The organism is Sphingobacterium sp. ML3W (assembly GCF_029542085.1).
Taxonomy (GTDB): Bacteria; Bacteroidota; Bacteroidia; order Sphingobacteriales; family Sphingobacteriaceae; genus Sphingobacterium.
Map to the genome: position 1 here is coordinate 56,939 of NZ_CP107036.1, position 230,686 is coordinate 287,624.

The 230,686-nt window shown below is 39.0% G+C and carries 176 protein-coding genes, 7 tRNA genes, 3 rRNA genes, 1 other RNA gene and 1 pseudogene (1 of these 188 only partly in view); 107 read left to right on the forward strand and 81 right to left on the reverse strand.

Features of this window, described 5'->3' with window-relative positions:
• Positions 1-4 precede the first annotated feature (4 nt).
• Positions 5-439, forward strand: a complete 435-nt coding sequence (locus tag OGI71_RS00325; protein ID WP_282253347.1) for a hypothetical protein — start codon at positions 5-7, stop codon at positions 437-439.
• 111 nt (positions 440-550) lie between these two features.
• Here OGI71_RS00325 and OGI71_RS00330 read toward each other — a convergent pair whose 3' ends face one another.
• Positions 551-1,750: a hypothetical protein gene (locus tag OGI71_RS00330; RefSeq protein WP_282253348.1), complete on the reverse strand. Its 1,200-nt coding sequence runs from the start codon at positions 1,748-1,750 to the stop codon at positions 551-553.
• Between the two features lie 1,461 nt (positions 1,751-3,211).
• Here OGI71_RS00330 and OGI71_RS00335 point away from each other — a divergent pair.
• Entirely contained in the window at positions 3,212-5,068 is a 1,857-nt protein-coding gene (locus OGI71_RS00335) for a DNA polymerase III subunit gamma/tau (RefSeq protein ID WP_282253349.1), read from the forward strand.
• A 76-nt stretch (positions 5,069-5,144) separates the two neighbouring features.
• Positions 5,145-5,936, forward strand: a complete 792-nt coding sequence (rlmB, locus tag OGI71_RS00340; protein ID WP_282256111.1) for a 23S rRNA (guanosine(2251)-2'-O)-methyltransferase RlmB — start codon at positions 5,145-5,147, stop codon at positions 5,934-5,936.
• A 222-nt stretch (positions 5,937-6,158) separates the two neighbouring features.
• Here the strand turns inward: rlmB and OGI71_RS00345 are convergent, their stop codons facing one another.
• The 6 genes from OGI71_RS00345 to OGI71_RS00370 form a co-directional block, all read right to left on the reverse strand.
• A complete protein-coding gene (locus OGI71_RS00345) occupies positions 6,159-7,922 on the reverse strand; it encodes a long-chain fatty acid--CoA ligase (protein ID WP_282253350.1) in 1,764 nt (587 codons plus the stop codon).
• Between the two features lie 209 nt (positions 7,923-8,131).
• Positions 8,132-10,000: a DEAD/DEAH box helicase gene (locus tag OGI71_RS00350; RefSeq protein ID WP_282253351.1), complete on the reverse strand. Its 1,869-nt coding sequence runs from the start codon at positions 9,998-10,000 to the stop codon at positions 8,132-8,134.
• A 686-nt stretch (positions 10,001-10,686) separates the two neighbouring features.
• Positions 10,687-12,018, reverse strand: a complete 1,332-nt coding sequence (locus OGI71_RS00355; protein WP_282253352.1) for an OmpA family protein — start codon at positions 12,016-12,018, stop codon at positions 10,687-10,689.
• 144 nt (positions 12,019-12,162) lie between these two features.
• Positions 12,163-13,500: an OmpA family protein gene (locus tag OGI71_RS00360; protein WP_282253353.1), complete on the reverse strand. Its 1,338-nt coding sequence runs from the start codon at positions 13,498-13,500 to the stop codon at positions 12,163-12,165.
• Positions 13,501-13,590: 90 nt separating this feature from the next.
• A complete protein-coding gene (locus OGI71_RS00365) occupies positions 13,591-14,433 on the reverse strand; it encodes a universal stress protein (RefSeq protein ID WP_282253354.1) in 843 nt (280 codons plus the stop codon).
• A 14-nt stretch (positions 14,434-14,447) separates the two neighbouring features.
• Positions 14,448-15,296 carry a universal stress protein gene (locus tag OGI71_RS00370; RefSeq protein ID WP_282253355.1) on the reverse strand — a complete coding sequence of 283 codons (849 nt, stop codon included), beginning with the start codon at positions 15,294-15,296 and terminating at the stop codon, positions 14,448-14,450.
• A gap of 463 nt (positions 15,297-15,759) precedes the next feature.
• Here OGI71_RS00370 and alaS point away from each other — a divergent pair, with 463 nt between their 5' ends.
• The 6 genes from alaS to OGI71_RS00400 all read left to right on the forward strand — a co-directional run bounded on the left by alaS (position 15,760) and on the right by OGI71_RS00400 (position 24,654).
• Positions 15,760-18,375 carry an alanine--tRNA ligase gene (gene alaS / locus OGI71_RS00375; protein WP_282253356.1) on the forward strand — a complete coding sequence of 872 codons (2,616 nt, stop codon included), beginning with the start codon at positions 15,760-15,762 and terminating at the stop codon, positions 18,373-18,375.
• A 188-nt stretch (positions 18,376-18,563) separates the two neighbouring features.
• Positions 18,564-19,661, forward strand: a complete 1,098-nt coding sequence (locus OGI71_RS00380) for a TlpA disulfide reductase family protein (RefSeq protein ID WP_282253357.1) — start codon at positions 18,564-18,566, stop codon at positions 19,659-19,661.
• A 102-nt stretch (positions 19,662-19,763) separates the two neighbouring features.
• Entirely contained in the window at positions 19,764-20,459 is a 696-nt protein-coding gene (locus tag OGI71_RS00385) for a response regulator transcription factor (RefSeq protein WP_120259941.1), read from the forward strand.
• Positions 20,460-20,829: 370 nt separating this feature from the next.
• Entirely contained in the window at positions 20,830-22,167 is a 1,338-nt protein-coding gene (locus OGI71_RS00390) for a dihydroorotase (protein WP_282253358.1), read from the forward strand.
• Positions 22,168-22,178: 11 nt separating this feature from the next.
• Positions 22,179-23,234: an LD-carboxypeptidase gene (locus OGI71_RS00395; protein ID WP_282253359.1), complete on the forward strand. Its 1,056-nt coding sequence runs from the start codon at positions 22,179-22,181 to the stop codon at positions 23,232-23,234.
• Position 23,235: 1 nt separating this feature from the next.
• Positions 23,236-24,654, forward strand: coding sequence for a M14 family zinc carboxypeptidase (locus OGI71_RS00400; RefSeq protein ID WP_282253360.1), 1,419 nt, complete (start codon positions 23,236-23,238; stop codon positions 24,652-24,654).
• Positions 24,655-24,821: 167 nt separating this feature from the next.
• Here OGI71_RS00400 and OGI71_RS00405 read toward each other — a convergent pair whose 3' ends face one another.
• The 4 genes from OGI71_RS00405 to OGI71_RS00420 all read right to left on the reverse strand — a co-directional run bounded on the left by OGI71_RS00405 (position 24,822) and on the right by OGI71_RS00420 (position 31,888).
• Positions 24,822-26,279, reverse strand: a complete 1,458-nt coding sequence (locus OGI71_RS00405) for a SusD/RagB family nutrient-binding outer membrane lipoprotein (RefSeq protein WP_282253361.1) — start codon at positions 26,277-26,279, stop codon at positions 24,822-24,824.
• Between the two features lie 4 nt (positions 26,280-26,283).
• Complete coding sequence (locus OGI71_RS00410; RefSeq protein WP_282253362.1) at positions 26,284-29,427, reverse strand: SusC/RagA family TonB-linked outer membrane protein; 3,144 nt, start codon at positions 29,425-29,427, stop codon at positions 26,284-26,286.
• 172 nt (positions 29,428-29,599) lie between these two features.
• Positions 29,600-30,655 (reverse strand): dipeptide epimerase, encoded by a 1,056-nt coding sequence (locus OGI71_RS00415; protein WP_282253363.1) that lies wholly within the window; start codon positions 30,653-30,655, stop codon positions 29,600-29,602.
• A gap of 6 nt (positions 30,656-30,661) precedes the next feature.
• Positions 30,662-31,888, reverse strand: coding sequence for an NlpC/P60 family protein (locus tag OGI71_RS00420; protein ID WP_282253364.1), 1,227 nt, complete (start codon positions 31,886-31,888; stop codon positions 30,662-30,664).
• A 535-nt stretch (positions 31,889-32,423) separates the two neighbouring features.
• On the opposite strand from OGI71_RS00420, the gene OGI71_RS00425 reads away from it, so the two are divergent.
• Together OGI71_RS00425 and msrA are read left to right on the forward strand one after the other, a co-directional pair.
• The gene (locus OGI71_RS00425; RefSeq protein ID WP_282253365.1) at positions 32,424-33,452 is read left to right on the forward strand and encodes a N(4)-(beta-N-acetylglucosaminyl)-L-asparaginase; all 1,029 of its coding nucleotides are present in this window, start codon (positions 32,424-32,426) and stop codon (positions 33,450-33,452) included.
• A gap of 270 nt (positions 33,453-33,722) precedes the next feature.
• Positions 33,723-34,238, forward strand: a complete 516-nt coding sequence (msrA, locus tag OGI71_RS00430; protein WP_282253366.1) for a peptide-methionine (S)-S-oxide reductase MsrA — start codon at positions 33,723-33,725, stop codon at positions 34,236-34,238.
• A gap of 192 nt (positions 34,239-34,430) precedes the next feature.
• On the opposite strand, the gene OGI71_RS00435 is transcribed toward msrA, so the two are convergent.
• From OGI71_RS00435 to OGI71_RS00455, 5 genes are all read right to left on the reverse strand, one after another.
• A complete protein-coding gene (locus tag OGI71_RS00435) occupies positions 34,431-37,163 on the reverse strand; it encodes a DNA gyrase/topoisomerase IV subunit A (RefSeq protein ID WP_282253367.1) in 2,733 nt (910 codons plus the stop codon).
• 143 nt (positions 37,164-37,306) lie between these two features.
• Complete coding sequence (locus OGI71_RS00440; protein ID WP_282253368.1) at positions 37,307-37,855, reverse strand: GNAT family N-acetyltransferase; 549 nt, start codon at positions 37,853-37,855, stop codon at positions 37,307-37,309.
• Positions 37,856-37,882: 27 nt separating this feature from the next.
• Positions 37,883-38,560 (reverse strand): ATP-binding cassette domain-containing protein, encoded by a 678-nt coding sequence (locus tag OGI71_RS00445; protein WP_282253369.1) that lies wholly within the window; start codon positions 38,558-38,560, stop codon positions 37,883-37,885.
• Positions 38,557-39,471 (reverse strand): hypothetical protein, encoded by a 915-nt coding sequence (locus tag OGI71_RS00450; RefSeq protein ID WP_282253370.1) that lies wholly within the window; start codon positions 39,469-39,471, stop codon positions 38,557-38,559. The genes OGI71_RS00445 and OGI71_RS00450 overlap by 4 nt, the downstream gene beginning before the upstream one ends.
• 39 nt (positions 39,472-39,510) lie before the next feature.
• On the reverse strand, positions 39,511-40,674 hold the full coding sequence (locus OGI71_RS00455; RefSeq protein ID WP_282253371.1) for an MFS transporter: 1,164 nt from the start codon (positions 40,672-40,674) through the stop codon (positions 39,511-39,513).
• 263 nt (positions 40,675-40,937) lie between these two features.
• Here OGI71_RS00455 and OGI71_RS00460 point away from each other — a divergent pair, with 263 nt between their 5' ends.
• Positions 40,938-41,321 carry a VOC family protein gene (locus OGI71_RS00460; RefSeq protein ID WP_282253372.1) on the forward strand — a complete coding sequence of 128 codons (384 nt, stop codon included), beginning with the start codon at positions 40,938-40,940 and terminating at the stop codon, positions 41,319-41,321.
• Between the two features lie 22 nt (positions 41,322-41,343).
• On the opposite strand, the gene OGI71_RS00465 is transcribed toward OGI71_RS00460, so the two are convergent.
• Positions 41,344-42,093, reverse strand: a complete 750-nt coding sequence (locus tag OGI71_RS00465; protein WP_282253373.1) for an RNA methyltransferase — start codon at positions 42,091-42,093, stop codon at positions 41,344-41,346.
• Positions 42,094-42,101: 8 nt separating this feature from the next.
• Between OGI71_RS00465 and OGI71_RS00470 the strand changes: the two genes are divergently transcribed.
• Entirely contained in the window at positions 42,102-44,453 is a 2,352-nt protein-coding gene (locus OGI71_RS00470) for a BamA/TamA family outer membrane protein (RefSeq protein WP_282253374.1), read from the forward strand.
• Between the two features lie 76 nt (positions 44,454-44,529).
• Here OGI71_RS00470 and OGI71_RS00475 read toward each other — a convergent pair whose 3' ends face one another.
• The 4 genes from OGI71_RS00475 to OGI71_RS00490 form a co-directional block, all read right to left on the reverse strand.
• Positions 44,530-45,057 carry a hypothetical protein gene (locus OGI71_RS00475; protein ID WP_282253375.1) on the reverse strand — a complete coding sequence of 176 codons (528 nt, stop codon included), beginning with the start codon at positions 45,055-45,057 and terminating at the stop codon, positions 44,530-44,532.
• A 184-nt stretch (positions 45,058-45,241) separates the two neighbouring features.
• Positions 45,242-45,454, reverse strand: coding sequence for a hypothetical protein (locus OGI71_RS00480; RefSeq protein WP_282253376.1), 213 nt, complete (start codon positions 45,452-45,454; stop codon positions 45,242-45,244).
• 154 nt (positions 45,455-45,608) lie between these two features.
• Positions 45,609-46,769 carry a PepSY-associated TM helix domain-containing protein gene (locus OGI71_RS00485; protein ID WP_282253377.1) on the reverse strand — a complete coding sequence of 387 codons (1,161 nt, stop codon included), beginning with the start codon at positions 46,767-46,769 and terminating at the stop codon, positions 45,609-45,611.
• 6 nt (positions 46,770-46,775) lie between these two features.
• A complete protein-coding gene (locus OGI71_RS00490; RefSeq protein WP_282253378.1) occupies positions 46,776-49,085 on the reverse strand; it encodes a TonB-dependent siderophore receptor in 2,310 nt (769 codons plus the stop codon).
• 112 nt (positions 49,086-49,197) lie between these two features.
• Between OGI71_RS00490 and OGI71_RS00495 the strand changes: the two genes are divergently transcribed.
• A complete protein-coding gene (locus OGI71_RS00495) occupies positions 49,198-50,163 on the forward strand; it encodes an AraC family transcriptional regulator (RefSeq protein ID WP_282253379.1) in 966 nt (321 codons plus the stop codon).
• Positions 50,164-50,563: 400 nt separating this feature from the next.
• Here OGI71_RS00495 and OGI71_RS00500 read toward each other — a convergent pair whose 3' ends face one another.
• Entirely contained in the window at positions 50,564-51,445 is an 882-nt protein-coding gene (locus tag OGI71_RS00500; protein WP_282253380.1) for a hypothetical protein, read from the reverse strand.
• A gap of 227 nt (positions 51,446-51,672) precedes the next feature.
• On the opposite strand from OGI71_RS00500, the gene OGI71_RS00505 reads away from it, so the two are divergent.
• Both OGI71_RS00505 and OGI71_RS00510 read left to right on the forward strand, forming a co-directional pair.
• Entirely contained in the window at positions 51,673-54,783 is a 3,111-nt protein-coding gene (locus OGI71_RS00505; protein ID WP_282253381.1) for a DUF6493 family protein, read from the forward strand.
• Between the two features lie 4 nt (positions 54,784-54,787).
• On the forward strand, positions 54,788-56,122 hold the full coding sequence (locus tag OGI71_RS00510; protein ID WP_282253382.1) for an SWIM zinc finger family protein: 1,335 nt from the start codon (positions 54,788-54,790) through the stop codon (positions 56,120-56,122).
• A gap of 200 nt (positions 56,123-56,322) precedes the next feature.
• Here OGI71_RS00510 and OGI71_RS00515 read toward each other — a convergent pair whose 3' ends face one another.
• Entirely contained in the window at positions 56,323-56,925 is a 603-nt protein-coding gene (locus OGI71_RS00515; RefSeq protein WP_282253383.1) for an SMI1/KNR4 family protein, read from the reverse strand.
• A 276-nt stretch (positions 56,926-57,201) separates the two neighbouring features.
• Here OGI71_RS00515 and OGI71_RS00520 point away from each other — a divergent pair.
• The 3 genes and pseudogenes from OGI71_RS00520 to OGI71_RS00530 form a co-directional block, all read left to right on the forward strand.
• Positions 57,202-57,621: pseudogene (locus OGI71_RS00520) on the forward strand (DUF1016 N-terminal domain-containing protein); the annotation flags it as partial.
• A gap of 66 nt (positions 57,622-57,687) precedes the next feature.
• Positions 57,688-58,215, forward strand: coding sequence for a PDDEXK nuclease domain-containing protein (locus OGI71_RS00525; RefSeq protein WP_282256113.1), 528 nt, complete (start codon positions 57,688-57,690; stop codon positions 58,213-58,215).
• Between the two features lie 421 nt (positions 58,216-58,636).
• The gene (locus OGI71_RS00530) at positions 58,637-58,897 is read left to right on the forward strand and encodes a hypothetical protein (protein WP_077438329.1); all 261 of its coding nucleotides are present in this window, start codon (positions 58,637-58,639) and stop codon (positions 58,895-58,897) included.
• Positions 58,898-59,166: 269 nt separating this feature from the next.
• On the opposite strand, the gene OGI71_RS00535 is transcribed toward OGI71_RS00530, so the two are convergent.
• Both OGI71_RS00535 and OGI71_RS00540 read right to left on the reverse strand, forming a co-directional pair.
• Entirely contained in the window at positions 59,167-59,580 is a 414-nt protein-coding gene (locus OGI71_RS00535; protein ID WP_104385601.1) for a hypothetical protein, read from the reverse strand.
• A 67-nt stretch (positions 59,581-59,647) separates the two neighbouring features.
• Complete coding sequence (locus OGI71_RS00540; RefSeq protein WP_282253384.1) at positions 59,648-60,262, reverse strand: SprT-like domain-containing protein; 615 nt, start codon at positions 60,260-60,262, stop codon at positions 59,648-59,650.
• 452 nt (positions 60,263-60,714) lie between these two features.
• On the opposite strand from OGI71_RS00540, the gene recN reads away from it, so the two are divergent.
• On the forward strand, positions 60,715-62,376 hold the full coding sequence (gene recN, locus OGI71_RS00545; protein ID WP_282253385.1) for a DNA repair protein RecN: 1,662 nt from the start codon (positions 60,715-60,717) through the stop codon (positions 62,374-62,376).
• Between the two features lie 257 nt (positions 62,377-62,633).
• On the opposite strand, the gene OGI71_RS00550 is transcribed toward recN, so the two are convergent.
• The 7 genes from OGI71_RS00550 to OGI71_RS00580 all read right to left on the reverse strand — a co-directional run bounded on the left by OGI71_RS00550 (position 62,634) and on the right by OGI71_RS00580 (position 70,233).
• Complete coding sequence (locus OGI71_RS00550) at positions 62,634-63,311, reverse strand: hypothetical protein (RefSeq protein ID WP_282253386.1); 678 nt, start codon at positions 63,309-63,311, stop codon at positions 62,634-62,636.
• 10 nt (positions 63,312-63,321) lie between these two features.
• Positions 63,322-64,029, reverse strand: a complete 708-nt coding sequence (locus OGI71_RS00555; protein ID WP_282253387.1) for a hypothetical protein — start codon at positions 64,027-64,029, stop codon at positions 63,322-63,324.
• A gap of 165 nt (positions 64,030-64,194) precedes the next feature.
• A protein-coding gene (locus OGI71_RS00560) for an IS3 family transposase (protein ID WP_282251020.1) occupies positions 64,195-65,372 on the reverse strand; the annotation gives its coding sequence in 2 pieces (ribosomal slippage) (positions 64,195-65,102 and positions 65,102-65,372; 1,179 coding nt in all).
• A 56-nt stretch (positions 65,373-65,428) separates the two neighbouring features.
• Positions 65,429-66,109: a hypothetical protein gene (locus OGI71_RS00565; RefSeq protein WP_282253388.1), complete on the reverse strand. Its 681-nt coding sequence runs from the start codon at positions 66,107-66,109 to the stop codon at positions 65,429-65,431.
• A gap of 299 nt (positions 66,110-66,408) precedes the next feature.
• A complete protein-coding gene (locus tag OGI71_RS00570) occupies positions 66,409-66,927 on the reverse strand; it encodes a transposase (RefSeq protein ID WP_336044292.1) in 519 nt (172 codons plus the stop codon).
• Between the two features lie 215 nt (positions 66,928-67,142).
• Positions 67,143-67,571 (reverse strand): hypothetical protein, encoded by a 429-nt coding sequence (locus tag OGI71_RS00575; protein WP_282253389.1) that lies wholly within the window; start codon positions 67,569-67,571, stop codon positions 67,143-67,145.
• A 136-nt stretch (positions 67,572-67,707) separates the two neighbouring features.
• Positions 67,708-70,233 carry an ATP-dependent Clp protease ATP-binding subunit gene (locus tag OGI71_RS00580; protein ID WP_282253390.1) on the reverse strand — a complete coding sequence of 842 codons (2,526 nt, stop codon included), beginning with the start codon at positions 70,231-70,233 and terminating at the stop codon, positions 67,708-67,710.
• A 185-nt stretch (positions 70,234-70,418) separates the two neighbouring features.
• Between OGI71_RS00580 and ettA the strand changes: the two genes are divergently transcribed.
• From ettA to uxuA, 9 genes are all read left to right on the forward strand, one after another.
• Entirely contained in the window at positions 70,419-72,101 is a 1,683-nt protein-coding gene (ettA, locus tag OGI71_RS00585; RefSeq protein WP_282253391.1) for an energy-dependent translational throttle protein EttA, read from the forward strand.
• A gap of 8 nt (positions 72,102-72,109) precedes the next feature.
• Positions 72,110-73,294: a PAS domain-containing sensor histidine kinase gene (locus OGI71_RS00590; RefSeq protein ID WP_282256115.1), complete on the forward strand. Its 1,185-nt coding sequence runs from the start codon at positions 72,110-72,112 to the stop codon at positions 73,292-73,294.
• A gap of 113 nt (positions 73,295-73,407) precedes the next feature.
• Positions 73,408-74,475: a response regulator gene (locus OGI71_RS00595; RefSeq protein WP_282253392.1), complete on the forward strand. Its 1,068-nt coding sequence runs from the start codon at positions 73,408-73,410 to the stop codon at positions 74,473-74,475.
• Between the two features lie 214 nt (positions 74,476-74,689).
• Positions 74,690-75,109 carry a lactate dehydrogenase gene (locus tag OGI71_RS00600; RefSeq protein ID WP_282253393.1) on the forward strand — a complete coding sequence of 140 codons (420 nt, stop codon included), beginning with the start codon at positions 74,690-74,692 and terminating at the stop codon, positions 75,107-75,109.
• The gene (gene hemN / locus OGI71_RS00605) at positions 75,106-76,476 is read left to right on the forward strand and encodes an oxygen-independent coproporphyrinogen III oxidase (protein WP_282253394.1); all 1,371 of its coding nucleotides are present in this window, start codon (positions 75,106-75,108) and stop codon (positions 76,474-76,476) included. Before OGI71_RS00600 ends, hemN begins: the two co-directional genes overlap by 4 nt.
• Positions 76,477-76,484: 8 nt before the next feature.
• Positions 76,485-78,878: a heavy metal translocating P-type ATPase metal-binding domain-containing protein gene (locus OGI71_RS00610; RefSeq protein ID WP_282253395.1), complete on the forward strand. Its 2,394-nt coding sequence runs from the start codon at positions 76,485-76,487 to the stop codon at positions 78,876-78,878.
• 5 nt (positions 78,879-78,883) lie between these two features.
• Positions 78,884-79,045, forward strand: a complete 162-nt coding sequence (gene ccoS / locus OGI71_RS00615) for a cbb3-type cytochrome oxidase assembly protein CcoS (RefSeq protein ID WP_282253396.1) — start codon at positions 78,884-78,886, stop codon at positions 79,043-79,045.
• A gap of 106 nt (positions 79,046-79,151) precedes the next feature.
• Positions 79,152-79,970 (forward strand): SDR family oxidoreductase, encoded by an 819-nt coding sequence (locus OGI71_RS00620; RefSeq protein ID WP_282253397.1) that lies wholly within the window; start codon positions 79,152-79,154, stop codon positions 79,968-79,970.
• 12 nt (positions 79,971-79,982) lie between these two features.
• Positions 79,983-81,143, forward strand: a complete 1,161-nt coding sequence (gene uxuA, locus OGI71_RS00625; RefSeq protein WP_282253398.1) for a mannonate dehydratase — start codon at positions 79,983-79,985, stop codon at positions 81,141-81,143.
• A gap of 135 nt (positions 81,144-81,278) precedes the next feature.
• Here uxuA and OGI71_RS00630 read toward each other — a convergent pair whose 3' ends face one another.
• Positions 81,279-82,301, reverse strand: a complete 1,023-nt coding sequence (locus tag OGI71_RS00630; RefSeq protein ID WP_282253399.1) for a LacI family DNA-binding transcriptional regulator — start codon at positions 82,299-82,301, stop codon at positions 81,279-81,281.
• Positions 82,302-83,326: 1,025 nt separating this feature from the next.
• Positions 83,327-83,611 (reverse strand): hypothetical protein, encoded by a 285-nt coding sequence (locus OGI71_RS00635; RefSeq protein WP_282253400.1) that lies wholly within the window; start codon positions 83,609-83,611, stop codon positions 83,327-83,329.
• Between the two features lie 554 nt (positions 83,612-84,165).
• Here OGI71_RS00635 and OGI71_RS00640 point away from each other — a divergent pair.
• From OGI71_RS00640 to OGI71_RS00700, 13 genes are all read left to right on the forward strand, one after another.
• Positions 84,166-85,693, forward strand: a 16S ribosomal RNA gene (locus tag OGI71_RS00640).
• Between the two features lie 123 nt (positions 85,694-85,816).
• A tRNA-Ile gene (locus OGI71_RS00645) sits at positions 85,817-85,893 on the forward strand.
• A 97-nt stretch (positions 85,894-85,990) separates the two neighbouring features.
• A tRNA-Ala gene (locus OGI71_RS00650) sits at positions 85,991-86,064 on the forward strand.
• 230 nt (positions 86,065-86,294) lie between these two features.
• Positions 86,295-89,176 (forward strand): 23S ribosomal RNA (locus OGI71_RS00655).
• A gap of 146 nt (positions 89,177-89,322) precedes the next feature.
• Positions 89,323-89,434: ribosomal RNA gene (rrf, locus tag OGI71_RS00660) — 5S ribosomal RNA — on the forward strand.
• Together the 16S, 23S and 5S rRNA genes with 2 tRNA genes alongside form the textbook arrangement of a ribosomal RNA operon.
• A 771-nt stretch (positions 89,435-90,205) precedes the next feature.
• On the forward strand, positions 90,206-92,344 hold the full coding sequence (gene ccoN, locus OGI71_RS00665) for a cytochrome-c oxidase, cbb3-type subunit I (RefSeq protein WP_282253401.1): 2,139 nt from the start codon (positions 90,206-90,208) through the stop codon (positions 92,342-92,344).
• A gap of 4 nt (positions 92,345-92,348) precedes the next feature.
• Entirely contained in the window at positions 92,349-92,543 is a 195-nt protein-coding gene (locus OGI71_RS00670) for a hypothetical protein (protein WP_282253402.1), read from the forward strand.
• Between the two features lie 3 nt (positions 92,544-92,546).
• Positions 92,547-93,440, forward strand: a complete 894-nt coding sequence (locus OGI71_RS00675) for a cbb3-type cytochrome c oxidase N-terminal domain-containing protein (protein ID WP_282253403.1) — start codon at positions 92,547-92,549, stop codon at positions 93,438-93,440.
• 15 nt (positions 93,441-93,455) lie between these two features.
• A complete protein-coding gene (gene ccoG, locus OGI71_RS00680; RefSeq protein ID WP_282253404.1) occupies positions 93,456-94,844 on the forward strand; it encodes a cytochrome c oxidase accessory protein CcoG in 1,389 nt (462 codons plus the stop codon).
• Between the two features lie 12 nt (positions 94,845-94,856).
• Positions 94,857-95,279 carry a FixH family protein gene (locus OGI71_RS00685; protein ID WP_282253405.1) on the forward strand — a complete coding sequence of 141 codons (423 nt, stop codon included), beginning with the start codon at positions 94,857-94,859 and terminating at the stop codon, positions 95,277-95,279.
• A gap of 9 nt (positions 95,280-95,288) precedes the next feature.
• Positions 95,289-95,978: a sulfite exporter TauE/SafE family protein gene (locus OGI71_RS00690; protein WP_282253406.1), complete on the forward strand. Its 690-nt coding sequence runs from the start codon at positions 95,289-95,291 to the stop codon at positions 95,976-95,978.
• 57 nt (positions 95,979-96,035) lie between these two features.
• On the forward strand, positions 96,036-97,499 hold the full coding sequence (gene cls, locus OGI71_RS00695) for a cardiolipin synthase (RefSeq protein ID WP_282253407.1): 1,464 nt from the start codon (positions 96,036-96,038) through the stop codon (positions 97,497-97,499).
• Positions 97,500-97,609: 110 nt separating this feature from the next.
• Entirely contained in the window at positions 97,610-100,333 is a 2,724-nt protein-coding gene (locus OGI71_RS00700) for a carboxypeptidase regulatory-like domain-containing protein (protein WP_282253408.1), read from the forward strand.
• Between the two features lie 360 nt (positions 100,334-100,693).
• Here the strand turns inward: OGI71_RS00700 and OGI71_RS00705 are convergent, their stop codons facing one another.
• Positions 100,694-101,284 carry a thymidine kinase gene (locus tag OGI71_RS00705; protein WP_282253409.1) on the reverse strand — a complete coding sequence of 197 codons (591 nt, stop codon included), beginning with the start codon at positions 101,282-101,284 and terminating at the stop codon, positions 100,694-100,696.
• A 233-nt stretch (positions 101,285-101,517) separates the two neighbouring features.
• Between OGI71_RS00705 and OGI71_RS00710 the strand changes: the two genes are divergently transcribed.
• Positions 101,518-102,489 carry a hypothetical protein gene (locus OGI71_RS00710; RefSeq protein ID WP_282253410.1) on the forward strand — a complete coding sequence of 324 codons (972 nt, stop codon included), beginning with the start codon at positions 101,518-101,520 and terminating at the stop codon, positions 102,487-102,489.
• An 89-nt stretch (positions 102,490-102,578) separates the two neighbouring features.
• Here OGI71_RS00710 and OGI71_RS00715 read toward each other — a convergent pair whose 3' ends face one another.
• Positions 102,579-103,286: a hypothetical protein gene (locus OGI71_RS00715; protein WP_282253411.1), complete on the reverse strand. Its 708-nt coding sequence runs from the start codon at positions 103,284-103,286 to the stop codon at positions 102,579-102,581.
• Positions 103,287-103,304: 18 nt separating this feature from the next.
• On the opposite strand from OGI71_RS00715, the gene OGI71_RS00720 reads away from it, so the two are divergent.
• A complete protein-coding gene (locus OGI71_RS00720) occupies positions 103,305-103,610 on the forward strand; it encodes a YbaB/EbfC family nucleoid-associated protein (protein ID WP_165308327.1) in 306 nt (101 codons plus the stop codon).
• A 10-nt stretch (positions 103,611-103,620) separates the two neighbouring features.
• The gene (locus OGI71_RS00725; RefSeq protein ID WP_282253412.1) at positions 103,621-104,304 is read left to right on the forward strand and encodes a metal-dependent hydrolase; all 684 of its coding nucleotides are present in this window, start codon (positions 103,621-103,623) and stop codon (positions 104,302-104,304) included.
• An 80-nt stretch (positions 104,305-104,384) separates the two neighbouring features.
• Here OGI71_RS00725 and OGI71_RS00730 read toward each other — a convergent pair whose 3' ends face one another.
• A complete protein-coding gene (locus OGI71_RS00730) occupies positions 104,385-105,206 on the reverse strand; it encodes a UDP-2,3-diacylglucosamine diphosphatase (RefSeq protein ID WP_120260579.1) in 822 nt (273 codons plus the stop codon).
• A gap of 455 nt (positions 105,207-105,661) precedes the next feature.
• On the opposite strand from OGI71_RS00730, the gene OGI71_RS00735 reads away from it, so the two are divergent.
• The 5 genes from OGI71_RS00735 to OGI71_RS00755 all read left to right on the forward strand — a co-directional run bounded on the left by OGI71_RS00735 (position 105,662) and on the right by OGI71_RS00755 (position 113,971).
• On the forward strand, positions 105,662-106,849 hold the full coding sequence (locus OGI71_RS00735; RefSeq protein WP_282253413.1) for a FecR family protein: 1,188 nt from the start codon (positions 105,662-105,664) through the stop codon (positions 106,847-106,849).
• 196 nt (positions 106,850-107,045) lie between these two features.
• Complete coding sequence (locus OGI71_RS00740) at positions 107,046-110,531, forward strand: TonB-dependent receptor (RefSeq protein WP_282253414.1); 3,486 nt, start codon at positions 107,046-107,048, stop codon at positions 110,529-110,531.
• 12 nt (positions 110,532-110,543) lie between these two features.
• Entirely contained in the window at positions 110,544-112,238 is a 1,695-nt protein-coding gene (locus tag OGI71_RS00745; RefSeq protein WP_282253415.1) for a RagB/SusD family nutrient uptake outer membrane protein, read from the forward strand.
• 18 nt (positions 112,239-112,256) lie between these two features.
• A complete protein-coding gene (locus OGI71_RS00750; protein WP_282253416.1) occupies positions 112,257-113,093 on the forward strand; it encodes a hypothetical protein in 837 nt (278 codons plus the stop codon).
• Positions 113,094-113,386: 293 nt separating this feature from the next.
• Positions 113,387-113,971 carry a sigma-70 family RNA polymerase sigma factor gene (locus OGI71_RS00755; RefSeq protein ID WP_282253417.1) on the forward strand — a complete coding sequence of 195 codons (585 nt, stop codon included), beginning with the start codon at positions 113,387-113,389 and terminating at the stop codon, positions 113,969-113,971.
• A 198-nt stretch (positions 113,972-114,169) separates the two neighbouring features.
• Here OGI71_RS00755 and OGI71_RS00760 read toward each other — a convergent pair whose 3' ends face one another.
• Positions 114,170-115,033: an N-acetylglucosamine kinase gene (locus OGI71_RS00760; RefSeq protein WP_077432461.1), complete on the reverse strand. Its 864-nt coding sequence runs from the start codon at positions 115,031-115,033 to the stop codon at positions 114,170-114,172.
• A 241-nt stretch (positions 115,034-115,274) separates the two neighbouring features.
• On the reverse strand, positions 115,275-117,002 hold the full coding sequence (locus tag OGI71_RS00765; protein WP_282253418.1) for an MFS transporter: 1,728 nt from the start codon (positions 117,000-117,002) through the stop codon (positions 115,275-115,277).
• A gap of 295 nt (positions 117,003-117,297) precedes the next feature.
• Here OGI71_RS00765 and rho point away from each other — a divergent pair, with 295 nt between their 5' ends.
• Positions 117,298-118,797, forward strand: coding sequence for a transcription termination factor Rho (gene rho / locus OGI71_RS00770; protein WP_282253419.1), 1,500 nt, complete (start codon positions 117,298-117,300; stop codon positions 118,795-118,797).
• 178 nt (positions 118,798-118,975) lie between these two features.
• Entirely contained in the window at positions 118,976-119,656 is a 681-nt protein-coding gene (gene pssA / locus OGI71_RS00775; RefSeq protein ID WP_282253420.1) for a CDP-diacylglycerol--serine O-phosphatidyltransferase, read from the forward strand.
• A 1-nt stretch (position 119,657) separates the two neighbouring features.
• On the opposite strand, the gene OGI71_RS00780 is transcribed toward pssA, so the two are convergent.
• Both OGI71_RS00780 and folK read right to left on the reverse strand, forming a co-directional pair.
• Positions 119,658-120,002 (reverse strand): Hpt domain-containing protein, encoded by a 345-nt coding sequence (locus tag OGI71_RS00780; RefSeq protein ID WP_120260587.1) that lies wholly within the window; start codon positions 120,000-120,002, stop codon positions 119,658-119,660.
• Positions 119,983-120,486, reverse strand: a complete 504-nt coding sequence (gene folK, locus OGI71_RS00785; RefSeq protein WP_282253421.1) for a 2-amino-4-hydroxy-6-hydroxymethyldihydropteridine diphosphokinase — start codon at positions 120,484-120,486, stop codon at positions 119,983-119,985. Before folK ends, OGI71_RS00780 begins: the two co-directional genes overlap by 20 nt.
• Before the next feature lie 122 nt (positions 120,487-120,608).
• On the opposite strand from folK, the gene sppA reads away from it, so the two are divergent.
• From sppA to OGI71_RS00800, 3 genes are all read left to right on the forward strand, one after another.
• Entirely contained in the window at positions 120,609-122,375 is a 1,767-nt protein-coding gene (gene sppA, locus OGI71_RS00790; RefSeq protein ID WP_282253422.1) for a signal peptide peptidase SppA, read from the forward strand.
• A gap of 111 nt (positions 122,376-122,486) precedes the next feature.
• On the forward strand, positions 122,487-123,677 hold the full coding sequence (locus tag OGI71_RS00795; protein ID WP_282253423.1) for a phosphoglycerate kinase: 1,191 nt from the start codon (positions 122,487-122,489) through the stop codon (positions 123,675-123,677).
• Between the two features lie 262 nt (positions 123,678-123,939).
• The gene (locus tag OGI71_RS00800; protein ID WP_282253424.1) at positions 123,940-124,782 is read left to right on the forward strand and encodes an endonuclease/exonuclease/phosphatase family protein; all 843 of its coding nucleotides are present in this window, start codon (positions 123,940-123,942) and stop codon (positions 124,780-124,782) included.
• Here the strand turns inward: OGI71_RS00800 and OGI71_RS00805 are convergent.
• Positions 124,779-127,466: a hypothetical protein gene (locus OGI71_RS00805; protein WP_282253425.1), complete on the reverse strand. Its 2,688-nt coding sequence runs from the start codon at positions 127,464-127,466 to the stop codon at positions 124,779-124,781. The two genes, OGI71_RS00800 and OGI71_RS00805, sit on opposite strands and share 4 nt — an antisense overlap.
• A gap of 807 nt (positions 127,467-128,273) precedes the next feature.
• Here OGI71_RS00805 and mgtE point away from each other — a divergent pair.
• From mgtE to OGI71_RS00830, 5 genes are all read left to right on the forward strand, one after another.
• A complete protein-coding gene (mgtE, locus tag OGI71_RS00810; protein WP_120260594.1) occupies positions 128,274-129,650 on the forward strand; it encodes a magnesium transporter in 1,377 nt (458 codons plus the stop codon).
• Positions 129,651-129,910: 260 nt separating this feature from the next.
• Positions 129,911-129,984, forward strand: a tRNA-Asn gene (locus tag OGI71_RS00815).
• A gap of 51 nt (positions 129,985-130,035) precedes the next feature.
• Positions 130,036-130,109: transfer RNA gene (locus OGI71_RS00820), tRNA-Asn, on the forward strand.
• A 94-nt stretch (positions 130,110-130,203) separates the two neighbouring features.
• Positions 130,204-130,277 (forward strand) — tRNA-Asn (locus tag OGI71_RS00825).
• Positions 130,278-130,334: 57 nt separating this feature from the next.
• Entirely contained in the window at positions 130,335-131,249 is a 915-nt protein-coding gene (locus OGI71_RS00830) for a PfkB family carbohydrate kinase (protein WP_282253426.1), read from the forward strand.
• Between the two features lie 7 nt (positions 131,250-131,256).
• Here OGI71_RS00830 and OGI71_RS00835 read toward each other — a convergent pair whose 3' ends face one another.
• From OGI71_RS00835 to murB, 3 genes are all read right to left on the reverse strand, one after another.
• Positions 131,257-131,502, reverse strand: coding sequence for a cytochrome b5 domain-containing protein (locus OGI71_RS00835; RefSeq protein WP_282256116.1), 246 nt, complete (start codon positions 131,500-131,502; stop codon positions 131,257-131,259).
• Between the two features lie 32 nt (positions 131,503-131,534).
• Positions 131,535-132,044: a sigma-70 family RNA polymerase sigma factor gene (locus OGI71_RS00840; RefSeq protein ID WP_282253427.1), complete on the reverse strand. Its 510-nt coding sequence runs from the start codon at positions 132,042-132,044 to the stop codon at positions 131,535-131,537.
• Positions 132,045-132,304: 260 nt separating this feature from the next.
• Positions 132,305-133,321: a UDP-N-acetylmuramate dehydrogenase gene (gene murB / locus OGI71_RS00845; protein ID WP_282253428.1), complete on the reverse strand. Its 1,017-nt coding sequence runs from the start codon at positions 133,319-133,321 to the stop codon at positions 132,305-132,307.
• Positions 133,322-133,425: 104 nt separating this feature from the next.
• Between murB and OGI71_RS00850 the strand changes: the two genes are divergently transcribed.
• On the forward strand, positions 133,426-134,040 hold the full coding sequence (locus tag OGI71_RS00850; RefSeq protein ID WP_223582212.1) for a TetR/AcrR family transcriptional regulator: 615 nt from the start codon (positions 133,426-133,428) through the stop codon (positions 134,038-134,040).
• Here OGI71_RS00850 and OGI71_RS00855 read toward each other — a convergent pair.
• Complete coding sequence (locus OGI71_RS00855) at positions 134,037-135,023, reverse strand: YpdA family putative bacillithiol disulfide reductase (protein WP_282253429.1); 987 nt, start codon at positions 135,021-135,023, stop codon at positions 134,037-134,039. The two genes, OGI71_RS00850 and OGI71_RS00855, sit on opposite strands and share 4 nt — an antisense overlap.
• 31 nt (positions 135,024-135,054) lie before the next feature.
• Positions 135,055-137,247, reverse strand: coding sequence for an FUSC family membrane protein (locus tag OGI71_RS00860; RefSeq protein WP_282253430.1), 2,193 nt, complete (start codon positions 137,245-137,247; stop codon positions 135,055-135,057).
• Positions 137,248-137,506: 259 nt separating this feature from the next.
• Here OGI71_RS00860 and OGI71_RS00865 point away from each other — a divergent pair, with 259 nt between their 5' ends.
• The 4 genes from OGI71_RS00865 to OGI71_RS00880 all read left to right on the forward strand — a co-directional run bounded on the left by OGI71_RS00865 (position 137,507) and on the right by OGI71_RS00880 (position 142,282).
• Positions 137,507-140,083 (forward strand): phosphoenolpyruvate carboxylase, encoded by a 2,577-nt coding sequence (locus OGI71_RS00865; protein WP_120260600.1) that lies wholly within the window; start codon positions 137,507-137,509, stop codon positions 140,081-140,083.
• A 75-nt stretch (positions 140,084-140,158) separates the two neighbouring features.
• Positions 140,159-140,704: a hypothetical protein gene (locus OGI71_RS00870; RefSeq protein WP_282253431.1), complete on the forward strand. Its 546-nt coding sequence runs from the start codon at positions 140,159-140,161 to the stop codon at positions 140,702-140,704.
• Between the two features lie 541 nt (positions 140,705-141,245).
• On the forward strand, positions 141,246-142,124 hold the full coding sequence (locus OGI71_RS00875; RefSeq protein WP_223582223.1) for an exopolyphosphatase: 879 nt from the start codon (positions 141,246-141,248) through the stop codon (positions 142,122-142,124).
• Positions 142,125-142,198: 74 nt separating this feature from the next.
• Positions 142,199-142,282, forward strand: a tRNA-Leu gene (locus OGI71_RS00880).
• 88 nt (positions 142,283-142,370) lie between these two features.
• Here the strand turns inward: OGI71_RS00880 and OGI71_RS00885 are convergent.
• Both OGI71_RS00885 and OGI71_RS00890 read right to left on the reverse strand, forming a co-directional pair.
• Positions 142,371-142,820: an SRPBCC domain-containing protein gene (locus OGI71_RS00885; protein ID WP_282253432.1), complete on the reverse strand. Its 450-nt coding sequence runs from the start codon at positions 142,818-142,820 to the stop codon at positions 142,371-142,373.
• 4 nt (positions 142,821-142,824) lie between these two features.
• The gene (locus OGI71_RS00890; RefSeq protein WP_282253433.1) at positions 142,825-143,496 is read right to left on the reverse strand and encodes a DinB family protein; all 672 of its coding nucleotides are present in this window, start codon (positions 143,494-143,496) and stop codon (positions 142,825-142,827) included.
• 324 nt (positions 143,497-143,820) lie between these two features.
• On the opposite strand from OGI71_RS00890, the gene OGI71_RS00895 reads away from it, so the two are divergent.
• From OGI71_RS00895 to OGI71_RS00935, 9 genes are all read left to right on the forward strand, one after another.
• Positions 143,821-144,429 (forward strand): TetR/AcrR family transcriptional regulator, encoded by a 609-nt coding sequence (locus OGI71_RS00895; RefSeq protein WP_282253434.1) that lies wholly within the window; start codon positions 143,821-143,823, stop codon positions 144,427-144,429.
• 75 nt (positions 144,430-144,504) lie between these two features.
• Positions 144,505-147,258, forward strand: coding sequence for a TonB-dependent receptor plug domain-containing protein (locus OGI71_RS00900; RefSeq protein ID WP_282253435.1), 2,754 nt, complete (start codon positions 144,505-144,507; stop codon positions 147,256-147,258).
• 27 nt (positions 147,259-147,285) lie between these two features.
• On the forward strand, positions 147,286-148,560 hold the full coding sequence (locus OGI71_RS00905) for a parallel beta-helix domain-containing protein (RefSeq protein ID WP_282253436.1): 1,275 nt from the start codon (positions 147,286-147,288) through the stop codon (positions 148,558-148,560).
• A gap of 2 nt (positions 148,561-148,562) precedes the next feature.
• Complete coding sequence (locus OGI71_RS00910; protein ID WP_282253437.1) at positions 148,563-149,639, forward strand: SO2930 family diheme c-type cytochrome; 1,077 nt, start codon at positions 148,563-148,565, stop codon at positions 149,637-149,639.
• Between the two features lie 39 nt (positions 149,640-149,678).
• Positions 149,679-151,076 carry an aldehyde dehydrogenase family protein gene (locus OGI71_RS00915; protein WP_282253438.1) on the forward strand — a complete coding sequence of 466 codons (1,398 nt, stop codon included), beginning with the start codon at positions 149,679-149,681 and terminating at the stop codon, positions 151,074-151,076.
• A 25-nt stretch (positions 151,077-151,101) separates the two neighbouring features.
• A complete protein-coding gene (locus OGI71_RS00920) occupies positions 151,102-151,692 on the forward strand; it encodes a TIGR00730 family Rossman fold protein (RefSeq protein WP_282253439.1) in 591 nt (196 codons plus the stop codon).
• Between the two features lie 134 nt (positions 151,693-151,826).
• The gene (locus OGI71_RS00925) at positions 151,827-153,986 is read left to right on the forward strand and encodes a TonB-dependent receptor (RefSeq protein WP_282253440.1); all 2,160 of its coding nucleotides are present in this window, start codon (positions 151,827-151,829) and stop codon (positions 153,984-153,986) included.
• Between the two features lie 7 nt (positions 153,987-153,993).
• The gene (locus OGI71_RS00930) at positions 153,994-155,013 is read left to right on the forward strand and encodes an ABC transporter substrate-binding protein (protein ID WP_282253441.1); all 1,020 of its coding nucleotides are present in this window, start codon (positions 153,994-153,996) and stop codon (positions 155,011-155,013) included.
• Positions 155,010-155,711, forward strand: coding sequence for a class I SAM-dependent methyltransferase (locus OGI71_RS00935; protein WP_282253442.1), 702 nt, complete (start codon positions 155,010-155,012; stop codon positions 155,709-155,711). Before OGI71_RS00930 ends, OGI71_RS00935 begins: the two co-directional genes overlap by 4 nt.
• A 388-nt stretch (positions 155,712-156,099) precedes the next feature.
• Here the strand turns inward: OGI71_RS00935 and OGI71_RS00940 are convergent, their stop codons facing one another.
• The 9 genes from OGI71_RS00940 to OGI71_RS00980 form a co-directional block, all read right to left on the reverse strand.
• Positions 156,100-156,894 carry a (Fe-S)-binding protein gene (locus OGI71_RS00940; protein ID WP_282253443.1) on the reverse strand — a complete coding sequence of 265 codons (795 nt, stop codon included), beginning with the start codon at positions 156,892-156,894 and terminating at the stop codon, positions 156,100-156,102.
• Positions 156,895-156,901: 7 nt separating this feature from the next.
• Positions 156,902-158,200: a (Fe-S)-binding protein gene (locus tag OGI71_RS00945; RefSeq protein ID WP_282253444.1), complete on the reverse strand. Its 1,299-nt coding sequence runs from the start codon at positions 158,198-158,200 to the stop codon at positions 156,902-156,904.
• A 179-nt stretch (positions 158,201-158,379) separates the two neighbouring features.
• Positions 158,380-159,060 carry a TetR/AcrR family transcriptional regulator gene (locus OGI71_RS00950; RefSeq protein WP_282253445.1) on the reverse strand — a complete coding sequence of 227 codons (681 nt, stop codon included), beginning with the start codon at positions 159,058-159,060 and terminating at the stop codon, positions 158,380-158,382.
• 453 nt (positions 159,061-159,513) lie between these two features.
• Complete coding sequence (locus tag OGI71_RS00955) at positions 159,514-160,080, reverse strand: OmpH family outer membrane protein (protein WP_223582251.1); 567 nt, start codon at positions 160,078-160,080, stop codon at positions 159,514-159,516.
• A gap of 104 nt (positions 160,081-160,184) precedes the next feature.
• Positions 160,185-160,718, reverse strand: coding sequence for an OmpH family outer membrane protein (locus OGI71_RS00960; RefSeq protein ID WP_282253446.1), 534 nt, complete (start codon positions 160,716-160,718; stop codon positions 160,185-160,187).
• Positions 160,719-161,109: 391 nt separating this feature from the next.
• Positions 161,110-163,674, reverse strand: coding sequence for an outer membrane protein assembly factor BamA (bamA, locus tag OGI71_RS00965; RefSeq protein ID WP_282253447.1), 2,565 nt, complete (start codon positions 163,672-163,674; stop codon positions 161,110-161,112).
• A 115-nt stretch (positions 163,675-163,789) separates the two neighbouring features.
• Positions 163,790-164,527 carry an isoprenyl transferase gene (locus tag OGI71_RS00970; protein ID WP_282253448.1) on the reverse strand — a complete coding sequence of 246 codons (738 nt, stop codon included), beginning with the start codon at positions 164,525-164,527 and terminating at the stop codon, positions 163,790-163,792.
• Positions 164,528-164,762: 235 nt separating this feature from the next.
• Positions 164,763-165,647, reverse strand: a complete 885-nt coding sequence (locus OGI71_RS00975) for an NAD kinase (RefSeq protein WP_282253449.1) — start codon at positions 165,645-165,647, stop codon at positions 164,763-164,765.
• A gap of 50 nt (positions 165,648-165,697) precedes the next feature.
• Entirely contained in the window at positions 165,698-166,360 is a 663-nt protein-coding gene (locus tag OGI71_RS00980; RefSeq protein ID WP_223582266.1) for a CBS domain-containing protein, read from the reverse strand.
• Between the two features lie 245 nt (positions 166,361-166,605).
• Here OGI71_RS00980 and OGI71_RS00985 point away from each other — a divergent pair, with 245 nt between their 5' ends.
• On the forward strand, positions 166,606-167,439 hold the full coding sequence (locus tag OGI71_RS00985; RefSeq protein ID WP_282253450.1) for a 1-acyl-sn-glycerol-3-phosphate acyltransferase: 834 nt from the start codon (positions 166,606-166,608) through the stop codon (positions 167,437-167,439).
• 5 nt (positions 167,440-167,444) lie between these two features.
• Positions 167,445-168,404, forward strand: a complete 960-nt coding sequence (locus OGI71_RS00990) for a GNAT family N-acetyltransferase (protein WP_223582271.1) — start codon at positions 167,445-167,447, stop codon at positions 168,402-168,404.
• A 33-nt stretch (positions 168,405-168,437) separates the two neighbouring features.
• Here OGI71_RS00990 and OGI71_RS00995 read toward each other — a convergent pair whose 3' ends face one another.
• The 3 genes from OGI71_RS00995 to OGI71_RS01005 are packed head-to-tail and all read right to left on the reverse strand — an operon-like array spanning position 168,438 to position 172,286.
• Positions 168,438-169,172 (reverse strand): MIP/aquaporin family protein, encoded by a 735-nt coding sequence (locus tag OGI71_RS00995; protein ID WP_282253451.1) that lies wholly within the window; start codon positions 169,170-169,172, stop codon positions 168,438-168,440.
• Positions 169,173-169,181: 9 nt separating this feature from the next.
• The gene (glpK, locus tag OGI71_RS01000; protein ID WP_282253452.1) at positions 169,182-170,681 is read right to left on the reverse strand and encodes a glycerol kinase GlpK; all 1,500 of its coding nucleotides are present in this window, start codon (positions 170,679-170,681) and stop codon (positions 169,182-169,184) included.
• A gap of 27 nt (positions 170,682-170,708) precedes the next feature.
• A complete protein-coding gene (locus OGI71_RS01005) occupies positions 170,709-172,286 on the reverse strand; it encodes a glycerol-3-phosphate dehydrogenase/oxidase (protein ID WP_282253453.1) in 1,578 nt (525 codons plus the stop codon).
• Positions 172,287-172,632: 346 nt separating this feature from the next.
• Between OGI71_RS01005 and OGI71_RS01010 the strand changes: the two genes are divergently transcribed.
• Complete coding sequence (locus OGI71_RS01010) at positions 172,633-173,139, forward strand: thioredoxin family protein (protein WP_282253454.1); 507 nt, start codon at positions 172,633-172,635, stop codon at positions 173,137-173,139.
• Positions 173,140-173,657: 518 nt separating this feature from the next.
• Here the strand turns inward: OGI71_RS01010 and OGI71_RS01015 are convergent.
• Positions 173,658-175,049 (reverse strand): arginine decarboxylase, encoded by a 1,392-nt coding sequence (locus OGI71_RS01015; RefSeq protein ID WP_120260639.1) that lies wholly within the window; start codon positions 175,047-175,049, stop codon positions 173,658-173,660.
• 108 nt (positions 175,050-175,157) lie between these two features.
• Between OGI71_RS01015 and argS the strand changes: the two genes are divergently transcribed.
• From argS to OGI71_RS01030, 3 genes are read left to right on the forward strand one after another with little or no spacing between them, the layout of a single operon-like run.
• The gene (gene argS, locus OGI71_RS01020; protein ID WP_282253455.1) at positions 175,158-176,942 is read left to right on the forward strand and encodes an arginine--tRNA ligase; all 1,785 of its coding nucleotides are present in this window, start codon (positions 175,158-175,160) and stop codon (positions 176,940-176,942) included.
• A gap of 4 nt (positions 176,943-176,946) precedes the next feature.
• Positions 176,947-178,023, forward strand: coding sequence for an oxidoreductase (locus tag OGI71_RS01025; RefSeq protein ID WP_282253456.1), 1,077 nt, complete (start codon positions 176,947-176,949; stop codon positions 178,021-178,023).
• Between the two features lie 15 nt (positions 178,024-178,038).
• Positions 178,039-179,226: an aminoacetone oxidase family FAD-binding enzyme gene (locus OGI71_RS01030; protein ID WP_282256117.1), complete on the forward strand. Its 1,188-nt coding sequence runs from the start codon at positions 178,039-178,041 to the stop codon at positions 179,224-179,226.
• 171 nt (positions 179,227-179,397) lie between these two features.
• Here OGI71_RS01030 and OGI71_RS01035 read toward each other — a convergent pair whose 3' ends face one another.
• Positions 179,398-180,441 (reverse strand): WYL domain-containing protein, encoded by a 1,044-nt coding sequence (locus OGI71_RS01035; RefSeq protein ID WP_282253457.1) that lies wholly within the window; start codon positions 180,439-180,441, stop codon positions 179,398-179,400.
• A gap of 159 nt (positions 180,442-180,600) precedes the next feature.
• Here OGI71_RS01035 and rnpB point away from each other — a divergent pair.
• Positions 180,601-180,980: RNase P RNA component class A (gene rnpB / locus OGI71_RS01040), an RNA gene on the forward strand.
• Positions 180,981-181,045: 65 nt separating this feature from the next.
• A complete protein-coding gene (locus OGI71_RS01045; RefSeq protein ID WP_120260643.1) occupies positions 181,046-182,437 on the forward strand; it encodes a sigma-54 dependent transcriptional regulator in 1,392 nt (463 codons plus the stop codon).
• 133 nt (positions 182,438-182,570) lie between these two features.
• Here the strand turns inward: OGI71_RS01045 and OGI71_RS01050 are convergent, their stop codons facing one another.
• The 4 genes from OGI71_RS01050 to OGI71_RS01065 all read right to left on the reverse strand — a co-directional run bounded on the left by OGI71_RS01050 (position 182,571) and on the right by OGI71_RS01065 (position 187,634).
• Positions 182,571-183,230, reverse strand: a complete 660-nt coding sequence (locus OGI71_RS01050; protein WP_282253458.1) for an HAD family phosphatase — start codon at positions 183,228-183,230, stop codon at positions 182,571-182,573.
• Between the two features lie 75 nt (positions 183,231-183,305).
• On the reverse strand, positions 183,306-185,207 hold the full coding sequence (locus OGI71_RS01055) for a DUF3857 domain-containing transglutaminase family protein (protein ID WP_282253459.1): 1,902 nt from the start codon (positions 185,205-185,207) through the stop codon (positions 183,306-183,308).
• Positions 185,204-187,129: a DUF3857 domain-containing protein gene (locus OGI71_RS01060; protein ID WP_282253460.1), complete on the reverse strand. Its 1,926-nt coding sequence runs from the start codon at positions 187,127-187,129 to the stop codon at positions 185,204-185,206. The genes OGI71_RS01055 and OGI71_RS01060 overlap by 4 nt, the downstream gene beginning before the upstream one ends.
• Before the next feature lie 130 nt (positions 187,130-187,259).
• Positions 187,260-187,634, reverse strand: a complete 375-nt coding sequence (locus OGI71_RS01065) for a hypothetical protein (protein WP_223582293.1) — start codon at positions 187,632-187,634, stop codon at positions 187,260-187,262.
• A gap of 437 nt (positions 187,635-188,071) precedes the next feature.
• On the opposite strand from OGI71_RS01065, the gene OGI71_RS01070 reads away from it, so the two are divergent.
• Positions 188,072-188,596 (forward strand): hypothetical protein, encoded by a 525-nt coding sequence (locus OGI71_RS01070; protein WP_282253461.1) that lies wholly within the window; start codon positions 188,072-188,074, stop codon positions 188,594-188,596.
• Between the two features lie 102 nt (positions 188,597-188,698).
• Positions 188,699-189,577, forward strand: a complete 879-nt coding sequence (locus tag OGI71_RS01075) for an OmpA family protein (protein WP_259180388.1) — start codon at positions 188,699-188,701, stop codon at positions 189,575-189,577.
• Between the two features lie 79 nt (positions 189,578-189,656).
• Here the strand turns inward: OGI71_RS01075 and OGI71_RS01080 are convergent, their stop codons facing one another.
• The 3 genes from OGI71_RS01080 to OGI71_RS01090 form a co-directional block, all read right to left on the reverse strand.
• On the reverse strand, positions 189,657-190,289 hold the full coding sequence (locus OGI71_RS01080) for a gluconate 2-dehydrogenase subunit 3 family protein (protein WP_282253462.1): 633 nt from the start codon (positions 190,287-190,289) through the stop codon (positions 189,657-189,659).
• Between the two features lie 3 nt (positions 190,290-190,292).
• On the reverse strand, positions 190,293-192,029 hold the full coding sequence (locus OGI71_RS01085; protein WP_282253463.1) for a GMC family oxidoreductase: 1,737 nt from the start codon (positions 192,027-192,029) through the stop codon (positions 190,293-190,295).
• Between the two features lie 305 nt (positions 192,030-192,334).
• On the reverse strand, positions 192,335-193,927 hold the full coding sequence (locus OGI71_RS01090; RefSeq protein ID WP_282253464.1) for an ABC-F family ATP-binding cassette domain-containing protein: 1,593 nt from the start codon (positions 193,925-193,927) through the stop codon (positions 192,335-192,337).
• 274 nt (positions 193,928-194,201) lie between these two features.
• On the opposite strand from OGI71_RS01090, the gene OGI71_RS01095 reads away from it, so the two are divergent.
• A complete protein-coding gene (locus tag OGI71_RS01095; RefSeq protein ID WP_282253465.1) occupies positions 194,202-195,542 on the forward strand; it encodes a sigma-54 dependent transcriptional regulator in 1,341 nt (446 codons plus the stop codon).
• Between the two features lie 53 nt (positions 195,543-195,595).
• Here OGI71_RS01095 and yiaA read toward each other — a convergent pair whose 3' ends face one another.
• Positions 195,596-196,063, reverse strand: a complete 468-nt coding sequence (yiaA, locus tag OGI71_RS01100; protein WP_120260653.1) for an inner membrane protein YiaA — start codon at positions 196,061-196,063, stop codon at positions 195,596-195,598.
• Between the two features lie 141 nt (positions 196,064-196,204).
• Here yiaA and OGI71_RS01105 point away from each other — a divergent pair, with 141 nt between their 5' ends.
• Positions 196,205-197,713 (forward strand): hypothetical protein, encoded by a 1,509-nt coding sequence (locus tag OGI71_RS01105; RefSeq protein ID WP_282253466.1) that lies wholly within the window; start codon positions 196,205-196,207, stop codon positions 197,711-197,713.
• On the opposite strand, the gene OGI71_RS01110 is transcribed toward OGI71_RS01105, so the two are convergent.
• Both OGI71_RS01110 and OGI71_RS01115 read right to left on the reverse strand, forming a co-directional pair.
• Positions 197,707-198,327, reverse strand: a complete 621-nt coding sequence (locus tag OGI71_RS01110) for a murein L,D-transpeptidase catalytic domain-containing protein (protein WP_282253467.1) — start codon at positions 198,325-198,327, stop codon at positions 197,707-197,709. The two genes, OGI71_RS01105 and OGI71_RS01110, sit on opposite strands and share 7 nt — an antisense overlap.
• A 63-nt stretch (positions 198,328-198,390) precedes the next feature.
• A complete protein-coding gene (locus tag OGI71_RS01115; RefSeq protein ID WP_282253468.1) occupies positions 198,391-199,494 on the reverse strand; it encodes a DUF695 domain-containing protein in 1,104 nt (367 codons plus the stop codon).
• 400 nt (positions 199,495-199,894) lie between these two features.
• Here OGI71_RS01115 and OGI71_RS01120 point away from each other — a divergent pair, with 400 nt between their 5' ends.
• From OGI71_RS01120 to OGI71_RS01165, 10 genes are all read left to right on the forward strand, one after another.
• Complete coding sequence (locus OGI71_RS01120; protein WP_282253469.1) at positions 199,895-200,371, forward strand: BON domain-containing protein; 477 nt, start codon at positions 199,895-199,897, stop codon at positions 200,369-200,371.
• 13 nt (positions 200,372-200,384) lie between these two features.
• Positions 200,385-200,804: an SH3 domain-containing protein gene (locus tag OGI71_RS01125; RefSeq protein WP_120260658.1), complete on the forward strand. Its 420-nt coding sequence runs from the start codon at positions 200,385-200,387 to the stop codon at positions 200,802-200,804.
• Positions 200,805-200,981: 177 nt separating this feature from the next.
• Positions 200,982-201,851, forward strand: a complete 870-nt coding sequence (locus tag OGI71_RS01130; RefSeq protein WP_282253470.1) for a hypothetical protein — start codon at positions 200,982-200,984, stop codon at positions 201,849-201,851.
• 317 nt (positions 201,852-202,168) lie between these two features.
• Positions 202,169-203,371 (forward strand): tyrosine--tRNA ligase, encoded by a 1,203-nt coding sequence (gene tyrS / locus OGI71_RS01135; RefSeq protein WP_282253471.1) that lies wholly within the window; start codon positions 202,169-202,171, stop codon positions 203,369-203,371.
• 132 nt (positions 203,372-203,503) lie between these two features.
• Positions 203,504-205,261 (forward strand): aromatic amino acid hydroxylase, encoded by a 1,758-nt coding sequence (locus OGI71_RS01140; protein ID WP_282253472.1) that lies wholly within the window; start codon positions 203,504-203,506, stop codon positions 205,259-205,261.
• Positions 205,262-205,342: 81 nt separating this feature from the next.
• On the forward strand, positions 205,343-205,702 hold the full coding sequence (locus tag OGI71_RS01145; RefSeq protein WP_108633046.1) for an S-adenosylmethionine decarboxylase: 360 nt from the start codon (positions 205,343-205,345) through the stop codon (positions 205,700-205,702).
• A gap of 3 nt (positions 205,703-205,705) precedes the next feature.
• Entirely contained in the window at positions 205,706-207,142 is a 1,437-nt protein-coding gene (locus OGI71_RS01150; RefSeq protein WP_282253473.1) for a hypothetical protein, read from the forward strand.
• Between the two features lie 14 nt (positions 207,143-207,156).
• Positions 207,157-207,375 (forward strand): DUF350 domain-containing protein, encoded by a 219-nt coding sequence (locus OGI71_RS01155; RefSeq protein WP_120260664.1) that lies wholly within the window; start codon positions 207,157-207,159, stop codon positions 207,373-207,375.
• Positions 207,368-208,882, forward strand: coding sequence for a polyamine aminopropyltransferase (locus tag OGI71_RS01160; protein WP_282253474.1), 1,515 nt, complete (start codon positions 207,368-207,370; stop codon positions 208,880-208,882). The genes OGI71_RS01155 and OGI71_RS01160 overlap by 8 nt, the downstream gene beginning before the upstream one ends.
• Positions 208,860-210,488: an NAD(P)/FAD-dependent oxidoreductase gene (locus tag OGI71_RS01165; RefSeq protein ID WP_282253475.1), complete on the forward strand. Its 1,629-nt coding sequence runs from the start codon at positions 208,860-208,862 to the stop codon at positions 210,486-210,488. The genes OGI71_RS01160 and OGI71_RS01165 overlap by 23 nt, the downstream gene beginning before the upstream one ends.
• Positions 210,489-210,589: 101 nt before the next feature.
• Here OGI71_RS01165 and OGI71_RS01170 read toward each other — a convergent pair whose 3' ends face one another.
• Entirely contained in the window at positions 210,590-211,492 is a 903-nt protein-coding gene (locus OGI71_RS01170; protein ID WP_282253476.1) for a flavin reductase family protein, read from the reverse strand.
• Positions 211,493-211,505: 13 nt separating this feature from the next.
• Positions 211,506-212,480, reverse strand: coding sequence for a fumarylacetoacetate hydrolase family protein (locus OGI71_RS01175; RefSeq protein ID WP_282253477.1), 975 nt, complete (start codon positions 212,478-212,480; stop codon positions 211,506-211,508).
• Positions 212,481-212,793: 313 nt separating this feature from the next.
• On the opposite strand from OGI71_RS01175, the gene OGI71_RS01180 reads away from it, so the two are divergent.
• The 8 genes from OGI71_RS01180 to OGI71_RS01215 all read left to right on the forward strand — a co-directional run bounded on the left by OGI71_RS01180 (position 212,794) and on the right by OGI71_RS01215 (position 222,803).
• Complete coding sequence (locus tag OGI71_RS01180) at positions 212,794-213,951, forward strand: homogentisate 1,2-dioxygenase (protein ID WP_282253478.1); 1,158 nt, start codon at positions 212,794-212,796, stop codon at positions 213,949-213,951.
• Between the two features lie 29 nt (positions 213,952-213,980).
• Positions 213,981-215,108: a 4-hydroxyphenylpyruvate dioxygenase gene (gene hppD / locus OGI71_RS01185; protein ID WP_282253479.1), complete on the forward strand. Its 1,128-nt coding sequence runs from the start codon at positions 213,981-213,983 to the stop codon at positions 215,106-215,108.
• Positions 215,080-216,348, forward strand: a complete 1,269-nt coding sequence (locus OGI71_RS01190; RefSeq protein WP_282253480.1) for a Glu/Leu/Phe/Val dehydrogenase dimerization domain-containing protein — start codon at positions 215,080-215,082, stop codon at positions 216,346-216,348. Before hppD ends, OGI71_RS01190 begins: the two co-directional genes overlap by 29 nt.
• 789 nt (positions 216,349-217,137) lie before the next feature.
• Positions 217,138-217,917 carry an N-formylglutamate amidohydrolase gene (locus tag OGI71_RS01195; protein WP_282253481.1) on the forward strand — a complete coding sequence of 260 codons (780 nt, stop codon included), beginning with the start codon at positions 217,138-217,140 and terminating at the stop codon, positions 217,915-217,917.
• Positions 217,907-219,739 carry a tyrosine/phenylalanine carboxypeptidase domain-containing protein gene (locus OGI71_RS01200; RefSeq protein WP_282253482.1) on the forward strand — a complete coding sequence of 611 codons (1,833 nt, stop codon included), beginning with the start codon at positions 217,907-217,909 and terminating at the stop codon, positions 219,737-219,739. Before OGI71_RS01195 ends, OGI71_RS01200 begins: the two co-directional genes overlap by 11 nt.
• Positions 219,740-219,752: 13 nt before the next feature.
• The gene (locus OGI71_RS01205) at positions 219,753-220,766 is read left to right on the forward strand and encodes a glutathione synthase (protein ID WP_282253483.1); all 1,014 of its coding nucleotides are present in this window, start codon (positions 219,753-219,755) and stop codon (positions 220,764-220,766) included.
• A gap of 243 nt (positions 220,767-221,009) precedes the next feature.
• Positions 221,010-221,993, forward strand: coding sequence for a lipoate--protein ligase (locus OGI71_RS01210; protein ID WP_282253484.1), 984 nt, complete (start codon positions 221,010-221,012; stop codon positions 221,991-221,993).
• Between the two features lie 42 nt (positions 221,994-222,035).
• A complete protein-coding gene (locus OGI71_RS01215; RefSeq protein ID WP_282253485.1) occupies positions 222,036-222,803 on the forward strand; it encodes a methyltransferase domain-containing protein in 768 nt (255 codons plus the stop codon).
• A gap of 21 nt (positions 222,804-222,824) precedes the next feature.
• On the opposite strand, the gene ybaK is transcribed toward OGI71_RS01215, so the two are convergent.
• Together ybaK and OGI71_RS01225 are read right to left on the reverse strand one after the other, a co-directional pair.
• Entirely contained in the window at positions 222,825-223,301 is a 477-nt protein-coding gene (gene ybaK, locus OGI71_RS01220) for a Cys-tRNA(Pro) deacylase (RefSeq protein WP_282253486.1), read from the reverse strand.
• 11 nt (positions 223,302-223,312) lie between these two features.
• Positions 223,313-224,971 (reverse strand): DNA polymerase/3'-5' exonuclease PolX, encoded by a 1,659-nt coding sequence (locus tag OGI71_RS01225; RefSeq protein WP_282256118.1) that lies wholly within the window; start codon positions 224,969-224,971, stop codon positions 223,313-223,315.
• Positions 224,972-225,230: 259 nt separating this feature from the next.
• On the opposite strand from OGI71_RS01225, the gene OGI71_RS01230 reads away from it, so the two are divergent.
• On the forward strand, positions 225,231-226,355 hold the full coding sequence (locus OGI71_RS01230; RefSeq protein WP_282253487.1) for a peptidoglycan bridge formation glycyltransferase FemA/FemB family protein: 1,125 nt from the start codon (positions 225,231-225,233) through the stop codon (positions 226,353-226,355).
• Positions 226,356-226,358: 3 nt separating this feature from the next.
• On the opposite strand, the gene OGI71_RS01235 is transcribed toward OGI71_RS01230, so the two are convergent.
• A complete protein-coding gene (locus OGI71_RS01235) occupies positions 226,359-227,615 on the reverse strand; it encodes a hypothetical protein (protein ID WP_282253488.1) in 1,257 nt (418 codons plus the stop codon).
• A 289-nt stretch (positions 227,616-227,904) separates the two neighbouring features.
• On the opposite strand from OGI71_RS01235, the gene OGI71_RS01240 reads away from it, so the two are divergent.
• On the forward strand, positions 227,905-228,333 hold the full coding sequence (locus OGI71_RS01240; RefSeq protein WP_120260678.1) for a nuclear transport factor 2 family protein: 429 nt from the start codon (positions 227,905-227,907) through the stop codon (positions 228,331-228,333).
• A 94-nt stretch (positions 228,334-228,427) separates the two neighbouring features.
• Here the strand turns inward: OGI71_RS01240 and OGI71_RS01245 are convergent.
• The 3 genes from OGI71_RS01245 to OGI71_RS01255 all read right to left on the reverse strand — a co-directional run bounded on the left by OGI71_RS01245 (position 228,428) and on the right by OGI71_RS01255 (position 229,734).
• A tRNA-Ala gene (locus tag OGI71_RS01245) sits at positions 228,428-228,501 on the reverse strand.
• A gap of 78 nt (positions 228,502-228,579) precedes the next feature.
• The gene (gene bla / locus OGI71_RS01250; RefSeq protein WP_282253489.1) at positions 228,580-229,329 is read right to left on the reverse strand and encodes a BlaB/IND/MUS family subclass B1 metallo-beta-lactamase; all 750 of its coding nucleotides are present in this window, start codon (positions 229,327-229,329) and stop codon (positions 228,580-228,582) included.
• Positions 229,330-229,395: 66 nt separating this feature from the next.
• Complete coding sequence (locus OGI71_RS01255) at positions 229,396-229,734, reverse strand: cupin domain-containing protein (RefSeq protein WP_282253490.1); 339 nt, start codon at positions 229,732-229,734, stop codon at positions 229,396-229,398.
• 199 nt (positions 229,735-229,933) lie between these two features.
• Between OGI71_RS01255 and OGI71_RS01260 the strand changes: the two genes are divergently transcribed.
• A protein-coding gene (locus OGI71_RS01260; protein WP_335996018.1) for an AAA domain-containing protein crosses the window boundary here: on the forward strand, positions 229,934-230,686 show its beginning. 1,188 nt of this gene lie beyond the right edge of the window; the window shows 753 of its 1,941 coding nt (coding positions 1-753); the start codon lies at positions 229,934-229,936; its stop codon lies off the right edge, out of view.

Below are 230,686 nucleotides of genomic sequence, written 5' to 3' on the forward strand. Positions count from 1 at the left end.
TTAAATGATGAAAAAAACAATCTATTTATTTGTGTTAAGTATTGTCCTGTTTGTTGGGTGCAAAAAGTCTGATGATAAATCTGATACTGAACCTGATGGACTTAAAATAGAAATAAAGGGAATTTCTGGATGGGGTGATGTTGTAAATGTCATCATAGATAAAAATAAGACTGAAATTAAGTATCCGAAAAGTCTTGTTCCGGAAGCTAAAAGAGATAAAGTTTATAAAACAAGTGAGGCCACATTAAAACAATTATCAACCTATATTGATACGTATAAGTTAATGGATGCCAAAATTAATGAATGCGCACGTTGCGCAGATGGGCTGGATTATATTATCACAATAAAATCCGAAGGTAGAGAGAATACGGTTACTATTGCAGCTAACCGTACAGATGGTAAATATGCCGATCTATTGGATTTTATTGATAAACTTTAATAATTGAGAACGCTTAGTAGTTTGTTTTACAAGCCTTAAATAACAATCGAAGAACTTACTATTATTGGTTTCTGCTACAATTAAATTGCCGGCAGCTTTCGGAACAGTATTTTACCTTGGTTCATAATGATACACAATCTGATAAGATTGTTTTTTAAGTTCATCAGATAATTGACCTATAGCCAAACTTTGCGCTTGGGGAGTAGGCTCACATACCGAATAGTATTTTCCGTTATATAGTATGGCATCACCAATAGGCTGTTCGAATTGAACGGCCATAGTGATATGTGTGGGGTATAAAAGCGTGATCATCGGGAGATTGTAAATCTCTTTAACTAGGTAGAAGAATAGTGCTACACGATCATCACAGTCGCTGTATTTATTTAATAATGTCTGTTCTGGGGATAGTCGTTTTTCTGTGCCAAAATTATCTTCATCATTCTCATACAAAAAGGCATAGCGGGTAAAACGCATTAAATAATCTACACCTTCTTTTTCGTTTTTCTCTTTTAAATTTTCTTTGAGGGCAGGAACCAATGATTGATATGTTTCCTTACTTAATGGAATATTGAAATAGGTCTCGAAATCTACTCCCGGATAATTTTTGAAAAGGTCGCTTATATCATTATTTAGCTTGACATTAAAATGATAAGCCTTATGACCATCATTGAATGCAATTTGTTTTTCAATGTAGTTTGCAGGTACGAAATCGGGTAGCTTTGTAATTTTATAGCTGAAATCGTTGGTTGCTTCCGGCACTTTAATCTTTACAGGGATATAGGTGTCTGCTCGTTGAAATAGTTTTCCATAATCATGGAAATTTAAGCAGGTATATTTCTTACCATCAATTTCAAAAAACGGAATATCAGAAATATCCTCATTGTTCTGAATAAAAAAGACAATCTGATTATTTCCTACTGCCAAACGTGCATCGTATCCGGATTTGCACATTAGAAACCATTTGTATAGCGTGTATCGTGCATAGTTGTCTGCTTTTGGCGCGATCTGTTGTGCTGTACGACGCACAAGCTGATAATATACCCAGTCGTTGAGGTGTTGTTTATCTTTGTATTCCAGTAAACTATTTACTAGATCATGGTATTCTGCCTGATCGGCAGTTTGGTAGAACTCCTGTACGTGAGCTCCTGTTAAACTATCATTGAATGGAATATTGAAAGATGAGGATACGTTAATTGAAACTTTTCCATCGTAAAAATCGAAATCATGATGCTGCGCCCTAGCAACTTGTAGACTGCAAGTAAACCAACATAAAATGGTCAAAAAAGCAATATGGCATCCTTTGATATTCAATTATTAACAATTTGATAACATCAATGTAATATAAATTTAACAATTATAGGGGCTTTTTCCAAGGATTTAGGAAAAATGTTTTTTGGATTACAATGGTTGGAGATTTTACAAAAAAGTGGTTCCAAAGGTAAAAACCAATGTAATTATCATTTTTTGACAATGTGTCCATTGAACAAATGGAAATTACTTTCTGCGTTCTTTTTAAAGAATATATTTTTTGTATTTGAATACAAATGATTGCATTTGTAATGTAACTAAGAATTGGTTGTATTTTATTAGAATATCCAAGTCACTTGGAAACAGCACTTGCGCTGAAAATCCTTACGATTCAGGCTGTTACCTGCTCAACGCCGCACCAACACCTGCTGTTCCGGTTAAAGAGCTTTGGTCTTACGGGGCCTACTTTTGGTAGTTTTCTTTTATTTTCTTCGTTTTTTATTCAGTATTTCTTCACCTCTCGTCCGTACCATCTTCGGAATGCCCATATAGATTCTCTACTCATTCTCCACTTATTGCTTACATAATCAGTAGGGAAAGAGTAGGGGATGAGTGGAGAAAAGTAAGGTGATCGGCGAATAAGAGGCGCGGCAGTTTCGAATGAGTTCCGAAAATAGAATGAACAATTTTAGATAACGCCAATCGCACTAACTTCCTATGTTCTTTGCTATTTTTCCTGATCTTATTCGAACGTTGTTGTATCGCCGACCTATTGTTTTCCTACTATTCTCCTACTCAAGTAGGCCAAATGTAGGCCAACAGTAGGAAAATAGTAGGTGAAACTTGGAATGAAGGCAGGCTATTGCTAAAAGATGATAGCTGGTTTATCATTTGTCGTATTGCAATTTAAGCTTTTGTCCAGTATTCTTTTGGCCTTGTCCAAATGATTATATTGTTCTACCAAATTTCCAAACTCAATAAAGTTTTCTTTGTCGGTAAACAATATGGAGATAAATGCACAGTCTTTACAAAAGGTAGCGATGTGCCATTTACTTGGATCTTTGCAGGAAACACCACCAAAAAAGGTCTGCAGTTTTGGGAGCAGGTTTTATCATCTGCTAGACGAGTAAGCTCCTCATAGTTGTCTTCTTTTTTACAGCCTACAAATAAAAATGTACTAAATAAAAAAGCGTAAAATAATGTTAAGTGCTTCATAAATTTGGCTTTAGTGATATAACGATTTATATTAAATATTTGTTAAAATAATTATTGGATAGCTGAGTTTATTTTGTCTCATTTCTTATGTTATAAGAAGTATGAGACTTTTGAAAGATTATGGATTAGCTGAGTTTAGAAAACATTACAAGCAAGATAACTTTGGGGTTCAAGACACTTCGATTAAAGATGTTCTACCTCAATTATATAATAATCCTCCAAGCTATTTGGCGGATTATTAATTACTGACTTTTGATTTTTAGGTTTTAGTTTCTCCATTTTCTTTTTTAAAATCCGTATCTTCGTGCAATGGATAATTTTATTGTTTCTGCACGTAAATACCGCCCGATTACCTTTGATTCGGTTGTAGGTCAGCAACACATTACAGGCACCTTAAAAAATGCAATTCACAACAATCAGTTGGCGCAGGCATTTTTATTCTGTGGGCCACGGGGTGTTGGTAAAACTACTTGCGCCCGTATTTTGGCCAAAACAATAAATTGCGAACAGATCTTACCCGGAACTGAGCCCTGTGGCGAATGTGACAGCTGTAAATCCTTTCAAAACGGTAATTCGTTCAGTATTCATGAACTCGATGCCGCATCTAATAACTCTGTAGATGATATCCGTAATCTCATTGATCAGGTCCGTATACCACCTCAGGCAGGAAAGTACAAGATCTATATCATCGATGAGGTGCACATGCTCTCACAGGCCGCTTTCAATGCATTCTTGAAGACTTTGGAAGAACCACCTTCTTATGCGATTTTTATCCTAGCAACAACGGAGAAACATAAGATTTTGCCGACAATCCTTTCACGTTGTCAGATCTTTGATTTCAACCGTATAAAGGTGGAGGACATGGCAGGTCATCTGGCGAGAATCGCTGATCGTGAAGCGATCGCTTATGACCAAGATGGTTTACATATCATTGCGCAAAAGGCAGATGGTGGTCTTCGGGATGCCTTGTCTATGTTTGATCAGATTGTCAGTTTCTCAAATAAAAATGTAACCTATCAGGCTGTTATTGACAACCTGAATATTCTGGATTATGATTATTATTTTAAGCTAACGGATTCGATCTTGGCTGAAGATGCTGCGCAAACGCTTTTGACATTTAATGAGATTTTGAATCATGGCTTCGATGGAAGTCATTTCATTGCTGGTTTGTCAGCTCATTTCCGTAACCTGCTGGTGGCCCGAGAGCCCGCGACGTTAAAACTATTGGAAGTTAGCGATAGCATACGACAAAAATATTTACAGCAAGCGCAAAAAGCTTCTTCGGGATTTTTATTGTCCGCATTGAATATCTCAAACCAGTGTGAAATAAACTACAAAACAAGTAAAAACCAACGTTTACAGGTAGAACTTGCTTTGTTGAAAATGTGTCACATCGCAAGTGCCATTAAGTTAAGCCAGCTCGGTTCTATACAGGTTCCTTCAGCTGCTGAAGGAGTAAAAAAAAAACTCCCTGAGTCTGTAGTTTCGCAGGTGAAGGAAAGTCCTTCTGCGGCAGCATCTTCTGGAAATACAGTGCAAAATGCGATACCCGCATCGACTGTATCGACACCAGCTCCTATACCCAATCCACAAACAACAGTTTCCAATCCCCAGGCTTCGGCTGCCAAACCTGAGGTGAAAAATGATGTCGTTTCAAACGTGCCGCCAAAAGTTAAAAAGGGGGGATGGGGATCCTCTGCTTCAGCGATTATTCCATCATTACCGGATTTGAACACCATTTATGACAACAACTCGGTTGCCAAAGAAGGTGATGAGCCTGAATTAATAAGAGGTACCGAACAGCGTGAGGTAAGCTTTAATCAATTTATAACCATCTGGAACGCTTATGCTGAGCGGTTGAAGACAGAAAATAAAATCAATCTCTATACGATGATGACGACGACGCAACCTCGCTTGAAGGGTACATTGATCGAGATTGATGTCGAGAATGGTGTGCAGATGGATGTATTGCAGAGTGCGAAAGTGGATGTGTTGAATTATCTTCGGGTAAAGCTGCAAAATTTTGCGCTTGATCTGCAAGGTGTTATGATGGAATTCACGGTTTCCCGCAAACCGTACACTTCGCAGGAAAAGTATCAGGCAATGGTAACCAAAAATCCGCTTTTAGATACTTTGCGTAAGGAGTTTAACTTAGGTTTAAGCTAAATCTCCATTCTAATTCCTATCAAATTTTTGTACCTTTGCAATCTCTTCTATTTGGAAGGTAATATTTAGTTTTATGATGCAAGGAAATTTTCAGAGACGTGATCGCGATCACGGCGAAAGACGTGAAGTAAATCAGATGGTATTCGGTATCCGTGCCGTCATCGAAGCGATCGATAGTGGTAAAGAAATTGAATCGTTATTTGTACAACGCGGATTAAACGGTAGTCTGATTCTGGAATTGAAATCCTTATTGAAAGAACATGATATTGCTTTTCAGCAGGTACCTATTGAGAAACTGAACCGTATTACACGGAAAAATCATCAGGGTGTTATCGCGGTTATATCACCAATTACTTATCAAAATATTGAAGATCTCTTACCTCAGATCTATGAGAAGGGTGAAACTCCTCTACTTTTGATGTTAGACGGGGTGACTGACGTCCGTAATATGGGGGCTATTGCACGTACCGCAGAATGTTCAGGTGTGCATGCGATCATCGTGCCTAAAAAAGGATCTGCTGAAATAAATCCGGATGCAATTAAGACATCAGCTGGAGCACTGTATAAAATTCCGGTCTGCCGTCATGACAGCCTATCAAAAGTGGGTAAATTTCTGATAGATTCAGGTGTGCAACTGGTTGTTAGTACGGAAAAAACAACATCAAGCATCTATGACGTGGATTATACTGTACCTACTTGTGTCATCATGGGTGCTGAAGATGTCGGCGTGTCAAATGATTTAATTCGTATTGCAGATAATCTTGCCAAGATACCAATGTATGGCGAAATAGGCTCCCTTAACGTGTCTGTATCGGCTGCGGTAGTGATCTATGAGGCAATTCGTCAACGTCTGCCGAAGAAGTCGTAAGCGTAAAAAAAATCTACGATATAACATAGCTTTTGTCTCTGACAAAGGCTATTTTTTTTTATCGGTCTTATTTGATTTTTACTTTAATATTTAAGTAGGAGGGCTTGGTTTAGTTTTATACCGATCTTTATTTAAACCTGCAGGCGAAAGCCTGATCCAGATCCCGACATCTTACATGCTTTATTGTTTGTCCCTGATAAATAGATTTGTCTATTTATTTAACTAAGTATTGTAAATCGCCTCAACCTCTTTTTCATACTTCTGAAGAATGATTTTCCGCTTCATCTTTAAGGTTGGGGTTAGCTCTCCCGTCTCTATTGTCATTTCGTTCGGAATAATCGCAAATTTCTTGATCTGTTCCCAGTTACCAAAATTTTGATTGATGCGATTGAGTTCGGATTCAATCTGTTGTTTGATTTCAGCACTGTTCAGGAATTCTATTTTCGGAAGATTTGCCAACGAAGGGAAGGAGTTCTTGCTCCATTCCAACAGATTGACATAGCTTGGAACAATAAGAGCCGCAGGGAATTTTTGCGACTCACCAATTACCATCACCTGCTCAATAAAAGAAGATTCTACGATCTTGGACTCAAGCTGTTGGGGGACAATATATTTCCCACCAGAAGTCTTGAACATCTCTTTCTTGCGGTCTATTATTTTAAGAAACTTGCCGTCAACCCATTGACCAATATCTCCAGTATATAACCAACCATCTTTGAGCACCTCCGCAGTGGCTTCGTCATTTTTATAATAACCAATCATATTGTTTTCACCTTTGGTGAGAATCTCTCCATCATCGGCAAGTTTGATTTCAATATTGATCAATGGTAGACCTACTGTACCGATTTTCATCCCTCTTTTAAAGCAGTTTACGGCAATACAAGGGCCTGCTTCGGTCAGACCGTAACCTTCATAAATAGGTATTCCGGCAGCCATATACAATCGGATTAATCTTTCTTGTAAAGCTGCACTGCCCGATGCAATCCCTTTGATGTCGCTACCCATGGCCTCCCGCCATTTAGAAAAGACGAGTTTTCGTGCGATACTTAATTTAACATCATACCACCAAGAGCGGTTTTCCAATGTGTATTGTTCACCAACACGAAGAGACCAAAAGAATATCTTGCGTTTGAATCCGGTCAGCTTTTCACCGGTTGCAATAATTTTTTCATATACTTTTTCAAGTACACGGGGCACGGCTGAAAAGATATGTGGTCGGACTGATTTGAAATCTTCTCCAATGGTATCCATCGACTGGGCAAAAAAGATTGTTAAGCCTTTATACATATAGACATATTGGAATACACGTTCGTAGGCATGGCAAACGGGTAGAAAGGAAAGTGCACGGTCTCCGCGTTCGACAGGGAAGGAGTATTCACTGCTCATGGTATCGGCCAATAGATTTCGGTGGGCTAGCATAACTCCCTTTGGATTTCCGGTTGTCCCCGATGTATAAATGATTGAAGCCAGGCTATCGGTATTGACGGCATTTCGAAGTCCCTGAACCTGCTCATCAGTGACAGAAGCACCAGCAGCTACGAAACGCTGCCAATGTGGTATATGCTCTTCTTTATCTAAGGTGAAAATATGCTCTAAGAGCGGACATGAGTCTTTGATCGAAGTGATCTTAGTGTATAATTTTATGGAACTTACGATACAATTTCTGATCTCAGCATGGTTGAATATATACCTGTAGTCTGATTCAGAAATATTCGGATAAATCGCGACAACAACAGCGCCGATCTGCTGGATTGCAAAATCAAGAATATTCCATTCGATACGGTTTTCACTGATTAAAGCAACTTTTTCTCCTGCTTGAACACCTAGTGTAATCAGACCTTTGGATACCTGATTGACTTGTTCGATAAATTCTGTATTACTTACCGCTACCCAATTTGTTCCGTTTTTGTAGGAAAACATAGGAAAGCCGGGCGCAGTTTCTTGTTGCAGGTAGGCTAAATCAAATAATCGTGTTGCTGTTAGCATGATGGAAATCCCGTTCGTATAATTGAGCTAATTTACGGATTTTTGAGGAGATTAAAGCAGATGGGAAATGGAATATCGCTTATTAAGCGGAAGAGGAGAGGGCTAACTGGTTGTGAATCCGTCGGGAAATTATAAATGAAAAAGACTCTGATCTGCAAAGCCGGGGCTTTCCAAATCAGAGTCTTTATACGCTTATCTAAATACTAAATCTAGTATTTGCTTTTAGATTCTTTACGTTTACCTGAGAAATCACGGAAACCTCCGCTATTGCTACCACGGTCGCGTTTTTCGCTGCTGAATCCGCCTTCACGTCTTCCGCCACGGTCACCGCCACCATATCCGCCTTCACGTCTTCCGCCGCGATCACCACCACGGTATCCGCCTTCGCGTCTTCCGCCACGGTCACCACCACGGCTTCTTCCACGATCACCACCACGGCCTTCGCTTTTTGCTTCTCCGGATACTTCGATACGTACTTGACGACCGTTGTAATCCACACCTTGGAAACCTTGGAATACTTTCTCTACTTCAGCATCTTGAACTTCAAAGAATGTAAAGACACCTTTTAAGTCAATTTTGCCGATAGATTTTCCTGAGATGTTTGCATTGTTACAGATAAAGCCTAACATGTCTCCACGAGAGAACTCATCTACTGAACCTAAGTTCATGAACAAACGCGTATAACCTTTTGAACCTTCGCGAGAACGACCATCACGTCTATCGCCACGATCTTCACGAGAACCTTCGCGGGCTTCGATATTTAAATCAGGAGCGTTTTTATAATAGTCCAAGAAACGGTTGAATTCAAGAGAAGCAAATCTTTTGATGATATCTTCTTTTGAAAGAGATTCCAAGTTTTCCATAATTGCAGGCAAGAATGGACTGATCTGCTCATCATTTACTTCTACGTTTTCAATCTTCTTAACGATAGAGAACAATTGTTTTTCGCAAACTTCAGCACCTTGAGGAACTTGTTTTTTCTCAAAAGCTTTACCGATGATCTTTTCAAGATGACGGATTTTGCTGAGCTCCTTTACATTTACCAAAGAAAGAGAGATACCAGTTTTACCTGCACGGGCTGTACGGCCAGAACGGTGTGTATAGTTTTCTGTTTCATCAGGTAAAGAGAAGTTGATCACGTGAGTTACATCACTTACATCAATACCACGAGCTGCTACGTCTGTTGCGATCAATAATTGTAAACTACGGTCACGGTAACGTTTCATTACTTTGTCGCGTTGTTGTTGGGACAAGTCACCGTGCAGCGAGTCTGCATTGTAACCATCTTTGATCAACGCTTCGGCGATATCCTGTGTTTCGATTTTTGTACGACAAAATACGATACCAAAGATATCAGGGTTTGAATCCACAATACGTTTGAACGCAGCATATTTATCTTTTGCTTTGATCAAATAATAATGGTGTTCAATGTTGGCGTTACCGGTATTTTTTGTACCTACAGTAAGCTCAACAGGATCGGTCATATAATTCTTTGCGATACGACGTACCTCGGAAGGCATTGTCGCCGAAAATAACCAAGTTTTTTTCTCGTCAGGAGTTTCTGACAAAATGTTGTTGATGTCTTCTTTGAAGCCCATATTGAGCATCTCATCTGCTTCATCTAATACAACATACTTAACATTTGAAAAATCAATTGCATTTCTGCCAATGATATCCAACATACGACCTGGGGTCGCTACTACAATTTGCACTCCACGTCTGATTTGACGTAGCTGGTCTGAGATATTTGCACCTCCATATACAGCAACAACATGTACGTTGTCAACGTATTTAGCAAATTTTTCTAAATCTTTTGAGATTTGTAAACATAATTCCCGGGTAGGGCAAAGGATTAATGCCTGTGGGTGTTTTTGAGAAAAGTCTAATTGCTCTAATAATGGAAGACCAAATGCCGCGGTCTTTCCTGTGCCAGTTTGGGCTAATCCGACAAAATCGTCGTTACCAGTCAATAAAACAGGAATGGCTTTTTCCTGAATTTCAGAAGGTTTTTCGAAACCTAATTCTGAGATGGCATTAACAACTTCCTCACGGATTCCCAGTTCTAAAAATGGGTTCATGAAATATTTTATACAATAGGCACTATTGCCTAAGGCGTTGCAAAGGTAAGGATAATATTTGAATAATCAAAGAATTTAAATAATTGATTTTTAGCCGAATCGGAATATGTGCCATTGATAGGGCTATAAATTTATTCGTATTATACTTCAAAGGGGGAACTATGCTTTCATCAAATGCGGGTGCCAAAAAGAAATTTTATGAAGTATACATCTATTCGTTGTTGAAATTTTAAAAATAAACTCGTTTTATTATTTTTTGATCATAGCAGAGCGCCTTCTTCTTGTCAAATTTGTAATATAGCGGATTTTTCTCGCATCAGTGGGGAGGGGTTGAGTTGTGTTAAGCGCCTTTTTGATACCTTTAGGGTACAAATAGACACTATTTTCCTGTTGTCAAGCGCTGTGTGGCTAGCTTGTTTTCAGGGTAATGTCGTATTAAAAGGTTGACTTGATATGTATTCAATATGCTCTCGCTATTGTCGGAATCCGAATATGGAACAACGTTGCTGCTACGTTTGTGTAAATCGTATAAAGGATAACTTTGACTCCCCTTCGCGGCAGCCGTGTTGAAGATTATTTTGGCTAAGCATCGGGCTGATGCGATTAAGTAAGCTTATGTAGTTCCACAAAAAAAGGCATCACTCTTAAGTAATGCCTTTTGGTTTGTATATATCGAATATTATCGATTAATAAAGTGTGAACTCTACACGACGGTTTTGTTGACGACCAGCAGCATTCTTATTGGATGCAATTGGTTGGTCAGGACCGTAACCTGTAGCTTCGATACGTGAAGCGTTAGCGCCTTGAGATACTAAATAAGCTTTCACTGACTCAGCACGTTCTTTTGATAAACGCATGTTCAATTCACGTGAACCTGTGTTATCTGTGTGACCAGCTAATTTCAAGCTAAAGTTCTTCTCGATCAACAATGCCGCAACTTTATTTAATGTTGCATATGAAGTAGGACGGATAGTTGCTTTGCTCAAATCGAATTCTAGGTTTTTGATCGCATCAGCAACAACTTTTTTGTCTGCTTCTGTAACAACAACTTTTTCTACGATTTTAGTTTCGTTTTTAACAAGAATAGGACAACCTGATCCATCTACCTGTACACCAGAAGGTGTGCCTGGACATTTGTCGTATTTGTTCGCTACACCATCACCATCATCATCTTTCAAATCACTGTTCAAACCATCCAATTGACTTTGTAAAGCTTGATTTTTTGCATTAAGAGCATCATTTTGAGCTTTTAAATCATCGTATTTTACAGTGTAGTCATTGACTAATGTCGCTACCGGATTTGAGTTGTTCAATGCTGGTTTGCTACCGCTTCCTAAAGCAAATTCTAGACCACCATGGATATAAGTGAATAGGTCATTCTTGTATTGGCCACCCTGAATACCGTCAAAGTTTTGGTTAACCCAGTTCAACTGATAGCCTAATTCGAAGTTGATACCCTTCGCTACGGCAAATTTGAGACCCATATCTAACGGTACATAGATTTTAGAGATACCATCCGCTTCTACTGATGTAGAGCCCGTAGTTAAGGTTGTTTTGCTGTTCATCACACCCACACCGATTGATGCATAAGGTTTGATAAAGCTATTGAAAAATCTCCAGTTGGTATTCGCTGCCTGGAATTCTCCAGATAAAGCCGCTGACCAAGGTGTTTTTGCTTCGAATGATTGATCTGCAGTTTTAGCTAAAAATGCACCACCAGTTTTACCACCGAAATAACTTGCTTTAATACCAAATGAAGGAGAGATTTGCTTTTTGATATAAGCACTGTAACCTAAGTTCCAAGCTAAATCTTCGTATCCTGCACGGTTGAAACCTGCGATGTTAGTTTGGTTTGTTACACCTGCACCGATACCGATAGACCAAGTTCTGTATTGCGTAGCAGAACCAAAAGGAGTAGTTCCTTCTATCGATGCTACCTTTGCAGTTTGAGCAAAAGCGGAATTGGCGAATAAGCCTGCAGTTGCGAAAGCAAATGCTAATTGTAAATTTAGTTTCATAGAATTTGTTTGTATAAACCGAGGCAAAAGTAATAGGTTAAAAATTAAATTCCTAATCGGTTTGTAGTTTAAATATGACAAAAGGGTAAATAAAATGGTATTTTACTGAAAAATACCATTTTATTATGTGTAATTTATTAGCTATTAATAAAGTGTAAACTCTACGCGACGGTTTTGTTGACGACCAGCAGCATTTTTATTGGATGCAATTGGTTGGTCAGGGCCATAGCCTGTCGCTTCGATACGGGATGCGTTAGCGCCTTGAGATACCAAGTAAGCTTTCACTGATTCAGCACGCTCTTTGGATAAACGCATGTTCAATTCGCGTGAACCTGTATTATCGGTGTGACCAGCTAATTTCAAGCTAAAGTTTTTCTCGATCAACAATGCTGCAACTTTGTTTAATGTTGCATATGAAGTAGGGCGGATGGTTGCTTTACCTAGATCGAATTCTAAGTTTTTAATCGCATCAGCAACAACTTTTCTGTCTGCTTCCGTAACAACAACTTTCTCTACAACTCTAGTTTCGTTTTTAACAACAATTGGACAACCTGATCCATCTACCTGTACACCGGAAGGTGTGCCTGGGCATTTGTCGTATTTGTTTGCAACACCGTCCCCGTCATCATCTTTCAGGTCATTGCTAATTCCATCCAATTGACCTTGTAAAGCTTGATTTTTTGCATTAAGAGCATCATTTTGAGCTTTTAAATCATCATATTTTACGGTGTAATCATTTACAAGCGTAGCTACCGGATTTGAATTGCTCAATGCAGGTTTGCTACCACTACCCAAAGCGAACTCTAGACCTGCGTGAGCATAGGTGAATAAGTCATTCTTATATTGTTGAGTTGGTCCAACTTTATTGTCAAATCGTTGATTTGCCCAGTTCAATTGGTAGCCCAATTCAAAGTTAATGCCTTTGGCAACTGCAAATTTCAAACCGAAGTCTGCCGGTACAAAGATCTTGGAATATGAATCGCCATATTCGCCTTTGTTTCCTCCAGCAATTGCTGCTGTCTCCGCATTCATTACACCCACACCAATTGAGGCGTAAGGTTTAATGAAACTATTGAAAAATCTCCAGTTTGTATTGGCTGCGATAAACTCTCCAGATAATGCAACTGACCATGGTGTTTTTGTTTCAAACCCTGTTTGTTTATCACTGGCTTCGTATCCTGAGGTCTTTCCACCAAAGTAAGTTGCCTTGATTCCGAACGAAGGTGAAATTTGTTTTTTGATATAGGCACTGTAACCTAAGTTCCAGTCCAATTTATCATAACCTCCATTATTGAATTTAGCAATGTTCTGCAAGCTTGTAACACCGGCGCCTACACCGATAGACCAAGTCCTATACTGTGTTGCCGGACCAAATGGGGTAGTGCCTTCAATTGATGACTGTTTTGCGCTTTGGGCAAAGGACGCGGTTGAGATGATACCTGCCGCTACTAGTAATCCTGATTTTTTAAGGCTAATTTTCATAATGTGTTTTTGTAAAATTTTCTACTATAAAATTCTTGTTAAATTAACTCATTGACTACTCTTACAATAAATTTGCCAAAAATTATTTGGTCAGCTTACTCGGCCGAAAAAATTTGGCACCTCAATTTCAAAAGCCATGTGCTTAACAATATTCTCAGTAAAAATGTTTTGAAAAAAAGTTTTCCTACTTTTTGTAATCAAAATCACATCAATATCTTCATCTCTAATAATCGTATGTATACCATTGGCAATGTTCTCCCGTGAGCCTGCAAAATAGCTCGGTGCTTTGACGATGTAGGAGATGTCTTCAATACCAGTCTCTGCTATAATCTGTTCAATCCATTTTTCAAGTTTTGATCCTAAGATATTGATTTCTAGTTCGTTTTTGTTGATATGGATAAGTTGTAAATGAAAATCCTTTCCATATAATGGGATCGCTTGTTTGAGGACTTCCAATTCACCTGGTTTAAAATTTGTCAGCAGCGCGATGTTGTCTTTTTTTAATTTTACGGCATTTTTTGGAATCGCTAATACAGGGATTTTTGACTCTTTAATGACGTCATAAGTATTGCTTCCGATCAGTACAGATTCAAGTCCTGTGACCCCCTTTGTACCCATAATCACTGTTTGGTAGTTCTCTTTTATCTCCTGTTTTTCCAATGATTCGGCTAAAATTCCATTCGAAAATAAGGTTGAAATTTTTAACGAAGGATATTTTTGTAGAAGTTCAGCGACAAGTTTCTCCATCTTACGACGAGTGTCCTCTTCGGTAGGGTCTACTAAATGCTTCGCATTTGCGAATTTGTTGATATGTGAAGTGAAGGAGTGGAAAAGTGTGATTTCATCATGTGTTTCCTGAGCAATCTGGGCTGCATAGTTTGCTGCGACTTCCGCATTTTCGGAAAAATCTACAGGTATTAATAATTTAGACATAGCGATATACTTAATTATGCTTTGGTAAAAAATATTGGAACTAAAGGGTGGCTAAATAATGCTTTTGCCACTGATCTGGTGAAAGTACGTTCAAAAAAGGATTTTCTTGAACGTGTTACGAGTAATATCTTGATTTTTTCAGTATGGATCATTTCATTGATAACTTCAGGGACAGTGTCTAGATCCTCAATGTCGCCTTGTATTGAGTCGACTTCAATGGCTATGTTGGTCACGCCAATATATTTTTTGATTTTATACTTCCATACTTCCAATTTATCTTCTATCCGGTTTTCCGAAGAATGATCATAATGAACATGCATCAACTTTAATTCAAAATCCTTACCCATTATATTGACGAAATCTTGGACCGTCTGTACTTCTTCTTCTTTGAAATTGGACAATAAACCAACCTTATCAACCTGTTCGAATGATGCTTCTGTCGGAATAGCCAGAACAGGTATTTTTGCTTTTTTGCTAATGACGTAAGTGGTGCTGCCAATAAGTTGGCTATCATCATTGGTAATACCTTTTGTGCCCATGATGACAAAGTCAAAACGATCAGGTGTGCCCATTTCAGGGAGAGTTTCCGTGATCATGCCACGTTCGCACTGGGTAGTCACTTCAAGGGTAGCATGTGTCGATTTTATCTGATCTGAAAGATTCTTAATAAGGATATCAGCTTTAAATATGGGGCTTCGCTTTCCAATGGAATCAGTTTCTTCCTCAAATACAGCAGAAGCAGAGGTATAATTGTGATAAAGGTGGATACTGTAGCCTTTTTGAATGGCTAGGTCCACAGCATAATTTACCGCATTGTTAGAATGAGCCGAAAAATCTACCGGTAGTAGAATGTTTTTTTTCATCTGTTTAAATTATTTATAAGTGTTGTTCTCATCGGTATAAATGAGCTCGTTTCACTCGGTTTGTTTGTTTAGTTGTGATGAAGCCATCAGATTTAATTTTTCTTAATTTTTTAGAGCCCTCTATCCCTATCAAATGTAATAAAACAAATGCAATTGTGAATGGCTATCAGTCAAAATGTTTTTATTGTTTAACGTATTAAATATGATCCTGATCGTACAAAGGTGGCTAACATTTAATGCTTTTAAAATGTTGCATTTAATGCATATTTGTGATTGCGGTCATCCTGAAAATAGGACAATCCTGTCTATCTGAATCTTATGTCCTGATTTTTTTGTTTGAAAAGTCAGTTGACTATGAAAACTGAGCGTTATTAAAATCATTGTGTCATGGTTATTATCTCGTATTCTACATTGCATAACAGACCAATTTTGAGTAAGTTTGCACATATTTTTAGATAATTAAATGACAAGTAGAGAAATTCGTCAAGCCTTTTTAGACTTTTTTAAAAGTAAGGGGCATCAGATAGTACCTTCAGCACCAGTAGTTGTAAAAAATGATCCTACATTGATGTTTACCAATGCAGGGATGAACCAGTTCAAGGATTTATTCTTGGGGGAAGCGTCGATTAAATTTCCACGTGTAGCTGATACGCAGCGGTGCCTGCGTGTTTCGGGTAAGCATAACGATTTAGAGGAAGTTGGTATTGATACTTACCACCACACCTTATTTGAAATGTTGGGAAACTGGAGCTTTGGGGATTACTTTAAAAAGGAAGCTATTGCTTGGGCTTGGGAACTATTGACCGAAGTTTATAAACTTGACAAAGATCGTTTATACGTAACTATTTTTGAGGGCGACGCGAGTGAAGGTTTGGACCGGGATATGGAAGCGTTTGATTTTTGGAAACAATGGATAGCTGAAGATCGTATCTTGCTTGGCAATAAAAAGGATAATTTCTGGGAAATGGGAGAGACTGGTCCTTGTGGACCTTGTTCTGAAATCCATTTTGATATGCGTAGTGCAGAAGAACGTGCGCAGGTAGCAGGACAAAGCTTAGTTAATGCTGATCATCCACAGGTGATTGAAATTTGGAACTTGGTCTTCATGCAATTCAATCGCTTGAAGGACGGATCTCTCCAATCTTTACCAGCTAAACATGTCGATACAGGTATGGGCTTTGAGCGTCTTGTCAGATGTATTCAGGGTAAAACCTCAAATTATGATACAGATGTCTTTACGCCAACTATTGATTTTATTGCAGAGAAATCGGGGATAAAATATGGTTTAGATGAGAAAACTGACATTGCGATGCGTGTAGTATCTGATCATATCCGTGCGGTAAGTTTTGCGATAGCAGATGGACAATTACCCTCTAATAATAAAGCTGGATACGTAATCCGCCGCATTTTACGTCGTGCGGTGCGTTATGCTTATACATTTTTAGGATTCAAAACACCATTTATTCATGAGCTTGTTCCAGTTTTGGCGGCACAATTCAGTGGCGTATTCGATGAATTGATCCAACAACAGGATTTTGTTCAGAAAGTAATCTTAGAGGAAGAAGTTTCGTTTTTAAGAACTTTGTCCACTGGGGTACAGCGTTTTGAAAATTACGTGGAAGATCATAGCGTTATTAATGGTGATTTTGCATTTGAACTATACGATACATACGGCTTTCCAATCGATTTAACAGAATTGTTAGCGCGAGAGAAAGGATTGTCTGTTGACATGGAGGGCTTCAAACAGGCGCTTCAGGTTCAAAAAGATCGCTCTCGTGCGGCAACAGCAATTGACACCGGAGACTGGATTCTTGTCAATGATGATGAGGGTTTTGAATTTGTTGGTTATGATACCTTGACCGCAAAAACAGAAATCGTAAAATACCGTAAAGTTGTTGCAAAAAATAAAGAGCAGTATCAATTGGTTCTTTCCGTCAGTCCGTTTTATGCCGAAGGGGGCGGGCAGGTTGGAGATTCTGGTGAACTTGTCTCAGAAGAAACAGGTGAAAAGATATACATTACGGATACGAAAAAGGAAAATGGAATTTTCGTTCATTTTACCAATAAATTGCCTTTGGATCTGAGCAGTACCTTTATTGCGCAGGTTGACGCTACCAAACGACTGGATACCGAAAACAATCACTCTGCAACTCACTTATTGCATGCTGCACTAAAACAGGTATTAGGTACGCACGTAAATCAAAAAGGTTCATTGGTCAATGCTGATATACTACGTTTTGATATTTCTCATTTTGCAAAGATGAGTGAGGATGAGATCAAACAGGTAGAGGATATCGTGAATGCCAAAATTCGTGAAAATATCCCGTTGAAAGAAGAACGGAATATACCTTATCAGCAGGCTTTGGATTCAGGTGTAACCGCCCTGTTTGGTGAGAAATATGGTGACTTTGTACGTGTGATTACTTTTGAAGATCAATTCTCCAAAGAGCTATGCGGTGGTACACATGTGAAAGCTACGGGCCAGATCGGATTCTTTAAGATTGTTTCTGAGTCAGCTGTTGCGGCAGGAGTGCGTCGTATTGAGGCGATTACAGGAACTCGCTCAGCGGCGGTAATTCGTGAGCATTTTGAATTGGTACAGCATCTAAAAGAACTGATGAATAGTCCAAAGGACTTTGTGTCTGCTTTGGGTAAGATCATTGACGAAAATGGAGCGCTGAAAAAAGAAATTGAAAAAAGCATTACTGAAAAATCTTTAGCATTGAAATCGGAGCTGGAAGCAAAGATCGAACAGGTCGGCGATATCAACTTCTTGTCGACGTTGGTGGATCTGCCGAATGCAGAAGCGGTTAAAACCTTAGCTTATGCAGTAAAGGGAGCTGTCAATAATTTATTTTTGGTTATTGGAGCGGAATTCGATGGAAAGCCAAGTTTGACAGTCGTAATTTCGGATGATTTAGCAAAAGAAAAAGGTTTAAATGCGAGTAACATTGTTCGTGATCTGGCAAAGGATATCCAAGGTGGTGGCGGGGGACAACCTTTCTTTGCGACAGCGGGAGGTAAAAATTCTGCAGGATTAAAAACAGCCATTGAACGGGCGAAGGAATTTTTGAGTTAAATTATATGAAACTTCCTATTTATTCAAACCGAGTGTAACGAGTTCACTAATTCTGCTGAAGAGCAAATTATGCCTGAATAATCACAGGGGGAGTAATAAATAGGATAGTTTCTTCAATTTAAAAGGAAACCGAGTGCAATGACATTTATTTACAGATGGACCTATGGCGCTCACAAAACAATATACGGATGAAAAAGGCAATTTTTTTAGTAGTTGGTGTGGTTGGATTGATGTTGGGTTGCCAGAATAAAGAGCAGTTTACCATCAAAGGAAATATAGAAAATCCTGGTAATATAAAAGTTGTCTCCTTGTATGAGGGTGATACCAAGCTAGATTCTATGTTTTTTGGTGACAATAACAAATTTCAGTTTGTGCGTCAGGCTAGTCAATCGAGATTGTTGTCGCTGCGTGTCGGTAAAAATCGCTATGACCTGATTGCTTCCCCAGGTGAGACAATTTCATTTAAAGCAGATTTGCATAAGGATGTTAATGATTATCTCGTTGAAGGGTCTGAATTGTCGAAAACGATCCAGCCGTTTGCTAAGGAACGGAACCATCGCGATTACATGCAAGATTCTCTACAGGGTGTCTTTTCCAAATTAACAGCAAATTCAACTGCTGACGAAATAGAAAAACTTCGTGCAGAATATAAAGCCAAATTTGCAAATGAACTTCGTGACTATACCAGCAAGGCTGTCGATTTTTCCACTAAGCATAATGATCTGGCTGGATTTTATGCCATCTCCACGTTGGATCCTGAGGTAGCGGAGGCAGAAATTATTGCTTATGCAGATAGAATTAAAAATGAATTTACGGAAAATAGATATGTGACTCAGTTTAAGGAGGAAACCCAAAAGCTGAAGAAAATGGCTATTGGTCAGCCTGCTCCGGAGTTGACGTCATTTACGCCTTCCAATAAAGAGGTGAAGTTGTCTAGTTTTAAAGGAAAATACACTTTGGTTGACTTTTGGGCTTCTTGGTGTATGCCATGTCGCCAGGAAAATCCAAATCTTGTCAAGTTATATAATGTTTATCACACCAAAGGTTTCGATATCCTGTCTGTTTCATTTGATGATAACCCTGGTTCATGGATGCGTGCTATTGCAGATGACAAACTGACTTGGACACATGTGTCTGATTTAAAGGCTTGGAGCTCACCGGTCGTAATAGATTACCGTGTCAAAGCATTGCCTACCTCTTATATCCTCGATCCAAATGGTATTATCATAGCAAAGAATCTGCGTGGTGAAGAGCTTGCTGGTTTTTTGAAGAAAACAATTAAGTAATCAATGTGTTATTGTTAATTGAAATATTACTTAATAATTTGGTAACATTAGATTAATCGATTGTTATCATTTTGTTCATATTTTAGCAGAAAAATAAGACAAATGAGTTCTTCGAAACAAAAGATTTTAATTGTTGATGACGAAAAAGATATCTTGGATTTAATTGCATTCAACTTAAATCGTGAAGGTTATCAGGTCTCTACAGCGCAAAATGGGGAAGAGGCAATACAAGTTGCCAAGCAAGTAAACCCCGATCTGATCATCTTGGATGTGATGATGCCTAGGATGGACGGTATTGAAGCTTGTCGCATCATGCGCGCTATGCCTGAATTCAAAAGTACCTTTATGGTGTTTTTGACAGCCAGAAGCGAAGAATATTCAGAAATTGCCGGATTTCATGTTGGAGCGGATGATTATATCGCCAAGCCAATTAAGCCTCGAGCACTGATGAGTCGTATTAATGCGATCTTAAGAAGAAACGCATCGGAGGAGTCTGATTCAAACGCACAGGATAAAATTGAGATAGCTGATCTGGTTATTGATAGAGATTCTTTCTTAGTTTACAAAGGAGAGCAAAAGATTGTGCTTGCCAAGAAAGAGTTTGAATTGCTTTACTTGTTAGCTTCCAAACCAAATAAAGTTTTCACAAGAGAGCAGATTTTAAAAAGTATTTGGGAAGACTCGGTGGTTGTTACCAATCGGACAATCGATGTGCATATCCGTAAGCTCCGTGAAAAAATAGGCGACGATTACGTCACTACAGTAAAAGGAGTAGGTTACAAATTTGATAAAGAATAAAAAAAGAGGCTTAGGCCTGTCTTGGTCGGAAGAAAAATCTTCCGACTTTTTTATTTATAAAAAACCTGTTTTTTAATGATTCGTGTTTTTTATTAAGGTATCAATGAGTTCGCTGTGCCGGGTTTACCGGCCATAACGAACCTTCATTCGATTTTTAGAACTGTTGGTGCTTTGAAAGCATAAAGGTTTTATTTCCAGCCTGGATTTTTCCCTCGTTGAATAAAAGTTGGTGCACGATCATTCGAACGTGCATAAGGATAAGATCAAACTATTTTTTTGTCTTCTATATGGGGTAACTCTTTGACCGGATAACTTGATATCACGGTAACAAATCTTTACTTTTGAAAGATAGCAACGTAAAAAGATCAACATGTCATCTATTCTTATAAAATCTGCGCAACTTGTTAACGAAGGTAAAGTTGAGACTGCTGATGTATATATCAGTAATGGTCGAATCGAAATGATCGCACAGGAGATAAATCATCCTGCGGATCAGGAAATCAATGCTGAGGGACTACATCTGTTTCCGGGATTAATTGATGACCAGGTTCATTTTAGAGAACCGGGGTTAACTTATAAAGCGGATATATGGCATGAAAGCCGTGCTGCGGTGGCAGGTGGGACAACCTCCTTTATGGAGATGCCAAATACAGTTCCCAATACCCTGACGCAGGAATTGCTCCAGGATAAATATGATATTGCAGGAAAGAATGCATTAGCCAATTACTCGTTCTTTATGGGAGCGGCCAACGATAACTTAGAAGAAGTACTGAAAACCAATCCACGTGATGTCTGTGGTATAAAGGTATTTATGGGATCATCCACAGGGAATATGTTGGTGGATAATGAAAAAGCTTTGGAAGGTATCTTTGCCAACGCTCCTACATTGATCGCTACACACTGTGAGGACGAAGCAACAATCAAAGCCAATCTGGCGAGATTCAAGGAGCAATATGGTGAAGAGGGATTGAAGATTGAAATGCATCCATTGATCCGATCTGCTGAAGCTTGTTACTTATCTTCATCTAAGGCTGTGGAATTGGCAAAAAAGCATGATACAAGATTACATATTTTACATATATCAACAGCAAGAGAGATTGAACTATTCCGGAATGATATCCCATTAAAGGATAAGAAAATCACTGCCGAAGCTTGTATCCATCACCTTTGGTTTTCTGATCAAGATTACCTAACAAAGGGGAATTTTATCAAGTGGAATCCGGCGGTAAAAACGGCCAATGACCGTGACCATATTCTTAAAGCTGTATTGGATGGACATATTGATGTGATAGCGACAGATCATGCCCCACATACAATCGAGGAAAAAACACAGCCATATGCATCGGCTCCTAGCGGTGGTCCTTTGGTTCAACATGCTTTACAAGCATTATTGGATATGGTCAAAGCAGGTAAAATGACCTTGGAACAATTGGTTCAAAAGTCAGCACATAATACAGCTACACTATTTCAGATTGAAGATCGTGGCTATATCCGTGAAGGCTATTGGGCGGATCTGGTACTCGTGGATCTAAATAAAAAATATACCGTTTCAAAAGAAAATATCCTTTCTAAATGTGGTTGGTCACCATTTGAAGGACACACATTTAGTTCAACCATTGAACATACCATTGTATCTGGTAAAGTCGCATTTTCTCAGGGACAAATTATTGAGAAAGGTGCTGGTGAGCGTTTGTTGTTCAACAGATAAGTTGTCATAATATGGAAAAAAGGGCTTTTATAAAATCAATTGCTTTGGGCACATTCGCCATTCCGATATTGGGAGCTGGGCGCGCTACAGAAGTCGCAGCGGAGCTTGCAGGAGCGGCTACTTTGTTGGCAAAGAAGCTATACCCAGGGGATACTATAGGGTTGATAACTCCAGCAGGTGTTTTGGACGATGAGGAATCGATCATTATCGCACGCGAGATCTTTGAAACATTGGGTTTTAAAGTGAAGGAGGGAAAACATATCCGTAGCCGTTACGGTAATTTGGCAGGGACAGATCAGGAACGTATTGCTGATATACATGATATGTTTGCTGATAAGGCTGTCAAAGCAATGGTTTGTGTCAGGGGAGGTTCGGGAACTTCCCGGCTCTTAGACCAACTTGATTATAAGATGATTGCTCAAAATCCTAAAATTTTGTTGGGTTATTCAGATATAACGGCTTTAATTCTTGCTCTGTACGCGAAAACTGGACTTGTTACTTTCCATGGCGCGGTTGGTATAAGCACATGGACAAAGAAGCTGGCCGAGGCCTTTAATGCACAATTTGTTGCCAATAAGCCTGCGGTATTTGAAAATCCCAAATTGAGGGGGGATAATATTGTACAGACTAAAGATCGGATAGCTACAATCTTCCCAGGTGTTGTGGAGGGGGTATTGTTGGGTGGAAATATGACCGTATTGACGGGCTTATGTGGAACTCCTTATTTACCAGATTTTAAAGATAAGGTACTTTTTATTGAGGAGGTCGATGAAGATATGGAACGCGTCGATCGGATGTTTTGCCAGTTGAAAAATGCAGGGATATTGGCAGGGATTAAAGGTTTTGTTTTTGGGAAATGTACTAATTGTAAACCATCGGGAGGCTATGGCTCTGTGACATTGGATCAGCTATTCAATGATTATATTAAGCCCTTAAACGTGCCTGCTTATAGCGGAGCTATCATTGGGCATATTGCGGAGCAATTTATCCTTCCCGTAGGTGCAAAGGTGAGAATGGATGCGTCACAAGGAACGATTACCTTACTTGAGCCAGCCCTAAAAGATTAATATGAATTTAGTGAAAGACGATTTTATCAAAGCCTTTTCTTTATATAAAGAAAAGGCTTTGCAGCATAGACGATTTAAACATCGGGATATTTTGCCATTATTGGAGAATAATAAAATCCATAATGAACTTACAGTAGAGGAGATTGGAAGATCAGTAGAGGATCGTTCAATTTTTAGATTGAAATATGGGCAAGGGCCGATAAAAGTACTGTTGTGGTCGCAGATGCATGGCGATGAGCCTACGGCAACAATGGCGCTATTTGATCTGTTTAATTTTTTTAAAGGGGAGGAGGATGGCTTTGATACTTTTCGAAAGGAGATCGCGGAGAAACTGACTTTATATTTTATTCCGATGTTGAACCCTGACGGCGCGGAGCGTTATCAGCGGAGAACGGCAATGGATGTGGACATGAATCGTGATGCGCGTGCTGTTGCAACTGTGGAAGGCGCTCTGTTGAAAGCACAGGCGATGTTATTAAAACCCGATTTTGCTTTTAATCTCCATAATCAGAATAATTATTACAATATACCTGGTACCGCGACCCCGGTGACAATTTCCTTGTTGGCTCCAGCATACGACTATGCGAGAAGTGTTAATACGGTCAGGGCAGATGCCATGCGGGTAATTGTGGGAATCAATAAGATATTACAGGAATTTATCCCAAATGCAGTGGCCAAATATGACGACGAGCATACCCCGCGTGGTTTTGGAGACAATTTTCAAAAATGGGGTGCCAGCACTATTCTGATTGAATCAGGAGCCTATGCCGGTGATCCTGAGAAGCTGGAGGTTCGGAAATATAATTTCATTGCGCTATTACAGGCCTTTCTGGAAATCGCTTCGGGATCTTACTCGGAACATGATATTGCTGATTACAACGTGATTCCTTTTAATGATGAAAAGCTTCATGATGTTTTGATCCGGAACCTATCTATCGAAAAAAATGGTAAGAAGATGCTCGTGGATGTAGCCATTCGGCAAAATGAAAAAACCGTAGTAAATGACTACTTTGTAGAGGGAGTGATCGAAGATATAGGCGATCTGCGGGACTTTTATGGATATACCGATCTTGATGTTGAAGGACTCCAATTTATTCCCGCAAAATTGTATACAGATCGGATATTTTCACTAGCGGAATTAACTTTAGCAATGATAGGTGATTTGTTGAAACAGGGAATAGGAGCTATTCATATTGACAGTGATGAATCAATGGGAAAATTACATAGTTATCCAATAAATATCAGCGTTGATAAACAGCTTTTATTGGAGGATATGCTTTTACTGGGTTCGCGAGCCAACTTTTTTATTGGCACTAACCAGGATATTAAGTATGCTGTGATCAACGGCTACTTATTGAATCTGATGACTAATCTACCTGTGCAAAAATGTAAAAACAATATTTTCAGTTCCACTTCTTAAGTGCTCTTTTTGCTTTTATTAAGGTAATTTGAGTTTTATCAACCAAGCTGACTGATAGGGGAGATCGTAATATAATAGCGTTGATTAAATACAAATGCCCCAAAAAGTATTTAATTTTTGAGGCATTTGTATTAGAATATATTTTCCGTTACGTGGAATAAATCATGCTATGGCTTATCCCACCATACTCTTGCATTAAGTCCGTCGGCACCACCGTATGGGAAAGCTGCAACAGCAGTATTATAGTTCACTGTATTATTTGATGCTTCCTGGGTAGGGTAGCCTTCTCTACGTGGAATCAGATTTCCATTGGCTCCTGCAGGTGCCATTAAAACAGGGAAACCCGTTCTTCTCCATTCTGACCAAGCCTCATAACCATTTAAGAAAAGATGGATCCAACGTTGCTCGGCAATCTGCTGTATAGCCGTAGCAGCCGTATATGCTACCGAGGGTTGGGTAATATATGCATCTATGGTGGAAGCAGAAGTCGCATTAGCTGTCCATGAATTAATAGACTCTCTGATCGCATTTTTGTAGTTGGTTTCTGCAACAGCATCACCACCATTTATCCATCCTAATTTCGCGGCCTCAGCCATTGCAAACAATACTTGGGGGTAAGTCACTAAGTTGACTGGAGAATTTTGTTGTCTAAGCTTGGCCCCCAACAATGATATTCCCGGAATATCACCAGAATTTCCAGCCGCTTTTCCATATTCTAAACCAACATATTCCCCTGCTTGATTCTTGTCACCATAGATCGGTAAACGCGGATCATTTTTAGGTTTCATATAATCTACTAGAGGCTTACTCAGTGCGAACCACTGACGTTCGAGACGCGTGAACGAATTATACCAGAAATTTTCATGATCCTTTTCCGCTAAATGTGGATAGGCAAAATTGTCCGCATTAGAGGTCATGACACCGTCTGCTAAAGCACTGGCAAATTCCTGTTTACCCCAAGTGGCATCCACTTTGGACAAACGGAGTGCCATAAGAAGGCGAATCGTATTACCGACTTTCTTCCATTTGCTCATGTTGCCATTGAAGATGATCTCATTTTTTAATGTAGCATTGGGATCTAGGGTGGAACTTGCCTCCTTTAGCTGTTTGAACAGGCTTGTGTAGATTTCTTTCTGCGTATCATATTTAGGAAGGCGATTCTGACTTCCCTTCAGCGCATCGCTATAAGGTAAATCTCCCCAACGATCGGTCATATGCAACATAAAATAAGACTCCAGAATATTAGCTAGCGCAATTTGGTTAGCCGCACTACCCTCTGATTCACTTAATGTTCCATTTTTAGCTTTATCCTTTACTTCCTGAATATTTTTTAACGGGCCCTTATACCAACTTTCAAAATTTAAATTGGTTGATATATACCTAGAGTTGTCTGTATATGTCGTTAACGATAAATATTGAGGGTAATGTACCCCCATCTGATTAGCCGTATTGGCACTCGTCCCTGATAGAAAGAACTCTGCATTGGCTAATAATTGCATGCCTGTTGCAGTGGAAGGATTATTCGGGTCTATATCATATGAATCGTCAAATTTTTTACTGCACGATACCGTCGTCGTTATAATAGCAAAAACGAGGGCATATTTTAATAATGATAACTGTTTCATGATTTTAGAATTTAAAGCTTAGGTTTACCCCGTAAGAACGTACTGTTTGCAATTCCCCTTTCTCGATCCAACTGATGGATGCACTTCCCATAGAAAGTTCGGAAGGATCAATTCCTTTCGGTGCTTTTTGCCAGATCATCCATGGGTTTCTCGCAATAGCAGCAATACGGATAGATTTAAATGGTGTTTTCTTTAATGTATTTTCAGAAAATGTATACCCTAGACTTACTTCTCTCAATTTTATATAGGAGGCATTGAATAACCATTCTTCGTAAAATTTAGTTCCGATCTGGTTTCTAAAATAGCTTCTTGCATCGACAAATGCATTGACAGCTTCCCCCGTAGCTTGCGAAATACCCGAAATTTCGTACCCACCACCGTCAGCTAATGGATCGCGTACATTTTTGCCATTGCTATTCATTGCAGCAGTCTCTTCTGCCTGTCCGGATTTTACAGCGAGCATTTTAGACCAGCTAAAAAATTTGCCCCCAGATTGGAAGTCTATCATGGCATTAAAATCGATGTTTTTATATCGGATTGAGTTTAAGAATCCACCCGTAAAATTGGGGAGAACAGAGCCGAAATCTTTGTTCAGTTCCTGTATCGGCATGTTATTGGCATCCAATAAAATTTTTCCTGTTGCTTGATCGCGCAAATAGCCCGGCCCTATTAAAGTACCAAATGCTTTTCCCCTGTCTGCTCTTAAATAAACTGTTTGACTAGAATAAGTGTTTAAATCCAACTGGTAAGAATTAATATTGTCGATCAATTCGTGGATTTTACTGTTGTTTCTTGCAAAATTCAAGGTCGTATTCCAGGTGAAGTTAGCTGATTTCACAGGTGTTCCAGAAAGCGATATTTCGATACCGTTGTTCTCAATATCTCCGGCATTCACAAATTCAGATTCATATCCGGTAGCTGATGACTGTGATAGATCAATAACTTGTTTTTTATTACGTTGTTGGTAATAAGTGAAATCAAGTCCTAAGCGATCATTGAAAAATTTGAGGTCTGTACCGATCTCAAAAGTATGGGCAAAAGATGGTTCCAGATTCGCATTTTTTAGTTTATCCGGGACAGATACGGTTGTAATTGTACCTGTACTGGTTTTGTAGGCCGTCCCCATTTGATAGTTTAAAAGTGCAGAATAAGGATCAACATCAGAGCCCGCAATCGCATAGGAAGCTCTCAATTTACCAAAAGATAGTACTTTGGAATCGAATAGTTCGCTAAATAGGAAAGATCCAGAAACCGATGGATAAACATAAGAATTGTTGTTTTTAGGCAATGCTGATGATACGTCCTGACGAATTGATGCGTCAATAAAGTAGATATCCTTATAACCGACAGAGGCCATTGCATACAGTGACCGGATTTGTTTTTTCAATTTATAGGAAGTTGTTTCCGGACGGTCAATAGATGCCGCAATATTATAAAATCCCCTCGTTGCCAAGCCGCCAACAGTAGCTTGCGAAACATAAGAATAGTCGCGGGTATAAATATTGGTACCTAAATTAGCATTTAGCGAAAAATCATTCCACTTGTTGTTGTACTCTGCTAAAAACTCATAATTGCTCTCATCATTTTGATATTTTCCTACAGAAAATGCTTCATCTAAACGACCCCCAAATGCGGTTCTACTGCTGAGGTTTTGCGTAAAGAAATCTTTTCTTACAAAACCTGAAACCTTTAGATTGTCAAAAATTTTATAGGATACGTTAACATCTCCAAATACCCGATCGCGCGAGTCATTATTTAGATTTTCGTAAGCGTCAAAAAATGGATTGTTCCAGTCAGAGGGTTTGTTATTTGTAATTATTCCTGTAGATGTATTCGGATTTACGTTCCAGTTTAATATCGTCCCATCCGCATATTTATAGTTACGGAGTCTATTAATATCAATGTTGCGTTGAAACCATTGTGTAGCACCTGTGAATGATCCCTGATAACCTTGTACAGGTCTTTGTCCATTATTGTTTGCGTAATTGATATTGGCTCCAACAACCAGTTTAGATGTGATGTCCAATGTTCCATTTAAGCCAAAATTATTTCTCTTTAGGGAAGTATTGGGGATAACACCTTTGATATAAGTATTATTATAGCTAAAGCGGATTGCGGCATTTTCATTACCGCCAGCAATTGTCAGACCATTGTTTGTTGTGAATCCCGTATTATAGAAATCCTGTATGTTGTTAGGTTGGGGTGAAAAAGGAGTGGTTTTGCCAAAGTCGGCATCTTGGGGATAAAAGCTATAAAACATGCGAACGGGAGTTCCGTCCATTTTTGGCCCCCAAGATTCGTCGTTACCATTGACATAGTACTCTCCAGAAGCTAATTTCAGGAAGGTTTGATTATTACCGACACCATAAGTGTTTTGTAGCGGCATAAAGTTGCCTGTTTTCTCCCAGGAAGTAGCAGAGTTAAATCCTATGTCAATTTTTTTAGGCCCCTTTTTTCCTTTTTTTGTTGTAATCATGATTACACCATATTGTCCCCGCATACCATATAGCGCAGAAGCAGTAGGGCCTTTCAGGACATTGATTGTTTCGATATCTTCAGGATTGATATCCTGTCCAACGTTTCCAAGGTCTACACCATTACCTGTTGAACTACTGAAATTCGAATTTGAGATCGGTGTGCCATCGATGACCATAAGCGGTTGGCCTCCACCTGTAACTGAGTTAACACCGCGGATCTTGATTTTTTGTGTTCCACCCAAATTTGCGCCAGAAGATCCCGTTACTTGTGCACCAGCAACTTTTCCTGCTAAGGAACCTAGTACATTTGTTTCTTTTGTAAATGTTAAATCATCTCCTTTGACTTGTTGTGCAGAATAACCAATGGATTTTTGGGACCGTTTGATCCCTAATGCTGTTACAACCACTTCATCTAAAGCCTGTTCGTTGCCGACGAGTGTAACGCTGATCGTTTTCCGGCCATTGACCTGAACCTCCTGCGCATTATAGCCAACAGCAGATAGGAGTAGTGTGGCATTCGAATTTGCATTGAGCGTGAATAAGCCTTGTTCGTTGGTAGATGTTCCTTGGCTGGATCCTTTGACATTTATGGTAACTCCACTGATGGGATTTCCATTGCTGTCGGTGATTTTTCCAGCAATCTGAATCTGTTGCGCGTATAGTGACTGCATCGAACTACAGGCTATGAGACACAACGTTGTGAGCACATGTTGTTTCATAAAGTGTGAATTGATTAATTTAGTTTGTTAATATCTTGGTAAAATTGGCTATTGGTTATAACTCCGATAGCGATTCAATGCAATGTTTTTCTTTAAGACAAAAAACATTGCATTGAATATAATGTTATTTTCTTAAAATTCCAATTCCAGGACGGTCCGGCAAGAAGCAGTTTCCGTTGATCACTGTCATTCCGTCGTAGATATCATTATCGATCAGTAGTGCCCCATCTAGATCTGCCCAGTCGGTCAATGGTGCTAATTGTGCCGCAGCGCTGATAGCGCATGAGGTTTCAGTCATGCAACCAATCATTACTTTCATTTCGAGAGAACGTGCAAGTTCGGCCATTCGTTTGGCTTCACGCATGCCTGTACATTTCATCAGTTTGATGTTGATACCACTGTAAACTCCTTTTAGTGCAGGCACATCAACTAACCGTTGACAACCTTCATCCGCAATTGTTGGGATTGGACTATGTTCAGTCAGCCAGGCATTATCATCGACCTGTTCTTTGGGCATGGGTTGTTCAAGGAAAGAAACATTTCGCTCAGCGAGCCAATGTGCCATTTCCAATGCTTCTTCCCGCGTTTTCCAACCCTGATTGACATCTGCACATAAGGGACGGTCAGTGACCTGACGAATGGTGTCAATGATCATCTTATCGGTATCCAGTCCCAACTTTACTTTTAGGATCTTAAATTGATCCGCTTCAGCAACCTTTTTACGGATCATATCCTCCGTATCGATGCCGATGGTGTAGGACGTCGGTGGGATAAGATCGGGGTTTAATCCCCAGATTTTATAAAACGGCTGGCCCATAATCTTACCAAGTACATCGTGCAATGCGATGTCAATGGCTGCTTTTGCTGCGGTATTTTTTGTTGCTACTTGATCTATATAGTGTAAGATCTCTTCGGTTTGGAAAGGGGAGTTGAATGCTGATAGATCAATTTGATTTAAAAAAGCGATAACACTTTCCTGTGATTCACCAAGGTATGGTGGCATGCTGGCCTCACCATAACCTACAATACCATCGTACTCCAGTTCGGTCAATACAACGGGTGTTGTACTTCGGCTGTAGGAAGCAACGGTGAAAACATGCCGCAATGTTAACGTATATGGACGGAACCGTAATTTAAAAAAGCCAAAGTCTTTGCTGATCCATTCAGATTGGTTGCTCATCTTGATTTATTTATTGATATAATAATTGTTTTCAGCGATTTTTTGAATTGCACTATCCTTGGCTCCAAGGTAACGGCGGGCTGCTACCACAGTACGTGTTTGGAAGTCGTCGTAATCTGGCGAATCTTTTAGCATACTGTTTATACGGACCAATCCTGCAGCGTGAATAAAGGTACCATTACCAATATAAAGGGCTACATGGGTTACCCGTGCGTTGGGATTATTGTTTTTACCTGCAGCAAAGAACAGTAAATCTGCTGGTTTAAGGTTTTTGAGTGCTTTGCTCGCATCGAAATGCCCCTCATTGTCCAGAATGTCTATCTTCTCGCCAGCCAGTACCTGTTGCGATGCATCTCTAGGGATGACAAAACCATTCATAAAGAAACTTGTCTTGGTAAAACCGCTACAATCGACTCCTTTAACGGATGTTCCTCCCCATAAGTAAGGCAGTCCTAACATCGTTTTTGCGCTTGCGATAATATTTTCGGCAGTAGGAGTTCGTGTATCCAACCAGTTTTTTAAGGTTAAACTTTCAGCTTTTTTAATATATCCTTTTCGGCCATCGGGATAAGCAATCGTATAAAAGTTGCCTTTCTGTCCTGTTAATTTTAAGATGTCGCCATAAACTAAATCCGATACCCGCTGGCTCTTCTCATCGGCTTCGGAATAGGATTTGCCAAATTCATTGGTGTAGATCAGCTTGTCCGCTTGCCTCCAGCTGTCAATTTCAGTTTTATCCATTACAGCTATTGAGGAGCTAGGTACCCATGCGATATACCCGTCGGGTGTCCGTACACGGTATTCACCACTTTTTTTCTGCAATAAATCTACTTGTGTGCCCAGTAAGACCTGACTTGTCAATTCTGCAGCATTATTCGGATCGGTACGCATGTTGGCAACCGAAAGTCTTATTACGCCGTTAGTTTTACCTTCGACACTTGCGTCAGGTAATAGTTGGATTTGGATATTAGCGGATATTTCTTTCGCTTTTTGTTCGAGTACGAACTTCGCATCTTTTTCAGTTGTCTCGAGGATATATTGATTTTGTGGGATATCCGCTTTTTGAATAGCCACAATTTTCGTTCTTCGATCAGGTGCAAATTCACGTTTTACGTTTTCTTGCAATTCTTTGATTTTGAAATATGTTGTGGAATCTGCCTGCTGTGCATGGCCATGACTTGTGCCAATAAGACTTGCACATGCTAAAATGGCGAATTTTAGTGTGTTTTTCATGCTGATTAGTTTGTTTCTAAAGATAGGATTAATTCACAATATAAATCAATGTTTATTGTCGATTTTTAAGTGATTTGAATATTGTGTTGCTAAAAAACGAATCTTTAGGCCTAATTTTAATTAATTTGTCTATTTGCTAAAACCATTTTGTATTATTGCTTATTGATAGCGAAATCAGCTTTTTTTTTGGTGACTCTCTGTTCGAAGATAAGTCGGTGAGCGATTGAGATCCTTTTTGGAACCAATAGGCATGCTAAAAAAGAATATTGTCAAGTTTTTGATAATTTGGGGTTCGGGTGATAATAGGGTAAAAAAAGAAGATATTCTTATTCCCGATTTCGTTGGATTGCAAGCGTAATTGTGTGGTTTTATCATGCAATTTTTACGATGATCCAATAAGAATTAGGAGCATCTTGGACTCCATCGTTATGGATGCATTATTCTACTCATGAGAATCAAAAAATAGTATATCCATGTTTGGACGGTAGGACGCTACTCAAATGAAACAGGGTGTTAAAAGATAAATAATTTACATATGAGTTCTAGACGTAATTTTATTAAGCAAGGTTTTATGGCTGCTACGGCTATAGGTACCTTGAGTGCATTCGATACAAAAGGGTTGACGATTGCATCTAGTGTCAAGGTGAAGAAATATCCTATCGTGATATCGACATGGGATTTTGGGATAGCGGCAAATAAAGCAGCATGGGAGATCTTGTCGAAAGGTGGGAAAGCTCTTGACGCTGTCGAGCAGGGTGTACGTGTACCTGAAGCGGATTTGGAGAATATGACTGTAGGTAAAGGGGGGTATCCGGATCGTGATGGACATGTGACCCTAGATGCCTGTATTATGGATGCTGATGGTAATTGTGGCGCTGTGGCTGGAATGGAAAAAATTGGTCATCCGATCTCCGTGGCCCGTCTGGTGATGGAGAAAACACCGCATGTCATGCTTGTTGGTGAAGGTGCATTGCAATTTGCATTGGAAAATGGTTTTCAAGAAGAGAATTTATTGACGCCAGAAGGGGAGAAAGCTTGGAAAGAATGGTTAAAGGAGAAGAAATACAAACCTGTCATTAATATTGAAAATAAAACTTTTGCTGCGGAGCGCTTACCCGGCAATCAATACAATCACGATACAATTGGTATGTTAGCCTTGGATGCCAACGGAAATATCTCTGGGGCCTGTACGACCAGCGGAATGGCATTTAAGATGCATGGCCGGGTAGGGGATAGTCCGATTATTGGGGCAGGACTCTATGTGGATAATGAAGTTGGTGGGGCTACCTCGACCGGTGTCGGTGAAGAGGTTATTCGAAATGTTGGTAGCTTTTTGGTAGTCGAATTAATGCGCCAGGGTTATTCGCCTGAAGATGCCTGCAAGGAAGCCGTGATGCGTATTGTGAAGAAAAAGCCCGCAATTGCCAAAGAGATACAAGTTGGATTTCTGGCGATCAATAAAAAAGGGGAGTATGGAGCTTATGCATTGCAAGAGGGATTCTCTTACGCCGTTTGCGACAGCAAACAGCAGGATCTATTGATCAAAGGAAAACACTATTATTAGTATTTAGATGAGATAGGAGATTTGAGACAAAGGATCAGGGACTGGAAAAAATATGACAGCAAGTATGCCAAGGGCTTATAAAAGCAAAGTCTAAATACTTACTACTCACTACGCACTATTAATTATAGAATACAGGTTTAGATAGAAGTATTAAATTTATTATTGATTATCTTTGTATAAGCGACGTTAGCGTGAGAAAAATGAGATAACAAGTATGCCAAGGGCTTAAAAATCAAAGGCTAAATACTCATTACTAAATACTATAAAAATATGAAAGCAACATTTGGAGGTGGATGTTTTTGGTGTACGGAAGTGATTTTCCAGAATACCGAGGGAGTGACATCCGTATTGCCTGGGTATATGGGAGGTCATATAGACCATCCTACTTATGAGCAGGTCTGTACAGGTACAACCGATCACGTAGAAGTGGTGGAGTTGGAGTATGATGATGAGTTGGTCAATTATGAGGATCTGTTGAAAATTTTCTTTAAGACACATAATCCGACAACATTGAACCGTCAGGGTAATGATGTGGGTACGCAGTATCGTTCTGTGGTCTTCTATCATAATGAAGAACAGGAGATCCTAGCGAAAAACTTTATTGATGAATTGGAAAACGAGGATATCTATGAAGATCCAATTGTAACAGCGGTAGAACCGGCATCAACATTTTGGCTTGCTGAAAATTATCATCATAATTATTTTAATGATCATCCTGAGAACCCATTTTGTTCAGTGGTCATTGCGCCGAAACTCCAAAAATTCCTAAAAGAATTTAAAGCCTAAAAGCTTTATATAGGAGCTTTGTGTCAAGCACAGCGAATTGATGGTGGACTGTTTATTGGAGGGGGAGGAGGATTGAAATAAGGCCTTGGTGACCCTTCTTTGAGAACTACCTGCGATCAATAATAATATAAAAAGGCTCGAATATCATATTCGAGCCTTTTCTTTATGCGGATTACTTATTGAAAAATGCTGTTAAAACATTTCCATTTGTCCTTTGTCATCAATTTGGATGTCGTCAGGATTAGTGATCTCTAATTTGATGTCATCTTCTTTTTTGTCATTGGATGCATCTGTTGCTGTTTCAGCTGTTGAAACCTCCGCCTTTGTCTCATCGGATTTTGTTTCTTCATCTACAGAAGCTACTTCTGTTTTTTTCTTTCCTTTCTCACTGAGATCCTCATCTACTGTAATTAAGGCTACAGATTGTACGGTATGGAAGGAAAGACGATTACCTTGCGCCTTTATGCCTTTGACATCAATGATTTCAGTCAATGGTTGTTCCAGCGTTTCCTCCGTTTGAGATTTGCCTTTTAGAATATCTAATTTGACTGTAGGTTCAGCCGCATTGCTCATTAGAACTAGTTTTGAACCGGGTTCTTCATTGATAAACGAAATGCGTTTACCAATAGGTTGGTCATCAAATTTAAAACGTTTGACGAAATAGGTGCCGCTCTTACCATCTTGATGTACTACGGTATAAACATGTTCCGGATAGAATTTCTCAATACGGATCATTTTCTCATCAAAGTGGTTGCTCAGGTCGAAGTTCGATAACTCGTAGCTGCCATCAGAAAGTACAACCAATATTTTATCATCACCATCAAATTCGCCTAAATATTGGCCACGTTCATCCGCATTTAAGCGTTTCATAATGGCGTCGTACCAAATTTTTCGTCCTGCGAGTGTTGAAATACCTGAGCTTTTAAAGGCGATTTTCTTGACCGGGTATTTGGAGACAATATTTCCTTGGGATGCACGACCTTTAATGGCAATTTCAGCGAAATCCATGTCGAAATTCAATTTCCGTAATTTCGTGTGCGGTTTGAGTTGTATATTGACAACTTCTGCTTCGCCGTTTGGATTAGCAGTGAAATATAAAACTTTAGATCCTTTAGATCCTTTGGATACGTCGTATTCCTTGTCGCGCGTAACGCCAACAACAGAAAAACGTTTGATATAACTTGTACCAGTTTCGCCTTCTTTATAGATGGCATTATATATGGTACGTTCGTCACCTTTTTTGAAGACCGCCACATGAATAATCCCTTTTCCAACAAATACTTTGTCTTGGATTTTGCTGACGACATATTTGCCATCTTCGCGGAATACAATGATATCGTCTATATCCGAGCAATCGCATACGAACTCATCTTTCTTCATTCCTGAACCGATGAAACCTTCTTCACGATTGACATATAGTTTGGCGTTAGCTAATGCAACTTGCGTTGCCTCAACCTTATCAAAGATGCGTAATTCTGTTTTGCGCTCACGATCTTTGCTGTATTTTTCACGCAGTTTTTCATACCAGGCAATAGCATATTCGGTCAACTGACGCAAATGACGCTTAACTTCTTTAATTTCATTTTCAAGCGTCTTCATCGTTTCGTCTGATTTTTTTACATCGAAACGTGTAATGCTGCTCATCGGTTTATCGATCAATTTCTTATAGTCTTCAGGAAGAATCTCACGATAAAACTGATCAAAGAATGGCTCAAACAAGCGATTTAAAACTTGCACTACAGTGTCAAAGTCACCGGCATTTTCATAATCGGCATGCTTATACATCCCTTCTTGGATGAATATCTTTAATAAGCTATTGAAGAATATTTTTTCTTGGAGGTCGTTTAGACGGATCTCCAGTTCTAACTTCAATAGATTTTTAGTGTTTTTGGTGTTCTCAATCAAGATATCATTGACACTCATAAAATGAGGTTTCTCATCCTTGATGACACAGGTGTTTGGCGAAATGGAAACCTCACAGGCTGTGAATGCATACAGTGCATCGATTGTAACATCAGGAGATATTCCCGGTGCTAAATGCACGATGATTTCAACATTTCCAGCTGTGTTGTCTTCGATTTTCTTGATTTTGATTTTACCTTTTTCATTCGCCGTGACGACACTTTCGATGAGCCCGCCTGTGGTGGTACCAAAAGGGATCTCGGTAATTGCCAAAGTCTTTTTATCTCGCTCCTCGATTTTAGCACGCACACGGATTTTTCCACCACGTTGTCCTTCGTTATAGTTGGATACATCGGCCATACCTCCTGTCGGAAAATCGGGAAGGATATTCGGGCGTTCGCCGTTGAGTACCTGAATTGAGCCGTCAATGAGTTCAATAAAGTTGTGCGGCATAATCTTGGTCGCTAAACCTACAGCAATACCTTCTGCTCCCTGGGCCAGAAGCAATGGGAATTTAACAGGTAAAGTGACTGGCTCACGGTTACGTCCATCGTAACTCTGTTGCCATTCCGTCGTTTCGGGATTGAAGACAACTTCATTCGCAAATTTAGAAAGTCGTCCCTCAATATAACGTGGTGCTGCCGCCGAATCACCAGTAATGGGGAACCCCCAGTTACCTTGACAGTCAATCAATAGATCTTTTTGTCCCAGTTGTACCATGGCATCTCCAATGGAAGCATCTCCATGGGGGTGGTACTTCATGGTATTACCAATAACATTGGCGGCCTTATTATATCGTCCGTCATCCATTTCCTTTAGGGAATGAAGGATACGGCGTTGCACGGGTTTCAAGCCGTCATTTATATGGGGTACAGCTCTATCCAAGATAACATAGGACGCATAATCCAAAAACCAGTTCTCGTACAGTCCAGATAAAGGTATTGTCTGACTTCCGCCCTCTGTTTTTCCTGATCCTAATTCTTCTTGATTATCTTCCGTTGGGAAGTTTGTTTCGTCACTCATTTACTCAGCAATAGATTAAATTGTACAATACAGAAATGTTCAAAATTTTATTTTATTCGAACGTGTAAAAATACAAAACCATTTTGTTTTATCCCAGTGAAACTATGAAAAGTTAAAAAAATTAGTTTTTAAAGCTAACATAATTAGTTTGATCTGTTCTGTTCAATCAGGTCATACCAAAAACAACGGATATCCCAATGGTCAAAATGAAACTCTTCGGTGACCTGAAAACCCACTTTTTCCAATACATGTCGTGATCCTTTGTTTTCGGTATGGGTGATGGCATGAAGTTCGAAATGAGTCAGATGCTCATGATAATACTGCATACAGGCTAATGCCGCTTCAGTAGCATATCCTTTGCCCCAGGATTCTAGCCTGAAACGATAGCCGAGATCCAGAAATCCGATACGTCCATTCTCCAATTCATCAATATATTTAAATCCTGTCCAACCGATCCATTGATTGCTAGATTTTTCAATGACTCCCAGCCGGCCAATACCATATTTTTCATATTGTTGCTGAATGAGAGCAATCACTTTTTCCATTTCTTCAATGGATTGAACTGGCTCTTTATTGAGAAAGGTATGTACATCAGTCTGCGAATCCATTGCAAAAAAATAGTCCTTATCGTCCATGTTTATCGGACGGATGATTAGACGTTCGGTTTCTAATGTCGGCAGGTATTTTTCCATCTTACACGTTTAAGGTTTTACTGGGGCTTAAAGCCACAGTTTATCGATATCTTTTTTTAATATTTTTTCCTTCATTTCTTCTTCAAAATCACCAAAATGTTCTTTTTTGACAGATTTACTGATCCGACCTTCTTCGAGTACCAAGATCTCATCACAGGTATCTTTTAATGTGGAAAATATATGCGATGAGATCAAGATGGTTTTGTTCATGGCTTTTAGGCGCAGTATAATTTCGGTTAGGATAATACTGCTTTGTAGATCTATTCCGTTAAAAGGTTCATCCAGAATGTAAAAACTGTTGTCCTGGAGCAGGGTTGCAGTTAGTGCCAGTTTCTTTTTCATCCCTGTAGAATAGGAACTTGCATACTCTTTTAATGGTAGTTCGAAGATATTTCTGTCATCGAGGTTTTTAATACTTTTCCCACGGGCGTCAGTAAGGAGGTAGATATACTCTTCGCCCGTCAGTTTTGACAAGAAATAGGGATCTGATGTAAGGTAGCCCAGATGGTTCTTAAGTGGTTGTAGGTTTGCGCTGATTTTTCCTAAGGCTGTTTCCAAACCTGCTATACAACGAAATAATGTTGTTTTTCCAGCACCGTTTTCGCCTACGATACCGTAGACCTTTCCATCCTCAAAAGTAAAGGTGACCTCATGCAAGACCTGATGCTGGCCAAAGGATTTACTGATATGAATAAGTTCGATCATAAATAGTTCTTTAAATTTTTGATGGCTTTAAAGTAATAGAATGGTAATAGTGCCAATATCAGCGGATAGAAGCTGAAACATAATGCCAGTGCAAAGCCCTCCGGAAAATTGATCTCTCGCGGATAAGCGACATATTTTAATGTAATAGCAAAGGGGAGCAGGAATAGTATGCCACCCAAAACAATTAATGCGTTAAACCATCCAGATGAAAAGATAAAGGCGTATGTCAAGAGGAGTGGGAGGGTAAATAAAAGGCATTGCAATACTCCTCGTCTAAATTTATGCAGAAGGAATCTGGTCGGTGTTTCTCGGCTGTTCCAAAGATAAAATACCGGTTCTGGTAACTGATAATAAAACATAGAGGTCAGTGCTATAGCAGCTATACAAAATAGAACGAGGTTAGGGTTCGTTACATAGAAACCGATTGCTGCCAGAAAATATAAAACGAGAATCAGCAGGTAGCTCTTACGGAACCCGATAATAAATTCAAAAGGTTTTTTTGCGAATGGAGTTGGGACGGATTTACCAAAAGTTTTAAAAACCAGAAAAGCAAATATAACAGCCAGCACAATTAGCGCGACGTTATATAGCCATAGTCCTCGAAATATAAAAATAGCAATGGTTGGTAAAATCACAATGCCATTTTCCAGTAGTCTGATCGTGTAAAAATCCTTTTTACTAAAGGTATTTTTTAGAAAATCGTTCCTATTTTTTTCGGTCAGGAGAAAGAGTAGCTGGAAGTTGCTCAGCAGTAAGGCATAGCTCCCAAAAACAGGATACTGGAGCAAAAGGTAATAGGCAAGATAACAGACCCCCAGTAACAAAAGTGGCGCAATCGCTATGGGAAGGCCGGTCGCCTTAAAATGGCGTGTCAACAATTTATATTGAAGCTTTAAATAATTGTTTATCATTTGCTATCTGTTTATAAATAGTCATACCTATATCAAAAACTAAGATTTTCTTTGCCAATTTAGCATATAGAGTAAAGCGATCACTAGTACCACGGCATTTGCATACATAATTTGCGGAATGCGGAGGATGACATCAGCATAATATAATCCAGCGAGGAGCGCCCCAAGACCAATTCCCGCTTCGAGCGAAATATACATGGTTGCGACCGCTTTGCCGCGATGTTCAGGGATACTCAGGTCAATAGTCCAGGCATTAACTGCGGGGGATAATATACCCGTGCCAATACCGTAGATGCTCGCTCCAATCATCATACCGATAAAGCTATCCCCAAAACCAATCACCACCAAAGCAACGGCAATAATCACTATGCCTGTAATAATAACTTTTGGTCTCCCATAGCGATCGGAAACCTTTCCCGAAACAAAGCGTATCATGACGGATGCGATTGTAAATGCCAGGAAAAAAAGGCCTTTATTTTTAAGTCCTAGATGTTCACTCCAATCTGGAATAAGGGTCAGGATTACACCGTATGCCGTATAGGATAGAAATGTAACTATTCCAGCAGGAAGTGCACGCCATTCAATGATATCCTTTCGGTCTATTTTGAGCATGGAAAGGTTGAATTTTTCCTTTTTGACCAAAGTTTCCTTCATATTGATGACGATAAGGATTGATAATAAAGCCATGAAGGAAGAGGAGTAGAACATGACATTAATCCCAAAAGCGTCAAAAATAGCGCTTCCTATTGCTGGGCCTACTGCAGTGCCGACACTGAATGCAAGTCCATGCATTCCCAAGGCTTCGCCCCATCTTTTTTGAGGAACAAGATCCGCAACATAAGCTGAGGTGGATGTAGGTTTAAAACCGGTAGAGAAACCGTGGATCAACCGAAGAAACAGAAAGCCCGCGACGGAAGTTAAGATCGGATAAAGAAAACCACAGATAAAACAGACGATGGATCCGATGGCCATGACGGGTACACGGCCCCAGCGATCGGTCAGTTTACCACTGAAAGGTCTTGAAATTCCGGCAGTCAATGTAAATAGTGCGATGATCAGCCCCTTGTATTCCGCTCCACCCAAACTACTCAAGTAATTAGGGAGCTCTGGAATAATCATATTGAAACTCGAGGAGAATAGGAGTGAGCTCAGGCAGAGTAAAATAAATTGAAGCGTATAGATGGATTTCTGTTCAGATGGCATTTTAAAACAATTGTCGTGCATGAATAATTCCTCAAGTATGCGATACCGTGGAAGATACCTGTACTTTTTGAAGAGTAGTTCAAATGTACAGCTTTTGAAACGATTAAACTTTTTCTTTTGTTCGAAATTTTTAAAAACCTTTCAATGATAACATAAAAATAATCCTCCAAAAATCCAGTTGAGGCAAATTTGTATATTTGGTCTTAGCTGGTGATGGAAACCTCTTTTATTGGGCGAACTTTAAGAAAACTCCAATTAATCGTATGTCAAAAGAAACAAGAAATCCAGGGGTCTATTTTGAGATTCCCGTACTGAATATGGACCGCGCTGTTCGTTTTTACAGCGCGCTATTTTCCTTCTCCTTTGATCAGGAAGAGTTTGATGGAATTCAGATGGCTTATTTCCCTTTTAAGGAAAAGCTATCGGGGATTACTGGTGCGCTGGCCAAAGGAGAAATTTATCAGCCTATGCATCAGGGGATACTGCTTTATTTGCATACCGAAGATCTGGAAGAGACTTTAAGAAAAGCAGAAAACACGGGTGCAAAGGTATTATACCCTGCGACCTTTCATAAAGATCTAGGCTTTGCAGTCGCTGAGATTGAAGACTCCGAAGGAAACCGGATCGGACTTCATCAAAGGTTATAGGGCTCCTTTGAAAATAAATTCGTTAAACCAGTTGTTGTCGGGCAACCTCACTGCAAAATATCGTTGTTGCCACGGCAACATTCAGCGATTCCGCTTGGCCGATGCGGGGGATGGTCACCGCTTGATCTATTAAGGCTATTACTTCTGCACTGATGCCATTGCCTTCATTTCCCATGACAATCAACCCTTCTGAACTCCATTCGGTCTGGTAAATGGATTGCCCATTGAGCAGTGCGCCATAGACCGGTAGGTCTGTTGAAGAGATAAATTCATGCAGGTCTACATAATGAACCTGTATTCTTGCCAATGAGCCCATTGTCGCCTGCACAACTTTTGGATTATAAGCGTCTACTGTGCCAATAGAGCAAATGATATGTTTGATCCCAAACCATTCCGCTGTGCGAATGATGGTTCCCAAATTACCCGGATCTTGTACATCATCCAATACGATATTGTAGCAATTTCTTAGATCACTTACTTCGATCTGTTGTTGTTTCGGAAGCTTGACCAGGGCAAGGACACCCTGAGGAGATTTTAGGGTACTAATCTTTTGGAATTCAGCCTCCGTCAGTTCATGGGATTTTATATTATGCGAGATTTTACCCACTTTTGTGTTTGCGTCGTCTGTATAGAAAATAGACTCAACCTGGTAGCTCGATGAGATAAATTCCTTGACGGATTTTATGCCCTCAACGATAAATAAGCCATGTTGTTTTCTATACTTTTTGTTTTGTAGAGACGTTATTAGACTGATTTGCGCTTTTGACAACATTTTTATTGATGATTAAGTACCCTCGTTTTATCGGATTTGCAAGTATAATGCTTTTGACGCTATTTTTGGCATCTTGCCGATCTTCAAAATATATAGATGACGACCAGGCCTTGGTTACAAAAATACAGATTTCCGGCATTTCACCAGCATTGAAAGAGTCTTCCGAAACTTATATATCTAATCAGATAAAACCTAATTCGCGTGTAAATCTATTTATTTACAATACCTTCAATACAAAAAAAGGACGCTATAAGACCAAGAAAATTCGAAATGTTGGCGAACCACCCCATTTGCTTGACTCAGCAATGGTCGACCTTTCCGCCAACCAGATCAGACGTTTTTTGTTTACCAAGGGATATTTTAATGCCAAAGTCAGTCCCGAGATTACGGTTAACAAAAAAAGAGCGCATATCAATTTTAACGTTGATGAAGGAAATGCATATCAAATTAGGAACATAGAACGTAAATTTGAAGATGGGGATGTTAAATGGTTATTTGATCGGGATATCCTGCCAAAAACTAAAGTTAAACCCAGTACGCAATATGATGCCGCCAAATTGCTGGAAGAACGGGAAAAGTTATATGTTGTTATGCGCAACAATGGGTATTATGACTACTTGAGGCAATATATGCGTGTCGGTATTGACTCGACATTGAGAGGAAACTTGATCGATTTAAAAATAAATGTAGAAAATCCCAGTGATTCAACGATACATAAAAAGTATCAAATTGATAGTGTATATATGACTATTAGGAATTATGGGGCAATGTCAAAGAAACCACCTCGCCGTATCACTGATTCTGCAAAACGACTTCTTTTTATAGATGAAACAAATAGCTTTCGTTGGAAACCTTTGGAAAGGTATATGTACCTACGATCGGGGAATTATTATTCGTTGTCCGAAGAAAATAAGTCTTATGATCGGCTTTACGAGATGAACGGCTTTCGGTCTGTGAAAGTACAGTTTGTAAAAAAAGATTCCAATAAACTCGATGTTCACTATGATTTCGTCCCGCGACCACGAATGGGCAACCAGATCGAAGGAGAGTATACTTTTAGTTCGGGGATGAGTGGTTTTAATATTGGAAATACATTTTCACAGCGTAATATTTTTGGTGGTTCTGAGCAATTGGAGGTAAAGCTGCGGTATGGTGTGCTATTTGATCCTCGTTTGGCAGGAGGGCTTTCCAGTAAGATATTCAACAATGATTTTCAGGCAGGTGTCAATTTAGTGATCCCAAGACTCATGGTGCCTTTCCATATTAATCCGGGCGGGAAATTTGGTTTACCAAAAACAACATATTCGATGACTCTTCAGTTGTTTGATCAGGACCGTACTTATTCCAACCGTTATTTTATTACTTCGCTGAATTACTCCTGGTATGAAACAGAGAATAAATATCATAGTTTTACCCCGATAGTATTGGAATATCGGGATGGGAGGTTAGATTCAAATTTTCGAAAAAATCTCGAACAGGAGGGGTATCAATTGTATGTACGTAGTAATGACCGTCAATATTTCGGATTGGGAACGCAATACACCTTTATTCTGAACGGAAAAAAGCTGACGAGCAAGGAAGATTTTCAATATTTCCGTGGAACAGTAGATGTCAGCGGTAATGTGTTGGATTTGATCAGTAGTATTGCTAAACTACCGGCAAATGCCGATGGTGAGAAAAAAATCTTTGGAGTACCGTTCTTGCAGTATGCGAAAACCGAATTTGATTATCGTTTGTACCGTAACCTTGGCGGAAATAGACAATTTGTCTTCCGCTTTAATCCGGGGATCGCAATTCCGTATGGTAACAATTCGAAGTTACTGATATTTGAAAAGAGTTTTTATAGTGGTGGGATGAATGGCATACGGGCTTGGCAAGCACGAACCCTAGGGCCTGGCGCATACAATAGGCAAAATTTGAGCGAAGATCTTCGTCTGAATCTAAGGAATTTAGATCAGTTGGGAGAGATTAAATTGGAGGCTAATGCTGAGTATAGATTTCGCATCTTAAATAATTTTTTGGGGGCCAAGATGAACGGAGCAACGTTCGTTGATATGGGGAATGTTTGGCGGCTAAAAAAAGATGACGATTTAAATCCTGGCGGCGAATTTAAATTCAACAAGTTTTTGGGACAGGTAGCCATTGGTACCGGTTTTGGACTACGCTTTGATTCAGATTACTTTGTGATCCGTTTGGATGCAGGCTTAAAGGTAAAAGACCCACAGTTTTCAGGAAGCAATCAATGGGTCATCAAGAATTTCTTTGATTCAAAAGAATTTAAGGAGCAATATTATCAGACCCATAAACCGGACCGTTATAATTTTATACAGTACAATTTTGGGATCGGTATGCCGTTCTAGTAAACAATAATTTTTATAAGCAGCTCAGTAAGTGGCTTAGATTACGACTTTGATGTACTGATATTGAATGCTAGCCCTAGCCTAAGAGATTCTTTAGACTGGAGAAAATTGACTCAAAGATCTTGCTTAAATCTAATCCTTGTGAGTGATTGAATATAAAGAAAACAATTGCCAGCGCAATGGCTGTCATGATTACTTTTTTAAACATGTAGGCGATACCTAATACAATAGCAGGGATGATCAAAAACATCAATCCACTGATGGCAAAGGGAGAAAGCCCATTATCAGTCTTATAAATGTAAAACAGGCGACCTTTAGATTTCTCTTGGTTTTTGTGATTAAAAAATACAAAGGTAGACGATTCGATTTTTTGATTTGGAACAGCTACACCATCGTGAAATTGGAGTGCCTGAGAGAAACCGTTAATGGTAAACATGTAGTTTCCATTGATAGTCTCATTGGTATTGCCTATTGAATCCAAAGCGATAACCGCAAGTTTTCCGTTTTTGGAAAGATTCTCTTTTATGACAAAATCTTGGATATTTTGCTGCTGAGCACTTGCCCAGAAAGGTATCAGTAATAGAAAAAATATAACCTTCTTCATCTTATTATTTACATTTTAATTTTAACCCCACTGTAGCAACAGTTTTGACTGATTTCCTTATGCTCAGATCTACAGAAGAGATAAGTTAATGTTAGACTTATCGAAACTGATCTTGTCAAAATGAGAATGCAATTTTAGGAATTTTAATCTTCTTTTGGAAATTTTAAATTATTCGGGGCTGATTCTAATCGAAAACTTCAATGTCAAAAAGTCTATATTGATAAATTCCTGTTGTGATTGGACGGGGGATATCAATATAGTTTTTCTTTAATTCATTTTCTTGATATAGATCCCATTCTTTCGTATTCGTAAAGGAAGTTCCCTCAGGTACTATATTGTTTTGGGCTCCCTTTATGGTAGGAAGTTCAATAAGTGGTATAAAATCTATTTTGTCCATTAACTTCATTCGTGGTGAATCTCATATACCCAGTCTTTTGGGAGGACTTGCCTACTAAGGTACAATGTAGGGAGAAATAGTGACGAAGTAATTATTGTTTATGGTTGGTATAATCCTGAGGTTGCTTTCGTTCCTCATATTTAAACTTTTTTTATCAACCAATAAAGTTACCCGTTGTATTTTTTGCTTTGTTTTTTCTTCTTTTGCCCCACCAGATTAAAAAACCAGTGATGGGCAGTGTTGTACTGATGAGTCCGGCTACAAAGGTTGAGAGCTTTCCAATCTGACCAAACCATTGTCCCATATGAAGCTGCCATATCCAATTTTCTACCTTGTTGTGCATGTGCTCTTCTTTTTTTATCAGATGAGAAGAGCCGGTATATTTGTCAAAGTAATAAGTATGATTGTTTTCGTCACTTTTCAAGCCAGCACGGTCTGCTACATTGAAAGCAAATACACCTGACTTTTTGTAATCATATACCCAATACTTGATCACTTTTTTTTGTGGTTGAGCTACAAATAGTTGATCCATTAGTGGGAAAGCATCTATAAAATCTTTGGTCCTATCCGCTTTTGGGAGATCACGATGCCAATCGACAGAAGTAGCCCCAAGAGATTTCATAGTCAGGTTCATCATGGGTTGAAAGAAAATAATTAATCCGGTCATACCGAGAATGAAACACAAAATCAGAGAGTAGAAACCAAAAACATTATGGATGTCATAGTTAAATCGCTTGAATTTGGCTTTCCATCGTACGGTAAAGCTGGCTTTTCGGGTGGTTTTGGTCCAACGTCTCGGCCACCAAAGGATCAGCCCCGTTATTGTGCTAACGACGAAGATGATCGTGGATACAATGACAATCCATCCTCCTATTGATCCTAATTTCATATGGGCATGCAGATGTGCCATGATAAAGAAAAAATGAATTGTCTTATCGTATTTCAGGATTTCACCTGTATAAGGATTCATGTAGATCATGGATAGACGGATATTTTTGGGGTCGAAACCGTTGATCACTACACTACGGTCAGGAGCATTGTAATAAAGCACATAGGATGGCAAGATCCCGGGTACTTCTTTTTTCTGTATTTCTAGTAACTGTTCTAATGTTAACTTTTTTCCTGTGTTTGGTGTAATATACTTTGCCGATCCTGCGGAAGCTTCAATGATCTCATCCGAATACACGATAATGGTGCCTGTAAGGCATACAAAAACCACAATCAAGCCCGATACCACACTTGGCCAGAGGTGTAACCAACTGGTCAAGCGTAATAAGGTGCTTTTCTTCTTTTCTTTTTTCTTATAAGCTTTCATAGAAATTTAAAATCTATAAGATACAGTTCCCAAGATGGTTCTTGTAGGTTGTGCATACAACCAGAAATTGGTGGTCATATAATGTACATTTGTTAGGTTGTTACCTTTTAAACTTACCCTGAACTGATCTCTTTCGTAAAAAACATTGGCATCCAACAAAAAGTAGCCTGGCATTTTAAAGGTATTGAAATCGTCTCCATAAAAGCCATCGGAATAGTTACCGCCGATCCCCAGTCCAAATCCTTTCAGACCTCCAGATTGAATGCTGTAGCTCGTCCAGAAATTGCCTACGTTGAATGGGGTACCTTGAGGTCTATTGCCTATGGTTTTTTCATCACCTTCGGTAAATTTGGAGTCGTTATAACCGTATCCCAAGATCAGGTGGAAGCCCGCAAATGGATTAGCCGTAAGATCAAACTCGAATCCACGACTTAGTCGCTTGCCGTTCTGAACAGTGGATGTTTTGCCGTTTTCTGCGACAACAGAGAAAGGAACATTCTTTACGTTAATACTATAGTAGGAGGCATTACCATGTAGCTTTTTATTAAAGAGTTCGTATTTAAAACCGAATTCATATTGATTGGCCTCCTGTGGCTTGATCGTTGCAGCATTGAATTGCACACTCTCGATCATTAAATAGCCGTTGTTGAAACCGTTGGTATAATTTCCAAATAATGAAATCTGATCAGAAAGAACTTCATAGACAGCTCCAAATTTTGGCGAGAAATAAGTTTCTTCAAAATCAGATACTAAATTTTTATAGCGGTCCATACGCAGTCCAGCATTCAGGTGAAGCCGATTATTCAGGCTGAACACATTTGAGAGGTATACACCATAAGTCTGAAATTTTGTGTTGATTTCGCTTTCAGCCGCAGAACCAAACATTGTCTCGACTTTGGACATATTAATTGTAGGTGTGGTTCCAAAGCGGTCTACCTTGTCATAAAAATTCAGCATTTTACGCGTCGTGAGATACTTGTCGTTGTTGTAGTCTACACCGATCAATATTTTATTTCTCCAGTTTTCGCCTGTATAGGTGCCAACAAAATTTTGTTGTAAGCTGGTGGAGACAAAATGGCTTGGGATACGCATAATTCTTCGCCCAATGGTATCTTGTGTCAAGGGAACTACAAATAGATAATCAGATTTATTCGATGTGTTTGCACTGGATACAACAGTCTGCGAATTCCAATGATCGGATATTTTATAGTCTGCTGTGGCTAGCATATTCAATACATTGGATTTCATGATCAGATCGTTGGAAGAGAATGATTTCTTGACATCCCAGTTGAAATCCTTCAAGCTATTGAATCCTTTAGGAAGATAGCCTACGGCAATCATGTTACGCTCGTTCTGACTTAATTCAGCTTCGATATTTAAGGTTAACCTATCGTTGACTAGAAAGCGGAGGGCAGGGGCAATGAAAGTGGTATTGTCTAACCCAAAATCCTGGAAGGTTTTGCCGCGTTGAAAGGCTCCGTTCACACGGAATAACACGGTTTTACTATCATTGACAGGGGTATTAAAATCAAGGGTCAATCGGCTTAGATCATAGGCGCCGTAGCTCAAGCTTACATCACCAAAAGTGTATGGCTTGGGTTTCTTGGTCACCAAATTGATCATTCCACCATAAGAGATCTCTGTGCTACTACCAAATAATGTGCCCGCAGGCCCTTTAATGACCTCGATAGCTTCTATATTAGCTAGGTCAGCCATTGTCGTTGTACTGGTCCGATAGCCATTTCGTAATGAGCCTGCCCCCGTGGAAAAACCACGCATCCGCGCTATTACAGTGAACCCGCCTGCACCTAAGCCATTCGTTACATTGGCAATACCAGGTGCTGCCAGCAACGCACCTTTCATATCAGTCACTGAACGTTCCTTGAGCAATTCGCTAGGGATAATATTATAAGTCTGTGAGGTTTCTAGGTTTTTCTGTTCGACCTTACCTACCGTGTTGGTTTGCTTTTCGGCAAATTTCATTGAAGCACTGACGGTAATCTCATCCAAAAGGTGATGTTTATTTCCGATATAGACAGTATATTGTTTTAAACCATTGAAAGATAGCTTTTCTTCATAACTCTCGTTGTTGTAACGAATCAATAAAGTGTAAGGTTTGAATTCTGTAAATTCTAATTCCACCCGACCGTTTTTGTCTGTTACTAATTCTTGATTGTTTTCCATTACCTTTACTGAAGCAGTAGGGACGGGGTTATACGAAAAGTCGAGGATACGTACAAGGACCTTGCTGGATTGCGCCTGGGACAACTGAGCGAAGACAACAAATAGAAATGTAATATAGTAGGATTTATTCATTTGTATTTAGATTAATTATTAACAACGGCAAAATTATTCCTAATTTCACACAGTTTTCTACGAAATATGGATTTGAAAACCTACGATTTTGATACCTTAAGAGAAATTGCATATGAAACCACTAAAGGAACGATATAATCTCAAGTATTTGCGGAATAAGCAAAAAATGGTGTATCAGGAAAACGATTTCAGCGAATGCTTTTTCAAGGTAAATTTTTATAATATTCCTATTCAGGAACGTTTTATTATTAATGATGACTTTATCATCATTAATTCTTCGGCTGAAGTTGGTCATCCTGTTACTGTGCCTGTCTTGTTGGAAGACGGCGTGTTTAAAGTACAGTTTGAACTGGAGGGGTATTCAAAGTATACCGATGACGATACTACGATTGAAATTCAAGAGGACTGCTTCAATCTGTTTTATCTGCCCCGCGTCAATGGCAAGCTGCATTATAAAAAGAACCGCAAATGTATTGACATCATGTTTGACAAAGCCTGGTTTGAACGAGAGGTATTCCGAAAGTTTCCAGGTTATGCCGCATTCGTTGAACATCTCAAAAGTGATAAGTCAGCTCTTCTGTTTCGTGATGCGCTACCAATTAGGACGGATATTAAACAACTGTTATATAGTCTTTTGAATTGCAATCTGCATAGCGATTTAAAATCAAGCTTTTATAGGATCAAGATCGACGAGTTATTATTGTTAATATTATCCTGTCTGGAACAGTATCAACTGACTGTGCCTAAAGTTACGAGTCTTTCAAATGATGAGAAGATCATACTGGTTAAAAACTGGATTGTGCAGCAAGAAATCGGGAATATTCGGTTGAAAGAAGTTGAGGAATTATTTAATGTGTCAATAAAAGTGCTCAATGCAGGCTTCCAAAAATACGAGGGGTGTACTATCGCACAATATCTCCGTAAAATACAGATGGAAAAAGCATTCACCCTATTGAAAGACATGGGTTATAGTGTGAATGAGGTTGCTAAACTGTTACGGTATAGCTACCCACAGCATTTTACGACGGCTTTTACTAACTATTTTGGCTATTCACCCAAAGAGCTGAAGAATAGTTGAGCTGTATCTGTTTTGTTTTAATAAAATTTCCTCGAACTTCAATCGGACAAGTTGTTCCTTTGGCGATAACCTTATTAATAGCTAATCACACCACCAATCCATAATTTCATTGGCAAATGATTCCGCATCTATCTCATGGTTGAAAAAGCCATATCTTACAAGAAGATCGCTCGCGATAATCGCTTGATTTTCGTTCTATCAGCCCTCTCTTATAAGTGTTTTATAAATTATGGGCCAATGGATCAAATTCATCCAATGGTGCACTAGGTATTAAGTTCCAGAACTTAATGATTTTTCTGATAAGTTTAATTTGACTGTTATATTGGTTTTGCAGAAATTTCTTGTTCATATCTCGGATACTCAAATTAACAGACTAAAATGTTGTGAAGAATGATAGCTTTTATTTTTGCAATAAATCTTCGATCAGCTGCAGTTTTACAGTTTCCAGAATTCCTTTTGGATCATCAATAACTATTTTGCCAAAAATGTCCTTTTTTATGGAAGCACTGTTTCCGTTGTTGTCGCTGGCTTCATAATTCCCAAATATGTCCTTTCTGACCGAAATACGACTTCCGTTGTTATCTTCAATTGTTTTACCGCCCAATATATCCGTTCTGATGGTTGTACGTTTCCCGTTATTACTTTCAATTGTGAGATTTCCTAAAATATCCTTTGATACCCTGCTGGTATTTCCTTGGTTGTCACTAATTTCTAAGCCACCAATGGCATTTTTAGACACCGTCGAGCGGTTGCCATCTGCATGACGGATATCTAAACCGCCGAAGATATTTTTTGAAACAGTCGTAAGATTTCCGTTGCTGTCGCGGATTTCCAAATTATTGAGGCTATTTATAGATACAGTGGATGGACTCCTGTCTCTACTGGGAATATCAAAGTCACCACTTCCATTTTTTCTGACTGTTGTCTCCTTTCCGTCGTCGTATTTTACAACGATATTGCCGGAAAAATCTTGTTTTATAGCTGTTTTAAGTCCGCTTTTATCTGTTTTTGTATATCCGTCCCAATGACTTTTGCTGTATTTGACGCTATTACTCCACTTATCCGAAACTGTTAATTCGCCCCAGCTGTCCGTTTTTATTTTAATGGAGTTTTTATCTAAGCCATCTGAAATGGCCAATTGTGTGATGTACTTTCTGATATTTTCGGGAAGCGTATCCGTTAATTGCTTAGAATAATTTTTATCGGGTGAAAGACCAGCTTTTACTGTCATTGTTGCAGAGAAGAACAATACAAAACTAAATAGGGGATATATGCGTATCATATGGCTGTGATTTAAGTTTAATATACGATTTTTTGATTAAAAAATAAAAGGGAGATTTGCACCGCTTAAGTTCAGTAGATAAACGTGAAGCCTTTTTAAAGGATGTATTTTCTTCGTTCTGTAAAATACAATTATTGTCCCTTAAGTACAAATGAAAGGTTATTGTTGTGTTTAAATTTCCTATATTTAAGCATCAGAGAAAAGAATTTATAATACGTTAAGAAAAAATGTTTAAGCATTTAAAATACATAGACGGTACATCAGATAAATTTTGGGAAATACAAACAACTGGTGCAATACATACGGTTACCTATGGTCGAAATGGAACGGCGGGACAAAGTAAAAGTAAAACCTTCGATTCGGAGGAAGCCTGTCTAAAGGATGCCGAAAAACTAATTGCTGAGAAGACAAAAAAAGGTTATTCTGAAGATGGTACTGTTGATTCAGATAGTAAGGACAAGGGATCAGCTGTTCGACAGCCAACGGCTGCCAGCCAGCGAAAAGAAGAGGCGGTAGCAGCAATGAAGTTGCTTATCAAAGAGGCAAGGATGGAAGATATCATCCCTTTTCTGGAGGAATATTCCAGTGGCAATCTCGAAATTTTAAAAAAAGAAATTCGTGCAGCCAAGCGATATTGGGTCGATTACAGTGATCTCTCCAAAGATCCTGAATTTAAAAATAAGGCGCAGTACAATTGGGGGACACGGGGTACGAAGGAGCAGCAGCGTACGGTAAAATTACTAGCTCTCGCCACATTTTCTGGCTCGGATGCCGGTAATTGGGATATTTTTCATGAACTTTTGAACCAGGCCCGGAGTAAGGAGGTGATACAGATCCTTGCCTATGCCAAGCCCAATTGGCTGGGCGAATATTTATTACAGTTAGTTCGTAAAAATGAGTGGCAGCAGATTAATTACGACAATCTCCGTTTTTTGGAGCAAATGGGACATGTTGATTTTGAACCGGAGCTTTATGCAAGTTCAATTTCTGGTTTTAATAATTATGAATCAAAAAGGTTTTTTGAGCTTCTGACAACAGATGAATTGACGGTCCAACGGGATATCCCTTTGGTATTTGCTTATGAAACGGGCATTCACAGCACGTATTGGAATTATAATTATCAGAACACGGTCAATGAACTGTTATGGGATAAGGTATTTGATACGTTGTTGGAAAACGGAAAAATTGATCCGAAACTCATCATTACTGGAGCGCTCGAAGCTCAAACCAAAAATTGGAATAATAATCTAAAAAGCTATTTCAGAAAGCTTATTGAACGGATGAAGCTTTCCGAGAATACAGTGATTGAACATCAGCAACTGTTCTTTCCCTTATTGCATGCTGAACATAGCGCTGTGATCAATTTTGTGGTCGATTATCTAAAACCATTCTTCTCGCATAGTGATTTCCAGTTACAGGAATTTTTAGATTGGGCCGAACCTATCTTTATGCGGACTGATATTAAGTCAAGTCTTAAAACTCTTTTGATTCAATTTGATAAGCTATTGAAGCAAAAACCGGAATGGCGGGAACGATTTGTTTCGCTAACGTCGGATATCTTTATGATCTCGGATTTGCAGTTACAGGAAAGGGCGGCGAAGTTTATCTTAAAAAATCAGATAGAGCCTTCAGAAGAACTTTCCGGTAAGCTTCAGTTATATAAAGCCCAAATGATGGGTACAGTGGCTGTTGACCTGAAGCATCTTTTGCAAGAAGATGGATATTCTGAAGATGAAATCCTAGCAGAGCTTAATGGTCAATCTTCAGAGCAATATATTTATCATCCAACAGAAGTTCGTTGCCTGAACGAAGCTTATGAATACCCAAAGACCTGGAACGAGTTATTTTTCAAGGTGGGGGAGGTAATCGGAGGCTCTGACCCGATTCAGGTGGAGATCCTAATGAATGCATGGGTGCAACAAACGGCTGTGTTTCCAGCAGACTATCAGATACAGCTGGAACCTTACATTAAACAACTGACAGGAGCCTATCGTGAATCTTCCTGGTACAATCATTTCTCAGGGACCTTCATTAATATGTATTATAAACCCACTGTCGTATATAAAGATAAGGATCGGTATCACAATTACTCCAAATGGGTCAGTCTGATGGGGAGCCAATTGGAACTATTGCAACGTTATCGGATTGATGGTATCCGCCTGCCGCTTTTGAGTTTACCGACACATAAGCCATTTTGGATCGCACCGAGCGTTCTCGTTGAGCGTATTTTGGCTTATGAGGAGGCAGGAGTGAAGATCAATTTATTGGATTTGTCCATAGCCCTGAGCCGTACTGTCCGTGAAGATCTGGAAGGAATTGAAGCCCTGATAAAACAAATAAAGGAACAGCAGGTACAGGATGTGATCAGCTATGCTCTGGGGCTGGATCCGATGAAGGTTCAGCAGCAATCCTGGCTTAAAAATTTATTGTCTTCCAAAGATTCCGATCAGGTCAATTGGATTGGTGTATGGGCTACCGCGGCGCGCACGCATCATCGGGATACCCATTTTGAAGAATTTGCCAAGGAGCCTTTAGCGGATATTCCTTTTGCTGCACAGCCATTCCGTCCGGCATTGAAAATAGAACCAACCTATTATAACGGTTATAACTACACAACTAGAAAATCGGAACAGGTATATAACGGTGATAAGCTGACCTATCATTTCCCGTCTTACAAACAGGGGGCTGAGGCCTTTTTGTATCACAAAGATATTTTCAACCGTGGGAATGATACTTTACTGTCTTATTATTTGTATAGGGCTGATGTCCCCTACATGCATAGTTTGATGCCGCAGAATACGGAAAGTCTTTCCCTATTTTTAACGATGGGGCTGAATAGTAAGAGTGATATTGGCGGAAAATCTTCAGCAGCTTACCTACAGGAGATGCTGTACGACTTTTTCCGTTTTGATCAGCAGTCCAATCTATACCTGGCAACTTCACTCTTTAATAAAGAGAAGGAGGTGCGTGCGATGGCTGTTGAAGTCATTCTGGCTGCAGTTAATGAAAATAGATTGGACACCACTGTATTAGGTGAACAATTGGGAATGCTGCTGAGCAATGGTTACGGCCCGATCGGTCGTTGTGTTGAAGTGCTGGAACAATGCCGCGATATATCTTCGAAGCATAACAATGCTTTATTGCAGCTATTGGATGTGGCTTTTGCGCATTACAACATTGCTGAAAAAATGCCGACCAATTTTAAGAAAATCATCGAATATTATTACGATTTGATGAACAAGGAGCAACATCATTTTCCAGATGATCTTCAACAGGTTTTTGAGAAACTGGAAATTTATAAGAGTCTACAACCTATTTTGAAAAAAATAAGAAAATAACAATATGGCAGAGCAAGATTTAGCGATTAGCTATGCAAGAAATTCACAACTGACCCAACAATCGGGTATACAGCAATTGGTATTGGCACATCAGTCTGAACTGGCGGAAGTAGCCAATGTACCTTGTTTCTTTTGGGGGAGTTTGACAGATCCGTTGCTGACTTCCAAATGTTTGTTGACATTGTCAAAAGTTGTAAGGTCTAGTTTTGGACCTATACCACCAAGTTTACGTGATCCTATCGTGTCTGCAGGAAGCAATCAGATTCGTTTTGAGGGCTTTTCTTCCTGCAATGGTGTCTATGCGCGTCTGGATTTATTGGAGGATGCCATTGATGGCGAATTTATTACGAGTGGTACCACGAATGTCGATTTCAATGAACCTATGCTCAATGCCTTAAATGCTGTCAAGAAGACTGAAAAAATGGTGTTGGGGGTCGGGAGCAATGAGGTGGCTATCAGCACCGATAAGGCGAAGGTGACCGAAAAGAAAGTGACTTTACCACCGCGCTGGATCAAGGGGCTGACTTCAGTACAATTGTACTTGGCAGGCATGGAACTGCAATTTGAATTAAATAAAATTCAGCTTATCCAGTTATTTCAGGGTATACCGAAAGGGAATGTGAAAGGTGAGTTTTATCTGACCAAGAGAGCTAACCGCTTTGTGTTTTCTCCCATAGGTACGGGAGATGCGGTACGTATCGGTGGGATACAACGATTACGTTTATTGGAGGGATTGCTCAGTTATGCAGATAAATTACTTATTTACCAAGAAAAGGGTGGGGAGAGTGTGGCATTTGTAACAGATTTTGGTAAAATGAGATTGACTCTTGCATTGTCGCCAGATAGTTATAGAGGGTTTTCGGGAGAGGGGAATGTATTGGAAAATATGATTAAAGCGGTTCCCGATGAATGGATACATGCTGTCAATGGGTTGCTCAAATCAAACGAATTATTTGACCCGACGATGCTTTCCATTGAGCATGATGTGGATTTTGACACGATGGACACTTTATCTGCTTCATTGTCATCCATTGGTTTGCTAGGCTATGATCTGCATAGTCATCAGCATTATTACCGCAGGCTGCCTTTTAAAATGGAGCGTATCCTGGCATTAAATCCACGATTAAAAAATGCCAAAAAACTTGTTGCGACAGCCGGGGTGCAATTTGTCAAGAATACAGCAGATTATATTGAAGCTCGAGTCGATGGGTCAGGTGTACAACATACAGTGGTCATACAGGGCGATAGGTATCAATGTACCTGCAATTGGTTTACCAATCATCAGGGAAAAAGAGGGCTATGTAAACATATACTAGCCGTCAAAATGCTAAATGGGTAGCGTGTGTATTACCTCATGTTTTGCCTCTTTATGGTAAAGCATGAGGCAAAATATGCCGTCCTGGCTTTAGGTGGTATCTGCCTAATCAATCCCGTTTAACTAATCTAAAACTTCCTGGTAGGTTAAGGTATTTTTATTTTAACCCTATTTCCATTCCCAGTTTTCATCAATAATATAACTATATGGTTAATATTTGGGTGCTAATACATATCTTCTTCATCAATAAAATTATAATCCGTACTGGTCAGTAACTGGAGATACTCATCGAAATTATCCGCTATGACACGAAACTCATCGGGGTCATGCACGAAACGTACGATTTGTCCTTTTTTACCTTTTCCTGAGGGGCTGAAATCTACAAATAATTGAGAGGTTCCGCCATTGTTCATACAATCGGAAAAATGGAGCCATTTTAAGTCCGTTGATTTATCAGTAATCTTATTATCAATCTCTACATGATCGTACTTTCGGTCAATATAGTCGGCATAATAGGTATGCGCAATATGTTGATTGTCGATCATCTCCTGAGCTGATAGTAGGTAATAAGGATACTCATTTAAATCAGAGCCTAAAAAGAAGAAGGCAATTTCTTCATCGGCATAAGTCCTCCAATAGGTCCCATCGACATATTCGAGCAAATCTACCAGTCCTGGAGGGATAGCTGGAAATGTCTCTCGCAACTTTTCTATATCTGTTTTATTTGCGCCCTGTTTGATCTGTTCAAAATGATTCCAGGTTTCCTCACCATTATTGTCATAATAAGCCTTTTTTAAGCCCAATAGATATCTTTCCGCTGTTTTCATTTACTTTTCCTCTAGTAAAGTGAAGTTAATTAAACTTTATGATATTGCAGCTATATCAACTTATTGAACAATTGACTTATTTAATGTGTCTGGGGGAGAGGGGCTGAGAGTCGTTTATCTGTTAATTGTTGTTTAATAGATTTTTAAGACAAGTTTTGAGGTTTAATAATAAGCATTTGAAAATGATTTTTTACTAAAATAATTAGTATATAAACCTGTATTTAGTTATCTTTGTACTATTCACTTACAGAAGTAATACCAATTAAATAGATAATCATGTTATCAGATCAAACTTTAATATCCGATATAAAGGCGATTATTTCCAAATCTAGAGATAATGTTATTCGTGCTGTCGATCATCAGCGTACATTGATGTATTGGCATATCGGCGAACGTATTTTCGAACAGGAGCAGGAAGGCAAAGATAGGGCTGATTATGGAAAATACATTATAAAATACCTTTCGGAGGAACTGTAACCTGAGTTTGGTAGCGGCTTTTCCTCTAGGCAGTTGAATTGGTACCGCCAGTTTTATCGCACATTTCCAATTGTGTCTACACTGTGGACACAATTGAGTTGGAGTCAATACAAGCTACTTTTAAGTCTTAATAGCGAGGAACAACGCGAGTTTTATATTGCCGAAACCATTAAAAATAATTGGACAGTCAGACAGCTTGAGCGACAGATCAATACCAGTCTATATGAACGCTTGTTACTTAGTAACGATAAAGAAAGCGTGTTGGCTGTTGCAAAAAAAGAGAAGATGCCTTCCGATGCGAAAGAGATCATAAAAGATCCAATGGTACTCGAGTTTTTAGGTTTGAAGCGAGAGAGTGCCTATTATGAAAAAGATCTTGAAGGCGCTATTATCACCCATCTGCAGGAGTTTTTACTGGAATTAGGAAATGGCTTTTCCTTTGTTGCCCGCCAAAAACGAATACATATTGAAGGCGATGAGTTCTTTGTTGATTTAGTTTTTTACAACCGTCTATTGCAAAGCTTTGTGATCATTGAAATCAAGACACACAAATTAACGCATCAGGATATAGGTCAATTGCAAATGTATGTCAATTACTACGATCGTATTGAAAACCTTCCACATGAGCATCCCACGATTGGTATTTTACTTTGTGCGAGTAAAAATGATGCGGTCGTGAAATTTACCCTTCCCGAAGAACAAAAACAGATCGTCGCCAGTCAATACGAGCTTTATTTGCCTACCGAAAAGCAGTTGCTGGATGAGGTGAATAAAGAACTGGACAGTTTTGCAAGTAAGGGTGGGGAAGAGTAAATATATGAATGACTTCTAAATCAAATATGTTTTGAATATAGTAGTAAATATACTGCCTTTGTGTTGTGAGATTCGTTTATGTGATTGGTGATCTAAGGTAATAAATTTTTCCAAACGCATTCAAACTTTTTAGGTATGAAATCAAGTGAATCCCACAAGTTTTTGTGAAATAGTGGCTGGATCCATATCCGTACTAGAGGACCTTTTATGATCTGGATTAGGTTCGATTATCAGCAGAAAAAAGAAAAATACCACAAGAAATACTTTGAATAGAGGGGTGCTAGATTGAAAATTGATCAAAAATTCTATGCTTACTTCATCTCTTTTCCGCTTCTGCTTTATACCGTTGCTGGTTTTTTTAATTTTATTTTTCAAACATAGAATATTTTGTACATTTGTATCGAATAAAATCGAAATAGAAATGGCAGAAACTGTACAACCAAGAGCTCCAAAGACAACTGATAATAATGCGAATCAAACTCATTACTACAAAACATTGGTAGTAGCTATCGCTTTAGGTTTAATAGGCACATTTATCCGTTTTGTACCGGATGTATGTACTGCAATGGGACAACAAACATTTTTGTTCTCCGCGATAGCAAATATCTCATTGATCATAGGTACGCTTATTGCATTTAAAACTGTTTTCGGGATTTTGGGATTTGGAAAAAATCGTGACTAATTAAAAAGTCATTTAATGATATTGGAAAGCCTCAGTTTTTACTGGGGCTTTTTTGTATCTATATGTGACGTTTTAATAGGAAGTTGATAAGAGTAAAGTAAGTTCACACACAAGTGAAATTTTAGCCCAAACAGAAAAGGGCAGCATGGGAAAGAGTACCATCAAAGAGAAAGCTGGTAAACTATTGCAGGATAATTATTTACTAGATATGCCCAAAAAAAGGCATCAATTATTCAATTGATGCCTTTTTGCTATGATTGCTGTATAGACTATGCAAATAATGACCAGGTCCCCCATGGAATACGAGCAAGCATTAAAATTAAACCGATGATGTAAAAAATCACAACAGTTTGATTTGCTTTTCTTGAATTTTCCATCTTTTTAGCTTTTGAGTAACCGATGGTAATCAATACAATGGCAATGATCATCGTTAAAGGGTGCTCAATGATTTTTAAACGTAATGTTGGATCTTTCATCACGCTGCCAGAGATCATCGATGGATACTTCAAAACGAAGTATAAGATCAATCCCACTAATAATTGAATATGCGATACGATAAAACCTAATAAGGCAATTTTACGGTTGTAAGGTTTGTTGCCTAAATAGTTCATTAAGGTGATCACAATAGATATCACCAGGGCTAGCAATAAGACAATTGCTATTGTCGAGTGTAAGTGTAACATAAAAGCTCTCTTTAATTGTTTCCTAAGTTAGCAAAGATAAAAATATAATGAATGTATTTGTTAAAAATCATTGTTCTAGCAGAAATACCTCTGCAATTGGGTTGAAAAGGTACATGCGTTTGCTGGTTAACTCCATACATTTATAGCGTTTTCGTATTTTCTCAATCCGCTGAAAAGACCTTCCATTCTTTAATTTAAAAAAATGTCCATCCTCCAATGCTTCTACTGTAAGTGCATTGCTTTTGACCTTGTCATAGGTCTTCAATGTACGAAAAAGATGAAGATCGGTACAGCTCGATGCCGCTGGATTTTCCATATAACTGTGTATCGCGCTATTGATATCGGTTGGGAAGATACTGAGTTTTAAAAAAGGATCCATCAACTCCTTAAAATGTTTCTTCCATTCAGTCCCATGTGGTTTTACGCGGTGTTGATGCTTATTCCAGGTCTGAAGATGTGCAAATTCGTGTATGGTCGTGATCAAAAAGGAATAAGGATTCAGATCATGATTGACTGAGATACGATGAGGACTACCCTTAAACGGTGCACGATAATCCCCCAGTTTGGTGCTTCTGGACCGGGAAATTTTAAATAAGCATGCTGTGTGATTTATCCAATTGGATATAATCGGAGCAGCTTCTTCGGGCATGTATTTTTTGAGCGTTGCACTGTAATCTTGCATGCTGTAAAAATAGTGATTTATTCATGCTCACATAATAATCAGAGGACATTATTTTGTCACTGGCAACCATTTTATTGTCAAAAGATCGTATTTGTCCGTTGGGAATCTGCGGAGTAATTCGCGGTGGTTGGTTCATCTTTGTACGATCAATATGATGGGTTTGAAGCGACATTTACAAATAAAAGCACTACAAATTGTTTATAAAAAAGGTGTTTTAACTATAATATTTAGTTTTTATTTGGAATTTTGATATTATTTTTAGTATTTAGTGCTGTTGAATAAAATTCAAGAAGACAGTGCTCAAAACCGGTGTAATATTTTTTTGAAACAAAATGCATTGAAATCGGTTGAGTTTTAGGTAAATTACCTACTAAAGAAAGGATTATAAAAGATACGATTTATCCGGATGAGGAACGGTTTTCCTCTCAACTGTAAAATAGACCTTCAAGAATATGCTAGATACCTTACATATTAAGAATTATGCCCTGATCAATGTATTGGAAATCCAATTTGATAGTGGCTTGAATATGATTACTGGGGAGACTGGAGCGGGTAAATCCATTATTATGGGAGCGCTTTCCCTGATTTTGGGCAACAGAGCAGAGGGGAAACATTTTTTTGATCCATCAAAAAAATGCGTGATCGAAGGAGAGTTTAACATTGGAGCTTATCAATTAAATAGCTTCTTTAAGCAGAATGATCTAGATTATGCGGATCATACGATTATCAGAAGGGAAATAACGCCAGATGGTAAATCCCGTGCTTTTGTCAATGATTCGCCAGTTACATTGGCGATACTAAAGCAATTGGGCGAGCAATTGATCGATGTACATTCGCAGCACGCGACTTTGCAAGTCAATACGGAGGAATTTCAGTTTCTAGTTGTTGATAGTGTTGCTGGTTCATTTGTATTGAAACAGAACTACAAAGAAAGCTATATGGCCTATAAAAAGGCAAAGCGAGAATTGGAGGAACTGAAAGAGACGGTAAAGAAAGCTGCAATAGAATTGGATTATTTTCAGTTTCAGTTTGATGAGCTGGATGGAGCGAAGCTGGTTGCTGAAGAACAAGGGGTACTCGAACAGCAGCAGCGTCAATTGGAAAATGCCGAGGATATCAAACGGGCGTTAAATGCAGCTTCGCATTTGTTGGAAAACGACGATACAGCGATATTGACCCAATTGAAAGATACAATGACACAAGTTGAGGGTATATCTTCTTTTTTGCCCGAAGCGTCTGATCTTTCTGTGCGATTGAAAAGTACCTTGATCGAGCTGAAAGATGTGGCTGCAGAATTGGCCTCACTTGAAGAAGATACGCAATTGGATGAAGGAACTTTATTGGAGATTAATGAACGATTGAGCTTGCTTTATTCATTACAGAAAAAGCATCATGTTGATTCTGTTGAGGAACTCATTCAGCTTAGAGATGATCTGGAGACAAAGCTAGTCGCCATCAATTCCTCCGATGAACAGTTGGAACGATTGGAAGCTGAGGTTATAGATAAGTTAGCTATTGCACTGCGGAATGCGAAGGAACTATCGGAGGCTCGCAAATTGGTGCTGGATAGGATTGCCAAGGACGTGCAAAATACTCTGTCGAATGTCGGTATGCCAAATGCGGTACTTCAGATTGTATTAGAGCCCTTAAAAGATGGTGAGATGCGTGAGTCTGGAATAGATACCATTCAGTTTCTATTTTCGGCCAATAAGGGGCAGGCATTGCAATATATTCATCGCGTAGCTTCAGGAGGGGAACTGTCCCGTGTGATGCTGGCGATAAAGTCGCTGGTTGCTAAAACTTCGGCCTTGCCAACGATTGTTTTTGATGAGATCGATACTGGAATTTCGGGTGAGGTTGCGTTACGTGTGGGAGAGGTCATGGAAAATCTAGCCGAAAATATGCAGGTGATTGCTATTTCGCACTTGCCACAAATAGCCTCAAAAGGTGCGGCGCACTTTAAGGTATACAAAGAAGACAAAGCCAATCGTACGATATCGAATATTGTTCGTTTAGATCAATCCGGAAGGGTAAAAGAGATTGCACAGATGCTGAGTGGAGCAAAACCGACGGATGCTGCGGTGGAACATGCCGAGTTGTTGTTGAGGGGATAGCTTATTTTCGTAAGTATAATAAAGATTATAAAAATCCATAAAAAAGGACCGTTATTCTGAACGGTAAAAAATGGATGGACAGGGTCATAAAAATGACCTATGAATTGAATATATTTTCAGTTCTCCCTCATTTTTTTTTGACACTTTAGTCAGCACATGTTTTAGGCATTAAAAATAAAGGTCGAGCTTTAAAAGCGCGACCTTATGGAACAAAAATTTGAAATTTATTGAGTTCAAATTTTGCAGGATGTTAAAGTTTAGTTTCTTGTTCTAGTACGTGTGCTGTCCGTTCGAGTACCTGTTCTTGTACGTCCAGTATTAGGCTCGAAAATTGTTCCTCCAATAAACGCTTTAGCAAATTCCGAACGTTCAGACTCAGGCAAATTTATGATTATTGTTCCCCTTACCATTTCCGGTTTGGTCTTGGATAATATTATAAAAATAATCAGATTACCATTTTTACTATAGATAAAGCTTCCTTCCACATTGTCATTTTTAACATAGTCTGTTATGATATTTGATTTTTCCTCCGTGTCATATACAACCCTATAATTATCCTTGGATATGTCCTCGATGCTTCTTACAGGGAATGTTGATAGGTCTATCCAGCTTAACTGCAAAAGTCCGTCGTAAGTTGTATAAGTCGTCGTTCTGGTTCTTGTTCCTGGAGTAGTTTGTACGCCCGTAGCGATGCTATAATCAATCTTGTGAAAACTTACATTTGGGGCCATTTCTATGCTTCTGTCAGCATACGTATCGAAATTAGCGCCAAAATAATCTTTAGCTAATTTTATATTTAAATCACTGATTTCTTTTAGATCTGTGAGTCCATTATCACGGATAAAACCATTTGATATTTTGGACTTGATATCCTGCTGTGCAAATAGACCTGTTGTAAGTAACAGAAAGATAATTGAAGTTATTAATGTTTTCATTTTTTTATTTTTAAGGTGTACAAGGATTTACTTTGCTGATATTTCCATTTTGATCGCGTTTAACCGCTTTATTACGGTCAGTTTCACCTATTTTTTGTTTGCTCAAGTTAAACATTTTTCCGTACATTTTAATTAGTGCTGATTCTCCGGAAGCCTGATATTCTTCAGTCGTTGTTCCATTGCTATAATTCCGATTTATAAATTCAAGCGTAGCATTTTGATATTGGATATTAGCATCTTTTTGAGCGGCACTGAAATTTCCGGTCATCATGGCAAATAATTGGGCATTCGCTATTGTGATCGTGTAAACATTACCTCCGCTAACTACTGAGGAACTAAAATTCCTAAGATAATTTTGCAGCTGGTTAGCAGGTATATTCTGTGAGTTAACCATCTCCAGTAGGTCAACTGCCGGATTGAAGATATCTGAAGGGCTCGGCGAGCCTTCACCCGGGTGATTATGTATATAACCAATCACATAGCCTCTGGTTGCATCCCATGATGGATTTACACTTTTACTACTGACCTTATTATCGGATGATGCCGGGTCAATATAAACTGAACTGGGATCATTGGGATCTCTGAGTTTTATTGCAGCCCCCCATTCCTCACTTTTACTGCTAATTTCATTAACCCTATTCCTGAAATCCTGATTTCTTGACAGTTGATTTGCCCGAGTTACACCGTCGCAGTCGGTATTTTTAGTTTCCTGTAACATTATTTGTTTTGGAGTTGGAGGAGTAATTGGATTAATTGTTCCTCCATCAGTTGGGGGATCTGGAACCCAGACGTTTTCGCAAACAGTATTGTAGATCATCCGATCATTGCTCCATGATACATTATAATCACAGTCTGGAATTGCAACAATAAAATGGACACCTAGTTAAGCTGCAATATTTTGTTTATTTATTTTTCTAGTAAACTCCTCTGGTGATAAGTATCCTAAGGCAGAATGTTGCCTTTTTCGGTTGTACCAAGTCTCAATATATTCAAAGACAATAAGCGCAGCTTGCTTCCTGTGAGCGAATTTATGCTGATATATACATTCCGCTTTCAGTGTCTTGAAAAAACTTTCAGCGACAGCATTATCCCAGCAATTTCCCTTTCTACTCATGCTTCTTATGATGAGTGGATTTTTTTCCACCATAGAGCTGAACTCATGACAGGCATACTGTACGCCACGATCGGAATGGAATATTAGTTTCTGGGTGATTGGCCTTGCTTTTTGTGCCATTTTAAAAGCAGAAATCACCGTATCTACCGCATTCATAGTCTCACTTAAAGCCCATCCAATTACTTTTCGATCTCCCAGATCGATTACAGTTGTCAGATACAACCATCCCTGCTGCGTTTTGATGTAAGTGATGTCTGATACCCATACTGCACCAAGTGTTCCCGGTTTAAAATCACGGTCCAATATATTCTCCGGTACCGAAAACTTATGGGTGGAGTCTGTGGTCACCTTAAATTTTTTCTTGACAATACTTCTTAACCCGGCCTTTCTCATCAGTTTGGCTACCCTCACTCTGGATATTTTAATATTCTTTTTGTGTAGTTCTCTGGTAATACGCGGACTGCCGTAAGTATTTTTACTTCTTATAAATGCATCCTGGATTTCCATAGTAATCTGTTGGTTTTCAATACTTCTATTTGAAGGGATACCCTTTAAAAAGTTGTAGTAGCCCGCTCTGCTCACCTTGAACACCTGACACATCTTCTCGACTGAAAATATTTCCCTATTGTCCCTTATGAACCTGAATATTTGGTGTCGCTCTTGGAGAAGATGCTTACAGCCTTCTTTAATATATCCCGTTCCATCTGTGTCTCCCGAAGTTCTTTTCTTAATCGTGCTAACTCCTGTTCACTCTCACTCAAGATAACTTTTCCATTCCCAGAGAAACTACTTCCTTGTTTTACAGAATGTTCCTTTCGCCACCTATACAATAATGCTGGGCTAATATCCAGTTCCCTGGCCAGCGCGCTAAGGTCGCTACGCGTGTTGCTCAGTTCAACGCTCATCAGTTTGAACTCTTTGGTATAAACTTTTCTTTCTCTTGACATAAGTCTGTTAAGTTATTAAATTCTCTTAACTTAATGTCCAGTCAAATGTAGCAACTTCAGTCTGTATAATCTGTAGGATAGCTACAGGTTCCTGGGAGACTCGTCGAAATATAGCCTACACCATTGCAGTATGTGCTCCATACACAGGTACCCTCCTGCCTGCACTGAACTTCATAGGCAGCTTTCTTTGTTGAGCCTTTTGGTGATTTGAAAGCTGTGGGGGCATTGTAACTGCTCTTACCATTATCATAGCTATAAACGAACAGATTTTTGGTGAGGACGTCTATCATTGATAATTTTCCATTTTTCAGGAAATTATCATCACTTTTTTTATCAGGATAAAAACGGGAAAGGTAGAATTTTTCCCCGTTGGCAACGACCAAAAAAAGAGTATTATTAACAGTCTGTACTGAAATTTCTTTTTCATTCAGCTGTCCTGACCCAATCAATGGAATTAGGGTATATTGTGTGGAGTCATTGATTTGGGAGGATTTTGCATTTTCCCATTGTGGGATATATTTAATTATAAGCCCACTTTTTAAGCTATCACTTGTTCGTGACTCAATGGACATTTTTTCGTAGCTTTCTTTTATTTCAGCTATACTCGCAAAAGTATTTGTCTTTTGACTATTGAGGACGATATCCTTCCTACATCCCTGATATGCAAAGATAGAAAGAATAGAGAGAAACAAAATAATACTTGTTCTCAAATTAAATGTTGTTTTTCGAAATCTCATTTTTCGTATTGATTAATATTACAAATAATACTGTTTAATATTAAGTTACTGTATACCTATATTTAAATTTGTGTTATATTTAAAAAAAAACATCACTAACGACCAAAGAGACAAAAAAAATAATGATTACTTTTTTGAAAATTAATACAATTTAATTTGAAAGCTGTCTTATATAATGGAGCGTTATTTTGGATAACTAGAAAATTGGCAGTATAGAAAAAACGAATAAAAAAGGGGGTTAAAACCCCTTAATTTTGGTTAGTGAAAAAACTTTAATAAAGTCTATATTTTTCATCATTTCAGGCGGATAATTGGGTACTACACTCAGGAAAAACACTCCGTATAGTAGCGGAGAAACCATTGAGGTTATCGGTCGCTTTAATCAGCATATCCTCTACGCCCCGGGATTTCAGGTCTGTCAGGATTCCCATCCAAAAACTGGCACTTTCATTCTTGCTCAGCCACATGCCCAGAACTTCTTTATAGCCATCCCGGTTCAGGCCCACAGCAAGATAAATGGTCTTGTTGACCACTTTGGAGTTCTCCCTGACCTTAAAAACAATGCCATCCATCCAGACAATCAGATATACGCTGTCCAGCGGACGGTTTTGCCAGGCGATCACATCACCCGCCACACGGTCGGTAATCCGGGAAATCGTCGATTCAGAAAGGTCAAATCCATACACATCGCGCATCATATTTTCTATATCCGAAACACTCATGCCTTTGGAGAATAACTTGTAGGGTTGGTGTATTTTATCCCATCTGTTCCAATGGATATCTCCGGCGAATAAAATAAATGTGTTCTGGAATAAAATAAAAAATACGTTGAGAAATCATTCTATAAAGATCTTTTTGGCTAATGAATTTATTTGGGAAATTTACAATACAATCAAATTGGCATACTAAAGTAATTTTAACAAGAACATTTAAATGAGATTTAGGATTTGAATATGTAAAGTTGTTTCTGGAGGGATGGTGAAAATAACTCTTTTAATAAAAAAAGATCTCAGAATTCTGAGATCTTTTTTTATTAATTACCACCATTTGTGGCATCGGTCAATGTGACTTTGACGAACATGTCTGTTGGACGGACAGGTTTATTATCATTTCCAACATAATCTGCATAAAGATATACTTTACCAATTTTATACTCCACACGGTAATTGTAGGGGCCAACGGCTGAGGGAATATTGATAAAGAAATCTTTATCATTATCGAATGATATAGCAACCCCAACATGTCCAAAATTAAAATACTTTGCATCTAATTCAGGAAAGTCCAATTCATTTGAAAATGAGTATCCTGATTGGTCAGGTACCCACGAGGAAGATTTTACGTTGGTACTGAAAGTTACTCCATCTAAAACGTTTACCTCTTGCGTAATATACTCCTTTTTACAAGAAGAGAATGAAACCAAGGCTGCGGTTCCAATTAAAGCTGCGAATAAAAGTCTTTTCATATCGTTTGTGTTATTTGTGACATTTTTTATTATAGGACGATAAAATAGCGCTAAAGTTTAACGTCAAACTTCTTTACAACAAAAAATGCACCATAATGGTGCATTTTCTTGAAATTATTTCGAGTACAGCAATCGATTATTTCTCAGCTGTATCTTTTGAAGACTTCGGATCTGAGCTAGAGACCTCAATATCTTTGGTTTCTGGATTGATGCTCACGGTTAAAACTGAACCTGTTTGCACATTTCCTTTGAGGATTTCTTCCGCAATTGGATCTTCCAGATATTTTTGGATTGCCCGTTTTAATGGACGTGCACCGAAATTACTGTCATAGCCTTTATCGGCGATGAAATCTTTCGCCTCATCCGTCAAGTTAATGGTATATCCTAAATCTGCGATTCGTTTAAACAAAGACGTCAATTCGATATCAATGATCTTAAAGATATTTTCTTTTGTTAACGAATTGAAAACAATAACATCGTCAATACGGTTCAAAAACTCTGGCGCAAAAGCTCTTTTTAAGGCAGTTTCGATTACTCCACGGGAGTGTGCATCTGTTTGTTGCGATTTTGCCGCAGTAGTAAAACCGACACCTTGACCAAACTCTTTCAATTGACGTGCACCAATGTTGGAGGTCATGATGATAATCGTGTTACGGAAGTCCACCTTACGACCCAAACTATCAGTCAACTGACCTTCATCTAATACTTGCAGTAACAGGTTGAATACATCAGGGTGCGCTTTCTCAATCTCATCCAAAAGCACTACCGCATAAGGTTTGCGACGTACTTTCTCTGTTAACTGTCCACCTTCTTCATAACCTACATATCCCGGAGGCGCTCCGACCAGACGTGAGATAGCAAATTTCTCCATGTATTCACTCATGTCAATTTGGATCAATGCGTCTTCAGTATCAAACATAAATCGAGCTAGTTCTTTCGCTAATTCTGTTTTACCGACACCAGTAGGACCTAGGAATATAAAGGAACCAATAGGTTTCTTAGGGTCTTTCAGTCCAGCACGTGTCCGTTGGATGGCTTTAACCAATTTACCGACGGCATCATCCTGACCGATGATTCTTCCTTTCATTAGCTCACCCATATTCAACAGTTTTTGGCTGTCGGATTGGCTGACACGTTGCACTGGGATACCAGTCATCATCGCAACAACTTCCGCTACATTTTCTTCGGAAACAGTGTATCGCTTAGATTTGGTTTCTTCTTCCCACGCAATCTTCTCTTTCTCTAACTCGTCGATAAGCTTTTTCTCTGTATCACGTAATTTAGCAGCTTCCTCGTATTTTTGACTACGCACAACCTTGTTTTTCTCCAATTTGACTTCCTCGATTTTATTCTCGATATCAATAATGGATTGTGGAACATGAATATTGTTCAAGTGTACACGTGAGCCCGCTTCGTCCAAAGCGTCAATCGCTTTATCCGGTAGGAAACGATCCGTAATATAACGTGTTGTCAATGACACACAGGCCTCAATTGCATCTGGCGTATAAGTCACATTGTGGTGATCCTCATATTTCTCTTTGATACGATTCAAGATCTCTACAGTTTCATCATGTGTAGCCGGCTCGATAGTCACACGTTGAAAACGACGGTCTAAAGCACCGTCTTTCTCAATATACTGACGATATTCGTCCAGTGTAGTCGCACCGATACATTGTATTTCTCCTCTTGCCAAGGCTGGTTTAAACATATTGGAAGCGTCCAAAGATCCTGAAGCACCGCCAGCGCCCACAATGGTGTGAATTTCGTCGATAAACAAAATCACATCCGGTGATTTTTCAAGCTCATTCATGACTGCTTTCATGCGCTCTTCAAATTGACCACGATATTTTGTGCCAGCAACCAAAGAGGCTAGATCTAAAGTGACCACACGCTTGTTGAACAATACACGTGATACTTTGCGTTGCACGATACGTAACGCCAATCCTTCTGCTATAGCCGATTTACCTACTCCAGGTTCACCGATCAATAACGGATTATTCTTTTTACGACGTGATAAGATCTGTGATACACGTTCGATTTCTTTTTCACGACCTACAATAGGATCCAGTCTACCTTCTTCAGCAGCTTTGGTCAAATCTCGGCCAAAGTTGTCCAATACAGGCGTTTTGGATTTAATATCCGAAACCTTTTTAGGTTGGATATATTGATCATCCTCAGCAAAATCATCGTCACCTGTAGGAGAGCCGGGAGCTTCATCCTTAATGGTGGTTCTATTTTGCTCAACTTCAGATTTGAAGATGTCATAAGTCACATTATATTGCTGTAAAATCTGCGAAGCGATATTATCTTCATCCCGTAAGATAGCCAATAATAGGTGCTCGGTGCCAATAATATCTGACTTGAAAATTTTCGCTTCCAAATAAGTTATTTTCAGCACTTTCTCAGCTTGTTTAGTTAATGGCATGTTGCCAATAGGCGCACGTGATACAGATGCCCCCTTCACTGCGTCCTCCACAGATTGACGTAGGGCAGTTGTGTCAATGCCTATGTTTTTAAGGATTTTGATCGCCATTCCATCGCCCTCACGAATCAAGCCGAGCAACAAATGCTCTGTGCCTATATAATCGTGACGCAATCTCAAAGCCTCCTCTCTACTGTACGATATAACATCCTTTACGCGCGGTGAAAATTTTGCTTCCATTGAATACCTTTCTGTTTTATATTAAGGATATATAAATGTAGTAAATTCTACATTTCAAACCTTAAAATTATTTTAAATAATGTCATCAACAATTAAGCCATGACCATTATACGTCCAAAATGTCAGTATAAAAGATTACATTTGTATGTTAATATAACAAGAGTTTTCCAATTTTTTTAAATTTTATGTCAGACGAGAAGATTATTTTTTCGATGGCGGGAGTCAACAAAATCTATCCGCCTCAAAAACAAGTTCTAAAAAATATCTATTTATCTTTTTTCTATGGTGCCAAGATTGGTGTGATCGGTTTGAACGGATCCGGAAAATCTTCATTATTGAAAATTATTGCGGGTTTGGATAAATCTTATCAGGGTGAAGTTGTGTTTTCTCCAGGTTACTCTGTGGGATATTTGGCACAGGAACCCCAATTGGATCTCGAAAAGACCGTACTGGAAATTGTGCAGGAAGGTGTTGCTGAAATTACAGCAACCTTAAAAGAATACGAAGAAATCAATGAAAAATTTGGCTTGCCTGAGGTCTACGAAAATCCGGATGAAATGGATAGATTGCTAGCGAGACAAGGTGAATTGCAAGATAAAATTGATGCAACAAATGCTTGGGAAATCGATTCTAAATTGGATAGAGCAATGGATGCATTGCGTTGTCCAGAACCTGATGCTAAAATTGCCAATTTGTCAGGTGGTGAACGCAGACGTGTAGCATTATGTCGCTTATTATTACAAGAACCAGATGTATTATTGCTTGATGAGCCGACTAACCACTTGGATGCAGAGTCTATTGACTGGTTAGAACAACACTTGAAACAGTATAAAGGAACTGTCATTGCCGTAACCCACGACCGTTACTTCTTGGATAACGTCGCAGGATGGATCTTAGAACTTGATCGTGGTGAGGGAATTCCGTGGAAAGGAAACTATTCTTCGTGGTTAGATCAAAAAGCTAAACGTCTGGCACAAGAAGAAAAGCAAGAAACCAAACGTCAGAAAACTTTGGAGCGTGAGTTGGAATGGGTACGTATGGCTCCAAAAGCCCGTCATGCTAAATCTAAAGCCCGTCTTCATAACTATGAAAAATTGGCGTCTGAGGAAACCAAAGAACGTGAAGAAAAATTGGAGTTGTTTATTCCTCCAGGACCGCGCTTGGGTAACTCTGTTATTGAAGCAACAGATATTTCCAAATCCTATGGTGACCGTATCTTATTTGAAAATTTAAGTTTCATGTTGCCTCCAGCCGGTATCGTTGGTATAATTGGGCCAAATGGTGCAGGTAAAACAACTTTATTCCGCTTGATCACAGGACAGGAAACGCCAGATACAGGTTCGTTCAAAGTAGGCGAGACGGTCAAATTGGGTTATGTCGATCAGATGCACCATGATCTTGATCCTGAAAAATCTGTTTGGGAAAATATCACCGGTGGTAATGATAATATGATCTTAGGCAATCGCTCCGTAAATTCCAGAGCTTATGTCTCTAAATTTAACTTTAATGGTGCTGATCAACAAAAGAAAGTCGGTGTACTTTCTGGTGGAGAACGTAATCGCGTCCATTTGGCGATCACATTGAAAGAAGGCTCAAACGTACTTTTACTCGATGAGCCGACCAATGATATTGACGTAAATACATTGCGCGCGTTAGAGGAAGGTTTGGAGAATTTCGGTGGTTGTGCTGTGGTGATTTCCCACGATAGATGGTTCTTGGACCGTATCTGTACGCATATTCTTGCGTTTGAAGGTGATTCTCAAGTGTATTTCTTTGAAGGTAACTATACTGAATATGAGGAGAACCGCAAGAAACGCTTGGGTGATGTGACTCCACATCGTATTAAATACAAAAAATTGGTGAAATAACGATGATCATGGAAGGCGGAAGGCTTCTGGCGGCCATAATAGACCACGCAATTGATGGAATTATCACCATTGACAACAGGGGGAATGTGGAAAGCATTAACCCTGCTGCCTTAGAATTGTTTGGTTATAACGCCGAAGAAGTTATAGGACATAATGTTTCGATGTTAATGCCTGAGCCTGATCGGGGGAATCACGATAATTATATCCATAATTATCAAACGACAGGTCATAAGAAAATTATCGGGATCGGACGGGAGGTGATGGGATTAAAGAAGAATGGAGAAACATTTCCGTTCCGGCTTGCGGTCAGTGAAGTTTGGCTTAAAGATAAAAATATTTTTACAGGATTTATCCATGATCTCTCCCGTGAAAAGGCTGCTGAGGACATGCTAAAACAGCATGCAGCCGAATTGGAACATAAAGTCAGTGAGCGAACCCGTGATCTAATATCGATGGTTTCGGAACTGGAAAAAGCAAAGGCGGAGGTCTCTAAATCTTTGGAGAAAGAAATTGAACTTAACCAGCTTAAATCACGTTTTGTTTCTATGGCTTCACATGAGTTTCGCACACCTTTAAGTTCCGTTCAATTATCAGCTTCGTTGATCGAAAAATATGCGGATCGCCCCGATGATAAGGCGAGTATCATTAAACATACCAACAAGATTAAAGGTGCAGTGCAGCTCTTGACCAGTATTTTGAACGATTTTCTCTCATTGGAGAAATTGGAGGCGGGTATTGTAGTCATGAATAAGCAGTATATTAATTTGGTTGAACTGGCTGAGGAGATTACGGAGGAAATGCAATTGATCTGTAAAAAAAACCAGCATATTGTGTATCAGCATACAGGTGAGATCGGACATTTTTCTTTGGACCAGAATCTATTGAAAAATGCTTTGGTGAATTTGATTTCCAATGCAATCAAATACTCGGGCGAAGATACATTAATTGAATTTACAACCTGTATTGATGACGATGGCTGTTCGATTTCAGTCAAAGATAATGGAATCGGTATCCCCCAAGAGGACCAAGTGCATTTGTTTGAGCCTTTTTTCAGAGCCCATAACACAGGGAATATTCCGGGTACGGGACTGGGGCTAAATATCGTGAAAAGATATATTGAACTTATGCAAGGTAAAATGGAGTTTGTATCGGAGGTACATAAAGGAACATCATTTAAGGTCAGTTTTGAATAGGTGTTGGAGTCGCTTTATCGGTGGCAGAAAAATCGAACAGCTGAACTTATGAAATAAATGCTTGGCATTCAGGAGGCATTGAAGGTAAATAGGAATGAATAATTATGTTAGGAATGAAAAATAAAAAGACAATTCTAATTATTGAGGATAATATTGACATTAGAGAGGGGACAACTGAGATTTTGGAGCTGACAGGACGGTATGATGTTATTACAGCGGAGAATGGTCGGATAGGAGTTGATTTGGCAACCCGGCATATTCCTGATTTGATTCTCTGTGACATCATGATGCCCGAATTGGATGGATATGGTGTACTATTTATGTTAAGCAAAATAGAAAGCACTTCAAAAATTCCTTTTATTTTTCTGACCGCCAAAGCCGAACGTGCGGATATGCGCAAGGCAATGGAGATGGGGGCTGATGATTACCTGACCAAACCTTTTGACGATGTGGAGCTGATGAATGCAATTGAGGTTCGTCTAAAAAAGCATGAGCAGTTATCCGCTAATACACCTGAAGACGCTGATCTAAATCTGAGTGAAGAGGAGCAAGTTTTATTGCTACAGGAATTACTCGCGAACTCGCGTGTGAAAACGGTAAAGAAGAAACAGTCAATCTTTGAGAAAGACGATTCGCCTACTTATGTCTATTATGTCAAATCAGGGCAGATTCGAAGCTTTAAATCATATAAAGATGGACGCGAATTGTCGACTGGAATTTATATCGAAGGGAATTATTTTGCTTACGCTTCGGTGCTGTTGAATGAGAACTATGAAGATTATGCAGAAGCTGTTGAACCGAGCGAAGTTATTTTAATTCCGAAGGATGCTTTTTTGGAGCTCTTATGGAAAAAACCGGCTATAGCAAGCAAGTTTATCAAATTGCTTTCTGTCGACCTTCGTGAAAAAGAGGAACAACTATTGGGCTTTGCATACCATTCTGTACGTAAACGTGTGGCCAATGCTCTGATCAGTGTAGCCGAAAAAAGCGGAATTAATATCAATGAGGTCAATGCCTGTACAATTGATATTACCAGAGATGGAATTGCTTCGATAGCCGGTACGGCAAATGAAACTGTTTCACGTATGCTTTCTGATTTTAAAGAGGAAAAGCTGATCTCGAAAGAAAAAGGAAAGATTTTTATCAATTCTATCAAAAAATTGAGAGACGTAAAACAGTAACAATTAAACAAGTAAATATTTCCTGGGCTTTAAGCTTACGGCTCTTAAATATCAACACAAAAAGGGTGTGTCCGAAGAATTCGGACACACCCTTTTTGTGTAATTGTGATATATATCATTGTCAGGTATGGTCTTGTATCATGTTTTTGGGCTGAGCTATAAGCTAATTTTGTTTTTAGGATAAACTTATACGTGGTTGATTGTAGAATTCAAAATGAAAGTAGTTGTATATAATGTGAGGTCATTTGAAAAGGAGTTTTGGGCATTGGCCAATGCAAAACAGCATGATCTCACCTTGATTTCAAACGGATTAAATGCCGAAACGCAAAATTATGCGCGCGGGAAGGATGCGATTGTCATCTCTGGAGGAGATATTTTGGACGATAAAATGCTACTTAATTTGAAGGAATTAGGGATCAATAAGATCATGACAAGAAGTAAAGAAACATCCCATATTGATCTGGTGAAGGCAGGCTCCCTGCGTATTCAGATTGCGAATGCACCTTTTGAGGATCAAAGCCCAAAAGGACTGGCAGAACAGACTATTCGGAATCTCAATCTCTGGGGGATGGAAAAATGTGTTGGTAAAGCATGTTGTTGTTTAAATGACTGCGCAAAAAATAATTTTCAATGAGTACACAAGACAAGACTATGGCGGAGCTGGTGCAGAAATATAATGTTGCAGCACCACGGTACACCAGTTATCCAACTGTTCCATTTTGGGATGAGAAAACATTTTCTACTGATGCTTGGACGGATCAGGTATACCTTACTTTCAAACAGTCAAAAGATAGGGGGTTAAGTCTGTATATACATCTTCCTTTTTGCGAGAGCTTATGCACATACTGTGGCTGTAATACGCGTATCACAAAAAATCATCAGGTTGAACTGCCTTATATTGCTGCCCTCCTAAAGGAGTGGGAGATGTATCGGACTGTTTTCAAAGGTGCAAAACCGCTCGTGTCAGAAATACATTTGGGTGGTGGTACACCGACATTTTTTCAACCTGAGAACCTGAAATTGTTGATTGAGGGAATTCTTGAACATGTCGATGTCACAGCAGATCGCTCTTTTTCATTTGAAGCGCACCCTGCTAATACCACAACCGAGCACCTACAGATTCTTTTCAACCTAGGCTTCCGTCGTCTCAGCTTAGGGATACAGGATTTTGATCCTTTGGTGCAATTTATGATCAATAGACAGCAGACCTTCGAGGAAGTAGAAGCGGTGATGTTGAATGCCAGAGAGATCGGTTTTGTATCCATTAATTTCGATTTGATCTACGGATTGCCTAAGCAGACCCAAGCATCTGTACAGGATACGATTGAAAAATCTATGCTGCTCAAGCCAGATCGTATATCTTTTTATAGCTATGCCCATGTCCCCTGGTTAAAACCCGGGCAGCGGCATTATACCGAGGCGGATCTGCCGAAAGGTACTGCCAAACTAGCACTTTATAATCTCGGGAAAAAGCTGATCTTGGCACAAGGTTACGCAGATATCGGGATGGATCATTTTGCGAAAAAAGATGATGAACTTTATTTGGCTTTCCAAGAAGGACGCTTGCACCGTAATTTCATGGGGTATGCGGATCGGTTTAACCCCTTATTAATTGGCATTGGTGTGTCCTCGATCAGCGACGCTTGGGGTGGTTTTGCGCAAAATGTAAAAACAGTTAAAGAATATCATAAGCTGATCGCATCAGGTGTCTTGCCTGTAGTGAAAGGGCATATACTTAATGCAGAAGATCTGGTCATAAGACGTTATATCCTTGATATGATGTGTAAAGGTAAAGTACAATTGGATCCTACATCGGATTTAACTGAGCAGATTAAAGATGAATTGTCAACATTGGTCCAAGACGGCTTAGTCAGCATAGAAGGAGATCTGATTCGATGCACTACTATCGGACGTTCATTTCTACGGAATATCTGTATGGCTTTTGATCAACGTTTTTTAAAGCTGCGTACAAAAACGCAGTTATTTAGTGAAGCAATTTAATTGGGGATATGGCGGTAACAAAAGAAAAAGTACAACAAATCGAGAAATGTTTCCACTGTGGAGACACAATCGAAGAAACAGGTTACCATCTCGATGAGCATGATTTTTGCTGCCTCGGATGCCAAACTGTCTATCAGGTTTTGCAGAATGGGGGGATGCAACAATACTACCGTTATAATCAGCATCCTGGAAAATCCAATAAAGAAAAACAAGCGGATTTTTCGTATTTGGATGAGCCACAGATTGCGGCTAAATTAGTCGATTTTAAGGATGATAAGATGACTATCATTACCTTTTATATTCCTGCTATCCATTGTAGCTCGTGTATTTGGCTGTTGGAAAATCTCTATAAATTAAATCCAAACGTGTTACAGTCCCGCGTGGACTTTATGAAAAAACAGGCCAGTATCACTTTTAATCATACTTTACTTCCGCTCAAAGATTTAGTATATCTATTAGCTAATATTGGTTACGATCCCAAAATTACACTGCAGGATGTCGTTAAAGAGGGAAACAAGAATAACCTGAATCCCTTGGTTGCCAAGATTGCAGTAGCAGGATTCTGTTTCGGAAATTCGATGCTATTTAGTTTCCCGGACTACTTTGGTATGGGAGAATTTGAAAAGGAGTATGCGAGTTTTTTCGGTTATATCAATTTAGCTTTTGGATTGCCAGTTTTGTTGTATTGTGCTTCGGATTACTTTAAGTCTGCGTATGTCAGTTTGAAACAAAAAAGGTTGAATCTGGATGTCCCTTTGGCCTTGGGTATTTTGGTCCTGTTTTTACGTTCGGCTTTCGAAGTAATAACGCAGACTGGAGCTGGTTTTACAGATACTTTATGTAGTTTGGTGTTCTTTATTCTGATCGGAAAATGGGTGCAGCAGCGGACCTATTATCATATTTCTTTTGAAAGGGATTATCGGAGCTATTTCCCCGTTGCGGTAACTGTACTTACTGAAGATGGGGACAAACCTGTGCAATTGGCCGATATTAATATCGGTGATCGTATACTTGTTCGTAACAATGAGATTATCCCGGCAGATGCCATATTATTAAAAGGCGATGCGGGGATTGACTTTAGTTTTGTGACCGGAGAATCAAGTCCTGTGAGTAAAACCTTAGGGGAAATTATTTACGCCGGGGGACGTCAGACGGGCGAGGCGATCGAACTGGAGGTTATAAAGCCGATTTCACAGTCGTATCTGACCAAATTATGGAATAATGAAAATTATAAAGATTACGATAAGCATTTTCAGACTTTTGTGAACTTTATAAGTAAATATTTTACTGTTGTTTTATTGGCGATCGCTTTTTTCGCAGCACTATATTGGGCTGTGGACGGAAGCGCCAATAGGGCTTGGGGAGCTTTTACGGCAGTGCTGATTATAGCGTGTCCTTGTGCATTGGCGTTGAGCTCTCCTTTTACCCTATCTGCGGCATTAAGTATTTTCGATAGAAACAAGTTCTATGTTAAAAATACAGCGGCAATCGAGCAGATGGCAACAATAGATACACTCGTTTTCGATAAAACAGGAACTATTTCGTCGCCTAAAGCAACCTCAATTTATTTTGAAGGCTCACTTAATACAAATGAAAAAACGTTGGTATATGCAGTATGTCGTAATTCTAGTCACCCCTTGAGCCGAGAGATTGTGAAATGGCTGGATGTGTGTTCTGATGTTCCGGTCCGAGATTTTAAAGAGTTGCCAGGAAAAGGGATGGAGGCGATGGTTGAGGGGCTAGTTGTCAAAATCGGTAGTGCCAGTTTTTTGAATATAGGAAATATCAAAACTGACAGATCTGTCGTATTTATACGTATCGACGAAGAGCTGAAAGGATATTTTACGATGGAACAGGCTTGGAGAGATGGCTTGCCGGCTTTGATCGAAAATTTCACACCTCGTTATGATCTTCACCTGATATCAGGGGATAATGACCGACGCATGGATGCGCTAAAATTGATTTTTCCTTCGGAAGCTTGCTTGATGTTTAATCAGTCTCCAATGGAAAAACTGGGGCGCATTCAAAAATTTCAGCAGGCGGGAAAACATGTCTGTATGATCGGGGATGGATTGAATGATGCGGGAGCATTGCGTAAAGCAGATTTAGGGATTGCTGTCAGTGATGATATCAATAACTTTTCGCCTGGATGTGATGCTATTTTAGACGGTGAGTCATTTTCAAAATTATCGGATTTCTTTGCTTTCAGCAAAGATGCTGTAAAGGTAATCCATATGAGCTTTGGGATATCCTTGCTCTATAATATAATCGGGTTGAGTTTTGCTATTCAAGGGATTATGTCGCCCTTATTTGCTGCAATCTTGATGCCGATAAGTACAGTTACAATTATCTCATTTACCAGCTTAATGACAAGATGGTATGCAAAACGTCATAAACTATAGTTGTTATGGAAATCATGTATATTCTAATCGGTTGTAGTGTATTATTAGCTTTGGTATTTTTATGTGCTTTCTTTTGGGCGAATAAGTCAGGACAGCATGATGATACCTATACCCCTTCAGTAAGAATTTTGTTTGATGATGACACAGCGGAAGAAGTGGAAAAATAAATTGTAATAACTAAAACGTTATCGTAATTAAATCAATTACTTTTTTTTGTAATTAAGGTTATTATCAATAAAATTGGGGATAAATACCAATTTGAAATAGAAATACATGAGTAATAATCCATTTTCATTAAAAGATAAGATTGTCGTGATCACAGGTGGTACGGGGATTCTTGGTGAGGCATTTGTGGAGGCGTTGGCTGAGGCAGGGGCAAAAGTAGCTATTCTTGGGCGTAACGAGCAGATCGGAAAAGAGCGTGTACAGCAAGTAGAATCTCTCGGAGGGGAGGCCATATTTGTAGAGGTTGATATCATGGACGAACAGGATGTCATTAGAGCAAAGGATGAGATCCTTGATAAATGGGGGCGAATAGACGCTCTGGTGAACGCTGTCGGTGGAAATATTCCAGGCGCGACAATAGGTGCTGACCAAGATCTATTTGCAAGTAATATTCAAGACACGATTAAAGCGATCGAGCTAAATCTCTATGGAACAATTATCCCAACACATATTATTGGTCGCGTAATTGCAGAAAGCGGAAAAGGAGCCATCGTAAATATCTCCTCCTTGACAGCAAACCGGCCTTTCACTCGGGTATTGGGATATACAGTTGCCAAACATGGTATTGACGGCTATACAAAATGGATGGCAACGGAACTTGCGCAGCGTTATGGTGATCAAGTTCGCGTCAATGCAATTGCGCCGGGTGTCTTCTTGACCAAACAAAACAAAAATCTATTGATAAATCCAGACGGTAGCTATAGTGAACGTACCAAGCGGATACTTAGCGGAACACCTTATAACCGACTGGGAGATCCACGGGAATTAAAAGGAACTTTAATCTATCTATTGAGCGATGCCTCAGCTTTTGTAACTGGTGAGACAGTCTTTGTAGATGGTGGTTTTAATGCATGGTGCGGCGTTTAACGAGATTTTGAGATGAATAAATTAGAACAAACATGGCGTTGGTATGGTCCCAACGATCCAGTATCCTTGCAGGATGTTAAACAGGCAGGTGCAACGGGCATCGTTACGGCTCTACATCATATTCCCCATGGCGAGGTTTGGCCTCTTGCCGATATTCAGGAGCGAAAACGTATTATCGAAGATGCAGGTTTGGTTTGGTCCGTGGTAGAGAGTGTAACGGTCCATGAAGAAATTAAAACAAAAGGACCTCGAGTTGATGAATATATCGCTAAGTATAACCAGACACTAGCTAATCTTGCGGAATGCGGTATTAAAACAGTCTGTTACAATTTTATGCCAGTACTGGATTGGACCAGAACGCAACTGGATTTGGTGATGGCAGATGGCTCAAAGGCTCTTTATTTTGACTGGATTGACCTGGCACTTTTTGATATCTTTATTTTAGAACGAGCTGATGCGGAAAAAGACTATTCAGAAAATATTGTCAAAAGAGCAACGAAGCGCTTTGGTGAAATTTCCGAACAACAAAAAGATAGCTTGGCCGATGTCGTTCTGATGGGAATTCCGGGAGAAAAAAATGTGGAATTGGATGCTTTAAAAGCCAGTATTGATACGTATAAACATATTGGAAGGGATGGCTTGCGTAGCAATCTAGTCTACTTTCTAAACGGAATTTCTGCGGTATGTGAGGCAAACGGCATCTGTATGACGATCCATCCCGATGATCCACCTTATCCGATTTTAGGTTTGCCACGTATTGCTAGCAATGGTGAAGATCTTGGCTATATCTTGAGTGAAGTGCCTCAACAATTCAATGGTATCTGTTTTTGTACAGGTTCTTTAGGAGCTAGCCAGACCAATGATTTACCGGCGATATTAGAGCAGGTAAAGGCGCGGGTAAACTTTGTCCATTTGCGGAATGTTAAGAAAGATACCATTGGTAGTTTCTATGAAGCAGATCATTTGGATGGGGATGTGAATATGCATAAAATTATGCAAATTTTGGTTGCTGAAAATCAGTTGCGATCTACTGCTATTCCATTTAGACCTGATCATGGACATCAGATGTTGGACGATCTTAACAAGGTGACAAACCCTGGTTATTCTGCTATTGGCCGATTAAGAGGTTTAGCTGAATTACGAGGATTGGAATATGGAATTGCTGGTGAGTAATCTATTGTAATAATTGTAGTGATTACTTTCGCTGATGAGAAGGTTATAGTATAAAAAAACAGTCAGGAGATAATAGCGCAAGCGATATTTTCTGACTGTTTTTTATTATTTTCCTTCGATGTAAAAGGGAAGGGGTTATAACGAAGATTTTCTTACGACAAGCTGTGTCGGAAGTTCTATGGTTTCAAATTCGTGAATTGGTCTTGTCTGATTAATTGTGTCAATCAGTTTTTTTGTTGCTATTTCACCGATTTCAGTTGCAGGTTGTACGACAGTTGACAGTGCAGGGTTTAATGAGGCTGCAATTTGTGTATTAGAAAATCCGATGACAGCAACTTCCGTCGGAACTTTGATCTGAAGTTCGGCTAAAATGCCCAATGTCCTTGTTGTGATAACATCCGTTGCGCCGAAAATTGCATCGATTTTTTTGCCATCAATATATTCTTTAATTATAATTTCTTTTATACTATTGTCTAAATCAACCGTGCTGTTAAAGCTACATTCGATGTAATGTCTTTCATTAAAAGGTATGCCCGCATCAGAGAGAGCTGCTTTAAAACCACTTAAACGTTCTTCGGCAACACCTAGGTTTTTTCCTGTGATATGTAAAATATTCCGTTTTCCTTGTTGAATAAGGTGTTGGGTTGCATTGTATGCTCCTTGAAAATTATTGACTCCGACTTTAAATGTGTCCAATTTGTGATTGATGCGGTCAAAGATAACAACCGGTATTTTAGCTTTAATGAGGTCTTTAAGCTCTTCAATATTTGACCCAGAAGACACGGGAGCGATCATTAGCCCATCTATGCCTCGCATTCTTAATACATCTATACAATTCTTTTCTACGCGTTCATCCTCTCTACTTTGCATAAAGATAACATCGTAGATGGTTTGTTGGGAAGCGATCTGAATTCCATCGAGAATTTGAGATACGAATGTATTGCTGATATTGGAAACAATGACTCCAATGGTATTTGATTTTCCGATTTTTAAACTTCGTGCCAACTTATTGGGATGGAAATTATGCTTTTTAGCGTACTCCTGAACCATTTTTTTAGTTGCTTCACTGATTTCGTAGCTGTCTGATAGTGCTTTGGAAACTGTCGAAACAGAAATGTTGAGTTCTAAGGCTATATCTTTCAGGGTAGTTCTGCTCATCACTTTGGAGGTTGTTATAAGAAGATAAATCTACATAAAAAAAAAGACAAACCAGCTGTTTTTGATAATTATCAAAGGTTTGCGTTGTAACAATAATATAGTCCGGTTTATAGCATTTTTATGTTTAACAAATTCAAATTTTTGAATCCTTTTACTTTTAAAAACTGCATTTCCAGCCAATGAGTCCGAGTGTTTAGCCTATTTTAATGTTTTTTTCGCTGCGGTTCGAGACCTGTTCGGAACTGAATCGGGATTTAAAGGGGGCTAAGTGTAGATGTTGGCATGGTTCGACCAGACTGGTACTGTTGTTCTAGCGTGTTTAACTCGGACTCACCACGGACTCACCACGGAAAGAATACGGATTTACCCCGAAGCTGTCCCGACTGAGATACGAAGCTGTCCCGAGGTTTATCCCTTGTGCAGCCGATTGAGCCGGGAGCTACACAAGGAATATTATATATTAACCTGCTGGTTCTATCGTTTGGTCCTTGGCTGGGGATGAGACTGGTTTAATACGAGGGGAGTGAAACCCCAAGTATTCCCTTTGATTCAAAATAAAAGGAATCTCCTGGTATTGCCCATTTTTGGTTGGATCCCCTAACGGCCTTTTTTTGATCCGTGTTCGGATATCGCTCGTCCCCGCTTCGCCGATGCTCGGGATTTTCCTATAGATTCTCTATCCATCCCCTATACAAACGATAGGTAATGGATGGATAAACGGTAGAGAAAAGCCGAGGGAGATAACAGGAAGGTGCGAACACAGCCCGGAAGCAGGATGCTTTTGCCCGTAGGGATACCAATTTTGGTATTTTTTAGATATAAGTCAAATATTAAAGTAGCAATAACCTACTATTAAGTTAGAATACAGTTAGGTATTGGTTAGGTTTTATCTAAACTATACCTAACCAATACCTAAACTAAACCTAAACAAACCCTAACTAAACGATGAATTTCTGCTGACCTTGAAGACTCCACTTTTGCATTATCTTTCTGCAGTCTCCGCGGTCTGTTTCCGGCCTCGGTTTTTATGCCCGTCCATGATCCGATCTGCCTGCTGCGGCTCTTCGGCTTTTTTTCTGGTCGTCTATCTTTCCGGGATGTTCGCTGCTGTGGGCATACCGGCTTTCTGTCCCTACTGCGGCGTAGAGGTAGGATGCCCTTCCCCATACGACTGTTGTTTTTTGCGTCCCGTTTCGCTCGGGGACACTTTTTCCCATGAGTTCCCCGTTTCCATAACCTCTGCGCCCAGTGTATCCACTGCCGTGCCGGATTCCGCGGTTCCTCCGTCCACGTTCCTGCGGCCTTTCCACAGCATTTTCCCGTATAACCGTTCATTTTTGCTCCCCGGCGCCCCCCCGAAATGCTATTCTACAAAAACAATCCACCAAGTTTCCAGCGAGTTACAGACATATTGAAATAAAATAAAACAAAAGTCTTGGAAGTTTGTTAGTAAACTCCCTATCTTTGCACCACTCCGCAAGGGAGGGACGGTTACTCCGGAAGGGGATACCACTGAAAAAAGAAGGGTCTGACGGGAGTTAGGCGCGGAAATCGGAAAAAAGGAAGAGAAAAAAAACTTCAAAAGTTTTTTGGTATTTCAAAAAAGATTTCTACCTTTGCAGTCCCAACGGAAACGGAGGGAAAGATAAAAAGATAAAGAGGAGCGCAATGCTCATCGGAATATAGCGGATACGGAAGTTGAAGCGAGAGAAGTTCTTTAAGAAAACACAATCATGTAAGCGTGACGAGTAGACAAAACGAAAGTCATGAACAAATTCAAGAATTAGTTCAATTCGATCCAAGATCAGAGATATAAAAAAAGAATTCTGATTATGTAAATAGTTGGAATCAAAAACTTCATTTTACAATGGAGAGTTTGATCCTGGCTCAGGATGAACGCTAGCGGCAGGCCTAATACATGCAAGTCGGACGGGATCCGGTGGTAGCTTGCTATCATTGGTGAGAGTGGCGCACGGGTGCGTAACGCGTGAGCAACCTACCTCTATCAGGGGGATAGCCTCTCGAAAGAGAGATTAAGACCGCATAATATATGAGACTGGCATCAGTTTTATATTAAATATTTATAGGATAGAGATGGGCTCGCGTGACATTAGCTAGTTGGTAGGGTAACGGCCTACCAAGGCGACGATGTCTAGGGGCTCTGAGAGGAGAATCCCCCACACTGGTACTGAGACACGGACCAGACTCCTACGGGAGGCAGCAGTAAGGAATATTGGTCAATGGGCGGAAGCCTGAACCAGCCATGCCGCGTGCAGGATGACTGCCCTATGGGTTGTAAACTGCTTTTGTCCAGGAATAAACCTCTTTACGTGTAGAGAGCTGAATGTACTGGAAGAATAAGGATCGGCTAACTCCGTGCCAGCAGCCGCGGTAATACGGAGGATCCGAGCGTTATCCGGATTTATTGGGTTTAAAGGGTGCGTAGGCGGCCTATTAAGTCAGGGGTGAAATACGGTGGCTCAACCATCGCAGTGCCTTTGATACTGATGGGCTTGAATCCATTTGAAGTGGGCGGAATAAGACAAGTAGCGGTGAAATGCATAGATATGTCTTAGAACTCCGATTGCGAAGGCAGCTCACTAAGCTGGTATTGACGCTGATGCACGAAAGCGTGGGGATCGAACAGGATTAGATACCCTGGTAGTCCACGCCCTAAACGATGATAACTCGATGTTGGCGATAGACAGCCAGCGTCTTAGCGAAAGCGTTAAGTTATCCACCTGGGGAGTACGCCCGCAAGGGTGAAACTCAAAGGAATTGACGGGGGCCCGCACAAGCGGAGGAGCATGTGGTTTAATTCGATGATACGCGAGGAACCTTACCCGGGCTTGAAAGTTAGTGAAGAGATCAGAGACGGTCTCGTCCTTCGGGACACGAAACTAGGTGCTGCATGGCTGTCGTCAGCTCGTGCCGTGAGGTGTTGGGTTAAGTCCCGCAACGAGCGCAACCCCTATGTTTAGTTGCCAGCATGTAATGGTGGGGACTCTAAACAGACTGCCTGTGCAAACAGTGAGGAAGGTGGGGACGACGTCAAGTCATCATGGCCCTTACGTCCGGGGCTACACACGTGCTACAATGGATGGTACAGCGGGCAGCTACATAGCAATATGATGCTAATCTCTAAAAGCCATTCACAGTTCGGATTGGGGTCTGCAACTCGACCCCATGAAGTTGGATTCGCTAGTAATCGCGTATCAGCAATGACGCGGTGAATACGTTCCCGGGCCTTGTACACACCGCCCGTCAAGCCATGAAAGTTGGGGGTACCTAAAGCATGTGACCGCAAGGAGCGTGTTAGGGTAAAACCGATAATTGGGGCTAAGTCGTAACAAGGTAGCCGTACCGGAAGGTGCGGCTGGAATACCTCCTTTCTAGAGTATCGCGGATCGGTACTCGTCACGTTACATATGATTGAAAAAGAAGAAAAAACATCAGAAGAAAGTGCCCGCCCCTATAAGGAGCGGTCCCTGAGAGAAGAGATGAACAGAATAGCTAGTCCCGTAGCTCAGTTGGTTAGAGCACTACACTGATAATGTAGGGGTCAGCAGTTCAAATCTGCTCGGGACTACCAGATAGTAATGAGTATTTAGTATCTAGTATTTAGACAAATGGATGGCGACATACAGGGATCTAAGGACTAATGTCTAACATCTCAGGTCTAACAAAAAGGGGAATTAGCTCAGCTGGCTAGAGCACCTGCCTTGCACGCAGGGGGTCAACGGTTCGAATCCGTTATTCTCCACGTCTCCGGGGATATGCATCACAGATACATATCATATAAACCGGAAAAAGAGTTCTTTGACATATTGAAAGAGAAAAAAAATTACAAGAGAAGACAACAGTATAGAGACAATACTTGTATGTGTTTGATGTAGGGAGGAGACCCTCGGTCGAAGGCCGAACGAATCTTTACGTAGCATACGGGTATATATATCACAAGCAGCCGCATAGTAGCAAAAGGCTATGCCGGTGAAGAAAGTAAATAAGGGCACACGGGGGATGCCTAGGCTCTCAGAGGCGAAGAAGGACGTGATAAGCTGCGATAAGCTTTGGGGATTGGCAAATGCGACTTGATCCAGAGATTTCCGAATGGGGCAACCTGACTATTTGAAGAATAGTCGTATAATACGCGAACGCGCTGAACTGAAACATCTAAGTAGGCGTAGGAGAAGAAAATAACAATGATTTCCCAAGTAGTGGCGAGCGAACGGGAAAGAGCCCAAACCGATTATGTTACGGCATAGTCGGGGTTGTAGGACCACGATATTGTACAATGCTATGAACTGGAAGCAGGTGGGAAACTGCGCGATAAGGGTGAGAGCCCCGTACAGGTAAAGAATATTGGCATAGTGGTATCCTGAGTACCGCGGGACCGGAGAAATCCTGTGGGAATCCACCAGCACCATCTGGTAAGGCTAAATACTCCTGAGAGACCGATAGTGAACCAGTACCGTGAGGGAAAGGTGAAAAGAACCCCGAACAGGGGAGTGAAAAGAACCTGAAACCGTGTGCTTACAAGCGGTTGGAGCAGACAAGTTCTGTGACAGCGTGCCTTTTGCATAATGAGCCTACGAGTTACTCTTGTCTGGCAAGGTTAAGTCCTTCAGGGACGCAGCCGAAGCGAAAGCGAGTCTTAATAGGGCGCATAGTCAGATGAGGTAGACGCGAAACCTTGTGATCTACCCTTGGGCAGGTTGAAGTTGCAGTAACATGTAATGGAGGACCGAACCGATAAACGTTGAAAAGTTTCCGGATGACCTGAGGGTAGGGGTGAAAGGCCAATCAAACTGGGAAATAGCTCGTACTCCCCGAAATGTTTTTAGGAACAGCGTCGGCATCGAGTTTAATAGAGGTAGAGCTACCGATTGGGTGCGGGGGAGTCAAATCCTACCAAATCCAGACGAACTCCGAATGCTATTAAATATGGCCGGCAGTGAGGCTTTGGGTGCTAAGGTCCAAGGCCGAGAGGGAAAGAACCCAGACCATCAGCTAAGGTCCCCAAATTCGTTCTAAGTTGAACTAACGAGGTCCGGTTGCCCAGACAGCTAGGATGTTGGCTTGGAAGCAGCCATTCATTTAAAGAGTGCGTAACAGCTCACTAGTCGAGCGGCCGGGCGTGGATAATAAACGGGCATCAAGAACGGTACCGAAGCTATGGATTTGCATTGAAAGATATGCATCTGGTAGGGGAGCATTCCATATGGGGCGAAGATATCTGGTAATGGGTGTTGGACCGTATGGAAAAGCAAATGTAGGCATAAGTAACGATAAGGCGGGTGGGAAACCCGCCCACCGAAAGACCAAGGTTTCCTGATCAACGTTAATCGGATCAGGGTCAGTCGGGACCTAAGGCGCACCCGAAGGGGGCAAGCCGATGGACAACTGGTTAATATTCCAGTACTCTTCATAACTGCGATGTGGTGACGGAGTAGTGACACTGCCGCGAACTGACGGAATAGTTCGTTGAAAGGCGTAGGTATAGGGACGGTAGGCAAATCCGCCGACCCTGCTGAACCCCAATAGTACAGCAAAGCTCCGGTGGCGCTGATAGAGCAGGTAAACAGACTTCCAAGAAAACCCGCTAAGCTTCAGGTTATGAAGACCCGTACCGCAAACCGACACAGGTGGTCGAGGAGAGAATCCTAAGGTGCTCGAGTGAGTCATGGCTAAGGAACTCGGCAAAATGGCCCTGTAACTTCGGGAGAAGGGGCGCTGTCTCGTAAGAGCAGCCGCAGTGAAAAGGCCCAGGCGACTGTTTAACAAAAACATATGGCTTTGCAAAATCGCAAGATGAGGTATAAGGCCTGACACCTGCCCGGTGCTGGAAGGTTAAGAGGGGATGTCATCGTAAGAGAAGCATTGAATCGAAGCCCCAGTAAACGGCGGCCGTAACTATAACGGTCCTAAGGTAGCGAAATTCCTTGTCGGGTAAGTTCCGACCTGCACGAATGGTGTAACGATCTGGGCGCTGTCTCAGCCATGAGCTCGGTGAAATTGTGGTATCGGTGAAGACGCCGATTACCCGCAACGGGACGGAAAGACCCCATGCACCTTCACTATAGCTTAACATTGAGATTGGGTACAGGATGTGTAGGATAGGCGGGAGATGTTGAAGCGGCTTCGCCAGGAGTCGTGGAATCAACCTTGAAATACCGCCCTTTCTGTATTCGGTTTCTAACTCCTTTATGAGGAGGACATTGTTTGGTGGGTAGTTTGACTGGGGTGGTCGCCTCCAAAAAGGTAACGGAGGCTTTCAAAGGTAAGCTCAGTACGCTTGGTAACCGTACGTGGAGTGCAATGGCATAAGCTTGCTTGACTGTGAGACCAACAAGTCGAACAGGGTCGAAAGACGGACATAGTGATCCGGTGGTTCTGTATGGAAGGGCCATCGCTCAAAGGATAAAAGGTACGCTGGGGATAACAGGCTGATCTCCCCCAAGAGCTCATATCGACGGGGAGGTTTGGCACCTCGATGTCGGCTCGTCACATCCTGGGGCTGGAGAAGGTCCCAAGGGTTGGGCTGTTCGCCCATTAAAGTGGCACGCGAGCTGGGTTCAGAACGTCGCGAGACAGTTCGGTCCCTATCTGTTGTGGGCGTTGGAAGTTTGAGTGGATCTGACCTTAGTACGAGAGGACCGGGTTGGACAGACCTCTGGTGAACCTGTTATGCCGCCAGGTGTACGGCAGGGTAGCTACGTCTGGAATAGATAAGCGCTGAAAGCATCTAAGTGCGAAACTAGCCACGAGATGAGACTTCCTTATAGGGTCGTAGGAGATGACTACGTTGATAGGCCATAGGTGTAAAGGTTGAGAGACCAAAGCCAAGTGGTACTAATAGCCCGAAGCTTTCTCAAGCAGACAGACACTGTTGTCTTCCTCTTTAATTTTTGAATTAATCTTTCAATATATATGTCATTATGGTTTAAGCTATAAGATGGGTATAAACTTTCACAGGAAAGTCTACATACTGCTATCTAAAACTTGATACTATACAAGATCTTTAGGTGCCTATATCGGCGGTGTCTACCTCTTCCCATTCCGAACAGAGCAGTCAAGCCCGCCAGAGCCGATGGTATTGCCGTAACAGGTGGGAGAGTAGGTCGGTGCCTTTTTTTACACGGAAGCCCTTGCTGGAAACAGTCAAGGGCTTCTTTCGTTTACAGACTTCCCAAAAGGTTCCAAAGAAAAGTGGTGCCGCCACAAAGCCACACAGAGATAAGTCTCCGAAGTTGTACTATAAAATACGGTTCTGCCGGGTACTGATCTAAAGTATTGCGCTATTATTCCGTTTATATACTTTCCAGAAAACGATGCATTGGATCCACTGCGAAAATGCGGCTATAGGACAGTCCTTATCATGACGGTGTATACCTGCTTGCCACCTAAGACCGTATCTTACCTCATGTTATTGCAGCTCTTACCATAGTGATCTTAAATTGAATATACCTGCTATTATGTGAATATTTCCTAAATAGAAGTAGAGCAGCAGATTATATAGCAAATACCAGTGACCTCCTGCTTTTGATAAGAGCTATTCAGAATTATAAGGCATTTATATACTGGGTCAGCGTCGATAGCCTTTGGATGTTCTCATCCAGACGATGAAAATAACCTTATTGAATGCCGCCTTAATCAAAAGAAAATATACCTATCTCTTCTATGAAAGTGACAACGGTCACTTTTGCTCTCAAAATACATAGCTTGAATCGCGGCCCTATTCATATTTATCATTTAAATGGCTTAAAATCAATTATTACATAACGGATATTCGATAATTTGCCCCATTAAAACAAAGTGACGCACATCACTTTTGTACGCACTCTCTATCATTAGATTGTCATAGAATGCTGCTTACTTTTGATTCAGAATCAACAATTTAAGTAATGCAGTTAGAGCAATTTAATTACGACAATAGAATTGTCAGAAATTTCGGAATCGCTACCATTATTTGGGGGATAGTTGGTATGACTATAGGATTGCTTGTGGCAACGCAACTCGTCTGGCCCCAAATGAACTTCGGATTGCAATATACAACATTTGGCCGTGTACGTCCAGTACATACAAACGCTGTGATATTCGCTTTCGTGGGTAACGGTATTTTTATGGGAGTCTATTACTCCTTGCAGCGGGTGCTTAAAGCAAGAATGTTCAGTGATGTCCTGAGTAAGCTTCATTTCTGGGGCTGGCAATTGATCATTGTTGCTTCGGCTATCACACTTCCGTTGGGGCTGACCTCAAGCCATGAGTATGCTGAAATGGAGTGGCCAATTGATATTGCAATTACCCTGATCTGGGTTGTATTTGGAATCAATATGTTTGGCACAATTATCAAACGACGCGAACGTCACATGTATGTCGCAGTTTGGTTCTATATCGCTACGTTTGTTACTGTAGCAGTCTTGCATATCGTTAACTCCATTCAATTGCCTGTAGCCGGATGGAAAAGCTATTATGTATACAAAGGTGTTCAGGATGCATTGGTACAATGGTGGTATGGCCATAATGCAGTGGCCTTTTTCCTAACGACTCCTTACCTGGGGATGATGTATTATTTTTTGCCAAAAATGGCCAACCGTCCCGTTTATTCCTATAAATTGAGTATTCTGCACTTTTGGTCACTGATCTTTATCTATATCTGGGCAGGACCTCATCATTTGTTATATACAGCATTACCAAGCTGGGTACAGTCCTTAGGAGTTGTATTCTCGATTATGTTGATTGCACCAAGCTGGGGTGGTATGATAAACGGTCTGTTAACGCTGCGTGGTGCCTGGGACAAGGTGCGGACAGAACCGATGCTGAAATTTATGGTCGTAGCACTGACCTGTTATGGTATGGCAACCTTTGAAGGTCCAATGCTGTCTTTAAAGCAAGTCAATGCGATCGCACACTTTACAGATTGGATCGTTGCACACGTACACGTAGGAGCATTAGGATGGAACGGATTTATGACCTTCGGTATCCTTTATTGGTTGATCCCACGTATTTATAAAACAGAACTATATTCTAAAAAGCTAGCATCGACACACTTTTGGATTGGTACATTGGGGATTTTATTTTATGCGATTCCAATGTACTGGGCAGCAGTTGTGCAAGGCTTGATGTGGAAAGAGTTTACACCGGAAGGCGTATTGAAGTATCCGAACTTCTTAGCAACAACATTGGAAATCTTACCAATGCATATGATGAGAGCATTAGGTGGGGCACTATACTTATCTGGGGTTTTCTTGATGACATTCAACTTGATTAAGACCATGAAGCAAGGGAAACTTTTGGCAAATGAACCTGCTGAAGCTCCTGCTTTATTACCGGTTCAGGTTAGTGAGCAATCTCAACATCGCCGTCTTGAACGTAAGCCCATTTTGTTTATGGTATTGGCACTTATTGCAATTCTAATCGGTGGTATGGTTGAAATGGTTCCAACATTTACCATTTCAAAAAATGTACCGACAATCGCAAGTGTACAGCCTTATACAGCGTTGGAACTGCAAGGTCGGGATCTCTATGTAAGGGAAGGTTGTGTGAATTGTCATACACAGACTATTCGGCCATTTAGATCGGAGACTGCCCGTTATGGCGAGTATAGCAAGGCGGGTGAATATGTTTACGATACACCATTCTTATGGGGATCGAAAAGAACTGGACCTGATTTGCATCGTATTGGTTCTAAATATCCTAATAAGTGGCATTTTGATCATCTTTTAGATCCAACCATTACCTCTCCTGGAAGTATTATGCCATCATATCCTTGGCTAATCGACCAAAAGCTGGATAATACGATTCTAAAAGATAAAATGAAAGCCCTTCGCAAATTGGGAATCCCCTATACGGATGTGGCAATAGCGAATGCAGAACAGGATCTGAACAAACAAGCACAGAAAATTGCGGATGATCTGAAACAAAATCAAGTCAATGTGTTAGCCGATCGTGAAATTATAGCGGTAATAGCTTATCTACAACGATTGGGAACAGATATAAAAGCAGCTCCGAAAGTGGCTGAGGATGTTAACGTAAATCAATAGCGCTATGTTTAAACAAATCACAAATTTGAACGGAAGTGAGCTTTACCTTATTGTGTCACTTTGGATATTCCTGATTTTCTTTATCTCAGTCGCAATTATGTTGTTTCGCATGAAAAAGGACTATGTGACTTACATGAAGGAATTGCCTTTGGAAGAGGAAACTGAAAAGGAAACGAATCATTCACCTGAAAGTATATAGTATATGAGTTTATTATTAGATACCGTACCTGCCACGGTAGAAGCTGTTCAGTCTACCTGGGGTTTTGGTACGGATAATTTATACACAGATATCTTAATTATTGTATTGATTGTCGTGATGTTGGCTCTTTTGGCCTCGGCATTGATGGTCAACCGCGCAATGAAATCCATCATTAAGATTACGATGCCTGAATTGGTCAAAGAGGAAGAACTCAAGAAATTAGCCAATAAAGGATGGTTGAAACGATCTTGGAATAAGATCATGGGGATTAGGCCTATTTCTGAGGAAAAAGACATTGTCATCGATCACGAATACGATGGTATCCGAGAACTGGATAATCCCATTCCAATCTGGTTTAATTTTTTGTTCTATGGAACAATCTTCTTTGGGGTGGTCTACTTATTCATCTATCAGGTCTCTGGGATCGGTATGAATCAAGATCAGGAGTACGCACATGAAATGGTTGTTGCAGAAAAAGAAAGACAGGCTTATTTAGCTGCTTCTGCTAGCAACGTTGATGAAAATACGGTTGAATTTGAACCAGACATGGCTGTTGAGGGGAAAGCAATATTCGCTGCAAACTGTGTCGCCTGTCATGGAGGAAACGGGGAAGGTGGTATTGGACCTAACTTAACGGATAAATTTTGGTTGCATGGCGGGGAGATTAAAGATCTTTTCAAAACAATTAAGTATGGTGTTCCGGATAAAGGAATGGTGCCTTGGGAACAGACCTTGAGTCCGGCGCAAATTGCACAGGTGGCAAGTTACATTGTTACACTGAGAGATACACATCCTGCCAATCCAAAAGAACCGCAAGGGGAAGAGGTAACCTACGGAAAAGCTGAAGATGGAGCGAAAGCAAATAATGTGGCTGAGGCAGATAAAAAAGCAGAATAATAAATTAAAATAGCAATGAGTACAGTAGTAGTTAATAATGCCAATAATGGCGGATCTAAGTCAAAAAACAGACATTGGATTTATGCCAAAAAACCGCAGGGTATACTTTATAAAAAGAGACAATGGGTTGGTTATACACTGCTACTGTTCTTATTTGTAGCTCCTTTCATCAAGGTAAATGGTGAACCGTTCTTAATGTTTAATATTATTGAGCGGAAATTTTCGATTTTTGGCAACCTTTTCTATCCTCAGGATCTATACATCTTTGTGTTTGGGATGTTAATCGTAATGGTCTGTGTCGTGCTATTTACCGTTGTATTTGGTCGAGTTTGGTGCGGATGGACATGCCCACAAACGATTTTTCTCGAGTTGATCTTTAGAAGGATAGAGTATTGGATTGAAGGAGATTGGCAGCAACAGAAGAAATTAAATGAAGGTCCCAACACGGATCAAAAGCAGTTAAAGAAAGTGTTGAAGCATGGCATCTTTTTGATCATTTCGTTTTTTATATCGAACATCTTTTTGGCTTATATTATAGGTTCGGATGCGTTGATCAAAATCATTAGCGATCCACTGGATCAGCATATAGGTGGTTTGATCTCGATCATCTTATTTACGCTGGTTTTTTATGCTGTATTTGCTTATCTCAGGGAGATTGTATGTATCGCGATTTGTCCTTACGGAAGATTGCAAGGTGTCCTTTTGGATGACCAAAGTATCACTGTAGCCTATGATCACAGGCGTGGTGAACCACGAGGAAAACAACAGAAAAATGCATCTGCTCAACAAGGGGATTGTGTTGACTGCAAGCTTTGTGTCCATGTTTGTCCGACTGGGATTGATATTCGTAATGGCTTGCAATTGGAGTGTGTGAGCTGTACAGCCTGTATTGATGCCTGTGATGCTGTCATGGAAAAAATCGGCAAACCCAAAAAGCTGATCGGTTTCTATCCGATGGGAGAAATTGAAGGTACGCTCAAGAAGAAAAGTAATGTACGGACAGTTGCTTATTCTATTGTACTGGTGCTGTTAATGTCAGTATTTGGTTTTCTGCTATTTAATCGTTCTCAGGTGGATGGTCGATTGTTGCGGGCAAAGGGAAGTACTTATCAGCTTCGGGACGACAAAACCATCAGTAATCTGTATGCTTTGGAATTAATCAATAAATCAGGTAAGGAGATACCTTTTAGATTGGTCTGCGAAGATCCGAGGCTGAAGATCCAATTGGTCAATCCGATTCAAAAAATCAGTAAAGATGGGCATGCGACTTTGAGCTTTTTTCTAATTATCGCGAACAAAGACGTCGAAACATATAAAAGTAATATCAAATTATCTATCTATTCAGGGGACAAAAAGGTGGAAAGTCTAAAAACTACTTTCATTGCTCCTCCTGGCATGAATTAAAAAATAAAAACAATGAATTGGGGTACAAAAATTTTTTTGAGCTTGGCGGTATTTATGTTGTGCATTGTCGGGGCTGGATTGTATATGGTCAGCCACAACTCGGACAGCTTGGAAGAAGATGATTACTATGAACAGGGTTTGAACTATGATCAAGCTTATGAAAAGAAACAGAATGTGCTGAACATGAAAGAGACGCCAACTATCGAGCTTAGAAAAGATACACTTTATATCCATTTCGTCTCCAAAGTGAATAGGGGAAAGCTCTTGTTCCGTAAGCCTTCAGATAATAATCTAGATAAGGAGTTGCCATTTCAGACAACAGGTAATCTATTTACATTGCCCATTTCCGCATTCGATAAAGGAATGTGGAATTTGTATGTTGAATGGGAAAACGCAGGTAAGGACTTTCTATTTGAGGAACATATTTTATTTTAAACCAAGAAAATGAGTTATACCTACTTTGCATTTTTTATGGGCTTATTTGGAAGTATACATTGTGCGGTCATGTGTGGTCCCTTAATTTTTGTAATCGAGGGTAGGCAAGGACTAAGCTGGGCTGTTTTTCTAAATAAAGTACTTTATCAGTTAGGTAGGGTTTTGACTTACGGTAGTCTAGGTTTTCTTATGGGAACCATGGGTACATTTGCTCAAGTACAAGGCTGGCAACGTGCATTGAGCTGGATCACGGGAGTAATATTAGTGCTGATTGCCGTGGTTCAGCTTATAGGGAAAAACAATCGTACAATTGCCAGTTTGCAGACTCGTTCTGTGCAGCCCGTTGTCAGGCTTCTGTCGAAATGGTTATATAAGCCTGGGGGGAGTTTTATCGCGGGGGTACTGAACGGATTATTGCCCTGTGGCATGGTGTATATGGCTTTAATGTCGGCAATGAATGCAGACAGCTCACAGCAGAGTTTCCTATTTATGCTTTGCTTCGGATTGGGGACAATTCCGCTCTTATTTTTATTTTCCTTTTTGGGAAACTTTTCCCGATCTTTCAAAATTGGCTTTTCTAAATGGATTCCCTTGTTATATTTTTTGCTGGGAATCTGGTTTATACTGCGAGGTGCAAACTTAGATATTCCCTATTTAAGTCCTTTAATTCATATTGACGGTGCGATAAACTGTGTTTAACAGTAAACAATTTGTCCGCGCTAAGTATTATATTTGATATTAAACTTAGCACATCATATGGAGGTACTTCATCATATTTTACAAATTGCTTTACAATATTACTGGATTCCCTTACTCATTTTATATATTGGTGTCATCGGTACCATCTTGATCGAAAACCGTAATCCTGCCAAAACGATCGCTTGGATTATGGTGATTGTCTTTCTACCTGTAATCGGTTTGCTCATTTATTATTTCTTTGGGCAGAAATTCAAGAAGGTTAAAAGGATGAAACGGATGTATCGCGAGCAATCAAAGAAATTGCTTGACGCTTGGCGTAAGGAATCGGAAATTATGGAGGAACATATTGATACCCTTAACGAGCGGATCGGTAGTTTAGCCATGGTTTATCGGTACCTCAAAAACCAGAAAATATCCACATTCTCCCTGAATAATGATGTGACCTTATTTATTAATGGCGAGGAAAAGTTTCCGGTACTGATTCAGCAATTGAAAAATGCAAAACATTCCATCCATATGGAGTACTATATATGGGAAATGGATGAAATTGGTCGTGAAATATTGGAGATTTTGGAAGAGAAGGCAAAAGCCGGGGTGACCGTACGTCTGATCCTGGATAGTTTCGGAGCACCTGATGTGATTAAATATTTGCGTCGACATAAACCCGATTTTCTTTTTGAAGCTTTTCTCCCGGTTACTTTTACTTCATTGGCAAATAGTAACTACCGAAATCACCGTAAGATTGCCGTTATTGATGGAAGAGTTGGTTTTGTTGGAGGAATCAATATTTCGAATCGTTATATCAACGATGGGAAAAATGATGTTTATTGGCGCGATACTGCGATGATGATCATTGGTGCTGCCGTAAATACCTTACAAATTCAATTTTGGAATAGTTGGAACCAAACGGATGCAGATTCATTCGAATTAGGTAAAGGCTATTTAAATAGATTCCCGATCACAAATGAAGATGCGAGTGGTGTTGGGTTTACAGCTAGTGATCCCGGTTCTCCCGCTCCATTCAATATGGAGGCAATTATAGCGGGGATCAATGAAGCAAAGGAATATGTACAATTGTGTACGCCCTATTTTATTCCAAGTGATCAACTGACGACAGCGCTGATGTTGGCTGTTTCTTCGGGAGTTCGAGTTGATCTTATGTTACCTGCACAATCTGATTCCTTTTTTGTGCAGCATGCTTCCTTTTCCTTTATCAAGCCGCTACTCGAAAGAGGAGTAAATGTATACCTGTATACCAAAGGATTTCTCCATGCCAAAACAATCTGTATCGATGGTAAACTAGCCTATATTGGCACGACCAACCTGGATATCAGAAGCTTTTATATCAATTTTGAGATATCGGGAATTGTCTCTGATAAAGCGCTTTGTGAACGTATGAACAATCAATTTCTTGCAGATATTGAATCCTCGGATTTAATTACAATTCGTAAATGGATGCAGAGAAGTCGATGGAAACGTGGGGTGGATTCCATCTGCCGTTTATTGGCACCTTTACTTTAAGTGTTTGCTGGAATGAAGGTATAATAAATGTTAAAAATACCATAATAGGATTGGCCTTTGGTTAAAATTGAATATATTTAGCTATTCTTTTTTTAATTCTAAGACTTTCAATGAAGCACATAAAACTATTGACTTTATCGATAGGGATTTTAGGAGTCGGGTCAACCTATGCACAGACTGCACCTACATTACCTATTAATACAATCGTAGAACGGGTTCAAAAATATTTTCAGGGCTACCCAACAGAAAAAGTACATCTGCATTTTGATAAACCTTATTATGCGGTAGGGGATACGTTATGGTTTTCTTCCTATTTATCACGTAACCTTCCAGAATATGAACCAAGCAAAATAGCCTATGTGGAAGTTTTGAATAGTCGAGATTCTCTGATCCAAACTTTTAGAATCCCACTGGATAAAGGTGTTGGAAATGGGCAGATGGTCCTCGATCCGCAATTCATGACACAGGACAACTATCGTTTCAGAGCGTATACAAAATGGATGTCCAACTTTGACGCATCCTATTTTTTTAATAAAATAGTTCCGATAGGTGATGTGATCAATAAAAAATTGATCACCAATATTGAATTTCAGAATAATCTTAACGGAAATAAAAGTCAGGCGGTAATACAGTTTAGGGATCGTGCAGGTAAACCGATGATTAATTCTAAGATCAATTGGGAATTTGTTGCAGGATGGGAAACGGTAGATAAGGGGAAAGGCGAAACGGACGCTATGGGAAAGGTGACGATCAGTTTATCGGCAAAGGAGAAGGCTGATTTAGAGAAGGGACAATTAAAGGTTAGTATCCAAGAAAACAAAAATGAAAAACCTTTGTCCAGTTCTTTCCTGCTCAAAAATGCTTTGTGGGATGCTGATGTGCAGTTTTTTCCGGAGGGTGGTGACTTAATTGCTGGATTTGCCAAGAAAGTTGCTTTTAAAGCTGTCGGATCTGATGGTAAGAGTTTGAAAGTGAAAGGGACAATCCTTGATTCTAAAGGAAAGTCAGTCGCAGAATTTGAAGATTTTGGATCGGGTATGGGCTATTTCTCTTTATTGCCTTTGGCAGGAGAGAACTATCAGGCAGCCATAAAATTTGATAATGGACAGGAACGTAAATATAAGCTTCCGGCTGTTGTTAATGATAAAGCAAATGTTGTGTTTGTTAAGCAGGATGAAAAGAATGCTGAATTTGCTGTAGTGACCAGTGAAGAGAATTTTTCTAAAAATCAGGGACAATCCTATTATGTATTGGTTCAGTCCAATGGACATCTTTGTTTTGGAGCTCAGGTAAATTTAAAGTCTTCATCGGCGCTGGTTAATATTCCAAAGGAACGTCTGCCAAATGGAATTGCCCAGGTTACTTTATTGACCCCGGATGGCAAACCTCTAAGTGAACGTTTGGCATTTGTGCAGAGTGAGAAATTGCTTAATATTCAAGTTGCAAGTGATAAGCAAAGTTATAAAGCGAAAGACCTGGTCAACCTGAAGCTTTCAGTTGATAATAATGGACAGAAATATCCGGGCAGTTATTCTGTTTCCGTTATTGATGAGTCTAAAGTTCCTTATAATGATCAAGCTGATCTTTCTATTGTGAGCAACTTTTTGTTGACTTCAGAGTTGAAAGGGAATGTCGAAAATCCAAATGCATATTTTGATGAAAAAAATCCGAATAGAGAAAAGGCATTGGATGCGTTATTAATGACTCAGGGATATCGCCGCTTTGATTACCCGGCTTTAATCTCCGAAAAGTTACCACAGATCAGTTTTCTCCCAGAGCAAGGGATAGAATTATCGGGTATTTTACGCATGAATACAGGCCGCCCATATCCTAATGGTGGGTTGTTGCTGTCTGTGCCTTCACGGAATATTAAAAAAGATGTATATACCGATCAGAACGGTCGTTTTACATTTAAAGATCTTGTTTTTCCGGATTCATCGAAAGTGACAGTAAATGCAAGGTCAAATGATAATTACCGTAGTTTGGTGATCAATATGGATCAGAGTTATTATCCTGAAATCGACAAAAATAATGGTTATAAAAGTTATTTCGTTCCCAATATAGATCAGGCATTCGCTCCTTATTTGGATAACAGCCGTAAAGAGTATAGAAAATCTATCTTATTGGATGAAGTAGAAGTGACAGCTGTACAGAAAAAGGTAATCACAAATAAGGATTTTCCTTCAATTTCTGGCTTATCTATGCCCGAACATCGTATCGAAGCCGAGCGTTTGACCGGGTGTAACGTATTGACCATGTGTCTGCAAACTGTTTTGACGGGCATTACTTATGATCCACAAACGTTGAAATATTATGTTTCGCGTGATTACAATGCCGGTGGGCGTACTCCAGTTCAGTTTTTTCTAAACGGTATGGCTATTGACGAACCTGGATTAAATAGTATTAACGTTGCAGATATTGAGGGAATAGAAATCTTTTTACGTGACGAACTGGGAACAGTATCAAGAATGTATCAAAACAATGGTGTTGTGTCGATTTACACCAAGAAAGTTGAGGCCAAGAAACCTCGGATGGCCCTGAGTGAAATTGAGAAATTGTTGCCAAAATCGAATGTCATAGATATGTTCCCTTTAGGTTATGTTAAAGAGCGTAAATTTTATACGCCAAAGTATAACACACCTGAACAAAAATCTGCCAACGATCTGCGGACTACGATTTATTGGAACCCGAAAGTACAGGTAACGGAAACAGGGGAGACAGCAATACAATTCTACAATGCTGATGGAAATGGTAATTATAAAGTGATTGTAGAAGGAATGGACCAAACAGGAAATATAGGTCGAAAGGTGATTAATTACCGCGTACAACCTTAGCAAAATAAAGGAAAATATCTAATAGGAACGCTGCTCTTTTGTGAAAGGGGCAGCGTTTTTTTATGAAATAAAAAAACACCTCCTTGATGGGCAAGGAGGTGCAAACTAACCAATTATAAACCTAAATTATGAAAAGTATTTTGTCGCTTTTGAAAGCGTTTATCTTCTTATTTGTAAAGTATATTTCAAATCCTATGCCAAATAGATTCCTAGTCTATTTGGCAGTTATTTTTAACAGAAATATTATAAATGTAGCTATGTTAACTTGATGACTATCGATAATCAATTGTGTAGGAAAATACGAACCAGCTGAACAACTCACACAATGTAGGACTGGAATTGTAGTTATCTGAGCTGGAATTAGATACCTTGTTGATTTAAATGATAATAACATTGCCTACAGCGTGGCTCATAGGCATCTTTTTCGCCAAGAAGTACTGTCTGGGTATCTTTTGTCAAGCGATATGAATAATTTGCTGGAGTCCCGCATTGCATGCAAACCGCATGGACTTTGGTGACATGTTCGGCTACAGCCATCAAACTAGGGATAGGGCCGAAAGGCTGTCCCTTATAATCCATATCCAATCCTGCAATAATTACACGAATTCCACTGTTTGCCAATTTGACACACACTTCTGTCAATCCGTCATCAAAAAATTGCGCTTCATCTATTCCAACAACTTGGGTGGCCGAACTCAATAGTAATATAGCAGATGAATTTTCGACAGGGGTGGAGGGGATACTATTGCTATCATGGGAAACGACTAATTTTTCATCATATCGTTTATCCACGGAAGGTTTGAAAATTTCAACATTTAGTCGTGCATATTGTGCCCGTTTTAGCCTACGTATTAACTCTTCGGTCTTGCCAGAGAACATTGACCCACAGATAACTTCAATACTTCCATATCGAGCTGGTCGCAATGTCAGATTATGTTCGGAAAAAAGCATTTGATTAAATTATTTTTTTGGATAGCCGGCAAATAAGAAATTATTTGTCAATAGACCTCCTATTATATTCTGTTTTTGACAACGCTAATATCGAAATTAAATATTAAATTTGAGTAGCAAAAAAGTGAATACAGATTCAAATATTTATAAATCAAAGGATTGAGTTTTCCACTTTTTAGGTTAGAGAATGTATAGGTATTATAAACGATTAATAGGCGATTTCAAATAAAATTATGGGTACTAAAGAGGAAATTTTTAATAAGATAGGAGATTTATTACAGGATTTGAATGCACAGTATTTGGTTTTGTCAGAAAGGAACATTATTACTGAAATAGGTGAGCTAGTGAACTTGGAAGCTAAAGCACAATCTGTTGCGGCTTATATCACTTTACTCAAAACAGATGCCGTGCTACAGGGCGGACAAGTTCAAAATACCTTGAGAGAGTCGGTGATGGAAAGTAGAAAAATAGCATTTAATGACTATTTTACTCCACCTTCTTCGATACGAGCATCCAGCCAACCTATTGCGGAACCAGAGCGTGGTGAGAAAGATGTTGTTCGCACTGATGAACCTACAAAAATAAATGAAGATACTGTTGAAGCGAATGAGGAAATGCAGGAAACCAATGACTTATCAACAGCTTCTTATTCACCCGCAATAACTGACGAAGCTGATCATATAACAAATGAAGCTGTTGGCGAGCATATTGAAGAAAAACAGTATAAAGTAGATGAGCCTACAATAGATCTTTTAGATGAAGAACCTGTTGTCGTTACTGAAGTCGTGGAAGAACCAAAAGAGGTTATCATTGAGGAAGTTCCAGAGAGTATTATCCGTGAAGAAGTCAATACAGTCGTGGAGGAGGTTCCTTCAAGACCGCTTACATTAAATGAGATTATTTCACAGCAAAAACAAGCAGGGGTACAGAACAGGGTATATCAAGTGAATCAATCTGGAAGTTCTGATAAACTGACGGATATCAAAACCGGGATAAGTTTGAATGATAAACTTTTATTTATTAAAGACTTATTTAATGGTTATAGCTTGGCTTATAGTGAAGCTGTGGAACTACTGAATAGATTCAGTAGTTATGCTGAAGCTGATGCATTTTTGCAAACGAATTATGCGGTTAAGAATAGATGGGCAGATAAACCTCATACCGTTGAAAAATTATATGAGGTATTACGCAGAAGATATAGTTAATTTACTATTTTCAATAAGAAAAAAAGCATCTTTAATCAATTTAAAGATGCTTTTTTATGTGATAGCCTGACCATTACTATTGTTTAGTTCTATTTCAATTGAAATTGCAACCATTCTTTGCCTTCATGACCATAAACAAAATATTTTGGTTGAAAGATCTCCGCCAAAGATTCCAACTCTGTTAGGTATTCGTACCCTGGAATGCTGGCAAAATTTGGCTTTGTCATAATAAACAGCTGATCAAGTTCGATCGCCTTTGATTGCGCAATTGCTGGATCATTTAATAAAAGTGGAATATGAGTAAATACACTTTCATCACTGTCAATTATAATTATTTTATCAGCTTCATAAGCAACTGTCGTAGGGATTCCGCCTGCGATTTTTATGGATTCTTGTAAATAGGCGGACTGATTGATCTCCTGGGGATCAATTCGATCTAAAACCAATACTTTGGGTCTGTCGCTAGCAGTTATAAATTTGAGCTTGTGAATTAGTATACTGGTCTCATCTTCTACTTTCTCAATAAGCTCGATTACATTTTCCTTGATATTTAATTCTTCCCCAAGCGTCTTGATATAGGCAATCACATCTTCAATGCTAATGATTTCTGATTGCTTTGCTATTAATCTAGCAGATATTTCCTGTGGAACAGAGGTGTTATTTAGATTTAGTTGTTCCAAAAAATGGGCAACTAATTTTTCTTGATTGCTTTGCATGCTGCAAAAATACAAAAAGGGTAGCATTAGCGAAAGTAAATTAGCAATAGTAGGTATTGGAGGATTTTTGTAAATTGGCATCAAATAAATGTTATAGATATGTTTGACAAATTATTTCAGGCACAGCAAAAGGCAGAAGAAATCAAGAAAAGACTAGATACCATTTCGGTATCCGGTGAGGCTGAAGGTGGTTTGATACGTGTGGTGGCGACAGCCAACAAGGAGATTAAAGAGATTACGATCGATCCTGTCTTTTTGTCCAATGCTGATAAAGAGGAATTAGAGGAATTGCTAGTGGTGGCTTTGAATAAAGCAATAATCCAAGCGGAGAATATCAGTCAAGCTGAAATGCAAGCTGCGAGTAAGGATATGTTAGGAGGCTTAGGCGGATTATTTAATCAATAAATACATGATTATGAAAGCAACTTATTACGGTCAATCTTGTGTTGAGTTTGATTTTAATGGAACGAAGGTTTTATTGGACCCATTCGTAACTTATAATCCATTAGCGAAAGCAATTGATGTAAATACAATTAAACCGGATTACATCTTTTTGAGCCACGGACATCAAGATCATGTCGCAGATATGGCTACCATTCAAAAGAATAGTAATGCGACAGTATTGGCCATCGTTGAGACAGCTGCTTGGGTAAGAAGACAAGGGGTACCAGAAGATAAAGTTGTTGAATTCAATCTTGGCGGTACAATACAGTTACCTTTTGGCTCTGTTAAGATGGTTTATGCTGCTCATACGAATAGTACGCCTGATGGCCAATATGGTGGGTTCCCAGTTGGATTTGTCTTTAATGTACACGGGAAAAAGATCTATTTTGCTGGTGATACTGCATTGACAATGGAAATGAAGCTGCTGGCTGATCTGAAGCTGGATTGGGCTTTTCTCCCTATTGGTGGATACTATACAATGGATGTGGATGATGCGATCAGAGCGGCGGAATTTATCAATTGTGCCCGTGTGGTTGGGATCCACTACGATTCATTTCCACCAATTGAGATCGACAAACAAAAGGCCTTTGACAAATTCCAAAATGAGGACATTTCATTGTCTCTTCCAAAAATAGGAGAGACAATAGAATTATAAACAATAAAAAGACCGAGCTAGCTCGGTCTTTTTTGTTACTATAGTTTCTGTCAAGATATATTATTACTGTGCTTTTTCGTCTAGGATGATATGACAATTTTCTTTAGATCCTCTAGACTGAAAAGCGGGGTGTCGATGATTTTGTTTTTAAGGATCTGTTCCTTATTTTCTTCGAAATAAAAGAGCTTCCACTCTCCATTTTTGTATTCTAAGCTGCTTAGATTTTCGATCCAATCACCCGAATTCATATAGGTGCATGTGCCTTTTCGGGTGATGACTTCCTTTATTTGAGGTTGATGAATGTGGCCACAGATTACAAAATCATAGTTTTTCTCAATAGCTAACTCCGTTGCTGTATGTTCGAAGTCTGAAATATACTTAACGGCCTTTTTAACAGAATTTTTTATTTTTTTTGAGAGTGAGTATTTCTCCTTTCCCATTTTATCCAGACAATAATTGATCACATTATTAAGCTGGATCAATTTATCATAACCCCAACCCCCAAGTTTTGCCAACCATTTTGAATGATGAATAGATGCGTCGAAAACATCGCCATGAAAGATCCATACCTTTTGATTATTAAGTGAAAGAAGTAGCTTGTTGCTCAGTTTGATGTTTCCTAATTTGAGATCAGTAAACTTGCGTAGCATTTCGTCGTGATTACCAGTAATGTAATGGACTTCAGTGCCGGTTGAGCTCATATCGATAATCTTCTTAATGACCTTTAAATGATCTTGTGGAAAGTAGCTTTTTTTAAATTGCCAAATATCTACAATATCGCCGTTGAGGATCAATATCTTGGGTGCGACGGATTCCAGGTAAAGTAAAAGTTCTTTGGCTCTACTTCCGTATGTACCTAAGTGTATGTCTGAGAGTACAAGTATATCAAGGCTTCTTTTCATCGGAATAAACTATAAATATTCTTTTTACAAAAAAAAGGTAATTTTATTTTGTACTGATGAAATTCCTGTTATTAAATTATTAAAATTGCCCGTAAAACGGTATGAATAAGTTTATTAGAATTTAATATTGGTTTATTTTTCAGGTGTAAAACTATGGTATGATCATTTTTTTGTTTAAAGTTTTGTTATTATTTCTCTGTTGTAAAAGTATTGTTGATTAGCTCGTTTTTATACTTGTGAGAGAGAGTGTTTGTGTTTTATATTATTGATAGTGAGTGGTTTATTTTGTTTTTTGAGTTTTAGTTGTTGGTCGATAATAGACAAAATGCGCTGTCATCTTACTAGTTTTCCCTTGCCTCTCCTTAACTCTAGGAAAAGTGGATTGATTTTTAAAAAAAGTTACTAAGGTTTTTCCGACTCCGTCGTTTTAGCTTACAATAATCATTGTAGACTAAATGAAAACTACCCAAGAAGTTGCCATTCTTATCAAGAAGCAGATTGAAGGGGTCATCACTTCCGAAGAAACTAAAGAGCTTAGAAAGTGGGCCCAAGAGGATCCTAATAATGAGCTGTTTTTGAAAGAAGTGTTGGCCAGTGATAACGTATTTGACGATGTGTTGGTATACATGGAGTTCAGGCAACAGCTAGGAGATAGCTGGATATCGAATTTTAAACAAGATACTTCGGATAAAATACTTCGAGGACAAAGGAAGGAAAACAAAAGATTTCGTTTGAGATGGATTGGTTATGCAGCAGCCATCCTAATGGCATTTCTTGCTTATCAATTCTTTTATGTCAATGACAGAGCCTCACCATCCGAACAATTTGATTTGGCAAATGTTGAACCGGGAACAAATAAAGCTGAATTGACCTTATCCGATGGTCATAAAATAAGTTTGAGAGCAGATAAGGATGGAATAAGTGGAGACCAACATTTAACGTATAATGATGGTACCCCCCTTTTTTCTCTAGATAAAGAAAAGTTGGCGAAACTTACAGCCAATATTGTTGTGCCCTGTGGAGGGAAATACCAAGTCACTCTTCCTGATGGAACAAAAGTTTGGTTGAATTCGTCTTCAAAATTGACCTATCCTTTAGTTTTTCAGGAAGATGAGCGAGTTGTTCGTTTGGAAGGAGAAGCCTATTTTGAGGTAGATCGGATGATCAGAAATGGGAAAAAGAAAAAATTTATTGTTCAAACCCAAGATCAAAATATTGAGGTCACCGGAACAGAATTTAATGTCTCTGCTTATGGCGATGACATGAGAACCGTTACTACCTTGGTCAACGGAGCCATAGCTATTGTATCGGGTAACCGTCGTATGACCCTGAGGCCAAATGAACAAGCGACATTGTCGGAAAAAGGAATTGCCAAAAAGAATGTAGATGTACAGCATTTTATCGCTTGGAAAAATGATAAGTTTTTGTTTTATGAAACTGGATTGACAGATGTGATGCGAGCGATAAGTAGATGGTACAACATAGAGGTCGTTTTTCCAGAACATGTACCTTCTACCTTTCTTTATGGTGAAATTGGGCGTGATAAAAAACTTGTAGAGGTGCTTCGGTTGCTGGAGAAAAGTGGTGTCAAGTTTAAAGCCGAATTGAAGGGTAGTCATCCTAAACTGATCATTTTGCCTTAGTAATCAATAATTAACCAAATACATAAATCATGATGAAAAGTATAAGAAGACCATATCCAACGTAATTGGATCAATATTCAAAAAAAACCGAACAGATGTCCCTCAACACTGTCCGGCCATTTTTTGGATATACAAATCAGAGCACTTAGATAAAATTGAACCCTTTAATAATTTGTAACCCTAATTGTACAAAAATATGATTTTTATACAAAAAAATGACTATGGCAACCTTGTTGTCAGACCTAAACTTAAAAGATGGGTATTAAAAATGAAATTAACCATTCTATTTACAGTTCTGAGTATCCTCAAGCTTTCTGCAACAGGTTTTGCGCAGAACGTTTCGCTTAAGGCCATAAATTCTCCGCTGATTGAGGTGATGCAGAATCTTCAGAAGCAAAGTGGCCTGCCTTTTCTTTTAAATGGAAAGGATATTGCAAATACTAAGATCAATGCTGATCTCAAAAATGTCAGTTTAGAAAAAGCATTGAACATTATCTTCGTCAACAAATCTATTAGCTGGGAGGTCAGTGATGGTACTATCGTGTTGCAACGAGCGGAGAAACCTGATTCAGGTATTTCTGTTCGTAAAACAGAAAACATTCAGCAAAGTCGTACTATTCAAGGTAAGGTAACCGATGAACGTGGAAATCCCCTGGTGGGTGTTTCTGTACGCGTTAAAGGTACTAATACAGGAGTTGCGACAAATAATGAAGGTAACTATTCGATAGCAGTTTCGGGATCAAAACTAATTTTGCAATTTTCTATTGTTGGCTTTTTCGGACAGGAGGTACAAGTCACGGATCAACAGTCTGTCAATGTAATCATGAAGGAAACTTTTGACGATCTGGAAGAAGTCGTGGTCATAGGATATGGTACGCAGAAAAAGAAGTTAAGCACTGGAGCGACTGTGCAGGTTAAAGGCGAAGACTTGGAAAAATTAAGCACACCATCTATTTTGGAAGCTTTACAGAGCCAATCTCCGGGTGTTCAGATTACACAAAACTCTGGCATGCCCGGTGAAAGTTTTAAAGTAACTATTCGGGGCTTAGGGACCATTAACAATTCCTCCCCCTTGTATGTTATAGACGGAATTGCTGGCGGCGATATCAACTTATTGAATCCTTCAGATATAGAGAGCATCGATATTCTAAAGGATGCAGCCTCTGCTGCTATCTATGGCTCAAGAGCGGCAAATGGTGTGGTCTTGATTACTACTAAACAGGGTAAAGTAGGTAAAATGATGTTTAATTTGGATAGTTATACAGGATTCCAAAACATTTATAGAAAGCCATCGCTCTTGAACGCTAAAGAGTATATGCTTATACAAGATGAGCGAAGGTTTAATGAAAGTGGTTCGGGTTTCGATTGGGCAAATCTGATTCCGAAGCAATATCAGCAGATCATGGACGGGAAATGGAATGGTACAAACTGGCTGGAGGAAATTGAAAACAAAAACGCCCTATTGCACAACACTTCATTGAATTTAACGGGTGGAAATGAGCAATCTAAATTTTCGTTGGGTTATTCCATCACGAAACGCGACGGTGTATTGGGCAAACCTGTCGAACCTCATCTCGATCGTCATACTTTCCGTCTTAATTCGGACCATATTTTCTTGAAAAATGATCGGTTCAATGTGATCAAGTTCGGGGAGAACGTGAACTACTCCTTCAATAAAAAATCAGGTATCGGTATCGGTAATATCTATTGGAACGATGTTCATAATATGCTGGTTGGTAATCCATTATTGCCAATTTATAATGAAAACGGTGGATATTATGATTTTAATAGTAAAGTCGCGGATAAATGGGATTTTGATGCCGCTACACTAAATCCGGTTGCGGACATGTTCTACCGTCGTGGGCATAATCTCAGTAAATCACATGCGCTATCTGCCAATACCTATTTAGAAATCCAACCGATAGAGGGACTTATCTTTAAATCTAATTTTGGGTACCGATTAAATGCTTCATCCTACAGGTCTTATGTTCCTGTTTTCAAATTATCTACTACGTCAGAGAATCCAACAGATGATATCGATCAAAATCAAAGTATGGGACACAATTGGGTTTGGGAAAATACCTTGAGCTATAAACTGAACTATCGGAATAATCATCAGTTCGATGTTGTTCTTGGACAAACGCTGGAGAAATGGGGTATGGGCGAAACTGTTGGAGCCCAATCTTCCAACTCGATTTTTCCTGGTCAATGGGATAAGGCATGGGTCGGAAATGGGCAATTGCTCGAAGGCTTCCCTGTGTCGGGAAACGCCTGGGGACAAGGTTCATTGGCCTCTTTTTTTGGACGGGCAAATTACAATTTTAAAGAGACCTATATGGCCTCATTCACAATGCGTGCGGATGGCTCTTCAAACTTTGCGAAAGGTAAACGCTGGGGCTACTTTCCCTCGGCATCATTGGGATGGGTAATGACCAATGAAGAATTCTTAAAAAATCAGGATAGCTGGTTGAATTTTTTGAAAATCAGAGGTAGTTGGGGACAGAATGGAAATGCCAGTATCCCCAATTTTCAATATTTATCAACGATAGCCATTGATAATTTCGGCGGGTATTATTTCGGAAATAACAAAAATACATTAATCAAGGGAGCATATCCAGATATTCTACCCAATCCTGATGTAACCTGGGAAACTTCTGAACAGTTGAATCTCGGGTTTGATTCCCGTTTTGTGAACAATCGTTTAGCGATCGTATTCGATTGGTACAAAAAGTCTACCATAGACTGGCTTATCAGGGCGCCAATATTGGCATCCTATGGTACAGGGGCCCCTTTTATTAATGGTGGTGATGTGAACAATACAGGGGTTGAATTGGGGATCAATTGGAATGACCAAAAGGGAGATTTTCGCTATGGTATAGGTGTTAATGGTGCTTATAATAAAAATAAAGTCGTACGCATCGCAAATAGGGAGGGAATTATTCATGGACGACCAGATGTTTTAAGTCAAGGGACATTGCCGATGTACCGTGCCCAAGTAGGGTTTCCTATAGGTTATTTTTATGGCTATCAAACAGAAGGGGTTTTTCAGAATCAAGCACAGATTGACGCGTTGCGAAACAGTGGACGTGGTGTCTTATCCAATGCGCAGCCCGGAGATCTGATCTTCACAGACACGAATGGTGATGGCGCGATTACGGACGATGATAAGGTGATGATCGGTAACCCGCATCCAAAATTCACTGGTGGATTGAACTTGACTTTTGGTTATAAGGGATTCGATCTGGCAGTTACAGCCATTGGATCATTTGGACATCAAATTGCGAAATCTTACCGTTCTTTTTCAGATTCTCCACTACAGAACTATACGACTGAAGTATTTCAACGCTGGCATGGCGAGGGAACATCAAATCGATACCCGAGATTGACGGCAGGATCACATAGCAATTTTCAGAATATCTCAGATATCTATATTGAAAATGGAGACTTTGTGAAGCTCCAGAATATTACCATGGGATATAACTTTAAGAGCCTTTGGAAAAAAGCTCCATTTAGCCAGGCACGAATTTATGCTACGGTGCAGAACCTTGTTACATTCACCAACTATAGTGGTATGGATCCAGAAATTGGGTATGGGGATGCAGAGAGCTGGGTGTCTGGCATTGATGTAGGCTTTTATCCGCAACCACGTACAATACTTCTTGGTCTTAACCTTAAATTTTAGTTCTAGTTAGATATGAAAAAGACAATATTAATATGCTTGTTTGCCGGAATGCTTTCGTCCTGTGGAAAATTTCTGGATTCAGAAAGCCTTGATAAAAAGAATACAGACAACTTCCCGGTAACAGTGGCGGATGCCAATATCCTGTTGGCAGGAATCTATAATGGGTTGAGTAGGGGAGTAAGTAGTGTCGAAAGTTCCCATTTTTATATGTCGGAATTGGCTTCGGATGATCGTTTTGGCGGGGGTGGGGCAGATAACCGGGATATGCAGGGACTGGATCATCTCATGAATACAGCCCCAGATTATTTTTTGCCATTTTGGACTGCACGCTATGCGGGGATTTATAGAGCGAATACAGCTATTGAAACACTCGATAAGGTGACAGGTTGGGCAAATGATGCGCAAAGGGATCAATTGCTCGGCGAGGTTTATTTTTTAAGAGCCTTATTTTATTTCGAACTTTCACAGATGTTTGGTGAAGTACCCCTGCTCCTGAGTTCTGTGGTGGCTAATGTCCCCAGAAGTCCAGCAGATCAGACCTACGGACAGATTGCAAGTGATTTGATGAAGGCTATTGAGCTTATGCCCGCAACCAAATCTAATATAGTAGTCTCAGGTCATGCCTCTAAATGGGCAGCACAAGCATTGCTTGCCCGTGTATATTTGTTTTATACAGGATACTATAAGAAAACAGATTTGCCATTGGCTGCCGGTGGTATTGTGGGAAAAGTACAAGTGATTCAATTGCTTGAAAACTGTATTCAAAACAGTGGACACGATTTGGTAGGCGATTTTAGAAACTTATGGCCATACACCAATAAGGAGACAGCAAGAGATTATAAGTACGTACAAGATAATAAACTGGCCTGGGTGGGAGATGGAAATATAGAAACCGTATTTGCGATTAAATTTGGAACTGTAGTGGATTGGGGGGATGAATATCAACAAGGTTATTCGAACCAGTATAATCTTCATTTTGGACTTCGTACGGGTAATGGTTCGGAGCGTACTTTTCCGTTTGGGCAGGGATGGGGTGCTGGACCTGTCAATAGTGAATTATGGAAAGATTGGGCGCAAGCAGAACCAACGGACATGCGTATGTGGGCTTCCATCATTAATGTAGAGACTGATCTGGAAGATTATACCTATGGGGCTGACAATCAAATGGAAGAAACTGGGCTGTGGCAGAAAAAATATATTGCGGTATCTGCTTATGATGACAAGAAGAACTTTGTACCATCTTATGCTATCCTTTTAGATAAAGCTTTGGCGGAATATCAATTGGCTCATACCCAAGATTTGGTCATGATCCGCTTTTCAGACGTGTTGCTCATGCACGCAGAGTTGAAAGGAGATGCGACGAATTTAAACAGGGTAAGAAGGAGAGCGGGGTTAAAGGATATTTCATATTCTTTAGCAGCACTGAAACGTGAAAGAAGATGGGAGCTGGCTTTTGAAGGCGTACGTTATTTTGACTTGATGCGCTGGCATGATGCAGCTGCGGATTTGGCGAAGCAAGAAGGGGTGCTGATTAAGAATAAAGGGATAGATGTACCAATGAAGGCTTTTGGTGGTGGTTATAGAGCTCGTTATGAGCAAACTGGAGGGTTCTGGCCAATACCTGTTTCACAGATTACACTTTCGGACGGGGTTTTGACACAGAATAAAGGTTGGGGGACAGCTGCGGCTGAATTTACAGGATGGTAAATCTTAACATATTGAACTATGAATAATCTTATAAAATATATTTTTCTGGTATGCGTGCTATCGTTCACTATTTCTTGTGAGCCTATTGAAAAGCGCCTTGAGATGGGACCTGCAATCACGGCGGACCAATTGGATATTACCGCCATTCCTTTAATGGTCAACGGGAAGAGAAGCAATAAAGTCATTCTAGACAATAAAAGTCCAGTACTATCCTTATGGAACTATGGTTCGGGGAGATCTACACGCAAATCAGATACTGTTTTGATGGTTGCTACAGGAGAGCGAACCATTCGATTTGTAGGTCTCAATCCCGATGGTACCAAGGTTCAAAAGAATTTGACGGTTCGGGTTGATGAACTAACATTTCCTGTTCCGCCCGAGTGGGCAATGTTAACAGGAGGAAGTAAAAGAACATGGAAATGGGATGAAACAAAACCTGCTGTATGGGGTAATGGAGGATATTTGGGAAACTTTGCACCGGCATGGTGGACGTTAAAAGAAGCAGAGATGGATGAACAGGAAGCAGGAGCTGGCATTGGTGCAAAGATGGAACTCAATTTGGATGATGCCATTTTTACGAAGGTAAGATCGAACGGTTCAAAAGAAGTAGGGGTCTTTAGTTTTGATATGAACCAAAAAACAAAAGATGGTGAAGGAAAAATATGGGGACAAGGAAAGTTTCGAACCAGTGGAGCAGCCATTCTTGTTGGGAAGTCTCCAGATGAAGGGGGGAAAGCTGTTTACGAATTTGATATTATCGTTCTGAATGATAAGGAATTGGTCTTGGCTTATGCACCTCCTGGAACTGAGGCTTGGGGGACCGCTTACTTTTGGGTCTTTAGGGCAATTGATTAGTAATGTACATCATACTGAAGACTAGCTGAAAAGTTAGTTCATATTTAATAGCGTTACATATTAAACAACAGGAACGAAGCAATCTGTGATTTATCATTATCAGATTGCTTCGTGCTTTTATAGGTAATCGAAATAACAATTTAACTAAGGTCCTTTTTATTTTGCAATTGAAGTCTTTGTATAGTGTCATTAACGAATGATTTTTTTTAAAATTGAACAAAATTCTTTCAACTTAGGTAATTATGTGTTAAATTTATATTGACCAGTTATGAGGGGTGGAATCCAAATTATTTATGAAAAAACTAGATCAACATGTATTGGATTTGCAAGACGGTAAAGAAGCTGCATTAGCATCCCTTATTGATGAGTTTAGTGAGAAACTGCTTTTTTTTGCCTATAAAATTGTAAAAGACAAAAATATTGCGGAGGAAATTATTTCGGATTCATTTATTAAGTTATGGGAACGCAGAGGCAATTTTAGTTCTATCGAATGCATCAAATCTTTTTTGTTCTTAGTGACTAAAAATGCTTGTTTAGATGCTTTAAAACAAAGTAGATCCAAATTTGAGCATAGCGAATCTTTTTTAATGGATCTTAAGACAGATACACAGGATGTTTTAACGAAAATCATTTATTATGAGCTTATTGATTTAATTGCCAAAGAGATCGAAAAATTTCCCAAAAGGCAGGCACAGATCATACAGTTATCTTTAATAGAAGGTAGATCTACAGAAGAGATTTGTGAAGAATTGGAGACTACTCCGAGCACGGTTTATTTTGCCCGGTCAAAAGCTATTTCAACCTTAAAACAAGTGTTCAAACAGAAGAATATTTCATATTATCAAGTTAGCTTTTTGCTTTCCATGCTCTGGCCCTAATAGATCGTAGTTCCTAAAAATGAGGAAATTTTTGGAGAAGAGGGGGGAGGCAACAGTTGTTTGTAAAGCTCTCAGTTTAATAGGGCCCCAACTTTGAAGCTAGCATTGGTTTGATTTGTTGAAAGGGGAAGAGATATAAAAAAAGGCACATCATGTCATGTGCCTTTTTTTTAATATGTTAAAGATTATTTTACTTATCTATTTAGCAGTTGCTGCCGCTCTATCGATGTGGAACTGTACCAGGTCATCGATAGGAGAACGCAAAATCTTGCCCACTTTCATTCCATATTGTTCAGCCTTTTCAGCCAATACATTTCTGAAATTGTAACCTACGGAACCAATGCAATTGAAAGTATAGCTTTGATAATTAGGATATTTACTTACTAAATTTCTGAAGAAAGCTTCAAAAGCTTCATCGACAATATTTCGTGTATATTCGATATTTACATTGTTGTCATATACGAATTTACTGAAACTTGCACAGAAACGATTAGGCATAGGTTTGGTATAAACCGCGTCCATGATTTCATCTTTCGTCATTTTATATGTGTTCCAAAACACTTCCTTTACATCTTTAGGCATTAAATTACGAACATAATCTGCAAGTAATTTTTTACCAATGTAACTACCCGATCCTTCATCGCCTAAAATGTAAGCTCCGGAATCAATATTTAATGTAATTTCTTTGCCGTCATAGAGACAAGAATTTGTTCCTGTACCCAAAATCGCAGCAAACCCAGCTTCTGATCCTAGCAATGCTCTTGCTGCAGCAAGTAGATCATGTCCAACTTCCACTTTCGCTGTAGTAAATACGTGTTTTAGTGCATCAACTACGATCTGAGCTTTTTCTTTATTATGGACCCCTGCACCATAATAATTTACTTCCGCGATTTTTTCAAAGGGTAAATCCTGCGGTAATCCTTTTTTTAGGGAGTTTACAATGTATTCACTGTCAACAAAATACGGGTTGTACCCTTCTGTGTTGAAGTAGATTTTTTTATTTGAATCGTCTAACAAACACCAGTTTGTTTTTGTTGATCCCCCGTCAGCAATGATTATCATTATTGAGTAGTTTTAATTGTGTTTATCGTTATAAAATGAGTAATCAATTCATTAATCAATTCCCCGAAAATACATTTTTTAATTTTAAATATCATAATTTATCCGAGTATTTTTGAAAAAATAAATTTTATGAATTTGCTCATAATATAAAAAAACTGGCTTAACAGTGTCGTTAAGCCAGTTTTTGGGTCGTGTAGTAAAATTGATTAAATAGTGTACTATTTACAATTAGTTGATGTTTTTAATGTGCTCCTTCAGCCTCGATTTCATCAATATTGATTCCTTGTTTAGTTAAAATTCCTTTGACAAATACAGCAAAGAAAACAATATAACAGAATCCGATCAATGGTAGGATATAGGAGTTGTGTATTCCAATAAGATCGGCCAATTTTCCTTGGATAGGAGGAAGGACGCCACCACCAAGAATCATCATAACTAAGAATGCTGAGCCCTGAGCAGTATATTTTCCAAGACCAACAATTGATAAACTGAAAATAGATGACCACATAATTGAACAAGCAAGTCCTCCTGATAAAAATGCATAAATCGCGATTGTACCTGAAGAGAAAAGGCCGATTAACATAGCGATGATTCCAAATAAACCGAAAATGATCAATGTACGGGCTGGTTTCTCTTTACTCAGATAGAAAGCAACGATTTGCAGAATAATACAGACCACATAGTAATAAAGGTGTGACATTTCGAAGCCCGCAAGGGTGTTCACGCCAATAATAATCGAGAAAGCAATTAAAGGGACAATAATCAGTAGTCCATTTTTAGCCGACTTGCTTAGGTTGAATGCTGTAATAGCACCTGCCCATCGGCCAATCATCATACTACCCCAATACATGGATACATATGGTGTGATTTGTGAAGACTGTAGGTGGCCAAATTCTTTTAATGTAAGCAACTCACCTAAGTTACTACCAATAGCAACTTCGATACCTACATAGATAAATAATGCAAGCATTCCCAAAGCCAGTTGCGGATATTTCATTGCTCCCCAGCCTTCAGGGTTCTTTTTCGCGCTTCTGTTGGAGAAAAGTAAACCGCCGATAACAACAATTAATGCACCTGCTAACCATAGCATACGTTGTGTTTCAAGTGGTTTGGCAACTTCTTTAATATGTGCTTTTAATTGATCGATTTGTAGCTGATCAGTGAGGCTTGATGCTTGTTGATGTAGCTGTTCGATATGCAATGCAAGGTCACTTTTGTAACTTAGGAATACTGGAGTGAACATACCGAATAGTAGAACTGTCATGATGATCAAGGTACGTAAAGCCTTATTGGCCTTTTCCATGGGTTCATTGCTAATTCCAGCTGGAACTTTTTTACTGAAATTGAACAATGCTGCAGCTAAAAGAAACAACAAACCAACACCAACATATAGGTATACAACCTTATTTAAAGGGAGATTGGCAATTTCAGAATCTGAGATCGGCTCAAATGTTCCAAATAGAGAGAAACCAATAACCAATGGTCCTATTGTTGTTCCGAATGAGTTGATACCACCTCCGAGGTTAACACGTGAAGCTCCCGTCTTTGGGTCACCTAATAAAACAGCGAAAGGATTAGCAGCTGTTTGCTGTAAAGAGAATCCAAGTGCAACCACAAATAGACCCAACAACATTCCAATATATAAATTTACCTCGACCGCCACAATCATTGCTGCTGCTCCCAACGCAGAAAACAGTAGACCATAGACGATACTTTTTTTGTAACCCCATTTTCCAACAAGGTCTTTACCACCAATTGAACTGAAGATAAAGAGGAGTAATGCACCAATGTAGTAGGCCGTGTAAAAAGCAAAGTCAATGAGCTGCGATTGAAATTGATCTAAGTGAAAATAATTCTTGCAGAATGGGATAAATACGCTATTTCCCGCTGCAATGAACCCCCAAAAGAAAAACACAATAATCAATGTGTAGAGTGCGGGGTAATTGGTTTTAGTTTGTTGCTGTTCCATATAAGGGATCTAAAAACTTAAATTTTGAAAGGTACGAACTTATGAAAAAAAATATAAAATTCAATCTAAAAATGTCGTTAAATCGTTTTACTAGCTACAATAGTAAATATTTTTTTTGAAATATTTTGAAATAACAAAATTTGTTTTTTTCTTTGTCTAGGTTCTCAAGATTTAATCCACTTCGGGTTTAAAAGAAATCATTAAGTTCTTCATTCACTTAAGCAAGGAAACATGTTTAGGTGTATAATCAGAATAAAGCTCAAAAGAAAATCCAAAAATCATACACAACACATTAATGGATATTAACGAATTAAACGCTAAACTCGTATCGGAATTGCGCGAGATTGCTAAGTTGATCGGTATCGCGGATGCTGATAAATTGCGTAAGCAAGAATTAATAGAAAGAATTAGCAATACCGGTGGGGAAGAAGAAGCAGCTCCGGCTTCTGTAGAAAAAGTTGCTAAAGTGGAGGAAGATAATCAGGAACAAGGTGAACGCACTCGTAAGCGCGTAAGAACGGTGAAGACCGTCGAGCCTGTGACTGTCAGAAAACGTGAGCCTGTTGAAAGTGAGGAAAGCAGTCCCGCGGTAGAAAGTACTCCTACAACAGATAAAGGTTCCCAACCTGAAAAAACACCTCAAACTCCTAAAGCTGAAAATACTTCTTCTAGTACAGATTTCGACAATGTTATCGTTAATGAGGGTGTGTTAGAAATTATGCCAGATGGCTATGGTTTCTTGCGTTCATCAGACTATAACTATCTGACATCTCCAGATGATATCTATGTATCACAGTCTCAGATCAAATTATTTGGTTTGAAAACAGGAGATACCGTTCGTGGTTGTATTCGCCCTCCAAAAGAAGGTGAGAAATATTTTCCATTGGTTAGAGTAGAGGCCATCAACGGACAGAATCCTGCAGAGGTGCGTGACCGTGTGCCTTTTGACTACTTGACACCTTTATTCCCAGATGAGCGCTTAAATCTGGATATGGGTATGGGTAACTACTCAACTCGTATTATGGATTTGTTTACGCCAATCGGTAAAGGTCAACGTGGATTGATCGTTGCTCAACCAAAAACGGGTAAAACAAATTTATTGAAGGAAGTTGCTAACGCAATTGCGAAGAATCATCCTGAGGTATATCTTATTATCTTGTTGATTGATGAGCGCCCTGAGGAGGTTACGGATATGGCAAGAAGTGTACGTGCCGAGGTTGTATCATCTACTTTTGATGAGCCAGCTGATCGCCATGTGAAAATTGCTAATATTGTATTGGAGAAAGCGAAACGTATGGTAGAGTGCGGTCATGATGTTGTAATCCTATTGGATTCAATCACTCGTCTGGCGCGTGCTTACAATACTGTTGCTCCTGCTTCAGGTAAAATCTTGTCGGGTGGTGTGGATGCAAATGCACTACATAAACCAAAACGTTTCTTTGGTGCGGCTAGAAATATCGAAAACGGCGGTTCATTAACAATCCTTGCAACAGCTTTGACAGATACTGGTTCCAAAATGGATGAGGTGATCTTTGAAGAATTTAAAGGAACGGGTAATATGGAATTGCAGTTGGATCGTAAATTAGCGAATAAGCGTATCTTCCCTGCTATCGACATTACAGCGTCAAGTACGCGTCGTGATGATCTATTGACAGATAAAGAATCATTGCAACGTATTTGGGTACTTCGCAATCACTTGTCAGATATGAATTCTACAGAAGCAATGGAATTCTTGCAAGGGCAAATGCGTGGTACTAAATCAAATGAAGAATTTTTGATCAGTATGAATGGGTAATCCCATCAAATTTTAATATTTTAGCCATCATTTTACTAAAATGATGGCTTTTTTTGTGTCCGATCGTATGATATGGTTAAGTATAACTCAATGTTGAGATATTAAAACGATATTGAGCTGCTAATACATACAAATAAGCCACTTTGAAAATTGCAATAAGTACATAAATATAATATTGATGAAAAAACATATTCCAAATCTGCTGACCTGCCTAAATCTCTTTAGTGGTTGTATTGCTGTACTGATGGCGTTGGATGGCAACATAAAAGCGGTAACTATATGTGTGCTTGCTTCTGGAATATTTGATTTTTTTGATGGTATGGTCGCAAGGCTGCTTCATGTAAAGTCGCCTATTGGAAAAGAGCTGGATTCACTTGCCGATATGGTCAGCTTTGGATTTCTACCAGGGGTAATTATGTTTACACTATTGCAAAAAGTGTTTCCCGGTGGATCTTTATTTCCTTATCTAGGCTTTATTGTTACTGTATTTTCTGCTTTGCGTTTGGCTAAGTTTAATTTGGATGAGCGGCAAACAGCAGATTTTATTGGACTTAATACACCAATGAATACTTTTTATGTACTTTCATTGCCTTATATTGCGGATAAGTATCCTGAACTCATTATAAATCCAATATTTTTGATTTGTAGTGCACTCTTGACCAGTTACTTGTTGATTAGCGAGATTCGACTGTTTTCGATGAAATTCAGTTCAATGGACTGGGCGACGAATAAATATCGCTTTATTTTTCTATTCTTAACTTTGGTTTTATTTGCAATTGGACAGTTTATGGCTTTGCCAATTATTCTACTTTTGTATTTTATACTTTCAGCATTGCATTTTAATAAAAAAACGATCTAACTTAGATCGTTTTTTCATATTGTTCGAGTTCAAATAACAGTTCTTTCATTTCGATGTCCAGCACCTCAAAAGTTGCTCTAAGCCCCTCTAAGGATTCCTGATTTTTGGCACTTAATTCCAAATTCTCAAATTTAGCTTTTAAGTGAAAAGCTCCGATATAATCCATAGTCGGTTTAATATGATGAGCTGCATCTGCAATTTTTTGATGATTACCTGTATTTAGGGCATTTCGCAAGTTGTCTAAGTCTACTGGGGTCTGGATAAGATACATTGATACAAATTGTTTGATCAAATCTGTATTGTCAAACATATTCTGGTTGATCAGGTCAATGTCGATATGATTCATCGTCGCTAATTTTCTTTACGGGTAATTCGTCCTTGCAATTATGCAATAAAGATACATTATTTTTTTTGTAAACGGGGTGTATGTATGTTGGGGCTATTTCTGCTAAGGGCTCCAGTGTAAAGCGTCGTTCTGAAATAAAAGGATGTGGTATAATCAGGTCGGGGTGGCTGATGACTTCGTCGTTGAAATAAAGTAAATCGATGTCTATTGCCCGCTCTCCCCATTTCTTCAGTCGTATTCTTCCCAGGTCTAATTCAATCTGTTGGGTAAGATTTAAACATTCAAGTGCAGATAAATGTGAGCTTATTAGGATAACTTGATTAAGAAATGAAGGTTGATCCTCAACTCCCCAAGCTGCAGTTTCATAAATTGAGGATTCTTGCAAGATCATTCCAATCTGTTGTTCGAGGGATTGTTTTGCTAAAGAGAGTTGTTGTAGGCGATCTCCTAAGTTAGTTCCCAATAATATAAAAATCTTGTTCATGTCGCTAAATTAAGTCTTTATGAAATAAAATACTGGGGGAATAAAAAATATTGCATTACCTTTAGCGTAAAATAAATCATTCCCTTTGCAAGAACTGCATAAACTGGAATTAATTATAAAATATGAAATCATTTTTTAAGTATGTATTGGCAACGATTACAGGGATTGTTATATCTTTTGTGATTTTGTTTATTGTTTTTATGGGTATTATCGGTGCGATTATTAGCTCTGCTTCCTCTGATCAGGAGGTCGTTGTCAAAACCAATTCGGTGCTGTTTCTATCTTTTGACTATGATATTAATGAACGGAATGATAATAATCCTTTTGGAAGCTTAAATCTTCCGGGTTATTCTACCAAGAGTATCGGGTTGGATGATATTCTAGCAAGAATAAGGTATGCCGCAACAGATGCGAATATTAAGGGGATTTATATGGATGCGGGTAGTATTGGTACTGGTTTTGCAAGTTTAAAGGCAGTGCGCGATGAACTGTTAACATTTAAAAAAACAGGGAAATTTGTTGTTGCCTACAATGCAGGGTATAATCAAAAAGCATATTATGTAGCCAGTATTGCAGATAAGGTATATGTCAATCCCCAAGGTACCATAGATTTTAGAGGTCTTTCTAGTTCGACAATGTTTTACAAAGACCTATTGGACAAAGTTGGGGTTGAGATGCAGATTGTGAAAGTAGGGACGTTTAAGAGCGCGGTGGAGCCTTACTTCCTAAATAAGATGAGTGATCCAAACCGTTTGCAGGTAACATCGTATCTGGGAAGTATATATGATACTTTTATCAATGAAATCGCTGCAAGCCGGAATATTCCAGCAGATTCATTACGAGGTATTGCCAATGATTACTTGGTCAGAAATGCCGATGATGCAGTGCGATATAAGCTTGCTGATGCAAAGATATATAAAGATGAGTTATTGTCGGATTTGAGAAAAAGATTGAAGATAGGTGAGAAGGATGAGATATCTTTTGTTTCATTGTTCGATTACAATAAAAAGGTGAAGGATGATGCCAGTGGATCTGAAATAGCTGTACTTTATGCTGTTGGCGAGATTGTGGATGGTGAAGGTACTCGTCCGGGAGAGATCGGAGGGGATAAATTTTCAAGAGAATTACGGAAGCTGCGAGAGGATGATGCAATCAAAGCTGTTGTGTTGCGTGTGAATTCACCTGGGGGTTCGGCACTTGCTTCAGATATTATCTGGAGGGAGGTGATTTTGACTAAAAAAGTTAAACCAGTAATTGTTTCTATGGGAGATGTTGCGGCTTCAGGTGGCTATTATATTGCTGCGGCTGCTGACTCCATATTTGCTGAGCCAACGACCATCACCGGATCAATTGGTGTATTTGGTGTAATACCGAATTTCCAGAATCTGATGAACAATAAAATTGGCGTTCACTACGATGGTGTAAAGACGGGTAAATTTGCAGATTTGATGACTACTTTTGATCGCCCATTGACCGCTGAAGAAAGGGATATTATCCAACGTGAGGTTGACAAAGTATATGCTACTTTTACAAAAGTTGTGTCCGAAGGTAGAAAGATGTCATTGACGAATGTTGATAGTATTGGTCAGGGCCGTGTTTGGACAGGTACACAGGGGGTGAGTAACAAATTGGTGGATCGTCTGGGTAATCTTGATGTTGCCGTTCAGGCGGCGGCTAAAAAGGCAAATCTAAGCAAGTATAAAGTTTCACAATATCCTGCGAAGGAAGATCCGTTTACCTCAATATTGAACAATTCGAAGGAAAAAGTTCAGGTTTGGGTTGCTAAAGAACAAATGGGCGAATACTATCGTTATTTTGATGTGATGCGGAAGGCGACAGCGCAGAGTGGGGTTCAGGCAAGGTTGCCTTATGCTGTTGAAATCCATTAATGATAATTTAATCCGATAAAAAGGCATTTATTTGATGAAAATAAATGCCTTTTTTCTATATTTAGCTGTTCGTTTGGCAAACGACAGATCCTAAAACATTAAAGTTACATAATGAAAACAGTAGACGATTTAAATTTTGCAGGTAAAAAAGCCTTGGTTCGCGTAGATTTCAACGTTCCTTTGGATGAAAATTTCAATATTACGGATGATAATCGTATTCAGGGAGCTGCTCCAACAATAAAGAAAATTTTGAACGACGGCGGAAGCGTGATATTGATGTCCCATTTAGGAAGACCAAAAGATGGTCCTACTGATAAGTATTCATTAAAACATATTGTGGCTCATCTATCTAAGGTATTAGGTACAGAAGTTCAATTTGCCGATGATTGTATTGGAAATGAAGCTGTAGAAAAAGCTGCTGCATTGCAGGCTGGCCAAGTTTTATTACTTGAGAATCTACGTTTTTATAAAGAAGAGGAAAAAGGTGATGTAGGATTTGCTGAAAAGCTTTCAAAATTGGGTGATGTTTATGTGAATGATGCCTTCGGTACCGCGCATAGAGCACATGCCTCAACTGCGATTGTCGCACAGTTTTTTCCATCAGCTAAATATAGCGGTTATTTGATGGCTGCCGAGGTAGGGAATGCAGAGAAAGTTTTGAATAACCCTGTTAGACCTTTTACAGCGATTATGGGTGGAGCGAAAGTTTCTGATAAGATCCAATTGATCGAAGCTTTACTGGATAAAGTGGATAACTTATTGATCGGTGGAGGTATGGCTTATACTTTTATCAAAGCAAGAGGTGGTGAAATTGGTAAGTCATTGGTTGAGATGGATAAACTTGACCTCGCAAATGAATTGGTAAAGAAAGCAAAAGAAAAAGGAGTGAATCTTGTTATTCCTACAGATGCTCAAATTGCTGATGCGTTTTCTAATGATGCCAATGTATATGATGGACCAAATGATCAAATTCCTGCGGACCTTCAGGGCTTGGATATTGGTCAGGAGTCAGCTGAGAATTTTGCGGCTATTATCAAGGATTCAAAAACAGTTCTTTGGAATGGACCTATGGGTGTTTTTGAATTTGATACTTTTGCAAAGGGTACGAAGGCTGTGGCTAACGCTGTTGTGGAAGCAACAAAAAATGGTGCATTTTCTTTAATCGGCGGTGGAGATTCAGCTGCAGCAGTAAGTAAATTTGGTATGACTGAAGATGTCAGTTATGTCAGTACAGGTGGGGGAGCACTATTGGAATATATGGAAGGTAAAGTTCTTCCTGGTGTAAAAGCACTCGAAGACTAATAAAACAAACAGAATATAGAAAAGGGATAATGCTGAATTATCCCTTTTTTTATGGAGAAAGACTGCCTTAAATCTATTGCGTTTTTTTATTGACGTTGGTAGGAGCTAATGACTTGTGAAAAAAGCTTTCTATTTATTATAGCTGCGATCCGTTTGTTAATGTCAGATTTAAATCAATTATCTGTTAAATATCTGTATAGTGTTGGTGAGTGTTTACCGTATTTGCTAAATTTAACATAACATGATTATATAGGTTTTATTGATGGATGCTAATCACAAAAAAGAAAAAGATAGTTCGGGTTTTTTTTCGGTGTTGACATACAATGTGGCGGGATTGCCAGGGTTTATTTCTTCTGCAATTACAGGCAGGAGTAGGAGTATTGCTGAAATAGGCAAAAAGATTAATCCTTTTGATATCGTAAATGTGCAGGAGGATTTCAATTATAACAATAGTCTTTATTTGGGTGGGAACCAACACCCTTATCGGACCAAACCCAAGGGGCGTGTGCCTTTTGGTGATGGTCTGAATACTCTGTCTCGTTTTCCGATGTCAGATGTAGTGCGGGTTCCCTGGAAAAAACGCACAGGAGCTGATTCTCTGACACCTAAAGGCTTTACTTTGGTCAAGGTGGAAATAGTTTCGGGGATATGGCTAGACGTCTATAATGTACATGCAAACGCTCAGAACAATAGGCGAGCCTCTAATGCTAGAAGGGACAATCTCAATCAACTGCGCGATTATATAGGTGAAAACTCTAGTGAGAATGCACTGATTGTTATGGGGGACTTTAATGCACATTATAGTTTCGGTGATGATAATCTACATGATTTTATGGAGTCAACCACATTGGTGGACAGCTGGGTTGAACTCCAAAACGGCGGACTGGTACCAGAAGCGAAGCATGCATTCAAACCTCCTCATATGTTGTCAATTGGCAACCAGAACGAGTCAATAGACAAGATTCTTTACCGTAGCAACGGTCATCTAAATTTGGCTGCACGTGACTATAATATAGAAAATAATCTGTTTACGAACCTCAGGGGTCTACCTTTGTCAGATCATTATGCGCTGGCTGCTAATTTTAATTGGGCTATTCACCCTTAGTAGGTGTAATTTAAACTTACCGTTGGAACGACGCGCTGCGTCGCTGTATTATCATTGATGTAGGTTCCTTTTACGACAAACTCAAAGTCGGGCAATGGATATCTAAAAGCATTGAAATCAAAGGAAAGGTATCCTCCAAAACTCTTCGGTGCCGCTTCTTTATGTTTGTGGATATTTTGATAGTCTGCAAATACACCACCTTTTATACGTTTTATATAGGTTAGTGATCCTATATTAAAATCAGGATAGGCGATTGGAAAACGATAATTGACCAATAATGTATTTTTTATCTTTTCATATTTGTAATAACTAAACCCGCTGACGAGCGGGATATCGTTGATATATTCATAAATTCCCGTTCCCGCCTGTGCACTCAAGCGAATTTGAAATCCATGATTGTTTACAAAGCCGGGTAGATAAAATACTGTTCTCGCAGATAGAATTTCACCTTTGGCCTTGTTTTCAAAAGGTGTGTGCCTATAAGTTATACTGAAATTTTGTCCCCATCGCGGGTATTGATCCATATTTGCCATTCGGGCATTTCGGTTGAAATAAAGTTGGTACGTTAACGGAAATGCAGTTTCGTAATTAAAGTTTTTGAGGTCATTCCGACTTAGGCTGTAACGTTTCAAATAGGCTGTTGCAAAATTGAATCCTGTGGAATAATTGTAATCAAGCCTATAAAAAGATAGGGGGATAGAAATTTGTGAGGAAACGTAATGTTCTCTCCAATCGAACCTTACACTGCTGTCTGGTTTATTGGGCACGCTTGCTGCTGCGATCTGCCCTCTATTTTCGTAGCGAAGTGAGAATTTCGGAAAATACTTGTTGTAAGTAAGTTCGGCCGAATAAATACTTTTTCTGATGTCTGTATCGTATTCATAGCCAAGCGCAATTTGGGTCGTGTTTAAAATGTTATTTGAAAGCCAAAAAATGCCAGGTTTGAAATTATCAAAACTTTCAAAGTTACTACTACTTAAAGAAAGACTATGGAAGTTAAACGTTCGTCCAAGTCCTTTGTATGGCTCAATGGTGTAATGATGGCTGGAATCTGGTGCTGTGGCAGCAATATTGAATATGCTGTCTTTCTTTACAGCGTCAGCATAGTAGTGGGAAAAATAATCGATTTCTGGTTTTATATCGAAGGTTGTATCTAAACTTGTTTGGCTGATTTTATAACCATTGTATTGATAGTTGTTAAAAAGCAATTGCTTAGTTTCTTTATTATAAAAAGGATTAAAAGCGCCGAATGGAGCTTTGGTCAGGAGATGTTTCGCTTCCGATTGACGATCTATTTTGTAAATGTTATCAATACCATTAAAGTTGGCTTTGACAAGTATATCCATACCTGAAAGGTATTGTGGTCTTTCGTATTGTTGATCGCCCCATGAGGTGATGTTTGTGATTTTATCATTTTTGAGATCTATTTCGCAGAGTGCGGTTCCCATTTCTGATAAGCGGATAGCAATTACTTTGTCTCCTGTTGGGTTAAAAGCGGGATGTTGAAGCTGTTCTGAATCCACTGTTTTTATCCGCTTGATTACAGAGCCGTTTTTAAGGCTTATAAGCGTAAGATAACTTGTGTTGGATAAATCTACTTCAATACAAGCAATAGATTCGTCTATGGGGCTAAATACGGGTGAATAATATCTAGACTGCTTGGTCAGTGTTTTGATTTTTCCTGTTTTCCGATTCATTAAATTGATGACACTATATGTTCTCTTGTTATAACGTGGATCTTTTCGGAGTTCATCCCATACAATATATTCTTTGTTGATGTCGAAATGTGGGGTCAACTGGATACCCGTTTTTACAAGTTGTGATTCCGACTTCTTATCGTTGTCATAAGTATATATTGCATTTGTTTTTTCGGGATTTTGCTTGATGAAATAAATTAAATTTCCCTCTGATTTTGGTAATAAATTGCTGTTATAATAGCGGTTATTTTGACCGGAAATTTCAGTGTAATTTTGGGCTAAATAATTTACTGTTTTTTGCTGCCATATTGAGTCTAGTTTTGTGATAGTTTTATTGAATAAATAGCGGCTATTTCCACCTATTTTTTTCTTCAGTACACGGTTGATATTATAAGGATAGAGTGGCCGTTTGTTGAGCTCTGAAAATAAATCTGCTTCGTAATTTGGTGGCAGTTCCGATTTAAGTGTTGATGTCATCAAGTAGCCAATTGTGTAGTAACTGGGGACAATATCCTTAAAGGATCCGAGTAGGTATTTATCGAAACTATAGTTCTGTTTAGATTGGAAGTTGGCTTTGATCGGCATTTCAAAAGAAGGCAATCGACCTCTTCCTCCACGAGAATAAATGGTTTCAGTCAGCGTAGCATCGCCTTCGAAAAACCAGGAAGGAACTGTAAGTCCATAATAAGCCAAGGCCAATTGTTCGAAAAAGGGAGCTCTTAATTTTCCTGTCAATTTGTCAAACTGGTTAACATGTCTGGACTCATGGAGGATCAGATTGGGTAACCAAGTTTGGTTATCAGGTTCGGCTCCGGCAGTGCTATATAGCTCGGATTTTCGAGGAGATAACTGTACAAAGCCGTTTGTCTGTAGGTTCGTATTGTGTATAATGAAGGGGATCTGTCGCGGCGTTATTTTATAATTTCTACTTGTTGTACGTAAAGAGTTGTGGACCTGATTTGCTAGGGTAGGGGCTTTACCTTTCATCTCTTCAGGGAAAATGAGTTTAAAATTCGGGGTCTCGATTTTGAACCATTTCTGACTTAAAGGGGCTTGGCTGTCTTCAAAAAATTGTGCAAATGTTTTTTCTGAATATATTGTTAATATTATTAATATTAAAGTGTTGGTAATTATGTTTTTATATTTCATATATATGGCTAATTTATGAATTGCTATTTTTTTTAGCTAAATATTTTGGTTTTATATGAATCTTATGTTTTTATTAAATTATTAAATATATTGATTTGTATATAGTTATGATTTTATTGAGTTTGTGTTTTTTGCTGTTTATTTATTGTTTTTAGTTTGTTTTAAATGCTTGCTTTCGCTGTAGAAATTCGTTGCTCAACTGGAAAGAAGCACGTGACGAATATACTCAAATATTCAGGTATAAGTTAGGTGCTGCTGAAAAATATTTGGACATTTTTTATGCGTACGAATTTTATGCTTACGAAAGGGAGAAGGTTTTTTGTCCGGAAAGCGGGATGTGTAGATAAATTCTTCTTTATGTTTTTTTTTTGTAAAGATGATAGTCGAGCTATGGTGTTCTTATGATGGTTCGTTTTGTTTGTTTTTTTATTGGATCTTAGTGTACAGGAGGGAATATTTGGTAGTGACAAAATGTCTTGTTTCAAGAGAAGAATGGTCGGCTGTTCGCTCAATGAAGATAAAATATGAATGAAGTTTTATGGTCTTTTTATTATTTATTTTTTTATTCAGAATTTACTTTAAAAAAGCGATTTTTGTAACATATAATTTTGTACCGATGTAGGATTTTAAAATCGAAAGGAAGATATGGAAGAACTGGAAATGCAGGTAAGTCAAATAGAACAATTGATAGCGAATGGTGATTTTGTTGGGCTGGAAGAATTTCTAAATGAATTGAATATTTCTGAGGTAGAGGAGTTGATTGATGAGCTGCCTGAACATGGTTCACTCTTTATAGAATCCTTAAATTTGAACCGTGCTGTAAACGTTTTTCGGATCCTTGATTTTCCCACCCAAAATCGAATTTTTAAAAAGCTTTCTAAAGCTAAAATAAGTGCTTTAATTAATGAGTTGCCACCTGATGATCGGACTTCTTTTTTCTCCGAAATGAAGGATGATATAAAGCATTTAATCTTGCTCCTGCCACCAAAGGATAGGGTGGAAGCTTTGGCTTTATTAGGCTATCCCGAAGATAGTGTCGGGCGCTTGATGACACCAGATTATATTACTGTAAAAGCACATTGGAGTATCGAAAGAATACTTGGACATATTCGTCGATATGGAAAGGATTCTGAGACTATTGATGTGCTTTATGTCATAGATTCAAATGGTAAGTTGATTGACGATATTCGTATCAAAGATGTGCTGATGGCAGAGCCCGAAACAATAGTGGGCGATCTCATAGATTATCGATTAATTTCTTTGAATGCCTATGACCCGCAGGAGGAGGCAATTAATATTTTTCGTATGAATAATAGGGTTGCGCTTCCGGTTGTCGATGGACAGGGGGTGATGCTTGGGATCATTACGGTAGATGATATCTTGTGGGTAGCCAATGAAGAGTATACCGAGGATATGCAACGTATTGGTGGTACAGAGGCTTTGGATGAACCCTATTTGGATGTTTCCATCAAAAATCTTGTTAAGAAACGCGCGGGCTGGTTGATTGTTTTATTTCTAGGACAGTTATTGACAGCAACCGTCATCGAACATTTTGAAGAGCAAATGGCGAGCGCAATTATGTTATTTGCGTTAATGCCAGTGATTATATCCAGTGGTGGTAATAGCGGTTCGCAGGCTTCTACATTAATTATACAAGCGATGGCATTAGGGGAGGTAACACTTTCGGATTGGTGGCGCGTAATGCGAAGGGAGATATTGTCTGGTCTGTTGCTTGGGCTTATCCTGGGTGCCCTTGGTTTTTTGAGAATCATGGCTTGGCAGTCCTTTGCACATAGTTATGGTGAATATTGGGTACTGGTTGCTTTGGTGATTTCCTTGTCCTTGATAGGTGTTGTCCTTTGGGGCTCGCTTATGGGATCTATGCTTCCTTTTGTGATGAAGAGGTTAGGGGCCGACCCTGCGAGTTCATCAGCACCATTTGTATCAACTCTTGTGGATGTTACAGGCCTTTTAATTTATTTTACCGTAGCCACATTAATTCTCAAAGGAGTATTACTTTAATCCATGCGCTCAAGGTTGATTTGTTTGAGGGAATCGACGAATAACGCTTGCTAGCATTTAAGTAAAAGAAGAATTATGCTGTTAGCGTTGCTTAAAGAAGGTTTTTAGCGAGGACAGGAGAAAAGAAAAAATAAATTATTCTAGTTGGATTTTAGGAAGTTGTAAAAAATGTGTTCAAAAAATTTGTAGTATTCTAATAATCTTCCGATACTTGCATCACGGAAACGCGATAGGGTCTCCGGAAAAATTGAAGAAAACATTCCTGAATAGCTCAGCAGGTTAGAGCATCTGACTGTTAATCAGAGGGTCGCTGGTTCGAGCCCAGCTTCAGGAGCAATTTAATAACTTACATAACCGGAGTTTTTAAAAGTATTCAATTTTTCATTCCTGAATAGCTCAGCCGGTTAGAGCATCTGACTGTTAATCAGAGGGTCGCTGGTTCGAGCCCAGCTTCAGGAGCAATAAGCAAATGATAAAATTATTTGCGAATAATATAAAAATGTACTATTTTTGTGCATTCAATGAGAAAGGAGTTTCTCGGAAGATTAAACATTCCTGAATAGCTCAGCAGGTTAGAGCATCTGACTGTTAATCAGAGGGTCGCTGGTTCGAGCCCAGCTTCAGGAGCAATATTGAAACCGGCTTTATGCCGGTTTTTTTGTTTACCATGCTTATTAAAAAACTATGAGTTTAGTAATTATTGGTACGGTGGCTTTTGATACAATTGAAACACCGTTCGGTAAAACTGACAAAATTCTAGGTGGCGCCGGTACTTTTGCGAGTTTAGCGGCGTCCTATTTATGTGATCAAATCAAATTGGTCAGTGTTATTGGAGAAGATTTTGGAAGCCGTAATCTTGCTGTTATAAAGGATCGTGGCATCGATGTATCGGGTGTTCAGATTGTTCAGGGAGGACAAACGTTTTCGTGGTCTGGAAGATATCACAATGACATGAATAGTCGGGATACGCTAGCAACGGACTTAAATGTATTGGCGGATTTCGACCCAATTATTCCTGATAGCTATCAAGATTGCGAATATCTTTTGTTAGGCAATCTAACTCCACAAGTGCAGTTAACAACCTTGGCCCGCCTGAAAAGGAAACCAAAACTCGTTGTGCTGGACACGATGAACTATTGGATGAATGTTGCTTTGGATGATTTAAAGAAAGTTCTCCAAAAGGTAGATGTCTTGACGATCAATGATGCTGAGGCTAGGCAGCTATCCGGTGAATATTCATTGGTTAAAGCGGCAAAAGTTATTTTGGCTATGGGACCAAAATATTTGATTATAAAAAAAGGTGAGCATGGTGCATTGCTTTTTGGCGAGAATCAGATTTTTTCTGCTCCGGCTTTGCCTTTAGCCGATGTATTTGATCCGACAGGAGCAGGAGATTCATTTGCCGGTGGATTTATTGGTTATTTAGCCAAAGTAAAAAGCATAAATTTTACCAATATGAAGAATGCGCTGATTTTTGGATCCGCACTGGCTTCTTTTTGCGTTGAAAAGTTTGGTACAGACCGTCTCGTGGATCTTACCGAGGAAGATATACAGAAGCGTCTTAATGCTTTTGTAGCACTGTCTCAATTTAATCTATAGATTTTTATTAACTCTTCAGGATTCCGACAACCTGAAATTTTGAAAATACACTGTCTGAATGAGGAGCGTCTTTAAGCTCCTCAGTTAGATCTTGGCCCGCCCAATGCTCATAGTGCATGCCATTTTTCCAAAGTCTACTGTCACTCACATCATAAATATAACCTTTGTAAGCAACCCAGATCTGGGGCTTATCCTGACCATTTCGCAATGCGAGCTGACTCTTGCTATATTCGGGTAATCCTTCTTTTGTCATCACGATCTATCAGAAGGCGAAGATAGAAAAAACTAGGCTACTTTATAAGCAGATAGTGATCGTTTCATTAATTTCCGGGCAACATGTATCCTCGTCTTTACAGTTCCAATAGGGATGTTTAAATGCTCTGATATCTCATGGTATTTAAATCCTTCGAAATAGAGCGAAAAGGGGATGTAGTATTCTTCTGAAAGATTGGATAGCGCTTCGTGAATATCCTCCATTACGAACTTACTTTCTCCGTGGTTACTTGAGGCAGATATTAGGAGATTAGAATTGGAGATGTCTTCATCTTTTGTTATGAAGGAATTGGTTTTTACGATCCGTCTATAGTTGTTTATAAACGTATTTTTCATGATGGTATAAAGCCATCCTTTTAGGTTAGTCCCTTCTTTGAAATTTTTGAAGTAGGTTACAGCTTTAAGGATAGTATCCTGTACGAGGTCGTTAGCATCCTCATAGTCGCTGGTAAAGTTTCTGGCGTAGAGTTTTAGTGAGTCCGATTGCTCAATAACCATGGTGTCAAATTCATTCTTTGTCATAGCTTAATGAATTATAACTGTTCTTTTTAAGAAACAGTAAGTTTATAAAATGCGGTTCATTAAGTATGAGGCAAATAATGAGCCAAAATCGAAAGGAAGGAATTTCTTAATGTAATTTTAAGATTATTTTAAGAAGTGCAATCGTGTGCGTATTTTAACCCTGAGTAAATAGGGTTAGTTTTAAATGATGTTGAAGCGAAGTGGGGCTATATTATTTTGTTTTGAGTTTCAAATATGCGCAAATGTTTTTTTTTGAATCTTTACAATAAATTAACTTCGCGTTCAAGTATAATTCCAAATTTGTCCTGTACATCTTTGATAATCTGGACAGAAAGGTCATAGATTTCCTGACCGCTAGCATTTTGTCTATTTATTAGTACAAGCGCTTGATTTTTCCAGACACCGGCTTGACCATAATCTTTTCCTTTCCAACCGCACTGTTCTATTAGCCAGCCCGCAGCTAGTTTTGTCTGGTGATCGGGCATTGGATAATGTGGGATGGTTGGGTACAAAGCAGCCAACCTTTCAAAGCTGTCTGCAGAGATCACCGGGTTTTTAAAAAAGCTTCCCGCGTTGCCCACGGTACTTGGATCCGGTAATTTTTCTACTCTAATTTTTGATACAACAGTAGCAATATTGGCGATAGTGGGCTGGGTTATATTTTCTTTAATTAGTTCTGTTTCGATAGCACCGTAGCTGGTATTTATATTGGGGGTAAGACTAAGTTTGTAGGTCACTTCTGTAATAATAAAACGCCCTTTGTGTTCTGTCTTAAAAATACTGTCTCGATAGGAGAAATTACAGTCTTCCTTTTTGAAGGTTTTAAATGTACCCAGTGTGGTGTCAAAGGCTTCACATTCGTGAAAAACATACATTAATTCAGTGCCATAGGCACCAATATTCTGTACCGGGGATGCGCCGACGGTACCTGGAATAAGGGCCATATTCTCTATTCCTGCGTAATTATGTTCGATACAATACCAAACAAAGTCATTCCAAACCTCTCCAGCTTTTGCTGTTACATATACGTGATCCGATTCGATTTTTGACTGTATACCTTTGCTAGCCATTCGGATAATGTATCCCTCAAAGGGTTTAGTAAACAACACATTGCTGCCGGCGCCAAGAACAAAAAAGTTCTCTTTGAAAAGTCCCTTTTTAAAAATTTCAGTCAGTGTTTCATTATCATTCACTTCGATTAAGAAATTTGTCTTTTCCTCTATTCCAAATGTATTGAAAGGTTTCAAAGATATATTCGATTGAATGTTTAATTCCATGTTGACTTTATTTTTCAGAAATTCAAAAAAATCAGCTATCTTTAGCATGATAATCGGTAAAGATAGTATAAACCGTTTATTTAACGATAAAAAATGTAAGTTTAATGGGTAATGCAGATGTAAAAAGGATCAAAATTCTAGAAGCTGCAACAAGGCGCTTTGCACACTTCGGAATGGCTAAAACCACGATGTCGGAGATAGCTAAAGATCTTAATTTTTCAAAAGCGCTGCTTTATTATTATTTCCCTGATAAAAACAGTTTGTATTCTGCTGTTTTCGAGTATGTTATTGATAAAATGATTGAAGAGATCGAGGAGGTCATCGACAAAGGTGGCAACTTTGAGGAAATCATGATGTACTCTATCGATATGCGTGTCAAGGCAATCAATCAATACTACAATTTATTCGAATATACCATGAAAATGGTCAAAGAGCTTCCGGATGAATTGGAGCAGGTATTCAAAGAATCTTATCTACGTGAGGTTGAAATCATTGAAAAAATTCTTAAGATTGGTATAGATGCGGGGGAGATCAGCGTAGATGATCTGAATGAGACAGCTCGTATCTTATTATATTCATTATTTGGTATGCGTATGGGGATATTGAAAGATATGAAAAATATGCTGTTTCCAACCAAAGAAGAGTTTGATCATATTCTCAGTTTACAAAAGAAAATGATGAAAATCTTCTTGAATGGATTGCGTTATCAACGTAGTTAAATCGACATTGATTGTATATGTGCGATGATCTGTTTAGCGTGGATACGTGAATTTTCAATAAACCAAAGATGGGTATTTAAACCTCCACAGACTACACCTGCCAAGTATAGGCCTTTAATATTGGTTTCCATCGTCTGTTCGTTGTGATGAGGGATACAGGGTGTCTGTTTTGGGATATCAATTCCTACCTTCCTTAGAAAATCAAAATTCGGACGGTATCCAGTCAGGGCGAGTACAAAATCATTTTCGAGAACTGTAATGCCTGTTGGTGTTTGAATTGATACGCTCGTTTCGGAGATAGCCGTTAATTGGCTATTGTAAAGAACATCGATTTCCCCGGCGGCAATTCTATTCTCAATGTCTGGTTTTACCCAATACTTGACCCTTGGGCTGATTTCATTGCTCCGGATCACTAAGGTAACCTTTGCTCCTTTACGAAATGTTTCCAAAGCAGCATCTATCGATGAATTGCTTGCTCCTACGACAATCACTTTTTGGCCACTATAATAATGAGGATCATCATAGTAGTGTCTTACCTTGTTCAGTTCTTCCCCAGGAATATTGAGTAGCATGGGGATGTCATAAAAGCCAGTAGCAATGATAACTTTTCTTGTTGTGTAACTACGTTTGCTTGTTGTGACATAAAAGTTTTCGGTCTCGTTTTTCTTGATATCCAGTACTTCTTCAAACAGGTGAGTATCCAATTCAAATTTCTGTTGAATGCGTCTGTAATATTCTAAGGCTTCCGTTCTTCGGGGCTTTGGATTAGTTGTCACAAAAGGGATGTCCCCAATTTCAAGCCGCTCAGAAGAAGAAAAAAAAGTCATATTTTGGGGATAGTTATAGAGCGAATTGACTAAACATCCTTTTTCCAAAATGAGGTAGTTGAGATTAGCCTGTTTCGCTTCCAAGGCACAGGCGAGGCCGATAGGTCCTCCTCCAACGATAATGATGTCGTAGAGGGCTGTTGTGTTTTCGCTCATAAATGTAAATTTCGCTAATTTTTAGAATAAACTAGCTTGCTAACTTAGATAATTCTGCTGCTTGTTCGGCAGCGCTTTTGTCATGGAGATCCTGAACAATCTTATTTAAGTCCTGTGCAATTTTATACAAGAACTCTAATTGCTCTTCCAGGAGCTTCCCATCTGCAGAATTGATGTCGCTGTTGTCAAAACGATGATTGGATATCTCTATTTCCATAGGTGAAAATACTGCACTGGAATCTTGAGAATATAGTAATTGAATAGATTGATCCAAGCTGTTTAATATTTTTCTTATAGTCCTGACATGGTCTTTGTTGAGGTAATTGTTATCCATTTCATCCAAGTGATTCATCAGTGTAACAGAAAACGAAGCTAGAATATGATTGAATATGACAAATTTATTGACCTCCTTGCTGTATTTCTGTCTTTTTTTAGGTTCAGTCAGCATACGTTGAAAGGTAGATCCCATATTAGCGGTTTCGACATAAACGGCTTTTCTTGCTAATTTATAGTCAGTAATCGATGGGGCCTGTCCTGCAATTTCTTTTAATGCCTGGAAGATATAATTGTAATTGGCGATCAAAAGCTTTCGCATAGATTCCTTTACCTGCATACTCTCCCAATTTGGAAAAATAATATAACTGGATAGGAAAGCAATCATACCTCCGATGAATGTATCTAAAATGCGTTCTTTGGTTACTTCCAAGGTATTAGAGCTTACAAAGCTGAGCATGATCAATACATAAGGTGTCATAAATAGAACAGCGATGACATAATTGACTCTAAATAAGCTATAGGCTGTCAGGAAGAAAAAGACCAGCAGCACGAATAGTATCGTGGGATCATGTATCGTCAATAGGATGACAGCGCCGATTAGTCCGCCGATGGTGGTTCCAATAAGACGTTGTATATTTCGCTCTTTTGTAAGGCCAAAGCCAGGTTTCAGGATAACCATAATTGTCAGTAATATCCAATAGACATTATTGGTGATATTGGTTGTCTCAAAAACATAATACGTGACTGACATAACGATTGCCATACGACAAGCATGTCTAAAGATTGTCGATTTTAAGGTAAGGTTTTCACGAAATTTCTTCAGATCAATGGCTGAGCTTTGGACAAAACGTTTGGCGTCATCAATTTCTTTCCTTTTGATGTCGTCGGGTTGCAGGTGTGAATAACCGTAGATATTTTTTATACGGCGGACCAGGTCACGTAAATTGATCAGAACTTTACGCAGGGCAAAGGTACTGTATTGATTTTCTTTGTCGAGTTGATCAATTTTAGCATGAAGACGTGTGAGGTCCGCATCGAAATCATACAGCGGCTTGGGTTGAATATTCGTGTTGAGCTGGTAGGCTAAATTGTCGAGCTCGTTTGTATATTTTAAAATAACGTTCTTGAAATCATCTAGAATGCCTGTTGGGCCAAAGCGTTCGCTAATTGTATTGTAATCATAGTGTGCAGCCATACTTTGCTCAAACAGATCAACAATATCATTAAAGATCAGTGTAAGGTAGCGGCCCACTTTTGTCGTATCCTTAATGGATCGTTTACTTTGAAAAAGCAGATCTCTAACGTTTTCCTGATGCTGATTTACTTCAACTTGCTTGTCAATCAGTTTAAGGTAATTTTTATCGTTGTCGATTTTGGCATCATAAAAGTTTGCTTTTAGCCGAATATAATCTGCCACATAACGAATGGTTTCTGCGAGTTCCTGTTCGGCTAATCGATAGGGACGTGCTTGTGTGATGGAGAGACTGATCGCAATATACCAAAGTCCACCAAGTGTGTAGAACCCGAGGTAGTTAATCGCTTGGTCAAGAGGGTAATGTATCTGTACGTGGATCAGCATCATCAGTATACACATCAAGCCTACATTGGCTGCCCGACCATTGAATACTGCAAACATTGCAAATATAAAACAGGCTATTCCGATAAAAATAGCGAGGAGATATACATTTTGATTGACAAGATTGGTGAGGATAAATGTCAAAGTGGTCAGTATTGCTCCTGCAATCATACCTTTGCGTCTATGACTTGGCGCCCCTGGCGTGTCGGATAGTCCAACTAAAAGAGCCCCCAAAGACACAATGGTTCCATTGGTGAACTGTCCGATGGTAGCAAAGATGAGGACAGGCACAATGCATCCGATGGTGATCCTGAGCCCATCCGCAAAATATTGACTGTAGAAAAAACTTTTTATTTCTTGTGTCTGTTTCATAATGTATAGCACAAATATACGAGATAAGGCTATATTAGCCTGTGGTTTCTCTGTTTGCTGTAATAATATACTAAAAACGAAAAATTACTAAATTTCATTAATATCTTTATAATATTTTGATGTTTTTTTTGATTAATTTATATTTTTTTATTTGTTTAAATATAATATTGCTATATTTGGCACATAGGGTAATTTCAGATATATTACAAAAACTCAAGAGTCACCTAAACTCTCTTGACCATTTTTCAAAGATTTAAATATGAAGCAAAGTAAAAATGAGGCCGTCTTTCAGGACGAGGTATTGACACGCTTTGAACTTTTCAAAAGTTTGTTTTTAACATTACCATTTCAACGTGTTAAAGATACAGGTACTTTATTGCCATTTTTTGCAAAGCAGTGCGAGAAGGGTGTTGACCAACATTTGACTCCAGATGAGATTATAAAGAGTTTTTTTGATCAGCATGAAGAGTTTTCTTCGGAAGAACAACGCATAGACTTACTTTTTCGTTTTGTCCAATATATAGAACGTCAGGTCGTATTATTTGATGCGATAGAGGATTCGTCATTTCAAATGGTCGGCCGTGGTGATGATGAAAATGTCTTGGGGGCATTGATCAAGAATGCTGAGGGGAATGGTGATATGCGACGAAAAATCGTTTCCAAATTAAAAGATTTCTCCGTTCGTCTGGTACTTACTGCTCACCCCACTCAATTTTATCCAGGACCAGTATTGGGGATTATTAATGATCTGATCGATGCAATAAAGACCAATGATATCCATAGTATACATTTATTGTTACAGCAGTTAGGTAAAACACCATTTATCAATAAAAATAAGCCTACACCGGTAGACGAGGCCGCAAGTTTAGCTTGGTTTTTGGAAAATGTATTTTATAAGGTAGCCTCGGAGATCCAGTCTTTTATTGATGATGAATTGGATGTCGATACTGAAGAGGTAAAACAGCTTATCGAATTGGGCTTTTGGCCAGGAGGAGACCGTGATGGAAATCCGAATGTAAGTGTTGAAAGTACCAAGAAAGTCGCCGCTTTATTGCGTACTATTTTGTTTAGATGTTATTACCGCGATTTCCGTATTGTAAGACGTCGTATTACATTCAGAGGTGTCGAGGAATACATGGAGAACTTGCAGACCCTGTTTTACGAAAATAGCTTTAACCCTGTCGAACATCCAGAAGATGAAACCGACAATATCATTACGAATTTAAAGGCGATCAAAAACGTATTGGAAGAATATCACAATGGCCTCTTTGTTGAGATTGTTGATGATTTGCTTCGTAAGGTAATGACATTCGGTTGTTTTTTCACGACTTTAGATATCAGACAAGATAGCCGTATACTACGTGATGCAACAGATTATTTGATTCAACAAAATCAGGAAGCTACTGGTGTTCCATTAAATTACTTGGAACTGAATGAAGCTGATAAACAGAAAGCGTTGAAGTTTAAGGAACTGGATTTAAGTGTCGGTGATGATGCGGATCCATTGACAAAAGATACATCTGGTGTGATTAAATTGCTTAAGGAAATTCAACGGTCTGGTTCTGAGCGTGCTGCACAGCGTTTTATTATTAGTAATTGTCAGCAAGCAAGTGATATTTTGGGATTGCGTCAGTTGTTTTTGTGGTCTGGTTGGAAGAAAGATGCATTAACAATAGATTTCGTACCTCTATTTGAAACAGTGGATGATTTGACCAGAGCTGCCGATGTCATGAAAACGCTCTATAGCAACAAAGAATATAAGGCACATCTGAAACGCAGAGGAAACAAGCAGACCATTATGCTAGGCTATTCGGATAGTACAAAAGATGGAGGTTACCTAATGGCAAACTGGTCAATCTATAGAGCAAAAATAGAGTTGACGGCTATTTCCCGAGAATACGATGTTGATCTTGTCTTTTTTGATGGACGTGGCGGACCTCCGGCACGTGGAGGAGGTAAAACACAACGCTTTTATGCTTCCATGGGTAAGGAAATTGCCAATGATCATATTCAATTAACGATACAGGGGCAGACGATCAGTAGCCAATATGGCTCCTTGGATACGGCTCGATTTAATATAGAGCAGCTCCTACATGCGGGTATTATCTCTGATTTAAAACAACGGGTAGGTGATACGCTGACCAAACATCAGCAAGAAATTATTGATAAATTGGCCGAACTGAGCCATCATAAATTTATGGATCTTCGTACCAATAAGTTATTCCTGCCTTATCTGGAAACGATGTCTCCGTTGAAAGCACTTTCATCCATCAATATTTCAAGCCGACCTGTAAAAAGGAATTCAGGACGGGAATTACGCCTCGAAGATCTACGTGCGATCAGTTTCGTTACTTCGTGGAGTCAATTGAAGCAAAATATCCCTGGGTTTTACGGGGTTGGGACAGCTTTACAGTGGGCCGAGAAGAATAATCTATGGAAAGATGTACAACAATTGTATGTTTCTTCGGGATTCTTCCAGACCTTGATCGACAACTGTATGATGTCTATGACCAAATCTAATTTTGATATCACAGCTTACATGAAGGACGATAAGGTGTATGGTGAATTCTGGAAAAATCTTCATGCGGAATACCAGATTACCAAAGAGTATTTGTTAAAACTCAGTGGGACATCTAAATTGATGGAGAACTACCCCGTAGACCGTGAGTCAATTTTGGCGCGAGAAGGCATCGTATTGCCTTTGTTGGTGATCCAACATTATGCAATTCGTGCGCTCAATTCCGATAAATTGGATGAGGCACAACGAGAGGATTATTCAAAGTTGATTGCACGGACAATATTCGGTGTCATCAATGCAGGAAGGAATGTTGCTTAATTTTTGTTTCTTTTCGCGGATTAGGTTTCGCAGAAAGTATATTTTATCTACTTTTGTATAGTTAACAAAATTGATATGAAGATTAATAAGTTATTTATTGTAGCTGCTTGTGCGAGTACTGTATTTGCGTCTTGTGGTGAAACAGCTGCAAATAGACAGCGTCAATATGCCAATGCATCTTTAGCAGATGGTGATGCTTTTACAATGATTAAATTCGTTGGCGAGGAAGGTAACTATTTAGTAAACCTTGCTGATGTAGCGGCAAAACAATCAACTTCAACAGAAGTTAAGAATGTGGCGGCTAAAATTAAAGAAGCTTATGCGACTGTATTGCCTGAGTTGGATGGTTTGGCAAAAGAGTTGCATGTCGGCGATGCACAACGCGGTGTACCTGCGTTTCAAACTCCGGCTTCAATCGGATCAGATAGCACTGCTGCATTCAATGATAAAGCGTTTTTAGCATTGGTTCTTGAAAAACAAGGTGAGATCAATAGCAGATTGACCCGTGAAGAACACAACACCAATCATAGTGTTATTCATGTTTCTGAGGAATCTTTGAAAAAAGTTGAAGAAATCTATAAATTGGCTGGTGGAAAAGTGGAAGGCCACGGTCATCACTAAATAGCAACTTATATAGGAAGAAAAGGAATATTTGGTTAGCTGAATATTCCTTTTTTTTTCTGAAAATGGCTGTTTTCATTGATTCGTATTCTTTCTTTGAGTTATCAATGCGCTCGCCACGCTCCGTTTATAGACCAGAAAGCACCTTCAGTCTATTTTCATAGCTATCAGAGTTATCAGAGTCTGTGAAAGCATGAAGGATTTATACTGTTGTTTCCTTGTCATTCTTTATAGATAATTGAATGGTCTATAACAGTAGTAAATAAGACAGCTGAGGAGAGGATAAAACCATACAGCCTGGTTTTATATTGGGATTTTCAAAAGTATTTCTGAGCGTCATTTTAAATGCTGTAATTCAAAATAGGTTTTATTTTTGTGACGAAATAGATGCGGTTTTCCATAAAAATAAGGGAATCAAAAAGAGAAATAATTTGTTGAGTTGTTAAATTAATAATAACTTAACATTACTATAATACAGTTATTAATAACTGTGATTATTTTAGCATGATTTAATCAAATAATAGATAAGAAACAATATAACGTGAGATACGCTGCTATAGACATAGGCTCCAATGCGGTCCGTCTTTTGATCGCTGATATCATTGGCCAAAAGGATCAATACAATTTTAAAAAAAATACGCTTTTACGGGTTCCTTTACGCCTGGGCGACGATGCATTTATTCAACAGGAAATTTCTCCCAGAAAGGCAGAGAGCTTGATAAAAACGATGAAGGCATTTCGCGAATTGATGGATGTTTATCATGTGGAAGACTATATGGCCTGTGCAACGTCTGCGATGCGTGATGCAAAAAATGGTGCTGATATTGTTGCGGAAGTTAAGAAAAACGGGATCAATATCGATATTATAGAAGGGGCAAAGGAAGCTGAAATTATCTACAACAGTCATTGGGATAATAAGATGGAAAAAGACAAGGTATATCTTTATATCGACGTAGGTGGTGGTAGTACCGAATTGTCTTTATTTGCGAATGGTATTCTGGTGAATTCGAGATCCTTTAACTTGGGCACGATACGTATTTTGGATAATCAGGACAAAGCAGAGACTTGGGATGAGCTCAAAGAATGGGTCCGAAGCAACACACATATGTATAAACAGGTCATTGGGATAGGAACTGGTGGTAACATTAATAAATTGGCCCGCTTGTCCAATGAGAAACTGGATAAGCCATTGTCTTACGCAAAATTGAAAGCGGTGTATGAACATTTATCGTCTTTCTCTTTAAAGGAACGTATTATTTTACTGGGTCTCAATGAAGATAGGGCGGATGTAATTATCCCTGCAAGTGAGATTTTTCTGACGATTATGAAGTACGGTCGTCTAAAACAAATCATTGTTCCCCGTGTAGGATTGGTCGATGGTGTAATTAGAACCTTGATCAATAGGAATTTAGTGAAATAAAGCATTAAAAAGCATTTTTCGACTTGCAAAAGAAGGAAAAATCTTTATTTTTGTGATACCAAAGGCGAATATGAGCCCAGGTGGCGAAATTGGTAGACGCACCATCTTGAGGGGGTGGCGCTCGTATGGGCGTGGCAGTTCGAATCTGCTCCTGGGCACTTTAAAAAAAGCCAAATCTTAATTTTAAGATTTGGCTTTTTTTGGCTATATGCTCTTTGTTTGTGAATAAATAAACTCTTTAAAATCTTATTCTTCACTGATTTCTTTGAGAATTTGTAAAGCTTTTGGCCACGATTCGTCAAAATATTCAATATACTCTTCATTGGTGTCCACATCAACTTTTAATAATGTTTTACCATCAAGATCTGTAAAAGTATAATTCTCCAATGAGCCGGCCCAGTCTTCGACAGCCGGTCCTTCGGTAATCTCTTTGCCTTTGTCTAATATACCGTAATGGCGGATGGATATGTATTTATTTGGAATATTTTCGGCTATCTCTGCCACCATACCTTCTTTTTCACCATCCTTATTAATACCGGTAAAATAAATCTTGGCACCCTTTTCCCAGCTACCTTCAAAGTCAGAAGTTGGGTTAAAGGCAGCTGTCCACTTTTTATACGTTTCTTTATCAAGCATTGTCTTAAATACATGATCGACAGGGGAGTCGATCGTGATCTGATAATTCATTTTTTTCATGTGCTTATTGTTTTGGAAAGTTAGGGTCTGCTTTTACTTCTTCAATCTGTTTGGTATGTCGGGCACAATGTGCTGCAATAAACATCAAGCCTTGGTAACCATCTACGACACCTGTCGGATAATCGTTGATATGGTTGCGGAGATCCTTTGCATCTGCATTTTTTATGTAGTCAATGACTGGCTGCCTCGCGGTCAGAAAATCAGCTAAAGCTGTTTTTGAGTCTTTGTATATACCGGTTGGTTGAAGTTCTTTAGGCGCCTGAAATTTATGGCTTCGATCTGTAATTGTCGTTTTTAGATTGTCGTCGGTCATTTGCACTTCGCCTTTTCTTTCTGGTTGGGGAGCTTTTGTTAATGATGCTTTTGCCATATCAAATATCATTCGTTCAGAAAGTACAATATGTTCCAGGCATTGACTGATTGACCATTTGTCTGGGGCTGCCTTAAATTGCAGCTGAGCTTCACTAAGACCTGAGACTTGTTTTTCGAGTTCTTTGGTTGTCTGGTCAAAGTATTGCAATAAGGAATCGGTACCTTCTACTCCTTTTGTAAGTGGGGCTTGCTCGATTGCTTCGGTGTAGTTTTTATGAGCTACACTTTGCTGAGGTACTGGCGTTGATGAAAGGAGTACTGCGCTAAAGCCGGCAATCGCTATCATATTCATAATCTTGTACATGTTTATAATTTTTAAATTGTTAAACGTCACTTTCTCATTACAATTATAATGTATTTTTGTTTTTTTATTCTTTTCATAAGGCAAGAAAAAATATCCTGAGCAGAGTGTAATTAAAAATTACGTTTTTTGAAATGGCGAATCTAAAACTACCTGCGAAATGTTAAATTTAACCTGTAGCAGGAATATGGGGGTTGGTATATAAATTGAGTATCAACTTGCTGGTTGAGATTGCTAAATAACAGTATTCATTTTATATATTTTCAATTTTCAAACATTTTATTAAAATGTTTGAAAATTGAAAATATATAACTAACTTTAATTCAGATGAACAAAAAGGAACAGGTTAAGGAGCGGATAGGTCAGGCCGCAATGGAGTGTTTTGAGCGATATGGTTTAGAGAAGACGACATTGGATGATATTGCGAAAGCTGTGGGACTGAACAAAACTTCGCTTTACTATTATTATAAGAACAAGGAAGATATTTTTATAGAAGTTGCGATCCGCGAGGGTGAGTCTTTTATAAATACATTGCAACAGAGTACCTTAAAGAAAAAAGGAGTGGAGAATCAGATCGGGTTCTATTTAGAGTCGAGATTGAACTATTATACAAATGTACTCAATATGAATCGGGTGTCGGTAGAATCACTTGACAAGATTTTACCCCGTTTTTTTGAACTATATGATGCGATGATGGTACAGGAAAAGGATTTTTTAACAAAGCTTTTGCTGCAGGCCATCGCTCGGGAGCAGCTGGATATGGAAGATCCAGAAAATACAGCTTCTGTACTAATCAATTTTGCGAATGCACTAAAACATAGTACGGAGCAACAAGCGATCCTAAAGAAGCAAGTCGAGATTGACTATGCACAAAGTCTTCGGGATACTAAATTTTTGGTTTCCTTGATTTTCAAGGGAATCAGAAAGCAAGGATGATGACCTGTCTCAGGGAATCATGGATGGGTAAAGTGAGGCATTGAAGCGAATATTATACGCTAACCAATATAAACTATGAAAAAAATTACCTTATTAATCCAGATTCTCTGTCTCTGCGCTCCATTTTCTTTGTTTGCGCAGCAGACGATAAACGGGCGCGTTAGTAATAGCCTGACCGGGGAGGCCGCTTATGCAATCTCCATACGTATAAAAGACAGTAAGGAAGGTGCGTTTTCGGATGATCGAGGTCGTTTTCAATTGAAAACGAATAAACCTTTGCCCCTAATCCTTTCTATTTCCGCGATCGGATTTGAACCCCGTGAGGTCCTTGTCGAGAGTGTAGCCTCTCCCTTAGAAATTCCGCTTAATGTTTCGCCTATACTGGGGCAGGAAGTGGTTGTGTCTGCAAGCCGAACAGTCCAGACCAAATTGTCCTCCCCTGTGACCATCGAACAGATCAGTAACAAAGACATCCGTAATTCTGCTCAAATAAGTTATATGGATATGCTTCAGGGGCTGCGGGGAGTCGATGTTACTGTGTCCAGTATCGGTTTCACCAGTGTAACGACACGCGGGTTCAATACAAGTGGAAATACGAATTTTACGCAAATTGTCGATGGTATGGACAATCAGGCTCCGGGATTGAACTTTCCCCTGGGCTCAGTTATTGGTTTGACCCAACTTGATGTTGATAATATTGAGCTTTTATCGGGCGCTTCTTCTGCGTTATATGGCTCACGGGGACTCAACGGAACGATGATTGCGACAGGTAAAAATCCATTCAAATATCAGGGATTAAGTGTATTGGTGACTCAGGGAGTCAATCATATAAACGCTAAAAAGAACAATGATCCTGTTCCCGCATCGCCGTATTATGATTGGACAATTCGCTATGCTAAACAACTGAGCAATAAGATTGCTTTTAAGGTCAATGGTCAATATACCCAGGCAAAAGATTGGGTGGCCAATGATGAGACGAATAAAAATGGTTTGGGTACGGCGCTAACGAACCCCAATTATAATGGTGTCAATATGTACGGTGGTGCAACATCAGTAGATATCAACCCTTTCTTGGAAGCTGCACTGGCTGGAAATCCAGATTTGGCGCCAATTGTTGAACCCCTGCTTGCTCATTCAAATTATGTTTCCCGAACTGGCTATGCTGAGTATGGGTATCTCGATAATAGGGCAAAGCTTTTTAAAGTAAATGGTGAATTTCGCTATAAGATTTCACCTGATATAGAAGCTATTGCTTCGGCGACTTTTGGCACTGGAAACATCGTGTACACCAATGATACCCGTTATCAGTTAAAAGGATTTAAAGTGGGCCAATATCGTTTGGAGGTACGAAGTGACAAATGGTTTGTCCGGGCTTATACGACTCAAGAAAATTCAGGAAAAACACTTGTAGCAGGACCTACGGCCCAATACATCAATGAGTCCTGGAAAACAAGTTACGATGGTAATGTAGGGGGCTGGTATCCGGAGTATACAGCTGGTCTTCTTAATGCACTTGCCACTGGCACTTCGCTTACAGATGCCCATCTCCAAGGACGTACTTTAGCTGACCAGGGCCGGGCGGAACTTGGTAGCGCATTATTCAATAAACTTAAAGACAGCATTAGCAATACGCCAATTTCAGAGGGTGGAACATTATTTCTAGACCGCAGTAAGTTATATAATGCTGAAGCGCAATATAATTTCTCAGATCATATCAAATTTATGCAGGTCATAGCGGGTGTCAATTGGCGCCTGTATAGGCTCAATTCTAAAAATACACTTTTCCCAGATAAGGATAAACCAATTCATGTCAATGAATACAGTGCTTATCTTCAAATGGCAAAGAGAGTCATGGACGAACGGTTGAATATCGCGACTTCTTTTCGATATGATAAGAATACATTATTTGCTCAACCGCGGCTTACGTCACGTGCATCATTGGTCTATGATATGCAAAAACAGAATTATTTGCGTTTCTCTTATCAGAATGCATATAGTTTTCCTTCTAATATTCAGGCGCTTCAAAATACATTGAATGGTTATAATAGTTTTTCATCCGGTGGATCTTCGCTATTACTGATTGATAACTATCAATTTGACCGCTACCCACCCTATACATTAGAAAGTGTACAAAAATTTCAGTCAACAAATGATCCGAAAGTACTTCAGCAATTTAAGTTTGATGATATCAAACCACAGTCAGTCAATGCTTTTGAATTAGGATACGCAGCGATGTTTGGTAAGCGTGTTATGGTTGATGTGCTTGGTTATTTTTCAACATGGAAGAATTTTATCGGTTATGCCAATGTAGCCAATACACCGGGGACTGACGATATCAACGCTTTTAAGGATCATGCTACCTATGTTCAATATAATGTCGCTTTTAATGGTGGAGAAACAGTAAATACATACGGCTATGCTGCAAGTGTGAGCATAGATCTGGGCAAGAATTTTATGACCAAGGCAAACTATTACTCGGACTATCTTAAAAATAAAAACAATAGCCAGATCAATAACTTTAATACACCTAATTATCACTTTAATTTTGAATTTGGAAATAGTGGTTTTGGAAAAAAACAAGTCTGGTCTTTTAGTACATCACTTCGTTATAAACCCGGTTATTATTATGTTGTGTCTGGAGGACTTGCGGCGGGGCAGGTACCTAGCTCGACTGTAATTGATGCACAAGTTAGCTATAAGCTTATTAAAGCTCGTTCTGGCATTCGTATCGGTGGAACGAATATTACGAACAAATATTATTCTACTGGTATAGCCAACCCTCGTATTGGTGCGGTGTATTATGTCACCTATGCCTATAATATTTTTTAACCAAAATAAATCATAAAAAGATAAATCATGAAAAGACATGTAAAAAACAGGCTCATAATGGTGTTCATAGGACTCGTCTTTTGGAGCTGTAAGAATCAACAAAGTACAGACTATAATGTGTTGACTTTTGGTCCGGGGCAGGAGGAAGCGATTGAGGAGGCTTTTCTGTCGATTAAAGATAGTACAAATATACACTTGAAAGCAGGTAAATATCGTTTTGACAATCTGAGTATCGCCCAGGTAAATCATATTAAAATTGAAGGCGAGGGGCATGATAAAACAATTGTGGATTTTTCGGGACAGACACAGGGAGGTGAGGGGATTCGTATCACTGATGTCAAAGGACTAACCATCGGAAATATGACGATCCGGGATTCAAAAGGTGATTTATTGAAGATAAATAACAGTCAGGACATCATTATTGCAGATCTACATAGTATATGGAGTTCGGCTGATTCTACCAGTGGTGGTTATGGAATTTATCCTGTACTCTGCAAGAATGTACTGATTGAGAATTGTTATGCAGAGGGCGCTTCTGATGCGGGTATCTATGTAGGACAGACCAAAGGAGTGGTTGTAAGAAAATGTAAGGCATTCAAAAATGTAGCTGGCTGTGAAATTGAAAATACAACAGATGCCGAAGTATATGACAATGAGTTTTATGGCAATACAGCGGGTTTTCTGATTTTCGATTTACCCGATCTGTCACAGCGCGGTGGCCATGTGAAAGCTTATCGAAACAAGATCTATGATAACAATTTCAGAAATTTTGCGAAAGGAGGAAGTTTTGGGACTTTTTGGGGCGTAGGAAACGCCTCTCCAGGAAGTGGAATTATTATCCTTTCCACCTCAAATATCGAAATATATGACAATACGATTGAAAAAAATAATACTTCGGCGATTACTATAGCTTCTGGTTTTGCTGTAGATGAAAAAGCTGCTGAACGTATCAATGCCAATTACTCGCCAATACCGACGCATATTAAGATCCATGGCAACACCATAAAGATGGAAGACAAGTTCCCACAACCGGCTTATGAACATCGTATTGGCCAATTAATTATTGCTACTGAGGCACAGCTGAATGCCGTTGAACCCAATCGTTCTGTGAAAAGAATCCCTGCGATCCTATACGATGGAATCACCAGCAACATTATGACCAATGGTACTTCCTTAAATCCGGATTCTATTTGTATTGACCAGCCCGGTGAAAATATGTTTGTTTCGGCAGATTTTAAACATGCGGGGCAAGCAGATAAATGGAAACCATCAAGTAATGTGAAACCATTTCAATGTAAATAACTGTGAGAAATATAAAATTGACCATTGCTGTTATCATCGTTTTGACTGTATTCTCTTTGACGTTGCAACAAAGCTGCCGACAGGGAAAAAATAAATCAGAACAAACCAATACATCTTTCGTATTTAAAGAAAAACTGTCTGATTATGGGTTTTTCAAGGGAAAGCTAAGTAGTCTATTACCGCAAGAGGGGGTGCTTCCGTACGACCTAAGTACGCCTTTGTTTTCAGACTATACGGTTAAAGATCGTTTTATTGTTCTTCCACAGGGAAAATCAATGGAATATACTGCACAGGGACCTTTGGATTTTCCTGATTCAACCATAATTGTTAAAAATTTCTCCTATATCAATGTTCAGGGACAAAAGGTGGTCATCGAAACCCGCTTGTTGGTTAAAGATCCGATGGATCATAACTGGAAAGTCATGAATTACCTTTGGAATACGGAGCAAACGGATGCAGTTAAACATATTAGAGGATCGAAACTGGCAATCACGTTGGTCGATAACTCTGGTAATAAACATACAACAAATTATATGGTGCCGAATACCAATGATTGTAAACGTTGTCATAATAATGCATCGAAACTAATGCCAATAGGTCCTAAAGCGCGTAATCTGAATTTTGTGCGCGCCGGCGATTCTATCAACCAATTGACTCGTTGGAGTTCTCTGGGATTGTTGAAAAATATGCCGGACTTAAAGAATATTTCACAACTGCCTGTATGGAATGATACAGAAAAATACAGTATTGAAGAACGTGCTAGAGCTTATTTGGACGTCAATTGTGCGCATTGTCATATTAAAGGCGGTGATGCATTTAATACGGGGCTATTTCTCAATTATGAAGAGGATACACCTGCACATCTCGGTGTGGATAAAGCACCTGTATCTGCCGGAGGAGGGGCTGGTGGCTTAAACTTTGATATAATACCCGGAGATTCAAAGCATTCTATCTTGCTTTATCGGATGAATAGTACCGAACCGGGCACTGCAATGCCCGAATTGGCCAGAAGTATTATCCATAAGGAAGGTGTGGATTTGATCCGGCAATGGATAGATAATATGCCCAAGAAAAAATAAAAATATCATCACCTTTCAATTTATATTAATTAGAACAGCATGATTGAGCAAATAGATTCAATATTTCAGCAACAGCAACTCTTTAAAATCGAATTACGAAATAGTGATCCCCAGCAACGGATAAAAAAGCTACGTAAATTGCGTAGTGCGATTGAAAGTAACGAAGATTTAATTTATGATGCATTAGCGAAAGATTTGCGTAAATCAAGAAATGAGGCCGCAATAAGTGAGGTACTATTTATCTATGGTGAAATCGATTTTGCTATTCGCCATTTGCAAAAATGGATGCGGCCCAAACGCGTAGGGAGATCGGTGACAAACTTGCTGGCAAAAAGTTCGATCGTCTTTCAACCCAAAGGATTGGTTCTGATTATATCGCCTTGGAATTACCCCTTTCAGCTTACGATGAGCCCCTTGGTATCTGCGATTGCTGCTGGCAATTGCATTGTACTGAAACCATCCGAGCATAGTCCGTACACAGCAGCAGTGATTCAGAAGATGATATCCGAATCGTTCGATGTTAAAGAGATTGTTTGTATTGAGGGTGAAAAATCTACAGCGGAAACTCTTTTGAAGCTTCCTTTTGATCATATTTTCTTTACGGGAAGTTCTATCGTTGGTAAACTGATTATGAAATCAGCCTCTGATCATTTGAGTTCTGTAACCTTGGAGCTCGGAGGGAAATCGCCAGTGATATTGGATGAAACTGCCCATCTTGAAAAAGCAGCAAATAAAGTAGCCTGGGGAAAGTTGATCAATGCCGGTCAGACTTGTATTGCACCAGATTATGTTCTTATTCCGGAAAAGCGACGTGACGAATTTGTTAGATATTATTTAAATGCTGTAAAAAAGATGTTTTTTACAATAGATGGTAAAATAGATCCTACTGTCTATGCGAAAATTATTAACCAAAAGCATGCTGATCGTCTTCTTACATTGATCAGGAACTCGGTCCAAGGGGGAGCCCGATTAGTTGAAGGAGGTGTACTGTCTGAGGATTTAACGTTGAGTCCGACATTGTTATTAGATGTTTCATTGGATAATGCGATCATGGGTGAGGAAATCTTTGGACCTATTCTTCCAGTGATAACGTATGGAAAATTGGAAGAAGCAATTGCTATCGTAAATCGAAGTGAAAAGCCACTTGCATTGTATGTATTTAGCGAAAACAAACATAGTATCCAACAGGTCGTACAGCAAGTAGCATCAGGCGGTGTTTGTATCAATGACGTACTTATCCATGTTTCCAATCCTCACTTGCCATTTGGTGGTGTTAACGGTAGTGGCCAGGGAAGTTGCCACGGTTTTTTTGGCTTCAAGGCATTTTCACATGAACGAGCTGTGATGCGTCAATCCAGATACGCACTTTCTACATTGATTTATCCACCCTATACAGGAAAAAAAATAGTATTTAAATTGCTGAAAAAATGGATTTAGGTAGCTTAATTTTTTATACTTGTATATGAATAAAATCAAAAGCATTGTTGTGTTTTGTGCTTCCAGTTTAGGCAATTCCAGCATATATGAAGATCAGGCAAAATATGTAGGTTATACTTTTGCGCAGCGAAACGTTCAGCTGGTGTACGGAGGTGGCCGTGCAGGATTAATGGGCGTGGTTGCCAATGCTGTTTTAGAAAAAGGTGGTGAGGTCATTGGCGTAATTCCCCACTTTCTAAACTCAAAGGAAAGGGAACATCGCGGCGTAACAAAATTAATTACGGTGGATAGTATGCATGATCGTAAACGAATCATGAATGATCATGCTGAAGGAATAATAGCTTTGCCGGGAGGATTCGGAACCCTTGAGGAGCTTTTTGAAATGATTACCTGGGGACAACTCGGTCTACATCGTAAGCCAGTGGGAGTATTAAATATTAATGGCTTTTATGATCATTTGATCAAATTTATGGATCATATGGTTATTGAGGGGCTTTTAAAACAAGAGAATAGAGAAATGCTGTTGATAAGTGATTCAATTGAAGATCTATTAGATAAGATGGAAAACTATGAGGCGCCAGAGGTAACAAAATGGATTGACAAGAATGAGATTTGAGCAGACCTTATTGTTTTAATGACCACTTAATTTCTAATTGCATCTTAATATTGCTCTTATGGTTTGTTAAGATGGTTCTTATTGTGTTTTAATGTTGTTTTTGGATTTTTGTAACAAAAATTCTTTATCTAATTATGTTACAATTCAAAGGTCTTGTTACACCTTTATTAATTGCTGCTCCTTTTTGTCTTAATGCACAGACAGTTTCATCTGACTCCTTAAAATCATTGAAAATTGATGAAATAGAAATCACCTCTAAGTATTACAGGCGGTATAATCCAAAACAATTGTCTGAAGCATTACGCTTGGAAACTTCTTTATTGAATGTTCCGCAGCATATTCAGGTCATTAACAGCGAGATTTTTCGAGATCAGGCGGTATTGAACCTGAATGAGAGCGCTACCCGCAATGTAAGTGGAACTTTTAGAGAGGAATTACATAATGGTATATCCCCTGATATATACTCGCGTGGGGGCTATATCAGTGCACAACGTAATGGCGTAGATATGCGTCCATTGGGTAAGGGGCCAATCGCCGATGATCTGGCAATTATTGAAAGAGTGGAATTTGTAAAGGGACCGAGTGGCTTTATGCATGCCATTAGTGATCCATCCGGTTCCTATAACATCATTACAAAAAAACCAACAGGAGAAACCAAAAGGAGTTTTGATTTGCTAACTGGAAGTTTTGGTTTGTTGCGTGCCGCTGTAGATTTGGATGGGCAACTTGATAAGCGTAATAAAGCCCAATACCGTTTAAATGTCATGGGCATGCGTGGTAATGGATTTCTTAAACATGATCGAAATAATAGATTGTTGTTTGCTCCCTCATTAAAATATCAATTTAGCGATCGCACATCAATAACGGCCGAATACATCTATCAACAATTGAACTATCTTCTCCTCAGTGAAGCACAGATGTCCCCCTACGGTTATGGTACACTCCCGAAAGATTTTACCATTACCGACCCAAGTATACGACCTTTTGTAGGTAATGACCATAATGCATTTTTGACATTTCAACATAGATTTAAGAGTGATTGGCAATTGACAACAAAATTGGCGTACATCCGTAGTGGCTATAATGGTACATTGTTTTGGGTGAATGGTGCGAATGCTCAAAATAAAGATATTTTGGATAGAAATCTAGTTTACGATTCGAATAAGTACAGTATCTTTTCTACGCAGGCTTACGTGAATGGATATTTTAAAACTGGAAATGTCGGCCACCGTATCATCACTGGAATTGATATCAATAATAAATTATCCCGAAGTTGGGATACATGGGGCGCAGCGACAGCAGTCTATCCGCTGTCCATTACGAATCCACAGTATTCAGAAACGATCCTCAATACTGGTGTAGGCGGCGATTCTGCTTCGGAGAATGATTTTACTTCCGAGGGAAGTAAAATACACCGACGGCTGTTCTATGTTTCGGCTTATGCAATGGATGAATTACTTTTTTTGGATGAAAAACTGCGGATTACCCTTGGTTTACGTGTCACTGCATCAAATGGCAAAACAAATGATTATGGAGCAAAGAGTAATTCCGAAGATGTTGTTTTAACCCCACGGTTGGGAATCAATTATGCATTGGATCAAAATACTTCGCTCTATTTCCTACATGACCAGAGTTATTTGCCACAAGCAGGGATTTCCGTGGATGGTACAGCGTTAAAACCTTTAGAAGGAGTAAACTATGAATTAGGGATAAAACGTGACTGGATGGAAGGAAAATGGAATACAAGCGTTTCAGTGTATCATATTGAAAGAAATCGTCTGATCACACCTGACCCAGTATCCAATCTGATCTATCAGACCGGGGAAAGTAAATCCAGAGGAGTTGAGTTTGACCTTAAGGGAAGACTGGCAAAAGGTATGAATGCGGTGATCAACTATGCTTACACGGATTCTAAAATCTCTGCCGACGAAATGAAATCAGAAAATATTGGGATGGCCACGCCCAATCGGGTAAAGCATATTCACAATACTTGGTTGAATTATCTGTTGCCTATTGAGCGCGTAAAAGGTTTAACAGTATCCTTGGGATATCAGTTGCTCATTGGTCGAGCTGAACGTTTTACATCAACGAATCCTGTAGCCCTAAAAGATATCTTTCGATTGGATGCAGGAGCAGGATGGAGCAATGACAAGTATCGTATTAATCTAATCGTCAATAATCTATTGAACGAAAAAATGTATTCTACAGCTTGGCGTAATGGTAGTGGAAATATGTACTATTGGGTACAAATGGCACCTATACATGCAAGGCTCTCATTCGGAATAAATCTGTAAAAAAACGATGAAAATAAATTTTATAAAAAAACTTATAGTGATCCTATTTCCTATTTGGATTGGCTGTAGTGGCGAAAATCAAATAGGGAAAACGAATGGAGTGGCTGTAGAGGTAATCGATGCACAAGGGCAACTTATTGCGCTAGAGAAACCGGCAGAACGTATCGTATGTTTATATGAACCTGGATTGGACGCGCTATATATGCTGCAGGCTGAGCATAGAATTGTTGGGCTATTTAATGATGTTTATTCCAGTGATGAGCTATTTCCTTTCTTTTCGAAAATGGATAGCCGGATACTTGAGCGAAAACTACCCGTGGTGGGCGCAAATAATCAGGGAAGTGTTGAACAGATTGTTGGACTCGGTCCAGATTTGGTAATCGTACATGCTGGTCAGGCGGATTTAATAGAAGGCTTACGAAATGCTGGAATGAAGGTGTATGCAACGAAAGCCGAATTGAAAGCAGAGGTGTTTAAAACAGTGCAAGATATTGCAACACTTACAGCTAGTACGGAAAGAGGTATGGAGTTGATTTCCTATGTAAAGCAGAAAGAGGAACTAATCAAAAAAACTTCTAATACGATTGCAAAGAAACGACGGGTATATTTTACCTGGGCTTATGGACGTGTTTTTTCGACAACAGGTACAAAGAGCATGATGCACGCTTGTCTGGAAATGGCCGGTGTCGAAAATGTCTGTCCTTTTGAGTTGGATCAACCCAATATTAACGCGGAAACATTGATCAGCTGGAACCCGGATATGATTGTTATGTGGAATGATAGTCCACACTTATTTTATAAACGAAAAGAGTTTGCGGATATCCCTGCGATAAAGGAGAAGCAGATTTTTAATCTATTGCCAATGTTTGTCTACAATCCACATACGTTGAAAGCGCTTTGCACAGCAACGGCAATACATCATTGGGCGTATGATAATAAGCAATTAGGTCAAAAGGGGCAGGTTGAAGAAATTATTACCCATCTTTATGGAAAGCAAAAAGCTGATAAAATTATAGATTTATTATGATAATTAACAGGATTACATCGTACTGGGACAAACAGAGTAAGATTTGGCGTGAAGAGAAAGAAGAGGCTTGGTCCCAACCAGAAACAGCAAATTGGTTGAATTTCTTCGAAGAGATATTGCTAGACCCAAAGTTGGGAGGAAAGAATATTCTGGAGATAGGGACTGCTTCAGGATACTTTGGTAATATTATGACCAAGGCAGGCTTTGATGTGACCGCTATCGATCTCTCGCCAAACATGATAAATGAAGCAAAACAGGTTTCTAATGTATTAAATCTAAAAGTGGATTATCATGTAATGGATGCTCAAAATTTGACATTTGATGATGATAAATTTGATCTTGTTTTTACACGTCTTATGACCTGGACGATTCCCGATTTATTAAAATGTTATGGTGAAATATTTCGGGTATTGAAGCCCGGAGGAATATTTATAAATTTTGATGGTGATTTCGGAGCGACAGTTTTCAGTCAAGAGGGACATAAAAGATATCCTAAAGAAATTATGGAAGAGGCAAATGTCATCAAATCTAATTTAGATATAAGTAAACATAGCCGACCTGAAAGAGATTTATATCTATTGGATAAGGTAGGTTTCACTGATTTGAAAACCGATAATGAAGTTCACAATAAAATCTATTCGAAAACAGAAGCAGGAGGTGGATTATTCATGCTGAGTGCTGTAAAACCGATGTGCTAGTCTTCTATTCTATCCTGTTTTTTTTATTAAAAAACCGATAATGAGGTTGCAAAATTTTAGAATTGCGACCCCATTGTGGTAAAGTCCTTGATTTTTTAAGAGTTATGGTTTGATCAAAATTTTCTACGAAATGATCAATAGATATTTGGGAGATGAGCTTTATTTTTGAAATGGTTAATTCGTTGGTTTGACTTGACCGCGGGGGATAACATATATTCCCCATTGCTAACCGTATCATAGGTATCCTTATTTTAACCGGTAGGATACCTATTGCGGTTAGTTTTCCCCGGTGTTGAAAGGGGACTTGCTACCCCTTTTAGCAAAAAAGAGGCTCGATCGGAAGATCGAGCCTTTCTTATTTTATTTCGTAATTTCTGAGCCGAAACTTTTAAAGTTTATTTGCGCGGGCTGTTATTTCAGCAATGTCGAGCACTTCGATTTCGGACTCTTTCTCCTTTATTTTGACACCATCCTTTAACATCGTCATACAGAAAGGACATGCAGCTGCAACAACATTAGGCTGTACCGCAATGACCTCTTCAATACGTTCAATATTAATATCTTTTTTGCCTTGTTCGGGTTCCTTAAACATTTGGCCACCACCGGCACCACAGCATAGTCCATTACTTTTGCAACGTTTCAATTCAACAAGTTGCGCATCTAGACTTTCAAGCACTTTTCGAGGTGCTTCATATACTTCATTTGCCCGTCCCAGATAGCAAGGGTCATGATAGGTTATTTTTTTACCTTTAAATATGTTATTGTCAGCTGGTTTTAATTTGCCAGTATCGATGAGATCCTGGATCAATTGGGTATGATGGATGACTTCGTAGTTACCACCCAGAGCTGGGTATTCATTTTTAAGTGTATTAAAACAGTGCGGACAGGCGGTTACAATTTTTTTAATTTCATAGCCATTCAATACTTCGATATTCATCATGGCCTGCATCTGAAATAAAAATTCATTTCCACTTCTTTTTGCGGGATCACCAGTGCAGCTTTCTTCAGTTCCAAGAATCGCATAGTTAAGCCCAACATGCTGGAGAATCCGACAAATATCACGTGTTATCTTTTGAGCGCGCTCATCAAAACTACCAGCACAACCCACCCAAAATAATATATCGGGAGTTTCTCCCTTAGCTAACAGTTCTGCGACTGTTGGAACTTTTAATTCATTTTCCATCCTTAAACTATTGTTGTTGAGTCCAATTTGCACGGTCCATTTGCGCATATTTCCATGGAGCGCCATTATTCTCAATGTTTCCAAACATATTATTGATACTTGCAGGGGCCTGAGATTCTTCCATAACTGCAAAACGACGAAGTTCGATGATAATATCCAATGGATTAATATTGACAGGACATTGCTCGACACAGGCATTACAGCTTGTACATGCCCACAATTCTTCCCGGCTGATATAAGTATCTATAAGAGATTTTCCGTCCTCAACGAAGCTACCATTTGCCTTAATATTATTGCCCACTTCAGCTAATCTATCCCTTGTATCCATCATTATTTTTCGTGGGGATAGAAGTTTTCCCGTGATATTAGCTGGACAAGAAGAGGTGCAGCGACCACATTCGGTACAAGTATAGGCATCCAGTAGGCTTTTCCATGTTAGATCTTGAACATCTTTGGCTCCAAAGCGGGCTGTGGCATCTGAAGAAGGCGGAGTGAAGCTTGGATCAAGCATCGCTTTTACTTCATTGGTTACCGCTGTCATATTGGATAATTTCCCCTTGGCGTCCAAGTTTGAAAAATATGTATTGGGAAAAGCAAGAACGATATGTAAGTGTTTTGAATAGGGTAGATAGTTTAAAAAAGCTAATACGCCTAATATATGGAACCACCAACAAAATCTTTCGATCATATACAGCGTAGTAGTGGAAGTCGGAAGATAAGGTAATAAATAATGACTTACCGGAAAGGAGCCAACAGCATTAAAATGTTCAAATCCATAAAGCTGTAATTTGAGATCTGTAGCATTCATTAGAAGGAAAGCCGACATAAGCAGAATCTCTGTAATCAAAATAATATTAGCGTCTGTTTTAGGCCAGTTGTTAAGCTCTTTGCTGTTCAGACGATTTACTTTGACTACATTTCTTCGAATAAGGAAGATCACACAGGACAGTAGCACACCAAGTGCTAGCCATTCAAATGAACCAATCAAGAAGTTATAGAAGCCTCCTAAAAAAGAAAATACCCGATGAGTTCCGAATAAACCGTCGATAATGATTTCCAACATCTCGATATTGATGATAACGAAACCCAAATAGACAAATAAATGTAGGATGGCGGGAATAATCCGCTTAAACATCTTTTTTTGTCCTAAGGCAATCAAAAACATTGTTTTCCAACGTTCTGAAGCCCTGTCGGAACGATCTAAATCTCTACCTAACTTGATATTACTATAGATCTGTCGTGCATTTTTACCAAAGAAAAATAATGCGCCTAAAAAACAAACTGCGAATAGTAGCTGACCTATCATATGCTCGAATATTGGTTACATAAACAAATATACCATAATATTTTTGTTATGCTAACATAATAAAAATAAATCAGAAAATAGGATCGATCAGCTAATTTTCTAGAAAAATAATGAATAGGAAAAGGGGACATCAAGAAAGAAGCCTCCAAGAAATCGCCGGGATTTTTTGGAGGCAAAGATTATTTGGATAAATCTATATCAGCAAATGCTTGCTTAAGAATTTTTTCGACAGTTTTTTCAATACGGGCCTTTCCTTCTTCTGTATTGATATCAATACCGCAGAAAGTACTTCCTGTCGATTTAGCCTGTAGACTTAAGTAGTAAATTCCACTGACAAGTAATGCAAGTGTAGCTCTTATGTCAGTTTCAGAATGCTCAAATTTTGGATCAAAGTGTTTAAATAATTCTTCACCGAGAACTTCGCGCCTATCCGCTATATTTTTTAAAGCTTTTGTTTTTTCACCCAGTCCCCAATGGATGATTTTCTGTTTGGTTTTATCTTTTAAAAATGTATTCAACTGGGATTTAAGTAATTCGTTGACCAAAGCAACATCAATATCGGTTGGATTTGATATCATTTGCTCTAAAACTCCTTTATCTCCGATTTGCCAAAAATCCTTTTGTGTTAAGTAAGCTTCTACTAGTTGATCAAGACCTCCAAAATAATTCCAGATAAGCGCTTTATTTAAGCCGCACTCCAGTGCAATATTCGGGCCGTTCAGCGCATGGTAGCCTTTCTTTTGGATGACTTTTCCCACTGCTGCGATCATCCGCGCCTTGGTACGTTCTTTGTCTCGGATGGGACCGGATGTTACTTTTCTTTCTTTCTTTGGATGATCCTCAGTTACTTTCTTTTTCATTAGAATAATTTGTTTATTCATTACCAGTTTGTTTTCAAAAGCATTTATACTGCCTTTGGCGGTATTATTAAGAATGAAACTATCATAGACTCAATCGTGTAAGTCTTTGAGCTAAATTTAAGCTCATGATGATTTCATACGAATAAAACCATTTTAGCAACGAAGCTTCCATGAGTTATCCTATTCGTTCGTTAATAAACAAATTTGAGCTCATGATGTTTTCATTAGGGTAGATGTATATTTTTTCTACAATATCTAAATTTTAGCTGGTAAAAGCAAGAAATCGTATTGTAGATTTTTATTCCTACTGATAAATCCATTTTATTCGATCCTCAAATAATCATTTTGAGAGTTTTCTAGCGGATTATCTTAATGCATGAATAGTGGGAGGGGCAATAAAAAAAGGGATTATTCACGTGAATAATCCCTTTTTTTATCGTATATAATATGTTATTATTTTTTCGCTGGTACAGCAGGAGCTGCTGTTGCTGAGATACCTAGTTTTGATTTAACAGCTGCAGTCAAATCTTCGCCACCTTGGAAATAAGGAATATTTGTACTTGAGATATCAAATACATAAGCCATACCTTTTTCTTTGGATACTGCGCTTACAGCATCAGCTACTTTTCTTTGAATAGGAGTGATCAACTCATCTTCTTTTTTTTGCAATTCTTCTTGAGCAGTTTGTTGCGAAGTTTGAATACGCGTTTGCATATCTTGAATTTCTTGACCTAACTTGTTAAGTTCAGGATCTAGCGTTTCTTTGTTTGCTTCACTTCTAGTACGTAATTTATCAGTTCCTTCTTTCTGTTTGGCCTGTAACATCGTCACCATCCCTTGAATTTCCTTTGTTTTAGTCTCACTCAATGTTTTCAATTGACCTTCAGCTGTTTTATAATCTGAAGTGGCTGAAATGATTTCAGCAAAATTGATGTGACCAATTTTTTGCTGCGCATTCGCAAATTGAGTTGAGAAAAATACTGCCACTATAGCAACCGCACCTTTTAATAAGTTTTTCATGCTTTTCATTTTAATCTAATACGCCATCTCTATGGCAATCTTTTTAGTTTTCTAATTAATTACTACTTTTATTACTTGTGTCCACAATGATAATAAACTCCTGCTTAGTTTGCAAGACTAGGATTAGGTTTATAACCTAATTTTGTAATGACATCATTACTTTTGTTCAATTTTGAATTCGCATAAAGGAAAGTAGACTCTTTGCCTTTGTCCATGATGAAGTCAAAATTCTGTGCCGAGGCAACATCCTGTATTGCTTTTGCAACGCGGTCTTGAATAGGTTTAACCAATTGAACCCGTCTTTTGAACAGCTCACCTTCAAATCCGAATTTTTGTTTTTGATAATCTTTTACCTCTTTTTCTCTGGTAACGATCTCATCCTCGCGACGACGACGCATATCCTCGTTTAATAAAACTTGATCTTTTTGATAAGCCTGATATAACTTTTCTATTTCAGCATATTTTTGATCGACCTCTTCCTGCCATTGTTTAGAAAGATCATCTAATTGTTTTTGGGCAGTGGTATATTCGGGAATGTGTTTTAGGATATATTCTGAATCTACATATGCAAGCTGTTGAGCAAATGTCGCTGTAGCACTCACGACTACAAAAGCTATAACTAACAATATTTTTTTCATATTTCCTGTAAGTTTTATAGACTATAATTTATTATTTAACATTAATTTACTTTATGACAATGGACAAGCCCAAAAGTTTAATCTGAGAAGTCGTCTTAAATAAATTTACCGCTCAAAAATAACAAAAAAGATGCAATCTAACAGATATTTCTCGGGTTTAACACTATTTAACTTGTTGGCCGATTCTCTCTATACTTTTCCAAAGGGGGCTTTATGGCTAACCTTTGTTGCTAAAAACAAGCTTGCTTCAATATAGGAAGATTTATGATATATTCTGCGTTAAATCGAATAAATAATTTTGTGGGCCGTATATAAAAAAAGCTATCGCAGAAACTGCAGATAGCTTTTTCATCCCAATAAGGATATATCTTAGTGATTGGATCAACCTGAGTTAAAATCCGCCCATATTTTGCATAATACTGAATGTGAAGTTTTGTTTCCACGTACTGCTTGGTAAACCTGGAATAGGATCAAATGCGTGACCGTAGTCAATCCCCAACATACCGAAGATAGGTAAGAAGATACGTGCACCTACACCTGCCGAACGACGAACCTTAAATGGGTTGTATTCTGTGAATTTGTTCCAGGTATTACCTGCTTCTGCAAAGGCCAGTACATATACTGTTGCTTGGTCATTTAACATAACAGGGTGACGCAATTCCATTTGATACTTGGTGTAGATCGGGCTACCTGAGTTTCGTGCTACGTTTACATTTTGAGTACCCTCTGGGATAATTACACCATTTGCATAACCACGCATCGCGATGATCTCAGAACCTTGAAGGTAATCGAATCCTTGCATACCGTCACCACCGACCTTGAATCGTTCGAAAGTAGAAATTTCTGTTTTGCTAGAATATTTTCCTAAGAAACCAAACTGTGCCTGAGCTTTGAAAACTAATTTACCTACAATTTTTGCATACCATTGTGAATCGAATTTCCATTTGTGGTATTCGGTCCAGCGATAACGATCTTGAGGTGTACCATTCTTATAATCAATGTTATTGAATAGTGAATAAGGTGGCGTTAATTGCACAGAGAATTTGATATTCGAACCCGAAGTAGGGTAAATTGGCGCATCAATCGAGTTACGGCTAAATTCTTGTGTTAAGTTGATATTGTATGCTGTACCATTATCAAATAAGAAATAGTTCCCGTAATTCTGAAGTTTATACCGTTGGAAAGACAATGAGGTATTTGCTTGGAACCAGTTGTCTGGCCACTGTAGGCGTTTACCTAAAGTCGCAGTAATACCCGTCATCCAAATACGGTTTAATTCCGAATCTTTTACAATTTGTTCACCTGTATAGTAGTTGAACCCGCCATACGATGAACTAGAGGTATAAGCACTCAGACCAAAGTATATGGGTTTTTTTCCGCCTAACCAAGGTTCAGAAAAGGAGAAGCTATAGGATTGATAACGTTTACCTGATGTCTGACCACGTACACTTAATTTTTGGCCATCACCACGAGGTAGCGGTTTCCATGAGCTTTTATCAAAAAAGTTACTTGTAGAGAAGTTATTGAAAGTCAAACCTAGTGTACCTATGATCTGTCCGGCTCCATAACCTCCTGAAAGTTCTACCTGATCGGATGGTTTCTCCGTTACATTATAAACGATATCTACTGTTCCTTCCGCATAATTTAAATTGCTCGGAACTGGATTTGTTTTTTGTTCATCAAAATTTCCCAACTGTGCAATTTCACGAACACTACGCATAATTTGCTCTTTTGAGAATTTTTGTCCTGGTTTTGTATAAATGGAACGTAATACAACCCGGTCATTTGTGACATCATTACCTTTTACAATAACGTTGTTGATTGTATACTGTGCTCCTTCATAAACACGTAAATTTAGATCGATAGTATCGTTATATACACGTGTTTGCTCAGGGTCTACTGAGAAAGTCAAATATCCATCATTCATATAGATGGATGATATATCATCCGAATTTTTGCCTCCACCTAACAACTTAGTGCTCAGTTTTTCTTCCGAGAAGACATCACCACGTTTGATTCCTAGAATTTTATTTAATAAGGTGTCCGAATATTTTGCATTTCCTGTCCATACAATATTACCAACATAATATTTAGGACCTTCATAAATATCAAAATTTACCAATACATTTTTTTCACCATCTCGGATGATCGTATCTTTTAAGATCTCAGCATCGCGATAACCCTTGGCAGCCATTTTTTTGATCAGGTTTTCTTTACCTTCTTTGTATTTCTCTTCTTTGAATTTACCTGGACCAAATACGCGGTACCACATTTTTTGCTTGATTGGCTTTGCCATTTTCCGCAGATCTTTTTGCGAAAAATGTTCGTTGCCTGTAAAAGTCATTTTTTTGACTCTTACCTTATGTTTTTTATCCACATCAGCAATTAAGATCTCATTGTTAGCTTGCGCCGAATCCTTAACTGTTTTTAGTGTAATTTCTGGATATAAAAAAGCTTTTTCTTTTAGAAAACGTTGAATTGTTGCACGAGTGGTATTCATCAAATTTTCATTGACAATTTTACCTGTATTACTATTTAAACGTTTACGGACTTCTTCCGTTTGGCTTTTACTTAGTCCATTAATATCAATACGTGTCAAACGAGGACGCTCTACTACACGGATGGTCAAAAAGATGTTTTCGCCTTCAATTTTTTCTGCCCATAATTCGACATCATCGAAGAGGCCTTGAGCCATCATGTCTTTTACTACTTTCGCAGTCGCTTCACTTGGGACTTCCAAATATTGACCTACAGACAATTTAGATATGGTAATTAATACATTCTTATCCAAAAATTGTGTTCCAGTTACATCAACAGCACTAATTACATAGTTTTTAGGGTTGAGATAACTGATTTTTTCGGGGTCATTTAAGTTGAACGCACCATTTTGCTGTCCATAGACAAGTTGCATTGATGAGAGACCAAAAAATAGTATTACGGGTAGTATACGCTTCATTTATCTTTAATTATTGGCGCTAAAGTACACCAATCAGTTGTTAATTTTTGTTAATTAAGAAAATTTAACCAGCTTGTTTTTTATTCAAATCAGTTGACAAATTTAATAAAATCATTTATAACTGTTCACTTGTTTTTCCAAACCTTCTTTCTCGTTGCTGATATTCTACAATTGATTTATATAAATCTTCTTTTGTAAACTCTGGCCACATCTTGTCTAAGAAGCATAGTTCAGAATAAGCAATTTGCCACAGAAGGAAATTACTAATCCGAAGTTCTCCACTAGTTCTGATCAATAAATCTGGATCTGGCAAGTCTCGGGTATAGAGATTGGCAGAGAAAATATCATCGTTGATCTCTTCTATGTTCAATTCTCCTGCTTTAACTTTTCTAGCCAGATTTCGGGTGGCTTCCACAATTTCTTGACGAGAACTATAGCTAAGGGCTAGGGTTAGGGTACAGTGTGTATTGTCTTTGGTAGCGTCAATTGTTTCCTGAAGCTTTTTTTGTGCGTTCGATGGAAGCTTGCTGATATCTCCGATTGCGTTTAATCTGACACCATTTTCTTGAAATGTCTTGATTTCCTTTTTTAAAGAGGAGACCAAAAGCTCCATCAGCGCTATTACTTCTAATTTTGGTCGATTCCAATTTTCAGCTGAAAATGCATAGAGGGTAAGAAATTTAATATTGGTCTGAACACATCCTTCTAGAGCCTCTCTTACCGCTTTCACGCCATTTTGGTGTCCAAATACACGAAGTTTGCCTTTCTGCTTTGCCCAGCGACCATTACCATCCATGATAATGGCAATATGTTGGGGTAATTTAATGTTATCAATTTGATCTAAAAAGCTCATTGTTGCTATTTTCAATAAAATTAACACCTTTAGCCTTTTACAGCTTATTTGTGTGTTAAAACCAGGTACTGGCTTTCTGTATGTTACCTTCAAACGAATTTTTACCTCCCAAGGTTAATCTGTTTGATCATTATTTTTGAAACCTTAATATAGATACCACATGTATCTTATCTGTATTTAGTTCTTCCAAATATCGATTTTTAATTGGTAATTCAGAAGCACAATATAATAAAGATTAGTAGTTTCTGACATCGATGCCCCAAAGCAGTTTTTCCCTCAATGTGCTGAAAAAGCTCTCGTGTGGAAGACGAATTAGATTGATCGTAAATGGAGCTTGTTTAATTGTCAGTTTAACTGAGGTATCGATAGACTCATTTTTGGAGTCACAACTGAGTATGTATTGATTGCTTCTGCTCTCAATTTCAAGTTCAAGCGTGAATTGATTTGAAATAACGATCGGTCTGACGTTAAGGTTATGGGGAGAAATCGGTGTAATGACAAAATTCCCGCTTTCAGGCATAATGATCGGTCCTCCACAGCTCAAGGAGTAGGCTGTGGAACCAGTAGGGGTAGCGATAATCAGCCCATCTGCCCAATAAGAATTGAGTAGTTCACCATTAATCCGCGCATTGACTGTGATCATTGCTGAGCTGTCATAACGAAATACTGTAATATCATTAAGGGCATAATGATTACCCTGGAATAAATTGATCTGTTCAGACTCCACGGAAAGGAGAACACGCTTTTGGATATCATAACGATTGGCTAATATATCCTCTATAGCATGTTCGAAGTCATTTTTATTAATAGAGGCCAAAAAGCCTAAACGGCCAAAATTAATTCCTGCAATGGGAATACCAGAGTCTCTAATGAGCGATACTGCTGACAACATTGTTCCATCGCCACCTAAACTTAGCATGATATCAACATTGTCTTTAATTTCCTCATACTTATGATAAGTAGGGAAACTAAAACCACATTCAAACTGCGTTGTCAAGAACTTATAAAAAGGATCATAAACCCAAATATCGACGTTTTTACCAACGAGATATTTAAATAAGTGCTTCACATGTGCTATAACGGAGGGTTGAAACTCTCGTCCATATATCGCAATTCTCATATTTTTTGAATTTATGGGGCAAAGATGAGAAAAAAACTAATCTTAATTAATTAAATATTGAGGTAATTCATAAGCTGTTGATAACGTTCGGCTGTATCATCAAATGCGGCAACAGTATTGTGTGTCTCCATAATTATATAATTATGCCTTAAGAATGAATTAAGTAGCGCATTGATATTGGATTTGTCTACCTTCAAAGTGACTTCAATCGACTCACTTTCGAGATTTATTTTTGTAGCACAATTGAGAATTCTACAGTTGTCACTCTCTACCAGATGTGCAATCTGAGATAATGAAAAGTCATGTAGTCCAATTGACAATACAATAATAGCCCCAGATTCATTTTGAGATTGGATTAACGAAATTGCCTTTAAAATATCCAATTGTGTAGAAACACCAATATATTTGTTATCTTGATCCAAAATAGGGACTAAGGAACTATTATATACGGTTGTCATTACCAATGCATCGTAGGGATGCTGATTAAATCTGAGCTGTATCGGTGCTGTGTTAATTTTAATGGAGGAGATCGGAGCTTCGTCATTGTCGGCATCCAATAAAATAGACTCGTTGACGAATCCAATATATTCATCCCCATTTAAAACAACCAATTCTTTACAAAGCATGTCTTGTAGTTTTTCTAATGCCTGCTGTATTGAATCAGCTTTTTGAATGCTGAAATCTGCGTTTGAAAGAAATTGTCCTATTAACATATCCAAACTTAATAAAAAAAATGATGTGAAAGGGAAATTTTTGTAGATCAGAATCTTTAAGAGGGTGGGAACTTTTTTGTGTTTGGTGGATAAATTAAAAGTAAGTAATCACATTATTGCAAATAAGTACAATTTTAATGTTTAAAATTGTACTTTTATTAGCATTCTGTTAGTATTTTTGTCCGCTATTTGAGATATGCTTAAATGGGAGGCAACTAGTTTTTTTAGTCAGAAAAATAAGATTGATGGTTACGAGTGAGAATGAAAAATTTATTGATATACGCGAGGTTATTCACAAAAAAAATGCGGGACTAGCAAAGTGGATTCCGTCCTTCCTGTTAAACTATCTTAAAAGAACCATCCATGAGGATGAGATCAATGATATTATGACACGTTTTGCTGATTTGCAGGGCCTGGATTTTGTTGATGCGTTAATCAATGATTTGGGCGTGACTGTGAATTTATATGGCGCAGAAAATATTCCTGAGTCTGATTCTGTAATTTTTGCATCCAATCATCCTTTGGGAGGTTTAGATGGTATAGCGTTTATGCATGCGATAGGAAAGCATCGTCGGGATGTGAAATTTTTGGTTAATGATATCTTATTAAATATAGGTAATTTGAGACCTTTATTTGTAGGTGTAAATAAACTAGGTGGTCAGGGGAAACAGGCTATATCGGCAATTGAGGAAGCGTACGGGGCGGATGATGCCTTACTTGTATTTCCGGCGGGTTTGGTCTCCAGAAAGCAAAAAGATGGGCGTATTGAAGACCTGGAATGGAAAAAAAGTTTTATTAGCAAAGCGAAAAAATATAAAAAAGATATCATTCCGGTACTTATTGACGGCAAAAACTCTAAGTTTTTTTATAATTTTGCAAGGCTTAGACAAAAAATAGGTCTTAAGGTAAACATTGAAATGTTATATTTACCCGATGAAATGTTTGCCCAGCGCGGGCACACCGTTAACATTATAGTAGGAAAGAGAATCCCTTATACAGCGTTTGATCAATCAAAAAACGAAAAGACTTGGGCTGAAGAAGTGAAAAGAAGGGTTTATGGATTAGCTCAAGAAAAATAGAATTTATGCAAGAAATTATACCTCCAGTTGATAGAGAACTATTGAAAGCCGAATTGAACAAGGACGTTTTCTTACGCTATACCAACAATGGAAATAACGAGATATACTTAATCAACTATCACAACTCGCCCAATGCTATGCGCGAAATTGGACGGTTACGAGAGTTGACATTCCGTGGAGCAGGAGGAGGTACAGGGCTTTCAATTGATATTGATGAAAATGATACATGTGATGATTGTTATGATCAATTGATCGCATGGAATCCTGAAGATGAGGAAGTCGTTGCAGGTTATCGTGTGATTAAATGTACAGAAGCCGGAGAAACAAATGGTATTCCTAATTTATCTACAGCTCATTATTTTCAGTTCTCGGATCAGTTTACAAAAGATTATTTGCCGTATACCATTGAACTCGGGCGGTCTTTTGTTCAACCTAGATACCAACCCGCAATTGACAATAGAAAGGGTATCTTTTCCTTAGACAACTTATGGGATGGTTTGGGCGCTTTGGTGATGCTTAATCCAGAAATTAAGTACCTTTTTGGGAAAGTGACGATGTATCCACATTATAATAAGGATGCACGGGATATGTTGCTTTACTTCATGGATTATTATTTTCCTGATCAGGATAAATTGGTTACTCCATTACCTGATTTGGAAATCAAAAATGACTACGATCGTTTTATTGGTGTTTTTGATGGATTAGATTATAAAGAGGGATACAAAATATTAAACAGTCATGTAAGAGCATTGGGGGAAAATATTCCACCATTAATAAATACATATATGAACCTGTCCCCAACGATGAAGTCTTTTGGTACAGCTCGAAATGATGAGTTCGGCACTGTTGAGGAAAAAGGTATTCTGATTGTTATTGAAGATGTTTATCCTGTTAAAAAAGAAAGGCATATGAATACTTTTGAGCGGGATCGTGAATATGGTCATCGAAAGCCAAAACGAGTATAAAATAATAAAGGGATTCAATATTGAATCCCTTTATTATTTTATTAAAGTATAGAGTACAAATGCTAAGATCGCCCCAATAATTGGTCCAATAATAGGGATCCAGGCGTATGACCAGTCGGAACTTCCTTTTCCTTTAATTGGCCAGAGTGCATGAAATAATCGTGGACCAAGATCCCTGGCGGGATTAATCGCATAGCCTGTTGTGCCTCCCAGTGACAAGCCAATAGCCCACACTAAAAAAGCAACAGGTATAGCGCCTAGAGATCCCATCCCGATGGGTTCAGTCTTTCCATTGATCGTAACATCTTGACCTGTTATAAAGAAGATAACAAAAATTAGAACGAAAGTTCCAATGATTTCACTGGCTAGATTTGTTGACGTATTTCGAATATTTGGGATGGTAGCGAAAACACCTAATTTTGTGGTCGGATCGGCTGTAGCATCAAAATGATCTTTGTGTATAACATACGTTAATAATGCCCCGCAAAATCCACCGGCAATTTGGGCGAGAATATAACCGGGGACCTCTGTCCAAGGTAGCGCGTTGTTAAGTGCCATAGCGATTGTTACCGCTGGATTAAGGTGAGCGCCCGTGTAAGGACCTGCAAAGACTACTCCGACATATACGGCCAAGGCCCAGGCGGTTGTAATGACAATCCAACCGCTATTTTCCCCTTTTGTTCCTTTTAATATAACATTTGCAACAACACCATTCCCAAGGAGTAGAAGGAGAGAGGTTCCAATAAATTCAGCTAAATAATGGTTCATAAGTATTGGTTAGTTTTCTGTCCAGAATTGTAATGCTTTAACGCCTTTGGTCCATTGTTTAATAATTTTCTGGGTCTGTTCTTCTTGTTCTTTTTCGGGTTCAAAGAGACGGTCTTGTGCCCAGAATTTTGAAAGTTCTTCTTCATTTTTCCAGAAGCCAACAGCCAGTCCTGCTAGGTAGGCTGCCCCCAATGCTGTTGTTTCAGTAATTTTGGGCCTGATGACATTGCTGTCCAGTACATTTGCTTGGATCTGCATTAAAAGGTTGTTTGCCGTTGCTCCACCGTCCACACGCAGTTCCTTGATAGGTATTCCACTGTCAGCTTCCATTGCCTGTAAAACATCTCTTGTTTGGAGCGAAATAGCCTCTAGTGAAGCTCTCGCAATATGTCCATTTGTTGTAGCTCGCGTTAATCCAAATATAGTACCTTGAGCTCTGGCGTTCCAGTAAGGAGCCCCCAGTCCAGCGAAAGTTGGGATAAATGTCACTCCGCCATTATCTTTTTCGGAAAGTGCCAATTGTTCAATATCTGCAGATTTATAGATAATATTAAGGTTGTCCCGTAACCATTGGACCAATGCACCACCAATAAATATACTTCCCTCTAATGCGTATTCTGTCTTTCCGTTGATCTTCCAGGCTACAGTTGTCAATAAATTGTTTTTGGACATGATTGGCTTATCACCAATATTCATTAACATAAAACACCCTGTACCGTAAGTGTTTTTTACCATTCCCTTTTCTATGCATTGCTGACCGAAAAGAGCTGCTTGCTGATCTCCTGCAATCCCCGCTATTCTAACTTTATGAGCGAAAATCGTTGTTCTAGACTCACCATATATTTCGCTACTTTCCTTAACTTCGGGTAACATGGAAGCCGGAATGTCGAATAATTCAAGAAGCTCCGTGTCCCAATCCATCGTATGTATATTGAATAAAAGTGTACGGGAAGCATTGGTAACATCGGTAATATGGACATCACCGCGCGTCAGATTCCATACTAGCCAGGTATCAATCGTGCCACAGATCAGCTCTCCGTTTTTTGCTTTTTCTCTCGCTCCGTCCACATGATCAAGAATCCACTTTATTTTTGTTGCTGAAAAATAAGGGTCAAGGATGAGTCCCGTTTTTTTCTGTATCATTTCATGTTTGCCAGATTTACGGAGCTCGTCACAGTAATCTGCTGTGCGCTTATCTTGCCATACAATAGCATTATAGATTGGTCTACCGCTTTCTTTTTCCCATACAACAATTGTTTCCCGTTGATTGGTTATCCCGATGGCAGCGATATTTTTGCCGTTTAGACCGGCTTTCGTTGTGGCTTCGGCAGTGACGCCTGCCTGCGTGGACCAGATTTCATGCGGGTCATGTTCCACCCATCCTGGATGTGGAAATATTTGTGTAAATTCTTTTTGCGCAATTGAAACGATATTTCTGTCCTTATCAAAAATAATGGCTCTGGAGCTTGTCGTACCCTGATCCATCGCCAAGATGTATTGTTGTTCCATAATTTGATTACTGCTGGTTATTTTCTATTAGTTTAAGATATAATTTTTTGCAACTTTCTCGAAATTTTCTATTTGTTTTTTTTGCCAGTTTTCGTCTTTACCTAATTCTTGAGCGAGTATTCTGGCGACTTCGGGTGCAGCGATAATTGCTGCTTTTGCATCAAGGAATAGGATGCGTACACGGCGTGAAAGTACATCTTCAACGGTCTGCGCGAGTTCGTTGCGCACTGCCCATAGTACCTCTGCTTTTTTAAATTCCAGGTGTTCGACTAATTTTTCACCCCATACCGGATTTTCTTGTTCAAGCGCATGAATTGCCTCCTGGTCGGAGCCATAAATATACATGTGGTTACTTCTATCGGTGGTCGGAATGGCGCTATAGATTTTTTGTGTTGCCGAGGTACTTTCCTTTTTTGGTAAACAGCCAATTTTAATTGCTTTATCAACGGTGTCTTGTCCCATTCGGCGAAAGGTAGTCCATTTTCCTCCAGTCAAAGTTAGTAAATTTGAGTCGCTGACGATTACTTTATGACTTCGGGAGATTTCTTTGGTTTTGTTGGAATTTCCTGTTGGAGCCGCCAACGGTCGAAGACCGGCAAATACAGCTAATGCATCCTGACGGGTTGGTTGTTTAGTGAGGTAACGGCCAGCAGTTTTTAAGATAAATTCGATCTCTTTCTCTAGTGCTATCGGTTCCAGACTGTGTTCATCGATCGGCGTATCTGTAGTTCCTGCGATGACGCGATTGTGCCAAGGGACAAGAAAAAGAACGCGACCATCATCTGTTTTTGGGATCATGATTGCGTCGTCCCCAGGAAGAAAAGATTTATCAAAAACAAGGTGTACACCCTGGCTTGGTCTAACCATTTGTTTTGCTTCGGGCTTATCCATTTTGAGTATATCATCAACAAAGATCCCCGTTGCATTGATAATGGCTTTACCCTGAATTGTGAAAACTTCTCCAGTATCAGTATCTTGCGCGATAACACCATTAACTTTACCTGCGCCGTTTTTGGTTAGATTAGTTACCCGCATATAATTAAGTGCTACGCCGCCCATTTGAATACAGGTCTGCGCTACATTGATAGCGAGTCTTGAGTCGTCGAATTGACCATCCTGATAGACAACTCCGCCATATAATCCCTTTGTTCTTACTGTGCTGATTCTGCGTTGGGTTTCCTCCTTATTAATATGTATAGATTTTCCTAAACTCAATTTACCAGCTAAGAAATCGTATATTTTCATGCCTATGGTATAGAAGGGGCCGTCAAACCAGCTGTAATTAGGGATCACGAAGGATTGATTTTTAACTAGATGGGGGGCGTTTTGCTGTAGGAGCCCTCTCTCATGAAGTGCTTCTCTAACAAGAGATATATCGCCCTGAGCGAGATAGCGGACACCACCGTGAACGAGTTTTGTCGCTTTGCTCGAGGTACCTTTCGCAAAATCAACCTGTTCTAATAATATAGTTTTGAATCCTCTGCTCAATGCATCCAATGCAACACCCAAGCCACTTGCTCCGCCTCCTATGACAATAACATCCCACTCGCTTGTGTCTTTTATTCTTTCTATTAATTTTGACCTTTTGAATTCTTCTTGTTTCATTTTGTTTCGTTTTTGGTCTTAAGGTATTGTCCTTTCTATTGCTGATATAACCTATTGATACTAAGTTATAGTATATTTGTGGATTTTTAAAGGAATTTTATTAAAAAATAAAAAATAATGCATGTTTGTTTTTGTTTTGTTTTGTTATGTTATCCATGTTTTTTTTAAAACAATTCGTTACCACTTTTAAAATAATTGGGATAACATCATTACTATGGCCTTATTGTATATTCTTTGTTGTGTCGTAGCAAAGAACTATATACTGTTTAACCATTATAATAGGCTTATGTTTTGGTTTGGTAAAATGATTTTGTAATTTTAAATCATATAAATAATTTGTTGGATAATGAGAAGGATTAAATTATTGTTTTTTGGAATTGGCGTATTCTTGGGAAGCCAATTCGTACATTCAAGTGTAGTCGCTCAGGAAGTTTCAAAAACTCAGAAAGAGCTTTCAAAGCCTTATAACCCAGAAGCGGACGCGCAAAAAGATATCGACGGCCTTCTGCAATTGGCTAAGAAGGAAAAAAAGAATATCGTTATTCAAGCAGGGGGGAATTGGTGTGTATGGTGTCTGCGGTTTAATGATTATATCCATAAAACGGCGAGCGTAGACAAATTGTTGAAAAGTCGTTTTCTCTATTATCACCTAAATTATTCGAAAGAGAATAAGAATGAGGCGGTTTTTCAAAAGTATGCACCTGAAGGTAGTAAATTAGGTTATCCGTTTTTTATCATATTGGATAAAAATGGAAAGACACTTCATGTACAGGAAAGTGGCAGTCTGGAAAAGGACAAAAGCTATGACGAAGAAAAGGTATTGAAATTTTTCAATGCCTGGGTGGCGAAATAGAAAAGAACCACAGCTGAATTTCTTAAGGAAAATCATAATAAATTAACGGAAAATACACCATGAGCAGGCCCCTAAATAAGGGGCCTGCTTTATTTTGTGGCAAACTGACATAAAAGATATATTACTATACTACATCCGGTGTTTAGCGTTGTATCTGGATGGAGACAGCAGGAGAAAAGCTTGATTATTGATATGGGTTTAATCATAATATTATACGGAGATAAAACGAACTTTATACGGTTTTATCCGAATGAGGTCCGAATGAGGTCCGAATGAGGTCCCTATTAGGTCCGAATGAAGTCCCTATTAAGTGATGACTTGTTATGAGGTTACATGCTGTCAGTTTAGTTGATTGGCAGGGGAAACTTAGATTACAAATGATTGGAAAAGTAGGGGTTACTTAAAAGAAAAGGTCTCGATCCTAAGATCGAGACCTTTCTCTCTATGACTGATTAGCATATCTTCTTTCTAAAAAGATACGTTAAAATTTATAGCACCATTTTTTTAGGTGGAATATCTTATTGATAACCCAATAGCTTCATGACTTGTTTGGAATTTTGTTCCTCTCCAAATACTTCGTAATTGAAAGTCTCATCTCTATTTCTGCGCACCAATACATGTTTAGGTGAAGGAAGTAGGCAATGATGAATTCCGCCGTATCCACTCAATACATCTTGGTAAGCTCCAGTATGGAAGAATCCCAAATATTGTACTTTACGTGTTTTAGGCATAAAAACAGAGTTCATATGTGCTTCCTGGTTGTAATAATCTTGACCATCGCAGGTGATTCCACCCAAATTGACGCGTTCGTACTCCGAATCCCAATTGTTGATTGGTAATAGGATGTATTTTTGGTTTAAAGCCCAGACATCTGGCAAATTTGTTATAAAAGATCCATCAATCATAAACCAACGCTCGCGGTCATTTTGTTGCTTACGTCCGAGTACTTTATATAGGATACCCGATGCTTCAGCTACTGTGTATTTGCCAAATTCTGTAATGATATCTGGTTCCATCACTTCATGGTGTGCACAGATCTGTTTGATCCGATTGACGATTTCGTTGACCATGTATTCATAATCAAAATCGTGTACCAATGAGTCTTTAAAAGGCATTCCACCACCGATATCTAAAGTATCTAAATCAGGATTTATCTTTTTGAATTTACAATAGAGGGTAACGTATTTCTCTAGCTCATTCCAGTAATATGGCGTGTCTGATATACCTGAATTGATAAAGAAGTGAAGTAGTTTTACTTTGAAGTTGGGATTGTCCGCTATTTTGTTGTTATAGAATTCTACAACATCTTCTTGGCGAATGCCCAGTCGTGATGTATAAAATTGGGAATCTGGTTGTTCCTCTGAAGCTATACGGATACCCAGAGCACAAGGTTCATCCAATTCAATTTCATCATCATAGAGGTTGAATTCTTCTTTGTTGTCTAATACCGGTATAATATTTTTATATCCATCATGGATCATATCAACAATATACTGTTTGTACTGATAGGTTTTAAATCCATTACAGATGACTGTGATGTCTTTTGTCACGGTACCTTGTCTCTCCAGTGAATCAATCATCGGCATGTCAAATGCAGACGAAGTTTCAAGGTGGATGTCATTTTTCAAGGCTTCTTCTACGATGTGCTTGAAATGGGAAGATTTGGTGCAATAACAGTATTTGTAAGATCCACGATAGTTATGCTTCAGAATAGCGGTCTGAAACAAGATTTTCGCTTGTTGAATTTTTTTGCTGACGATAGGCAAATAAGTAAAACGTAACGGCGTACCGTACGTTTCTATCATTTCCATTAAATTCAAATCGTGGAAATACAATTCGTCGTCGATGATTTCGAATCCGTCTTGCGGAAAACCAACACTTAAGTCAAGAAATTCCTGATAGCTCTGCATTTTTTATTATTTTTGCAAAGATATACTTTAATGGTGAATACCTAAATAAGGAATGTTATTTATTTCCAGTTCACTATCAGGAAGTTGTAAAATTTACAAAATCATTAAATGGCAAATTCTATTCAAAGGCGACTTGTTGAAGTCACTGTACAGGCTGTTAAGGAGCTTTACAATGCAGATATTTTAGAACATCAAATTGCTTTACAAGCGACTCGAAAGGAGTTTGAAGGGCAAATTACAATCGTAACTTTTCCCGTAACTCGCTTTTCGAAATCGTCTCCAGAGCAGACAGGTGCAGCGATCGGTACCTATTTGCAACAGCATATTACTGAAATATCGGACTTCAATGTGATAAAAGGCTTTTTGAATATTGTGCTTTCCGACGACTATTGGGTCTCCTTGTTGAATGAAACGATTGTTGCCAAAGATTTTGGTATTTTCCCAGCGAATGGAAAGAAGTTGATGGTTGAATATTCTTCGCCAAATACCAATAAACCATTGCATTTGGGGCATATACGAAATAATCTGTTAGGTTATTCCGTTGCTGAAATCTTGAAAGCTTATGGTTACGAAGTCATCAAGGCAAATTTGGTGAACGATCGTGGTATACATATTTGTAAATCCATGCTGGCTTGGCAGAAATTCGGTGCTGGAGAGACTCCCGAATCTACTGGAATGAAAGGCGACCACCTTGTGGGGAAATATTATGTAGTCTTCGATAAGGAGTATAAGAAAGAAATTGAAGCATTGAAAGCTGAAGGGCAGTTAGAAGATGAAGCAAAAAAGAATGCTCCACTGATGAAAGAGGCTCAGTCTATGCTTCAAAAATGGGAGGCAGGAGACGAAGAGGTTATTACGCTTTGGAAAACCATGAACAGCTGGGTCTACGCTGGTTTTGAAAAAACCTACAAGCAATTGGGCGTAGACTTTGATAAATATTATTACGAATCCAATACCTATCTTTTAGGGAAAGATATTATTCAGGAAGGATTGGACAAAGGTGTTTTCTTTAAGAAAGAAGACAACTCCGTTTGGATAGATCTGACAGATGAAGGACTGGACCAAAAATTGGTGCTCCGTGGAGATGGTACCTCAGTTTATATTACACAGGATTTAGGTACTGCGCAGCTTAAATATGATGAGTTCAAAATGAGTGAATCCATTTACGTTGTTGGTAATGAACAGGATTACCATTTCAAGGTATTGTTTTTGATCCTCAAAAAACTAGGTAAATCATGGGCTGACGGTTTGTTCCACTTATCTTATGGTATGGTTGACTTACCTTCCGGTAAAATGAAGTCGCGTGAAGGAACGGTGGTGGACGCTGACGATTTAATGGCTGAAATGCTTAAAACAGCACAGGAGCGTACGGAAGAACTTGGGAAAACCGAAGGTTTGGCTGAAGATGCCAAGGCTACACTTTATAATACTATTGGGATGGGGGCATTGAAGTACTTTTTATTAAAAGTAGATCCCAAGAAACGTCTATTGTTTGATCCAAACGAATCTGTAGATTTTCAGGGACATACTGGACCTTTTATCCAATACACACATGCACGTATCAAGTCTGTTTTGAGTAAGGCTGAATTTGATGCCAATAACCCTGTTTCAGTACTGACATCCATTTCATCTTATGAACGTGATCTGATTCAACAGTTGGGAGCATTTCCTGAAACGATTGAGGCATCTGCACAGGAATTTAGTCCGGCGCAATTGGCAAATTATATTTACGAGGTTGCCAAGTTATATAATAAATTTTATCACGAAGAGAGCATATTGAAAGCCGAGGCCAATGATGTAAAGAATTTTAGATTACATCTTTCCGCTGCTGCAGCGAAAGTTATCGCCAAGGGAATGGGTTTGTTGGGTATATGTGTGCCAGAAAGAATGTAATGATATGAGGAAGATTCGTGTTGGCCTTATAGGCTTTGGTATTTCGGGACAGGTTTTTCATGCTCCTGTCATGCGTTCGGTTGCGGCATTGGAACTTGTAAAGGTTACTGCGCGTAAGGCTGAGCAGCAGGTGTTATTGAAAGAGCGTTTTCCGCAAGCGGAAATTGCACTGTCTGCTGATGAAATTTTTGCCGATGATACGATCGAGTTGGTCGTGGTTGCTACTTCTAACGATATGCATTATCCAATGGCAAAACGTGCTTTAGAGGCAGGAAAACATGTCGTTGTTGAAAAACCGTTTACAAATACTGTAGAACAAGCAGATGAGTTGATCGCCTTGGCGAAAGAAATGAATTTGGTGCTTGCTCCTTATCATAATTTGAGATTTACTTCGGATTTCCGTACACTCGTGAAAATCATAAAAGGTGGACGATTGGGAAGGATCGTAAATCTGGAATCGAGATTTGACCGTTTCCGGAATTATTTGCGGCCAAATGCTTGGCGTGAGGAAAATCTGCCTGGATCGGGTATATTTTACGATTTAGGCCCACATCTGATCGATCAGGCTTTGCAGTTATTTGGAAAGCCGAATGCTGTATTTGCAGATCTCGCTGTACAACGTGATCATGCAAAGACCATTGACAATTTTGACTGTATCTTGTATTACGATAACCTGAGAGTTTCGCTAAAAGGATCGATGCTTGCGAAAGAACCGACCCCACGATATCGCCTCTTTGGTATGAATGGCAATTTTGTGAAAAATGGCGTTGATCCCCAGGAAGCATTATTGCGGGACGGTAAGTTCCCCGATGAAGACCCAAATTGGGGTGAAGAGGATCCAAGTATTTATGGTAAACTAAACATTGTCGAAGATGGTAGAGATGTAGAGGAAATCATTGCATCGGAACGTGGATCATATCCTGATTTTTATCAAAATGTTGCGGATACTATTTTAGGTCAAGCTACTTTAATAGCTTCACCGGATCAGGCGCGAGATGTGATTCGTATCATCGAACTCGGCTACCAGAGTCAATCAGAACGACGCGTCATTTCAACTGAAGATCAATTGATTGCTTATTAATATAAGACTGTGGATATATACGATGCTATTATCATTGGTGGTGGTGCCTGTGGTTTAATGTGCGCAGCACAAGCAGGATTGCTGGGAAAGAAAACGTTGCTATTGGAGCGTAATGATAAGGTAGGAGCAAAGATCTTGATTTCAGGTGGTGGAAGATGTAATTACACAAATACCGGAACTACAACTGCTAATTTTATCTCTGAAAATCCAGATTTTTTGCACGGGATATTTAAGCAATGGACCGTCGAAGATACCATCGTTTTTTTTGAAGCATACGGCATTAAAGGACAGGAAAAGACCTTAGGACAACTGTTTCCCGAAACCAATAAAGCCAAAGATATCGTTGCGATATTTTCGAAAATTCTTTATGAAACTGAACAGGATATAGCGCTCAATACGCTTGTGAAATCCGTGGAAAAGAGCGCCAATGGATTTATCGTTCAAGTAGAGAATTCAAAAGGAGAGTATCGGTATGAAACTAAGAAACTGGTGATTGCCTCGGGAGGACTGCCGGTTCAAAAACTAGGCGCTTCTGATTTTGGATTGCGTGTTGCAAAGCAATTTGGACTAGAAATTGTGAAAACGGCTCCAGCACTGGTACCATTGACAATTACCGGTAAAGATGCGGATTGGTATACTTCTCTGGCCGGCAATTCGGTATTTTCGAAAGTCTCCACAGCCAATATGTCTTTTGAAGAGAATATATTGTTTACGCACTGGGGGTTGAGCGGTCCAGCAATTCTTCAGATATCAAGCTATTGGAAACCGGGACAGGAGATTACGATAGACTTGCTCCCCAATTTTAATCTGGAGCAGTTGATCAAAGAAGAGCGGCAGCAGGGCGGGAAGCGATTGGTCTCACAATTGCTGAATGACTATTTTAGTCGAAAGCTGGTGGATGCGCTTGGCAAATTCCTCACATTGGATATCAAAATAGCATCTTTAAGCAAAGCTGACGCTAAGTCGATTGTAGATACGGTTCATCGTTTTAAGGTCAAGCCCGCAGGTGATAAGGGCTATGATAAAGCCGAGGTGATGCGTGGGGGTGTTGCTACGGCGGAACTGCGGGGCAAAACATTAGAATCCAAGAAAATACCCGGTCTTTATTTTGGAGGTGAGACTGTCGATGTGACGGGCTGGCTTGGCGGATATAATTTCCAATGGGCCTGGGCAAGTGGTTATGCGATTGCGCAAGCTATTTAGAGGCTATTAACCCTGATCTCAGTTAGCCACATTTGTGCTGCAGCGGTCTATATGTTTCAGGTCAGTTTCTGGTTTGCCGGAAAATGTCTTGAAGGTGAACTGAGGATCGATCAGGAGCTCGAGATTATTAAATCCAGATTTTTACGAAAGACGATTGAAAGCTTGGTGATTCTATACAGAATCAGATGACTTTTCCGACCGATCAGGATATAATTGAGCTGCTGCAACCAAACGTTGCCTTATCCGACTTTGTAAATTGCGTGGAGCAATTACTTTGATCGCTTCACCAAATCCTAAAATTTCCCGTTCCAGTTCAAAGTTCAGGACAACATCAATACGAATTAAGAGGGAGCCGTCGTCTTTTTTATCCAGGATCTGCTGAGAAGGATGGATAGGCTTGGTTTCTACATAAGGAGCGTTTCTTGCATTTATTTCCAGAATAACACGATGGCCACGATCTTTATGTGTTTTTGAGACACCGATCGTGTCGGAAAAGTAGCGTTCAAAATCTATCCCTGTATATTCTTTATACGAATTTTTCCCCATTTCCTCTATCGTTTCGATCCGATCTAAAGCAAGTGTCATTAATCCCTCGCTTTTTCTGTGGTGTCCAATGAGAAACCAACGGTTACGATATTCTTTTAATAGGTAGGGGGAGAATACCAGATCTTGTTTTTGTAGTGCTTTAAAAGATTGATAGCCTATTAGAAGTGGTGTTTTTTCACGAATAGCCTGATGGAGCTGGCTAATAAATGATAAGCCTTTCAAAAGATTATTGCTCTCCATTTGGATAATGGAAGGTTGATTATCTTTTTTAGTATGAATACTATCCTCAAGGCGTGCGACAATATCGCTCATTTCATCAAAACTCGAAAAGCCGCTGACATGTTTTAAGACCTCTACAGCTTCCTTCATTTTTTGCATATCGCCGACCGAAATAGGCGAGTTGCTTATACTATAGTTTGGATCTTCGTAAGTATAAAACTTACGATGTGTGACAACAATAGGCGCATTATAACCTAATTTATTACTTCGCATCAACTGTATATCGCCCTGAACAGTGCGTTTACTAATGCCATTTTTGATGCCTTCAAATTCATAAAGAGCATCAGAAACCTTTTCCATTAAATCTTCTAAAGTCCACTTACGATGTCTTAACCGAAGACAGTTATCTATTGTTTTGTAACGGATCAGTGCTAGTTTGTTTAATGCCATGTTTTGTTGAAGCAAGTTTAGATGAAAATACAAAAACTTTATGTTATCTACGCAAGCGTATTGCGTAATTTTTGTAATGCGTAAAGCCTTATGCCCAGCTTTGTTGAAATTATAAAGAAATTGGCTGTTTATCCAAGTAAAATCGCTACTTTTGCGCAGAAGCAAACTGGTTCTATCGCTGCTCTTTTTGGGAGGAGAGGAAAGTCCGGGCAACATAGAGCGACACGCTTCCTAACGGGAAGGATGTTATTTTAAATAGCAGACAGAAAGTGCCACAGAAAATATACCGCTTTTCGGAGTAAGGGTGAAAACGTAAGGTAAGAGCTTACGGTCTTGTATGGTAACATATATTACGGTAAACCTCGTGTGTTGAAAGACCAAATAGGTTGCGAAATCCGAAGGCTGCTCGTCTTCTTTCAATTTATTGGAATTCGTAATGGGTAGGTTGATTGAGTTTGTCAGCGATGGCAAATCTAGATAAATGATAGAAATTCCACTTCGGTGGTCTACAGAACCCGGCTTACAAGGTTTGCTTCTTTTTCGCTAATTGCTAAAAAAACCTTATATTGATTTCCGTAATTGAAAATAGCATAACGCTGAATTTATGAGTACAATTTTAATCATTGACGATGAACGCGCCATCAGAAGCTCTTTGCGTGATATCTTAGAATACGAAGATTATACGATTTTAGATGTTGACAATGGTCGTGATGGATTGGAGATCTTAAAAAAAGAAAAGGTCAACTTGGTTCTATGTGATATCAAGATGAATAATATGGACGGGATGGAAGTGTTATCTGAGGCACATCAGAGTAGTCCAGATATTCCCTTTATAATGATCTCTGGCCATGGAACGATTGAAACCGCGGTTGAGGCAGCAAAAAAAGGAGCTTTTGACTTTTTGGAAAAACCACTGGATCTAAACCGGTTGCTCATTACGGTTCGGAATGCATTGGATAAAAGTTCTCTTGTCACTGAAACCAAAGTATTAAAACGAAAAGTAAGCAGTTCAAAGACCAAAGATATATTAGGGGAGTCCGGTGCAATTAAACGTATCAAAGAGACGATAGATCGTGTGGCTCCAACAGAAGCTAGAGTACTGATTACTGGTGCAAATGGTTCAGGTAAAGAGCTGGTGGCCCGTTGGTTGCATGAGAAATCAAATCGTTCACAGGCGCCATTGATTGAAGTAAACTGTGCTGCTATTCCTTCTGAATTGATCGAATCAGAATTGTTTGGACATGAAAAAGGATCCTTTACTTCGGCAATTAAACAGCGTATCGGTAAATTTGAACAGGCTAGTGGCGGGACATTGTTTTTGGACGAAATAGGGGATATGAGCCTTTCCGCTCAGGCTAAAGTGTTGCGTGCTTTACAAGAACATAAAATAACCAGAGTTGGCGGTGACAAAGAAATTGATGTCAATGTACGTGTTGTAGCTGCGACCAATAAAGATTTGTTAAAGGAAATTGAAGACGGCAATTTTAGAATGGACTTATATCATCGCCTCTCGGTGATTTTAATCCATGTGCCAGCGCTGATAGATCGTGTTGATGATATTCCATTGCTTTCAACGAACTTTTGTGAAGAAATATGTATGGAATATGGTATTCCTGTAAAGGAAATCACAAATGCAGCGATGAGAGAATTAAGCCATCTTCCATGGACGGGAAATATTCGTGAATTGCGTAATATGATTGAACGACTTATTATTTTGAGTGATAAATCTATTACCGATAAGGATGTTGTCGCATTTGCTAATCCTTCACGTGAACCGGTAAATGGGATTGCCCACGAAAAGGGGACGGTGAATTACGGCCTAGATATGGATTCATTTGACTCATTCCAAGATTATAAGGATCATGCGGAAAAAGAATTTATAAAATATAAATTGGAGAAAAATAACTGGAATGTTTCCAAGACTGCAGATGATCTGGATATACAACGGAGTCATCTCTATAGTAAGATTGAAAAGTTTGGTCTCAAAAGAGACTAGTAAAAAATAAGGGCATCCAAAAGAAGCCCTTATTTTTTATAACCTTTGTAATAGTTTCTTTGTATTCAATTGAAGAAACACTGTTGAAATGATCCTCGTATGAATTAAGTGATCATTTTGTTAAGCGGACCTTCTATTGTAATATTGCTTTCACATTAGCTACTGAAATTTCAGTATAGTTTCTGATATAGGTATCGCTAGCAGGAAGTTCCTCTTTTTTGTGGGTTGATAATACGGCAACAACCTTCATCCCCGCATTTTTGGCAGCTGTAATGCCCGAAAAAGAATCTTCAAACACAATACATTTTTCAATTGGCATACCCAGGTTTTCCGCTGATTTCAAATAAACTTCGGGATGAGGTTTGTGAAGTTTTACATCTTCACTGCTCAAAGTTGATGAAAAAAGATCACGGATCTTTAGTTCATCCAAAATCAGATCCATATTTTCTTTAGGAGCCGATGTTGCCACCGCAAGTTTGAAGCCTTTGTCTTTTAAATCTTTCAGAAATTCGATCAAGCCTTTAATAGGAGCAACATGTTCTTTATAGATCACCCTAAAAAGCTGCTCTTTTTCAAACTCAAGCGTACGCAATTCTTCAGGAGAGATCGGGCGTTGAAAAAAATGTTGCATGATATAGCTGTTGTGTTTGCCATACATATGCTGTTCGAATTCTTCTTCAGTAGCCTGTTGTACGTTATGGTTCTTAAAAAAAGCTCTGAAAGCTTCTGCATGAAAGGGGTTTGTGTGGCTTATAACCCCGTCCATATCAAAAATTGCCGCGTATTCTGTCATTTGGCTAATATACAATAATTGCTTTATTTGATTGTTTGACAACTTTCATATTCTGGTAAATATTTTAAGATGATATTACAATATGCTCAGATTATAACGCCCTTTATCGGAACCACTCACTTCTTTATGAAACTGAAAGAAATCTTCATAGTTGCTTGCTGGATAATTTCCTTCGAAGAGCTCTAGTTTTCGATACGTGAAAAGTTTATTCCCTTTTATCTCCGACTTAAATTCATATTTACCAAATGGTTTTTCGATAATCTTTTGTTCGGGGGTTATTGTTTTTAAAATGTTATTTGGCAGTGCAATACTAATGCTGTCAATGTCAACAAATCCACGTTCTATAAAAATATCTTCCGTACGATTTTTATTCTCAGATATGCTGGATTGTGTATTGAAAATATTGGGCTGAATCAGCATTTTATTGCCGTTTTTTACCGCATAATTTTTAATGGAAATTGACAAATTCTCTTCAATAAATGGTCTATCTTTTTTGTGTTCGGTGTATTTTACCTGTTCAAAATTAATGTTGTCGATATTATAATATTCTGCCAGCAGTTTAGTTTTTTCATTATTGCTTGCCAAAAGAATTTCCATATGATTTTCATACTGTGTACCATAAAATTTGGTGTTTAGAGAGCCTTTTATACTCCCATCATCGGATAAGCTAAGATCGGCGTTACGAAGCTGAAGATTGATGGCATTGCTATATTTTGGTGTATGCATAATCACACCGCCATTTTCGGTACAGGCAATGACATCTCTGTCATCTGTAAAATTGCTTAGGAATCCAAAAGGGAGGTTCTGGCTGGTGCATTCCAACCAGGTCGTATCATTTTTGAATGGCAGGCATAGGATTGCATGGTTTCCATCCTGTACATTTGCAAATGTTTTATGAAAATTCTCTTTGCGTTTACCCGCTTCAACCATACAGTAGTAAGAAGGTATACCTACAGCAGATAACATGCTTCCCATATAGTTGACCAAGGCTTTACAGTCACCATAACCTAAACGGTCAACCTCAGATGCCGGAAATGGCTCAAGTCCACCAATTCCAATCTGAATACTGATGTATCTCGTGTTTTTTTGCAAATAGTCGTATAGGATCTTCGCTTTTTCTTGATCCGATGAAGCGTTCTTTGTAAGTGATATGAATTTCTGTTTTGAGGCTTCAGTAAGATCTTGCTTTTTGCTTAATAATTTAGTAGCAAACCAGTCGCCATACTCTTTCCAATCGCTAAAATTGCCTTCTTTTCCATAATAAACAAAGTTTTTAGGAACGATCAATACGCTTGTTCTTTTCAGATTGGGATTGGGACTATAAGATTCCTCTTTTTTAGCTGGGATTTGTTCCGCATTCCAGGTTTTACTAACAGTTTTGTCGGTTTTCTCCTCTTTGATATTACCTTTATAGTTTTTTGACTCGATCCGAAATTCACTACTGATTGGAGTTATAAATTGATAACTGCTTTTTTCAACGGAAACATTGTTTGAAACTTCAGGAGTCCATGAAGGAATGATTAAGTTTTGTTTATGCCTTACTTCGTATTGATATTCGATGGTATAGGGGTAGCTGTGATAATCCGGGATATAGACTTTCATCCTCGAATCAGCAAACATTGTACTGTTGTCAACTGCACTTACATCTTTAAAATCCTTGGTTGTTATTTTTTTCTGCAATATCCCCATTTCATTATAGATAGCACCCTTTATGCTCTTGATTTCATTTGATTTGTTATAATGTATCGGAAGGGCGGCATAGTAATCCCCGTTTTTATTATAAACGGTAATGACACGTGTGACCGTTTCAGTGACCTGCTCAGGGGATTTTACTTCCACCACAGTTTTATCATTTCGGACTGTTGCTACTGCCCGGCTTTTTAGCGTACCCGGAATCTGGGCAATATCGTAGTTCTCCTGAGCAATTGCAGCAATTGGAATAAGGAAATAGGCTAAATTGGCAAATAACGTTTTCATTTTTTTGTGGTTAATCTAATGTCTAATTTCTGCTGTTGTATAATGCGTGAATAAAGCTCTTTTAAAGAGAAATATTCGTCTACCGTAAATATTGGTTTATTAAAACTAAGGCTCCCCAGAACCTCTAGTTTGGTGCCAGTTAGCTGTGTTATGTATTTATATCTTGCAGCAGACTCAGGAAGAGCCAAAGATATATTTTGTGGTTTATCTGTTACTTCGTATTGTTCCGGGATTTCCAATTGGATATTGTATTGGAGTTTAGACTTAAATCCCATATCTACCGGATAAGTGCGGTCTTGAATTTTGAACGGATTATAGGATATGCGATCGATGACGTTTGGAGCGAGTGATAATATATTGTTTTCTTGTTGTTTATTAACATCTAACGTAATATCAAACGTCTCGTTTAGTATCTGATCGAGTTCGTTAAGATGTTCAATTTTGGCATTGGTAAAACTGATGTTGGGCATCTCTTCATCCAGTTTTTCCCAATATTCTTCGAGCGAGTTGAATTTGGCTATATGTTGCCTTTTTAAGAGCGCTTTATTACCTTGACTGCTAATGATAAGTGTGCCTTTAATTTGACCTTGGTTATTCAGTACGCCCGTCAACGTATAGTATTGTTCGGATATCTCCTCAGAGGCTAGTGGGAACCAATCTGAACTTTTTTTGGAGTATATGATTCTGCCACGCTCATTGAGACATTGCAATGGCAATGAGCCAAAGGGAAGATAGCTATTCGATGCGTCCAATTTGTATTTGATTCCATCGATGTCCACACAGGCGATTACATAGTCAAAATCAGATAATACAGGAAATAGCGAATTGGGGTTACCATTTCGTCTTGTCGATAAAATAATTGGATAAGCATCTAAATTCGCTGCTTGTAGGGCAGTAATCAGCGATAAATTTATATCACCAATATTACCAGTTCTTTTTTCTAAGGCTTTTTCGATTCCATTTTCGGAATATTTTCCAACGTAGTTATTCCATTTTATCTGTTTCTTGATGTAGTCGTAGATTTTGTTGGCCTTTACCAATTTTGAATCATCTGGAGATAAAAGTGTTGACAGCGTAGTTTTGAATAGATCTGTTTTTTTCAATTGGCCACCAAAGGTCTTCTCATTCATTAATTCTGTGTCAACATCTTTCCATGTCTTGCTAAATGTTTTTTTGACACCAGTGCTTGGATAGAATATGGATTCGAGCTCGTAATATATTGCGGATTTAAAATTTTGGGGAGAAGTCATAAAGTCTTCTTCAACAAAAGCTGGAATATTGGACATTGCATAGGTGAGCTTTGAACAATCCATTCTTACTCCATCCAAAAAAAGATATTCCTTCAAAACTTCTCCTTTTTTTTGGTCATCAAGTTTATAGGGACCACGTAATACCACATTATAAGTAAAAGATGCCGGTATAATAGCAATGTATTGGCTATGTAATTTGGGAATATCATCCTGAAATTCCCATGTCTTAAAATTAAATAGATCCTGTTCGAGAGTTCGATACGAAACTTCTATGATGGATCCTTCTTTAATATTTGGAAGTGTGAATTTGTTCAGATCGAGGTAAGTAGAGTAGTTTTCTTTAAAAACCTTTTTACTTTCAAGTTCTGTTCGAATGATCTGTCCGCTTTCCAAATTGTAGGTAACAGCTTTCAATTCGTCCAGGTGGTCACGGATATAACTTCCTCTTTTATAGGAGGGGATTTCGAAATTGGCTTTTTTAAAACCCTCTTTATTATTTATACGAATGAGGACGTGGTATTCGTGCATTAATTTTATTCGATGATCATAGTCATCGACGAAAACTGAGCTTTGCCCAAATTCTTTTAGGACAATAGCATTTGCATTGCTATCGAGTGCTGTAGTCGAAAAATCTGAAACGTTTACTCTACCAAAATCGAAATTTTGCCCCAAGATGTTCGGACAAAAATAAAATATTAAAAATAGCGTTAAAAAATGGCGCATAACTTAGACGTAATTTGTATACGAATATAAGTTTTTAGCCAAAATTAAACGATACCTCTAAAAAATATTATTTGTCTAGTTATTTATCTATTTGTAGCAGATTGTCAATGACTTCGGTAATATTATCAATATCCTCACCATCTTCTAGCATTGAAAATGCGAGGTAGGTTGCGTAGATCTCAGGACTAAACTTAACATGTTTGTCTGAAATGAACTTATCAATCTGTTGTTCATTGCATTCAAAATTGATGCTTTGCAATTCATTGAACAAGTTTGTTGAGATAGTCTGGTGATTTTCTCCACAGGCAAATCCCGCAATAATATGGAATAGAAATTTATCGGTTATTTCATCATCTTCCTTTTTGAACATAGCACGAATATGCTTATAATCGAATTTAGTTTTTGCACTATTGACGATAGTGTCCCAAATCTGATACTCCGCTTTTGTCTCCATAACTCACTTTAAATTTATATTGGTATAAGCAATATACTAAAAATAATTCTATTCTAAGCAAGGATGACAGCAAGATTTCTCTGAAAAAGACATACACGCTGTAGTTCTTTTCTTTTGTTTCATCTGAACGAAGGTTAAGACTGTAGAAGTTTGAAAACCATTTCACCCAACAGGCAACCCAATAGAATTCCAAAAAGAATGGATAGACTTACTTTGAACCATACAGGGCTTGTTTTTAATGCTAATTTCATGGTGCAAAAATGCCTTAAAAATATCCTTTTATAAAGAAATTCAGCTAGGAAAAAGCCTCCTGTAGTGATATGATGACAAGATATTTTAGGCTTTGTGGTATGATAATTGAAAATTAATGTTTGAATTCGATTTTTTTAGTAATTTAAGTCGGAAAATGAATTTTTGGAAAAGCCTGATTTATAATTATGATGACACGAATAGTATTGACAGTATTTCTATTTACAATAGCAAAGATGGGACTGGGACAGCAGCTGAATATCGATAAGATCCGAAAAGATTATGCGGAGGCAGTAAAGGACGAGGATCTGTGTGAACGTAATTTTGATATACTCGATGACGGGGCTAAATCCACTACAGAGAAGGTCTATCGTGCCGCCTATGAGATATTAATAGCAAAACACATGGGCAATCCATTTAAGAAAGTCGGCCAATTTAAGGAAGGTAAGAAGCATCTGGAGGAGTTGATCAAAGATAACCCCAATCATATCGAAGCAAGGTTTATTCGATGGAGTGTACAGGTCCATGCACCGTCTTTTTTGGGTTATAAAGATAATATCATAGAAGACAAAAACTTCTTGGTCAAAAACCTCCGTAAGTTGCCCAATGAAGAGGCAAAATCAATTATTTACAATTATCTGAAAGGAGCTAATCCTTATTTGAAAGGTGAACAGATATTTACTAATGTGGAATTAAAGGAGTTAGGACAATAGACGTTAAAGGATGTTAATTCGATAGGATACTATTTTTTTGGCTGAAATATTGCTTTATCTTGGTTCAACAAATTAACTCAACATCTACAAAATTAGAATGCTATGAAGAATATAGTTTTTCCGATGTCCATACTGACCGCAAGTTTGTTTTTTACGGGATGTGGTGTCAGTAAAAAAACATATGTAGGTTTGCAGACAGAGTATAAAAATCTGCAAACACAGTATCAGGATAGTCAACTTCAATTGACTGAAAGTCGGTCACGGATTAAGAGTTTGGAAGACCAATTAGCTTCAGAACGACAAAATAATGCTGATCTTAAAGCTGCTTATGCTGCATTGCAGGGTTCTTTGGATAAGAGTATCAATCAAAACTCACAGGGAAACGTCAATATTTCCAAGCTTGTTGATGAAATCAATGCTTCAAATAAATACATTAAACATCTTGTTGAGACCAAGAACAAGTCTGACTCGTTGAATTTGGTGTTGACAAATAATCTGACCCGGTCACTGAGTCGTGAGGAATTACAAGAAGTTGATGTGCAGGTGTTAAAAGGTGTCGTTTATATTTCACTGGCAGATAATATGCTGTACAAGTCTGGAAGTTATGAAATCAGTGATCGTGCTGATATGACTTTAAGCAAAATAGCGAAGATTATTCAAGATTATAGAGATTATGAAGTGCTGATAGAGGGTAATACAGATACAGACCCGATTTCGAAACCAAATATTCGAAACAATTGGGATTTAAGTACATTACGGGCTTCTTCTGTCGTTCAGGCATTGCAAACCAAGTATGGTGTTGATCCGAAGCGACTAACAGCTGGTGGTAGGGGAGAGTATAATCCTGTAGCCGACAATTCAACAGCTCTTGGAAAACAACGCAACCGGAGAACACAGATTATTATTACACCTAAGTTGGATCAATTTATGGAATTGATCGACAAAGCCCCAGAGCCGACTGAGGTTACACCGGCACAATAATGAAAATTAGATAAATAGCTGTCAGCTCGATATTGTGTACAGTAAAAAAATCCTTTCCAGCTTTTGGAAAGGATTTTTTTTATCCAAAGAATTTAGTTGGATCGAAACCATGTTCTTTCAGCACATCGTCCGGAACACCATTCCATACGCCAGGTTTATTACCAGCATATCCGATATCTTTGATGCCAATTTCGCTGGTATAGAAACCAGAAGACGTCAGGTTGCGCATCAAGGAGAAAAATGCTGCTCCTTGCTGCATTTCGGGTTTTGCCAATTCAGGATAAGCAATTTCATCAATGAGTGCTAATTGATCCTTTGTGTCGCATTTTATAAATACATTACCATACCGTCTTTTGGTCTGAAGATCAAGCCAGCGTAGTCCACCACGCATAGGGATTTTGTTGTCAGGCAAATCCTTTACCATAAACTCGATAAAATCCGGAACACCCGCCTCGGAGGCGCTGCCTGATTTGCTGTCTTTTGGAATAATGATGTCGGCTAAAACAGTTATTGTTGCCATTTCATGTTCATCAAAAAACTTTTCTTCTTTTAGCCGTGCTGTCCGTTCATATTCAAAATCTTGGACACCGGGTAGTTTATCAGCATTTGCGGCGGTTGTATTTTTTGCGTCTTTTGTGTTACAAGCTGCGGTTAAAAGACCTGATCCAGCAGCAATAAAGCCTAGTGCTTTTAGCGATTCTCTTCTATTCATGCTTTAACCATTTAATTTTTTCTTTTCCTGCAATATATATTCTGCGGTACGCATCGATAGTGCTAGAATTGTCCATGTCAGGTTTTTATCTCCTTGTTGTACAAATGGTCCAGCATCGACCACATAAAGGTTTTTACAGTCATGTGCCTGTCCCCATTTGTTTAATACCGATGTTTTTGGATCGTTCCCCATTCTGGTGGTGCCACCTTCATGAATAATTTTCCCGGGAGCCTCTAGACCATATAAGGTGTCAGCACCTGGAATTTTCGATGTGATGACAGCACCCATTTCATGCATGATGGATTGGAACGTCTCCTGCATATGCTTTGCTTGGGCGATTTCTTCATTTGCCCATTTGTAATTGAAACGGAGTACAGGGATTCCAAATTTGTCAACTTGGTTCGGGTCGATTTCACAGTAATTATCTTTTCTTGCCAATGCGGTGCCACGTCCAGCCATACCAACATTTGCGCCATAGTAACTACGGTAGTCTTCTTTAAGCGCTGTGCCATATCCACCCTTTGCTTTTGTTTTTCCGTCGCCGCCTTTTCCGGCGTCATTTACCTTTGGTACCCAGTTTAGGAACCCATAAGATGGCATATGTAGACCACCACCATATTCAATATGGTATCCTCTCGGGAAATTCAGTTTCGCGTTGTCTTCCCACCAAGGTGAATAGATATGGACACTACCAACGCCGTCTTCGTTATATCTTTTACGATCGAGTAATTGTGGTAAGTAACCGGAGAGACTGGCACCGGTGGAGTCGTGAAGATACCTGCCGACCAAGCCGCTGCTGTTACCAACACCACCGGGATGTGCTTTAGATTTTGAATTTAACATAATCCGGGCGCTTTCACAGGCACTGGCGCCAAGAATTACAGTTTTTCCTTTTACCGTATATTCCTGTAAATCTTTTGTGTCAACATAGGAGACACCGATAGCCAATCCTTCGTCGTTGGTCAATACTTCTCGTACCATTGCATTGTCGATTACCTTTAAATTCCCGGTTTTCATTGCGGGAATGACCAAGCACGATGAGGATGAGAAATCGCCATATACTTTACATGCGCGACCACATTGGCCACAGTAGAAACAAGTGCCTCGGTCTTTAATATCTTTGGATACTTCGGTTAGCACGGCACCCCGTCCCGGAATGACTGGTACACCAGCTTTCTTGGCGCCTTTTGCAATATATAGTTCATTAAGACGAGGCTTAGGAGGTTTCATAAAAATACCATCAGGTTCGTTATGTATACCTTCGGCTGTACCATAAATACCGATCATACGGTCTACGCGATCATAAAATGGTTTGACTTCATCATAAGTGATAGGCCATTCATCGGTGATACCATCTTTCGGTTTGAAATCATCGGGCCCCATACGCAATGAAATACGGCCCCAGTGATTGGTTCTACCTCCGAGCATCCTTGCTCTGAACCATTCGAATTCGGTTCCACTAACTTTACTGTAAGGTTCTCCTTCGATTTGCCAGCCACCAAAGGCCGCATCGAAATCGCCAAAAGGTCGTGTCGTACCAGCTCCTCTCCGGGGTGATTCCCAGGGCCAACGTAACTGCAACGAATCTTTCGCGGGATCGTAAAATGGGCCAGCTTCCAGCATCAATACTTTGAGACCCGCATGTGCGAGGATATATCCGGCCATACCTCCACCTGCACCTGAGCCTACGACGATAGCGTCAAACAATTCGGGATTCTCTTTAATTTGATAATTTGACATAATTAAATTGAGTAATTAATTGAAAAGCCTCCGAGAAACATTTTTTTATGAAATTCTATCTCTGCAGGAAGGTTCAACTAATTGATGGTTATTGTTTCATGTTTAAAATCATCGTGAATATATTGATAAAATTTTATTTTTTTTCAATTTAATTTATCGTTTTAGCATTATTCTAAATAAAGAATAGGAGATTGTTACAAAATAAGGTGTAGTTTGCTGGAATGAACCCCGATTGGTCAAGTACGCTGAGATAAAAAATTAAGCCGATATCAAGGTATCAGAAATATCGGCTGTTTTTATTGTACCTAATTTTTTAAACTGATCGTTCTGTCTATGCCGATATCATCTTGAAACATTTCATCATGGGAGATGACAAGGAGTGTACCTTTATAGTGTTGAATCGCTCGGGTAAGGATGCGAATGTTTTGAATATCCAGATTATTGGTAGGTTCATCTAACACAATGAGATCCGGAGCCTGTTGTCTAATTGTTAAGCAGCATAGAATCAGGCGCATTTTTTCGCCGCCACTTAAAAGCCGACAAGGCTTGTCCCAGTCATCCTTCCCAAATAAAAAGCGGTTGAGTCTGATTTTGATATCATGTTCGGGTAGCGATTCACTGTTATAATATTGAGCCTGCTCATAAACACTCAACCGAAGATCAATAAGTGAATACTCCTGGTCGAGATAGATAGCGCTAAAGCGCTGTCGTTCGACCTGACCTTGAGCGGGGCTGAGCTGACCTAAAAGGATTTTGATCAATGTGGTTTTACCGGAACCATTTTTTCCCTGTAAGATGATACGCTCCCCGCTGAATATTTGCAGATCAATATTTTCCTGCCAAAGTTCAGTTGTATTGTATTTGAAGTTAATTTTGGTCGCTTTTATCATACTTTTTCCCTGGGGGAAGTCACTGTTTCCTAAATCAATTTTCATTTCATCTAAGACCGCTTTCGTGCCTCTAAGTTCTTGCAGATTGGATTTCATGTCTCCAATTTTGTCCTGATGGACACTTTTGATTTTGGCTGTACTTTTTTCGGCATTATTCCGTAGTGTATTCATCATAATGCGGGCTACACCTGCTTTTTCTTGTTTTTTTTGACCACGATTGTTTAATCTGTTTTGCCGTTCAATCGTTTCTCTTTCTTTCTCTTTGGCTGTTCTGATCGCTTTTTCCTGATGATGGATATCCTGTTCTAGCGCATTGCGTTCTATTTCTTTTTGAGATTCGTAAAATGCATAGTTTCCACCATATCGTTTTATGCCTCTCGGCGTCATTTCTAGTGTGTCCTCCAATAGATTGAGCAGTGTTCGGTCATGGCTGACAACAACAATGGTCTGTTTTGAAGACTGTATCCATTGATAAAGCAGCTTTTTACTGTCAATATCCAGGTGATTGCTGGGCTCATCCAACAGGATAAGCTCACATTTATGAATCTGGATCCCTGCCAACAAAACTTTTGCCTTTTGGCCACCACTGAGATCCGACATTTTCTGCGTCAAATGAATTTCGGGCAAATTCCAATAGCTAAAGGCTTCTTGGCAGCGTTCTTCCAGCGTCCAGTCATCTTGAAGGATATTAAAATTTTCCTCCGAGGCGTTGCCAGCTAAGATGGCATAAAAAGCATTCAGCTTTTTGTCAATGCCAAGAGCCTGTGCGATTGTTAAATCATCGTATTGTCCGGTGATTTGTGGCACATAAAAGGGGCGGGTATCACTATGCATACCGCCTGTTGTGGGCAATAGATCTCCGGCGATAAGACGCAATAATGTTGATTTACCAACGCCGTTGTTGCCAATTAATGCTATTTTCTCGTGTGAGTTGATTGTTAGACTTATGTTTTCAAACAATAAATCTTTATTCGGATGTATATAGGATATCTGTTGTAATGAAATCATGCTAAAATTCTTTATACTGTTAAAAACAGGCCACTTCGGTAAGTTATTTACCGTTGGTATTTATTAATCTCTAAAGAATTTTAATCTTACATACAGTTTTTATTTGAGTTTAAGAGCTACAAATATACCAGTTTATTTCTAATCTCAAAACAGCTGTTTTTATCTATAGTCAAATTCCTTAATGTTTAACTACAAAATTGTATAATAGTGTGCCAAATTTCGAATGTAAATTATTGCTATTTGCATGGAACAAATCGTAATTTTGAAAAAAAACATGGTGAATAAAATACTTCTTATAGATGACGAAGAGAAGCTTCGTAAACTGCTTGCTAAGATCATCAGCTTGGAGGGCTTTGAGGTAATTGAAGCTGATGATATCAAATCTGGCTTGAAAAAGCTTGATATTTTCGACATCGATGTCGTATTATGCGATGTTAAGTTGCCTGATGGTAATGGTGTGGAGACTGCGAAATTGATTAAGGAACGCTATCCAATTGTTGAAATCATATTATTGACCGCCTATGGTAATATCCCGGATGGAGTTCAGGCGATTAAAAATGGTGCTTTTGAATACATTACCAAAGGTGATGACAATAACCGGATTATTCCTTTACTCTATAAAGCCTGTGAGAAAGTAGCATTGGCGCGCAGAGTAAGACAGTTGGAGAAACAATTGGGTAATAGGCTTTCATTTGACAAAATTATAGGGAGTTCTGTAGCGATTAAATCAGCCATTGCGCTTGCGCAAAAAGTATCTGGAACAAGTACGACTGTTCTGCTAACCGGAGAAACGGGAACTGGTAAAGAGGTATTTGCACAGGCGATACATCAGGCCAGCCCACGCAAGGAACGCAGTTTTGTCGCTATTAATTGCGCCGCTTTCACAAAAGATCTGCTGGAAAATGAACTGTTTGGACATAAAGCGGGGGCTTTTACAGGAGCGACAAAGGATCAGCGTGGTCTATTCGAAGAGGCTCATTTGGGAACTATTTTTTTGGATGAGATCGGTGAGATGGCGATTGAACTTCAAGCCAAAATTCTGCGTGTATTGGAGACTGGTGAATTTTTAAAAGTAGGTGATTCCAAGCCGACGAAAGTGGATGTCCGTATTATCGCTGCAACAAATCGCGACCTTGAAGCCGAAATCGATTCAGAACATTTTAGAAGCGATTTATTTTATAGATTGTCAGTATTTACAATTCAACTACCACCCTTACGAGAGCGTATTGAGGATATTCGATTGCTGGCTCAATATTATGTAGATATTTTTGCGTTAAAATCGAATCTCAAACCGCTAAAAATGACTGCTGAATTTGTTGCTGCTCTTGAACGAAATCCTTGGCGGGGAAATATCCGTGAATTGAAAAATGTAATTGAACGTAGTGTCATACTGAGTGAGGATGGACTGCTTGATCTGAGCAGTCTTCCTTTTGGAATGAATAGTTTGAAATCGGAGCAAGCATTATCTTCCGGTTTCTCCATGGCAAATATAGAACGTCAACACATTCAACGTGTATTGCAACATACAAATGGGAATAAAGCTGAAGCTGCACGATTGCTGGAGATCGGTGTAGCGACACTATACCGGAAAATTGAGGAGTATAAAATGCAATGACCTACAATAGATCCTGCGGCATGTCAGCCAGCGGCCGCAGGATCGGCAAACCGCTAAAGTTTTATCTCGTTATCATCAATAAGTTTAGCATCCCGAGTATTTTTCTGAACTGCGATCGCAGAAAATATACTTAGAGAAAAAGACATAGCGTAGAATCCTTTTTCGCTCAGTAGCAGGTCAGCATTCCATAATCCGATAATCAATAAGACTACCGCAGCAATTGTTGCAAACCAACTTAGACCATAGTAAAGTTCGGTTACAGCAAGTCCTTCAGCTTTATCTCTGACACTTTTTTGAACAGAAATAACAGCAAATAGAGCAAATAATAGGATGGTAAAATAATATCCCTTTTCATTGAGTGCCATAGTCGCATTCCATAATCCGACACAGTAACCAATAGTTCCTACCAATAGAGCTGTCCACGATGCGCCAATGAAGGCTCCTGTAGGTTTGAAAGGATTTCTTGTGTTCGAATCCTTTTTTGAAATTTTTTCTTCAATCATGTTTTTTAGCGGTTCCATAATTTTAATTTTTTATTGTTGTTTTTGTTATTTGTTGATTCAAATATCAGGAGTATTCAATAGGATATAAAATCAATTTTTTGAAAATACTGATGATATATTTTTATTTATTAAATTTGATTTTCGGCTAAATTTGACGATATGGATACAATTGTAGAGCTTATTAGTGTATTAGGTAATGATGATATAAAGGACTTTAAAAGCTTCTTAAAGAAGAAAAATAAGCGGAATGATGTCAAGAATATCAGGTTGATTGAAATTTTAGAAACTGATGATATAAATAGGTTAAAAAAACTCTATGCATCTTCAAAAAATAAGGACGCTTATCATGCATTAAGGAAAAGATTACATGATAGCCTACTCTTGTTTATTTCAAATAAAACATTTGAACGAGATAACAGTGAGGCGCATGAAGCCTTGAGACTGCTTATTGTTGGACGTTTTCTGTTGGAGAATGATCTGATAAAACCTGGATTTAAATGCCTTCAACGGGCTGAACAAAAAGCTTTACTTCTGGAGCAGTTTAGCTTGCTCAACGAAATCCTGCAACTGAGGCTGCAATATGCATATTTGGAATCCAAACCCAATTTAGAACTGCTGATCGATCGTTTGGTGGCAAATCAACATAAAATGCAGCAAGAGGTAAAATTCCAAATTGCCTATGCATTTCTAAGGGTCGAATTGCAAGATATCCATTTGAAGGGGAAGATCGTTGATCTAAATCGTTTGGTGATCGATACAATTGGCAAGTATGATATTTCTTTGCGGCAACTGTTGTCTTTTAAGTCGCTATATCAGCTATTGTTTATCGCCAATGAATATGCTACGATACATCAGAATTATGCCTTAGTTCGGTCTTTTTTGAAAACAAGTGATGAATTTATAACAAAGCAAAAGGTAAATTCGGGACATCACTTGTTTTACTATCTCCATATTCTCTATTACCTCGCTAATTTCAATCTGCGGAATGGATTATTCCACGAAAGTTTAGCGTATTTAGAGCAGCTGATTGCTGGTTGTTCTCCGGGGAGTGTTCTTCGGGTTCAGTTTCATTTACGTTATTATTTGCTCAAGGCGCTAAATTACCATTACATGGGAGAGGGGGTAAAGGCACTCGCTATTTTACGTTTAGGGATCCAGCAATCGACATTGAAGTCCAACGAGACTGATATTGCGGACCTGCAATTATGCCTGGTTATGTTTCTGACACAATTTCAAGATAAACTTGCATTGACAGAATTAAGAAAGTTGATTCGAACGGATGCTTGGTATGAGAAGAAAATGGGCATGTTATGGACGATTCGTAAGAGCTTGTTGGAGATATTGATCCATATTCAGTTTGAGGATATTGATCTGGCAATTTCACGGGTGAAAAGCTTTAGACGTCGGTACAAACAATATCTGGAAACCGTGCGGGAAGGTCGGGTTGTTAATTTTTTAAGACTGGTTGAAAAGTACCTGCAAAATCCATCGATCGTAAAAAATAATGTTTTTATGGCCGATATAGAGGCGATGACCGATCGCGCAGAAAATCAGGATTTGTTTGTGTTGGGGTTCATTGCTTGGTTAAAATCCTTAGTCACATCGGAAAGCCCTTATCAGGCTTTATTGAGCTTGGTTAAGAAATTGGAGCTGAAAAAGGATCAATAATAGATATTTAAGATAATTTGTTTTTGAGAGGAGTCAATAATAGGCTGCAGTCTTTCGTAGAATTTTACGCTTACCATTGGGCACCCCTGGCTTAAACATATTGGAGCAATCTGTTCATCATAGGGCATGCTATCGTATTTATGTAAAACAATGTTTCTGCTGTAGGCGTTGCTATTGGAATTTTCAAGCCCATATAACTTATAAGCTTTTCCGAAACGACCGTTATAAGATGTACCGATCGAGTACATGCCTAATGAGGTCGCATAGGAGTTGTCCTGATTGCTGAATTTTAATCTGCCGGCTTTTCCGGTTTCCGAACCTGAACCATGGGCTACTAAACCTTGATCCAGGATCCGGTTCTTTTGGATATCAACAACAAAAAAGCGATTCCTTCCCGAAAGCTTCTTCATGTCGAGAAGAAAAGCGATGTTTTTATTGTATTTTTTATCCTTTTTAACGACGCCTTTGACCCGGTCAAAGGCGTCAATATACCGTGCTGAGTCTGATGCCGCAGTATTTTCGGTGTTGTTTGCAGCAAATGTGTGCTTTCGGGAAACTTTGAAAGCGATCAAACTGATCCCGATCGCGATAATGAGCAGAATGAACTTATTCATTTATTAGGTTGGCTTTTTTGTTCAACAAAGTGTGCACATTTATTTTTCAATAGCCTATTGTTGTTATTCTATTGTTTTATTAAATCGTGCAAAGGATTTCCAATATTTATCTTTATAGATAGCATAGTCGATTTCAAGCCTATTTTGATATTGCGCAATTAGCTGATCTATTATTTGGGATGATTTCCTGAATTCTGTACAGGCCAGGTAAACTTCCCGTATGTTGTCCGCAGTTTCACGTCCAATATTGAGATAACCGATATCATGTGGAAGGCCAGCCATTAAGTCGTCTTCGAATTTATCCATTAAATCGTATGTCGTCTGGTCAGGCATACCATTGGTCGAAGTTCCATCGTAATTGATCCGCAATGTTACGATCCAGGGGTGTGATACCTTTCCGTCCCAGTCTAAAAGTGTTGTATTTATTATGGCCAAAATAGGCAGATCGTTTTGCATCATGCCCTCAAAAGCGGTGTAGGAATCATTTTCGGTTTCATGCCTGACATCCGTATATTTTTCGACAAATTCTTTTTCCCGCCATATTAAATAGTCTTTTAATTTGATCAATGGAATGAGTTCTCCCGCTGTCAGGTCGCTGGAGGTAATGTTTAAATTGTCAATGGTGATGATCGAGTTTAGTTCGCCGATATAATTATCTAAGAATATTTCAACCCCATGAGCGATGTTGGCTTTGTTTTCTTCCGTGTAATTGGGGTGCACAATAACAATATCGACATCATCTGGACGGTATTTGTGTTCAATGGGGTAAAAATACATGTCATTAATGTCAAAGGAAAAACCGTACATCGTTATTTTGAATTTTTCCATGTCTTCGATAGCCGGTTTTAAGGCGGTAAATTTCCAATTTGGGAGCATAGGAGCTGAGCCGATCAAGGCCTCGACGAACGCGATATTTTTCACAACCCCATCGGGAGTAATAACAAGCTCAGCAATATCATCACTGTACATTCCAGTTAAAAAATAGAGTTCTTTTCGAAGCGCGTCAATTTTTGGGGAGAGTTTGCTGAAAAAATTCTGATCAATCTGATCCCCATTTTTTACAATTTGAAAAAATGTTTGTTCATTTTTTGCAAACCAATTCCAAAATTCCTGTATGCTATCTTTTTTGTTTTCTTTCTTTCCAAAAATATTATTAAAAAACCCCATAGTTACTATTTATTCAATTGGAACCCGATATCGTATGTAAGACCTGTTAGACCTTTGCTTTTAAAATTAATGATATAATTATGATCCAACAAGTGATTTGCTGTTTAAAAATTATGTGACAAACAATTGGTCAAGCAGTTTGTTAAGGATAGTATTGGAAAAATATAAATTAAGATGGAGTAGCTGAAATACCTATGATTGGGGTACAGATAGATGTGTGAAAATATTTGGCATATTTCATTTGACATTTTAAAAAAACAAACCGAGTGTATCGCGTCCGGATATAGCAATGATATAAGACGATTATACCGCCGAAAGCTCGTGAATACTTTAAACAGAAAATAATTGATGAACAAATAATTATTTAAATATGAAATTTAACAAATTAACATTTTGCCTTATGGCAACATCTGCAGTACTTTCTTTTTCTGCATGTAAATCGGGGTTATCGGATGATAAATTAGAGGAGAAGATCGAAAATGCACTTACGGGACGTAAAACTGTTGATGTTGAGGTCGAAAAAGGAAAAGTAATCCTTAGCGGCACCGTAGCGTCGGAGGAAGAAAAACAACAAATTGAATCGATCGCAAAAACAGCAGGGGATAAGGATGTCAAATCTATTCAAAATGATATCGTTGTGAGTGCACCTGTTGCAACAACACCGGCACCGATTACAGTATCGAATAATGATGCTACACTCGGCGCAGCTGTAAATACGTTTATGAAAGATTTTCCATCCGTCCAGGCGAGTGTTAAAGACGGAATTATTTCGGTAACAGGAACGTTGGAACAGGCAAAGATTGTTACATTGAAACAAGGTTTGGATAATCTAAATCCAAAAAAAGTAGATTTGAGTGGTATTGTTGTCAAAAAATAAAATAGTAAAAATTATGTCATTACAAGAAAAATATAAAGTTCTTTTGGATACTGCGCAATCTTCAGGAGTTAACGATCTGAATTACGCTGAAATGGATGGTGTGCTTCAGATTAGGGGTACTGCGCCTACCGCTGATGTGAAAAATAAACTGTGGGAAATTTATGGAAATATAGATCCAAACTTCCAGACCGGTGATGTCGTCTTAAATGTTGATGTGGCTACAGAGGTGCCCGGAAGCCAGGTAAAGGTAATCACAGAGAATAGCAACTTAAATATTCGAAAAGGCCCCGGAACTGACCAGCCTATTGTAGGAAAAGCTGCAAAGGGCGAAATTATCACATTGATCAGCAAGGCAAATGAGCAATGGTGGTTAGTGCGGACCAACGATAACGAAGAAGGGTACTGCTATGCGCAATACCTTGAGTCTGTCTAATACGATCAGTCCCTAAATAAAATATAAGGAGATCTATCTTAAGGATATTTCTCCTTTTTTTATCTGTATGCTGTTGTTTTGGCGTTTTATATTCCCTATTTGAATTTAGTTTCATCTAGACTTGCGGTTTTTGGTGTAATAATTGTAATGTATCCTTTGCAACAAACTTATTACAATATGTCGAAATTGAAATTTTTCTTGTTCCCATGTATTGCTTTGTTGGGACAAATAGCCGTAGCTCAGGAGTATGTTCGTTTGGATAAAAACAGGTATCAGTTACATTTATCAGAATCTCCAAAAGATACTATTAACATCGTTGAAAAAGGACAAGTCACTAAATTGAAGCAAGGAAAATATATTGTGCAGCAAAATCAATTTTTGGGCCCCTCTAATGCCTTTATTGCGGTCAACAAAGACGGTTTAGTAGATGGAAATTTTAAGATTGAAAAGGAAGGAAAGCGTGCTGTGGTCCAGGTCAGGCATGGTGTGATGCAGCAAATGGACGTGCAGACTGACGCGACTTTGGATTTTCAGTATACGATTACGGATACTTCAAGTGTACAGCGCGATTTTCGAAACGGTAAAATCAGTCAGGAAAAGATAGTGATTTATCAACCTAATATAGGAAAGAAGAAAGTATTAAAGACTTTTTATGACAGCTACTATATCGTTGAAAACGAGTTTGACCACAGTAAATCGGAGTATGGCCTGGATAACAAGTTACTTTATAAAGCGAAGTTGGATTGTGTCGGTCAGGTCGTCGAATCGAAGTCGTTCAACAGGGACGGCCAACTACTTAAACATACCTATAAAAAAGATAAAGTCAATTATACCGACTTATATCAGCATAATAATCTTGTCGAGAGACTGTACAAATTCAATGGTTCGAGTTATAGGGAATATTTTAAGAACCAATTATTATTGAAGAAAATTGTTGAGAAAAAACGAAATGGTCGAGTTGAGAGATATGTATATAATGCCGAGGGTAAATTGCTGGAGAAACGGAATGATAGTGGATCGAACAAGGGAGATGAGAATAACGTGTAGTTGAGTTTTTGATAAGAGGGAATAAGGTGTAATTAGGCGCCTGATAAGAGCTGATTGGAGTCAGATGTCGTGTGGTATTGAATAAGAGGGGATGGTATTACTATATTATTATGGCTTTTTTGATTTTTGGAAATATAGCGTTAACTTTGTTAAGGCAATGAAGAAAATGAACAACATATTACGTCTTCCATTTTTCTTTAATTATTATCTCCCGATAGTAGTTCGGGAACCTTATGCCTATTAAAATTTAGAAAATTTAATTATTTATATAGCTAAGCCCGAACATAACGTTCGGGCTTTTTTGTTTTTATAGCATTATGTTAACAGATTTAGAAGAAAACATTGAAATTATGTTGCCAAAGGATGGGCTGAGGTCCAAATTGCAACAATCTAAAGAAACTGGACGTCCGCTGATTATTAAACTCGGGTTTGATCCTACGGCTCCAGACCTTCATTTGGGGCATGCTGTGGTGTTGAAAAAGCTTAAGCAATTTCAGGAATTGGGCCATCAAATCGTCGTTTTGGTTGGGAGTTTTACTGCGCGGATAGGAGATCCAACTGGCAAAAATAAAGCGCGTAAACCTTTGAATCAGGAAAAAATAGCTGAGAATGCTGCAACCTATATCGCACAATTAGCTAAAATCATTGATATGTCAAAGACAAAAGTTGTCTTTAATGGTGATTGGTTGGATAACTTGGATTTTGCGGAGGTTATTCAGCTTGTTTCAAAAGTGACGGTTGCGCAGCTTATGCAACGGCATGATTTTCACAAACGTTTCACGGACAATCAACCGATCGCCATGCATGAACTTATCTATCCTATATTGCAGGGTTTTGATTCCGTACATATCAAAAGCGATATTGAAATGGGTGGGACAGACCAATTGTTTAATTGTACAATGGGACGCCAGCTTCAAGAATCTTTTAATCTCGATCCTCAGCTTGTCTTATGTATGCCACTGCTCAGAGGATTGGACGGTAAAGAGAAAATGAGCAAATCGCTGTACAATACCATTGGTCTGTTGGATGAACCGAATGAAATGTTTGGCAAAGCGATGTCTATTCCCGACAGTTTAATTCCAGATTATATTGATCTAACGACAGACTTTACTCCAACGGAAAAGAAGATGTTAAAATCCCGGCTGGAAATTGGCGAAAATCCGATGGAAGTCAAAAAGCTTATTGCGCATAATCTCGTGGCCCAATACCACGCTCCGCAGGCAGCTGCGGATGCATTGGATTTTTTTGCTAAACAGTTCCAGCAAAAATCATTCGATAATAAAAGTTTTGAAGAGGTCTCGTTGCAACATGTTAATGCGCAATTGGGTTCTGTTGCAAAGCTCGTCGACCTTTGTCACTTTTTAAAGAAAGATCTGAGTAAGTCCGCTATTCGAAGACTCATTGCTGAAGGGGCAGTACAGATTGATTCGAACAAATGTCTGGATCCTGATCTGCCCGTTGATCTGGAAACTGGTTTTAGAATTAAATTAGGAAAAAGAAGTTTTTTTAGATTTGTTTAGGAAGGTTTTATGAGTCACACCTTTGATATATTTTGTAAAAAAGCACGAGAATGTAAGGTTGCCCTTTCGGAAACAATAAATATTTTCTACCTTCATACAAAGTCTCACACTTTATTTTGATACCGATTATAAATGGAAACATATAATAATGTTGTTTTGGAGCAGCTGCCCAAACATTTAAAGCGCTATGTAGTCGCCCAGCAATACGAACGTTATACGGCTTTGGATCAAGCCTTGTGGCGCTATGTCATGCGTCAGAATTATTCCTTTTTAAAAGATGTCGCTTATTACCCATACATACCAGGATTGAAGAAAGCGGGGCTTTCCATTTCGCACATACCGGATCTGCAACAAATGAACGATAGTTTGAAATTAATTGGTTGGGGAGCTGTAACGGTCGATGGATTTATACCACCGGCAGCTTTTATGGAATTTCAGGCACATCGGGTATTGGTTATAGCCGCAGATATCCGACAATTGGAACATATTGAATATACCCCTGCACCAGATATCATTCATGAATCTTCTGGCCATGCACCGATCATAGGTGAGCCCGATTATGCGGTGTATTTGCAGTACTTTGGTGAAATTGGAACAAAAGCATTGTCGTCCCGGAAGGATTTCGAACTGTATGAGGCTATTCGCCATTTATCAATTTTAAAAGAGCACGCGGGTACAACCGAAACCGAATTGGTGGAAGCTGAAAACAAGTTGAAGACCGTTCAGGACAATATGGGCGAACCTTCGGAAATGGCTTTGTTGAGTAGGTTGCATTGGTGGACTGTGGAGTATGGTCTGATCGGTAGCCTTGATGATCCCAAGATTTATGGCGCAGGTCTACTGTCTTCCATTGGCGAAAGTGCCAGTTGTATGCAAAAATCGGTACCAAAGCTACCTTATGATTTAAATACTGTAGCATATACCTATGATATTACTAAGCCACAGCCACAATTGTTTGTCACACCCGATTTTGAACATTTAATGGATGTCCTGAATCAGTTTGCAGATACTATGGCCTTCCGGGTTGGCGGAAAACAAAGTTTGGAAAAAGCGATTGACTGTCAGGCTGTATGCACGATTGTTTATAGTTCTGGATTGCAGGTGTCAGGTATTTTTAAGGCGGCGAATGCAGATCAGTCTATTTCCTATATACAAACAGTAGGCCCCACTGCATTGGCGTGTTCTGGGAAGCAATTAGAAGGACACGGGATAAATTATCATCGGGAGGGCTATGGTTCTCCGGTCGGTCTTCTCGCAGATAGCAATAAAGATTTGGCGGATTTCTCAGACGAAGAATTGACCACTTATGGTATTAGTCAAGGAAAGCGATGTTCTTTGTGTTTTTCTTCAGGGGTTGAAGTTGAGGGCGTTGTTTTGAAGGTTGTACGTCAGGCGGGTAAAGTTGTGTTGATTTCATTTGATGACTGTGAAGTCTACCGAAATGACCGGAGGGAAGTTTATTTTAAACCTGAATGGGGAGTTTACGACATGGCTGTAGGGACCGAGATTATTTCAGTATTTGCGGGGGCTGCCGACAAAGATGCTTATGAGTCTATTGAGGAAGGGACGGAGAAGTCATCCGTTTTATCGTATACGCAGATTGAAGACTCAAAATTGCTTGTCTTGCATGCACAGATCGGAGCACTGCGGTCAGGATCATTTGCTACGGAGCGTTGGACGGATATCTTTGATCAGTTGTCTGCTGAAATAACAGATAACTGGCTCGCGCTGGTAGAACTTTATGAAATCGCCTGGGCGAATTATGCCTACGACTTAACTGAAAGTGTACAAGGTAAGCTTAAAGCTATTATTACAATTCGACCCAGCTTGAAAAAACTGATAGATGATGGTATACGGGTAGCGAAAGAAGAACCCTTAAATAATCATTGAGTGAAATGATTGATTCCCATAGTATAAAAATCTGGTAAAACTTTTTATATTTGGAACGTTTAATTTATCCAGTTATTTCTGATGAACGAAAAGTATACTCCCGGAAAACACCTGTTGATGACATTGCAGGTAGAGGAGGTATCGTTATTGACAACCATAGATGCTTTTTTGGAATTTACCAAAAAGCAGATGAATGTCCATAATTTGCAAATTGTAGGTATTTCCACCCATTCTTTTGAGGGCGGTGGATTTACCGCTGCTATTTGTTTAATGGAATCCCATATCTGTATCCATACCTGGCCGGAATTTGGACAATTGACATTAGATGTTTATCTCTGTAATTATCTAAAAGATAACAGTGAAAAAGTTTTGCATTTGGGTAAGCTCTTCAAAACTTATTTTAATGCGATAGTTATTAACGAAACTGTGGTTAATCGGTAGTTTATGGATGTAATATGTAAAAAATGTGGCCATGCACACCGATTTAAGATCGAGGTAACCGACTTTTCAGGTTTCGTTTGTGCAAAATGCCATAGTTATTTTAAAGGTAAGACAGTTGAAACCTTAACGTATGTGAAGGAATTTTCGGCCCCTTTAGCCATGCAATGGGCTACGTTAGGTGAATCCGTTCAATTCAAGAGAAATAGCTATTATATTATCTCCAAGATACAGCGCTTTACAAAAAGTGGCGAATATGGAAATGAGTTTGTGGGGTTAAACGCGAATCAAGACGATATTTATTTCAGCGATGGCGTAGACTATGCTTGTGCCTTACATACCATTGATCGAGAGCAGGTGACGCTTTTACCGAAAGGTAACACCTGTAAGTTTGGTAATAGACACTATGATCTGGAGTATACCGAGGAGCAAACTGTTGTCTATGCGGAGGGCTTTGTATTTGAAGATCTGGAATCGATGTCAACGACCCTTACCTATATTCAAACAGTTAATGAAGATCGTTTTATTTCTCAGGAATTTATTGATAACGATGTACAGTATTATCAGGGAATTTACCTGGAGGATGAGAGCTATTATAAAATTTTTGACACCTATAACGATTATATTGCCAAAAAGGAGATTGTAGGGACGAAGCTGAGAAATATTGGTGTCTTTGCTGTTCTGCTGTTGGCAGCTCTATTCTGGGTTTTAAACTGGGGACAGATCGGTAAGGATACTTATAAGTTTGATGAAAAATTCCCCGGAAAAAAGGCAAACTCGGAATTTGTCGGCGCCTCTTTCGAATTAAAAGGCGATAAACCCAAAAAGCTGGTCCTGGAGGGAATATCGGAATCTAAAAGCCATCCCATCCAGCTGATGATCAAATTGGTCAATGAAAAGACAAATGAGATTATTGAGTCTGGTACAGCTGTCCACGAGAACAATGACGTTAATTATGCCAGTGGATTGACCGTCGATTTTTGTCGTATACAACCGGGGATTTATCACCTTGTTTTTGTCACCTCTTCAACCAATGGTGCCGCTGATATGGATGTTAATTTTGAACTCACAGAGGACTATAAATTAACATACGGAGGTACCAGTTATACCTTTTTGATTCTTTGTTTGGTGGGTATTGTTGTTCTTGTGGGGATTTTTAGACATAATATTCTGGCGATTAAAAATAAAGATTTTGTTGCTCGGGCTGAAGGTTTAGGTTATTTCGATATCTTAAAATTTGATCGGCTGGGTGTAGCTTTAGTTGCTTTTTTTGTCTTTTTTGTTGCTGTTAACCTATTTGTAAATTCCTCTACAGATTGTAAGACTACAATGCGGACGAGCACCTTGGAAGACCATACTTATACAGGATCAAGATCACATTATCGTCGATCCTTTTATGGTAGCGGAGGTAGTTATAGTGGATATGGTTCAGGTCATAAATAAAAATTAATATAAAAATGAATTACGAATTGTTTTATAAAGGAATTGCAGCATCATTGATTTATTCGCTTATTGGCATTGCTGTATTGTTATTGGCCTATTGGCTTATCGAGCGATTGACGCCGGAACAATCTTGGCAGGAGATCGTAAAGAACAAGAATATGGCTTTAGCGATTGTTTTTGCGGCTTTTATATTAGGCATATCGATTATAATAGCTGCGGCAATACATGGGTAAAAAGAGCAATCTGCCCATTTTTCTCTTATTTGCGGTATTTGTCATTGCAACTTGCGGGCTTATTTACGAGCTGGTTGCGGGTGCATTGGCGAGCTATTTATTGGGAGATTCAGTCAAGCAGTTTTCATTTATTATCGGTACCTACCTGTTCTCGATGGGGGTGGGATCTTTTTTAGCGAAGTACATCACCAAAAACCTTTTTGACCGATTTATTGATATTGAACTGTTGATCGGCGTCATTGGCGGTTGCAGTTCTGTCGTTTTATTTTTACTGTTTCAGCAGGTCGAACACTTTCAATTTGTACTCTATTTCTTTGTTTTTCTGACAGGCTGTCTCTGCGGTATGGAGATCCCCTTATTGATGAATATTCTAAAAGATAGGGTTCAGTTTAGGGACTTGGTTTCCAATGTATTTGCTTTTGATTATATCGGCGCATTGATCGCTTCGGTGCTGTTTCCTATCCTGCTGATTCCGCGGTTGGGCGTGATGGGAACATCACTGTTTTTTGGGATCATCAATATTTTGGTAGGCGTCTTTCTATCATTCTATCTCGCTAAAAGACTTAAAAATCCCAACTGGATTAAAGCCAAGTCAATAGTTTGTCTGGTATTGCTTTCGGTTGTGTTTTTTTATTCCGATGATTTGCTTAAATATTCCGAAAGTCAATTATATGGGAATAATATTGTCTATAAACATTCTACACCCTATCAACGTATTGTTCTGACGGAGAGCAAGGGTGAATATCAATTGTTTCTGAACAATAATTTACAGTTCAACACCAAAGATGAATATCGGTATCATGAGGTTTTGGTACATCCGGCGATGTCTATGGCCAAAGATGTATCGCATGTATTGGTGTTTGGCGGTGGAGACGGGCTTGCTGTCCGGGAGGTTCTTAAATATCCAGGTGTAAAAAAGGTTACATTGGTGGATTTGGACGAGGGTATGACCAAATTGTTCCAGACAAATGAATTACTAGTCAGTCACAACAAGGGCTCGCTGAATGACCCGAGAGTAAAGGTGATCAATCAGGATGCATTTATCTGGGCAAAATCTGCAAAGGAAAAATACGATGTCATGATTATAGATTTTCCGGATCCGTCAAACTATAGTCTTGGAAAATTATATACGACAAGTTTTTATCAAAGTCTACAACCTCTCATGACACCCTATACCATGGTGTCGGTACAGACAACTTCGCCTTATTTTGCACCCAAATCTTACTGGTGTATCCATGAGACAATCAGCACGGTTTTTCCAAATACTGTCGCCTATCATACCTATGTGCCATCCTTTGGCGAATGGGGATTCTGTCTATTTTCAGCAGATATGATACAACAATTTAAGCATGTTGCCCGACGGGTGGATAAGCTGCGGTATTACAATTATCATTTTAGAGAACTGACTGAGTTTCCGACCGACATGCGTGCGGATCATGTAGAAATAAACCGTTTGGACAATCAGATTTTAGTGCGGTATTTTGATGAAGAATGGAGTAAGATTTAATCCCTCGCGGCGTGGTTTTCTCAAGCTCGCATTCTTGGGGGCAATCGGCCTGCAGTTTGCTCAGGCCTGTAAGAAAAAGGTGAACCGTATTTTTTTGCGCCTGACGGGGACAGACCATATTTTGGGGCATCGTCTGCGATTCCAGGATTTCCCCAAATCTACAGCAGTGGTTGAAATACCCATTCTGATTCTTGGTGGTGGCGTAAGCGGACTATCAGCTGCCTATCGTTTGCAACAAAAGGGAATGAACGATTTTCTGCTTTTGGATATGGAGTCTGAAGTAGGGGGTAATGCGCGTCATGGCGAGAATGATTATAGCCGTTATCCGTTAGGAGCACATTATCTTCCTATTCCGAATGCTTCCAATAGGGAGCTGCTGCAGTTTTTGGAGGAATCGAAAATTATCATCGGCTGGACGAATGAAGGTGTTCCATTATTTGATGAGGAACAATTGTCCTTTGCTCCGCAGGAACGACTTTTTATCCATAACATCTGGCAGGGGGGTATTGTTCCCAGTTATGGGTTATCCCAACAGGAGACGACTGAAATAGATCGTTTTATGACACAGATGGGTCGGTTTAAGCAATTGAAAGGTAGCGATGGAAAGTACGTCTTTGATATCCCGATGCGCAATGCTTCGCAGTCGGCCGATCTCAAAAGATTAGATGTCCTGACGATGCGTTCATGGATGGAATCAGAGGGGTATAAGACGGAACCTGTGTTTAGTTATGTGAACTACTGTTGCCGTGACGACTATGGAACGGGTATCGCGGCCACTTCTGCTTTTGCTGCTATACATTACTTTGCGAGCCGAAAGCACGATTGGTCTGCCTACCAGGATCTGGTGCTCACCTGGCAGGAAGGGAATGGGCGATTGGTCAGCCATTTGAAGAAATATGCGGATGGTAGGGTATTGAATCAACATCTGGCTTATCAGATACATGTAGGGCAAGATGCTGTGGAAGTGTCCGTCTTCGATGATAAAACGAAATTGTCAAAGACCATTAAAACCCAGAAGGTGATCAATTGCTGCCCACAATTTGTCAATCAGTATCTGTTGCCAAACCGTACGGCATTGACGAAAAAATTTCATTATGCACCTTGGATCGTAGCGACGATTGTATTGCATCGTTTCCCTTTTGCAGATGGTGCGACACTTTCCTGGGAAAATATTATTTATAACGGAAAGGGATTGGGTTATGTGTATGATCAACACCAGAACCTAAATCAGTTGCAAAGCCCTTTTGTGATTACCTATTATCATAGTCTGGGAGATGGGGACCTCAATGGAAACCGGAAACAGCTATATCAGTGGACAGACCAGCAATGGAAAGAGTTTATTTTGGAAGATCTAGAGAAGGCGCATTATGGAATAGAAAATGAAGTCATTAGTATAGAAGTCTTTCGACACGGACATGGCATGATAAGCCCTGTCAGTGGTTTTCTATCAGACGAAGCGCGTACCGAACTGACAAGACCTATTGCTGATAAAGTCTATTTTGCACATTCTGATTTAAGTGGTATATCTATTTTTGAGGAAGCCTTTTATCAGGGAATCACCGTAGCCGATCAGGTTTTCGCTGACCTTGGTCAAAAAGAAGCATAGCTGTCGGTCTATGCTTCCGGATTTCTGTCGGGCTGCTATAGGTATTGCGTAGCCGATATTTTTATAGGTTGCTTATTTGTAGTATTATGCAACGAAACTTTTTATAGGCTTAATAGTACCTGCCATGCTTTGTCTAATTGCTCCGTATCCAATAATTGCGCAGCGTAAGCATGTACTTTTTGTGTTAATTGCGGTGAACCTTGTTGAAAATTCAGCCGGAGGTAGTTTAAATATTTATCCTCTTGGGTGGCTTGCTCTAGAACTGGTAAGGATTCGACATTAGCCAATAATCCGAGATGGTTTCCGGTAAGTACTTTGGAAAGGCGAATACTTTCGGGCAGCTGATCTACGCCAATACCCAGACTGCGGAGTGGTTTAGGAACAATAAAGAGATTTTCATTGGTTACACGGCAGTACCAGTCGCCGCCGAGACGAGCGACCAGATCTAGTTCCTCTTGTTTTATCGTATTGTTTTTGTGCAAGAGTTCTTTGTGCACATGCATATAGAGTACTTCTGCAATAACGAGATTTCCTGCGCCGGGTTCGTCGCTCAGGGCGATCACTTCTCTTACACGACATTCCAGTTGAACCGGAGATTCCGAGACCCGCGGTGGGCGAACATGTAATGATGGGATTGGTGTAAACCCAGATTTGTCAAATTCATTTACCTCCTTGCTGTACTCTGTACTGGCCAGTGACTGTTGCTGTACCATCGCATAGTTTACGATGTTGATGACGACCTCATTGACTTCCTGAATATTGTCCAGTGTATGCTTGGTACTGCCATCACGCATGCGACGCAAGGGTGAGAATACACATATTGGTGGTTGGTGTGACATCAGGTTGAAGTAGCTGAAAGGACTCAGGTTGACATTGCCCGCCACATCGATGGTACTCGCAAAACAGATGGGACGAGGTGCAATGGCATATTTGATTAAATTATCAATGATGGCTTTATCAGCAGAGGACTCAAAAGTGACTGTATCGAAAGAAGAAGAATTCATTTTTTGAATAGATTTATTGTTGGTATAATACTACGGAATTGGAAAGTTTGCCCAAGCCAGTTATTTCTAGCTCGACCTGATCGCCTACCTGTAGCCATTGATCCTGATGAGCGGGATTCTCCATGCGCCCAGTGCCGTTGAGTTCTAAAAAACATCCCGTTCCAACTGTTCCCGAACCGATCACATCACCCGGAAAGAGACGTACACCATAGGAAACGCGCTCGATAATTTCGGCAAATGTCCAGTGCATCGTAGCAAAATTACCGGAAGAAACCTGTTGACCATTCACTCGGCATGACATCTCGAGATTATATCGGTCACCAATATGATCTCCTGAAGAATTAATTTTATAAGGTTCCAATTCGTCCTTGGTGACTAACCATGGACCAATTGCCGTAGCAAAATCCTTTCCTTTGGCGGGCCCCAAGCTTAATTTCATCTCGTCCATCTGGAGTTTTCGTGCGCTAAAATCATTCATGATCATGTATCCGGCAATATATTTATCAGCCTCTGAGGCAGGGATATTTATACCTGTTTTATTGATTACGATGGCCACTTCAAGTTCAAAATCCAGTTGCTCAAGATGCAGTGGCATACATTGTATCGGGCCGGGACCTTGTATGGCCTGATGATTGGAGAAGTAAAAAACGGGAAATTCATCGAATTCCGGAATCATATCCAGTCCGCGGTTTCTTCTTGACGTCGCTACGTGCTGCCGAAAAGCATAGGCATCACGCACTGATGTCGGATGAGGTATCGGTGCAACAAGCTGACTATCTTGCAATAACTGGTAAGGTCTGGACATACGTCCCTCCAGCAATGCACTGTGATAATACACTAAATCGTTTATGGCTTCATCTCCACGGATCAAAAAATCAGCCATATCGGTCGGAAGGGAAAGGGCTATCTCCGAGCAGGTGTATACCCGGTCATTGATTATAATGCCTAATTCATGTTGGCCATTTTTCGTGCACGTAACAATTCTCATATCGGAATATTCTATTGGTTATTCAATCTTTGAATGCGACACAAATATATCGTATAAGTTTTGAAAAAAATATTTCTTCGCTTGAAAACAGAAAAATATTCTTACCTTTATTATAACATTATAAACTAGTAAAAATGATCAATCGTGGAATACATCGCTTTGCGTCATCCATACCCTATATTGCTTTTAATAGAGCAATTATAGCTGATATCATTTTTGCCCAATACTAATCCCCTCGAATTTTTTGCCAATCGATGCTATTGGCAACGTTGATATTCATTTATTTTTTATAACCGTTTTAAATCGTAGAATTATGCCATTTTATGTTAAACAAGGGCAAATTCCAACACAGCGACATACTGTCTTTAGAAAGCCCGATCATACGCTCTATGCTGAAGAATTGGTTTCTACCCATGGCTTTTCCAGTCTTTATTCGCTCGTGTATCATTGCCACCCGCCTACGTTGGTCAAACAGATCCGTGAACCCTATGATGTTACTCCAAAGATTGCCTGTGAAAAACATCTTAAACATACCAGTTTAAAAGGATTTCAGGTTAAGGCCAAAGATGATTATCTGGAAAGCCGCACACCTGTTCTGGTCAACCAGGATCTACACATTTCGCTGGCTGCCCCCCGTCAGTCCATGACGGATTATTTTTATAAAAATAGCCAGGCCGATGAGATTATTTTCGTGCACCATGGAACAGGGAAACTCAAGACAGGATACGGAAATATTTCTTTTCAGTATGGTGATTATCTGGTTGTCCCAAGGGGTACAATTTACCAGATGGAATTTGATCAGACTGACAACCGATTATTTATTGTTGAATCGTTTTCCCCGGTACGTACGCCAAAGCGGTATCGGAATGAATTTGGTCAGCTGATGGAGCATGCTCCCTTTTTTGAACGGGATATCCGTGTACCACAGGATCTGGAAACTTTTGACCAGCTTGGTGATTTTGAGGTGAAAATCAAGAAACAGGGATTGATTTATCCTTACATCTATGGAAGCCACCCTTTTGATTTTATTGGTTGGGATGGCTATCATTTCCCTTGGGCATTTTCCATTCATGACTTTATGCCAATTACCGGGAAATTGCATCAGCCACCACCTGTTCATCAGACTTTTGAGACCGATACCTTTGTGTTGTGTAGTTTTTGTCCACGTCTGTATGACTATCATCCAAAAGCTGTACCTGCGCCTTATAACCACAGCAATGTAGACTCGGATGAAGTGCTGTATTACGTGGATGGTGATTTTATGAGCCGGAAATCGGTTGAAAAAGGACAGATTACATTACACCCGGGCGGTATTCCGCATGGACCACACCCCGGTACGGTCGAAAAAAGTATTGGACAAGTTAAAACCGAGGAACTAGCGGTCATGATCGATCCTTTCCGTCCCCTGATGCTGACCGAAGAAGCGTTAAAAATTGAAGATCCCGATTACTTTAAATCCTGGATGAGTTAAATTAAATACGAATAACCTTTATATAAATTATGGCAAATACATTTGCAGAGAAGATTGCCCAAGCGCAAGATTTTCTACCTATTAATGGAACCGATTACATTGAATTTTATGTGGGGAATGCGAAGCAGGCCGCACATTATTACAAAACTGCCTTTGGTTTTCAGTCGGAGGCTTATGCAGGGCCAGAGACCGGTATTAGAGACCGTGCATCTTATGTCTTAAAGCAAGATAAAATACGGCTGGTACTGACCACAGCCCTTAAATCAGACCATCCTATTGCTGAGCATGTTAAAAAACATGGCGACGGTGTTAAAATATTGGCTTTATGGGTTGATGATGCCCGCAAATCATTTGAGGAGACGACCAAAAGGGGAGCAAAGGTTTATCAAGAACCGCAACTTCTCAAAGATGAACAAGGGGAGGTCTGGATTGCAGGGATATACACTTATGGAGAAACGGTGCACCTTTTTGTGGAGCGAAAGAACTACAATGGTTTATTTATGCCCGGATATGAAAAATGGGAAAGCGACTATAATCCAGCAGAGACCGGTTTGCTCTATGTAGATCATTGCGTAGGCAATGTAGGCTGGAATAAAATGAATGAAACAGTTCAATGGTATCAGGATGTGATGGGTTTTGTCAACATCCTGTCCTTTGATGATAAGCAGATCAATACCGAATATTCGGCATTGATGAGTAAGGTGATGAGTAATGGCAATGGCTATGTAAAATTTCCGATCAATGAACCGGCTGAGGGAAAAAAGAAATCTCAAATTGAGGAATATCTTGAATTCTATGAGGGCGAAGGTGTACAGCATGCGGCATTGGCAACAAAGGATATTGTAAGTACGGTGCGGGAACTTAAATCCAGAGGGGTTGAATTTCTAGGAGCTCCTCCCGAAGCATATTATGATATGCTACCAGAAAGGGTTGGAGCAATAGATGAGGAAATCCGGATTATCCAAGAACTGGGTATTTTGGTGGATCGTGACGAAGAGGGGTATCTTCTACAGATTTTTACCAAACCTGTAGAAGATAGACCTACCTTATTCTATGAGATTATTCAGCGAAAAGGTGCACAGAGTTTTGGCGCCGGCAATTTTAAGGCGCTTTTTGAAGCAATCGAACGTGAACAGGAACGCAGAGGTAATCTATAAGGATATGTTGGGTATGAAAGAATTATTGCGCGCATTTGAGCACAGAAGTCCAGAAATAGTATTTGAGTGGAAAGACAGTGAAACTGATGCCAAAGGATGGATTGTTATCAATTCGTTGCGGGGCGGTGCAGCGGGTGGAGGCACACGGATGCGTGCAGGCCTGGATCGGCATGAAGTAGAGTCCCTTGCCAAAACAATGGAAGTAAAGTTCACGGTTTCAGGCCCCGCTATTGGTGGTGCCAAATCTGGTATTGACTTTGATCCACATGACCCACGCAAAAATGAGGTTTTAGACCGTTGGTTTAAAGTGGTAACGCCGCTATTAAAAAATTACTATGGGACAGGAGGGGATCTTAATATCGATGAAATCCATGATGTCATTCCATTGACCGAAGAATATGGTCTATGGCATCCGCAGGAAGGCATCTTGAATGGACATTTTAAGGTAAATGAGAGCAACCGTATCCACCAAATAGGACAGTTGCGCTATGGAGTGTCCAAAGTGTTGGAAGATAATACCTACAGTCCGGATTTAAAGCGTAAATATAAGGTTGCAGATATGATAACAGGCTATGGGGTCGCCGAATCCATCCGTCATTATTATCATCTTTTTGGAAGCGACTGTATAGGAAAACGTGCAGTCATCCAAGGATGGGGGAATGTCGCAGCCGCAGCGGCTTTCTACCTCTCTAAGCTGGGGGTGAAAATTGTTGGAATTATTGATCGGGCTGGTGGTTTGATCAATCGTGAAGGTTTTAGCGAAGCAGAAATTACACAATTATTCCTGGATCGAAAGGGAAATGAGCTCAATTCACCGGATTTGATGTCATTTGAGCAGATTCAGAAGGAAATATGGAGGCTGAGGACGGATATCTTTGTCCCGGCAGCTGCATCACGTTTGGTTTCAAAAGATCAGATCCAACAGCTCATGGAAAACGGGCTTGAAGTCATTGCTTCTGGCGCAAATGTACCTTTTGCTGATCAGGAAATATTCTATGGTCCAGTGATGGAGTTTGCTGATCAGCATGTTGCGGTGATACCTGATTTTATCGCTAATTGTGGTATGGCAAGGGTATTTGCTTATCTAATGCAGCGAAATATAGAAATGAGTGATGATGCGATCTTTTCTGACGTTTCAAAGGTGATTTTTGAGGCTTTGAAAAAAATAAGGGATTCTTCCGCAGATCGTACACAGATATCTTCGAGAGCGTATGAAATCGCATTGAAACAATTGGTCTGATTCTTTTACGGGAGTCGTTAAACGAAAAACACTTGAAGCGGGGAACTTCAAGTGTTTTAACTAACCAATTATTAACCTAAATTTATGAATGCTTAAAACAGTACAATACCTGTGCCAAAACTTATTTACCTAAGATGAATAAATTGTCATTTTTTTGTTAACTTATAATTTCGCTCTTATTTTGGATAAATCGCTGAAGTCGTTAATTCTAAAAAGCTAATGCTCGATTGAATCCATCCTGGGTGGTGGATGTGTTAAAGGATGCAGATATACCAAGGGTTATTACCGTTTTATTTTTATAAACTGTTGATAAACAGAAACTCCTGAAGCGGGGAGCAACAGGAGTTTTCCTAACCAATTATTAACCTAAATTTATGAAAAGTACAAGTATAACGTGATGAGAATATAAAATGTTTCAACTATATTCACTTTTTTAGATTTTTTAACATTTTTTAGTATTTCTATATTGATTTTCAGTAAAATATTCTAATATTTATATTCTTTTCGTATTAGAAAATAAAAAACCTGTTAGCGGGGACTAACAGGTTTTTTATAAACTAACTAATTATTAACCTAAATTTATGAAACTAGTAAACAACTTTCAATAAGAATGCCAGGGCATAAACCAATCAGTCGGTTTAACGATTTTTAACGCTTTCTATGGCTAACACGTCGGTACTTCCTTGTACCGAGGCTTTAGTATTTTATTTTTCAAACCTTTTATCGCTTGTAAGCGTTTACTTATTCAGAGTAAGCAAATAATCATTAAAACTGTTTAATATAAAATACATGTCCTTATCCTATCTATATCAATTCGAAAATCAGAGAAGCCCTTTTTGGGCTTTTGCTATCCACGATGGTCATCATATCGATTCGGATTTAGAACCGTATTTGCATATTTCTCCCGAAGATCGCTTACGTGAGGAGGATCCATATACGGCAATTTTGGCAGAATTGCCCTTTAACCGCTTTGTTTGTGGCACATCGAGGTTTCAATTGGATTTAAATAGGAATAAGGAGGGAGCCATCTATCTGACGCCCGAACAGTCCTGGGGAATTCAGGTCTGGAGGACAGATTTACCACAACATATAAAAGATCAACTGTACGAATCTTATGACATGTTGTACCGCAAAATAACGCAGCAGATTCAAAACACCATTGACCGCTATGGTTATTTTGTTGTTTATGATATTCATAGTTATAATGCATTCCGAGATGGACCGTCGACTATGATCGACAAAGTAAACAATCCACAGATTAATATTGGAACAGCAAACAACCACAGCAAATGGCAGGAATTGACAAGCTCATTTATGGATGTACTTCGTACTGGTAATGATGGGCAGGCTTATGATGTACGTGAGAATGTTAAATTTAAGGGCGGCTTTTTGTCATCTTATTTAAATGAGCAATTCGGCGATAAGGGTTGTGTTTTCTCTATTGAGTTTCGCAAGGACTTTATGAATGAATGGACAGGAGAGGTCTACCCTCAAAAGTTACAGGAATATAAGCAACTTTTAATGCAAAGCATTGAGACCCTCGAATCTTATTTTGCCTATGAAAGATAATGCGAAGCAGCTAGCGGGTATTCTAAAAAAAATCAAGAATAAGGAGGTTTTTCATATTCAGATACCACCAAAAAATAAAATGGTATTCAATCAGGTGGTACCTTATTTATTTTTGTATCGACAGTTTTTTAGTCCAGATCCGATGCTAGCGGAATTGGTAAAATCCGAACCTGCATATTTTAAGGTGAAAGATCCGGAAATGAATGTATCGGACTGGATCGCACCAATACTTAATCAGTTCGTCGAAGAATTTGGTGCCTGTCTTATCATAGAAGCTTGGACCGCAAGCCAGGGACAAGAGGAAGATATTCAGATTCATATTGCCCGGAAAAATGTACAATCCATTGCACAATATCTCGGAAAGCAATTGGAGACGGAGGAATCTATTGCTAAAGTCGAAATTGTGACCGACTCAAAAACCAATGCGACACAGAGTCTCTCTCCGGCGAGCATACAATTGGATAAATTAAATAGCAATATCTTGTATATGGGATTAGAAATCAAACCGAAGTATCTGCTGGGGGCCAACCAGCAAATACTTCCCATTGATCTTCGCCATTTTCGTGAGGCTATATCCCGAAGTTTATCTAAAACATTTTTTGAGTTTATTCGCATACATACCTTGTCAAAACCAACATCATTTAAAATTAGTCATCCCAAAAAGATGCTCCCTTTGGCCTGGGAAATTGACCAGAAATTGGCACGCGAAAGTCAACGGTTTGATTTTCTGCTGTTGGTGACACCGACAAATTCCTACGACGCCTGGCTACAATTCAAAAAGGGGAATTATCGTAAGGTTCCTGTTTTTCATTATAGGCCCATGCCGATTGATCCCGATATTATTAAACGCAATCTCTATAATTTACATATTGAAGACCTTTATGACCCTTCCATCGCTTATTTGTTTCGGGATAAACGCAAAGAGCTTGATCAGATGATGAGCATGCTGAGCGAACGGGGAAAAGAGGGATTTTTACTCGGCAGCATGCAGGTGTTTGGTACCGTCAACGAAAAGCTGTTGGAAAAAGCGCAAGCCATATTAACAATTACAGCGACGGACAGAGAACATCGTACAAAGGAAGAGGATATCGTCTATGCAGAAGAGTTTGCGAAACTAGCACAGGAAGAACTGGATTATTTAAAAAGCCAGGATCCTAATTTTGGTACGACTGTACGGCTTCGGGATGATATCTATGGAGTGATGGTGAATCAAGGGGTCTTAAATATCAGTAAACAATATAGTCTACCCCGACATCGGGTACAGGCATTGATCCAGCATGAAGTTGGGACACATATCGTTACCTACTATAATGGCAAACAACAGCCCTTCAGTCTTTTTAGGTTAGGAGTTCCAGGGTATGAGAAGCTTCAGGAGGGGTTGGCTGTACTCGCCGAGTACTTGGTTGGTGGCTTGACGAATAATCGATTACGCATATTAGCCGGTAGGGTGGTAGCGGTATATCACATGCAACAGGGAAACACTTTTTTAGATACATTCGCGCTGTTGGTAGATAAATATCAGTTTCTGCCAGAAACGGCTTTTCAGATGACCATGCGTGTTTTTAGAAGCGGAGGGCTTACGAAAGATGCCTTATACCTCAGTGGTTTGATCGAATTGATAAATTATATAAAAAGTGGTCGGGATCTCACCTTGCTGACTATGGGCAAGATCAGGGAAGATTATATCCCAATAGTCGAAGAATTAATGCTTAAGGGTGTATTGAATGCACCGGTGTTAACACCCAAATACTTGACCTCACCCTATAAAGATGTATTAACCAACCTCAAGAAAAGTAAAGGAATATTTCAGATGATACAATAATTAACGACACTATATGAAGATAGCATTTGTTATTAATCAGACACATAAAGAAACTGAACGTTTCACAACAACCCTGCTCGCATTGAAGGCACATCAGCTAGGGCATGCAATTTATTACATCGGACTGGCCGATTTTTATTATGAATCTGCCCATATTGCCGCCCATGTGCGTGAGGTACTTCCTACACAACAGATTACCTCTGCAAAACAGTTGATGGAGGTGTTGAGAGCTACAGCAAAGACAAAAATGGAATTGGAGAAGATGGATGTGATTTGGCTTAGATTCGATCCTGTTTTGGATATGGTGAATAGACCCTGGGCAGCTTCATCCGCGCTGCAGTTCGCCTCCTTATTAAAAGAAAAAGGTGTACAGGTCATTAACGATCCAGATAGTTTGGGCCGGGCAAGTAATAAATTGTATCTCGAGGGGTTTGACGAGTCTATCCGACCCAAAACAATTGTAACCAGAAATTATGCTGATGTTGTCGAGTTTTTTGAGCAGCAAAATAAACTGATTATTTTAAAACCTTTAAAGGGGTCTGGTGGGAAAAATGTGTTTTTGATTAATAAAGATAATCAACAGAATCTAAAGCAAACGGTGGAGGCGATTGCCAGGGATGGCTATGTGATTGGACAGGAGTATCTGCCCGAAGCAGCTGCCGGTGATATCCGTTTTTTTCTGTTGAATGGTGAACCCGTCTCCATCAATGGAAAATATGCTGCTGTTCATCGTGTTCAGCAGGGGAATGAGATCCGGAGCAATGTACATCAAGGGGCAAAAACTCAAGCCGCGATAATCTCGCCGGAGCTGCTACTTATGGTTGATAAAATCAAAGACAAATTGATACAGGATGGAATGTATTTTGTTGGTTTGGATATCGTGGGCGATCGTATTATGGAAATTAATGTTTTTAGTCCGGGAGCTTTATGCCAAACAGAAGAGATTGTAAAAGAAGACTTTTCCGCATTGATTATCAAAAATCTTGAAGAAAAAATAGGATCTGCTAGAAATTCATCGGGTGTATAGTAAGGCGGTTATATGTAATTGGTTTTATAATAAGGGGGCAAAGATCAATAATTGAATGGGCTGTCTAAAAGCATTCATAATCCTGAAAACTATGTTGTTTTTAGCGTCATTTGAAATCTCTTGGCGGTAATTAGGATTGTTGTAATAGGAAACTGACAAAACGCGGGATTGATGAAAATTATGAGTTTGAGATGAATCAAGGCATTTAAATTCTTGTTAATTTTAAGAAAATATAAAAATACGATGTTTATTATTGATTCGCCTTCACATGATGCCTATTTCAATATTGCTTCTGAGGAATACCTGCTCACGAAATATCCTAAAGAACCCATTTTCTTATTGTACATGAATGATCCGTCAATTATTATCGGTAAATTTCAGAATACTTTGGCTGAAATTAACCTTGATTATGTAAATGATAATAAGATTAAGGTCGTTAGGAGAATGTCTGGCGGTGGTGCCGTATATCATGATTTAGGGAATCTCAATTTCTCCTTCCACACCCTATTGGGAAATCTCGATTTTATGGATTTTTCTACTTTCACGCAACCCATTGTTTCTGTTTTGAACAAATTGAATATTCCGGCAAAACTGGAGGGAAGAAATGACCTGTTGGTGGATGGAAAGAAGTTTAGTGGAAATGCTAAGCTCGCAAAAAATGGTAAAATGGTTCAGCACGGTACTATTTTAATTGATTCACAGATGCAGATTTTGAGTGATGCATTGAAGGTAAACCCGCTTAAATTTGTCGATAAAGCTGTCAAGTCCAACCGTGCCAGAGTAACAAATCTGATCGGTTATCTACCTCAGGGTTTTACAACGGTAAAATTTAAGGAACTCTTGATCGCAGAGATGCAGCGTGAAAATCCGGATGCGAAGGTCATTCATTTCTCTGCAACTGATATCCAGAATATCGAACATCTGGTGAAGGAAAAATATGAAACCTGGGACTGGAATTTCGGTTTCTCTCCGAATTATAATTTTAAAAAGGCAATCAAGATACCCGCCGGTTTTATAGAATTACATTTAGATGTACATAAAGGTTATATTGAGCATGCCAAGATTTTCGGGGATTTTTTTGCTTCTGAATCTATTCATGAACTGGAGCAACTATTGGTTGGAAAAAAACATCAATTGGAAGAAATCAGGCTGCTGTTGGAAGCCATAGATCTAACTTCGTATTTTGGAAAAGTTGATGTTGCTGAAATTTTGGAGCTATTTAAATAACAAATGTTCTATTATCCCATTGGGATTTAAATAAAAAATATTATGCCTTGGAATCCAGTTGTATATAATCAGTTTAAAGACATTCGTTTCAAACCCTTTTTTGATCTATCTGAATTAATAGCTTCTGAAGCAATGATGAAAGCAGTGGATCTCGGATGTGGAACCGGTGAGCAAACAGCTATTTTGAGCGATAAATTTCCACAAGCTACATTTCTCGGAATAGATGCATCTCCGGAAATGCTATCGATGAGTCGTAAACTTGAACATGAACACCTGAAATTTGAAAATAGTAGTGTTGAAAAATTTCTGAAGACAGCGGGTTCATGGGATTTGATATTCAGTAATGCGGCATTGCAATGGCTGGATGATCACCAAATGCTTTTTCCGCATCTCATTTCCAAATTGAGTAGCGGCGGACAATTGGCAATTCAGATGCCTTACCAGCCAGAAAATGTCTTAAATAAATTGCTATTTGAGCTGGCTGGTGAAGAACCTTACCGAAGTTATTTGGATGGTTGGAATAGGGCTTCATCGGTGCTAAGTATAGATGACTATGCACAGATTTTATTTCATGCAGGCTTGGAGGAATTGGATCTTTCGCTTCGTATATACCCAATTATTGCCGCGGAAGTGGATGTACTTTATAACTTTATTTCCGGATCGGCATTGATCCCTTATATTGAGCGATTGGACGAAGATAAAAGACCTGCTTTCATTGAGGCTTTTAAGATACGTATTAAACAGTATTTTTCCAGATTCCCCGCGATATATCCGTTTAAACGTATTTTGTTGTATGGACGAAAGAGCTGACATCGAGCGAGGATGTTTGTGTTAAATGCTGATCAAATCTGACCAGATCGCTTTGGTCATCGTTGCTAAATCGTTGGGATTTAATATCATTTGAAGGCCTCGTTTTCCCGCGCTCACAGAAATTTCTGTTTCCAATTGAGCTGCTTCCTCAATAAATGTTGGAAATAGTTTTTTCATGCCAATAGGTGAGCAGCCACCGCGGATATAGCCCGTTACAGCTAGGAGATCCTTCATAGGGAGCATTTCACAATTTTTATTACCTGATGCTTTAGCGATCTTTTTTAAGTCAAGTTGGGCATTTCCGGGAATTACAGCAACAATGTAAGGGTCTATATTTCCTTTCAATACTAAAGTCTTATAAAGTGTTTCAGGTAATAGACCCAATGACAAGGCAACATGTTCGGCACTGACATCATGATCATCCACCTCGTATTCTCTTAATTCATAGTTTACTTTTGCCGTATCCAACAAGCGGACTGCATTGGTTTTATGCGACATAATAAGCTTTATTAAGATCTACGATTGGAAAAATAGTTTGTAATATCTGTCAAGGAGTATGTATTCAGACAATTTTTTGCTTCCAGGCCACCTTTCTGTGCAACAAAAATACCATACTGCATGTCCAGTAGACCCTCAGTGCGATGCGCATCGGGGTTAATGGATAACAATACACCTTTTTCCACAGCATAGCGATGCCATCTCCAATCTAAATCTAGCCTTAAAGGATTTGCATTAATTTCAATGACGACCTTATTCGCGGCGCAGGCATCAATTATTTTTTTAAAGTCGAGTGGATAGCCCGATCTACTTAATAAAAGACGGCCCGTTGGATGTCCCAAAATTGTTGTATATGGGTTTTCAATTGCTTTAATCAATCTGGCGGTTGCTTTTTCCTCATCCATCTTTAAGTTGGAGTGAACAGAGGCGACAACAAAGTCAAATTGTGCTAGTACCTCATCGGGGTAGTCCAGTGATCCGTCGCTTAGAATATCGGATTCTATCCCTTTAAAGATTTTAAAAGGTGCTAGTTTTTCATTTAAGCTGGCAATTTCTTTCCATTGCTCTTCCAATCTTTCGATGGAAAGACCATTTGCATAAACAGCCGTTCTGGAGTGATCACATATTCCGAGATATTCGAGACCTAATGCATCTTTACAATAAAGAGCCATTTGCTCCAAGGTATGCACACCATCACTATAAGTTGAGTGGTTGTGCAATGTCCCTTTGAGATCTTTAAATTGGATTAATTGAGTTAAAGTATGGTTCTGGGCGCGTTCAATTTCGTCAAGACCCTCGCGCAATTCAGGTTCAATATAATCAAGCCTTAAGTTACGATAGATAGCTTCTTCACTGGAAAGTGAAGGTAAGTCAGGAAGAATATTGAATAAGAGATCCAAGTGTGCGGTCGATCCTGTACTGAGAATAAGGTCTCGATAAAAATCATTGATATTCGTACTGAAAACCTTGAATGTAAAACCTAATTCATCGGTAATTTCCAGTGAATTCTCTGTTTTCTCCACCAATGTATAATCACCTAGGAATTTCTCCACCGCTTCTATACTTTCGGAAATGAGTAGATCTACTGTGCTTAACACCTCGCATTTTCTTCTAAAATCTCCGGTAAAGGATAGGAGAGACGAGGGGAAATGTGTTTTTAAAATAGCGTAAAATGTATCAGCTTGGGACAATACTTTGGCGTATAGGAACCACCCCTGATTGGATATCGAAAATTCGATGGACTTCTTTATTTCTTCCTGCGTTTTTAAGCCAAATCCTTTAGCTTCAACTAGACGGTTTTCATTGCAGGCATACAGTAGTTCGCCTACACTTTCAATCCCAAGTTCTTGCCAGATAATCTGAACCTTTTTTGGACCAAGACCCTTTATGGTTAACATTTCAACAACTCCTGATGGAGTATTCGCCAATAGGACCTGGAGTTCCTTAAACGTTCCGGTTTGTGCGACCTCTTTCGCTTTTTCGGCGGTACTTTTTCCCATGCCTGGCTGTGCGCTCAATTCTTCAAGCGAGGCGTCATCGATACGAAAGGGCAATTTGTCCAATTTAAAAGATGCACTAGCCATAGCCTTTGTTCGGAATGGATTTTCGTTGTGAAGTTCCATTAATTGGCTACACAATTTAAAAATTTTAGAGATCGCTTTATTGTCCATCATTGTCGGTGAGTTGTTAGGCTACAAATATCCTAAATTTTGAGCCAAAATACCAACCAAGTCGATAATATAATGCCGTTAAATAATGTGAAAAAGATGATTTTTGTCGAAATCATTCACTGTTTTTTATAATTAACAACAAAGTGACAAATGACAGCCCGCGTAACCGGGTATTTTGGCTAAGTTTGCCGTTTTTGGGTGTTGAAATCGATAAGGTTTATCGTGTTTTCTGAAAATATCCGACAACAATAGGAATGTTATGATAGCAGATATAAATGACAAAGAAGTAAGTGGTCTCTACAAGACAGGTATTATTCAACAGACGGCCTATTGGTCTGCTGTGAAAAAGATGCAGGGGATAGAATCGAAGGCTTTTAATTTCAAATCGAAGCACTCTGATCTTTATATCGGAGTGGAAGACGATACCTATTTTGTAGGGGATCTATTGATTATTATTCAGGCAGTGGATCATGAGCATAGCATCGCGTATGTACCATATGGTCCTGAAATAGAACCATCAGAAGAAAATCAAGGGTCGTTTTTAGAGCAGCTTTCGGAGAGTTTACGTTCTTACTTGCCGCCCAATTGTATTATGATACGATATGATCTGTCCTGGGAATCCCATTGGGCAAAAGATGATGACTGTTATGACCTCTACGGCAATTGGTTAGGCGTTCCTGAAAAACGTATTCAGGAAATGCGCTTTAATTTTAATACTGAAAATTGGAATTTTCATAAAGCGAATACAGATATTCTTCCCTCTAATACCATTTTTATGAACCTTAGAAAAGAGAAAGATCTTCTGTTGGCCAATATGAAATCAAAGACGCGTTACAATATTCATTTGGCTGAAAGGAAAGGCGTAAAGGTTCGTTCTCTTGGTTTAGAGAGCCTGGAGATCTGGTATGAGTTATATCGGCAGACTGCGCTTCGTAATAATTTTTTCTTGCATGATATCAACTATTTCAAGATTGTACTATCTGCCAAGGCAAATGATACTTTGTCTCCAGCAGATGTTTACTTACTGGTTGCCGAGGTGGACAATCAACCTTTGGCTGCAATGTTTCTAGTAATTGCTGCAAATCGGGGAACCTATCTTTATGGTGCTTCTGCTTCCGAGAATCGCAATTATATGGCTACTTATGCCTTGCAATGGCGTGCCATGCAGATAGCAAAGGAGAAAGGCTGTGCGGAATATGATTTCTTTGGCGTATCACCCCAGGCAGATCCTTCACATCCATTATACGGACTTTATAGATTTAAAACGGGTTTTGGTGGTGAGATCTATCATCGAATGGGCTGTTGGGATTATCCATTAGATAATGAGAAGTATCGGTATTATGCCTCCATGGAGTTTAAAAATCAAAGTTATCATTTGAGTTAAGTGTTAAAATACTTCACCCAGGGTCAATCTTACCCCACGGTGATTGGTGCTGACACCATAATCTATGCCGATGTTGGTGCCCGAGTTCTTGTTAAATTTAATTCTGGCGCCAGCACCAGTACCGATGTTCCAGTCTGCAAACATGCTATTTTTTGGTCCGTTGACGGTTGTGAAATTTATAAAAGCCACAAAACCGAATAAACCATCGCTGCTGATGTCACAGCGGTACTCTGTTTCCAGATAATACAACGATTTGCCACGGAACCGACTTACGGGAAACCCTCTTCCGGAACTATTGTAAGGATCCCAACCCAAATTAGGTAAATCGAGGTAAGGTGCTTTGCTATTGAATACAGTCCAGAAAAAGCTACGCACAGCAATCATATTCTGCTTATTCGGATCCTGGGTCAAGCGATGGTATCTCCTGATTTCAAGGAATAAGGACTTCCAATTTTGATCGCTTCCCATGAAAACAGGGTTAAGGCGGAATTGTAGATTGGCATAGTTGCCAGACCAGGTATTAATAGAATTCGCACGTGTATCATAAATGAGATTGAGACTAAGGCCCGAAGAAACAGTATGATCTTTTAAATCCGTGCCATAAGGGTAGGAGGTATACTCGTCAAGTGGGATCGCACTCGTGGATTTGATATTCATGCGGTAATCCAGATCATAGCCAATGCCCATAAACAGTCCGCCGTGGATTCTTTTTAGCGCATGTTGATATAGTCTAAAATAAGTATAATCCAAATTGATCTGTTGGTCGCCGTGATGCTCTTTGCCTATTCCCCAAGTCTCATGTGGGTATTTTAATAGCCTGATATCACCATCGATAACCCAAGTATTATCTTTTAACCAGACATAGGAGCGGATGGGGAGGCCGAATCGCTTTCCAAAATTGGTGTATGGAGTGAAAGTAACTTTAGACATATAGGTACTTTTACGCTCACCAAGATAAAACCCTGCTGTGGTACTCGTAATTAAAGCGTGTCCTCCTCCTGGTACATTTGTCGAAAATGGCAGAAATGAAAAGTAAAACTTTTTTCCGGTACTATCGACAGATTGTGGTGGCTTAATCTTGAGAATATCTTTTCCGATATCGATCATGTCCCTTTGTTTACTTGTATCTGCGATATGCTCAGTGATTTCTATTTCATTGACAGGGCGCTGTGCATAGAGCTCAGATTGAAATATCACCAATAAAAATGTTAAAGTAGCAAGCTGATATAAAAAAAGATGCTGTCTGTCGTAGTGTGTCATGAACGCATGCAATCTAAGAGGAATTGTACAGAATTACAATATTGTAAAGAATATTTTATCTATTCTGTCGCGTTTTGGCTATAAAGGGAATAAGTTCAAATTTCATTCACCTAGAAAAAAATAGCGTTTACCGATTTTAATGTAATGTTAATCTAAATGTAATAGAATCAACACATCAGTTGTCTTAAATTTGAATCAGAAAATAAATAAGAAAAAAGTGCAACAAATTTAGATTGTCTTCGACAATAGGATAAGAAAATATACTAATACATTATAAAATAGAAAAGATATGAAAACTTTAGTTAAAACATTTGTAGCGGCAGCAATGATAGCAATCTCTACCTGTTCAATGGCTTCGGTTAAACCAGAAGAACGTAATTTAATTACAGCTGATTTGGCAATTGATGAATATGTTGGCGCAATGACCGAAGGTCAGGTAGCGAATTTAGATAAGCTATTCACTTCTGATTTTAATCAGAAAATCTGTGGTAAACAAGATTTAAATCACAGCCGATCGGAGATGATCGAGTTCTTGAAAAAACAAAAAGGAATAAAAATGAACTGTAAAACAACAACGCAGATCGTTGAAGAATTACCAGATTATGCTATTGCAAAAGTAACCATGCAATTTGATGGTTTCTCTAAGACCGATTTGATCACACTTGTGAAGGAAAACGGTGCATGGAAAGTTTCTAAATCAGTTAATTCTTACAAATAGGAATTACTGCCGCAAATTGAAATGATGTTTCGGGAAACTGAGCAATGTATAAAAACAAAAGAGGCTACTTGTGAAAAGTAGCCTCTTTTGTTTGTGGAGCATATCAGGATCGAACTGATCACCTCTTCACTGCCAGCGAAGCGCTCTAGCCGGATGAGCTAATGCCCCCTTTGTTTTTTCTGTCGCTAAGATAATACCTTTTTTGTAAAAACAAAATTGCTTTTTTATTTTTTTAAGTATTATTATTTATTGCTTCTCGGTAAGTAATTCTTCTGTACGTTGTATCTGCTGATTATCCTTCCATCCATCATGTCCAGGAATAACCATCTTTATATGGGGATACTTCGCTAATAATCTGGCTAATGCAGGCTTCCAGGCTTTGACGTCGCCATCAACAATATTACCTAAATTTTTTGCCTCCGAGCTTTTGATAAAGCAACCCCCATCCAGAATTTGATAGTCCGGAAACCAGACAACGACATTATCCAAAGAATGCCCGGCTCCAAAAAAGTTCAAAACGAAGGACTGACCACCGACTTTATAGGTCTTGTTGATTTTGACGAGATGCGTAGCTTGGGCTTTATGATTTGCCTTAAGCAGGTCGTTGGTCATTTTTGTCGCATAAGTTGGAATGCCGATACGATTATAATATGCAAACCCTCCCGCGCGATCCTCATGCCAATGTGTGGCATATACCGCAATGACAGGTAGTTGATGCTTTTGTTTAATACTGTCCAAAAGCGGTTGATATTGTGTCGAGTCCCAAGGCGTATCAAATAGAATAACACCCTTCTTGGTGATTAGATAGACCGCATTAGCGGCATATTTGGTGCCCTCAAAGGTATTGTAAGTCGTATAAAGATATAGCTGTGAATTGATCTTTTCAATTGATAATGGTTTTTCCTGTGCGCGCAAAGATGACAATACACAGCAAGAAAGACCGAAAAGTAGCGTAGCTACTTTTGCGGAGAAGAGCGAAATAATATTTTTGAACATAAGTAAATAAACGATTGTTCGGAACGAATATTGTTGAGTTGGACCTGTTAAATTCCTTTTTTTTGGCTACAACGATGTAACGAAATCTTCCCGATGTGGAGTGAAAGAATCTATCAATTCGCCTTCTTCAAGACATTCACAGCCGTGGATTAAATTTGGGTAAATGATACAGGAATCACCTACGGTTAAAATTTCATCTGTACCATCAATGTGGTACCTGAACTTTCCGGCGCTGACATAAGATATTTGTGTATGTGGGTGTTGATGTGGGGCACCGATTGCACCTTTTTGAAAACGTACTTTCATTAACATCAATTCATCGTTATAGACTAATATTTTACGTTTTACGCCATCGCCTAGATCCGTCCAGCTCTGCGCTTTATCGTGTAGGAATATCTCACTCATTTTAATCACTTTTATTTTGAAAAATTAATCAACAAATCTTTATTACCAATGATAGGAAATAAATACGACTTTTGTAGCTCAGCTTGAGAAGTTCTTTATAAGTGTACAGCGTTGGTGAGAAAATATCCCGATTTTCTTAGGGAAAATAGAAGAACATGGATGAACTGATCGGTAAAGTATTTGAAAAAACTGTTACTTTGTGTCTGATCAAAGCGAATGTACTGATATGAATTATTTCGACGAACTTATTACGTTATTACATGGAGAACAGCAATATGATAAGATGCAGCATGAAGCATTATTATTGAAAAGCAGTTTAAATGAAAGAAGAATGCAGGGGGTGACCTGGTTTCCTATTCAGATCACGGATAGCGAACTAGGGCGGGGAGATTATCTGTCAGTTAGTTTAAAAAAAACAAATCACCTCGATGTAGATCATCGGTTTCGTTTTGGGATGCCTGTTTCTCTATTTTCAAACCATGACCCAAATGTGGACAGAATAGATGGCATTATATCTTCAGTTAATAAGGAAAGTATGAGGATTTCATTTCGTGTAGATGAGCTGCCGGATTGGAGTAGAAGAGGGAAACTTGGTGTGGACTTATTATTTGACGAGCACTCATACCGTGAAATGGCGAATGCATTGCGGCAGGCAAAGGAGCTCGCGACTGATCCGCGACAAGGTACATTGATCAGAAAGCTTATTGGTGGGGAACAATTATATATCGGAAAAAAAGATACATTTTTTGAGTATCCAGATCTCAATGCCAGCCAAAATAGTGCTGTTCAAGAGGTCTTAGCTACAACAGATATCGCACTTTTACATGGCCCTCCGGGGACTGGGAAAACGACAACATTGATCAAGGCAATAGCCGCTTTGTTAAAGAGCAATAACAAGCAGATATTAGTCGTGGCCCCGAGCAATACTGCAGTTGATTTATTGACTGAGCGT

Bases quoted from the DNA above. Each gene is read 5' to 3' on its own strand.
- OGI71_RS01010 (WP_282253454.1), top strand. From the start codon at position 172,633: ATGAGAAGGATTAAATTATTGTTTTTTGGAATTGGCGTATTCTTGGGA.
- OGI71_RS00985 (WP_282253450.1), top strand. From the start codon at position 166,606: ATGGTTACGAGTGAGAATGAAAAATTTATTGATATACGCGAGGTTATT.
- OGI71_RS00920 (WP_282253439.1), top strand. From the start codon at position 151,102: ATGAATAAAATCAAAAGCATTGTTGTGTTTTGTGCTTCCAGTTTAGGC.
- OGI71_RS00970 (WP_282253448.1), bottom strand. From the start codon at position 164,527: ATGAGCTTTTTAGATCAAATTGATAACATTAAATTACCCCAACATATT.
- ccoG (WP_282253404.1), top strand. From the start codon at position 93,456: ATGAGTACAGTAGTAGTTAATAATGCCAATAATGGCGGATCTAAGTCA.
- msrA (WP_282253366.1), top strand. From the start codon at position 33,723: ATGAAAGCAACATTTGGAGGTGGATGTTTTTGGTGTACGGAAGTGATT.
- uxuA (WP_282253398.1), top strand. From the start codon at position 79,983: ATGAATAAATTAGAACAAACATGGCGTTGGTATGGTCCCAACGATCCA.
- OGI71_RS01065 (WP_223582293.1), bottom strand. From the start codon at position 187,634: ATGGAGACAAAAGCGGAGTATCAGATTTGGGACACTATCGTCAATAGT.
- OGI71_RS01230 (WP_282253487.1), top strand. From the start codon at position 225,231: ATGATAGCAGATATAAATGACAAAGAAGTAAGTGGTCTCTACAAGACA.
- OGI71_RS01175 (WP_282253477.1), bottom strand. From the start codon at position 212,480: ATGAGAATTGTTACGTGCACGAAAAATGGCCAACATGAATTAGGCATT.
- OGI71_RS01165 (WP_282253475.1), top strand. From the start codon at position 208,860: ATGAAGAATGGAGTAAGATTTAATCCCTCGCGGCGTGGTTTTCTCAAG.
- OGI71_RS00510 (WP_282253382.1), top strand. From the start codon at position 54,788: ATGGCAGAGCAAGATTTAGCGATTAGCTATGCAAGAAATTCACAACTG.
- OGI71_RS00780 (WP_120260587.1), bottom strand. From the start codon at position 120,002: ATGAATCATATCGACATTGACCTGATCAACCAGAATATGTTTGACAAT.
- OGI71_RS00595 (WP_282253392.1), top strand. From the start codon at position 73,408: ATGAAAAATAAAAAGACAATTCTAATTATTGAGGATAATATTGACATT.
- OGI71_RS00485 (WP_282253377.1), bottom strand. From the start codon at position 46,769: ATGAAAGCTTATAAGAAAAAAGAAAAGAAGAAAAGCACCTTATTACGC.
- OGI71_RS01215 (WP_282253485.1), top strand. From the start codon at position 222,036: ATGCCTTGGAATCCAGTTGTATATAATCAGTTTAAAGACATTCGTTTC.
- OGI71_RS00380 (WP_282253357.1), top strand. From the start codon at position 18,564: ATGAAAAAGGCAATTTTTTTAGTAGTTGGTGTGGTTGGATTGATGTTG.
- yiaA (WP_120260653.1), bottom strand. From the start codon at position 196,063: ATGGAACCGCTAAAAAACATGATTGAAGAAAAAATTTCAAAAAAGGAT.
- OGI71_RS00555 (WP_282253387.1), bottom strand. From the start codon at position 64,029: ATGTTACAGGAAACTAAAAATACCGACTGCGACGGTGTAACTCGGGCA.
- murB (WP_282253428.1), bottom strand. From the start codon at position 133,321: ATGGAATTAAACATTCAATCGAATATATCTTTGAAACCTTTCAATACA.
- OGI71_RS01055 (WP_282253459.1), bottom strand. From the start codon at position 185,207: ATGAAAACGTTATTTGCCAATTTAGCCTATTTCCTTATTCCAATTGCT.
- OGI71_RS00480 (WP_282253376.1), bottom strand. From the start codon at position 45,454: ATGGACAAAATAGATTTTATACCACTTATTGAACTTCCTACCATAAAG.
- OGI71_RS00415 (WP_282253363.1), bottom strand. From the start codon at position 30,655: ATGAGCAACCAATCTGAATGGATCAGCAAAGACTTTGGCTTTTTTAAA.
- OGI71_RS00890 (WP_282253433.1), bottom strand. From the start codon at position 143,496: ATGTACAAGATTATGAATATGATAGCGATTGCCGGCTTTAGCGCAGTA.
- OGI71_RS00990 (WP_223582271.1), top strand. From the start codon at position 167,445: ATGCAAGAAATTATACCTCCAGTTGATAGAGAACTATTGAAAGCCGAA.
- OGI71_RS00565 (WP_282253388.1), bottom strand. From the start codon at position 66,109: ATGAGATTTCGAAAAACAACATTTAATTTGAGAACAAGTATTATTTTG.
- ccoS (WP_282253396.1), top strand. From the start codon at position 78,884: ATGGAAATCATGTATATTCTAATCGGTTGTAGTGTATTATTAGCTTTG.
- OGI71_RS01085 (WP_282253463.1), bottom strand. From the start codon at position 192,029: ATGTCAAATTATCAAATTAAAGAGAATCCCGAATTGTTTGACGCTATC.
- OGI71_RS00515 (WP_282253383.1), bottom strand. From the start codon at position 56,925: ATGAAAACAGCGGAAAGATATCTATTGGGCTTAAAAAAGGCTTATTAT.
- OGI71_RS00930 (WP_282253441.1), top strand. From the start codon at position 153,994: ATGAAAATAAATTTTATAAAAAAACTTATAGTGATCCTATTTCCTATT.
- OGI71_RS01160 (WP_282253474.1), top strand. From the start codon at position 207,368: ATGGGTAAAAAGAGCAATCTGCCCATTTTTCTCTTATTTGCGGTATTT.
- ybaK (WP_282253486.1), bottom strand. From the start codon at position 223,301: ATGTCGCATAAAACCAATGCAGTCCGCTTGTTGGATACGGCAAAAGTA.
- OGI71_RS01120 (WP_282253469.1), top strand. From the start codon at position 199,895: ATGGCAACATCTGCAGTACTTTCTTTTTCTGCATGTAAATCGGGGTTA.
- OGI71_RS00470 (WP_282253374.1), top strand. From the start codon at position 42,102: ATGATTAAGTACCCTCGTTTTATCGGATTTGCAAGTATAATGCTTTTG.
- OGI71_RS00530 (WP_077438329.1), top strand. From the start codon at position 58,637: ATGGCAGAAACTGTACAACCAAGAGCTCCAAAGACAACTGATAATAAT.
- OGI71_RS01140 (WP_282253472.1), top strand. From the start codon at position 203,504: ATGGAAACATATAATAATGTTGTTTTGGAGCAGCTGCCCAAACATTTA.
- OGI71_RS01145 (WP_108633046.1), top strand. From the start codon at position 205,343: ATGAACGAAAAGTATACTCCCGGAAAACACCTGTTGATGACATTGCAG.
- OGI71_RS00735 (WP_282253413.1), top strand. From the start codon at position 105,662: ATGAAAACTACCCAAGAAGTTGCCATTCTTATCAAGAAGCAGATTGAA.
- OGI71_RS01150 (WP_282253473.1), top strand. From the start codon at position 205,706: ATGGATGTAATATGTAAAAAATGTGGCCATGCACACCGATTTAAGATC.
- argS (WP_282253455.1), top strand. From the start codon at position 175,158: ATGGCAAATTCTATTCAAAGGCGACTTGTTGAAGTCACTGTACAGGCT.
- glpK (WP_282253452.1), bottom strand. From the start codon at position 170,681: ATGGAACAACAATACATCTTGGCGATGGATCAGGGTACGACAAGCTCC.
- bamA (WP_282253447.1), bottom strand. From the start codon at position 163,674: ATGAAGCGTATACTACCCGTAATACTATTTTTTGGTCTCTCATCAATG.
- OGI71_RS00980 (WP_223582266.1), bottom strand. From the start codon at position 166,360: ATGTTAATAGGACAATTTCTTTCAAACGCAGATTTCAGCATTCAAAAA.
- hemN (WP_282253394.1), top strand. From the start codon at position 75,106: ATGAGTACACAAGACAAGACTATGGCGGAGCTGGTGCAGAAATATAAT.
- OGI71_RS00475 (WP_282253375.1), bottom strand. From the start codon at position 45,057: ATGAAGAAGGTTATATTTTTTCTATTACTGATACCTTTCTGGGCAAGT.
- OGI71_RS00335 (WP_282253349.1), top strand. From the start codon at position 3,212: ATGGATAATTTTATTGTTTCTGCACGTAAATACCGCCCGATTACCTTT.
- OGI71_RS00525 (WP_282256113.1), top strand. From the start codon at position 57,688: ATGCCTTCCGATGCGAAAGAGATCATAAAAGATCCAATGGTACTCGAG.
- OGI71_RS01080 (WP_282253462.1), bottom strand. From the start codon at position 190,289: ATGAATAGAAGAGAATCGCTAAAAGCACTAGGCTTTATTGCTGCTGGA.
- OGI71_RS00540 (WP_282253384.1), bottom strand. From the start codon at position 60,262: ATGCAAGATTACAGTGCAACGCTCAAAAAATACATGCCCGAAGAAGCT.
- OGI71_RS00465 (WP_282253373.1), bottom strand. From the start codon at position 42,093: ATGTTGTCAAAAGCGCAAATCAGTCTAATAACGTCTCTACAAAACAAA.
- OGI71_RS00685 (WP_282253405.1), top strand. From the start codon at position 94,857: ATGAATTGGGGTACAAAAATTTTTTTGAGCTTGGCGGTATTTATGTTG.
- OGI71_RS00435 (WP_282253367.1), bottom strand. From the start codon at position 37,163: ATGAGTGACGAAACAAACTTCCCAACGGAAGATAATCAAGAAGAATTA.
- OGI71_RS00710 (WP_282253410.1), top strand. From the start codon at position 101,518: ATGGGTACTAAAGAGGAAATTTTTAATAAGATAGGAGATTTATTACAG.
- OGI71_RS00345 (WP_282253350.1), bottom strand. From the start codon at position 7,922: ATGCTAACAGCAACACGATTATTTGATTTAGCCTACCTGCAACAAGAA.
- OGI71_RS00360 (WP_282253353.1), bottom strand. From the start codon at position 13,500: ATGAAAATTAGCCTTAAAAAATCAGGATTACTAGTAGCGGCAGGTATC.
- OGI71_RS00410 (WP_282253362.1), bottom strand. From the start codon at position 29,427: ATGCAGTCACTATACGCGCAACAGATTCAGATTGCTGGAAAAATCACC.
- OGI71_RS01195 (WP_282253481.1), top strand. From the start codon at position 217,138: ATGTCCTTATCCTATCTATATCAATTCGAAAATCAGAGAAGCCCTTTT.
- OGI71_RS00495 (WP_282253379.1), top strand. From the start codon at position 49,198: ATGAAACCACTAAAGGAACGATATAATCTCAAGTATTTGCGGAATAAG.
- OGI71_RS00900 (WP_282253435.1), top strand. From the start codon at position 144,505: ATGAAAAAAATTACCTTATTAATCCAGATTCTCTGTCTCTGCGCTCCA.
- OGI71_RS01015 (WP_120260639.1), bottom strand. From the start codon at position 175,049: ATGCAGAGCTATCAGGAATTTCTTGACTTAAGTGTTGGTTTTCCGCAA.
- OGI71_RS01110 (WP_282253467.1), bottom strand. From the start codon at position 198,327: ATGAATAAGTTCATTCTGCTCATTATCGCGATCGGGATCAGTTTGATC.
- cls (WP_282253407.1), top strand. From the start codon at position 96,036: ATGGAGGTACTTCATCATATTTTACAAATTGCTTTACAATATTACTGG.
- OGI71_RS00325 (WP_282253347.1), top strand. From the start codon at position 5: ATGATGAAAAAAACAATCTATTTATTTGTGTTAAGTATTGTCCTGTTT.
- OGI71_RS00865 (WP_120260600.1), top strand. From the start codon at position 137,507: ATGAAGCAAAGTAAAAATGAGGCCGTCTTTCAGGACGAGGTATTGACA.
- OGI71_RS00830 (WP_282253426.1), top strand. From the start codon at position 130,335: ATGAGTTTAGTAATTATTGGTACGGTGGCTTTTGATACAATTGAAACA.
- OGI71_RS00995 (WP_282253451.1), bottom strand. From the start codon at position 169,172: ATGAACCATTATTTAGCTGAATTTATTGGAACCTCTCTCCTTCTACTC.
- OGI71_RS00600 (WP_282253393.1), top strand. From the start codon at position 74,690: ATGAAAGTAGTTGTATATAATGTGAGGTCATTTGAAAAGGAGTTTTGG.
- OGI71_RS01115 (WP_282253468.1), bottom strand. From the start codon at position 199,494: ATGGGGTTTTTTAATAATATTTTTGGAAAGAAAGAAAACAAAAAAGAT.
- OGI71_RS00385 (WP_120259941.1), top strand. From the start codon at position 19,764: ATGAGTTCTTCGAAACAAAAGATTTTAATTGTTGATGACGAAAAAGAT.
- OGI71_RS00550 (WP_282253386.1), bottom strand. From the start codon at position 63,311: ATGAAAACATTAATAACTTCAATTATCTTTCTGTTACTTACAACAGGT.
- mgtE (WP_120260594.1), top strand. From the start codon at position 128,274: ATGGAAGAACTGGAAATGCAGGTAAGTCAAATAGAACAATTGATAGCG.
- OGI71_RS01075 (WP_259180388.1), top strand. From the start codon at position 188,699: ATGAAGAATATAGTTTTTCCGATGTCCATACTGACCGCAAGTTTGTTT.
- tyrS (WP_282253471.1), top strand. From the start codon at position 202,169: ATGTTAACAGATTTAGAAGAAAACATTGAAATTATGTTGCCAAAGGAT.
- OGI71_RS00960 (WP_282253446.1), bottom strand. From the start codon at position 160,718: ATGAAAAAAATATTGTTAGTTATAGCTTTTGTAGTCGTGAGTGCTACA.
- OGI71_RS00870 (WP_282253431.1), top strand. From the start codon at position 140,159: ATGAAGATTAATAAGTTATTTATTGTAGCTGCTTGTGCGAGTACTGTA.
- rho (WP_282253419.1), top strand. From the start codon at position 117,298: ATGGATATTAACGAATTAAACGCTAAACTCGTATCGGAATTGCGCGAG.
- OGI71_RS00760 (WP_077432461.1), bottom strand. From the start codon at position 115,033: ATGATAATCATTGCTGACGGGGGATCAACAAAAACAAACTGGTGTTTG.
- OGI71_RS00795 (WP_282253423.1), top strand. From the start codon at position 122,487: ATGAAAACAGTAGACGATTTAAATTTTGCAGGTAAAAAAGCCTTGGTT.
- OGI71_RS00460 (WP_282253372.1), top strand. From the start codon at position 40,938: ATGTCAAAAGAAACAAGAAATCCAGGGGTCTATTTTGAGATTCCCGTA.
- sppA (WP_282253422.1), top strand. From the start codon at position 120,609: ATGAAATCATTTTTTAAGTATGTATTGGCAACGATTACAGGGATTGTT.
- OGI71_RS00745 (WP_282253415.1), top strand. From the start codon at position 110,544: ATGAAAAAGACAATATTAATATGCTTGTTTGCCGGAATGCTTTCGTCC.
- OGI71_RS00580 (WP_282253390.1), bottom strand. From the start codon at position 70,233: ATGGAAGCAAAATTTTCACCGCGCGTAAAGGATGTTATATCGTACAGT.
- OGI71_RS00355 (WP_282253352.1), bottom strand. From the start codon at position 12,018: ATGAAACTAAATTTACAATTAGCATTTGCTTTCGCAACTGCAGGCTTA.
- OGI71_RS00450 (WP_282253370.1), bottom strand. From the start codon at position 39,471: ATGATAAACAATTATTTAAAGCTTCAATATAAATTGTTGACACGCCAT.
- OGI71_RS01225 (WP_282256118.1), bottom strand. From the start codon at position 224,971: ATGGACAATAAAGCGATCTCTAAAATTTTTAAATTGTGTAGCCAATTA.
- folK (WP_282253421.1), bottom strand. From the start codon at position 120,486: ATGAACAAGATTTTTATATTATTGGGAACTAACTTAGGAGATCGCCTA.
- OGI71_RS00975 (WP_282253449.1), bottom strand. From the start codon at position 165,647: ATGAGAATTGCGATATATGGACGAGAGTTTCAACCCTCCGTTATAGCA.
- OGI71_RS01125 (WP_120260658.1), top strand. From the start codon at position 200,385: ATGTCATTACAAGAAAAATATAAAGTTCTTTTGGATACTGCGCAATCT.
- OGI71_RS01050 (WP_282253458.1), bottom strand. From the start codon at position 183,230: ATGACAGAATACGCGGCAATTTTTGATATGGACGGGGTTATAAGCCAC.
- alaS (WP_282253356.1), top strand. From the start codon at position 15,760: ATGACAAGTAGAGAAATTCGTCAAGCCTTTTTAGACTTTTTTAAAAGT.
- bla (WP_282253489.1), bottom strand. From the start codon at position 229,329: ATGTTCAAAAATATTATTTCGCTCTTCTCCGCAAAAGTAGCTACGCTA.
- OGI71_RS00350 (WP_282253351.1), bottom strand. From the start codon at position 10,000: ATGAACCCATTTTTAGAACTGGGAATCCGTGAGGAAGTTGTTAATGCC.
- OGI71_RS00850 (WP_223582212.1), top strand. From the start codon at position 133,426: ATGGGTAATGCAGATGTAAAAAGGATCAAAATTCTAGAAGCTGCAACA.
- OGI71_RS00945 (WP_282253444.1), bottom strand. From the start codon at position 158,200: ATGATAGGTCAGCTACTATTCGCAGTTTGTTTTTTAGGCGCATTATTT.
- OGI71_RS01180 (WP_282253478.1), top strand. From the start codon at position 212,794: ATGCCATTTTATGTTAAACAAGGGCAAATTCCAACACAGCGACATACT.
- OGI71_RS01155 (WP_120260664.1), top strand. From the start codon at position 207,157: ATGAATTACGAATTGTTTTATAAAGGAATTGCAGCATCATTGATTTAT.
- OGI71_RS00505 (WP_282253381.1), top strand. From the start codon at position 51,673: ATGTTTAAGCATTTAAAATACATAGACGGTACATCAGATAAATTTTGG.
- OGI71_RS00445 (WP_282253369.1), bottom strand. From the start codon at position 38,560: ATGATCGAACTTATTCATATCAGTAAATCCTTTGGCCAGCATCAGGTC.
- OGI71_RS00420 (WP_282253364.1), bottom strand. From the start codon at position 31,888: ATGAAAAACACACTAAAATTCGCCATTTTAGCATGTGCAAGTCTTATT.
- OGI71_RS00925 (WP_282253440.1), top strand. From the start codon at position 151,827: ATGTTACAATTCAAAGGTCTTGTTACACCTTTATTAATTGCTGCTCCT.
- OGI71_RS00425 (WP_282253365.1), top strand. From the start codon at position 32,424: ATGAGTTCTAGACGTAATTTTATTAAGCAAGGTTTTATGGCTGCTACG.
- OGI71_RS00855 (WP_282253429.1), bottom strand. From the start codon at position 135,023: ATGAGCGAAAACACAACAGCCCTCTACGACATCATTATCGTTGGAGGA.
- OGI71_RS00765 (WP_282253418.1), bottom strand. From the start codon at position 117,002: ATGGAACAGCAACAAACTAAAACCAATTACCCCGCACTCTACACATTG.
- OGI71_RS01070 (WP_282253461.1), top strand. From the start codon at position 188,072: ATGATGACACGAATAGTATTGACAGTATTTCTATTTACAATAGCAAAG.
- ccoN (WP_282253401.1), top strand. From the start codon at position 90,206: ATGCAGTTAGAGCAATTTAATTACGACAATAGAATTGTCAGAAATTTC.
- OGI71_RS00405 (WP_282253361.1), bottom strand. From the start codon at position 26,279: ATGAAACAGTTATCATTATTAAAATATGCCCTCGTTTTTGCTATTATA.
- recN (WP_282253385.1), top strand. From the start codon at position 60,715: ATGCTAGATACCTTACATATTAAGAATTATGCCCTGATCAATGTATTG.
- OGI71_RS00860 (WP_282253430.1), bottom strand. From the start codon at position 137,247: ATGAAACAGACACAAGAAATAAAAAGTTTTTTCTACAGTCAATATTTT.
- OGI71_RS00740 (WP_282253414.1), top strand. From the start codon at position 107,046: ATGATTTTTATACAAAAAAATGACTATGGCAACCTTGTTGTCAGACCT.
- OGI71_RS00690 (WP_282253406.1), top strand. From the start codon at position 95,289: ATGAGTTATACCTACTTTGCATTTTTTATGGGCTTATTTGGAAGTATA.
- OGI71_RS00675 (WP_282253403.1), top strand. From the start codon at position 92,547: ATGAGTTTATTATTAGATACCGTACCTGCCACGGTAGAAGCTGTTCAG.
- OGI71_RS00915 (WP_282253438.1), top strand. From the start codon at position 149,679: ATGATTGAGCAAATAGATTCAATATTTCAGCAACAGCAACTCTTTAAA.
- OGI71_RS00390 (WP_282253358.1), top strand. From the start codon at position 20,830: ATGTCATCTATTCTTATAAAATCTGCGCAACTTGTTAACGAAGGTAAA.
- OGI71_RS00715 (WP_282253411.1), bottom strand. From the start codon at position 103,286: ATGCCAATTTACAAAAATCCTCCAATACCTACTATTGCTAATTTACTT.
- OGI71_RS01105 (WP_282253466.1), top strand. From the start codon at position 196,205: ATGGATACAATTGTAGAGCTTATTAGTGTATTAGGTAATGATGATATA.
- OGI71_RS00490 (WP_282253378.1), bottom strand. From the start codon at position 49,085: ATGAATAAATCCTACTATATTACATTTCTATTTGTTGTCTTCGCTCAG.
- OGI71_RS00400 (WP_282253360.1), top strand. From the start codon at position 23,236: ATGAATTTAGTGAAAGACGATTTTATCAAAGCCTTTTCTTTATATAAA.
- OGI71_RS00670 (WP_282253402.1), top strand. From the start codon at position 92,349: ATGTTTAAACAAATCACAAATTTGAACGGAAGTGAGCTTTACCTTATT.
- OGI71_RS00630 (WP_282253399.1), bottom strand. From the start codon at position 82,301: ATGAGCAGAACTACCCTGAAAGATATAGCCTTAGAACTCAACATTTCT.
- OGI71_RS01095 (WP_282253465.1), top strand. From the start codon at position 194,202: ATGGTGAATAAAATACTTCTTATAGATGACGAAGAGAAGCTTCGTAAA.
- OGI71_RS01090 (WP_282253464.1), bottom strand. From the start codon at position 193,927: ATGATTTCATTACAACAGATATCCTATATACATCCGAATAAAGATTTA.
- OGI71_RS00940 (WP_282253443.1), bottom strand. From the start codon at position 156,894: ATGGAAAATGAATTAAAAGTTCCAACAGTCGCAGAACTGTTAGCTAAG.
- OGI71_RS00895 (WP_282253434.1), top strand. From the start codon at position 143,821: ATGAACAAAAAGGAACAGGTTAAGGAGCGGATAGGTCAGGCCGCAATG.
- OGI71_RS00705 (WP_282253409.1), bottom strand. From the start codon at position 101,284: ATGCTTTTTTCCGAACATAATCTGACATTGCGACCAGCTCGATATGGA.
- OGI71_RS00885 (WP_282253432.1), bottom strand. From the start codon at position 142,820: ATGAAAAAAATGAATTATCAGATCACGATCGACTCCCCTGTCGATCAT.
- ettA (WP_282253391.1), top strand. From the start codon at position 70,419: ATGTCAGACGAGAAGATTATTTTTTCGATGGCGGGAGTCAACAAAATC.
- OGI71_RS01255 (WP_282253490.1), bottom strand. From the start codon at position 229,734: ATGAGTGAGATATTCCTACACGATAAAGCGCAGAGCTGGACGGATCTA.
- OGI71_RS01005 (WP_282253453.1), bottom strand. From the start codon at position 172,286: ATGAAACAAGAAGAATTCAAAAGGTCAAAATTAATAGAAAGAATAAAA.
- OGI71_RS01170 (WP_282253476.1), bottom strand. From the start codon at position 211,492: ATGAATTCTTCTTCTTTCGATACAGTCACTTTTGAGTCCTCTGCTGAT.
- OGI71_RS00935 (WP_282253442.1), top strand. From the start codon at position 155,010: ATGATAATTAACAGGATTACATCGTACTGGGACAAACAGAGTAAGATT.
- OGI71_RS00750 (WP_282253416.1), top strand. From the start codon at position 112,257: ATGAATAATCTTATAAAATATATTTTTCTGGTATGCGTGCTATCGTTC.
- OGI71_RS00840 (WP_282253427.1), bottom strand. From the start codon at position 132,044: ATGACAAAGAATGAATTTGACACCATGGTTATTGAGCAATCGGACTCA.
- OGI71_RS00725 (WP_282253412.1), top strand. From the start codon at position 103,621: ATGAAAGCAACTTATTACGGTCAATCTTGTGTTGAGTTTGATTTTAAT.
- OGI71_RS01045 (WP_120260643.1), top strand. From the start codon at position 181,046: ATGAGTACAATTTTAATCATTGACGATGAACGCGCCATCAGAAGCTCT.
- OGI71_RS01240 (WP_120260678.1), top strand. From the start codon at position 227,905: ATGAAAACTTTAGTTAAAACATTTGTAGCGGCAGCAATGATAGCAATC.
- OGI71_RS00720 (WP_165308327.1), top strand. From the start codon at position 103,305: ATGTTTGACAAATTATTTCAGGCACAGCAAAAGGCAGAAGAAATCAAG.
- OGI71_RS00805 (WP_282253425.1), bottom strand. From the start codon at position 127,466: ATGAAAGGTAAAGCCCCTACCCTAGCAAATCAGGTCCACAACTCTTTA.
- OGI71_RS00610 (WP_282253395.1), top strand. From the start codon at position 76,485: ATGGCGGTAACAAAAGAAAAAGTACAACAAATCGAGAAATGTTTCCAC.
- OGI71_RS00455 (WP_282253371.1), bottom strand. From the start codon at position 40,674: ATGCCATCTGAACAGAAATCCATCTATACGCTTCAATTTATTTTACTC.
- OGI71_RS00395 (WP_282253359.1), top strand. From the start codon at position 22,179: ATGGAAAAAAGGGCTTTTATAAAATCAATTGCTTTGGGCACATTCGCC.
- OGI71_RS01025 (WP_282253456.1), top strand. From the start codon at position 176,947: ATGAGGAAGATTCGTGTTGGCCTTATAGGCTTTGGTATTTCGGGACAG.
- OGI71_RS00755 (WP_282253417.1), top strand. From the start codon at position 113,387: ATGAAAAAACTAGATCAACATGTATTGGATTTGCAAGACGGTAAAGAA.
- OGI71_RS00575 (WP_282253389.1), bottom strand. From the start codon at position 67,571: ATGAAAAGACTTTTATTCGCAGCTTTAATTGGAACCGCAGCCTTGGTT.
- OGI71_RS00535 (WP_104385601.1), bottom strand. From the start codon at position 59,580: ATGTTACACTTACACTCGACAATAGCAATTGTCTTATTGCTAGCCCTG.
- hppD (WP_282253479.1), top strand. From the start codon at position 213,981: ATGGCAAATACATTTGCAGAGAAGATTGCCCAAGCGCAAGATTTTCTA.
- pssA (WP_282253420.1), top strand. From the start codon at position 118,976: ATGAAAAAACATATTCCAAATCTGCTGACCTGCCTAAATCTCTTTAGT.
- OGI71_RS01235 (WP_282253488.1), bottom strand. From the start codon at position 227,615: ATGACACACTACGACAGACAGCATCTTTTTTTATATCAGCTTGCTACT.
- OGI71_RS01200 (WP_282253482.1), top strand. From the start codon at position 217,907: ATGAAAGATAATGCGAAGCAGCTAGCGGGTATTCTAAAAAAAATCAAG.
- OGI71_RS00370 (WP_282253355.1), bottom strand. From the start codon at position 15,296: ATGAAAAAAAACATTCTACTACCGGTAGATTTTTCGGCTCATTCTAAC.
- OGI71_RS00700 (WP_282253408.1), top strand. From the start codon at position 97,610: ATGAAGCACATAAAACTATTGACTTTATCGATAGGGATTTTAGGAGTC.
- OGI71_RS00950 (WP_282253445.1), bottom strand. From the start codon at position 159,060: ATGAAAAAGAAAGTAACTGAGGATCATCCAAAGAAAGAAAGAAAAGTA.
- OGI71_RS01035 (WP_282253457.1), bottom strand. From the start codon at position 180,441: ATGGCATTAAACAAACTAGCACTGATCCGTTACAAAACAATAGATAAC.
- OGI71_RS00500 (WP_282253380.1), bottom strand. From the start codon at position 51,445: ATGATACGCATATATCCCCTATTTAGTTTTGTATTGTTCTTCTCTGCA.
- OGI71_RS00905 (WP_282253436.1), top strand. From the start codon at position 147,286: ATGAAAAGACATGTAAAAAACAGGCTCATAATGGTGTTCATAGGACTC.
- OGI71_RS01205 (WP_282253483.1), top strand. From the start codon at position 219,753: ATGAAGATAGCATTTGTTATTAATCAGACACATAAAGAAACTGAACGT.
- OGI71_RS00620 (WP_282253397.1), top strand. From the start codon at position 79,152: ATGAGTAATAATCCATTTTCATTAAAAGATAAGATTGTCGTGATCACA.
- OGI71_RS00955 (WP_223582251.1), bottom strand. From the start codon at position 160,080: ATGAAAAACTTATTAAAAGGTGCGGTTGCTATAGTGGCAGTATTTTTC.
- OGI71_RS00365 (WP_282253354.1), bottom strand. From the start codon at position 14,433: ATGTCTAAATTATTAATACCTGTAGATTTTTCCGAAAATGCGGAAGTC.
- OGI71_RS00440 (WP_282253368.1), bottom strand. From the start codon at position 37,855: ATGGAAAAATACCTGCCGACATTAGAAACCGAACGTCTAATCATCCGT.
- OGI71_RS00835 (WP_282256116.1), bottom strand. From the start codon at position 131,502: ATGACAAAAGAAGGATTACCCGAATATAGCAAGAGTCAGCTCGCATTG.
- OGI71_RS00730 (WP_120260579.1), bottom strand. From the start codon at position 105,206: ATGAAAAGAAGCCTTGATATACTTGTACTCTCAGACATACACTTAGGT.
- OGI71_RS01210 (WP_282253484.1), top strand. From the start codon at position 221,010: ATGTTTATTATTGATTCGCCTTCACATGATGCCTATTTCAATATTGCT.
- OGI71_RS01130 (WP_282253470.1), top strand. From the start codon at position 200,982: ATGTCGAAATTGAAATTTTTCTTGTTCCCATGTATTGCTTTGTTGGGA.
- rlmB (WP_282256111.1), top strand. From the start codon at position 5,145: ATGCAAGGAAATTTTCAGAGACGTGATCGCGATCACGGCGAAAGACGT.
- OGI71_RS00590 (WP_282256115.1), top strand. From the start codon at position 72,110: ATGGAAGGCGGAAGGCTTCTGGCGGCCATAATAGACCACGCAATTGAT.
- OGI71_RS00800 (WP_282253424.1), top strand. From the start codon at position 123,940: ATGGATGCTAATCACAAAAAAGAAAAAGATAGTTCGGGTTTTTTTTCG.